The 164,029-nt window shown below is 48.1% G+C and carries 134 protein-coding genes, 2 tRNA genes and 3 pseudogenes; 84 read left to right on the top strand and 55 right to left on the bottom strand.

Annotated elements, in window-relative coordinates; genetic code table 11:
- From IC230_RS27705 to IC230_RS27680, 6 genes are all read left to right on the top strand, one after another.
- The coding region (locus IC230_RS27705; RefSeq protein WP_191042312.1) for a cadherin repeat domain-containing protein at positions 1-1,799 on the top strand (1,799 nt) is incomplete at its 5' end.
- Between the two features lie 198 nt (positions 1,800-1,997).
- Entirely contained in the window at positions 1,998-2,597 is a 600-nt protein-coding gene (locus IC230_RS27700; RefSeq protein WP_191042311.1) for a glycoside hydrolase family 19 protein, read from the top strand.
- A 42-nt stretch (positions 2,598-2,639) separates the two neighbouring features.
- Positions 2,640-3,425: a bestrophin-like domain gene (locus IC230_RS27695; protein ID WP_191042310.1), complete on the top strand. Its 786-nt coding sequence runs from the start codon at positions 2,640-2,642 to the stop codon at positions 3,423-3,425.
- 132 nt (positions 3,426-3,557) lie between these two features.
- Entirely contained in the window at positions 3,558-5,603 is a 2,046-nt protein-coding gene (locus tag IC230_RS27690; RefSeq protein ID WP_191042309.1) for a tetratricopeptide repeat-containing protein, read from the top strand.
- Positions 5,604-5,679: 76 nt separating this feature from the next.
- Positions 5,680-6,210, top strand: coding sequence for a hypothetical protein (locus tag IC230_RS27685; protein WP_191042308.1), 531 nt, complete (start codon positions 5,680-5,682; stop codon positions 6,208-6,210).
- A 271-nt stretch (positions 6,211-6,481) separates the two neighbouring features.
- Positions 6,482-6,703 carry a hypothetical protein gene (locus IC230_RS27680; protein WP_191042307.1) on the top strand — a complete coding sequence of 74 codons (222 nt, stop codon included), beginning with the start codon at positions 6,482-6,484 and terminating at the stop codon, positions 6,701-6,703.
- An 80-nt stretch (positions 6,704-6,783) separates the two neighbouring features.
- Here the strand turns inward: IC230_RS27680 and IC230_RS27675 are convergent, their stop codons facing one another.
- Positions 6,784-10,224: a sialate O-acetylesterase gene (locus IC230_RS27675; protein WP_191042306.1), complete on the bottom strand. Its 3,441-nt coding sequence runs from the start codon at positions 10,222-10,224 to the stop codon at positions 6,784-6,786.
- A 432-nt stretch (positions 10,225-10,656) separates the two neighbouring features.
- On the opposite strand from IC230_RS27675, the gene IC230_RS27670 reads away from it, so the two are divergent.
- Complete coding sequence (locus tag IC230_RS27670) at positions 10,657-12,234, top strand: glycoside hydrolase (RefSeq protein ID WP_191042305.1); 1,578 nt, start codon at positions 10,657-10,659, stop codon at positions 12,232-12,234.
- Between the two features lie 29 nt (positions 12,235-12,263).
- Here the strand turns inward: IC230_RS27670 and IC230_RS27665 are convergent, their stop codons facing one another.
- Positions 12,264-12,785 carry a GNAT family N-acetyltransferase gene (locus tag IC230_RS27665; RefSeq protein WP_191042304.1) on the bottom strand — a complete coding sequence of 174 codons (522 nt, stop codon included), beginning with the start codon at positions 12,783-12,785 and terminating at the stop codon, positions 12,264-12,266.
- 373 nt (positions 12,786-13,158) lie between these two features.
- Between IC230_RS27665 and IC230_RS27660 the strand changes: the two genes are divergently transcribed.
- From IC230_RS27660 to ppsA, 9 genes are all read left to right on the top strand, one after another.
- Complete coding sequence (locus IC230_RS27660) at positions 13,159-14,172, top strand: zinc-dependent alcohol dehydrogenase (RefSeq protein WP_191042303.1); 1,014 nt, start codon at positions 13,159-13,161, stop codon at positions 14,170-14,172.
- 100 nt (positions 14,173-14,272) lie between these two features.
- Positions 14,273-15,613 carry an MFS transporter gene (locus IC230_RS27655; protein WP_191042302.1) on the top strand — a complete coding sequence of 447 codons (1,341 nt, stop codon included), beginning with the start codon at positions 14,273-14,275 and terminating at the stop codon, positions 15,611-15,613.
- An 11-nt stretch (positions 15,614-15,624) separates the two neighbouring features.
- Entirely contained in the window at positions 15,625-15,885 is a 261-nt protein-coding gene (locus IC230_RS34205; protein WP_223860889.1) for a hypothetical protein, read from the top strand.
- 57 nt (positions 15,886-15,942) lie between these two features.
- Positions 15,943-16,737: a hypothetical protein gene (locus IC230_RS27650; protein ID WP_223860888.1), complete on the top strand. Its 795-nt coding sequence runs from the start codon at positions 15,943-15,945 to the stop codon at positions 16,735-16,737.
- 486 nt (positions 16,738-17,223) lie between these two features.
- Positions 17,224-17,676, top strand: a complete 453-nt coding sequence (locus IC230_RS27645; protein WP_191042301.1) for a hypothetical protein — start codon at positions 17,224-17,226, stop codon at positions 17,674-17,676.
- A gap of 227 nt (positions 17,677-17,903) precedes the next feature.
- Positions 17,904-19,418 carry a hypothetical protein gene (locus tag IC230_RS27640; protein WP_223860887.1) on the top strand — a complete coding sequence of 505 codons (1,515 nt, stop codon included), beginning with the start codon at positions 17,904-17,906 and terminating at the stop codon, positions 19,416-19,418.
- 50 nt (positions 19,419-19,468) lie between these two features.
- On the top strand, positions 19,469-21,607 hold the full coding sequence (locus IC230_RS27635) for an outer membrane protein assembly factor BamB family protein (RefSeq protein WP_191042300.1): 2,139 nt from the start codon (positions 19,469-19,471) through the stop codon (positions 21,605-21,607).
- Between the two features lie 37 nt (positions 21,608-21,644).
- The gene (locus IC230_RS27630; protein WP_191042299.1) at positions 21,645-22,928 is read left to right on the top strand and encodes a hypothetical protein; all 1,284 of its coding nucleotides are present in this window, start codon (positions 21,645-21,647) and stop codon (positions 22,926-22,928) included.
- 56 nt (positions 22,929-22,984) lie between these two features.
- A complete protein-coding gene (ppsA, locus tag IC230_RS27625; protein ID WP_191042298.1) occupies positions 22,985-25,651 on the top strand; it encodes a phosphoenolpyruvate synthase in 2,667 nt (888 codons plus the stop codon).
- Between the two features lie 150 nt (positions 25,652-25,801).
- Here ppsA and IC230_RS27620 read toward each other — a convergent pair whose 3' ends face one another.
- From IC230_RS27620 to IC230_RS27595, 6 genes are all read right to left on the bottom strand, one after another.
- Complete coding sequence (locus IC230_RS27620; protein WP_317171857.1) at positions 25,802-26,431, bottom strand: alpha/beta hydrolase; 630 nt, start codon at positions 26,429-26,431, stop codon at positions 25,802-25,804.
- A gap of 33 nt (positions 26,432-26,464) precedes the next feature.
- Entirely contained in the window at positions 26,465-26,692 is a 228-nt protein-coding gene (locus tag IC230_RS27615; RefSeq protein WP_191042296.1) for an alpha/beta fold hydrolase, read from the bottom strand.
- Positions 26,679-27,116 (bottom strand): EVE domain-containing protein, encoded by a 438-nt coding sequence (locus tag IC230_RS27610; protein ID WP_191042295.1) that lies wholly within the window; start codon positions 27,114-27,116, stop codon positions 26,679-26,681. Before IC230_RS27610 ends, IC230_RS27615 begins: the two co-directional genes overlap by 14 nt.
- Positions 27,117-27,194: 78 nt before the next feature.
- Complete coding sequence (locus tag IC230_RS27605) at positions 27,195-28,106, bottom strand: 5-dehydro-4-deoxyglucarate dehydratase (protein ID WP_191042294.1); 912 nt, start codon at positions 28,104-28,106, stop codon at positions 27,195-27,197.
- Positions 28,107-28,385: 279 nt separating this feature from the next.
- Positions 28,386-29,912 carry a galactarate dehydratase gene (garD, locus tag IC230_RS27600; RefSeq protein WP_191042293.1) on the bottom strand — a complete coding sequence of 509 codons (1,527 nt, stop codon included), beginning with the start codon at positions 29,910-29,912 and terminating at the stop codon, positions 28,386-28,388.
- Positions 29,913-29,922: 10 nt separating this feature from the next.
- Positions 29,923-31,368 (bottom strand): GntP family permease, encoded by a 1,446-nt coding sequence (locus IC230_RS27595; protein WP_191042292.1) that lies wholly within the window; start codon positions 31,366-31,368, stop codon positions 29,923-29,925.
- Positions 31,369-31,610: 242 nt separating this feature from the next.
- Between IC230_RS27595 and IC230_RS27590 the strand changes: the two genes are divergently transcribed.
- The gene (locus IC230_RS27590) at positions 31,611-32,174 is read left to right on the top strand and encodes a dihydrofolate reductase family protein (RefSeq protein WP_191042291.1); all 564 of its coding nucleotides are present in this window, start codon (positions 31,611-31,613) and stop codon (positions 32,172-32,174) included.
- Positions 32,175-32,180: 6 nt separating this feature from the next.
- On the opposite strand, the gene IC230_RS27585 is transcribed toward IC230_RS27590, so the two are convergent.
- The 3 genes from IC230_RS27585 to IC230_RS27575 all read right to left on the bottom strand — a co-directional run bounded on the left by IC230_RS27585 (position 32,181) and on the right by IC230_RS27575 (position 34,950).
- Entirely contained in the window at positions 32,181-33,068 is an 888-nt protein-coding gene (locus IC230_RS27585; protein WP_191042290.1) for an NmrA family NAD(P)-binding protein, read from the bottom strand.
- Between the two features lie 98 nt (positions 33,069-33,166).
- Entirely contained in the window at positions 33,167-33,919 is a 753-nt protein-coding gene (locus IC230_RS27580) for an SDR family NAD(P)-dependent oxidoreductase (protein ID WP_191042289.1), read from the bottom strand.
- An 89-nt stretch (positions 33,920-34,008) separates the two neighbouring features.
- On the bottom strand, positions 34,009-34,950 hold the full coding sequence (locus tag IC230_RS27575; RefSeq protein ID WP_191042288.1) for a helix-turn-helix domain-containing protein: 942 nt from the start codon (positions 34,948-34,950) through the stop codon (positions 34,009-34,011).
- 117 nt (positions 34,951-35,067) lie between these two features.
- Here IC230_RS27575 and IC230_RS27570 point away from each other — a divergent pair, with 117 nt between their 5' ends.
- Positions 35,068-35,352 carry a hypothetical protein gene (locus IC230_RS27570; protein WP_191042287.1) on the top strand — a complete coding sequence of 95 codons (285 nt, stop codon included), beginning with the start codon at positions 35,068-35,070 and terminating at the stop codon, positions 35,350-35,352.
- Positions 35,353-35,391: 39 nt separating this feature from the next.
- Here the strand turns inward: IC230_RS27570 and IC230_RS27565 are convergent, their stop codons facing one another.
- Positions 35,392-36,402: an SDR family oxidoreductase gene (locus tag IC230_RS27565; RefSeq protein WP_317171855.1), complete on the bottom strand. Its 1,011-nt coding sequence runs from the start codon at positions 36,400-36,402 to the stop codon at positions 35,392-35,394.
- Positions 36,403-36,624: 222 nt separating this feature from the next.
- On the opposite strand from IC230_RS27565, the gene IC230_RS27560 reads away from it, so the two are divergent.
- Genes IC230_RS27560 through IC230_RS27550 form a run of 3 tightly spaced genes read left to right on the top strand, consistent with a single transcriptional unit; the run spans position 36,625 to position 40,590 of the window.
- Entirely contained in the window at positions 36,625-37,407 is a 783-nt protein-coding gene (locus tag IC230_RS27560; RefSeq protein ID WP_191042286.1) for a 2Fe-2S iron-sulfur cluster-binding protein, read from the top strand.
- 20 nt (positions 37,408-37,427) lie between these two features.
- On the top strand, positions 37,428-38,435 hold the full coding sequence (locus IC230_RS27555; protein WP_191042285.1) for an FAD binding domain-containing protein: 1,008 nt from the start codon (positions 37,428-37,430) through the stop codon (positions 38,433-38,435).
- 28 nt (positions 38,436-38,463) lie between these two features.
- On the top strand, positions 38,464-40,590 hold the full coding sequence (locus IC230_RS27550; RefSeq protein WP_191042284.1) for a xanthine dehydrogenase family protein molybdopterin-binding subunit: 2,127 nt from the start codon (positions 38,464-38,466) through the stop codon (positions 40,588-40,590).
- Positions 40,591-40,677: 87 nt separating this feature from the next.
- Here IC230_RS27550 and IC230_RS27545 read toward each other — a convergent pair whose 3' ends face one another.
- The gene (locus IC230_RS27545) at positions 40,678-41,562 is read right to left on the bottom strand and encodes an SDR family oxidoreductase (protein ID WP_191042283.1); all 885 of its coding nucleotides are present in this window, start codon (positions 41,560-41,562) and stop codon (positions 40,678-40,680) included.
- A gap of 27 nt (positions 41,563-41,589) precedes the next feature.
- Positions 41,590-42,513 carry an SDR family oxidoreductase gene (locus IC230_RS27540; RefSeq protein WP_191042282.1) on the bottom strand — a complete coding sequence of 308 codons (924 nt, stop codon included), beginning with the start codon at positions 42,511-42,513 and terminating at the stop codon, positions 41,590-41,592.
- 154 nt (positions 42,514-42,667) lie between these two features.
- Here IC230_RS27540 and IC230_RS27535 point away from each other — a divergent pair, with 154 nt between their 5' ends.
- From IC230_RS27535 to IC230_RS27515, 5 genes and pseudogenes are all read left to right on the top strand, one after another.
- Positions 42,668-43,258 carry a Crp/Fnr family transcriptional regulator gene (locus tag IC230_RS27535; protein WP_191042281.1) on the top strand — a complete coding sequence of 197 codons (591 nt, stop codon included), beginning with the start codon at positions 42,668-42,670 and terminating at the stop codon, positions 43,256-43,258.
- A gap of 57 nt (positions 43,259-43,315) precedes the next feature.
- Positions 43,316-43,861: a dihydrofolate reductase family protein gene (locus IC230_RS27530; RefSeq protein ID WP_191042280.1), complete on the top strand. Its 546-nt coding sequence runs from the start codon at positions 43,316-43,318 to the stop codon at positions 43,859-43,861.
- A gap of 93 nt (positions 43,862-43,954) precedes the next feature.
- On the top strand, positions 43,955-45,067 hold the full coding sequence (locus tag IC230_RS27525; protein ID WP_191042279.1) for an epoxide hydrolase family protein: 1,113 nt from the start codon (positions 43,955-43,957) through the stop codon (positions 45,065-45,067).
- Positions 45,068-45,213: 146 nt separating this feature from the next.
- Positions 45,214-45,678, top strand: a pseudogene (locus IC230_RS27520) (DinB family protein); the annotation flags it as partial.
- Complete coding sequence (locus tag IC230_RS27515; protein ID WP_191042278.1) at positions 45,679-46,569, top strand: alpha/beta fold hydrolase; 891 nt, start codon at positions 45,679-45,681, stop codon at positions 46,567-46,569.
- Between the two features lie 198 nt (positions 46,570-46,767).
- Here the strand turns inward: IC230_RS27515 and IC230_RS27510 are convergent, their stop codons facing one another.
- Positions 46,768-47,334: a dihydrofolate reductase family protein gene (locus IC230_RS27510; protein WP_191042277.1), complete on the bottom strand. Its 567-nt coding sequence runs from the start codon at positions 47,332-47,334 to the stop codon at positions 46,768-46,770.
- Positions 47,335-47,358: 24 nt separating this feature from the next.
- On the bottom strand, positions 47,359-47,703 hold the full coding sequence (locus tag IC230_RS27505) for a nuclear transport factor 2 family protein (RefSeq protein WP_191042276.1): 345 nt from the start codon (positions 47,701-47,703) through the stop codon (positions 47,359-47,361).
- Positions 47,704-47,881: 178 nt separating this feature from the next.
- Between IC230_RS27505 and IC230_RS27500 the strand changes: the two genes are divergently transcribed.
- The 6 genes from IC230_RS27500 (at position 47,882) to IC230_RS27475 (ending at position 54,314) form a co-directional block, all read left to right on the top strand.
- A complete protein-coding gene (locus tag IC230_RS27500) occupies positions 47,882-48,445 on the top strand; it encodes a putative glycolipid-binding domain-containing protein (protein ID WP_191042275.1) in 564 nt (187 codons plus the stop codon).
- 60 nt (positions 48,446-48,505) lie between these two features.
- On the top strand, positions 48,506-49,657 hold the full coding sequence (locus IC230_RS27495) for an epoxide hydrolase family protein (RefSeq protein ID WP_191042274.1): 1,152 nt from the start codon (positions 48,506-48,508) through the stop codon (positions 49,655-49,657).
- Positions 49,658-49,689: 32 nt separating this feature from the next.
- On the top strand, positions 49,690-49,836 hold the full coding sequence (locus IC230_RS34195) for a hypothetical protein (RefSeq protein WP_223860886.1): 147 nt from the start codon (positions 49,690-49,692) through the stop codon (positions 49,834-49,836).
- Positions 49,837-49,930: 94 nt separating this feature from the next.
- Positions 49,931-50,281 (top strand): Rossmann-fold NAD(P)-binding domain-containing protein, encoded by a 351-nt coding sequence (locus IC230_RS27485; RefSeq protein WP_191042273.1) that lies wholly within the window; start codon positions 49,931-49,933, stop codon positions 50,279-50,281.
- A gap of 275 nt (positions 50,282-50,556) precedes the next feature.
- The gene (gene gnd / locus IC230_RS27480) at positions 50,557-52,011 is read left to right on the top strand and encodes a decarboxylating NADP(+)-dependent phosphogluconate dehydrogenase (RefSeq protein WP_191042272.1); all 1,455 of its coding nucleotides are present in this window, start codon (positions 50,557-50,559) and stop codon (positions 52,009-52,011) included.
- A 293-nt stretch (positions 52,012-52,304) separates the two neighbouring features.
- Positions 52,305-54,314 carry an adenylate/guanylate cyclase domain-containing protein gene (locus tag IC230_RS27475; protein ID WP_191042271.1) on the top strand — a complete coding sequence of 670 codons (2,010 nt, stop codon included), beginning with the start codon at positions 52,305-52,307 and terminating at the stop codon, positions 54,312-54,314.
- On the opposite strand, the gene IC230_RS27470 is transcribed toward IC230_RS27475, so the two are convergent.
- Positions 54,301-54,729, bottom strand: a complete 429-nt coding sequence (locus tag IC230_RS27470; protein WP_317171854.1) for a winged helix-turn-helix transcriptional regulator — start codon at positions 54,727-54,729, stop codon at positions 54,301-54,303. The genes IC230_RS27475 and IC230_RS27470 overlap by 14 nt on opposite strands.
- Before the next feature lie 30 nt (positions 54,730-54,759).
- Between IC230_RS27470 and IC230_RS27465 the strand changes: the two genes are divergently transcribed.
- From IC230_RS27465 to IC230_RS27450, 4 genes are all read left to right on the top strand, one after another.
- Positions 54,760-55,170 (top strand): DoxX family protein, encoded by a 411-nt coding sequence (locus IC230_RS27465; RefSeq protein WP_191042270.1) that lies wholly within the window; start codon positions 54,760-54,762, stop codon positions 55,168-55,170.
- A 142-nt stretch (positions 55,171-55,312) separates the two neighbouring features.
- Positions 55,313-55,480, top strand: coding sequence for a hypothetical protein (locus IC230_RS27460; protein WP_191042269.1), 168 nt, complete (start codon positions 55,313-55,315; stop codon positions 55,478-55,480).
- A 20-nt stretch (positions 55,481-55,500) separates the two neighbouring features.
- Positions 55,501-55,650, top strand: coding sequence for a hypothetical protein (locus IC230_RS27455; protein WP_191042268.1), 150 nt, complete (start codon positions 55,501-55,503; stop codon positions 55,648-55,650).
- Between the two features lie 220 nt (positions 55,651-55,870).
- Positions 55,871-57,910, top strand: a complete 2,040-nt coding sequence (locus IC230_RS27450; protein ID WP_191042267.1) for a glycoside hydrolase family 127 protein — start codon at positions 55,871-55,873, stop codon at positions 57,908-57,910.
- Positions 57,911-57,919: 9 nt separating this feature from the next.
- On the opposite strand, the gene IC230_RS27445 is transcribed toward IC230_RS27450, so the two are convergent.
- Positions 57,920-58,090: a hypothetical protein gene (locus IC230_RS27445; RefSeq protein WP_191042266.1), complete on the bottom strand. Its 171-nt coding sequence runs from the start codon at positions 58,088-58,090 to the stop codon at positions 57,920-57,922.
- Positions 58,091-58,372: 282 nt separating this feature from the next.
- Here IC230_RS27445 and IC230_RS27440 point away from each other — a divergent pair, with 282 nt between their 5' ends.
- From IC230_RS27440 to IC230_RS27430, 3 genes are all read left to right on the top strand, one after another.
- Complete coding sequence (locus IC230_RS27440) at positions 58,373-59,530, top strand: DUF4062 domain-containing protein (RefSeq protein ID WP_191042265.1); 1,158 nt, start codon at positions 58,373-58,375, stop codon at positions 59,528-59,530.
- A gap of 177 nt (positions 59,531-59,707) precedes the next feature.
- Positions 59,708-61,282: a Na+/H+ antiporter gene (locus IC230_RS27435; protein WP_191042264.1), complete on the top strand. Its 1,575-nt coding sequence runs from the start codon at positions 59,708-59,710 to the stop codon at positions 61,280-61,282.
- Positions 61,283-61,654: 372 nt separating this feature from the next.
- The gene (locus tag IC230_RS27430; protein WP_191042263.1) at positions 61,655-62,662 is read left to right on the top strand and encodes a glycoside hydrolase family 43 protein; all 1,008 of its coding nucleotides are present in this window, start codon (positions 61,655-61,657) and stop codon (positions 62,660-62,662) included.
- Positions 62,663-62,867: 205 nt separating this feature from the next.
- Here IC230_RS27430 and IC230_RS27425 read toward each other — a convergent pair.
- Positions 62,868-62,939, bottom strand: a tRNA-Glu gene (locus tag IC230_RS27425).
- A 186-nt stretch (positions 62,940-63,125) separates the two neighbouring features.
- Here IC230_RS27425 and IC230_RS27420 point away from each other — a divergent pair.
- The 4 genes from IC230_RS27420 to IC230_RS27405 all read left to right on the top strand — a co-directional run bounded on the left by IC230_RS27420 (position 63,126) and on the right by IC230_RS27405 (position 69,044).
- Positions 63,126-65,693, top strand: coding sequence for a M14 family metallopeptidase (locus IC230_RS27420; RefSeq protein ID WP_191042262.1), 2,568 nt, complete (start codon positions 63,126-63,128; stop codon positions 65,691-65,693).
- Positions 65,694-65,808: 115 nt separating this feature from the next.
- Entirely contained in the window at positions 65,809-68,040 is a 2,232-nt protein-coding gene (locus tag IC230_RS27415) for a DUF5916 domain-containing protein (protein ID WP_191042261.1), read from the top strand.
- Between the two features lie 98 nt (positions 68,041-68,138).
- Positions 68,139-68,336: a hypothetical protein gene (locus IC230_RS27410; RefSeq protein ID WP_191042260.1), complete on the top strand. Its 198-nt coding sequence runs from the start codon at positions 68,139-68,141 to the stop codon at positions 68,334-68,336.
- A gap of 129 nt (positions 68,337-68,465) precedes the next feature.
- Positions 68,466-69,044 (top strand): hypothetical protein, encoded by a 579-nt coding sequence (locus IC230_RS27405; RefSeq protein WP_191042259.1) that lies wholly within the window; start codon positions 68,466-68,468, stop codon positions 69,042-69,044.
- Between the two features lie 20 nt (positions 69,045-69,064).
- Here IC230_RS27405 and dapA read toward each other — a convergent pair whose 3' ends face one another.
- On the bottom strand, positions 69,065-69,976 hold the full coding sequence (gene dapA, locus IC230_RS27400) for a 4-hydroxy-tetrahydrodipicolinate synthase (RefSeq protein WP_191042258.1): 912 nt from the start codon (positions 69,974-69,976) through the stop codon (positions 69,065-69,067).
- 55 nt (positions 69,977-70,031) lie between these two features.
- The gene (ligA, locus tag IC230_RS27395) at positions 70,032-72,173 is read right to left on the bottom strand and encodes an NAD-dependent DNA ligase LigA (RefSeq protein WP_191042321.1); all 2,142 of its coding nucleotides are present in this window, start codon (positions 72,171-72,173) and stop codon (positions 70,032-70,034) included.
- 258 nt (positions 72,174-72,431) lie between these two features.
- On the opposite strand from ligA, the gene rpe reads away from it, so the two are divergent.
- From rpe to IC230_RS27325, 14 genes are all read left to right on the top strand, one after another.
- A complete protein-coding gene (gene rpe, locus IC230_RS27390; RefSeq protein WP_191042257.1) occupies positions 72,432-73,103 on the top strand; it encodes a ribulose-phosphate 3-epimerase in 672 nt (223 codons plus the stop codon).
- A gap of 41 nt (positions 73,104-73,144) precedes the next feature.
- The gene (locus IC230_RS27385; RefSeq protein ID WP_191042256.1) at positions 73,145-74,554 is read left to right on the top strand and encodes an alpha-amylase family glycosyl hydrolase; all 1,410 of its coding nucleotides are present in this window, start codon (positions 73,145-73,147) and stop codon (positions 74,552-74,554) included.
- 175 nt (positions 74,555-74,729) lie between these two features.
- Positions 74,730-76,766, top strand: a complete 2,037-nt coding sequence (locus IC230_RS27380) for an OmpA family protein (protein WP_191042255.1) — start codon at positions 74,730-74,732, stop codon at positions 76,764-76,766.
- A gap of 31 nt (positions 76,767-76,797) precedes the next feature.
- On the top strand, positions 76,798-78,663 hold the full coding sequence (locus tag IC230_RS27375; protein WP_191042254.1) for a glycosyltransferase family 39 protein: 1,866 nt from the start codon (positions 76,798-76,800) through the stop codon (positions 78,661-78,663).
- 21 nt (positions 78,664-78,684) lie between these two features.
- The gene (locus IC230_RS27370) at positions 78,685-79,521 is read left to right on the top strand and encodes a transketolase (protein WP_191042253.1); all 837 of its coding nucleotides are present in this window, start codon (positions 78,685-78,687) and stop codon (positions 79,519-79,521) included.
- A gap of 81 nt (positions 79,522-79,602) precedes the next feature.
- Complete coding sequence (locus IC230_RS27365) at positions 79,603-81,606, top strand: NAD-dependent epimerase/dehydratase family protein (RefSeq protein ID WP_191042252.1); 2,004 nt, start codon at positions 79,603-79,605, stop codon at positions 81,604-81,606.
- Between the two features lie 41 nt (positions 81,607-81,647).
- Positions 81,648-82,559 carry a transketolase family protein gene (locus IC230_RS27360; protein ID WP_191042251.1) on the top strand — a complete coding sequence of 304 codons (912 nt, stop codon included), beginning with the start codon at positions 81,648-81,650 and terminating at the stop codon, positions 82,557-82,559.
- Positions 82,560-82,570: 11 nt separating this feature from the next.
- Positions 82,571-84,313, top strand: a complete 1,743-nt coding sequence (locus IC230_RS27355) for a hypothetical protein (RefSeq protein WP_191042250.1) — start codon at positions 82,571-82,573, stop codon at positions 84,311-84,313.
- A 9-nt stretch (positions 84,314-84,322) separates the two neighbouring features.
- A complete protein-coding gene (locus IC230_RS27350; protein ID WP_191042249.1) occupies positions 84,323-86,020 on the top strand; it encodes a hypothetical protein in 1,698 nt (565 codons plus the stop codon).
- 80 nt (positions 86,021-86,100) lie between these two features.
- Positions 86,101-87,264 (top strand): acyltransferase family protein, encoded by a 1,164-nt coding sequence (locus tag IC230_RS27345; protein WP_191042248.1) that lies wholly within the window; start codon positions 86,101-86,103, stop codon positions 87,262-87,264.
- 208 nt (positions 87,265-87,472) lie between these two features.
- A complete protein-coding gene (locus tag IC230_RS27340; protein WP_191042247.1) occupies positions 87,473-88,234 on the top strand; it encodes a glycosyltransferase family 2 protein in 762 nt (253 codons plus the stop codon).
- 76 nt (positions 88,235-88,310) lie between these two features.
- A complete protein-coding gene (locus tag IC230_RS27335) occupies positions 88,311-89,702 on the top strand; it encodes a protoporphyrinogen/coproporphyrinogen oxidase (protein WP_191042246.1) in 1,392 nt (463 codons plus the stop codon).
- Between the two features lie 79 nt (positions 89,703-89,781).
- On the top strand, positions 89,782-92,496 hold the full coding sequence (locus IC230_RS27330) for a hypothetical protein (RefSeq protein ID WP_191042245.1): 2,715 nt from the start codon (positions 89,782-89,784) through the stop codon (positions 92,494-92,496).
- Between the two features lie 63 nt (positions 92,497-92,559).
- Positions 92,560-93,573, top strand: coding sequence for a hypothetical protein (locus IC230_RS27325; protein ID WP_191042244.1), 1,014 nt, complete (start codon positions 92,560-92,562; stop codon positions 93,571-93,573).
- 29 nt (positions 93,574-93,602) lie between these two features.
- Here the strand turns inward: IC230_RS27325 and IC230_RS27320 are convergent, their stop codons facing one another.
- Positions 93,603-93,833, bottom strand: a complete 231-nt coding sequence (locus tag IC230_RS27320; protein WP_191042243.1) for a hypothetical protein — start codon at positions 93,831-93,833, stop codon at positions 93,603-93,605.
- A gap of 180 nt (positions 93,834-94,013) precedes the next feature.
- Positions 94,014-95,114, bottom strand: a complete 1,101-nt coding sequence (locus IC230_RS27315; RefSeq protein ID WP_191042242.1) for a Gfo/Idh/MocA family protein — start codon at positions 95,112-95,114, stop codon at positions 94,014-94,016.
- A 158-nt stretch (positions 95,115-95,272) separates the two neighbouring features.
- Between IC230_RS27315 and IC230_RS27310 the strand changes: the two genes are divergently transcribed.
- The 4 genes from IC230_RS27310 (at position 95,273) to IC230_RS27295 (ending at position 99,577) form a co-directional block, all read left to right on the top strand.
- Positions 95,273-96,145: a carbon-nitrogen hydrolase gene (locus IC230_RS27310; protein ID WP_191042241.1), complete on the top strand. Its 873-nt coding sequence runs from the start codon at positions 95,273-95,275 to the stop codon at positions 96,143-96,145.
- Positions 96,146-96,251: 106 nt separating this feature from the next.
- Entirely contained in the window at positions 96,252-97,862 is a 1,611-nt protein-coding gene (locus IC230_RS27305; protein WP_191042240.1) for a hypothetical protein, read from the top strand.
- A 159-nt stretch (positions 97,863-98,021) separates the two neighbouring features.
- Entirely contained in the window at positions 98,022-98,960 is a 939-nt protein-coding gene (locus IC230_RS27300) for an ROK family protein (RefSeq protein ID WP_191042239.1), read from the top strand.
- A gap of 44 nt (positions 98,961-99,004) precedes the next feature.
- Entirely contained in the window at positions 99,005-99,577 is a 573-nt protein-coding gene (locus IC230_RS27295; RefSeq protein WP_191042238.1) for a D-sedoheptulose-7-phosphate isomerase, read from the top strand.
- Positions 99,578-99,633: 56 nt separating this feature from the next.
- Here IC230_RS27295 and IC230_RS27290 read toward each other — a convergent pair whose 3' ends face one another.
- The 5 genes from IC230_RS27290 to IC230_RS27270 form a co-directional block, all read right to left on the bottom strand.
- Positions 99,634-100,326 (bottom strand): sulfite oxidase-like oxidoreductase, encoded by a 693-nt coding sequence (locus IC230_RS27290; RefSeq protein ID WP_191042237.1) that lies wholly within the window; start codon positions 100,324-100,326, stop codon positions 99,634-99,636.
- A gap of 72 nt (positions 100,327-100,398) precedes the next feature.
- Positions 100,399-101,472, bottom strand: a complete 1,074-nt coding sequence (gene pheA, locus IC230_RS27285) for a prephenate dehydratase (RefSeq protein WP_191042236.1) — start codon at positions 101,470-101,472, stop codon at positions 100,399-100,401.
- Between the two features lie 194 nt (positions 101,473-101,666).
- Positions 101,667-103,145, bottom strand: coding sequence for a RagB/SusD family nutrient uptake outer membrane protein (locus IC230_RS27280; protein ID WP_191042235.1), 1,479 nt, complete (start codon positions 103,143-103,145; stop codon positions 101,667-101,669).
- 14 nt (positions 103,146-103,159) lie between these two features.
- On the bottom strand, positions 103,160-106,363 hold the full coding sequence (locus IC230_RS27275; RefSeq protein ID WP_191042234.1) for a SusC/RagA family TonB-linked outer membrane protein: 3,204 nt from the start codon (positions 106,361-106,363) through the stop codon (positions 103,160-103,162).
- 328 nt (positions 106,364-106,691) lie between these two features.
- Positions 106,692-108,593: a DNA topoisomerase IV subunit B gene (locus IC230_RS27270; protein ID WP_191042233.1), complete on the bottom strand. Its 1,902-nt coding sequence runs from the start codon at positions 108,591-108,593 to the stop codon at positions 106,692-106,694.
- 280 nt (positions 108,594-108,873) lie between these two features.
- Between IC230_RS27270 and IC230_RS27265 the strand changes: the two genes are divergently transcribed.
- From IC230_RS27265 to IC230_RS27200, 14 genes are all read left to right on the top strand, one after another.
- Positions 108,874-111,483: a polysaccharide biosynthesis/export family protein gene (locus tag IC230_RS27265; protein ID WP_223860885.1), complete on the top strand. Its 2,610-nt coding sequence runs from the start codon at positions 108,874-108,876 to the stop codon at positions 111,481-111,483.
- A gap of 13 nt (positions 111,484-111,496) precedes the next feature.
- Positions 111,497-112,612, top strand: coding sequence for a hypothetical protein (locus IC230_RS27260; protein ID WP_191042231.1), 1,116 nt, complete (start codon positions 111,497-111,499; stop codon positions 112,610-112,612).
- 114 nt (positions 112,613-112,726) lie between these two features.
- A complete protein-coding gene (locus IC230_RS27255; protein WP_191042230.1) occupies positions 112,727-113,566 on the top strand; it encodes an ABC transporter permease in 840 nt (279 codons plus the stop codon).
- 84 nt (positions 113,567-113,650) lie between these two features.
- Positions 113,651-114,910, top strand: a complete 1,260-nt coding sequence (locus IC230_RS27250; RefSeq protein WP_191042229.1) for an ABC transporter ATP-binding protein — start codon at positions 113,651-113,653, stop codon at positions 114,908-114,910.
- Positions 114,911-114,994: 84 nt separating this feature from the next.
- Positions 114,995-116,104 carry a DegT/DnrJ/EryC1/StrS family aminotransferase gene (locus IC230_RS27245; protein WP_191042228.1) on the top strand — a complete coding sequence of 370 codons (1,110 nt, stop codon included), beginning with the start codon at positions 114,995-114,997 and terminating at the stop codon, positions 116,102-116,104.
- Positions 116,105-116,184: 80 nt separating this feature from the next.
- Entirely contained in the window at positions 116,185-118,251 is a 2,067-nt protein-coding gene (locus IC230_RS27240) for an ArnT family glycosyltransferase (protein ID WP_191042227.1), read from the top strand.
- A gap of 162 nt (positions 118,252-118,413) precedes the next feature.
- Positions 118,414-119,112: a WbqC family protein gene (locus tag IC230_RS27235; RefSeq protein WP_191042226.1), complete on the top strand. Its 699-nt coding sequence runs from the start codon at positions 118,414-118,416 to the stop codon at positions 119,110-119,112.
- A gap of 66 nt (positions 119,113-119,178) precedes the next feature.
- A complete protein-coding gene (locus IC230_RS27230; protein WP_191042225.1) occupies positions 119,179-119,832 on the top strand; it encodes an acetyltransferase in 654 nt (217 codons plus the stop codon).
- 67 nt (positions 119,833-119,899) lie between these two features.
- Positions 119,900-121,096 (top strand): glycosyltransferase family 4 protein, encoded by a 1,197-nt coding sequence (locus IC230_RS27225; RefSeq protein ID WP_191042224.1) that lies wholly within the window; start codon positions 119,900-119,902, stop codon positions 121,094-121,096.
- Positions 121,097-121,138: 42 nt separating this feature from the next.
- The gene (locus tag IC230_RS27220) at positions 121,139-122,227 is read left to right on the top strand and encodes a glycosyl transferase (RefSeq protein ID WP_191042223.1); all 1,089 of its coding nucleotides are present in this window, start codon (positions 121,139-121,141) and stop codon (positions 122,225-122,227) included.
- A complete protein-coding gene (locus tag IC230_RS27215) occupies positions 122,224-123,303 on the top strand; it encodes a glycosyltransferase family 9 protein (RefSeq protein WP_191042222.1) in 1,080 nt (359 codons plus the stop codon). Before IC230_RS27220 ends, IC230_RS27215 begins: the two co-directional genes overlap by 4 nt.
- A complete protein-coding gene (locus tag IC230_RS27210) occupies positions 123,300-124,115 on the top strand; it encodes a DUF5672 family protein (RefSeq protein ID WP_191042221.1) in 816 nt (271 codons plus the stop codon). Before IC230_RS27215 ends, IC230_RS27210 begins: the two co-directional genes overlap by 4 nt.
- 8 nt (positions 124,116-124,123) lie before the next feature.
- Entirely contained in the window at positions 124,124-125,146 is a 1,023-nt protein-coding gene (locus IC230_RS27205) for a glycosyltransferase (RefSeq protein ID WP_191042220.1), read from the top strand.
- 17 nt (positions 125,147-125,163) lie between these two features.
- Complete coding sequence (locus IC230_RS27200) at positions 125,164-126,174, top strand: hypothetical protein (protein WP_191042219.1); 1,011 nt, start codon at positions 125,164-125,166, stop codon at positions 126,172-126,174.
- 40 nt (positions 126,175-126,214) lie between these two features.
- Here IC230_RS27200 and IC230_RS27195 read toward each other — a convergent pair whose 3' ends face one another.
- The gene (locus IC230_RS27195; RefSeq protein ID WP_191042218.1) at positions 126,215-126,658 is read right to left on the bottom strand and encodes a hypothetical protein; all 444 of its coding nucleotides are present in this window, start codon (positions 126,656-126,658) and stop codon (positions 126,215-126,217) included.
- A 524-nt stretch (positions 126,659-127,182) separates the two neighbouring features.
- Here IC230_RS27195 and IC230_RS27190 point away from each other — a divergent pair.
- Positions 127,183-127,518 (top strand): hypothetical protein, encoded by a 336-nt coding sequence (locus tag IC230_RS27190; protein ID WP_191042217.1) that lies wholly within the window; start codon positions 127,183-127,185, stop codon positions 127,516-127,518.
- 17 nt (positions 127,519-127,535) lie between these two features.
- Here the strand turns inward: IC230_RS27190 and IC230_RS27185 are convergent, their stop codons facing one another.
- Positions 127,536-128,594 carry a hypothetical protein gene (locus IC230_RS27185; protein WP_191042216.1) on the bottom strand — a complete coding sequence of 353 codons (1,059 nt, stop codon included), beginning with the start codon at positions 128,592-128,594 and terminating at the stop codon, positions 127,536-127,538.
- 10 nt (positions 128,595-128,604) lie between these two features.
- A complete protein-coding gene (locus tag IC230_RS27180) occupies positions 128,605-130,047 on the bottom strand; it encodes an MBOAT family O-acyltransferase (protein ID WP_191042215.1) in 1,443 nt (480 codons plus the stop codon).
- Positions 130,048-130,689: 642 nt separating this feature from the next.
- Here IC230_RS27180 and IC230_RS27175 point away from each other — a divergent pair.
- Both IC230_RS27175 and IC230_RS27170 read left to right on the top strand, forming a co-directional pair.
- Positions 130,690-131,601 (top strand): tail fiber domain-containing protein, encoded by a 912-nt coding sequence (locus IC230_RS27175; protein ID WP_191042214.1) that lies wholly within the window; start codon positions 130,690-130,692, stop codon positions 131,599-131,601.
- A gap of 4 nt (positions 131,602-131,605) precedes the next feature.
- Positions 131,606-132,466 (top strand): hypothetical protein, encoded by an 861-nt coding sequence (locus IC230_RS27170; RefSeq protein ID WP_191042213.1) that lies wholly within the window; start codon positions 131,606-131,608, stop codon positions 132,464-132,466.
- Between the two features lie 74 nt (positions 132,467-132,540).
- Here IC230_RS27170 and IC230_RS27165 read toward each other — a convergent pair whose 3' ends face one another.
- The 3 genes from IC230_RS27165 to IC230_RS27155 all read right to left on the bottom strand — a co-directional run bounded on the left by IC230_RS27165 (position 132,541) and on the right by IC230_RS27155 (position 137,494).
- Complete coding sequence (locus tag IC230_RS27165) at positions 132,541-133,803, bottom strand: FG-GAP repeat domain-containing protein (RefSeq protein ID WP_191042212.1); 1,263 nt, start codon at positions 133,801-133,803, stop codon at positions 132,541-132,543.
- Positions 133,804-133,905: 102 nt separating this feature from the next.
- Complete coding sequence (locus IC230_RS27160) at positions 133,906-136,776, bottom strand: PVC-type heme-binding CxxCH protein (RefSeq protein ID WP_191042211.1); 2,871 nt, start codon at positions 136,774-136,776, stop codon at positions 133,906-133,908.
- Between the two features lie 28 nt (positions 136,777-136,804).
- Positions 136,805-137,494 carry a 3-keto-disaccharide hydrolase gene (locus tag IC230_RS27155; RefSeq protein ID WP_191042210.1) on the bottom strand — a complete coding sequence of 230 codons (690 nt, stop codon included), beginning with the start codon at positions 137,492-137,494 and terminating at the stop codon, positions 136,805-136,807.
- A gap of 125 nt (positions 137,495-137,619) precedes the next feature.
- Between IC230_RS27155 and IC230_RS27150 the strand changes: the two genes are divergently transcribed.
- From IC230_RS27150 to IC230_RS27140, 3 genes are all read left to right on the top strand, one after another.
- Entirely contained in the window at positions 137,620-138,003 is a 384-nt protein-coding gene (locus IC230_RS27150; RefSeq protein ID WP_191042209.1) for a hypothetical protein, read from the top strand.
- Positions 137,991-138,218 (top strand): hypothetical protein, encoded by a 228-nt coding sequence (locus IC230_RS27145; RefSeq protein WP_191042208.1) that lies wholly within the window; start codon positions 137,991-137,993, stop codon positions 138,216-138,218. The genes IC230_RS27150 and IC230_RS27145 overlap by 13 nt, the downstream gene beginning before the upstream one ends.
- A gap of 365 nt (positions 138,219-138,583) precedes the next feature.
- Positions 138,584-138,655 (top strand) — tRNA-Arg (locus IC230_RS27140).
- A gap of 373 nt (positions 138,656-139,028) precedes the next feature.
- On the opposite strand, the gene IC230_RS27135 is transcribed toward IC230_RS27140, so the two are convergent.
- The 4 genes from IC230_RS27135 to tnpA form a co-directional block, all read right to left on the bottom strand.
- Positions 139,029-139,394, bottom strand: a complete 366-nt coding sequence (locus IC230_RS27135) for a LytTR family DNA-binding domain-containing protein (protein WP_191042207.1) — start codon at positions 139,392-139,394, stop codon at positions 139,029-139,031.
- A gap of 564 nt (positions 139,395-139,958) precedes the next feature.
- Complete coding sequence (locus IC230_RS27130; RefSeq protein WP_191042206.1) at positions 139,959-140,564, bottom strand: hypothetical protein; 606 nt, start codon at positions 140,562-140,564, stop codon at positions 139,959-139,961.
- Between the two features lie 325 nt (positions 140,565-140,889).
- Positions 140,890-141,294, bottom strand: coding sequence for a hypothetical protein (locus IC230_RS27125; protein WP_191042205.1), 405 nt, complete (start codon positions 141,292-141,294; stop codon positions 140,890-140,892).
- Positions 141,295-142,659: 1,365 nt separating this feature from the next.
- Positions 142,660-143,004 (bottom strand): IS200/IS605 family transposase, encoded by a 345-nt coding sequence (gene tnpA / locus IC230_RS27120; protein ID WP_394355512.1) that lies wholly within the window; start codon positions 143,002-143,004, stop codon positions 142,660-142,662.
- A 444-nt stretch (positions 143,005-143,448) separates the two neighbouring features.
- Between tnpA and IC230_RS34920 the strand changes: the two are divergent.
- Together IC230_RS34920 and IC230_RS34870 are read left to right on the top strand one after the other, a co-directional pair.
- Positions 143,449-143,895 (top strand): annotated as a pseudogene (locus tag IC230_RS34920) (transposase); the annotation flags it as partial.
- 46 nt (positions 143,896-143,941) lie between these two features.
- A complete protein-coding gene (locus IC230_RS34870) occupies positions 143,942-144,436 on the top strand; it encodes a helix-turn-helix domain-containing protein (protein WP_394355509.1) in 495 nt (164 codons plus the stop codon).
- Positions 144,437-144,503: 67 nt separating this feature from the next.
- On the opposite strand, the gene IC230_RS34865 is transcribed toward IC230_RS34870, so the two are convergent.
- The 16 genes and pseudogenes from IC230_RS34865 to IC230_RS27045 all read right to left on the bottom strand — a co-directional run bounded on the left by IC230_RS34865 (position 144,504) and on the right by IC230_RS27045 (position 161,177).
- Entirely contained in the window at positions 144,504-144,656 is a 153-nt protein-coding gene (locus IC230_RS34865) for an IS3 family transposase (RefSeq protein WP_394355508.1), read from the bottom strand.
- Positions 144,622-144,939 (bottom strand): annotated as a pseudogene (locus IC230_RS34190) (transposase); the annotation flags it as partial. The gene IC230_RS34865 and the pseudogene IC230_RS34190, both read right to left, overlap by 35 nt.
- A 182-nt stretch (positions 144,940-145,121) precedes the next feature.
- Positions 145,122-145,388, bottom strand: coding sequence for an IS3 family transposase (locus IC230_RS34185; protein WP_223860884.1), 267 nt, complete (start codon positions 145,386-145,388; stop codon positions 145,122-145,124).
- A gap of 71 nt (positions 145,389-145,459) precedes the next feature.
- Positions 145,460-145,768 (bottom strand): transposase, encoded by a 309-nt coding sequence (locus IC230_RS27105; protein WP_191042204.1) that lies wholly within the window; start codon positions 145,766-145,768, stop codon positions 145,460-145,462.
- Between the two features lie 472 nt (positions 145,769-146,240).
- Positions 146,241-146,816 carry a hypothetical protein gene (locus IC230_RS27100; protein ID WP_191042203.1) on the bottom strand — a complete coding sequence of 192 codons (576 nt, stop codon included), beginning with the start codon at positions 146,814-146,816 and terminating at the stop codon, positions 146,241-146,243.
- 144 nt (positions 146,817-146,960) lie between these two features.
- Positions 146,961-147,596, bottom strand: coding sequence for a DUF4304 domain-containing protein (locus IC230_RS27095; RefSeq protein ID WP_191042202.1), 636 nt, complete (start codon positions 147,594-147,596; stop codon positions 146,961-146,963).
- A gap of 832 nt (positions 147,597-148,428) precedes the next feature.
- Positions 148,429-152,061 (bottom strand): T9SS type A sorting domain-containing protein, encoded by a 3,633-nt coding sequence (locus IC230_RS27090; protein ID WP_191042201.1) that lies wholly within the window; start codon positions 152,059-152,061, stop codon positions 148,429-148,431.
- Between the two features lie 56 nt (positions 152,062-152,117).
- The gene (locus tag IC230_RS27085) at positions 152,118-153,755 is read right to left on the bottom strand and encodes a collagen-binding domain-containing protein (protein ID WP_191042200.1); all 1,638 of its coding nucleotides are present in this window, start codon (positions 153,753-153,755) and stop codon (positions 152,118-152,120) included.
- A gap of 63 nt (positions 153,756-153,818) precedes the next feature.
- Positions 153,819-154,391 (bottom strand): hypothetical protein, encoded by a 573-nt coding sequence (locus IC230_RS27080; RefSeq protein ID WP_191042199.1) that lies wholly within the window; start codon positions 154,389-154,391, stop codon positions 153,819-153,821.
- Between the two features lie 12 nt (positions 154,392-154,403).
- Positions 154,404-154,820, bottom strand: a complete 417-nt coding sequence (locus IC230_RS27075) for a hypothetical protein (protein ID WP_191042198.1) — start codon at positions 154,818-154,820, stop codon at positions 154,404-154,406.
- Positions 154,821-154,839: 19 nt separating this feature from the next.
- Positions 154,840-155,682, bottom strand: coding sequence for a hypothetical protein (locus IC230_RS27070; protein WP_191042197.1), 843 nt, complete (start codon positions 155,680-155,682; stop codon positions 154,840-154,842).
- A 15-nt stretch (positions 155,683-155,697) separates the two neighbouring features.
- Positions 155,698-157,665 carry a hypothetical protein gene (locus IC230_RS27065; protein WP_191042196.1) on the bottom strand — a complete coding sequence of 656 codons (1,968 nt, stop codon included), beginning with the start codon at positions 157,663-157,665 and terminating at the stop codon, positions 155,698-155,700.
- A 95-nt stretch (positions 157,666-157,760) separates the two neighbouring features.
- A complete protein-coding gene (locus IC230_RS27060; RefSeq protein WP_191042195.1) occupies positions 157,761-158,927 on the bottom strand; it encodes a S41 family peptidase in 1,167 nt (388 codons plus the stop codon).
- 25 nt (positions 158,928-158,952) lie between these two features.
- Positions 158,953-159,672 (bottom strand): porin family protein, encoded by a 720-nt coding sequence (locus tag IC230_RS27055; RefSeq protein WP_191042194.1) that lies wholly within the window; start codon positions 159,670-159,672, stop codon positions 158,953-158,955.
- Positions 159,673-159,782: 110 nt separating this feature from the next.
- On the bottom strand, positions 159,783-160,955 hold the full coding sequence (locus IC230_RS27050; protein WP_191042193.1) for a lipase family protein: 1,173 nt from the start codon (positions 160,953-160,955) through the stop codon (positions 159,783-159,785).
- A gap of 24 nt (positions 160,956-160,979) precedes the next feature.
- Positions 160,980-161,177 carry a hypothetical protein gene (locus IC230_RS27045; RefSeq protein ID WP_191042192.1) on the bottom strand — a complete coding sequence of 66 codons (198 nt, stop codon included), beginning with the start codon at positions 161,175-161,177 and terminating at the stop codon, positions 160,980-160,982.
- Between the two features lie 14 nt (positions 161,178-161,191).
- Here IC230_RS27045 and IC230_RS27040 point away from each other — a divergent pair, with 14 nt between their 5' ends.
- Positions 161,192-161,374 (top strand): hypothetical protein, encoded by a 183-nt coding sequence (locus IC230_RS27040; protein WP_191042191.1) that lies wholly within the window; start codon positions 161,192-161,194, stop codon positions 161,372-161,374.
- Between the two features lie 903 nt (positions 161,375-162,277).
- Here IC230_RS27040 and IC230_RS27035 read toward each other — a convergent pair.
- Positions 162,278-163,501 (bottom strand): helix-turn-helix transcriptional regulator, encoded by a 1,224-nt coding sequence (locus IC230_RS27035; RefSeq protein ID WP_223860883.1) that lies wholly within the window; start codon positions 163,499-163,501, stop codon positions 162,278-162,280.
- Between the last annotated feature and the right edge of the window lie 528 nt (positions 163,502-164,029).

Here is a 164,029-nt window from a genome sequence, read left to right as displayed (position 1 = left end):
CAACCACCCAGGTCGATCAGCTTCGACGCATCAACCTCGATGGTACGGGCGATATACTCATCAAAGACAACTTCGTGCAAACGGCCGGACCGCTGGTCCTGGATGCAGCCAACAACCGCCTGCTGGTGGTCGATATGCGGACCAGCCAACCCTCCACTAGCACAGCCAACGCTAAAATTGTGGCTGTTAGCCTGGCAGCAGGCAATCCGGTTAGTACGCTGGTGGTGGCGCCTTATATCGCCGGTTCTACTAGTACGAACATTGGTGGTCTGGCGCTGAGTACCCAGGACCCTCCTACTGTAACGACAAATGCCGTTACGTCGTTTGGCAGCAGTTCAGCCGTACTCGGTGGAAATGTGACGTCTGACGGTAACGTAACGGTAACGCAACGCGGAGTCGTTTATAGCCCAACAAGTACAACCCCAACCCTGGCAAACAGTACTTCGCTGGCGATAGGGAGCGGCACAGGTAGCTTCTCAGCAACCGTGAGTAGCCTTGCGGGAAACACTACCTACTACGTACGTGCTTTTGCGACCAACGCTATCACGACGTCCTACGGACCTGTACAAACGTTTACAACCCTCGTTCCCAATAGTGCACCAACCAATATTACGTTAAGCAACAGTTCGGTGAATGAAAACCAGCCCCTCAGCACCGTGGTTGGCAGCTTCTCCACGACCGACCCCGACGCTGGACAAACCTTTAGCTATTCGCTGGTGGCCGGTACCGGCTCGGACGATAATGCCGCCTTCCAGATCGTGGGCAACCAGCTCCGCACCAACGTCGTCTTCAACTTCGAGACCAAAAATTCCTACACCGTCCGCGTGCAGACCACCGATAACGGCACCCCCGCCCTCTCCTTCCAGAAGGCCTTTACCATCACCGTCAACAACCTCAATGAGCTGACGGCCACCGTCACCGCCCAGGCCAGCGTCAGCTGTAACGGCGCAGCTACCGGATCGGCTACCATCACGGCCGCAGGCGAAAACCCGCCTTTCAGCTACACCTACCGAAACACCACCACCAACACCACCCTGGCCCAGACAACCTCCGCCGTCACGGGGCTTACAGCTGGAGCTTACAGCGTGACGGTCACCGCCACCAACTCGGGCTTTACCGCCACCACGTCCTTCTCCATCAGCCAGCCTTCGGCTCTCTCGCTCACGACAAGCGCCACCAATGTGAGCCAACTGGGCACCAGCACCGGCACCGCATCGGTCACCGTCAGTGGGGGCACCCCCGCCTACGCCTACAACTGGCTGCCGGGCAACCCCACCGGCGATGGCACCAGCACCATCACCAGCCTGAGTGCGGGTACCTATACCGTGGTGGTCACCGACGCTAACGGCTGCTCAGCCACGGGCTCGACCACCGTGAGCACCAATCCCGACATCACCCCTTTGCTCTACGCCCGACCGTCGCTGATCTACGGCACCTCCCCCTTCACGGTGGTGGTGGATGTGGTAGAGGCCAATATGGTCAGCACCACGGGGGTGATTACCGTCAGGATCACCAAAGATGCCAAGGCCACGCTGCTCTTCGACAACAGTGTGAGCAGTCTGGGTGGACGTAGTGTGCAGAACGGGAGCTGGAGTTACAGCAGCGATGCCAACTATTACATTCTGACCACCAGCCAGTCGATTTCGGGGGGCGGCAAGCTGAGTGTGGGCTTGAGCGGGATGCTCAGCGCCGAGGCCACCACGGGTGTGATCAACTGCAGCGCGACGGTGATGGGGGGTGGGGAGAGTCGGATGGGCAACAACATCGACGCTGATAAGGTCGAGTATTTCCAGCAGTGATCTCTACCAGCAACTCAACTTTCGGGTAGCTATGCATGAGCCGGGAATCATTCCCGGCTCATGCATAGCTACCTGGATTTGACATATCGCTGAAAAACTATTGCTTTCTTATTCCTACGGATTGACGTAGAGACCCAAAAAAGTGTACCTGAAAAAGATCGTCAGCGATTGGTTTACTAACTCCTGCTTCTTACGGCTATGACCATTGGACAAGTAAAAGAAGGTGCAGGCGCCATTCTATCCTGCGCCCAAAAATTCCTGCCCTACATTAACGACACCTGCACTACGTATCAAATCAATACGCCTGCCCGTCAGTTGTGTTTTCTGGCTCAGGTAGGTCACGAAAGCGGTGGGTTGTACTACACCGAAGAACTGGCCAGTGGGGCCGCCTACGAAGGTCGTGTCGGTTTGGGCAATACGCATCCTGGCGACGGGGTCAAATTTAAAGGGCGGGGATTGATTCAGATAACGGGACGAACCAATTATCAGGCGCTGAGCACGGTCTGGAAAGTTGACCTGATCGACAACCCTACGATGCTGGGCGGCAAAAATGCGGAAGTGTGCAATGATACGCAGCTTAAGTATGCGTCCCTGAGCGCGGGATGGTTCTGGAATGCCAATAAACTCAACCTGCTGGCCGATAAAATTGACCTGAAATCGCCGATCGACGAAGGCACCAACCTGGATACGTTCAAGCTGATCACCCGCCGGATCAATGGTGGCTACAATGGTTTACCCGATCGGTTGCACCGGTTTAAAGTTGGGGTTCAATACTTCGTTGATATTCCTCCAGTATGACGTTTATAGATACACCACTCGAATCCGCCATCGTTTAGTTTTATGTCGCTGTCTTATTACCTGCTACAGCTACCGCCTGTTGTGATGCTGTGCTTGCTGATCGCACTCTTCGCGGGCATTGGTGTGGGTGGTACCTTCGTTTATCGGAAATACGTTCGCCCTGACACCCGTCCGGCGGGTAACGAAGTCATTGGCGATGTGTTTGCCTCAGTTGGGGCCTTGTATGGGCTACTACTTGGCTTCGTGGTATTTCTGGTCTGGGATTCATTCAATTCCGCACAAATCAATGCCAATCGGGAGGGTAGCCTGGCCCGGACGTTGTACCGGGCTATTCGGTATTATCCAGACTCCACGCGGATTGCCCCAGTTATGAAAGCCTACTCGGAATACGTCTATCACGTAGTCAATCACGAGTACCCGCGCATGGAAAAAATGAAGTCCTTCACAAAGGAAGATCGCCGGGCGTTTAATGGGGTTTATAAGAGCCTTGAAAACGTAAATCTGGGTGATAGCCGAACTGATCTGATGTTTCGCCATTTGAACGAACTGGCTACGTATCGCAGTCTGCGCCAACTGGATGCCACCACCGAAATACCTGGCGCTATTTGGCTGGCTTTATTGGCGGGGGGAGTTCTGGTACTGGTCTTTGCCATGATTCTGGATGTTAAAAGTGGTCGACTGCATCTGATAGCTAATGGCCTGCTGAGTACGTTTGTCGGTTTGATCATTTACATTATTCTGATGCTCGATCATCCTTTTACCGGCTCGATACGTATCGAACCGACGGACTATAATCAGATCATGATTATGAAAACAGAAGATATGTGAATTTGTCAACATAGAGCCAAGGAGCACCGGGAGAAAAACGAAGCGTTTAAATCCTGTGAATCAGCGGATCTGCGTTCTGCAATTATGTCTTAGTTAGTCTGCCTAGCCTGGTTAAAATCGCTACGTATTGGTATGTACACATTCATTGTCCGCCCATTTGGCGTTAAACAAGGCATTGATTTCGATGCGGTCGATAAAGAGCTGATTCAACCCGCACTGCGGGCCGTTGGTATTATTGGCGAAACAACCGTTGCTATTGCCGAAGCGGGTAATATTCGGGAGGATATGTTTGCCAAACTCCTCACAGCCGATCTCGTCATTGCCGACATCTCCGTTCATAATGCGAATGTCTTTTACGAACTAGGCATCCGACATGCTTTACGCGACCGCAAGACGCTGTTACTACGTTGCTCGGCGGACAGCATCCTCGACGTTCCGTTCGATCTGAAAACCGATCGGTACCTTACCTATGCCATTCCAACCCTTAAAGTTGACTCATTGCGGCTAAAACAGGCCCTGCTGGAGACGATTCATTCGGACCGGAAAGACAGTCCTGTTTTTTCATTGCTGCCACACCTGAAAGCGCAGGACCCGGAGCGGTTCGTGGTAGCACCGGCTGGTTTCTGTAAACAGGTCGAAGAAGCGCAAATCAATCGGCAGGAAGGTAAACTAGCCTTGCTGGCCGCCGAGACAGGAGGGTTTCCCTGGGAGCTGAGTGGTTTACGTCTGGTTGGCGGGATTCAGTTCGATATGGAATCGCTGACGGGAGCCCGGTTTACGTGGGAACGCATCCGGACGATCCTTCCAGACGATGAGGAGGCTAATGATCGATTAAGCACCATTTATCAGCGGCTTTCCGAACAATACGCCACCCATTCTACCGAATTGAATTCGCCCGCACTCACGCTGCTTTCTCTATCCGATCAGGCGATCAATACGTTACTGGCCCGTCCTCTCGAATTAAGCGCCGGTAAGCGGGCAGAAATCTACTCACTGAAGGGACGTAACGCCAAGTTGAGGTGGATGAACGAATGGCAGTTTGCTCATCCTGAGGAATTTCGACAGAAAGCCATCGAGTCCAGCTTTTTGCTACGTGCCTACGAAGCCTACGCTCAGGCCTTTATGGAAGACCTGAATCATTACTATGCGGGTATTAATGCCTTAAGTTTACTGACCATCATCCTGAACCTGACCGAAGCCTATCCGTCGCTCTGGGAGGAGCACTTTGATGATGCGCAGGAAGCGGAGATCATGCTCCAGACGTTACAGCGGAAATACACTGACTATACCACGGTCGTTAGTATCTCCCTCGAATCAGCCAAGCATCGCAAGTATAGTCACGGAGAAATAAACAGTTTGCTGGATGTCAATCTGGCTGATTTTCGCTGTTTAACCCTCGACAAACCCCGACGCATCCTGCGGCTGTATCAGGACGCGATTAGCGCGGGCGAACCCGTTCTGGCCGATTATACCCGACGCCAGCTGGAACTCTACCAAAAACTTCAGATTCGAACCGACGTAGTTGATCCAGTACTGGACCAGCTCGCGCCCGTTACGTCGCCAACGGTAGCACTTAAGCCCCATTTTGTCGTGTTCACCGGCCATACGATTGACCGGCCCGGCCATCCCGTTCGATTCCCGTGTGGTCAGGACGAAAAAGCGAAAGATGAGATTCGCAAAAAACTGAACACAATCCGAAAACACATCAAACGTCCCATTATTGGCATTGCCGGGGGCGCGTGCGGGGGCGATATTTTGTTCCACGAAGTGTGTGAAGAACCCGAAATTGCTATCCCAACCCGTATGTTTCTCGCGGTCCCTAAACAACAGTACATCAAGGAATCGGTAGCGTATGCCGGACAACGTTGGATAGAGCGCTTTGAGCATCTTTACCGGAGTCACAGTCAGCCCGATGATTATCGATTACGGATCATGTCTGACACAAAAAAGTTGCCCTTCTGGCTCCAGCGCAAGAAAAACTATAACCTTTGGGAACGTACCAACCTTTGGATGCTGTATCACGCGCTGATCTACGGAGAGGGCGAAACGTCTTTGATTGCCTTGTGGGACGGTAAAGGCGGTAGTGGTCAGGGAAGTACGCAGGATCTAGTTCGTCGGATGGATGAGCATGGCTTTGAAAATGTCATCATAAACACGACCGATCTCTTCAATCTGTAAGCAAACGAGCTTTTCGGTTGCAGGCAGTTTTACAGGGATATGGTAGCAACCAGGAGCTAATTTTCGGTAATCGACTATGACACACGACGCGCAACTTTCACGTACTTTTCTGAAGAATGGGCTTATTACTTTAGTAGGGCTGAATCTATTTGTTGAAGCTTTATCCTGGTATATGGCGTATCAGGCTAAACTGAATTTTGTAAACGAAAGTGGTGGTCTGACCAATTACCTGGGTTTGTGGATCAGGAATACCTGGCTACCCGAATTAGTCACGGTATATATCCTGACTCAGATGATCTATCTCGTTCATCGCTGGTTTAACATCACGCCTGACGGTATAAGCAGATCATCACTTGCCCGCTATGAGCTTAGCTTTCTGCCCATCATGCTGCTCGCTTTCCCAATTTTCAACCCTTTCACTCAGTCCGTACGCTACCTGTTAACAGCCTTTCCCAATTACTCTACGGCCACGTACTGGGATCAATACATTACAGGCACGTATTCCTGGCAGATGTATTTCATCTATCTCTTTCCAGTTCTCTTCATCGGTTATGGTACGCTGAATATATCACTCTTATCGAGCCGATTACGACAAAGCGGCTATTGACTAATTTTTGCTTTTCACTTCTATAATTTCCCATTTATTCAGTTCACGCTATACTCAATTTTACCATAACGTGAGTCCGGGATTAGATATAGCCCATCGGACCTCAATAAGCTCAACCTAATCCTGACTTTACATTACCAGCTAAGCCTTATATCAATTCTTAGAACCGACTGTGTAGAATGCTTTGCCTAGTACTGGTACCAGGCTATGTACTATATTCTGGAGCTAATCCCAATCGCAATGAACGTCTCGCCAAAATTGCTAAAATCACTTGACTAGACATTGTACACAATCAGGTTCCTTAAGACAATTTTCTGATTATTTTCAGTCTGGAGCTGGTGATCGGCTGAGTGTGGGCTTGACAGGCAGTTTTAGTGCGGGAGCCAGCGGGGGGAGTCTGACCGTGAGCGGAGTGTTGGTGGGGGGCAGTGGTGGCGATGGTAAATCAACCAATAACCTCGATGCCGACAAGGTCGAATACTTCCAGCAATAACCGCTTGATTCCCGAATACTGTCGCTTGCAATCAGTCGACAGTATTTGGGAATCAAACGAAACGTAACCGAACCTGTGTATCAGGGAAAATAGTCTACTTTATCAGCGTCGGCGTTGTTGGTTAACTTTTGCTCTCCCTGACTACCCAGCAATACCGAACTGACCGTCACAACCCCAGTCGTTGCGCCGGGTCTCATCTCACCCGTTAAGCCCACACTCAGCCGATCTCCGGCGCTAATCGGCTGATTGGTGGTCAGTACGTAATACGATGGATCGGTGGTCGATAAATTCCAGACGCTGTTCTGCACGGGTCGTCCGCCAACGCTGGTCGCACTACTGGGTAAACTGAGGGTAACTTTAGCATCCCGCGTGATTTTGAGGGTGACGGTTCCCGTTGTGGCGACTCCGTTCAGTTCCACTACGTCTAACACAATGTTCATGCTGGTGGTCCCGTACATAAGCGTAGGCCGGGCGTAGACGACGGGAGTTAGATCGGGGATAAAGACGGGTGCCTGAGGACTCAACGATCCAGCATTCCACACGGCATTGGTGAGTACCTGATCCCAGGCCGCAGCCAGTCGACTAAGACCAGTACCCTGAAAATACTTCCCGTCTGGTCGAGGCATCTGAATGGTATCGACAATCGGGCCGGCTGTAACGCCGGCAATTGTCTGAATGACCTCATTTTGTCGGTTCGTCACGGGTTCGTAACTCCCGGATGCATACAGTTGCCGGGTCGTATTGTCGGCTGAAGACCGGGCTACGATCCATTGCAGTTGCGAAAAATGAGCATCGGCGCGGCTGCGGTTGATCAGAGCCGTTAAATCAGCAGCGTACGTAGTGGCCTGTGGATTAGGCGAATAGAATTCCGATTCACCCTGTTGCCAGAGAATGGCCCGCAAACCCGTTACCGATACATACCCCTGCAATACTCGCTTTAAATTACTATACGGCATACCCACGGGTAGGGAGGCTCCGCCAATCAGGGTAGTTGTGCCTTGTTCCATGCTTTCCCGCCAGTTGCGCATCGTCGTACCGTCCCACGCTACGTTATAAAAGAGAACCGGCAGGTTCAGTCGTCTGGCAAGCCGCTCGCCCAGTTCTTCCCAGCTCCAGGCCGTAACGCCATGTGGGCCGATCGTTCCATCAGCAGCCAGGGCTTTAAACGAGGGTAATGAAAATATTCGGCTGGTATCAGTCGCATTAAAGAACGGTACGGTACTGACCCGCTCGTCGGTAGCACTCGCTACGGATCGCATCGGACTGACGCCTTGTGCATTGCCCTCACCCGCGACAATGAACACCTCACCTACCCCAACGGGTGTTACGCGCGTATGACTAATGACCTGGCCCTGGGCGATTGCCTGTATATCTACCTTATACCAACCACTCGATATGCTGATACTTCCCGAAAAAGCACCATTGGTCGGATGATTATCCAATACGGTATAAAAATCGTTATCCTGCCCCTTACCCGAAACCGTTGGCCAGACCCGGACTTCAATCCGTTCGGTACGGGTTGGACATTTTCCCGAAATAGCCATCTGCGCCCGGTTGTTGTTATCGCGCTGAAAAACCATATGGGGAACCGGAAAGCGAATCTGGAGCGGCTCCGCTTCGGGCGTCGGCGAAACCACGGCCGGATACAAACGGTCGCGGGGAATATAGACCGCCTGCGTAGAACCCGGCACCACCCATTGTAACCGAGCCTGGGCATTGAACCAACGTTGTACCACATCCATACGAATATCGTAGCGCTGGTTGGCCTGTAGCGTAATCTGGCCTCTGGACGTAATTGGAAACGGATGGCTATCCAGATCATCAACGATCAGTTGCCCATTGATCCAGATACGGGTTGCATCGTCATACGAGGTTTTAATGATGTAATTACCCGAGACTGGCGCTTCAATCTGGCCAGTCCAGCGAACCGTATAATCGCGAATGGGCATAGCGGGAGTCGGACCTGTATCAAACCAGGTAAAATCCAGCGGACCATCCTGTTGGGTATGCATCACGAACAAGTTCGAATCGTAGCCACTCATGTATTGCCCGGTCAGGCCCGTACCGGTGCCTTTAGGATAAGGGGGATTGAAAATCGTGATGGGTGGACTTACTGTCGAAACGGCTCCTCCTACCGACGAGACGACTTTTATTTGAAAGTCTCCCGTCAGATTGTCGGGCAGCGTAATCCGCAGAGGGTTCGCGGTTCCCGTTCCCAGATTAGTTACAAATTGCCCGTTCGTAGATACCAGTTGAGCAGTATAGGTTATAGTCGATCCGCCGGACGCAGCCGCTTCATCCAGAAACGGAATTTCCAGATGGCCGCCCGCATACTGATAAGCTGGCCGAGGTTGCCCAGCGGTCATAGAGGGCGGTTCCTGAGGTAGTACGTAAGGGGTCGCCTGCTGAAAAAACGTATTGCTGAGCGACTGGTTCCAAAGTTCAGCAAACGGAGCGTAAAACGATGTCATGAAATGGGTTCCATCCTGTCGGTATTCATTACCGTATAGATCTGTATTTGGACCGGGGTAACAATTCGGCACTTGACCAATCACAAAGTTCTGGGCATCAACAATCGCGTTATCACCCCCACCTGAAATCCAGGATGCCCGGGCAATCATCCAGGGCAAGTTAGCTATGTCCTGCCGACTGATTTCAATGATTTTCTGCAGATTGCTGGCATAGTCAGATCCCGACTTCCCTTTGTCTGATTCACCATGGTGCCAGAGAATGGCCCGTAGCCCGGTCCGTCGAACGTAGTGTTCGATCGTTGACTTGATAGCCCGGTACGGTCGGAAATCCTCCGCTCCCCCCCACTGGTCCGCATCGGGAAGTTGCTGCCGCTCTGCCGATTGCCGCCACTGGATGGAGGGCGTTCCACCGAGGGCGGCTCCATAGATGAGTACCGGTACGCCAAGCCGCTGCACGAGTTTATCCCCCAGGATTCCGTAAATGTATAGCGAGTTGGTTGGTCCAACTTTAACCTGGCCCGATAAGTGACTAAACGTCAGCGGAAAACGAGATTCCGTAATCTCGCCGTCGTAGTAATTGACGCACGACACCCGATCGTCGACGGCACCGGTTTCATAATCGAACCCCTGTGCATTTGACTGCCCTGAAACGAGTAGTACCTCGCCAACGCCTATTCGGGGTATCCGTTTTGTACCCAGGCTCTGCGCCCCATTGAACGATTCAACTTCCAGATCGTACCAGCCCCCCTGAACCGAAGGAACACGCCCAGAAACGATACCATTCGCCGGACTAAATGTTGCCCAGGGCGTAGTTGCTCCTCCCTGCCGGACAACTAAACGCACGTTGACATGCGTGAGGTTTGTGGTCAGCACAGCCCGAAAAGGTACAGACGCCTGATTAGCATTATCGCGTTGAAAAACGATACGGGAAACAGGAAAATTCAGTTGAATCTGCGCTGAAGTAACAACTGGAGAACTGAAAAATAGACTTAGCAACATTCCTACTCGTAGCAGTAAGGCTGGTAAATACCGCATGTAAAAAGGAATCATATAATAGGGTTTAAGATCATCCGTAAAATCAGCAGATAGTATATAATATTCTAAGTATAAGATCATTAGAGTTCCTGCCCTCTGACGTGACCCGATCTCGTACTGAAACGTATAGTATATTGATGCCGCTACATTGAGTATAGTTTATTCATGAACTTGGCCTAAATCATATAAAAAGTATATACTATGATAGTATTGTAAATACAAATATTATTTAACGAAACTACATTTCCTACAATTGACAATAAACACAGTACAAATAGCCTTACTACTAACATCAATAAACCATTAGTAGCAAAATCAATAAAAAATACTAATCTGCATTCTACTTTCAACCCACTTGATGGGGTCTATCCAGGATTTTGAGCAGATTTTCACACTGATGTGCTTTAGTGAGTAGCCTATTTCCAATAGACTTAATCTGAATTCTCAATGAAATTTCTTCCTGGCCTTATATTGCTCTGCCTTGTCATGCTCATCAGCCCCAGCCAGGGCTTCAGGTTTGCTGAGCTACCCGACCGAACTGTGACGGTTAACTTGCGGGAAGAGTTTCAGACTATCCATAGCTTTGGGGCTTCCGACTGCTGGTCGGCAAAGTTCATCGGCAAATGGCGCGACGAAGCCAGGAAGAATCAGATCGCGGACCTATTGTTCAGCCTCGATACGTTGTCCAGTGGCCAGCCAAAAGGAATCGGATTGTCGTTATGGCGGATGAACATTGGCGCGGGAAGTTATGAGCAGGGCGACAGCAGCTACATTCGTGACGAATGGCGTCGGGAAGAATGTTTCCTGGATAACCAGGGGCGATATGACTGGACGAAACAGGCCGGAAACCAGTGGTTTTTGCAGGCAGCCCGCCAGCGTGGGGTTCGGTATACACTGGGCTTTACCAACTCAGCACCGGTTCAGATGACCCGGAATGGCAAAGCGTTCTCGCCGGGGGGCAAAACGTTTAACCTCAAACCAACCGCCCTCGATCCGTTCGCCGATTTCCTGACAACCGTTGCCGATCATTTCAAATTTGATTACCTGAGTCCGATCAATGAACCGCAGTGGGATTGGACAGCCGGGAAAAACGGCAAAGCGAATCAGGAAGGCTCACCAGCTGAAAATTCCGATATTCTGAACGTAACGAAAGCGCTATCGGCCAAACTGGCAGCAAAAAAATCAAAAACAACGATCGTAAGCGGTGAATCCGGTCAACTTAACTACCTCTACGAAAGGGCCGAAAGCGGTCGTGGTAATCAACTAAACTATTTTTTTACTCCGAACGAGGCCTCATCTCTGGCGAAACTTCCCAATGTTGAGCCGATCTGGGCGTATCACAGCTACTTTACAACCTGCCGGGACTCGCTGTTGGTAGCTGCCCGTCAGAGAGTGGCTCAACAGGTTCAGGCCGTTGGTAATCCGATGCTCTGGCAAAGTGAGTTTGGCGTTCTGGGCGACATCTGCGGGCAGTATAATGGCAGCCCTCGTCACACCGACATGGATTACGGTCTCTACGTCGCTAAGGTAATCCACAACGATCTGACGATTGCCAACGTAACGTCATGGCAGTGGTGGCTGGCTATTAATCCATATAATTACAGTGACGGGCTGGTTTACATCAACGGACCTGATGGCAATTACAAACAGCACAATAACGCCCGGCTGGATGGACAGATCATCGACTCAAAACAACTCTGGGCGTTTGGCAACTACGCCCGGTTTATCCGGCCTGGAATGAAGCGGATATCCGTTCAAATTACGGGCAGCGATGCCCTGAAAGAAGCCAGTCAATCCATGGTGTCGGCCTACAAAGATCCTGATCGTAAACAGGTGGTACTGGTTTGCGTAAACATGACTTCCAACGCCACTACGTTACCGCTTACGGGTCTGAATATTCGCAATGGGCACTTTGCCTGTTACACAACCACGGAAACAAAAACGTTAGCGAAGTCCGTTGTTTCGACCCGTCAAATTCAACTGGAGCCGAAATCAGTCGTGACTTTGGTTGGTACGTATCAATAAGGTCTTCGTCTATGGCACTCCATTTTCGATCAAAAACTTAGTTTATACAGCCAATACCGCTTATCGAACATTGACTCTAACTCCTTCACCTGCCTGAAACCCAGCCGTTCATACATAGCGCGGGCGGTGTCCATAAACTCACTCGTATGCAAAGCGATAGCCGTTTCGCCATTCGTCCTGGCCAGGTCAATACAGCGTTCCGTTAGTTTTCTGGCGATACCTAACCCACGATACTTCGGATCTACGCCCAGCAAACGGATGTAACTCCATTCAGGCGGGAAGATCGTGGTGGGGTTGCCTTTTGGAATCAAAAAAATTACACCGATCAGTTGGTCGTCCACTTCGCAAACAAACCCGGTAGCCCGGCTCATCAAGTCAATATATCGGCTTTCGTTTGCCAAACCAGCTTTCATTCTGGCCCAGTTCTGATTAGTTAAGACCGTTTTATACTCTCGGTAGGCCAATTGGGTCAGCCGCATTATTTTGGGAATATCTAGTTGCGAAGCTTCGCGATATATCAATTTCTGATGAGTCATTTCTGGTGTTGTCATGAATACTAGCGTTAGAAGCTGTTTGCGTTAGCCAATCCACCGATTTAGGCTACGCCGTTGTGGGGTCAGATTCTCAAATCTGACCCTGATGAGGTTTCTCAAAACCGAACGTCTCATACAATTCGGTTTTGAGAAACCTCATCAGGCAGGTTTAAGAACCTGCCTCCACTACCTCAAACAGCTTCTTAAACATAACCGAGATTTGTTATCCGTCCAACTGTATAAATGTTTGCACTAGATCGTTTCACTACGTAGCGCACGAGCACGCCGATGTTTTTATCACCGTCTGGATTCGGTAAATCACCGATGAATTCCTCAACTTTGCCGCCCAAATCGGGCCTGGTAACGTAACAAGGCTCAACCGACACCTACTATGAAAGCGGCTTTTCTTCAGGCGCCCAGACATATTCAGCTTCAGGACGTACCGACGCCCGAACCGGGCGTTGGCGAGGTGCGGATCAAATTGAAACAGATCGGCATCTGCGGCTCCGATGTCCACCTTTTTTTGGGTCATCGGCTCTTAGACAATCCAACCATCATCGGCCATGAAGGCTTAGGATACATCGACAAACTTGGTCCCGGCGTATTGGGTCGCCAGGTGGGTGAACGGGTCGTCGTTGAACCCAACATCCCATGCCGGCAGTGTCGATACTGCTGGGCAGGTAAAGGGCATATCTGCATCAATAAACGAGTCGTTGGACTGAACGAACCCGGCTGCTTTGCGGAATACATCGTGCTGCCCGCTGATTTCTGCTGGGCCGTTCCCGACACAATCTCCAACGATGACGCGGTAACCATCGAGCCAATGGCCGTAGCCCTGCACGCACTACTCACATCAAACGCGAAACCCGGCGATACCATTGCGGTGATTGGTCTTGGGGCCATCGGGCTATTGATCACGCACCTGGCTTTGTCGCTGGGGTACAAGGTTTTCGTAACCGAAATCAGTCCCGCTAAGGTCAAACTGGCCGAAGATCTCGGCGCTACTGCGCTTTGCCCAACCGGCGATGCGGAAACACAAATTACGGCAGTAGCAGAAACCTGGTTGGCGAATGACGTTTGCGCCGTATTTGAGTGCGCCGGAGTTGCCGCTACGGCCTCGCTGGCTACGGCAGCCGCCCCGCGTGGATCGGAGATTGTGCTGGTTGGTTTATCGGGCAATATGGCTACATTTAAACCGCTTAAAATCGCCCGCGAAGGCATTCATATCGTTCCGTCGATTATTTACGATCATCCGTTTGATTTCAGACGAACGCTTCAGTTGATGGCCGCTCGTATTATTCGCCCCGGATTTATCATTTCCCGGCAAGTCGCTCTAACTGATTTGCAATCGGCCCTGGAGCTAGCCGCGCAGGGCGAACACAGTAAAATCGTAGTAAGGCTATGAGCTCGTTTCCTAGGGTCTTCGCCAGGAAAATAAGGATCTATAACGGTAATGTTTAGCAACTGTGTCCTTTATTCTTAATTCGCCCAACCCGTAACCCGGCATGTTAAACCACCCGATACGTAGTGTCGTTCCCGAAATTGCCCAACCCGATCTGAAAGCCCTGATTGACCACCAACCCATGAATCCATTTCAGGTACTGATGGTAGCCATCTGCTTTATCCTGAATATGAACGATGGCATCGACGTATTGGTGGTGTCTTTTACCGGATCGGAGATTGTTCGGGAGTGGTCGTTATCGAAAAGTGAGTTAGGCTATATATTTAGTGCCGGACTGGCCGGTATGACAGCCGGTTGCTTTCTGCTGGCTCCATTCGGTGATAAAATCGGCCGCCGGAAAATGTTTATCATTGCCCTGAGCCTGATTACGAGCGGAATGTTGCTCTCGTCATTGGTGAGCGCCTATTATCAATTGCTGTTGTTACGGTTCGTTACGGGCCTGGGCATCGGAGGGATATTGCCTACTCTAGCGGCTGTGGCTTCGGAGTTTTCCAACAATAAATGGCGCGACTTCAACGTCGGTCTGGTGCAGGCGGGTTGGCCTATCGGTGCTATTCTGGCGGGTTTCTTTACGGCCTGGGCTATCCCTGAGTTTGGGTGGCGGTCGGCCTATTTAGCCGCCGGGTTGGTAGCGGCCCTGATGCTACTCAGCATTATCCTGTTCATGCCCGAATCGTTGTCGTTCCTGACGGGTCGACAACCTAAAAATGCGCATCATCAAATCAATACGTTGCTGACCCGCATGGGCCACACAACCCTGGCTACGTTACCGCCCGCTCCAGCAAGCCGCATCACGGTTCCATACGCAGAGTTGTTTACGCCTGAATACCGTACGTCGACCTTTCGGTTATGGATTGGGATTTTCTTTGGCATGATGACCCTCTACACGCTGATGAGTTGGGTGCCCACCATCGCCAAAGATGCCGGAATGCCGTTTGAGCTGGCTACGTATGTTGGCACCGCGCTGAACGTGGGCGCATTTTTGGGCAGTTTAATTCTGGGTTGGCTGGCTTCACGCGTTGGGCTACGTAAGCTAATTCCGGCGTTTATGCTTATTGCTTTCGGAGTCATGGTCCTGTACGGCAATCTGTCGATGACGTACGGATTGATGTTTATGATGACGTTCTTCATCGGTTTTTTTGTCCAGGGCGGTTTCAACGGCTATTACCCTGCTGCCTCCCGCGTGTATCCAGCAACGATACGTACCACCGGCGTAGGTCTGGCTATGGGTATCGGGCGTTTCGGCGCTATTCTGGGGCCAGCGCTTTTCGGGATTCTATCCGATGCAGGCTTAGGCAAAGATCTGTTATTCAGCTTATTTTCAGTACCTCTGCTTGTAGCTGGGTTTATGGCCTCCAGAATCCCTTCGAAGAATCTGGATTAATCAGCTGACCGATGCATCTTGACAGCCGTACCTCCTGGATTTTTAAATTTTGTGAATGTGCGCTGGCGGCTATTGCTCTGCTGAATCTCCTCCTGTTTCCTCTGGAGTTTTTGCCATTCTCTTTTTTGGAGAAATACGGCCAGTATTTTAAGTATGTGCTGATTGGCATGGTTGGCGTAACCCTACTCGGCAGCTTCATCTACGTCTGGGTATGGCATCGACGCGAACGAGCCAACAATCTGTATAGCCCCATACAACACGCATGGTTATAAGGCATCATTCGCTACTGGCTGGCTTTATCGATCTCTAGTTATGGCTTTGCCAAACTGTTGAAAACTCAGTTTCAAACGCCTGATTTTCTCCTGGATGCGCCCATAAGTTCAGTTGATGGAATGAGCCTGACCTGGTATTATTTTGGCTATTCCTATCCGTTGGCCGTTATTATTGGTCTTTTCCAGATAGGGGGATCGATCCTGCTGCTCTATCGCCGGACAACCTTGCTGGGAGTGATGATCCTTTTACCGGTGATGGTCAACATCGTCCTGATTAACGGATTCTATACCATCAGTGTTGGAGCCTTTTTTAACTCAGTCATTTATTCACTGGCTCTGATCTTTCTCCTGCTGCTACACATAGAAAAGCTCAAAATGGTCTTCTGGGATTTGGTTGATCATCTTCCTGCCGTTTCCTTTGGACGTAGCTGGATCAGGCACAGCCTACGCGTACTACCCATTGCTGTGGCCTTTATCTCACTTAAAATCTTGATCAGCAATCGTCCCTATGACCAAACGCTCAAAGGGACCTGGAAAGTGGAAAAATTGATACGTAATGGTCAAGTCCAACCGAATACGGCCTGGTTAACGGATATGAGGGCCTGGAGCCGAGTCTATTTTGCGGGCTATGAAGGCTGTGCCTTTAGTCCAAATCCGTACCGGTTTGAACCCAGTGAAAGTTTACTGGGTAGCTATGAATTCGATAGCCTGCAAAGCAAACTGCAAGTGGCCTTTTATTCTAATGATACGTTACGGGCCACCATTAGTAATCGTACCTCTGAAACTATGCGACTCCAGGGAGTCCTCGATCGTGATACATTAGACATGCAACTCACCCGAGTACGCCGATAGAGTGCCAGCTACATATCACTTTACAGATTACGTAGTATTGATCCTACACCAAAAGGCAGTCTATTCTCCAACTAGTTGCGTATCGATAAGGTCTCTTCTGAGACAGCATACCGATGTGTCTACTTCTCTGTACTGCCACCTTACCAATTGGCTGTACTAGTGTTCCTATTGTCAGTTTAGCACAGTCGGATATAACTTCACCTTTACTCAAAAAATCGCTGTGGAGGTTTGTTCAACTTCATCAAACCTGGAGTTCGCAACGAACTACGTATCGCACAAAGAGTGTCCATGCTTTCGGTGGGTCTTCAGGTTAACGCGAACAAACCAGGCAGCAGTTTACATGTTGCATTTACGGCACAACTGCCATTGGCTACTGCCTTTCTAACTAATCCTGTTAGCCTAACGTGCATGTAATTTAGCACAAAAAAACCAACCTTATGGTCTTTTTTTGGGGTCCTGTTTGAGGGTAAACTAATCCGTTCAACTATGAAAAATCTTGCTTTAAGCTTAATACTACTGGTAACCTGGGGAATCACAGGTTGTAACAAAACAGTCAGGGTAGAACCTGAACTCGATCCTAAAGACGATCCCTTAAAAGTATACACGCAGGATTTGCAACAGGCAAAGATGTGGTTACCTGGTAGGTGGAAGCTACTAAAGGTATATGCGATGATACCTAACCCCCCTGTCCCTAACGTAGAACTGGTTATCGACGAGAACCACATCAGTCTTATGCAAGACGGCATCCAGACTGACAAAGTTGATTTTGAAATAATTAAGACAGATCACGGCCTATGGATCAGAACAAATGCCCAACCAAGAGAAGACAACTGGTATATACGTAACCCTGGCTTATACCTAAATCAAAATCGAATGTATTTCGATTTAGGTAGAGCTACGGATGGGCCTGCTTATGAATTCAATAGAGTGAATGAATAGCCGTAAACCGTAGATGAATCTGCACGAGTAGATCACGATACGGTCTCTGCAGGGATTCTTGCCTGGCATACGCCTGGGGTGCATACAGAAAACGTTCAAGCGTTTTGCCGCATCGGGCACAGCGGTCAGTACGTCTTTATGGTTCGTAGCCTACGAATAAGACCGGTATCAACGATGACTCGGTAGTCTTTTACCGTAACGGTCTTTAAGACGATAAATGATTCTCTATGATGCCTAGTACCGCTGTCTTACTCAACGCTGGTCCTGTACAGGTTCGCTACGAAAACGGTTTTTTGCGGACGTTGTCGATGGGCAACCGCGAACTGGTCCGAATGATTTATTTCGCCCTGCGTAATCCGGACTGGAGCACCGCCCGGATAGACATTACGAATGAACGTATCGATCAGACTTATGATACGTTTCATGTTGACTACAATTGGCTCGTTAACGACCTGGGCATTCATATGGCTGGTCATGTTGCCATGCAGGGTCATTCGGACGGCAGGATTGCGGTTGTTTTTCAGGGAGAAGCCTTGTCGACTTTCCAGCGCAATCGGATCGGTATCTGTGTACTGCATCCCCTGATTGGAACAACCGGCCAGCCCTGTCAGATTACCAGTCCTGATGGATCCCAGAGCAATGGCCTGTTTCCGGAGCTAATCCGTCCAAATCAACCTTTTCTGGGCATTCAATCCATGACCTGGCAAACCGCGTTTGGCGACACCTTACAACTGGAATTTGCGGGGGATGTTTTCGAAACCGAAGATCAGCGCAACTGGACAGATGCCTCGTTCAAGACGTATTCAACGCCACTGACGATCCCGATTCCAGCCACTGTTCCCGCCGGAACGATCGTTGAACAACGGGTTCATTTCCAGCCCATTTCCTTAGCAGACGAGACGGCTTCGGCTCCTATAGCTCCGGTAGCCTCTGAACAACCAGAAAACACGCTACGTATCGGACTGGGTCAACGCGCGGATGGTCAACGGCTTCGTGACACCGAAATCGCATCCCTGAAAAAATTAGTACTTTCTCATCTTAGAGCTGATGTGTTTTTGTCGAGCCCGGATTGGACAGACCATCTTCAAAATGCCCGATCCGATGCGCAGGCGTTGGGTATTCCGCTTGATCTGGCCCTGTTTTTTTCAACGGATTCCGCTAAAGAACTAAGCGACTTTCTGGCGTTTCTGGAAACGAATCCGACTACTATCCAAAGCGTATCGCTATTTAACCTCGCGAACCGAATAACGTCCGATACGTTGTTAACTAAACTGGTTCCGATACTGAGAGCTCAGTTACCTACCGTACCAATCGGGGGTGGTACAGACGCGAATTTTGCCGAATTCAATCGAAACCGATTTACGTATGACCTGGTCGATTTTGTGACATTCTCCATCAATCCGCAGGTTCATGCCTTCGATAATCAGACCATCATGGAGAACGTAGCAGCGCAGGCCGATGTCGTGCGATCGGCGCGTTACCTGACCAACAATAAACCGGTTCGCATTTCGGCCGTTACGTTACTACCGCGCTTTAACCCAGCCTTATCGACTACATTCCCCATCCCTCTCCCACTCACGGACCCGCGCCAGTCAACTCATTTCGCTGCGGACTGGACAAAAGCCAGTCGACAAATTTTGCAGGGAGCCGGGGCCGTATCCGTTACGTATTTCGAAACACACGGTCCACGCGGAATTGTCGACGACGAAACGGTATTTCCGGTGTTTAACAGCCTTTTATAGCTTACTGATGTATTAAGCCAGGTTGCCTCCAGTATTCGATAAAAAAGCCCATGCCCTCTATTTCGTCCGCATTAAAAGTCTTGTGTATCGTTTCACTTCCCCTGCTGATGGGCGGTGTGGTTACGCCAAATCTTGCTCCTGATACCGACTGGATGGAGTACAACGGGGATGGAGCCAGAAGCCATTATTCGTCGCTGAGTCAGATCAACACGGCTACGGTTCAGCACTTAAAAGTGGCCTGGACGTATGCATCGGGTGGAGCCGATACGATCAACAACCGGACGCAGATCCAGTGCAATCCTATCATTATCAACGGGGTGCTTTATGGCGTATCGGCCGACACGCAGGTATTTGCCATTGACGCCAGTACAGGCCGGCAGCGGTGGAAGACTCAGATCAGCGACAACGGAGGAACAACAAGTCGGGGGGTAACGTACTGGTCGGAAGGCAATGAGAAGCGAATTTTCTGGGGCGCGGGCCAATGGCTTTACGCGCTTGATCCCGAATCGGGCAAACTGATCGAGAGTTTCGGTCAGAATGGTAAAATCGATTTAAAATCAGGCATCGAACGGCCGGGCGCTGACAACTACGTGCGAGCGAACACGCCCAACGTCGTGTATAAAAACCTGCTTGTTGTGGGAACGCGGGTATCAGAAGATGAAGCGGCACTGCTGGGCGATATTCGGGCCTATGATGTCCGAACGGGGCGTATCGTCTGGACGTTCCATACGATTCCTCAGCCCGACGAATTTGGCTATAAAACCTGGTCGCCAGCGCAACCCCGGCAACGAATTGGCGGAGCCAACGCCTGGGCGGGCATGGCCATTGACCGGCAGCGGGGGATTGTCTACGTACCGACCGGATCGGCGGCCTTTGATTTTTACGGCGGCAACCGTAAAGGCGACAACCTGTTTGCTAATTGTTTAGTCGCCTTAGATGCCAGTACCGGCAAACGCATCTGGCATTTTCAGTTTGTTCATCACGACATCTGGGACCGTGACCCGCCCTCTCCCCCAAATTTGCTGACGGTAGTCCATAACAGTCCCGACGGTCGGCCCCGACGCATCGACGCCGTTGCACAGACCACAAAGCAGGGGCATGTTTTCGTTTTCGACCGTGTAACCGGCAAGCCCCTATTCCCAGTTGTCGAGCAAAAATTTCCGACGGATGGCATAGCGGGCGAATCGCCCAGCCCCACTCAGCCAATTCCGCTTAAACCGGCTCCGTTTACGAAGCAGACCTTTACCGAAGCTGACATAAACCCTTGGGCCGCTGATCGACCGGACCTAGTCGCTACGTTGCGCAAAGCCCGCACAGGCAGTCCGTATATTCCCTTGACGAAAGACATGACGATCTTTTTTCCGGGTACGAGTGGCGGTGCCCAATGGGGCGGTTCAGCGACGGACCCCGACGGAATTATGTACATTCCCGCTAAGCAAAATCCCTGCTTTTCGTCGTTGGTCGAGCAGAAGCAACCCGATGCGAACGCATCGGTTACGGGCGCTCAACTGTATTCATTACGTTGTGCGGCCTGTCACGGCGCTGAGCGGCAGGGCAACCACGATGGTTCCTATCCTTCTTTACTGAACATCAGCGCCCGGCTTTCGACGGACGCCATTTATCAGGTGTTGCTGAAAGGACGGGGCATGATGCCTTCATTCTCGCATCTCCCCGAGGCCGAACGTAAAGCCATTGTCGACTTTCTGTCCAACAAAACCACTTCCGGTAAATCCATACGTATAACGGACAAAGCCGCTCCGTACAAACACACGGGCTATAACCGATGGTACGATCGGAATGGCTATCCGGTTAATGAACCTCCCTGGGGAACGCTCTCGGCGGTCAATCTCAACACAGGCGTTTACCTGTGGCAAGTTCCGCTGGGTGAATATAAAGAACTAACGGAACGGGGCATTCCACCGACGGGCACCGATAATTACGGCGGGCCGTTGGTTACGGGCGGAGGCTTGGTATTTATCGGTGCCACCAGTGATGAACAGTTCCGGGCCATCGACAAAAAAACGAGTAAGACCGTCTGGCAGGCACAGTTGCCTGCCGCTGGATTTGCCAGCCCATCTACTTATTCGGTTAATGGTAAACAGTTTATCGTCATTGCCTGCGGTGGTGGTAAGCTGGGGCAAAAATCCAAAGATACCTACGTAGCGTTCGCACTCGATACACAGCCCTAACTCTGCTCATTCGACAGGATTTCGCCCCAGACTCATCATGAATCGGAGACTATTCTTAAAAACGACGACCGTTGCCGGGCTGAGTGGCTGGGTCATGATGGGCCGGGCAGGTAAGCTCTTCGATGTACCCGTCCGGGCGCTGACCGGCCTGAATGGACAACCCGGTTATCACTGGTTTGGCTACTACGACAAACTCCAGTTCGACCCCACCAACCGATACGTACTGGGAATGCAGGTCGGCTTTGAAGGACGCTCACCCACCGCCGACGACGTAGTGAAAATTGGTTTGATCGACCTAACCAAGCCAGACGGTAACTGGCGGGAGTTGGGGGAAAGTCGTGCGTGGGGGTGGCAACAGGGTTGTATGCTGCAATGGATACCGGGTTCGCGCTCGGAAGTCATCTGGAATGATCGCAGTTCGACTGGCCAGCACTACGTTAGCCACATTGTCGATGTATTCAGCGGGAAAAAGCGTACGCTGCCTAAAGCCATTTATGCACTCAGTCCTGATGGGACGTGGGCTATTGGCACTGAATTCAGCCGGATTCAGGATCTGCGCCCCGGCTATGGGTACGCCGGTATCCGTGACCCGTTTTATGACCTGAAAGCACCAAGTGAAATTGGCCTGTACCGAATGAATTTACGAACCGGCGAAATGAAGCTGCTCATGTCGCTGGCCGAAGCCGCTGGTATTCCGCACAACGCGACGTCGGTAGCCGATAATTTTCATTGGTTCAACCACTTACTCATCAATACAGATGGTAGTCGATTGACGTTTTTGCATCGCTGGCGCGCCCGACGCGAAGACCGGCAGGTCATGGCGCGCACGAACTTTGTCACTCGCATGTTCACCATGAATCCCGATGGTTCGGACCGCTTCATCATTGATCCATCGGGTTTTACTTCGCACTTCGTTTGGCGCGACCCAACGCACATCTGTGCCTACACGAAACCAGCCGGGATGCCGCAACAGTTCTATTTACTGGAAGATAAAGCCGGAACAATTGAACCGATTAAGTCTGATAAAATGCCCGTCAATGGCCATCAGACGTACGTACCGAAGCGTAACAACGAATGGCTGCTGAACGACAATTACGCCGGTAACGACAAGAATCGAAATCAAACGCCGTACCTCTATCACCTGCCTACCGATCGACGCATCGACCTGGGCAATTTTCCGGCGGGCGAGAGCTACGTTGGGGAGTGGCGTTGCGACCTGCATCCGCGTACCAGCAACGATGGCAACCTGGTCTGTATCGACTCAACGCATGGCGGCAACGGTCGGCAGATGTACCTGTTGGCTATTTCAGGAATACGATAATCACTGTCTCAATCCTTTTTAAAGAGGTCCGAAAGACAGTGTAGACAAAATAAAAAATGGCGACTAATAGCAATACAAGTTCCTTTGTAATTGATTTTCAAACTATTGACAAAACAACACTCAAGGCCGTTGGGGGTAAAGGCGCGAACCTGGGAGAACTCACCAGGCTTGAAGGAATCCACGTACCGGATGGCTTTTGTCTTTCGACCGAAGCGTATAAAAGGATTATTGAGGAAGCGCCGTTTCTTAACGAATTACTGGATCAGCTATCCCGGCTGAAGGTAGAAGACCGGTATAAAATCGGTGAATTGAGCGCTGAGATCCGTAGTATCATCGAAGAGATAGCCACTCCTCAGGACATTCATGAAGCGATTGATCGTTACCTTGAACAACTTGGCGAAAAAAGTGCCTATGCAGTACGTTCCAGCGCCACAGCCGAAGATCTACCAACGGCCTCCTTTGCAGGTCAGCAGGATACTTACCTAAACATCATAGGAAAGGAGGCTATTCTGAAGCATATCAGCAAATGCTGGGCATCGCTGTTTACCGAACGGGCCGTCATTTACCGAATACAAAATGGATTCGATCACCGCACAATCTACCTGGCTGTAGTTATTCAGAAGATGATCTTCCCGCAGGCAGCAGGAATTATGTTTACTGCCGATCCCGTCACGTCGAACAGGAAGGTATTATCTATCGACGCCAGCTTCGGACTTGGGGAAGCGCTGGTTTCCGGGCTTGTCAATGCGGATAATTATAAAGTAAGTAACGGCAAGATTATCGACAAGAAGATATCCACCAAGAAACTGGCTATTTATGCAGTAAAGGATGGCGGCACGAATGAACAGGAAATTGATCCAGCGCTACAGAAAAGGCAAGCACTGACGGATGAGCAGATTTTACAGCTTGAGCACATAGGAAGAACGATTGAAGAACATTTCGGCGGTCCTCAGGATATCGAATGGTGTTTGATGGATGATACGTTCTATGTCGTGCAGAGTCGGCCAATCACTACGTTGTACCCGATCCCAACAGCGAATGATTCCGAAAAAGCCGGTGGCAGTCCGCACGTTTACATATCGGTTGGGCATCAGCAAATGATGACTGACCCGATGAAACCACTGGGGTTGTCTTTCTGGCTGTTAACAACCAGTGCACACATGCGCACAGCTGGTGGAAGGTTATTTGTTGATATCACACCTCAACTGTCTTCGCTTGACAGCCGAAAAATGATAATAGATGTTTTGGGGAAATCTGATCCGCTTTTAAGAGATGCACTCATGACCATCGTAGAGCGGGAAGATTTTATTCAATCGCTACCAGATGACAAACAGAAAGCGAATCCCGGCAAAAGCAATCAGGGTCGTTCGCACACGGATTTTCAAACATTAAATGAGTACGATCCGGCAATTGTTACTGATTTGATCAAGCGCAGTGAAACAGAGATAGCAGCCTTAAAACAAACGATCAGCACAAAATCCGGGGTCGATCTGTTTGATCTTATCCGGGAAGATATCCAACAACTAAAGCAGCGTTTATCCGACCCGCAAAGTTTTGGTGTGATTATGACTGCAATGAATGCTTCGGCATGGATCAATGCCAACATGAAAGAGTGGTTGGATGAGAAAAATGCAGCCGACACGCTTTCTCAATCTGTACCCAACAATATCACGTCGGAAATGGGTTTGGCGTTGCTGGATGTTGCCGATGTGATTCGTCCCTATCCGGAAGTAATTGAGTATCTGCAACGGGGCGACCTTCCGTACGTACAGGACGATAGTTTTTTAGATGAACTGGTGAAAGTTAAAGGTGGCCAGGAAACCCAGGACGCTATCAATGGCTTTCTGGCCAAATACGGAATGCGCTGCGCCGGGGAAATCGATATTACGAGAACCCGTTGGAGTGAAAAACCAGCTACCCTGATCCCTGTGATTCTCAGTAATATCAAAAACCTTGCGCCTGGCACCAGCCATCGAAAATTTGAACAAGGGCGAGAGGAGGCTTTGAAAAAAGAAAAAGAGCTATTAGAGCGATTGAAGCAACTACCCGACGGTGACCAAAAAGCCGAAGAAACAAAGCGAATGATCGACCTGGTTCGGAATCTCGCCGGTTATCGTGAATATCCAAAATACGGTAAGGTGAGTCGCTATTTCGTTTATAAGCAGGCTTTACTGAAAGAAGCCGAACAGCTCGTACAGGACGGAGTCATCTATGAAAAAGAGGATAGTTACTATCTCACGTTCGAAGAGCTTCGCGAAGTCGTACGCACCCACAAGCTGGATTATCAGATCATCAACGCCCGAAAAGACGAGTACAAAATCTATGAAAAACTAACACCCCCACGGGTTATCACCTCTGATGGCGAAATCGTTACAGGTGCATACAAGCGGGAAAATCTTCCCGCCGAAGCGATTGTTGGCCTGGCTGTTTCTTCGGGAGTTACCGAGGGACGGGCGCGTGTCATCTTAAGCCTGGAAGATGCTCATCTGGAAGATGGCGACATAGTAGTCACCACCTTTACTGACCCTAGCTGGACACCCTTGTTTGTATCGATAAAAGGCCTGGTCACCGAAGTTGGCGGACTGATGACCCACGGAGCGGTTATTGCACGTGAATATGGCTTACCAGCAGTCGTTGGCGTGGAAAATGCTACCAAACTGATCAAAGACGGACAGAGAATTCGGGTGAATGGAACGGACGGGTATGTAGAAATCCTAAACTGACCACCTAGGCATTTACGAATTAAAACCTATTTAAAAGTGCGTCATTACCCGGCAGACGACCCTGCTGACGAACCGCCACATTCCTGATCTTTACTTATTCAGCGACTTCACCGGTAAGCCGATTGTCATTTCTATAGCTTCTGGTGAGGCTTACGTATGGTCATTTATAAACGTTTTCAGGATAGCCACTACGTCTTCGGTGGCTTCTTCGGGTGCATAGTGCCCGCTGCCGGGAACAAGTTTTCCCTGAACATTAACAAGACCGCTTTCACGAAAACTCGTTACGTAGTCGTCTATCTTTCCATATTCACACGCTCCTCGCAAATACAGAACGGGCGTCTGAACTGGCTGGCCTTTTGTAGCGGCATTATCCTTTTCATCCTGCGGAAATGTACGATACCACTCAAAACCCGTATGGAGTGCATCGTAGCTGGCATATGCATCGACATACGTGTTTCGGGCCTGCTCGGTAATCTTGTCAGGCTGTGCCGCTATACTCGTAAAGAAATAGTCGAAAAATGGTCGTTGCTTGCCCATTACCAACGTTTCGGGCAGGTCTGGAATGGCATTGAAGGCAAAATGCCAGATTTGCGGATTCTGCCTGATCTGGTCCCAGGGATCAATGCCCGGAATCGCTACGTTCATGATGACCGCCTTCGCCAGCGTGTCAGGATAGGCCTGAAGATAGGCATACGTAACCATGCCGCCTGCATCGTGCCCCACCAGCGTTACGTTGCTCAGGTCCAATACGTCGATAAGTCCCTTCACGTATCGGGCAATGGTCCGTTTGTCGTTGGAAGCGATTTTACCCGACTACCCGATACCGGGCAAATCGATGGCGACGGCATAATACTCCTGACTTAAGCCAACCATTACGTCTTTAAATGCCTGCCAATTTTCAGGATAGCCGTGCAGAAACAAAACCACTGGTTTTTCGGGCTGTCCAATTGTAACGGTGTGGATGGACACACCCTCTACGGCCACTTGCTGATGCTCAAAAGCCAGCGAATCGGTTGACTTTTCGGCGTTAGTCATTGCCATCGGTACGCATGTGTTTCTGGATCAGATCAAAATCGTTCTTTCCGATTTCAAAAAAGCCGAAGCGGAACGTATAGCCCCATGATTTCTTGTTCTGGATAAAGTCAAGATCATTGATGAGCGGCACGATAGGCGCATCGTTACACGGATAAAACGTTACGTTCCGTCGGAAGGGAACAAAGTTTTCGGACATGGCGTGCTGGTAAATTTTATCATCGCTCACCTGTCCAATCGCTGTAAACGCCTGAAGTTTCTCATCACCGTCCAGTTCTTTTTTTGGTGAATAGAAGATCACCCAATCGTCTGGCTTTATCCGCTTCAATGGCGCTTCTTTACCATGATTGGCCTGCATGAATCCACCCGTGACCCCACGCCTAACGTGATCTTTCGAGGCTACGACAACCCAATAGTGTTGTTCTTGTTGCATAAAACGATTGTCTTTAGATCGCTTCGCTGTTAATGATCAGTAATCATCTCGTGAGCGATGATGTTTCACCGGTCCAATTCACTCAGCAACGCTTTTCTCGATTATCGTTTTGAGTTCGGCCACTTCAGCATCGGTTGGCATAGTGAGTGGTGGACGAACATCACCGGCACTACGGCCAATGATTTTTGCTCCCGCTTTAATCAAACTGACGGCGTAACCATTCTTCCTGCCCCGTAGTCTGACCAATGGAATGTAGAACTTTCTGGTAATCTCAGCTACGGTAGCCGAATCACCTTCCCGAAGACTTTTATAGAATTTATTGGCCAGTTCGGGTACGAAATTGAACGCTGCCGATGAATACGTATTTACACCGATGGATAAATAAGCCTCGGCAATAATCTCTGCCGTCGGTACGCCACCAATGTAAGACAGCCGTTTACCTATCGTCTTAATCGTATCGTTCAACTCCTGTATGTTACCCGTGCCATCTTTCAAGCCAATAAAATTCGGACAAGCGTCGGCCAGTTTCCGGATATACTCTGTCGACAACACGCCATTTCCACGGTTGTAATAAATGACAGGCAATGCGGTGTTCTGCATGATTGTTTTCGCGTATTCGTAGACCCCGTCCTGTGGACATTCAGTTAAATAAGGCGGAAAAAGCAGCAAGGCATTAATACCCGCTTTTTCGGCCATCTTCGCAAAGGAAATAGCCTCAGGCACACTCCGACCTACACTCGAAATGACAGGTACTCGCTCGGCGACTGTTTTAGCCGACACCTGAACAATCTGCTCGTATTCGGCTGCCGAAAGGGAAAAAAACTCACCCGTTCCACCGGCCACGAATACTGACGATACGTTATGACTGACAAACCATTCGAGTCGGTCAGTATAGGTTTCGATATTCAATTCTCCTTTTTCGTTGAAGTCCGTTATTGGAAACGAAAGGAGCCCGTCTTCGAGTGATGATTTTATTTTTGCTAATTCCATCGTTTTCTGTTTTTGGTTTAGAAACTATTGAAAATACCATTAAATCCCCTTCAGGTCAGGTCTGTTAAATGCTAATCCCGTACCGGGCCGCCGGAGCGGGGATGAAATCATTGTAGAAATAAGTAGGGTAACCCGTCCCAAAACCCCGGAGGGGTGACATCTTTCACCCCTCTGGGGTTCTAACTCTATTGATGGTTACTTTTTCTACAAAGATTACACCCTTTCAGGGTTGACAATCAGAACTTAACCGCCCTGCCCTGAAGAGGATTTAGGGATATATTACGTTAATGGACCTGGATTGAATAGCACCAGGTCATTGTAAAGCCCCAGCTTATCCGTAGCCACTTGTTTGTTGCCACTGGCTACGTCGAGAATCAGGCTAAATAACTCCCAACCCATTTCGTCAATCGTTTTTGTTCCGAAGGCTATTGGACCTGCATCGAAATCGATCAGGTCGTGCCATCGGTTGGCTAATTTCGAGTTCGAACTCACTTTAATCACCGGCACCATGTTGAGGCCATAAGGCGTTCCTCGTCCCGTAATGAATACGTGCATGTTCATACCGGCCGCTAACTGCAGGGTTCCACAAACAAAATCGCTGGCTGGTGTCGCCACAAAATTCAGTCCCTTTTTCCGAATCTTCTCGCCCGGCGAAATCACATCGACAATCGGACTCGTTCCTGATTTAGCCACCGAGCCTAAGGCTTTTTCGACGATATTGCTCAAGCCTCCTCCCTTGTTACCTGGGGTCGTGTTAGCACTTCGGTCGGCCATTCCCTGCTGTAGATACGTATCATACCAGGCCATTTCGTTCTTGAGGGCCTGGGCTACGGTAGCATCCACGGCTCTCGGTACCAGCAAATGAATGGCATCCCGTACTTCAGTCACTTCCGAGAAAAACACCGTTCCACCGGCTCGTACGATCAGATCGGCCGCGAAACCCGAAACCGGGTTGCCCGTCAGGCCAGAAAAGGCATCGCTGCCGCCACACTGCATGCCGACCACCAGATCAGCGGCCGGGCAGGTGGTCCGTTGGCGGTCATTTAGTTTTTGTAGATGCTTTTCAGCCAGTTGCAGGATCCCCTCAACCATATCGCCAAAGCCCTCGAAGGATTCATCCTGCAAATAAAGTATCGAACTGTCTGCTGGATTTTGACCTGTAGGCAATAAGCGTTCTGGACGTAGTTTCTCACAACCCAATCCAATAATCATGATTTCACCCCCAAAATTTGGGTTCTGCGCAATGTGTTTGATCGTGCGAATCGGTACAATCGCACCCGGCGCGTCAATGGCAATACCGCAGCCATAGCTATGGGTAAACGCCACGACGTCATCGACATTTGGGTAACGTGGCAGCAGTTCACGCTTGATCTTCTGACAGATAAAGTCCGTAATACCGGCTACGCACTGTACGCTGGTTGTGATGCCCAGCACATTCTTCGTACCAGCACTGCCATCGGGATTTTTATATCCCTGGAACGTATAGCCCTCTACTGGTTCGGGTTTGGAAACGTTTTTCTGTACGTAAGGAATGGCGTCCAGATTGGGTGGCTGAGGAAGGCTGATATTCCGTTCGTTTACCCAGCTCCCTGCTTGAATACGTTGATTGGCGTACCCGATTACCTGTCCATAACGGATTACTTCATCCCCATCCTGGAGCGATTGTAGCGCGACTTTATGTCCCATCGGAATAGTCTCTTCGAGCACGATTCCGTCTAAAACCACCGCACCACGATCTAATCCTAATGGATTCGCTACAATGGCTACGTTGTCGCTGGGTGTTGTTTTTATGACTATATTTTTCATGTATCCCGAATCAAACCATAGGAAAAAGCCAGGCGGCTATCATGGTGAGAATAACGCCCGTCAGCCCCATCAGGCTTTGCATAGGCGCAATGGTCTTAAGGGCTTCCCGTTCAGTCAGGTTACTGGTTTTGCACATAATCCAGAAACCCGCGTCATTCATCCACGGAATTAGCTTGGCCCCACTGCCAATGGCCAGACACAAATAAACGGGGTGGAACCCTAAATTGGCATTCTGGGCCATTCCAGCTAAAATTCCAGACGCGGTGATTAAGGCCACTGTAGCTGACCCCTGCGCCGTGCGGACAACCATGGCAATAAAAAACGCCAACGGTATCAGAGCCATTTGATACCCTTTGGTCAGATCGGCAATGCGGTCGCTGATTCCCGATTGCTGCAACATGCCGCCAAAAGCACCACCGGCGGCAGTAATTAAGATGATGTGACCCCCACTCATCAAGGCCGTTTGGACAAAAGCCGTCAGTTTCTCTTTGGTCGTTTTTTTCTGACTGGCCAGCACCAGAAGTGCAAAAATACCTCCCATCAGCAAGGCAATATTTTTGTCGCCAAAGAAAAGAAGTACCTCTAAAACGGTGTTGATAATGGAGCTGTCGGTTAACGGCTTGCCAGGCTGATGAAAAGCTTCTACAGCAGACCGTATACAAATGGTAGCCAGGGGAAAAACCGCCGGAAGCAACGCCCAACCTAACGCGGGCAACTCTTTATCGTCTTTGTCGGCAATAGCTTTGATGTCTTCCAAACGCGCATCGGGTGAATCCCGAAGCGGAATGTCGAATTTCTTATTCAGGAAAACGGCCGTCAGATAGCCAACGGTGATTGTGCAGAGTCCGAGCAGGGTGCCACAAACCATCATTAAGCCGATAGGTACGTTCAGGGCACCCACCAAAAACAGTGGACCCGGCGAGGGTGGTACGTACGAATTGGCCATCACGGCACCCGCAATAACGGATAACGCCAGCAGCAGGTAATTTTTGCCCAGCCGCATTCCCATAGCCTTGGCCAGTGGCATCATCAGGAAAATAACGGTATCCACAAAAACGGGAATCGTTAGAAAGAAACTACTTAGAATAAAGCCGATTGGGGCATTCTTCACGCCCGTAACTTTCAGCATGGCCCGGATGATTTTTTCAGCAGCTCCGCTGTCGAGCATGGCTTTACCGATAATGGCGGCCATCGCGATTAGGATACCGATTTTGGTACAGGTATTGCCAAATTCGGTGGCGATACGTTCGCCGATACTTTTGTGGGCCTGTTTTAGCGCTTCAGCTTCCGATAAGCCCTTCGTGGTAAAATAGTGTTCAACCAACTCGGTTGGAGTAAGTAAGGCAACGGTTAACGCAGCTAAAAGAAGGGCTAAAAAAGGATGTAATTTAAAACCGATGATGCCGCCAACTACTACGACAACGCCAATGAGTAAAATGAGTACAGGATCTGTCATTTTTCAGTTACGGTTTCCGGTTTTAGGAGTTTCTATTTTACTATTTACTGACTGAATTCTTAGCAGGTGGCTTTATCTCTGGCATCATCAGCAGGCCAATAGGTATGAAAGTCAAGAACATGGTATTTATATCCATCGGTGTCTTGCCCAGCGTAAAATCATGTCACTTATGAGAATCTGTGGTCTGTGTGCTTTTGAGGTTGGTTAAAAAATAAATTTACCATTCAATGAACGTATCAACCATGAGACAATTAAAACTACAGGTACAAATCACAACCGATGGCTTCATTGCTGGCCCAAACGGCGAAATGGATTGGCTGACGATGAACTGGGGCGAAGACGTAATGAATTATGTTGGTGGTCTCACCGAACCCGTCGATACCATTCTGCTAGGTCGAAAATTAGCTCAGGGCTTTATTCCCGCCTGGCAATCGCGTGCTGAAAACGCTGAAACGGAAGAGCCGGGCGCACAGAAAATGAACGATACGCCCAAAGTTGTTTTCTCAAAAACACTGGAACGTATCGACGGGAAGAATGCGACGGTAAATAATGGGGATTTAGTCGATGAGGTTACGGCCCTTAAGAATGAAGCCGGGGGCGATATAATCGCCTATGGCGGGGGCGAATTTGTCTCGTCGTTGATCAAGACTAATTTAATTGATGATTACTATCTTTTCGTTAACCCAGTTGCCTTAGGCAAAGGCATGGCAATTTTTAGCAGCCTCGACAGTAAATTGAACCTGAGGTTAGTGGAAGCCAGGCCATTCGATTGTGGTATTGTCGTGATGCATTACCAACCGGCTTAGTGCAGCCTAACGCCTACTCAACCACTCCTGCGCGCTAGTCCATTGTATGTCTGGGTAACGCTCGTTGTCAAGGGTTTCGTGCTGCGCGGTAAACATACTTTGCTGATACTGGCTTTGCTGCCAGCGTGGATACACTTCCTGTTCCCCTTCGGGGTGGGCCGCCCGTTCGCGTTTGTTATAAGCCGCAAGTTCTTCAAGCGAACCCAGCCGTACTACGTGGTAGTTCGCATGCGTAACCGTCTGTGCTACGTTGGCTAGTTCATTGGGGCTGAGCTGGAAACTGGCAATGCGCAGAATACGGGGTGTCGACTCATCCAGGGCAGCGGCAGCCGTAAACGCAGCGATGTTATCCATCGTGGTGAAGTCAATGCGCCAGTCGGGGTTTTCCCAATAGCCAACCTGGTTGTTCTTAAAATCCAGCAGGGGCGTGCCATAGAACAGGATTTCGGCAAAGGCACCGTTCATGATGGAAGTAGCTGCAATGGGCTTCTTATCGATATACGCCATAAATTCTTTCCGCAGATCAAAGTTTCGATTTTCACCAGCCGCCTGTTTCGTAAAGTCGGTGGCAAAGTCGGATGAGATGAAGCGGGGAACGCCAGCCTCAATAGCCGCGTCGACCAACCTTGACTGCGTATCGACCAGCACGTCGCGCAGCCCCTGCAACGCTGATACAACACAAGAAACGCCTTCACAGGCCTTGGTCAACTGCACTACGTCCGACGTATCGGCTTCGGCAATCTGCACTCCTTGTTGTTTGAGCGCGTCTACTTTTTTCTCATCCGAGCTCGGCCGGACCAGTGCCCGTACCTCAGCCCCGCGCTTGAGCAATTCCCGAACGATTCGTCCGCCCAGATTACCGGTTGCACCTGCTACCAAAATTGTTGTTGCCATTTTCTGTTAGTCGTCAAAATAAAAAGATAGCGGTAGCCATGTGGCTACCGCTATCTTACAACCGGATTTTACCTGACTTAGTTAAGCGTATTGACTATTTACAGATTCATACCGCCGGTCAATTCAATACGCTGACCGTTAATCCATTTGGCCTCCTCGCTGCACAAAAACGCGATGACACCGCCAACATCGTCGGGGAGTCCGACGCGACCCAGGGCCGTTATCTGGGCTACGTATGTCCGCATTTCCGGCGTATCGGTCATGGCTCCTCCCCCAAAGATGGCACCGGGCGCAACCACATTGGCTGTAATACCTCGCGCGCCCAGTTCCAGCGCCAGGTAGCGGGTAAAAACATCCACCGCGCCTTTCATAATGGCGTAGGCAGAAGCCCCCGGATACGAATAGCGCGTTACGCCCGATGATATGTTGATGATACGTCCACCATCGTTCAGCAATGGCAGCGCCTTTTGAGTCAGAAAATAAACGCCTTTCAGATGGATGTTCAGCATCTGGTCAAACTGCGCTTCGGTTGTTTGGGTAATAAGCGCCGTCAGGCCTGTACCGGCATTGTTAATCAGAAAATCAAAACGATCGGTGCCAAAATTCTGTGACAGAGCCGTTGTTACGCGTTCAAAAAAAGCGTCGAAACTGCTGAGGTCGGCGGTGTCTATTTGCAGGGCTACAGCTTTCTGCCCCAATGCTTCGATTTCGGCGACGGTGGATTGGGCTTCTTGCTGCTGACTGTGATACGTTAACAGGACGTCAATTCCTTTTTGCGCCAGGCTCAGCGCCATATTCTTGCCTATTCCCCGGCTACCGCCGGTAACCAAGGCTATTTTATTCGTTTTCATCTGGTTTACTTGACTTGATAAAGACCTGGCAAAGGTCCGTCAACTAACCAGTTGGGGTATTGTAGAAGTCAATCCGCTTTTTGTAGCAATCAAATGAATACCTGGTTTCGATAGGCACCGGGCGTCAAAGCCGTTTGCTGTTTAAAGGATTTGGAGAAATGTGCCACATCCGTAAAACCAAGACTATCGGCAATCTCCGCCAGCGTCCACTTCGGTTGTCTGAGTAGCACTTTGGCTTCCTGCACGACGCGGTTGGTGATTAACTCGGTGGTGGTACGTCCAGTCGTCTCTTTCAGCACCTTGTTGAGGTGATTAACATGCACCGCCAGTTGATCTGCATAGTCTTTGGCCGTACGTAGGTGCAGTTGCTGTTTCGGCGTCTTGATCGGAAACTGCCGTTCCAGCAATTCGGTAAATAACGACGATACCCGTGCGGAAGCTCCATGAAGCGGTTGCAGCGCAGGGGCTGGTTGCAGTTTCTGTCCGAAATGAATCAGTTCCAGTGCGTAGTTACGTAGCAGATCGTATTTGTATACGTAATCCGAAGCCAGTTCGTCCTGCATTTTCTGAAAAATGGCCTGCACCCGATTAGCTTCGTCGGTGGACAGTTGAAAAACGGGATAACCACCCGCTTTAAAGATTGGTAATTCGTCGAGTACCACCCCACTTTTGGCTGGCAGCAGAAAATCCGCCGTAAAGACACAGCTTGCCCCAGGCTGATTTAGATCCTGTGGCAACCAGTGATAAGGGATTTTAGGGGTAGAAAAGAGAAGCGCCTTCGGCTCGATGTCGATGACTTTATCCGCATACTCAGCTCGACTGTATCCGTCCAGTAAGCTGATTTTATAGTTTACCCGACAGGGAAGGGCCGTTAGGGGTTGCGCGTCAATGCTTTTTAGGAGACCCTCCGTATTATAGACAGTAAAGTAGCTGGATTCCTGTTGACTAATTCCCGGCACCGAAACGTTGTGTTCGGTAGCTATATCGGGCAGGTCTTTAAATAAGCAATCGTCTAGTAAGTGACCGTTCATACTGATCTTTCGTGAAAAGCCGGACAGGCCTTTTCTCCGCAACAAGACAGATATGGATTTAGTGTCATCCAGATTAAGAGCTTGCCAACAACACGATTTGAAACTGGTTAGGAAAGTATGGAGGAACAACCGACAAATCGACAATGGCAGACGATTGAAATACCAGCCAGAGAGTTCAGCAAACGACTCAGCCAGTTTAGCGAAACCCAGACAGCAACGGGCGCCCTGTTCTCCCGATTGGCATTGATTCACCGGGTTGCTAAGGTGTATGCTGTCGAGGCCATGAGCGAATTGGGACACTCACCGACTGATCTTGAGATCGAAGAAATTACGGACCCACCTTTGTATGGCCATACAATTGACGATGATCCAGTTTTTATTCAGTTCAGTTATTTCAAATAGAACACAGATTATTATGATCTGTGTTCTATTTGGCTAATCTTAAGGCTGTCCATTACCACCGGCAGATCCATAAACTTGTCCTGTTGCGAAACTAGCGTCGCTGGCGGCCAACTGTACGTAAATCGATGCTAACTCAGCGGGTTGTCCAGGACGACCTAGTGCGGTATCACCACCGAACGTTTTTAGTTTTTCTGCCGTAGCGCCACCGCTGGGTTGCAAGGGCGTCCAGATAGGACCCGGCGCTACGCCATTCACCCGGATACCTTTGGGACCAAGCTGTTTCGCTAACGACTTCACATAATTCATCGTAGCAGCTTTCGTTTGCGCATAGTCATACAGATTAGGTGAAGGGTCATAAGCCTGTTCTGACGTAGTACCGATAATAGCCGATCCGGGTGGCATATGTGGCAAAGCGGCCTTGATTATCCAGAATGGTGCGTAGATATTCGTTTTCATCGTCGCGTCGAAATCCTCCGAAGTGAGATCCAGAATAGATTCACGCTGTTGCTGCCGACCTGCATTGTTGACCAGAATATCCAGACCACCCAGGCCTTTTACAGCTTCATCAACCAATCGTTTGCAGAAGGCTTCATCGCGTAAGTCACCGGGAATGGCAATCGCTTTTCGGCCTTCTTTTTTGATCAGGTCAATTACTTCTTTAGCGTCGGGTTCTTCAGCCGGTAAATAGTTGATCGCTACGTCGGCGCCCTCGCGGGCGTAAGCAATTGCCGCAGCTCGGCCCATTCCCGAGTCGCCCCCGGTGATTAACGCTTTTCGCCCTGCCAACCGGCCTGAGCCCTTGTAACTGGTCTCGCCATGATCGGGCCGGGGATTCATTTTACTGACCAAGCCCGGGAAAGGCTGCATAGGTGTGTTAAACGGCGGTTTGGGGTATTTTGTCCTGGGATCGACAAGGGGCACCGGTGCCGCTGAACTGAGGTTTTCCGAATTTGAACCAGCTAATACTGGAGCTGCCATCATCGAAGCGGCTAAACCACTTCCGATTCCGCCAATGACCTGGCGTCGGCTCAATTGATTTTCGTTCATCATGTTGTATTCTACCGTTGAGTATTATTTACTGACAATTTCTACAGTTTACCTGTAGGGTATGACTGCTAACTAACCGTGCAATTGTATAGTTAGATTTTTTGAGGATTAAAATTGCTTAGTTAGGAAATGCGTTCTCGCCCAACAATACGCTTCACTACGTGGTTTGGGTAATTAATGTTTATTGGTCCTGATGACCATGAACGACCAAATCCTTTCTATACGATGGACGAACACGAATCACCTGATCTGACGGAGGACGAAAAGCGATTGTTTGCCGATCTAATGCCTGAAGACCTGAACGAGATTCTCGATACGGGGGTCAACCGGCGCCATTTTCTCAAGCTGATGACGCTGGCGGGCGGTGGCATTCTGGCGGCTCAGTCGGCGGTGGCAGAGCAATTGATAGCCCGACCGCTCAGCGAGACGATACCAACCGAACTGGTTCCAGCCAGTATTGAAAACGGCGTGAACGTATCATTAAAAGTCAACGGTACAGCCCGCAAGCTGGCGGTTGACTCCCGCATGACGTTGCTGGATACCTTGCGTGAACGACTTGACCTGACCGGTTCCAAAAAGGGCTGTGATCATGGCCAATGTGGTGCCTGTACGGTCATCGTAAACGGTCATCGGGTATTATCGTGCCTCACGCTTGCCGCTTCCTGCGAAGGGAAAACCGTGCAGACGATTGAAGGATTGGCCCAGGGAAGTCAATTGCATCCCATGCAGGAATCGTTCCTAAAACACGATGGCTTCCAGTGCGGCTTCTGTACACCCGGCCAGATTTGCTCGGCCGTGGCGTTGCTTGATGAAGCGAAGAAAGGCCACGCCAGCTACGTTACCGAAAACGTGCGTCAGTCAGCGGGACCGGCGAAGCTTTCCAACGAAGAAATTCGGGAGCGGATGTCAGGGAACATTTGCCGGTGTGGGGCGTATCCAAATATTGTTGCCGCCATTCAGGAGGTTCATAGCGGCAAGCCAGTCGAGCAGGTTTTTCGCTCGGTTTAATCTTTTTTCAATCGTATCCGATGAGACCTTTCACCTACACTCGGGCTAAAGACGCTACGTCTGCCAGTAAACTACTGACCGGGAATCCAAACGCCAAATTCCTGGCTGGGGGTACCAATTTGCTGGATCTGATGAAGGAAGACGTCGAGCGGCCCAGTACGCTAATCGACATTTCCGAACTGGGGCTAAGCGATATAAAAACCATATCGTCCGGAACCAATAAAGGTGGTATTTCAATCGGTGGGCTCGGCAAAAATACCGATGCCGCCAATCATCCACTGATTCGCCAAAACTATCCGCTCTTGACGCAGGCGATTCTGGCTGGCGCATCGGGGCAGATTCGGAATATGGCGACCAATGGCGGTAACCTGCTGCAACGGACCCGCTGCCCATACTTCTATGAGGTGGCTATGCCCTGCAACAAACGCGAGCCAGGAACAGGCTGTGGGGCCAAAGAAGGCATCAATCGAATGCACGCCATCTTTGGCTGGTCAGAAAAATGTGTAGCGGTTTACCCATCGGATATGGCTATCGCGCTGGCGGCACTGGATGCGGTCGTCAACGTTCGGAATGCCAGTGGGCAGGAACGTAGCATTTCCATGGCCGATTTTCACCGATTGCCGGGCGATCAACCCGAAAAAGATACGATCCTGACGCACGGTGAACTGATTACGTCCATCGAATTGCCCAGGAACAACTTTGCGGATAAATCGTACTACGTTAAAGTACGTGACCGGGCTTCCTATGCCTTTGCGCTGGTATCGGTCGCAGCGGCTTTGGAAACATCGGGTAACAAAATCGTACAGGCACGTATCGCGATGGGCGGTGTAGCTCATAAACCCTGGCGGGCACTGAAAGCCGAGCAACTGTTAGTTGGTAAAGAAGCCACGGAAGCTAACTTCAAACTGGCCGCCAGCGCCGAGATGGCCGACGCCAAGCCGCTGGAACACAACGCGTTTAAAGTAGAACTGGGCAATCGAAGCATCGTGCTGGCATTGCAAATGGCCATGAACGGCGGCAAAGCCTGAGAAACCACCTGAAAGAATTCTAAATCCTATGAAGGAGAAAGATAAAGTAGTAGGCACCCCGATCAGCCGAATCGACGGGATTGCTAAGGTAACCGGCAAAGCGCCTTATTCGATGGATCATCCGGTGAAGAACCCGGCGTATGCCATTCTGTTTAAAAGCACCATTGCCGCCGGAACGATTCAGGACATCAATACCGCTGCTGCTGAGAAAGCACCTGGCGTGCTGGCGGTTATTACCCACAAAAATGTACTGAAATTAAACGTCAAAGGTGGCCTTCGCGGGGGCGCTTTGCTGCAAAGTCCAGAAGTTGATTTCTTTGGGCAAAATATTGGCATTGTGGTAGCTGAAACCTTCGAGCAGGCTCGTTACGCATCGCGGCTCGTCAGCGTTACGTACGACAAAAAAGAACCTAAAGTCAATTTCGATAAAGTTGCTGATCAGGCTCGGCTGCCGAAGGACAAAGAGAAAGCGGACGCTGAACGGGGTGATGCAAAAGCGGCACTCAGTCAGGCTACGATTAAAGTGGAGGAGGTGTATGAAACACCTATCGAACACCACCATCCGCTGGAACCCCACGCTGCCATTGCCGAATGGGATGGCGATAAAGTGACCTTATATAGCAGTGCGCAGATTGTAAACGGCGCGCAAAGTGCTGCGGCTGCTACGTTGAATCTGAAACCGGAGCAGGTACGTATCGTGTCGCCTTACATCGGGGGTGGTTTCGGCTCAAAAGGTGGACAATGGGCGAATCTGGCGCTGACGGCTGTAGCGGCCAAACAGGTGAACCGACCGGTTAAGCTCGCTTTAACTCGCCAGCAGATGGTCAATTCGGTGGGGATGCGGCAACATAATCGACAGAAAATAAGTCTGGCTGCAACCGCCGATGGTAAGCTGACGGCGCTGGCGCACGAAATCGTAACCCACTGCGCCATCAACGACGAATTTGTTGAACCCTGTGGCGACTGCTCGAAAATTATGTACGAGACGCCTAACTCGCTCATTACGTATCGGGTGGTGCCCATGAACCTGATTCTGCCGACCTACACACGCGGTCCTGGCAAATCGACTGGCAGTTTTGCCCTCGAATCGGCGATGGATGAGTTGGCGTACAAGCTGAAAATGGACCCGATTGAGCTTCGGATTAAGAACGAGCCCGAACGCGATCCATCCAATGGCAAGCCCTGGTCATCGCGGACGACGGTACAGTGCCTGCGGGAAGGAGCCAAAGCCTTTGGTTGGGACAAGCGCAAACCCGAACCGCGTCAGAATTCACAGGGCAACTACTGGATCGGCTACGGCGTCTCAGCGGGTACGTATCCCGCTCATCAGCGCCCAACTTCGGCCCTGGTGAAACTGAAACGTACCGGCGATAACGTAACGGCCACGGTTGAACTGGCCGCTGCGGATTTGGGCACGGGTACGTATACCATCCTGACGCAAACAGCCGCCGATGCGCTTGGGTTGTCGATTCAACAGATTAACATGAAAATTGGCGATTCTGATCTGCCTCCGGCTGCCGGTGCGGTGGGTTCGGTGGGTGCAGCCAGTTACGCCAATGCCGTGAACGATGCCTGCCAGAAAATTACGGATGAGCTGGTCGCCAAATCGGGCAAGCAGTTTTTCGCCCGTCCAACAGCCGCGCAGTTAATGCGTTCCGAGAAACTGACCGAGTATCAGACGCGGGTCGATTCCAAAGCGCCCGAAAGTGCCGAGGAGTATTCAGCCCACAGCTTCAACGCCAATTTTGCGGAAGTAGCAGTCAATAAATCGACGGGTATGATTCGCGTGAATCGATTTCTGGCGGTGACTGGCGCCGGTCAGATTCTGAACCCGAAAACCGCCCGTTCGCAGATCATCGGCGGCAACGTCTGGGGGATCGGTATGGCGCTAACGGAAGAATCGGTGGTTGATCCGCGCTGGGGCAATTTCGTTACCCGCTCCTTCGCCGATTACCACGTACCGTCTAACCTGGATATCGGTAATCTGGACGCTATTTTTATCAACGAGAAAGACGAGCATGTCAATTCGTTGGGTGTCAAAGGTATTGGCGAAGTAGGTATTGTGGCGGTAGCAGCCGCCGTTGCCAACGCTGTTTTTAATGCCACTGGCAAACGGGTTCGGGACTTGCCAATTACACCGGATAAGGTGTTGTAAAAGCAAGCGGGGAAATAGAACGTGACCAAGTCTGTAGTAATAGCATGCCTTCTGGCTTGGTCACGGATTGTAAAGCATCAACACTGATCAGCTGTCAAAGTAATGCCCCACGTTCAGGTCGGCAATCAGGCCGGAATTCGTAGGCTCCCAACCCAGTTGTTGTCTGGTTTTCACACTAGTTGCCGGACTATCGAACGTAATGAAACGGCCCATCCAATCGAAATGACTGGCCGCTTCTTCGGGAACAATCGAAACGACAGGGAGGTTTAGATGCTTGCCGATTATTTCCGCAATTTCCCGAACAGGTATACCTTCGTCACCAATGCCATTATACCGGGCTCCAACGGCACCTTTCTCTAGTGCCAATCGGAAGAGATGAGCTGCATCCAGGCGGTGTATGGCAGGCCAGCGATTGCTACCGTCGCCCACATAAGCCGACACGCCTTTCTTCCGGGCTGTATTAATGATGAAAGGCACAAACCCCTGGTCGCCAGCGTCATGAACTGAGGGAGCCAGCCGAATAACCGACGCATGGACACCTGCCTCTGCCAGCGCCATAGCTGTTGCTTCCGAAGCACGGGGGAATCCAGGAGCCGGATCGTCTTCCGTAGCAAAGTGGCCATCGGTTCGTAATCCCAATATACCACCAGTCACAACAAGCGGATGATCAGAACCTGTCAGTACGGAGCCAATGGCCTCGATAGCCCGCTTATCTGTTTCTGCAGCGGCCAGATATTGGGAAAAGTCGTGGATGAAGGCTGTATGAATAACGCCATCGGCATTAGCAGCGCCTTTTTTTAAACTATCAAGATCTTCGAGACTACCTCTTAGTACTTCAGCCCCAACCCTGGTGAGCGCTTGGGCCGATTCCTCGGAACGAGCCAGGCCAACGACCTGATGGCCGGCAGTCAATAATTCCTGAACAATGGCGGAGCCAATAAACCCAGAGGCCCCCGTAACGAATATTCGCATATGATTTTTCTTTTCGTAATTGTTTAGTTAGCTGTGATTCTGTGTACTACGTAGTACTTGTTCAACCGCTTCGCGATAGGAAAGCGGATGTTGCGGTAAAAGAGCGCGGATGGGAAGCGGGTTGCCGACCATATCGGTTTTCAGGCTACTTAGAAAACCGTTGAAAGATCCTTTTTGCATGTGCATGAACCGTTCTACCAGAGGAGCCGCCCCCGCTAATACGCTGGTGGATAGGTGAATCTTCATGGGATGTTTTTTCTTTAAAACGTCGGCGATCAGGTCAATCATTTGATCGGCCGTCCATACGTCATCCCCGCCTACATCATAAATCTGACCGAAGGAGCGAGGATCGTTCAGAATGCCCACGAGGTAATAAACGAGGTCGTTGATGGCGATGCTTCTTGTTTTTTGCTGACCATTCCCGATAAGGATGGCCAGACTGCCTTTCGCCTGAGAAAGCATGGTTTTAAAACCCATCCCGGCTGCGCCTACGATTTGCCCCGGCCGGAGAATCGTAACATTGAGACCGCTTTTCAATAGCGACTGCTCGGACTCCCAACGACCGCGCACCCACTCGCTGGATTCGTTGGGTGAACTACCCAGCGAGGTGATGTGAATAAGTCGGTGAACACCGTTTTCCAGACAGGCTTCCACTACGTTGTGCAGGCCCCGCTTTTCGATCTCCACAAAATTTTGTTTTTCCGTACCGGCCTGTTGCGGAGCAATGGTGTGCATGGAAATGTAAACCGCATCCATACCGTGCAGAGCCAGTTTTAAGGAGGCCGGGTCAGCTACGTCTCCCCGTACGATCTCACACTGGTCGCTGGCCATGTGCGGCATTCGCGATGGGTCGCGTGTCAGACAACGGACCGTATATTCAGTAGTCAACAAGGCTTTGGTGAGATGGCTCCCGACAAACCCTGATGCCCCGATAACAAGTACTTTCTTCATGTGATTTCTACCGTTTAGCAACGAGCTTTATTACGTTGATAATCACACAAAGCTAGCGGGTTGTAAGGGTGCAGAACGAGGACATTTAACTCATTTTTGTGAAGACATTTTATCTTATTTTCTGTTCTACTTTACAAATACTCTTCTTTTTCACATGTTTGACGACTTTGCACAATACATTCGGCAGTACGCACCTGAGATCACCGATGAGCAAATGCAGTTAATTCGTTCGAGGTCGGCTCTGAAAAAAGTGCGAAAACGGCAGGTGTTATTGCAGGAGGGAGAAGTCTGCCAGTATAAGATATTCGTGCTGCGGGGACTGCTCAGAACGTACAGCGTGGCCGCCGACGGTAGCGAACATATTATGAAATTCACCGCTGAGCATGAGTGGATGACCGACCCGGATAGCTATTTCAACCGGACCCCTTCCGAGCTGAACATGGACGCGATTGAAGCTAGTGAGGTGGTGCTGTGGACACACGACGATTATGAAAGCCTGCGAACGGCTATTCCTGAGGTAAACACGTTCTCCGAAAAGTTAATCACCAAAAATATTGGCGACACCCAGAAGCGGATCCTCATGAACATCAGCACCAATGCGGAGGCAAAGTATCAGTATTTCATAAATAATCACCCCGGCATTTTCCGGCGAGTGCCCTTGCATATGGTAGCCTCTTACCTGGGCGTATCCCGGGAAACGCTTACCAGAATCCGGCAGGGGCAACTTGTAGCCACAAAGGGCTAAGTTGACCATAGGATAACAAACTAATTGACTGAGCAGATAAGACCCAATTAACTACTCATGCGAAAACTAATTTATGACGTAGCGGCCTCGTTTGATAACTTCATTGCCCATTCCGACGGCTCAATCGATGGCTTTTTGACCGAAGGCGAGTTTGTCGCTGATTTTCTGGAACGTATCCAATCATACGGCGCGGTGCTGATGGGACGTAAAACGTATGAGTGGGGTTACGCGTTCGGTCTGCAAAAGGGTCAGCCCGCTTACACGCAGGTCAACCCCGACCTAAAAAATTACATCTTCTCTACCTCGGTTACCTTCGAACCTGGCGACCTGATTGACGTAGTCAGTGATAACGAAATCGACTTTGTTCAACAACTGAAAGCTGAAGACGGCAAACCAATCTGGCTGTGTGGTGGCGGAGAACTGGCGGGTAAGCTGCTGGATGCACAATTGATTGACGAACTGACAGTTAAACTAAATCCGGTCGTGTTGGGAGACGGGATACGTTTGTTCGGTTCGAGCCAGACGAAGGTCAACTTGCACTTGATCGATTCAAAGCCTTACGATAACGGATTGATTCTGGTTAAATACCAGCTAACTTATTGAACTTTCAGCGCAGATTGACTGCCTGGCAGGCCTGATGGCCAACATAATACGGGTTCTGACGGTTAATCTTTCGTCTAGTCAACGCAGAAAGATATGGTCAAGAGCAAGCCTTTCTCCATTAACGTACCGCAATCTGTACTGGATGATCTCCAAAAACGTCTGACCCGCACGCGCTGGCCTGATGAAGTAGAAGGCGCTGGCTGGAGCTACGGCACAAGCCGGCACTACATGCAGAACCTTGCCGATTATTGGCTGAACCAATACGACTGGCGACAGCACGAAGCTTATTTAAATACGTTGCCCCAATATACGGCTGAAGTCGACGGCGTTACGTTGCACTTCATTCATCAGCCGAGCGCCAACCCTGACGCCATACCGGTTTTGCTGATGCACGGCTGGCCAGATTCCTTCTATCGCTACCACAACGTTATCCCGCTGCTGACAAACAAGTTTCATCTGGTAATCCCATCGATTCCCGGCATGGGTTTTTCGGAACGTACAGCGCTGACAACGGATAATGCTGCGAATCTGATGGCCACCTTAATGACCAAAGAACTGGGGTACGAAACCTTCATTTCGGCCGGTGGTGATAGTGGTGCGCTAATCAGTATGTCGTTGGCAAACAATCATCCCGAATTACTCCGGGGTCTCTATCTGACCGATGTCGGCTATCCAGACCAGACAACCGATTTTGCCAGCCTTTCCAAACCTGAGCAGGAATTCGCTGACTTTATTCAGGACTGGTTTATGAAGGAAGGTGCCTTCAACATGATTCAGTCGACCAAAACGCAGACCCTGGCTTATTCGCTCACCGATTCGCCGGTTGGCTTAGCGGCCTGGATCATGAGCATGATGAGTTCACTATCGACCGGCGAAGAACTCGACAAACGCTTTGGACAGGATGAGCTGCTAACGAACATCATGATTTACTGGGTCACCCAGACCATTGGGTCGTCCATGCAAATCTACAGGGAGAATATGATCCAGTCAGTCAGCGAACCGAAACCATTTAAAAAGAGTGATGTTCCAGCAGGCGTAGCGCACTGCCCCTGGGATGCGCCCCTACCGCGTGAATGGGCCGAGCGCCGAGTCAACCTGATTCATTTCACTGATCTGGAAAAAGGCGGTCATTTTACGGCCTGGGAAGCGCCGGACATCTGGGCCAACGATTTTCAGACATTCGTTCAAATGCTGAACAAACGATAGATACCACTCATAATGAGCGGTTTTAGTTAATCAACTAACTACTGATAGGCAACAAAACAGATTCACCGATGAATAGTGAACTCGTTAACAAATCGTCCGCTCCTGAAAACCAGAACGTAAGCAGTTAGCTAAAAACTGCCTTTTCGGAGCTACTCAATTCACTGTCGCCCTTAAGCGAAGAAGCCCTGAATCAAGTGCCTTTCGCCGGAAGCTGGACAGCCGCTCAGCTTGGTGACCATCTGGCCAAAGCGTACGACATTATGCCGATTCTTACCGGTGAGACGAAACCAGCCAACCGCCCCATCGATGAAAATATAGAAGGGATTAAAGCTCTTTTTCTTGATTTTTCAATCAAAATGGAATCGCCGAAGGAGATTTTACCTGACGACGGCCCGTTCGAGAAAGCGGAATTGTTGGGTCGTTTAACTACACAAACTCAGCTTCTTATTTCCTACGCCCAACACAATGATCTAACGCCGATCTGTCTGGCTTTCGAATTACCTAAAACTGGACCGTTGACCCGCTATGAGTGGCTTTCTTTTCTTGCTATCCACACGCAGCGGCATATTCACCAATTGAAAAATATCATTCAGCACCTGGGGAACAGCTAAATGAATACAATAGAGGAACTAGAACTTATTACCGGTGAAACCATTATTTTTCTCCGCAAACGTGGAACGGGCCCTCCCCTGTTGTTGCTGCATGGCTTTCCACAGACCCATTTGATGTGGCGCGATATAGAACCCCTGCTGGCTGACCAGTTTACCTTACTCTGTCCCGATCTGCGTGGGTATGGACGTAGCGGTTGCCCTCTCTCAGATTCAACGCATACGCCTTATAGCAAGCGGGCAATGGCTCGAGACATGGTGGATGTTATGGATCAGCTCGGCTATGACCAGTTTGCCGTTGCCGGCCATGACCGGGGTGGGCGCGTTGCTTATCGATTGGCACTGGACCATCCCGGACATATCGAGCGACTGGCCGTTCTTGATGTCGTACCAACAGCAGCCGTATGGGATCGCGCCGATCGCCGATTTGCGGATGCTTACTGGCCCTGGAACCTCTTCGCGCAACCAGAACCTCTGCCCGAACGACTGATTCTGGGGGCCCCTGATGCCATTGTTGATAATGCCCTGACCAATTGGGGATCGCCCAAAGCCATCTTTCCCGACGAAATTAGAGAAGCCTACATTGAGCCATTGCGTGATCCAGCACACGTTCATGCCATTTGCGAGGAGTATAGAGCGGCTGCTACGCTTGATTATGAACATGATACTGAAGACAAGAAACAAGGACGTCGTATCCAGTGTCCAATGCTTGCTTTCTGGGGTGCTGGTGGGCCATTAGACACGTGGTACGAAGCTGACGGTGGGCCACTACGTTTGTGGCGTCAATGGGCCGACGACGTTCAGGGATGGCCAATCAAGGGTGGCCATTTCTTTCCGGAAGAGTTGCCTGACGAAACGGCACAGGTACTCAGCCGGTTTTTTTCAGGAAATTAGAATAAGGATCTTCAATCCCAATCAATGAGAAATGGTCGGCTAAGTATAGAAGAATCCAATTGAAAGAATCAATGTGGCCAAAGCCGCCGTGTAGTAATACCCGATGCGATTTTTGTGGATTGTTGATTTCCTCGTAATAGATGTTAGTACCACCAGGCGTAAAAAGCTGAAGAGTTAAGTACTCAGATTCAACTCGGTTCAGACTGACTCGTAACGTAGCAAAATGACACCTGACTCATACGTCCGGGTATCGATAGGCTTCATTTGCGGACGGGCAAGCTCACTGGGGAAGAGCGCTTTGCCGGTACCCAACACAGACGGACAGACGCGCAGATGATACTCGTCAATCAAGTCCGCTTTCATGAGCGACTGAGCCAGCGAAATACTGCCCCATAAAACCATATCCTTACCGGGTTGTTGCTTTAAATCCCGTACCGCTTCAACAGCATCTGCGCTGATTACCGTTGCAGGTTGCCATTTTCCCCAAGGTGCTTGCTTCAACGTTCGCGAGAAGACAAATTTTAGCGTACTATTCAACCGATCCGCAATGATTTCCATATCCGTTGTGGCTTGAGGCCAGTAATCTGCAAACATATGGTACGTAACAGCGCCGAGCAGAATCGTGTCGATGTTGTCCATAAAGCCGAAGATATCTTCATCCGAATCTTTACTCAACTCCGGTGCCGGAAAGAAGTCGAGTTCGCCGTTGGGACCAGCGGCATAGCCATCGATGGTAACCCATTCCTGAAGAATCACATTTCGCATAAGTGAGTTTTTTTATTGGCTAATTCATTTTTTTTCAAGAAGAGGACGCGGGTCGAACAGGACTTTGAGCGATTTAACCTTACCTCCTTCAGTCGTGTACCAGCCGCTGCTGAATATTTTCGGACCGCCCATATCAATCGTATACCACAAACAGACATCCGAGCCGTCTACGAAAACTTTCTGAACATCGTACTTAAAGCGCATTTTCTTCATATCCTCGATATATACATCTCCACCATCGCGGGTGCCCATCACGCCCACGAACGACATATCATCGGTAAGTAAACCGCGGGCAGCATCGAAATCTTCGTCATTCAGCGCCTTGATAAATGCCAGTACGGCTTCTTTTGCATCGGTCTTGTTTGCCATAGCTCTAATCGTAAGAAAACCTGTCTATGTATAATTCCTATGCTACTTTTTTGTTTGGCGATTTTGCCGAATTGATCTAATGGTGAAGCGGTTATAAACGGCTGTTCTGCCATATTACCACTGAAAACAAAGTCAGTACGTTAGAGTTTGTCTGAGAACCGAAGGAAAACGGAAGGCGATGACAACAGCGCGAACGGTAGTCTGGCAAGCTATTCAATGGACAGGACTGGAATATTTCATCTTGACACCCGCAGAGGGTGGACTACTGGCCGATGGGCAATTGATTGGCATGTATGAGGGTAGACCTTACTCGCTGCACTACCAGATACGTATCGACAACCGTTGGGCTGTGCGGGAAGTGATTATACGTAGTGACGCAGCAAATGACGTATTGATACAGTTGACTACCAACGGACGAGGAGAGTGGTATGATCGGGAAGGAAACTTATTACCGGAGCTGGCTGGCTGCATTGATGTTGATCTAACCTTATCCCCTTTTACGAACACCTTACCCATTCGGCGGCTGCGCTTTTTGTCCGAACAACCACAGCAGATAAACGTAGTGTATATCGATTTACCCGCCGGGAAGATCAGTTCAGTTAGCCAATTATACATACGACTGACCGACGATTGCTACCGATTTCAACAGCCGGATAGTTCTTTTAGCGCCGACCTCCCCGTCGACGCCGATAAGATGGTGATCGACTATCCGAATTTGTTCCGGCGCGTTTCGTCAGGCTAACAATCGGGAGGTTAGTGGGTTAACTAGTCAACAGTGTTTGAACAAAAACGTAGATAGTCTATGGTTAATGCAAAAACATTTCATATCAACGTTCCTCAGTCGGTTCTCGATGATTTGAAGGAACGCTTAGCTGACACCCGCTGGCCCGATGAGCCAGAAGACGCCAACTGGGAGTATGGTACGAACCGGGAATACTTGAAAGAACTGGCCAATTACTGGCAAAATCAGTTCGACTGGCGAAAGCAGGAAGCCATGCTCAACCAGTTTACGCACTACAAAGCCATGGTCGATGGCCTGAATATCCACTTCATTTACGAGAAGGGAAAAGGCCCCAATCCAATCCCGCTGGTGCTGACACATGGCTGGCCAGACTCCTTCTTCCGGATGTACAAAATCATTCCGATGCTTACTGACCCCGCGCGATTTGGGAAAAACCCGGCCGATTCATTCGATGTGATTGTGCTATCGTTTCCGGGTTTTGGGTTCTCCGATAAGCCAACCAAGCCGGGTTTCAATCTGGGCCGAGTGGCCGAACACTGGCATAAACTGATGACCGAAAACCTGGGTTATCACCGTTACGCGGCCGCCGGTGGCGATGGAGGAGCGGCTGTCTCTGAGCTATTGGGTCAGAAATATCCGGATGCGTTAACTGGTGTGCACATGACCGATGTTGGCTTTCAGGCTAGCCTGAACGCTGATCCAAAAACGCTATCGGATGCCGAAAAGCAGTACATGGAGCAGATGCAGCAGATGGGTATGCAGGAAGGCGCCTACGCGATGGTCCAGGGTACTAAACCGCAGTCGCTGGCCTATGGTCTGAACGATTCACCCGTTGGTTTAGCCGCCTGGATTATCGAAAAATTCCGCACCTGGAGCGACTGCAACGGTGATCTGGAGAGCGTTTATACCAAAGATGAATTGCTGACCAACATCATGTTGTATTGGGTTACCGACTCCATCGGGTCAGCTATTCGGGGGTACTACGAAGAAACGCATACGCCATCCTACCAACCGGGCGGGCGGGTTGAGGTACCCGTAGGCATGGCTATTTTTCCGAAGGATAATCCACCGCCACGCGAGTTTGCCGAACGTAGTCTGAACATCCAGCGGTGGAGTAAGATGCCGCATGGTGGTCACTTTGCGGCTTTAGAAGAACCCGAAACGCTGGCGGATGAATTGCGCGATTTCTTCCGGCCACTACGTAGTAGATGACACACTAGTTACTAACCTAACCAGCAGCGATCATGAACTTCGCAAAGATATTCGATATCATAACCCCACTTATGATTATCGCCCTTATGGGTGTGATCATAATCGGTTATGGCTTCGTCCATCCCCAGCAGGAAAACAATGTGCTCCAGTTCATTTTCGGCATTCCTATTGCCCTGTGAGCCGCTGGATTTCACTTTCTGATTCGACGGATCGTAAACTATAACACGCTTTATATGTGGATTATAGAGGGCGTTATCGTTGGATGTCTCATCTATGCGTATCCGAAGATGTAAGATTGACCTACCACTACCAGTCTATTCGGCTATCAAGGCATTTTTTCGCTCGTTTACGCTGTCGTTACGGGCGCTGGTAAAAGCGAAAGGCGTTGAGGTGATCGAAGTAATTCCGCCCGCCCTCAATACAGGTTTGGGTGGTAAAGGCTTACACGACCATGCTCCATCCGTAAGCGGTTCTATCGACGCAATTTTTGAGCAACTGAAGCAAAACGGAACTGACCTACGGCACCAGCGCAGACAGAGCCAACGGCTCCGCCAAAGATTTGCGTATCTGGTTCAACCAGATGAAGCAGTCTGTTTAGTTTATCTAAGAGCCTGCCTCCACTAAGTCAACCATCTTCTTAGCCATTACAAACGCATCGAAGCCGCAGATAATCCATCATTCTGCGGCTTCGATGCGTTTGTTCATTCGTTATTATCCGTTCAATCCAGATTGTATAGGAAAGTTAGCGAACAGGACATCTGTATATTTACGCGCCACTGACCAGTACAATAGGTTATCAAAAGCGGTAAAAATGCTTTAAGTATTGACAGGAACAGCAGCGAGCCGATTTCTCCGGCAAGGTGTGTCCTGTCTGGTATAGTTTAACAAATCACATCATAATGACAAAGCTTGCAGATATCGGCTTAATCGGCCTGGCCGTCATGGGGGAAAACCTCGTGCTCAACATGGAAAGTAAAGGGTTTACTGTCGCTGTTTCGAATCGAACAGTGGAGAAGGTAGACAAATTTATCGGCGGCAGAGGTTTCCAGAAAAACTTCATTGGCACGCGTTCCATTGAAGAATTAATTGCTTCTCTTAAAAGACCCCGTAAAGTGATGTTGCTGGTGAAGGCCGGCCAGGCCGTCGATGATTTTATTGAACTGATCATTCCACACCTGGAGCCGGGCGATATCATCATCGATGGAGGGAACTCGTATTTCGTCGATACCATTCGTCGGACCAAATACGTAGAAAGCAAAGGATTTCTTTACGTTGGAACCGGCGTTTCCGGCGGAGAAATCGGCGCTCTGATGGGGCCTTCGATGATGCCGGGAGGAAGCGAAAAAGCCTGGCCGTTCGTCAAAGACATTTTTCAGTCCATTGCCGCCAAAGTAGACGGAGGTGTCCCCTGCTGCGACTGGGTGGGGAGCGACGGCGCTGGTCACTTTGTAAAAATGGTGCACAATGGCATCGAGTATGGCGATATGCAGATTATTGGCGAGGCTTATCAGGTTATGAAGGACCTGCTGTACATGAGCCCCGATGAAATGCATGAAGTATTCAAAAAGTGGAATACCGAAGAACTGGACTCGTACCTGATTGAAATTACAGCCGACATCCTGGCGTACAAAGATGAAGACGGAAAGCCGATGGTCGATAAAATTCTGGATACCGCCGGACAAAAAGGTACCGGAAAATGGACAGGATCGGCGGCTCTTGAGATGGGAGTTCCGCTAACCCTGATCGGCGAATCGGTATTCGCTCGTTTTTTGTCGGCGCAGAAAGAACTACGTACCCAGGCCGCGAAAGTAATTAGTGGTCCAAAGCCCAAATTTGAGGGTGACAAGGCGCAACTGATCGATGATTTGAAAATGGCGCTTTATGGTGCTAAGATCATTTCGTACGCCCAGGGGTATAACTTGCTGATGGCAGCGGCCAAAGACTACAACTGGCAACTGAATTACGGTGATATTGCGCTGATGTGGCGGGGTGGTTGCATTATCCGATCGGCGTTTCTGGCCGACATCAATAAAGCGTTTGATAACAATCCAGCCTTGCCGAACCTGCTGCTCGACGATTTCTTCAAACAAAAGATCGAAGCAGCACAAGCCGGTTGGCGCCGGGTGTGCGCTGCCGCTCTGAGCAACGGTATTCCCGTTCCCGCGCTTACATCCGCGCTTTGCTATCTGGATGGCTTCCGTAGCGAATGGTTACCCGCTAACCTGCTGCAGGCCCAACGCGACTACTTTGGCGCACACACCTACGAACGTATCGACAAGCCCCGTGGTCAGTTCTTCCACACCAACTGGACAGGTGAGGGGGGCGATACAGTGTCAACCGCATACAATAGCTAAACGAGCGTATAGTGATATTCCGGTACTTTGTAAAAACTGGTAGAACAATTGCCAAGCCATTTACCAATCAGGAGCATCATTAAGTATAACACCCTCACAAACAAACGTATCCGGCGTAATAACCGGATACGTTTGTTTGTGAGAATATCATTGCGCCGGACACTAAAAACACTTATGCAGCAAATGAGCTTCTGCCACCTCTTTTTAATTCGATAGTGGCAGAACCTAGCTTGTTGCGTCTCAATGATGTATAATAAACCCGGAAATACGTCTTTACTTACAAGTAACCTACCGTGACACATACAGCGCGACTTCTTGCTTTTCTATTTTTACTGACCACTGTAGAAAACGTAATCGCACAGGCAGATACACCCGCTCATCGACAAAACACACACCAAGCTGACAGTTTATTTAAAGCTGGGGAGCAGAAAATGAGCTCAGGCGATTTTGTCGACGCGTTAGGATTGGCCGAAAAAAGCTTGTCCATCTATCAAAAACTAAATCAACTGGACGGAGCCGGGAAAAGTCTTAATCAAATTGCTCTCGCGTATTATTACCAGGGTAACTACGCAAAAGCGCTTCAATTCTTCGATAAAAGTAAATTCGTCTATCAAATAGCCAATAATAAAAAAGGAATGTCATCGGCCCTGAACAACATGGGGGCTGTTTATTATTACCTCGGGAATAAACTAAAGGCGCTTGAGTTGTATAAACAGGCCATTGCCATACAGAAAAAAATAGGAGATCGAAAAATTATTGCCTCAACCACTCAAAATATTGGCGGAATTTATGTGTCGATCAAAGATTTTTCAAATGGTATGGCCTACTATCAAAAAGCCTATACTTTACAAAAAGTAATTAACGATTCCGTCTCACTAGCACAGACCTTAAATGGAATCGGTGAGATTTATATAAAGCAACAAAAATATCCCGATGCCTATAATTACCTTAACCAGTCATTAATCATTGCCAACAAATTAGGCAATAAGCTGAGGCAAACCGAAGTGCTATACAGTTTAGGCGAATTATTCAATCATCAAAATAAGTCTGATCGGGCCCTTTCATATTATACACATGGTCTGGTCATAGGTAAGGAAATCAACAACCTACAGTACATCAGCAATTTAAAAATTGCGCTTGGCGATTTGCTGAATAAAATGGGGAAAAGGTCTCAGGGGATTGAAAACTGTAAGGAAGGTCTCAACATCGCTGAAAAATTAGGCGCTTTAACACTAAAACGAGAAGCCTGCGAATGCCTTTACAAATCCTATAAGGCTTTGGGAAATAATAGTTCGGCGCTTCATTTTTATGAGAAGTCTATCGTTCACAAAGACAGCTCGCAGTTGCAGGAAATTGCCAGTCAGGCACAGAATATGGAGTTTCAAAAGCAGCAACTGGTCGATAGTGTTTCCCATGCCCGAAAAGAACAGGTTATTCAGCAACAACATAAAGAAGAAGTTCGAAAAAAAGAACAGCAACGGAACATGATCATCGTCTCGTTAGGCTTTATCGTTGTTGTGGCTTTAGGGCTTTGGAATCGACTGAATTATGTTAGACGATCGAGGGAAGCCTTGCAGAAAGAAAAGGATCGTTCGGAAGAGTTACTGCTCAACATTTTACCAAAGGAGATTGCCGATGAATTGAAAGAAAAAGGGAGTGTGGATGCTCAGAATTTTAGTTCTGTTGCTATCCTTTTCAGTGATTTCAAGTCATTTACCCAAACGGCCGAAACGATGTCTCCTCAGCAGTTGGTGGAAGAAATCAACGCCTGTTTCAAAGCCTTTGATCTGATTACGGAAAAATACAAAATAGAGAAGATAAAGACGATTGGCGATGCCTACATGGCAGCGGGTAACCTCCCCCACTCAGATCAGCAATCAACCCGGAATACCGTTCTGGCAGCCATGGACATGCAGGCGTTCATCGCAGACAGAAAAGAGGAAAACGATGTAATCGGTAAGCCTGCTTTTGAGATGCGCATAGGCATACACAGCGGACCCGTTGTGGCAGGCGTAGTGGGTGTCAAAAAATTTCAGTACGATGTATGGGGCGATACGGTGAATACTGCCAGCAGAGTCGAAAGCAATGGCCAGCCAGGAAAAGTAAATGTGAGTGAATCGATTTTTAATCTGTTGAAAGACGACGACAGCTTTACGTTCGATTATCGTGGTGTTATCAATGCGAAGGGGAAAGGTGATATAAAAATGTATTTTGTTGAGAAAAAAGCTGTTGAATTGGATCATCAGCCAGATAACATGCCCCGTGTCGGGACATATTGGCCAACACAATCTATTTCCCAATAATCTCCTTGCGGTGGGCTAACCCCCAATAATGCAGCTCCTCAATAACCTTCTCCAGCGATAGACCGTGTGACGTAATGGCGTATTCGACCGTTGGCGGAAACGTATCATGGACGGTCCTTTTCACCAATTGATTGGCCTCCAGGCATTTCAGCTCTTTCGATAAGGTTTTGTCGGTAATCCCGATAACGTCTTTAGCGATCTGCTTAAAGCGTTTAGGACCCGAAGTCAATGAAAACAAAATCAGCAGTTTCCACCTTCCTTCAAGCGCTTCTAACGCGTCTTTGATAGACAGCATATTCTTCGGGCAGCCTCCGCTTGTCAACATCAATCCAGGGTTATTTTGGGTTCCGTTACTATCCGTTCGGATAGCGCTATCCAAACAGGAAGCGCTTTCGATCGGATAGCGAATATACATACTTTTGAGCCATTACCGAAACGCAATACGATGGCAAATCAGCAAAAATCATTTACCGTAATGCACGTTATTCTTTGGGTTGTACAGATCATTCTAGCCGCCAGTCTTGTCTGGGCGGCCTGGATGAAGTTGGCTCAACCAATCGACAATTTATCAACCATGTGGCCCTGGACCGGTCAGATTCCGGCTACGTTGGTAAGACTTACCGGAATCGTGGATTTAGCAGGGGCCGTTGGCTTGATACTACCTTCGTTGCTACGTATTCAGCCGACACTTACCCCAATTGCGGCTGTTGCCCTAATCGTGCTTATGCTGTGCGCCAGCATTTTTCATATTGTGCGGGGAGAAGCATCAGTCATTGGTGTCAATGTCGTTTTTGCCCTGCTTGCCGCTTTTGTGGCCTGGGGTCGATTTACGAAAGTGCCGATTGCGACAAAGTGAAAAGAATCAATTGACGATTACAGACCTAAAGGTTTTACAAACTGTTTAAGTATAACCCACGAAACGGCTACAACAAGCCGAGATTCAGCTACAAGTCTGAACGCTGGAAAACGGACCTTTGCCGGGCAAACAAACCATACCTATGCGTACTGCTCAACCTCGTCGATTTAAAACGATAACCGAATTCCATCAATTCCGAGGATTGCCTAAACCGGAACATCCGTTGGTCAGTGTCATTAATGTGGCCAACATGATGCCTTTGCCTGATGCAGAAACGAATATGGTCAATGATTTTTATCCATTGCCCTGAAATGAAACTTCAGCGCCCGGATGAAATATGGTCAGCAGGAATACGATTTCGATGAGGGAATCCTGTTCTTTATGGCCCTTGGTCAGGTACTCAAAATTGAAACGGAAGCTGGTTCATCCCGGCTTTTTGTGGAATACGCCTTTGGCCCTATAACTGATATGGTTGATTAAGATCCGTTCGATTTTACTGGGAGGTAGTGGTGTCGGGTTCTCAAACCCGACACCACTACCTCATACTGACGTCAATTTAGTATAAGATCCTAATTACCCTGAAAATCTGCGTTCTATGGTTATAGCAAACGTCTGGCGTCATTGTTCTTGTCAACATTTGTCCCAATGATCCGTTAAAAACACCGGTCAGGGCGCTTTTAGGAACACATTCCCAAACCGCATGATCGTTATGCGCATTCTGTCGCTCAGTGTAGTTTTTCTGCTCAGCTTTTCTACCTACGTTGCCTTAGCTCAGTCAACCCACACGCACATCATTCACCCGCTGAAGCTGGAGCAAGTGAGCGTGAACGATCTGTTCTGGAGTCCGAAGCTGAAGGTATGGGATGCGAAGACGGTGTACGACGTATTTGATAAACTCGAAGGGGCCTACGAACCCGACCGTAAAGACCTGATTGACGAGAAAGCTAAACTTGGCCGGACACGTAACGCCTTTCTCAATTTCGATCTGGTTGCGCAGGGAAAGAAAAATACGGGACAGCACGACGGTCCGCCCTGGTACGATGGCCTGGTGTACGAAACCATCCGCGGAGCCGCTGACCTGCTGGTCGAATATCCCGACCCGAAGCTGGAAAAGAAAATCGACGGGTATATCGACCGCATTGCTGCCGCCCAGGCCGCCGACCCGGATGGTTACCTCAATACGTATACAACACTGGTAAAACCCGATCAGCGGTGGGGCACCAACGGCGGGGACGATAAGTGGCAGCACGATGTGTATAATGCCGGGATGCTGATCGAAGCGGCTGTACATTATTATAAAGCGACGGGCAAAACGAAACTCCTCGACATAGCGACCAAATTCAGCAATTACATGTACCGGGAAATGGGCCCCGATCCCAAAAAGAACGTCATTCCCGGACATGGCGGCCCCGAAGAAGCCATTCTGAAACTCTATTGGTTGTTTAAAGACGAACCGGCGCTGAAAGCGAAGATGAGCGTACCAGTAGACGAAAAGCACTACTACCAACTCGCTACGTTCTGGATCGAGAACCGGGGCAACTACGGCGACAAAGACGGTCGATACGCCCGCAAAAGCGATGAATCGTACAATCAGGATCACATGTCGGTCTTTCAGCAGAAAACCATTGAGGGCCACGCCGTTCGTGCTACGTTGCTGGCAACGGGCGTAGCGGCTACGGCGCTGGAAAACAACGATCCGCGCTACGTCGAAACGGCCAACAATTACTGGGACAATATGATCGGTAAGCGGATGTTCATCACCGGGGGCGAAGGCGCCATTGCCGACGGCGAACGATTTGGCAAGAACTTTTTTATGCCCGAATCGGCCTATCTGGAATCCTGTGCGGCTATCGGTTCGGCTTTTTTCAGCCAGCGAATGAACGAACTGGAAGCCGACGGCAAATACATCGACGAACTGGAACGGGTGCTGTACAACAACTTGCTGTCCAGCGTGTCGCTCAAGGGCGATCATTATTTCTACGAGAACCCGCTGGTGGCAACCGATCACAAGCGTTGGGCCTGGCATAGCTGCCCCTGCTGCCCGCCGATGCTGTTGAAAATGGTGTCGGCCATGCCGGGTTTCATCTACGCCTATGACCAGGATGCCGCCTACGTGAACCTGTTCATCGGTAGCCAGGCCGACCTGACCGTTGCAGGAACCAGCGTCAACCTGAAGCAGGTGACACATTACCCCTGGAAAGGTGAGTCGGTAATTGTTGTGAATCCGACGGCTACAAAGGCGTTTACGGTGAAGGTGCGGATACCGGGATGGGCGCACAGTCAGGAGAATCCGTTCAATTTATACACCTCGACCGTACAGGAACCGGTGTCGCTGAAGGTGAACGGGAAAGCCGTGTCAGTGCAGCCGCAGAACGGATACGTAGCGATCCGCCGAACCTGGAAAAAAGGCGATCGTATCGAGCTAAGTCTGCCGATTCAACCCAGGATCGTCTCGCCCAGTGATTCGATTCAGACGATCAAAGGCAAGGTAGCGCTGGCATCCGGCCCCATCGTGTACGGACTGGAAAGCATCGACAACCCCAACCTGAACGACCTCACTCTACCCGCCAATACGCCCCTGAAACTAACGTACCAAGCCAGCCTGCTAAACGGCGTCAACGTAATTACGGGACAGGCTACAGACAAAAACGCGAAACCGGTTTCCTTCACCGCCATCCCGTTCTACACCTTCAGCAACCGGGGCGTTTATTCGTATAAGGTGTGGGTGGCAGAGAAATAGAAAGTTGAATCATTCGTAACCCAGGTTAAGCTCCTGCGCTTGCTCGACTAAAAAACGTAGATGGTCTTTACGTGCTGTTTTTTCTGATTCCTTTTCTGGAACCTCCTCTGTAGAGGACAATAGCGGTTCATCTGCTACCTGTTGATCTTGTAAAGTCGGTTTCTTAACAACTTGTTTCATTGTATTTATAAAACTTAATACAAGTATAGTAAAAGAAATAAAGCTTCATGCTGCTTATAGGAAATCGTCTGCAATGACTTTGCTAAAATATATTATTGATCCGTGAGTGAGTCTTTAAAGATTAAAGCTGGATTTTGCAGGATTGGTTATTCCATGACAACTTTAACCATTACATTTCTTCATAGACTCATTCACGGATCAATAAGGAAGACGGAATAGTACTAGTTTTAAAAATAAATTTGAACCTTTTATTTGAATAATTAAAAATTAAACTAAGTTTTTATGCCTACCAATATTACTCTTTACAAAATATTTCTAGCTTCACCAGGAGATGTAAAAGCAGAACGTCAAATTGTCAAAAAAGTCATTGATGAAATTAACATTGGCAACTATTCAAATAATGCAATTAAACTTGAATTAGTTGCATGGAAAACTCACACACATCCATCAATTGGACTTGATCCTCAAGATGTGATTAATAGGCAAATTGCAGATGATTATGATATTTTTATTGGTATTATGTGGAATAGGTTTGGCACTCCAACTAATAGAGCTGAGTCGGGTACCAAAGAAGAATTTGATCGTGCTTTTGAGAAAAATAAGACTACATCAACTGAAGTATTATTTTTTTTTAAAACTACTCCTCCCTTGTCACTCAAAGATATTGACTTAGAAAGTTTGTCAAAAGTCCGAAAATTTCAGCAAGAATTATTTGATCAAGGTGTTTATTATAGAGAATTTAATCAAGCGGAAGAATTTGAACAATTATTAAGACTCAGTTTAATTTCTGTTCTTAAAGAATACAAGACTGATGTGCCTATGGTTGTATCTATCCAAGAGGAGTATTTACAAGCAGAAGTTGTAGAAGGCCCTAATCTTGAAGATATTGGTTATTTTGAAGCTCTTGAAATCACCATGAAAGAATCTGTTAAATTAACGGAAATATATAATAGGATGACTAATAATTTGACAATATTAAGTAATAATTTAAATAAAAAAACTGAAAAAATTTATCTTGCAAATGCGCTAGATCAGTCTAGCAAAATGAGAGAGCTAAAAAAGTTAATTAACCAATTATCTGGCAATATGTTTGCCTATTGCAAAAAGACAAGGGAAGAGATTTCTAAATTAAATTATCAGCAAAAATTACTTATCAAGTATTATTACATTGTATTAACGCTACATAGTAGTATAACTGATGATTTACAAGAAAAACAAGTTTTAGTGTCGAGTCTGATAAATTTAAAAGAGACTATCATAGTAGTTATAGAGCAGATAGACGGAATGAGACAATCAGTAATAGCAACTCCCCAAATGACAACTGAATATGCTAAAGCTAAAAAGGAAACAGTTAGTGTTTTAACTGATATCATAAATGAATTTACAGCAAATGTTAATTTGCTCGAAGAATTAGAAAGATCAATACAAAAAGATCTATAAGCGATAAAATTAAGATTATAAATTACTTTACAGAATAATTCACGAATCAATAATACCTACAGATAACAGCTAATACCTGCTTAACTTCAAAAAGCAATATATTGGACGTTAGAAAGCAGGCATCCAGCCTGCTTTCTATGTGGTTTTAGTGGCTTCTATACCCTAATTTTCATCACGATGCTTGAACACGTTACGTTTTATCTGGGGATGGTGCTGGTCATGTTGCTGTTGATCATCCTAGCACAGAAAATAAAAGTGGCTTATCCGGTGTTGCTGGTGGTGGCTGGCCTGGGCATTAGCTTTGTCCCCGGCGTACCGATGCTCAACATGGACCCGGAGCTGATCTTCATCATCTTTTTACCCCCGCTGTTGTACGAGGCTGCCTGGTCCGTTTCCTGGAAAGAGCTGTGGAAATGGCGACGTATCATCCTCTCGTTTGCCTTTCTGGTCGTCTTTGTTACGGCCCTGAGCACCGCCCTGATTGCCCGCCACTTTATTCCCGGCTTTACCCTGGTGCTGGGCTTTTTGCTGGGCGGTATTGTGTCGCCCCCCGATGCGATCAGCGCGGCCGCCATCATGAAATTCGTTAAGGTGCCCAAGCGGTTGTCGTCTATTCTGGAGGGCGAAAGCCTGCTCAACGATGCGTCCTCGCTGATCATCTTTCAGTTTGCGCTGATAGCCGTGTCGACCGGTACGTTTGACGTGCAGGATGCTTCGCTTAGCTTTTCGTGGATGGTAATCGGTGGCGTAGGCATCGGTCTGCTGGTTGGGTGGCTGTTAATGAAAATCCATAAACTGCTCCCTACCAATGTTAATATCGATATGGCTCTGTCCATTCTTACGCCCTACGCCATGTACATTGCTGCCGAAGGAGCGCATAGTTCGGGGGTGCTGGCGGTCGTGAGTGGTGGGCTGCTGATGTCCTACAACCGGTACAACTTTTTGAGCGGCCGATCCAGAATAAGAGGCTTCAATTTCTGGGAAAGCACGTCCTTTATCCTGAACGGACTTGTCTTTATCCTGATCGGGCTCGATCTGCCGCAAATTGTTTCGGGTCTGGGCAGTACCAGTATCGGAGAAGCGATTGGCTATGGCGTACTGATTACCGTGGCTCTGATCGTTGTCCGGATTTTATCCTGCTACGGAGCCGTCATCACAACCCTGGTGATGCGCAACTTTATAACCGTAGCCGATAGCTCAAATCCAGGCTGGACTACGCCCCTGTTGCTCGGCTGGACCGGTATGCGGGGTGTGGTTTCACTGGCAGCCGCTTTATCCATTCCTATTCACCTGAACAACGGATCCGCTTTCCCACAACGTGACCTTATCCTGTTCATTACGTTCGTCGTGATTTTGCTGACCCTTGTTGTTCAGGGCCTTACGCTACCGGCTATCATAAAAAAATTCGGTTTTGAAGAGCGGGATTATGTCAAGCCGGAAGAGAAGGTCGATGCCTTTATTGAAAAAGAGTTTGCCGCTCTGGCCCTGCAATACATCCGGGAAAACCTGAGCGAGGACGAGCTTACCCAGCCCGTTTACAAAAAACTGATCGACCACAGCTCCCGTAAATTAGCGGGTGATGAAGCGTTTACCCTTAGCGAGCCGGTCAAAGAACTGTACCGGCATATTCTGGATCGGCAACGACAATGGCTGGTTGAAAAAAACCGCAGCACCATGACCCTCGACGAAGACATTGTCCGCAAGCATCTCTACTATCTGGATCACGAAGAAGAGCGGCTGTTCCTGCGCTGAGAGAAACACACATTCAGCACCAGCTACGTAGCATCGGCTGTGTTTTTCTTCATCTTATCCGACGTAACAGGCGACTCATGCACTCGGCTACAACTCATTACTAGTTGATTATAGAGTATTTTTTGTCATCCCGACGCAGGAGGGATCTTCAGGTAACATAAAAAAGATGCTTATTTCCGAAGATCCCTCCTGCGTCGGGATGACAGAAAATGCTCTCTACACAATTTACGTTAGTCATGATACGTAGTGTATTGCCGTAACAGGACACGATGGGGTATAATCAGTAACGAAAATACTTTCTGCTACGTGCCGATGAAGGCTTCAGGCCTACAGAAGCTATCAAAAACCTAACCCCGGAACCCTTGACGATTTATGAAAAATACCTGGTTGATGTTAGTAGGTTGCTTGTTGTTTTCATTCGCTTTGAAGGCGCAGGAAGGCAGGGTACGGGAAGTTAGAACAAATGTTCCGTTGGATTCCATTGTGTTAAGTGACCCGTTTATTCTGGCAGATCGCCCAACAAACACGTACTACATGACCGGCACCGGAGGTCTGCTTTGGAAAAGTAAGAACCTGAAGCTTTGGGATGGCCCTTACAAGGTAACCAAAACCGATCCGAACTCATGGATGGGACCCAATCCGATGATCTGGGCTGCCGAAATTCATCCTTTCAAAAACAAGTACTACTATTTCGCTACGTTTACTAACAGGGCCGTCAAGATTGATACCGTCAAAGGCAGGGCCATCGAACGGCGGGCCTGCCACGTACTGGTCAGCGACAAACCCGATGGCCCGTATGTACCCATGCAGGATTCTACGTATCTACCCGCCGACAAGCCTACGCTGGACGGAACCTTATGGGTCGACAAAAATGGTAAGCCGTACATGGTCTATTGCTACGAATGGTTGCAGAATCTGAACGGAACCATCGAAAAGATCGAACTGAAACCTGATTTGAGCGGCTCGATCGGCACAGGCGAGGTCTTGTTTCGTGCCAGCGATTCGCCCTGGAGCCGCGAGAAAGACTCAACAGGTAAGGTCCATCCGAATAAAGTCACGGATGGACCTTACCTGTTCAATACGAAAACCGGGCGGTTAGGAATGATCTGGACCAGCTGGATTTATGACGTTTATACACAAGGGGTTGCTTACTCAAAAAGTGGCACCCTGGATGGTCCCTGGGTGCAGGAAAAAGATCCCATTACGCCCCATAATTACGGACACGGAATGCTGTTTCGTACGCTGGACGGTAAGCTGTTGATGTCCATTCACAGTCATAAAAGCGTAAATGGACGTACCGTCCGTAATCCGCATCTGTTCGAAGTCGATTTGTCCGGCGATAAGCTGGTTACCGGCAAACCGTATATCCTAGCGAAGTAACGGCCGGAAAATGGTGCTTTACTCGTTTGCGCAATGTTGTTGAGTACGGTACTAGTTGTTGCACTCACTTCGCTTGATGGCATCCTATTTCCCTATCCTACGACTTTTCATGTTGGTCCCTACTACTCAGCTTTTTTCAGGCTTTGGTCCATAAACAAAAAAGCCTGCAGAGTTTAAGCTGCAGGCTTTTTAGGCAAAATGTTAGTGACCGATACGGGAATCGAACCCGTGTTACCGCCGTGAAAGGGCGATGTCCTAACCGCTAGACGAATCGGCCGTCTTGTGTCCAAGACCCAACGTTTTAGCTTGTTAGCTGCTGCGTTGGCGAAACGTGGTGCAAAGGTAGGGCTATGTTTTTATAATGCAATAAAGCCCTTCAAAATTTTTCTAAAAAAAGGCTTCCTGACCGATTTACTGCTATTTTTGAGGAGGTTAGCCTTTCTATTTTTTTTTCATCACATTCATGAAACACATTTTGCTGCTGGCTGGACTCGCTGTTCTGTCATTACGTACGCTTGCACAAACACCTGGTTCTATATCCTCCAATCCAGATTCACCCGCTACGTTTCTGGGCTATAAAATCGGGGATCGTTTTACGCCCCACTATCGCGTTCTGGCCTATGCCGAACAGTTGGCTCGTCAGGTGCCGAATCGGATTAAGCTCCTCCCCTATGGCACTACGTATGAAGGGCGTCAGCTAATGGTGGTGGCCGTCGGTTCGGAAGCGAACATGGCCCGTCTTGAAGAAATCCGGACGAATAACCTGAAACGAATTGGCTTATTGGACGGTAATCCAACAGCTTCCCCCCAACCGCCTATTGCCTGGCTTAGCTACAACGTACATGGTAATGAGGCCGTCAGCTCGGAAGCGTTTATGGAGGTCCTCCATCGGTTGCTGAATCCAGCTGACGCCATTTCACAAAAAATCCTTAACTCGACTGTCGTTATTCTCGACCCCGGTCTGAATCCGGATGGCCATGACCGCTACGTGAATTGGTACAACCAGATGCTCGGTCGGAATGCAGACCCGACGCCCTCGGCTCGTGAACACCAGGAGCCCTGGCCCGGCGGACGATACACGCACTATCTTTTCGATCCGAACCGCGACTGGGCCTGGCAAACACAGGAAATCACGCAGCAACGGATGGCGTTATACCAACAATGGATGCCTCATCTCCACGGCGATTTTCACGAAATGGGCGTCGAAAGTCCCTATTATTTTGCTCCATCGGCCAAGCCTTATCACGAAGATATTACCCCGTTTCAGCGGAAGTTCCAGCAAATTATCGGGCAGTATTGCAGCCGCTATTTCGACCGGAACGGCTGGCTTTATTACACCCGCGAACGATTCGACTTGTTTTACCCGAGCTATGGCGATACGTATCCGACTTACAACGGAGCCATTGGTATGACCTATGAACAGGGTGGCAGTGGCCGTGCGGGCCTGGCTATCGAAAAAGCCGATGGCGATACGCTAACCCTCCGGCAACGTATTGACCACCACGTAACGGCCAGCATCGCGACGCTCGAATCGGTAGCCGATCGACCGGCTGAAATAGTAAAAGAGTTTGGTCAGTTTTTCGACAAATCGCGTAATTCCCCCATTGGTCTGTATAAAAGCTACGTCATCAAATCCAATGGCGATGCAGGTCGGCTAAAAGCGTTGCAACAGTTACTGGAACGTAACAAAATCAGTTTCGGATACGCAGGCAAGTCACAGGCACTGCCCGGCTACAACTACACGACGCAGAAGAATGAAAAAAGCGTAACGGTAGCCGCTGAGGATATTGTTATCAGCGCCTATCAACCTAAATCGACGCTGTTGAAAATTCTGTTCGAGCAGAGTTCAGCGCTTGAAGATTCAGCTACGTATGACATTACGGCCTGGTCGCTCCCTTACGCTTTCAGTCTGCAAACGTATGGCTTGACAACACGGATCAATCCAGCGAGTAATGCGCCTGTATCAACCACGACTACGTCAACAACAGCGGCTGCTACATCAAACGCGTATGCGTATCTGATCAAGTGGCAGTCATTACCGGCGGTACAAACGCTGGCTGGCCTGATGAAACAAAAAATCAGAGTTCGGGCTGCGGAAAAACCCTTTGAATTAGAAGGCAAAACGTATCCATCCGGAACGCTGATTGTGCCCCGCACGGGCAATGAGCGTTTCGGCGCTCGTCTCGACGCACTTGTACGTGCTGAAGCGGCCCGAACAGGAGCCGAACTGACGCCCGTGCAAACAGGCTTTGTGACCACCGGATCGGATTTCGGATCGGATTTTGTTACGGGTCTGAAAGCGCCACGCGTCGGCCTGATTATTGGCGAGGGGACACCCCCACCCTCTGCCGGTGAAGTCTGGCATTTTTTTGATCAGGAGCTAAATTACCCCATTACGTTGCTCGACGGAAATACGCTTAGCAACGTGGACTGGAGCAAGCTGGATGTACTCGTGCTACCGACTAATTACAATTATGGCCGTTTCCTGAACGATAAGATCTTATCGGCGATCAAGGAATGGGTCCGAGCGGGAGGCAAGCTCATCGCTATGGAACGGGCAACGTCTTTTCTGGCGGGTAAAGATGGGTTCAGTTTAAAAGAAAAGGAGCCTTCTACCGAAACCGATAAAGCGAAAAAAGGCAACCCCACCGACTCGCTCAAATTGTACGGCGACCGCGAACGGACGGCTATTTCGGATGATATTCCCGGCAGTATTTATCGCGTCAACATCGATACGTCGCATCCCCTGGGTTTCGGTCTGACGAATGGCTATTATTCACTGATCCAGAACGCGTATAACTTTGACTTCCTGAAAGATGGGTGGAATGTAGGTTATTTAAAAGCCGACAACTACGTAGCGGGTTTTTCGGGACGTAATGCCAAAGCGAAACTAAAGAATACCCTGCTGATGGGCGTTCAAGGTTCCGGTCGGGGTAGCATTATTTATCTGGCCGATAATCCGCTATTCAGAGGTTTCTGGTACAACGGTAAACTGTTGTTCAGTAACGCCGTATTTATGGTTGGCAATTAATCTTCGGGTGGTGTCGGGCCCGAAAACCTGACACCACACAAAAAAAATTCTATTGAGTAACGCTTATGGTCAACTTGATGCGGTAAAAGCAATGACTTACCCGCTTTCCTGTTTGATGCTTAGACCTATTTATTTGGTGAAATTTCTCCTGCTTTTTCCATTTATCTTTTTATTCCTGAGTCACTCATCCTTGCTGGCTCAGAAGCAAAATGAGAACTATCAGCTTCACATCAGCCGCGCTACGTCGGCGATTACGCTCGATGGTGTTGTCGACGAAGCGGCCTGGCAGGCTGCGGAGGTGGCAACGAATTTCTGGATGGTGTTGCCCATGGACACCAGCCGCGCCCGCGTCCGTACCGATGTTCGGATGACGTATGACGCTAATACAATTTATCTGAGTGCCGTTTGCTACCACGGCTACGTAGCGGGTCCGTACATTGTCGAGTCGCTCCGGCGCGACTGGGCCTTCGGTAAAAACGACAACTTTATTTTCTTCATGGATACCTTCGACGACCAAACCAACGGCTTTACCTTCGGCACGAATGCTGCCGGAGCGCAGTGGGATGGCTTGTTGTACGAAGGGGGGAAAGCTAATCTGAGCTGGGATAACAAATGGGCATCGGTCGTGCGGAACTACGACGACCGCTACGTGCTTGAACTGGCGATTCCGTTCAAAACCATCCGGTACAAAAAAGGGATTTCCCGTTGGGGCATCAACTTCAGTCGGCAGGATCTGAAAACAACCGAAAAATCGTCCTGGACACCCATTCAGCGACAATTCCCGACGGCGTCACTGGCTTTGACCGGTGTTCTGGTCTGGGATCAGCCTCCACCGCAACCCGGCCCGAATATTTCGTTGATTCCATATGCGTTAACGGGCATTACCCGAGATTATCAAAATGGCGTGCCGACCAAGAGCCGCTTCGACGCGGGTATCGACGCTAAAGTGGCTATTACATCGTCGCTGAATCTGGATTTAACGGTTAATCCTGATTTTTCGCAGGTAGATGTCGATCAGCAGGTGACGAATCTGGACCGTTATGAGCTCTTCTTCCCCGAAAAAAGGCAGTTTTTTTTAGAGAATGGGGATCAGTTCACCAACTTTGGTTACGCAACGATTCGTCCGTTTTTTAGTCGCCGGATTGGCCTGGGAGGTGTACCCATTCGTTTTGGGGCACGACTAAGCGGTAAACTCAACAAAGACTGGCGCATTGGTATCATGGATATGCAAACCGGGCGCGTTGATGATACCGGATTGCCCGCCCAGAATTTTGCCGTCGTAGCCTTACAGCGACGCGTATCGGCCCGATCCAACGTGGGTTTTATGTTCGTCAATAAAGAATCGCTTTCGAACGAGTCTGTTACCGACAAAACTCTTTATTCCCGTTATAATCGCAATTTAGGGTTGGAGTACAACCTGGCCTCAGCGAATAATCTCTGGTCAGGAAAGGCTTTATATGTCAAATCGTTCAGTCCCGACCAACCCGGTGACGATGCCGTTTACGCGGCTAATTTGCAGTATTTTAGTCGTAAATGGCTCATAAGTGGTCAGGTTGAGTCTGTCGGCAAATACTACACTGCCGAAGCCGGGTACGTTCCGCGCAGGGGTTATGAGCGAGGCATGACAACAATAGGGTATACCTTTTTGCCAACGGGTAGCCCAGTTCTGAACCATGGTCCAACGCTGACGTCTATGTATTTTTTCGATCCAACCTGGAAACAGAGTGATAATGAAAGTACGTTGAGCTATGCCGTTACGTTCCGCAGCCGAAGCGTTTTTACGGCCTGGGTGGCCACGGACTATGTTCGCTTGCTCCAACCGTTCGATCCGACCAATACTGGCCGGGAAACCCTGACTACCGGCACGGAACATAGCTGGACAGCCTGGGGCACCGATTTTGATTCGAAACCTCAGAGCGTGTTCACGTATGGATTTTCATCACGCTACGGTGGTTATTACGCCAACGGCACCCGACTGAATCTGACGGCCGATCTGGGCTACCGGTTTCAGCCTTACGTTAGCCTGGCCGCCAGCGCGAGTTATAACGACATTCGCCTACCGCAGCCCTGGGGACGTACTACGTTCTGGCTGGTTGGTCCTCGCTTCGACCTGACCCTCACGAATACATTGTATCTGACTACGTTTGTGCAGTATAACGAGCAGCAGAAAAACATGAATGTGAATGCCCGGATTCAATGGCGCTACAAACCCGCATCGGACTTTTTCCTGGTTTACACTGACAATTATTTGCCCAATTCGGCGCAGATTGGTCAGGATGTCCCCGGGTTTTTCTCGGTTAAGAATCGGGCTTTAGTGCTGAAGTGGACGTATTGGTGGAACATCTGACACGTAACGCTGAAAACAAACTCAATTGGTGGCAGTTAAGTGTGCAACCCGCCGAAGAATAAGCGGATAACGTACTACACTCAAACCAGTCGACGTTTATGAAAACTCTGTTGCGTATTTTCCCCGTGGCCGCTGTGGCTTTGTTTCTAACGCTGTTTCTGACCAGTTGTGCAGCGATCGGTGATATTTTCAAGGCGGGTGCCTGGACAGGCGCCCTAATGGTCATCGTAGGAATTGGCATTGTTATCTGGCTCGTATCCAAATTGTTTGGCGGGGGAGGCAGCAGTAATCCCTGATAAAATTATATTTCCATTAAAAAGCCGGTCTTTAGTAAGGTCCGGCTTTTTTAATAAAATCATTCACCAATATTTAGTTTTTAGTCTGTTTACAGCATTCTTATGCATTAATCTTATCATTCAATATTTGTGATCAGTCCAGGTAAATACGGTCTCTTATTGATTGTGCTAATCTCTTATTCAGGTTTTAGCCAGCGACTGACAGCCCCTACTACGGAGGCCGTTAATTATCTGGAACGGAGCGTCTGGCGATTAACTGTACTGGCCCCTGGTATTCTTAATGAGTCACGAATAGGGCCGAAGAGCGGTGTTATGGCTTCACGGGGCCTTAGTATCGGGAGAGGCACGATTTCGCTTAACTTTAGTCCTTACATCAATACGTATGTATCAGTAGGCGGTCGCTATTTTTATAATCTTTCGCGTAGATATGTCAAAGGGAAAAGCACGAAGTTCAATTCCGCTAATTATTTAATGATCCGGACCAATTATACTTTTCCGCCGTTCCTGATCGACTATGAACCAAGAATTACTATTGGCGTATTGCAGGGACTGTCAGTCAATGCATTGTGGGGCATTCAGCGTACATTTCAGAGTAATATATATCTGAACTTCGCTACAGGCGTTAAAATTGCCCCTAATGGCTATGGCTTGGCGGGCAATTTCATAGTAGGCTATACATTTCTCAACAAAAAAGGTCCTCGTTATTGAAGACCTCTTTAGGAGAACATTTATGCTACCAGTTCCAGTAGTCCATCGCGCTGAAGCACGGCTCGCTGGCGTTCGCTCAGGTCGTCGGATGCCCGCATGAGCGGTAACCGAACCTCGGCCGAAATCAGACCCAGAATCTCCAGAATATTCTTGACACCAACTGGATTTCCCTCTTCATACAACAATGAATCGATGCGCAGGAAATGACCAAGTTCTTTCCGGGCGAAGGCAAAGTCACCCCGCAAAGCCGCTTCAATTATCCCGCAGAATTTAGCTGGAAACGCGTTGGCGATCACCGACATGACCCCTACGCCCCCAATGCTGATGATGGGAACGCCCTGCACGTCATCGCCGGAAATCAGCAGAAAATCATCGGGTTTATCGCGAGCAATTTCCATGCACTGTTCGATCACACACGATGCTTCTTTAACGCCGATAATATTCGGATGCTGAGCCAGTTCGCAAATGGTTTCGGCCGACATATTGATGCCTGTCCGGAATGGAATGTTATAGAGAATAACCGGTACAGGACTAGCATCGGCAACGCGCGTAAAGTGCTCGATAACCCCTCGTTTCCCAGGTTTATTGTAATAGGGGCAAACCGACAAAATCGCGTCGACACCCTCAAAATCAATGTTCTTCATTCCCGACACGACATCCGCCGTTACGTTGCCACCTACACCAAATACGATCGGGAGTTTCTTTGGGTTGTTTTCCTTGAGGTACTGCAGTAACTGGGCTTTTTCCTGCTTAGTCACCGTAGGCGATTCGCCGGTAGTGCCCTGAAGGACGACGTAACGCACTCCTCCCTCAGAGATGTGCCGAATAATGCGGCCAAAGCCGTCGAAGTCAATTGTTTGGTCGGCATTGAAAGGGGTTACGATGGCAACACCTACGCCGTGAAATTTGCCGTAGTGGAAACGAGTATCCATTAGTGGAGACGGGAATGTATTCTTACAAAGTTACGGGAATTTAACGGGGAAATACTCATACCTCCAACATTGCCAGGAACTCGTCTTCGCCGATCATTGGTACGTTCAGCTTCTTCGCTTTTTCGACCTTCGACGGACCGGCGTTTTCGCCCACAATCAGGTAATTCAGTTTCTTGGAAATCCCGCTTAACAGTTTGCCGCCGTTTGCAGCAATACGGTTTTCGAGTTCTTCACGGGTGAAGTTGGTGAACGTACCGGTATAGAGGAATGTCTTACCGGCTAACGTATCGCCTTCGGCCTCAACGGCTTTTCGCTCGCCCACAAACTGCAATCCGGCAACCCGTAACTGCTCAACGAATGCTCGATTTTCTTCATCAGCAAACCAGGCGACTACGCTTTCGGCAATGCGCGGCCCTGTGTCCGGCACAGCCAGTAACGCTTCCAGACTGGCACTCAGGATGGCATCCATCGACCCAAAATAGTCGACCAGTTTTTCGGCTGTCGTAGCGCCAACGTAACGAATGCCTAAGGCAAACAGCACATTGGCGAATGGTTGCGCTTTAGACCGTTCAATAGCCGTCAGAATGTTATCGACCGTCTTTTCCCGAAAACTGACAATACGTTTCTTGCCCGTCTCCTCATCCAGAAATATTTTTTCTAGACCCAGCAGTTGTTCACCCGTCAGGCTGTAAAGGTCAGCCGGTGTTTGCACGAGTCCCCGGTCAATGAGCATTTCAATTTTTCCTTCGCCAAGGCTTTCGATATTCATCGCCCGACGTTGAATAAAATGCTCGAACCGAGCCTGGCGCTGTGGTGGACAGCCACGTTCATTCGGACAATAAAAGTGTGCCTCACCTTCCTTTCGCACTAAGGGCGTTCCGCAGGCGGGGCAGGTGGTTGGATAAACAATCGGACGACTCTGGTCAGTACGTCGGTTCAGATCAACGCCCGTTATTTTCGGAATAATTTCGCCACCTTTCTCCACGAATACTGTGTCGTTTACCATGACACCCAGCCGCTCGATTTCATTCGCATTGTGGAGGGAAGCTCGTTTAACGACGGTTCCTGCCAGCAATACGGGCGTCAGCAACGCAACGGGCGTAACCGCTCCCGTTCGACCCACCTGATACCGAATACCGTTCAGCACCGTACTGGCCGCCAGAGCTTTGTATTTGAAAGCAATCGCCCAGCGTGGACTTTTGGCGGTATACCCTAATTCGCGTTGCTGATCGTATCGATTGACTTTAATAACGATGCCGTCGGTTGCCAGTGGTAGTTCGAACCGCTTCATCTCCCATTCGTTGATGTACTCCATAACCGCCCGAATGTCAGCGCATTTCTGCCAGGTCTGCGAGACATTGAAGCCCCACTGTTTCATCGCGATCAGGCTTTCCTCATGGGTCTGAAACGCTTCTGGGTCGGACAGAAACGAATATACGTAGCAGTCGAGTCGGCGCTTGGCGACGGCTGATGAATCCTGCTGTTTGAACGTACCGGAAGCTGCGTTACGTGGATTCGCCAGAAGCGTTTCGCCAATATCTTCCCGTTCTTTGTTGATCCGTTCAAACTCGGCCAGCGGCAGAAATCCTTCACCCCGAACTTCGAACAGAGCAGGGGGCAGTGGGGTAAAGGCAGAGGGTAATGGGGTATCATTTCCAAAATCAATGGCGACTTGCCCTGCAGCAGGCTCGGCCCCGCGCCCTGCGCCCCCTGCCCTCTGCCCTTCCACACGTAGCGGCACTGTGCGAATGGTACGGATGTTGTTGGTAATGTCATCACCCCGAACGCCATCGCCCCGGGTTGCGCCCTGCACCAGTACCCCATTTTCGTAGGTCATGCTCAAAGCCACACCATCGAATTTCAGTTCGCAGACATATTCGTACTCATGCCCACTCAACCCTTTCTGAACACGTTTGTCAAATTCAACCAGATCTTCTTCCGAATACGTATTGCCCAGCGACAACATCGGAAAACGATGATAAACGGTCGCAAATTCTTTACTGATCGTGCCCCCAACGCGAACCGTGGGCGAATCCGGCTGCCGAAACGCAGGGTACTGCTTTTCAAGATCAGTTAGTTCCGCAAGCAATTGATCGAACGTAAAGTCATCTACCTCCGAAACGCTGTTCTGGTAATATTGATTATTATAAAAATTCAGGAGATGGGTTAATTCGGCAATACGTTCCTGGGGGGTCATAGCATTCATGTCAACAGGCAAGTAGTAAATACGGATACGTTAAAGTACCGGTAAAATTTTGTGGTTTTGTTTCGGAATGGCCTGATTAATCAGGAGTCGTACTGGCGGGTACTTAATCGGCAGGTAATATTGGGGTTGTTTCACGGTTCATGCAAAAAAATAGTAGTTTTACAGGATAAAAATTTGAGTTTGTTACACTCATCAATCGATAAGGCTTTCTTTTTCAACCTATTACTTTCCATTGCGGTACAGTTAAACATGAATCGACCTCTTGTTGCTCCTTCCCTGCTCGCGGCTGATTTTGCCAATTTACAACGCGACCTGGAACTAATTAATCAAAGTGAGGCCGATTATCTGCACTTCGATGTGATGGATGGTGAATTCGTACCCAACATCTCATTCGGCTTTCCGATTCTGGAAGCGGTTCAAAAACATTGCCAGAAACCACTGGACGTTCACCTGATGATTGTGAATCCGGATCGCTACCTCGACGCTTTCGCTGAGGGGGGTGCCTCGGTTATTCATGTTCATTACGAGGCCTGTACGCACTTGCACCGAACCCTGTCCCACATCCGCGAGCTAGGCTGTCAGGCTGGAGTTGCCCTTAATCCGCATACACCTGTGGATGGGTTAGAAGATGTCCTGGAGCAAATAGACGTCGTTCTGGTGATGTCTGTAAACCCTGGCTTTGGCGGGCAATCCTTTATCCCCCATACGCTTCGGAAAGTAGCGAAGCTGAAACAATTAGTACTCGCCAATCGCTCGTCAGCCCTGATCGAAGTCGACGGGGGCGTCGGTCTGAACAATGCCTCAGCCCTTCTCGACGCTGGTGCAGACGTACTGGTAGCCGGCAATTCGGTTTTTAAGGCCCATGATCCGCTGGAAGCGATCCGCCAGCTAAAACACAGTCGTCAGCCATTGACAGCCTGACCCCTTTTCTTAACACTCATTGACTCAGTATAAATCGTTGCATGAAAAAATCATATCTGGCTGTCTTCTTTAGTCTGTTCATACTGGTGACAGCCTGTCGTGATCCCAAAAAGAATCAAGACGACGCCCAAACATCCGTTTCTGATACCACAGCGGCAACCCCTCCACCAGCTCCTGAATGGGCTGGTAACGCGACGATCTATGAAGTAAACATCCGGCAGTTCTCACCCGAAGGCACCTTCAAAGCCGTTGAGGATCAATTACCTCGCCTGAAGGAGATGGGCGTTGACATTGTCTGGCTAATGCCTATCTACCCGATCAGCCAGAAAAACAAAAAAGGGACGTTGGGCAGCCCATACGCGGTTGCCAATTACACAGCCGTAAATCCCGATTATGGGACAATGGCAGATTTTAAATCGCTCGTAAACCGGGCACATGCGCTGGGGCTGCACGTCATTCTGGACTGGGTCGCCAATCATACGGGCTGGGATCACGTCTGGGTAAACGAGCATCCGGACTGGTACACAAAAATCAACGGAGCCATGACAACGCCCGTCGACCCCAAAACCGGCAAGCCCACCGACTGGTCCGATGTTGCGGATCTGAACTACGATAATCCCGAGATGCGTGAGGGCATGATCAAGGCTATGCAGTTCTGGGTACGCGACTATGGGGTAGACGGTTACCGTTGCGACGTAGCAGGATTCGTCCCGAATGACTTCTGGGCGGAAGTTCGACCGCAGTTAGACAAAATCAAGACGGTCTTTATGCTGTCAGAATGGGAAGATGAACCGGACCAGTTCAAAAGCTGCTTCAACATGAACTATGGCTGGAGTATGCACAATATGATGAAAGCCGTCGCCAAGGGTGCTGCTTCTGCCGATAAGATTGACTCGCTACGGGCGGCCAACAAAAATCGGTTTCCAGCCTGGTATTATCAGATGCTGTTCACGCAGAATCACGACGAAAATTCGAATAACGGTACGTTGCAGGAATCGTTTGGACCAGGGGCCGAGGCTTTTGTTGTCCTGAGCAGTACGCTCGAGGGCATGCCCCTGGTGTATAATGGCATGGAATCGAATCTGAACAAACGGCTGCGGTTTTTCGAAAAAGATACGATCACCTGGGGTAACTATGCCAAGAGTGATTTTTACGAGACACTACTGACGCTCAAACACCGAAACCGGGCGCTCTGGAACGGTCTGGCGGGTGGTAGGGCCGTAAAGCTCCCAACAAATCACGACGATAAAGTATACGTCTTTTACCGGCAAAGCGAAAACGACCGGGTAATTGTCCTGATAAATCTTAGCCCGGAAACACAGTCTTTCACCATGGGTGGCACAGGGTATGCTGGTACTTACACCGAAGTATTCAGTCATGAATCGGTGGATGTGAAACACGGTATGAACGTAACGCTTACCCCCTGGTCTTACCGGGTTCTGACAAATTAAGGTCCAGCTATTCAATTACGGAAAGAATCTACGCTTTCCGTTCAGCCCAATCGACTTGACTACTCCATGATTTTTCCTTAGATTTCCTGACAATCTAAACGGACAATTTTTTCGTAAAGACTAATAGTCATTTTCTTCCCGTTGATTCATAAACGGCTTGTTATTTTTATCGTTTATGCGAGTTTGGAGCGTCTTGTCAATCCTGTTGATCGTGGGAGTCAGTTTACGTGGCCGGTCACAATCAATCCAATGGGCAAGCCGTGTTGTGGGTGTGTCGTCGGAAAAGACCGGAGGAACCAGCGGTGAGCAGTATAAAGCGTCGCAGGCGTTAGGGTACCCCAGCAAAGTACTCGCTTTGGACGAAAGCCCCTGTGCCTGGGCACCTCGGGAAGCCGACGGCTCAGCCGATGAGTGGATTCAGGTGGGATTTGCGAAACCGATACAGGCCCAGCAGATTGTGGTCTCCGAAAACGTGAATCCGGGTTCGGTGATACGTATCCTCGCGTATGATGAGAAAAATACGGAGCATCTGGTTTATCAGGCTCCTGGCATTCAGGAACGTACCGATCCGTTACTACGCGTTTTCCCCAAAGAGACTAGCTTTCTGTGCCATCAGCTTAAAGTTATTATAAACGGCGCGGCCCTGAAAGGGATTAACCAAATTGATGCTATCGGTATCTCAACGGATACGAAACCGGTTTCCGTGGGCATCAAACTATCGAAGGAAACGCCTAAAGATATTCAGAAGGAAAACCTCGGCAAAACGGTTAACTCGCCGGGACAGGAAGTTACGCCCGTGATTTCTCCCGACGGTCGAACTCTCTATTTTACCCGAAACTATCACAAAGGAAACACGGGTGCTGCTGATCATCAGGATGTGTGGTACTCAACCCTTCAGACCGGCACCGGAGCGGCATCCGGCTGGAGTGAAGCCATTAATATCGGCTCACCGATCAATAACACGGGTGATAATGCCATTAACAGCATATCCCCCGATGGTCGAACCATGTACCTTCTCAACGTCTATCGCCCCGATGGGGGCTTGTCGTTTGGGATTTCGAAATCCGTTCGCACCAAAACGGGCTGGTCGCAACCGGTTGAATGCCGGATTCCCAACAATTACAACCTTCACGACAAAAATCAGATGGAATTCTGCGTCTCTCCTGATGGACGCTCCATTATTCTGGCTCTCCAACGGAAAGACACACAAGGGAATCGAGACCTCTACCTGTCGCGTCAGAAAGCCGATAACACCTGGGCGGAACCCGTATCCCTGGGCAACGTAATCAACACCGCCGACGCGGAAAGTTCGCCGTTTCTGGCTGCGGATAGTCGGACGCTGTATTTCACGTCGGCTGGACATCCGGGCTATGGTAATGGTGATATTTTTGTGAGTCGGCGGCTCGATGAGTCCTGGACAAACTGGAGTGAACCGGAGAATCTTGGTCCGTCGATCAATACGCCCGAATGGGATGGTTATTTCACGATTCCCGCTTCAGGCGATTACGCTTACCTAAGTTCACGAGCGGGGTCGGTAGGTGAAGATGATATTTTCCGGCTTAAATTATTTCCTGCCATTAAACCCGATCCGGTTGCTATCGTATCGGGTCAGGTGCTGGATGCTACTACGAAAAAACCGGTTGCGGCAGCGGTGATCGCTGGGCTGTTTGGTGAGCAAACAGAAATAGCGAAAGTAGATTATAGTCCCGAAATGGGTGAATATAAATTGATACTACCCGCTCGAAAAGTTTACACGCTGTCAGCTCAGAAGGAAGGCTACTTTCCTACGACCGAAACACTCGACCTGAGCAACGACAAACGATTTCGGGAAATTCGCCGGAACTTATACGTAGCAAAAGTTGATTCGGGGCAGAAGATTGTGATGCGGGAAATACTTTTTATGCAAAGCCAGTCTACGTTATCGCCGGGAGCCAATAATGAACTTGACAGGATCGTGGGCATTATGGAAGCGCACCCAGCTATGGAATTATTGGTGGAAGGTCACACGGATAACCAGGGCGATTGGGAGCTTAATCTGAAACTCTCTGGCGATCGGGTTCGGGTTGTAAAAGAATACCTGACCGGAAAAGGAATCGCCCCAACTCGCATTCTCACAAAGGCGCTGGGCCCCAGCAAACCCATTGCCAGTAACGGCACGGAAGAGAAGCGCAAACAGAACCGTCGGGTAGAATTCACGATTCTAAAACTATGAGAACCCGGATTTTGCGCGTAGTTTTGACCCAATGTTTACCCCATTATCCCGCACTACACTGTTTTTGCTGAGCGCCCTGTTGGTGCTGGCGTTGTGTCTTCGCCTGTATCGTGTTGGTACGTACAGCATCTATTTCGACGAAAAATCGACGCTCTTGATTAGCCAGAGCGTTGTTCTGGAAGGATCTAATCAGAGAGACGTCTTCAGCAAACCCTACTTTACTCCGGCTGAATTCTGGAAGCCTAAAACGTTTACCGATTTCGTTGAAGCCAGTATCCGGGGCGACATCGGGAACAGCCCGGCCTATTATGCTGTGGTATGGCTCTGGCTGAAACTGTTTGGGCTAAGTGATACGTCATTACGGATGCCATCGGTCATCTTTAGCGTACTTATCGTCTGGCTCTTATTCGTCTTTGTCCGACGGCATTTTCAGACGGGATCCCGTCTGACAGGTTCAGCAGGTTTTCCAGCTCTTAGTAACCGTTCCGTCGACACACTGGCCCTGACGAGTGCCGCCATTGCGACGATCGAGCCGTTTTTCGTTTCTTATAGCCATATTGCTCGCAACTATTCCATGACGTTTTTCCTGACGTTGCTGGCTACGCACCTGTTCTTACTGATTCAGGAGCGCGTTCGTTCGCAGGATTCGATACGTTCCCCGGCCGCATCTGGCGCGGTTTCGTTGCCGGTGTTATACGTTGCCTATGGTTTTGTTTTTGTTACGGCTGTACTCTCGCACTACCTGGCCATTACGGTATTTCTATGCCATGGTCTTTACGCGTTACTGTACCTACGTAACAGCCGAGCCTGGATTACGCTGGGTATTACCAGTGTGGTGGGGTTAGGGCTCGTCTCGTTATGGTTTTTTTTCGGGGGCGGCAAATACACGTTCTTTACGTTAGAACAGCAAAAGAATTTTTACCGACACATTGCCCTTACCAACCCAACCGGTAGTGGCTATGGTCTTATTCTACCGGCTACCTTTCCGAATATTTCAATTCGGGCCATCCCTATTTTTTCGGATTTGTTCATCATTACGAACGGCTTAGGCAATCAGCTAACTGGTTTGCGGAATTCCATTCCAGCTTTGGGGTTGAGCGTGCTGGCCACCGGGCTGTTGCACCGTTATTTCACTGTCCCTAAACCACCGGTCTGGGTGTATGTAGCCTTCCCACTGATTTTACTGGCAGGGTTACCGGTTTATACGGTAACACCACTACGTCTGCTGGTGCTGTCCGTTTCGATCCCGTTTATTTATCTGATCGTTCGCTTCATTATTGACAACATAAACTCCGATCAGAAACGCATCGTTATCCTGCTACTGTTCCTGACGTTCATCCCGACGTTTTTTCTACTCTTTATGGCTTGGCGTTCGGGTCATACCTTCGGAATTACGCAACGGTACTCAGGTTTTTCGTTTCCATACGTCTGCATTCTGGTTGCCATGGGGTTACTGCAACTCCCAAAACTCCACTGGTGGTTTAGTTTACCGATAGCCACATTGCTAGTGCTTCAGGGTGTACACATTGGTCAACTGCTGGGGGAGATTTATGCTGATGAGTCGCCAAAGTATACCTACTTCGGCAAAGCTCGTATTGCCAATCCTTACTGGGCTTCTGCGCAACGACTGAAGGAATTGTACGCACCGGGCGATACGATTTTATACCCGAATAAAAAGCGAATCATCTACTCGGAAAAGATCGATAAAACGTATTCGCCGGTTACGCTCATTGACGCGCAAATGGTGAACGTTTATTTACCCAAAGATGCGCAATACATCCAGCGCGTCGACCCGAACGAGCGGGACCGGATTGTGCTGGTCAAGGGTAATTCGGACAAAAAAATTACTATTTTTGATTTTCAGGGCGGTATGTATCGCTACGGCGACTCTGAATAAGCTTCATCCCATCAACTAGTTATGACCTCGACCAACGAAATCACAGATCTACAAATGCTTCAGGGCCAGCTGAGACTAAAAATACTGAGTCTTTATCACCAGGCCCACGCCGGTCATATAGGCTGTTCGCTGAGCTGCGTCGATCTGATGATTGCAACGCTTGTTTTACGCAAGCGCGAACAAGATACATTTTTACTATCGAAAGGCCACGCAGCGGCTTCTCTCTACGCTTGCTTAAATCACCTGGGTGAAATTTCGGATGAAGTCCTGGAAACGTATTATCACAATGGCACTACGTTACCAGCGCATCCGGCCCCTAACCAGCATCGGGGAATTCCGTTTGCAACGGGTTCGTTAGGCCATGGCTTGCCTATCGGTACGGGTATTGCCCAGGCGGGGAAGTTACTGGGTGATGATTCCCGGGTATTTGTGCTCATGTCCGACGGCGAAACCAACGAGGGCACAACCTGGGAAGCTGCTCATTTTGCGCTTCAGCATGGGCTGGATAACCTGATCATTCTGATCGACAAAAATGGATTACAGGGCTTTGGTAATACAGCCGATGTGATGGGCGATACGGCCGATGTTCGTACCTGGAAGGCAATTGGCTTTGACACGGTTGAAGTAGACGGCCATAATGTAGACAACGTATTAACTACGCTGGATCGACTAACTGACCCGGAAAACCAGAATGGAAAACCAAAGGTCATTATTGCCCGAACAGTGAAAGGCAAGGGCGTGTCGTACATGGAAAACCGGCTCGAATGGCACTATCTTCCGATGACAGAAGCCCAGTATGAACAGGCCTGTACGGATGTGAATGAGCGGTATTTACTGGCTCACGAAACCCAGGCGTAGCTTCCGGCTGGCTACCGTTGGCTATAAACCTGCCCATTCGTTGGTCATATCCAAGCCTTTTGCCGTAATATTGCGGCCTGAATGAATCAGTTTGCACCCAATTTGCTACCTTCTGACATTACACAACTTAAAGGCCCTATCGTTGTTTTCGGGGCCAGCGGCTTCATTGGCGCCAATCTGTTTGAGCAACTTTTCCGTATCCGCAAGGATGTTTACGCGCTCACACACGACGCAACAAAAGCCTGGCGGCTCAAACTTTTAGACGTTCCCGCCGAAAATATTGTCCACTGTGATATTCTCTCCAATACGTCTGTGCAGGACGTTTTTGGTAAGATCAAGCCGAAAACCATTTTCAATCTGGCAGCCTACGGGGCTTACAGTAAACAGAAAAATGTTGGCCTGACCTACGAAACCAACGTATTGGGAACGGTTAATATTCTTGAAAACTGCACACCCGACATGGTGTATATCCACGCCGGAAGCAGTTCGGAATATGGCTTCAATTGTACAGCGCCCAAAGAAACTGATCCGGTAGAGCCAAACAGTCATTATGCCGTTTCAAAAGTATCGGCGGCTTATACGCTTGACTACTACGCCAAGGTTCATAATCTCAATACGCTTAACCTGCGACTGTACTCCATTTACGGTGGTTGGGAAGAACCGGATCGGCTCATTCCCCGGCTTGTGGAAGAGAACCGGAAAGGGCAGCTACCGCCACTCGTCTCGCCCGATATTAGCCGTGATTTCGTCTACATTGACGACTGCGTCGATGCGTTCGTAAAGGCTGCGCTACGTGTCAACGCCGACATTCGGGGACGGTCGTATAACATTGCGACAGGGCAGAAAACAACGATGCGGGAGTTGGTCGACGTAGCGCGGCAAACCTTCGGGATCAGGCAGGAGCCTGTTTGGGGAAGCATGAACAACCGCAACTGGGATTTAGCCGACTGGTACGGCGACCCGGCGGCAGCTGAAGCCGACCTGGGCTGGAAAGCCACTACATTACTCGGTGACGGACTACAGCAAACGGCCGACTGGCAAATTACTCATGAATACGAAAATCGGGTAATTCCGGCCTTCCAGACACCAACGCTCAATCCCGTCATCTCGCCGATTATTGCCTGTTACAAAGACGCTCAGGCCATACCGTATATGTATGAGCGACTGGTAAAGACCTTCAACGAGATGAAGGTTCGCTATGAGATTATTTTCGTGAACGACAATTCGCCCGATAATACAGACGAGGTGCTCAACGAAATTTGCGCAAAAGATCCGAACGTGATCGCCATTAAGCATTCGCGTAATTTTGGTTCGCAATCGGCTTTTTTGAGTGGCATGGAAATCGCGACGGGCGACGCCGTTGTGCTAATGGACGGCGATTTACAGGACCCGCCCGAAATTATTCCAAAATTTTACGAGAAATGGCAGGAGGGCTTTGATGTAGCTTACGGCGTTCGCGTACAGCGTGAAATGGCTCCACACGTTCATTTTTTCTACAAGCAGTTCTATCGATTATTTAAGCGGACAGCTTACATCAACATTCCCGTTGACGCCGGTGATTTCTCGATGATCGACCGCAAGGTGGTACGCGAACTGGTCAACTTACCCGAAACGGAGCAATTCCTGCGTGGTCTGCGGGCCTGGGTGGGTTTCCGGCAAACGGGTGTTGATTACGTACGGCCGGAACGGATGTTCGGTGTCTCAACCAATAACTGGACGAAGAACATCTGGTGGGCCAAGAAAGCTATTTTCTCCTTCAGCTTTGCTCCACTGGAATTGATGACCTATGCGGGTTTTGTACTGACGGGTCTGTCGATGCTGGGAATCGTCTGGCAGATTCTTTCGCGGTTGCTCAACTTCGATCCGAATACGCCTTATGGTCTTTCTACCGTTATCATCTTAGTTATGTTCTTTGGCGGCATCAACCTGCTAGGTATCTCATTTTTAGGCGAATACATCAGTAAGATATTTGAAGAGACAAAAAAACGGCCGAAATTTATTCGAACGATGGTCCGCAAAGGCCAGCGAGTCTACAAAACAGCGGCCGAAATCAGTACGTTGGTTGAGCAGCGGAAGAGTAAGTAAGCCGCGTGCCTGCGACTCATCAGCATAAAAGTTAAAATAGAATGCGCAAAGAATTTTCAGCCGCTATCGAGCGAATCGCGCGGGAAGACGATAAAGTGATATTCATTACGGGGGATCTGGGCTATAGTGCACTTGAGAACGTAATGGATGTAATGGGACCTCGCTTTATCAATGCGGGAGTCGCCGAACAAAACATGGTTGGCGTAGCAGCCGGAATGGCGTATAAAGGTTACAAGGTGTTCTGCTACAGCATTGCACCCTTTGTGGTTTATCGATGTCTGGAGCAGTTTCGTAATGACGTCTGTCTGCATAAGATGCCTGTTTTTCTGGTAGGTAATGGGGGTGGCTATGGGTATGGCATCATGGGTAGCACGCACCATGCGATTGAAGACCTGGCCTGTCTGAGCAGTTTGCAGAACGTAAACACGTACATTCCCGCGTTTGCTGACGAAGTGTCGCCCATGCTGGACCAAATTGTAGCCGAAGGCCGTCCAACCTATCTTCGGTTAGGGGCAGGTCCCAACACGCCTGATGGTGCCGAAACATATGGGTCATTTAAGCACATTGTTCGTAGCCCGGCTTCCATTGGCACAGTTGTTGCCCTTGGACCCGTCGCTGCCAACGTATTAACAGCCCTCCAGGACGATCTGCTGACTAATCAGTTCGACGTGTATACAGCTACCAATCTGCCACTCGATTTGCCATCCGACTTAGCCCACAGTTGGGCAGGGAAACCACTACTCATCGTTGAAGAGCACGTATCAATCGGTGGACTGGCGCAGCAACTCTCCGTCAAACTCCTCGCGGACGGAGTAGCGCCGAGCAAGTTTGTGAGCTTATCGGCGCAAGGCTATCCGAACGGACTGTATGGCGATCAGAAATACCATCAGCAATTATCAGGTCTCGATCCGACTTCCATTGCCCGGCACCTGACCTCGTTTACTTATAATTAGTTTTCGATCCATTGGTTACCTTACCAGATACCCGACAATCCCGCCAGACGCATTACGGGCTACCTGATCGTTTACTAGCAGGAGGGTTACTGCTAATTCCGATCATTGTATTCTGGTATGTCTGGGATCGGTATGCCGTGAACGTACCGAAATGGGACGATCATGTTCTTAAGGTGCTGCTGTTTAATCTTGAGAAAGAAACGTCCTTTTCAGAGAAGTTTTATGAATTTATTCGACAGCATAACGAACACCGAATTGTTTACGATCGGCTGATTACGTGGCTGGATTTTACTATATCGGGCAAGTTGAATTACCGTCATTTGATGGTTGTTGGTAATCTGAGTCTGCTTGGTTTACTCCTAATTTTTGGAGTAGTACTGGGCCGTTCGTTAGTGGGTCAAAACAAAAACCAGTCCATTGATTACCTCGCCAATGGGTTAGTGTATCTACCACCCGTTGCGTTTCTGCTTTTGAACCTATCGCAGTGGGAAAACATGTTCTGGGGTATGGCTGCTCTGCAAAACTTCACGGTTATTTTGTGGGTGTTTTGGGCCGCTTATCTGCTTTCGTTTACTCGACCGATTTCATTGCCTTTGCTGCTGGCCATTGCCGCTACGCTCACGAGTGGTAATGGGCTGCTCATCTGGCCAATCGGTTTTGCCATTCTGCTCGCTCAGAAAATCTTCCGGGCCCGATCTAGCTACAAACCGTTAGTAATCTGGAGTATCGGTGCGATTGTTATTATCGCACTCTATTTTTGGGGCTACCAAAAACCGCCCGGCAATCCGGTCGTGAAAGGCTCTTTTGTCGATTTGATTATAGGCTGGCTGGCTTTCAATGGAGCGGCTGGTGAAGCTTTTCCTTTCCGGATTGTCTTGACAATGTGCCTTTTGCTGGGTGGGGCCCTTTCTGTATTAGTTTTGGGGGCTTTGCTTTATATTCTCAAGAAAGGGTTAACCCAACGAGAACTTTCGTCAATCGATTATTTCTTTGCCGCTGCTACGGTATTTCTGCTTACTACAGCCGCCACGGTAGCTTGGGGCCGGTTAGGTTTTGGTATGAGTACGCTCATTACCAGTCGATATAAAATCTATTCGCTGCTACTATTGGCTCTTGCTTATAGTTATATTCTTGTTCAGACTCGCCCATCCCAACGAAAGTGGGTACTACGTAGCGGGCTGTTATTTAGTGTCGTGCTCATGGTAAGCTCGTACCGGATGTATCTGGATGAAGCCATATCACTTCGTCAGTATTTGCTGACAAAGCAGTTTGACTGGACGTATTCAACGAATAGACCAATCTCGGCGATCGATCCGCAAACGGCTCGTATATTAAATAACTCACCAGCTTTTTACGATCGCATCCTGCCCGATTTATATAGACCAGTTAATGGTTCGTCGGTGCCGTTCTCGTCGATCAACAAGACTGGTGACAGTTTCGTGTTTACGGATACAACAGCTGTTACATCAATCGGCCCGGATGCAGGCACGTATATTCTGGCCCGATCAGCGAAACGAATCTATCTATTTCCGACAATCCCTACCTTAACGTCATCCTGGAAAGCGAATATAGGCCTTCAGGATTTGTTCAGGAAGGGCATATCCAGCTCTTTTTCCGAAGCTGAATTAGATTCGGCAACGTATCAAATCGAACGATTAATTGTCAGGGCCGACGGTGGTTTTGAACGGCATCCCACCGACCAAACCATCACGGCGGCTCCGCAGAAACGCAGGGATATTCAAAAGAACTGGTAAATCTTCCGCATGTCTTCACCCACTCAGTCAATCACTTACCAACCTGAACAGGTAGCGCCCCAGACGTCCTGGTATGCGCTACTCCTGTGTTTGGTACCTGTTGTGTTAGTAGGCTCGACAGTCATTACGTATGCGTTGAACCTTCCTTATTGGGACGACTTTCAGGTGCAGGAGCATTTGTTGCTCTTAAAAAGTAGTACGGTTAGTCAGAAGATAGCCCATTTTTTTGATCAGCACTGGGAACATCGCATTATCTGGACACGATTGGTTTTTGTTCTCTTTGCCAAAATTAACGGTACGCTGAACTATTACGGTCTGACGCTCATTGGATTCATCGGACTGTTGGTTACACTAGGGATTCTCTTCGCTGTGTTCCGCCGATTAAGGTATCCCCTACTCTATTTTGTACCGGTGCCATTCCTGCTTGTCACGCTTCAATCGTACGAGAGTTTGATTTGGGCCATGGCTGCTGTCCAGAATTTCTGGGTACTGGCATTTGCTCTTGGCACGTTTTACTGGCTGGCACAGAATACGTCAGCTACCCGCCTACTGGCACTGGGGTTGGCCGTGTTCACTACGTTCTCTGGCGGCAACGGTGCCTTGGTGCTTATTGCGGGCCTGTTCGTATTGACTTACCAGCGTCAATGGCGCTTTCTGATTGTATGGTTTGTAGCAACCGTGCTATCACTGGCTGGCTATTTTTATACCTATCACCGGATCTCGTTTTTCCCTTCACCGTTTCGCTATCCAATAATCGATTGGTTCAAAGCTTTCTTTGTTTTCCTGGGTGCTTTCGCGAATCCATCACCTAACGTGGGTACCAGCCTCCTGAGCGCAGAAGCCACACTGGGGCTGACAGCCGCTCTTGGCGTCGTAGTCGTTGGTATGGCCGTGCTTTTTCTTATTTCGGTAATACGTCTGTTTTCAACCACACGTGTTGACATAGCCACTAGTTTCTTTCTGAGTTGCTTTCTTTTTCTGCTTGCCACAGCCGTCATCACCGTATATTCCAGGGTTGGCTTTGCTGGTCCTGGTTATTTGTTGCAAAGTCGTTATAGAATCTATTCGGCGCTGGCGCTGAGTATAGTTTATTTGTACAGCCTACATCGCTGGCGAACGAAATCGTTTCTCTTACGCTACGTTTTTGGCGTTCTGCTGATTAGTATCAGCCACAGTTTGTTCGCGAATTATCTTTGCCTCGAAGGTATTGTTAATCAACATCGGCGGGTCGTTGCCGAATACTTCAATTACGTAACCAATACACCTGAGAAAAATCAACAGGACGTTCATCAGCTATATGTTCCAACTGAGCGACCTTTTTTCAGCCACGAACTTACTACGCTGTCATCGCCAAAATGGTGGTCTGCACCGACAACGATAACGGTCGATACGGTAGATGAACAGCCCTTTATGTATACTATTGCGAAAGCCGATGCCCTTAATCCGAGCCTTTCCAGGCCTGATGACGGCTCATACATTTTCTTTAAAAGCTTATCCCATACGTATTTATTTGCCGCACGTCCGTTACGTCCATCATCCATAATCCAGTCTGGTTTTACTAACTATTTCAGCCCAATAGGGTTCGACGCACAGGTTTTAAAAGAAAAGCTAGCGCCAGGGCGGTATAGAATTGGCATTCTCACTAATCGGAATAATCGTATGTATCTTGCCATGACTAATCGATACGTTATTTTTACATCTTTGTAGCCTTTTCATCTTTCTGATACGGTGTTTCTGATGAAGTCTTTGTCTCTGATTGCTTACTACCGTACTCTTCCAACTATTCCATGCAGTTAACCGTACTTTCATCAACAGAGACTGTTCCAAAAGACAAGAATCACATTGTTCAGTTGGATGGCGTTCGGTTCCTCGCAGTCGCCTTAGTCTTATTCGACCACTGGGCAGTGACCCATATCGAATTACCGGTAGGAGCGTTGGGTGCGCTGGGTGTTACGATTTTCTTTGTACTAAGTGGTTTTTTAATTACCCGAATTCTGCTCTCCAGTAAAGATAAACTCAGCAATCGGCCAAGTGGTGGCCTATCGAAATATCTTAAAACATTCTACATTCGAAGATCCATTCGGATTTTTCCGGTCTACTACCTCACATTATTTATCCTGGCTCTTATTAACGAACCACCAGTTCGGCAAAAATTTGCCTGGCTGGCTCTGTATGGCACGAACATCTACATTTCCATCTATCATACCTGGCTGGGCACCGTAGATCATCTCTGGTCGCTGGCAGTTGAAGAACAGGTGTATCTTTTACTTCCCTTAGTGATATTTTTTGTTCCTCGCCGACACGTAACCCTACTAGCCCTTTGTATGATTGTTGGCAGTGTGACATTACGGTACGTATTGTACAAGTCTGATGCAGCCTGGTTTATCGGGTATGTTTCAACACCCACTTGTCTGGATGCCTTCGGGTTAGGCGCTCTCATGGCCTATGGTTGGTTATATGAGCGTGAGCGATTTACACGTCTTTTTCAACCCACAATCTGGATATGGTTGAGTTTAATAGGTTTTATTGGGGTTGGTCTATTGAATAATTGGATCGCCATAGATTCGCCCAGAGGTTATCATAACGTCATGTCGGATGTATGGGAACGGCTGAGCGCTTCTTTATTTGGCTTTTTCCTGATTGGCCGGGCAGTCCTGGGCTTTGGCGGGATTATGCAATGGATACTGGAAAACCCTGTCAGTCAATACCTTGGCCGTATTAGTTACGGCTTATATCTATACCACAATTTTGTATTCAACGTATACCATACGCAGCCGACGCATTTTACCGTACGAGCCTGGCGCCGTATTACCGATATCCTGCCTTTTTTACACAGCTCCTATTTTTTTCAGTTTTCATTCTATCTTACCCTAACCATTTTAGTGGCTACAGTTTCCTGGTTCTTGATCGAGAAGCCAATTAATTCGCTTAAGGATCGATACTCCTACTGATCACACAGCAGGTGTAGAATTCCCTATAGATCAGATTTGCTTTCCGCTTAATAATGTCCTGCTCGCTTAGGACATTACCCAACAACAATTTCCTATATTTGCGGTATTGATTAGACAAATTATCCGGGCTGGTACAATCATTAAGCCGCCTTATCATAAACCTGTTGACGAGCGCTAAACGTATTGTCAACCTCCTAAAGTACACTGAATGAGCCTCCTGTTGTCAATTGTAATGCCGGCTTACAACGAAGAAGAAGTAATTGAAACTGTTGTTAAGCAGTGGACCGACTTGTTGACCCGTCAGTTCCCCGCCGAAAATACCCGTCTGATTGTTGTCAACGATGGCTCCCGTGATCAAACAGGCGCTATTCTGGATCAAATAAAGGATCGCTACCCTAAACTGATGGTGGTTCATCAACCCAATGGTGGTCATGGAAACGCCGTTGTAAATGGCTATCGGCAGGCGGTTGCGCTGGATTCGGAATACGTCTTCCAAACCGACAGTGATGATCAGTTCATTGCCGATGATTTTGGGAAATTGTGGGCTAAACGTAATGAGTCGCCCTTTATCTTAGGTTATCGCGAAGAGCGCTACGATGCCCCAGCCCGATTAGTTATCACCCGTATCCTCCGCTGGAGCATTGCCCTGATCTATGGAACGTATATCATGGATAGCAATATTCCGTTTCGGCTGATTCGGGGAACATTCCTTAGGAAACTTCTGGCGCAACTTCCTACGCCAACGCCTTTTGCTCCCAATATTTTCCTGGCTGTTATGGCTAAAAAAGCGGGCTTCAATACGTTTGATATTCCCATTACCCACAAAGAACGGGTAACGGGTACCGTTTCTATTTTGAAGTGGAAATTGCTTAAAGTGTGTATTCAGAGTTTTAAAGAACTCGCTCAGTTTCGCTTCGATCTGAGCGATAAGGTTAAAGCGCTCAAAAAGCCAGAACCGGTAACAGCTTAAACTGAGAATGATGAATGGTACAAGCTATGTTCCTACTCTCCCATAGCAAACATCATGATCACTCCTCAACTCAACTATGAATTATAAATATGTTATCATAGGCTCGGGTCCAACGGGCCTTGGCGCGGCCTATCGCCTGAAAGAATTAGGCATCACTGACTTCATCGTTCTAGAAAAGGAAAACCGTATTGGTGGGCTGTCTAAAAGTTTTGTAGACGAAAAAGGATTTACCTGGGACGTAGGTGGCCACGTGCAGTTTTCGCACTACAAGTATTTTGATGACCTAATGCTCAAGGCATTAGGCGAAGATGGATGGCTTAGTCACCAGCGTGAATCCTGGGTCTGGATCGAAAATCGGTTTGTTCCATATCCATTTCAGAACAACATTAAATACCTATCCCCCGAAACCATGTGGAAATGCCTTGAAGGCATCATCCATAATTACAAATTCCCGACTAACCAGAAACCGGCGAACTTCCGCGAGTGGATTCTGGCTACGTTCGGGCCGGGGCTTGCCGATACGTTCATGTTCCCTTATAATTTTAAGGTGTGGGCCTATCCACCAGAAGATATGAACGCCGTATGGGTTGGCGAACGGGTTGCCATTACCGACCTGCAGCGGGTTACCAAAAACATCATCTTCGACCAGGACGATTTTTCGTGGGGTCCGAACAGTACGTTTAAGTTCCCGAAACAGGGCGGTACGGGCGGCATCTGGGAAGCGGTTGGCGATCTTGTCGGCCGTGAATACGTGAAACTCAACGCTACGGTCGAGAAAGTGATTGGACCGGAGAAGAAACTTGTGCTGGCCGATGGTGAAGAAATTCACTATGAGTATTTGCTGAGCACAATGCCCCTCGATCTGTTTACGCAACGGGTAGAAGGTCTGGAGTCCGAAACCGTTCAAACGGCGCAGGGATTAAAACATTCCTCAACGAACGTAGTAGGTATCGGCTTAAAAGGTAAACCGAAAGAAAGCCTCAAAACGATGTGCTGGATGTATTTTCCGGAATACAACAGCCCTTATTACCGGGTGACGGTATTTTCGAACTATAGTCCTAATAACGTACCGGACATCAATCAAAACTGGTCGTTGATGACCGAAACAAGTGAATCGGCGGCTAAACCGGTTAATCGGGAAACCTTGATTGACGACACCATTCGCGCTTTGATTGAAGACCAGCTTATCGAATCGGCCGACGACGTGATTTCAACCTTCCACATGGCGTTTGATTATGGGTATCCGACTCCATCGGTTGAACGTGACGGCATTCTGAAAGCCGTTCTGCCTAAACTCGAACCCTTTGGTATTTATTCGCGGGGTCGGTTTGGCGCCTGGAAATATGAAGTGAGCAATCAGGATCACTCGCTCATGCAGGGTGTTGAATGGGCTAACCGAGTGGCTGCCAACGTACCGGAAGTGACGATGCCCTTCCCCGAAACCGCCAATGCGATGTGGGGTAAATAAGTCTATTAGTCGATCGTCATCAGTCAATAGCTTGACATTATCGTACTATCAACTGACGACGATCGACTATTTTTAAACTATGAAACGAAGTACCTGGATCGGTATTGGTGTGGTGATTCTTCTGCTAGGCGGCTGGTTAGGCTACCGACGCCTGTTTCCCACGACACGTACCGTCGGGTCATTGGTTCCGCCGGGTGCGTTACTGATTTTGGCCAGCGACCGACTTCAGGACACGGTTTCAGCACGGACTTTCCGAACGGAAATGTCGTTGCGACAGATTCCGGTCTTCGACGAAGCTCGCCAACGCCTTGACCGGTTTCTCTACGCAGCTGCCGATACAGCCACGGTTCTAAAATTTGTATCGGGACGTAACGTTCGTTACTCGCTCCACTCTATTTCCAAAACGACGCTTGATTATATTTTTTACATTCCGATTTCGGATAGTGACCAGCCGTTTATTAATCGACTAACCAATCCTGACCCACGTCAGTACCGGGTACTAAATCACACCTTTTCGGGTGAAAAAATACTGGACTTGGTTACCCGAACCAATGATCCGGTTGGTTCATTTATCCTGACGGATGATTTTCTAGTGGGTAGTGTATCCGGCATTCTGATGGAGAACGTAGCGAAACGGATGCACCAGTCGCTGAAGATTTCGCAACCAGAGCCCAATTTCAAGGTCGATTCGGATAACCTGGCCGCTATTTCCGTACGACCAGATGTCATTCAATCACTCTTCGGGAATGTCGGCTCGCTGGTTCGGCTTTTTCTCCCCGAAGAATTAAATCTGCAATTCCGTCAATCAGCCTCTCCATCTCATTTGATTGGTTATGCCATTGACCAGATTGGTAACCGGCGCGACGTAGCCTCTCTCTTTGCTGATCAGACGCCCCGTCGTATTCAACATGCTTATCTTATTCCGCAGACAACAGCTACGTTATACCATATTGGCATTAGCAATGCTGCTCGTTTTGGCCGTTCACTAAATCAGCTGTTGGGCTCAGCTTCCAGCGATTTCCTCCGCGATCGATTCGATCAGATTAAGCCCGCGGCTAAACCGCTATACCAGGCCTTAGGCAGTGATATTCTGCTCTGCCGATTGGAATCGCGAACAGGGGCATTACGACAGGTGATGATTATAACTGCTCAAAACGGGAAACAACTGGCTGACGCCTATCAACAGGCAGCGTATCAGGCCGGAGCAAAAGCTTCACCACCTAAATCCTTTCTTGGTCATAAGCTTTTGTTGCTGAACGTACCAGAACTCCCCGCGTCACTCTTTAGCAGTCTGTTCTCAGGATTTTCACAAAGCTGGATAACGCAGCACGGATCGTCATTAATTGTTGCTAACAGCGAAGAAACGCTACAGGATTATTTGCAGCAGGTTCAGCGGGGAGCGGTATGGTCAGCCGATCAACGCCAGGCCGACTTATTGAACTCAACCTTACGACCAGCGAATTTTACGGCCTTCGTTCGTTTGAATCGCGCGCACACTACGGTTCCTACAACCTGGCCACTGGCCTGGCAAAACCTACTCGATCAGGTCGATCCGGCAACTGGTAGTCCAGCGTTGGCGAACCTGGAGAATATGGCTTACCAGGCGAGCTATGGTAATGAAAACATTCAGTCGACCGTTGTTTTGGGCCGCACCACCCGTCGGGCGAGTCAGGCTGTACTGAACAAATTACTATTGCAGAAAAAAATCAATCTTGATGCTCCTTTGCTTTCAGCACCCATTGCAGTTGGCGGACTAAGCGCGAGTTCAAACCAGTTTTACGCCCACACGAATCCGGGCCAATTTGTACTTGTAACTCCCGAAGGCGACAAACTTATACAGGGTACGCTGGATGGACCTATTCGGAGCAATGTATTAAGCATCGATTTCCTAAATAACGGCCGGTTGCAGTATCTGTTCATGACGGACCAAACGTTGTACGTAGCCGATCCGATTCATCTCAAAAAAGCCGTTGCTGTTCAGAAGATCCCATTACCTACTGGCCTCGACGTATCCTATCTGGCCAGACCGCGTGGTAATCAGCAACGAAATTTAGTAGCGCTGGCGGCTCATGTCGACGGGCATGTTTATGCACTCGATCGGCAACAGCGCATTTTTATACGGTTAATGTCTGCTCCCCATAAAAATCCGTTGCAACTACCGTTTCAGGTCATTGCTACACCAACTGGTATGGACGTTCTGGCCATACAAGCAGATGGAACGCTGAATCACTGGCAGGAAAACGGTAAACAGTATCCTCACTTTCCGGCCCGTATCGAACGGACGAATGAAGAAGATTCCGAAATTCACTTTGTTGGAACAGCTTTACAACCACCGGGCCGTTCGACGATTGAGACGATAACCGACCAGGGGCAGTTATTGACCCTGAACAGCAATGGTCTGATTGCTAAACGGACGCAGTTATATCGGCCTGTACGCCGTGCTTTATTTCGGCTTTTTCCAGATGAAGATCTAACCAACTGGCAGCTCTTGCGCCTATCGGATACTGAAATAACGGTTCTTGATCAGGGGGGAGAACGACGGTTCGATGTGCGGGCGCTGCAATCGGGGCGTAACAATGTTCGCTATCATCGTCTTGGTGCAGGCGTCGACGTAGTAAGCGTTAAATCAGGCAATTTCACTACGCTCTATGATCTGAATGGACGTATCATTGGCGACCAACCGATTCCAAGTGATTTTCCAATAACCCTACAGTTCGATGAGCGCACCAACGAGATTTATATTCTTACCAGTGCCAAACAAGCCGTAGAGTTATTTAGTATCCGACTTCGATAGTGTAGGGTTAGGGGCAGAGAGCAAAACTGAACCCGCTACCCCTAACCCTATACCCTCTGCCTTATGCGCCTACTTCGCTACATAATTTTAGCCATTGTGCTCATTCTCTGGGGTGCTGGTTTATCCACTACGGTATCACGCTATCTGTATAAGCTAAACGTAATTGTAGACGAGTACCGATATGGTGACTTATACCGGTTATCTTCACTACCCCAGTTCAAATTATGGCCGGCTGATTGTCCATCGACTGACCAGTCAAGTGACACCGCTTCTACCCATTTTTATATCATCGGTGACAGTTTTACGGAACCTCAACGGCTGAATAAATCTGATTTTCGGGTGCGTCACTTTCAACGGGTTCACTGGGGATCTAACCAATTTATCCAGCTTGATCCAGCAAAGCGCAACGTATTACTGATTGAATCGGTCGAACGGCACGTGAGGGAGCATTTTGCTCAGCCTGTGCGCGAGTTTACTATTGAAGTTGACACCAATCGTATAACTAAATATCCCCCAACGCTGAGTCAACACATTATGGCTGATTTTCGTCTGGGAACCAGTGCTGTAGAAGAGCGACTCGAATCGACATTATTTAGTCATGACTGGGCATTCTGGTTCAAAGAGGTAAAGGCTAAAATCACTCTGGATTGGTTCGGGCGAGTGTCTCCGAGTGTAAGTTTATCCAAAGATAAAAAACACATTTTTTTAAATCTAGACACCGATACCACCAAAGCCAAAGTGCTAAATTCGTCGTTCTCACCACTGACTAATCGCGAAGTAAATGTGTTGATCGATAGTATTAATGCTACGGCCGGCCGTTATCGCAAGCTAGGTTTCGATGAAGTCTATCTATCACTGATTCCTAATAAAGCGAGTATTCTGGAACCCAATCGGGGCGCCTACAATCATCTGATCGAGCGAATTCAGAGCAATCCAAATCTGCACGTACCAATCATCGATACGTATACCCCATTCCGTAATAAGCCAACAGCTGTTTATCTGAAAAGTGATACGCACTGGACTTGTGAGGGACGGTCAATCTGGCTGGATTTAGTACGAGAAAAACTCCATATTTGAGTGGATCATATCCTACTTTATTTGGAATCTTACGCTAAATACGGCAAATACGGCTCTAATTTGTCCGTGTCTTTGAAGGCCGTAACCTGGTGAAGCTGGTTGTTGTACGCGTCGTATCGAAGTTCGACATAGAAGTCGCGGAGATTATAAAGCAGAAAAATATTTTCGCCTTCGTAACGATTCGCGAGAATGTCACCCGTAAAATAAAGTGTATCGAGTTGCTGGTCGGCGGGGAGTTTGGTAAAATCAGCGGGTTGCATAGTAGACGGGGGTTGACAAGCGAAATAACTAAAAAGCGGGCGGCTCACCAAATGAGCCGCCCGACTTTATATACGACAACAAGAATAGCCATAGAATACAACTAAAACAGTCAGTCATCTAACTAGTTAACATCCAGCATTCTTGCAGAAGCTATCAAATTAAACTCTATCATACTTTTTTTAGCTGATCTTTACTTCCTTCCCGGATTTGGCTGCGGCATAAATAGCCTCGACAATTTTAATGTCGCGGAGCCCTTCCTCACCGGGAGCGATCATCGGTTTTTTGTTCATAATCGCAGCCGCATCGTCGTCCATTTGCATAGTCTGTTGCGAAGGAACTTCATACGGATGCTCAATTTTATTACTATTACCACTCCATACGGCCTTCTGACCGTTATACCCTGAATACGGCTCTACATACAGCGTACCTTTCGAACCCGTTACGTTCAGATAATTCATATTCATACCATAGCTGGTCTGAACAGCTGCCCGTGCACCACTAGGGAAAATGAGTTGCGCCATTGTTGTTTCATCAAGCCCATTCTTATATACATCGGGGCGACTTGTATATTGCTGGGCCGTAACGGCAATCGGTTCTTCGCCTGTTGCCAGCCTCGCACCCTGCAATACGTATACGCCCATGTCGTACATGACGCCCCCACCCATTTCTTTCTTCTGCTTCCAGTGATTTGTCCGAGCGTCGTAATAGGCCGCCGAGCAACTGACCATCTGAATTTTTCCGATCTTCCCGTCGCGAAGCCCTTTCATCCATTCTTGTGTGTTGGGTTCGTGTTGAAGCCTATAGCCAACGGCCAGCGATACCTTATTTTTCGCACAGGCATCGATCATATTCTGGCACTCCTTAGCCGTTACAGCCATAGGTTTTTCTACCCACACGTGCTTCCCCATCTTCGCTGCCCGTACTACGTATTCTTCGTGCATGGAGGGCGGCAACACTACGTAAATGACGTCGATATCAGGGTTGTTGGCAATCTGATCGAAGGTTTGGTAGGAATAAATATTCTTATCGGGAATGTTATACTGCTTCTTCCATTTCTCAGCTTTCTCGGGTGTCCCGGTTACGATACCTGCCAGATAGCAATTTTTGGTTTTCTGTAAAGCCGGAGCCAATAAATCAGTGCTATAATAGCCTAGCCCCACAAGAGCAACGCCAAGCTTGTCTTTAGCAGGACGTGTAGCCGACCAGAGTACATTCGGCGAAAGGGTTAACGCTGCGCTACTCAGGGCGGTCGTATGCAGGAAAGTTCTGCGTGAAGTCATAAGGATATTCGGTTTTAGGGTTACTATTCCAGATGGCATTAACTAGCACAATGGAACTTGATGGCTTAAATCTTGCTTGAAAACAGTAAACTACCAACTTCAGACTACAAACTCAACAACTTTTCTGTTATAAGGGTAGAACGCCCTATTTTTGTCCTATGTCTAAAAACGTCAATATCGGTTTAGTGCAAATGAGTTGCTCGGCAGACGTCGAAGCCAATATTCAGAAAGCCATCAATGGAATTCGCGAAGCGGCCCAAAAAGGTGCGCAGATTGTCTGTTTGCAGGAATTATTCACGTCCTTGTACTTCTGCGATGTAGAAGATCACCATAATTTCAGTTTAGCCGAAGCCATTCCTGGTCCCACCACCAATCGTTTAGGCCAACTGGCAGGCGAACTGGGCGTTGTGATCGTAGCATCGTTGTTTGAGAAGCGAGCCCAGGGGTTATATCACAACACGACAGCCGTTTTGGATGCCGACGGTACGTATCTGGGAAAGTATCGAAAAATGCATATTCCCGATGATCCAGGTTATTACGAAAAGTTCTACTTCACACCCGGCGACCTGGGCTACAAGGTTTTCGATACAAAATTTGCCCGAATCGGCGTGCTGATCTGCTGGGACCAATGGTACCCGGAAGCGGCTCGCATTACGTCGCTGATGGGCGCGGAAATCCTGTTTTACCCAACGGCTATTGGCTGGGATACTAACGAACCCGATCCGAAACAGAACGAAGAGCAGTACAACGCCTGGCAAACGATTCAGCGAAGTCATGCTATCGCGAATGGTGTACACGTAGTGGCCGTTAACCGGGTTGGACGCGAAGCCGACCAGCAATTCTGGGGTGGCTCATTCGTCGCTAATCCATTCGGTTCGCTGCTGTATCTGGCTCCGCACGAGCAGGAACTGGTTCATGTACAGCCCGTTGATCTGGCTTTGTCAGAAAAATACCGTACAACTTGGCCATACTTCCGCGACCGACGTATTGATTCGTACCAGCCGATTACGAAGCGGTATATCGACGAGTAGTGTATCGTAGATTCAGTGGATTTTAATCCGGTGCTATAACAGTCTGTTTATACCATAAAATCAGTTGAAACGCTCCTCTCGCTCTTATCTGTCGGTGAAGTTCTTTATGAAATTAATGGCCCTACTGGTTGTAACCAGCGTAATGGGGGCAAGCGCCTGGTTATGGCACCGCATTCCGCCCGCCCCTGTTGCCATAGAATTACAAGGGCCAATACCCGCTCAGACACGGCTGTCTTCTACGCCCCGTGCTCAGTTTACGCCCAACACACGAAAAGGCTACTACAGCATTGATGTAGTAGGCGATTTTACAATACCGTCAACGAAAAAAATCATTTTTAACGGAGCGGGCCGAAACTTGCATGTCGATCAGGATCGCACTAAGCTTTTCAGACGTGGTTTTTCAGCGGTTGAGCGCAGCCGAATGGTGCCGAATGTTGAAGTGTGGCCTGATGAAAATACCCCGCGCGGCTGGCAGAGTAAATTGTCAATTAGCCAGCGTGCCTACATCGTTTATCGGAATTATTTCACGCAAAGTTTTGGGTTGGCCTGGGCGGAGAATAGTGAAAAAGCGCCTGAAACAATTTATAAAAACACGTCGCCTACAGCAACAGATAAAAACAATATATACCAGGCCTGTGTAGAATTAAGAGGGCATTGCTACTATTTTGGTGACTGCGGCCCTAATGGCAACAACTGGAAAGCTACGTTCGGGACCATTATTTTAGATATGGAGAACAGCTTCTGGATCAAGCACGAACAGGAGCACGCGAATCTGCATACTTTCCTGATGAAAACTCTTCAGGAAAACGTCAGCCCTGAAACAGAACTTGGTTCTGCCGACCTCTTTGCCCACAACAGTTTTGGCTATAGCCGGGCCATTGACTATACAGCTCAACCAGATGCACTTTTTCGGTTACCGGCTAAACATACCACCACCAGTCGCCAACGCGGTATGCCCGATGAAATTGTCGGTAAATCTCCGTCTGATTATACCGATTTTTTAATGCCGGGTACGTATTACCTGTATCCGGAAATGAATTATGCAGAGCGTCATTTGTATGACGGTGACCGTCATTGGCTGGCCGCTTTGTTGGGTGAACAGGAAGTCAACATGAAAATGTCGACAAAAAAACGAATTGCCTGGCAGTGGTTATTCAATCAGCAGAACGCCGAATTCGCCAATAATGCCCAGGCCAATCATCCGGCTCCGCCCGCCATTGCAGAAGGTACTGCTATTTTTTACTGGTTTACAGGGGCTTACGGAGTCATGTTCTGGGATGATCACAAAGATCTAATTCCCGATCAGCCCTTGCCAACTGACCCGAATGAGCGAGGCTTAGGGAACGACCGTAATTATGCTTGCTACGAACATTATATTCATGGCCTTTGGCGTATTTTTGGCCATCATAGTGACCTGTTCAATGGCAAAGAAACGTATCTCAACGAAGCTACGGAGTGCTCGTACGATGGCGGAAAAACGTGGTATGGTTACAACGCTAATCAGATCAAAACGCGTGATTTACCTTTTGCCAGGGCAATTGTCAACGGCAATCAAATTCTGGTAGCGGCCACAAAAGCGTATGCTCAACCAAATCAGAAGAGCCAGATTATGGTCCGTTACGTACAGAATGGTTATCAGTTTTACACAACCATTAATTTAAAAGGTGACGAAATTTATTTAGGCCGGGCTACAATGAAACGAGCAGGCGTCCGCTGAATACGTAGCCGATAGGCAACGAAATTAACTATCGCCCTGCTGTATTGTGGCGAATACCACTAATATTGTCCCAAAATCATCAGCGAAGACAAAGTCTTTATAGTCAGATTGGTACATTACCGGTATCGCTCTCTTCCCTTCGCTAGTATAATTTACTCCATGAATCTCGGGATTGAAATTGGCGGAACGAAGCTCCAGTTAGTCACAGATAACATGACTGGCCAGATCACGCAGCGCTTCCGATACACCGTTGACCCAACGCAGGGAGCAAATGGCATTTTAACACAAATAGCGGCCACTATTCAACAACTTCCCGAGCCACCTCAATCCATTGGTGTAGGATTCGGTGGACCCGTTGATTGGCAAACGGGGCGAATTGCTACGTCGCATCAGATTGGCGGCTGGTCTGGATTCGAGTTGAGTGACTGGCTCCAAAAACAAGTACCGGGTACTGTTGTGCGCGTTGAGAACGACGCCAACGTAGCAGCTCTTGGCGAAGCGCTTCGCGGTGTAGCGACCGGCTTTCAGAACGTCTTTTACATTACGCTCGGCAGTGGCGTTGGTGGAGGAATGGTGATCAATCAACAACTTTATCACGGAGCCAGTCCGGGCGAAGCCGAAATTGGTCATCTGTGGCTTGTACCGCCGGGCGACTCCTCACCCGGACAAACCATTGAGCAAACCGTATCGGGCTGGGCCGTCGATCAGCAAATACGGGATCTGGTTCCGCAACTGCCCGATGATTCAGCCTTAAAGCTAGCTGTACAGCAGGCTCATATGGCAGGATCAATAGGAAAAGAGGCTCGATTTCTACATCCAGCTTATGAAGCAAGCGATCCGGTAGCCCGCATGTTAATCGAGCAAATTGGATCGGTAGTTGCGTTGGGACTTTCGCACGTTGTGCATTTATTTCATCCAGACGCTATTGTATTAGGCGGTGGGCTATCACTGATTGGGGAACCGTTACGGGCAGCTGTTCGGCAGGCGCTACCTCGCTTCACTATGAAAACATTCCAGCCCCCACCGATTGTATTAATTGCAAAACTCGGCGAAGATGCCGTACCGATTGGCGCGTTGGAATTAGTCAAAAACGGATGATGCAGGTAGCCAGCGACCAACTAAATAATATACATTCATACCGCATGAATAAAGCCTATTTTCAAACCTACCTTGACAAACAAAAAGCGGCTTACGATGCCATACCGGTTGACCAGGTCGAACATCTCATTACTCTTATTAAAAAATGCGGGGAAGAGGGTCGGCAATTATTCGCTTTTGGAAACGGAGGTAGTGCTTCCAACGTATCGCATTTCATTACAGACCTGGGAAAAAGTGCATCGGATAAGATGGAAAAAGGCATCGATGGCCAGCGCTTTCGATGTATGTCTTTAAACGAAAATGTATCGTGGATTACGGCCCTTGGCAATGATTACGCCTATGAGGATGTCTATGTACGACAACTTCAGAACTATGCTCGTCCCGGCGATCTGGTGCTGACGCTTAGCGTTAGCGGTAACTCACCCAACGTAGTGAAAGCAGTGCAATGGGCGAACGATAATGGGTTAACAACGATCGCCCTTGTTGGAGGTAAGCGTGGTAAACTGGCCGATCTTGCCCACGAATCGATTGTGATTCAGGATGAACACTATGGTCGTGTGGAAGACGCTCAGATGACTATCTGCCACATGTTGTGTTATGGGTTTATAGAAAGTTAGCCAAAAAAAGGTGGAGCGGAGAACAATCATTCGATCTTTTCTCCGCTCCACCTTTTTTAAGAATAGCGATCGTTGCGCCAGGGATAGGCAGTGTTTGAATATCCGCGTTCTTCCCAGAAACCAAGCTGGTTCTTCGACAGGAACTCAATACGTTTGATCCATTTTGACCCTTTCCACGCATATAACTGGGGTGTAATCATACGCAGTGGGCCACCGTGTTCGCGGGGTAACGGTTGCCCATCAGCGGTGTGAACGAGCAACACATCAGGTTTAAGTGCCTCTTCAAGCGAGAGGTTTGTCGAATAGCCGTCGTATCCGTAACACATAACATGCGTAGCAGACCCTTTCGGATCTACCAGAGCGGCCAAATCCATAAACCGGACACCTACCCACGGAACATCCAGCCGCGACCAGGTGGTAACACAATGGAAATCACTGGTATCATCCACTTGCGGTAGGGCCATCAGATCCTCCCACTTCAGCCGAACGGGGTTGTTTACCTCACCGTCAATATTGAGCTGCCATTTATCGAGCGGGATATTTGGCTGATAACCCAGGTCCAGCACAGGCCACTTCGACGTAACGGTTTGCCCAACAGGAACGGCTGGCATACCGTGGCGATTGGTCGGACCAGCACCACGTGGCTTTTCATCTGTCATAGAGGGTGTCTGAGCCATTTTCTCCTCAAACCGCCGTTTGAGCTTCATTCGGGCCTCGACAATTCTATCGGTTTTCTCATTAGCTTCCATACCGATATAAGTTATTTCTGATCGAAAAAGTTACCGTATTTCCTGAACATTCTTTTGCGAAGGATAGCCATTTTAGGCCCCTCGCACATAGCTCCCCAGTAATTTAACCTCGGCGGCATGGTGGTTTAGAATATCCTGTAAGTCAGGGTCGCTGGCATGACCTTCACATTCGAGCAGAAACCAATAGCGAAACGTAGCACCGTCTCGTAGCGGACGACTTTCAATCTTGGTCAGGTTAATGTTTCGGGCATTAAACTCCTGTAAAAATTCGGCCAGTACCCCCGGCGATTCCGTGTTCGGCAAACGCGCAATTAGGGTCGTTTTATCGTGGCCACTTGGTTGATTGACAAAATCTTTAGCCAGAATCAGAAAGCGAGTACGGTTCAGGTCGCTGTCCTCAATATTGTCGAAAAGTACGGGTACGTCGAACAACTTCGCAGCAATATGCGAACACAAAGCGGCTGCATGAGTCTGCTGGGCTGCCAGCTTAGCTGCTTTTGACGTCGATTCAACCGGTACTAATTCGGCTTTTAATCCGTCGAACGTATCGTTCAGGAATTTACTACACTGCCGAAAGGCAATATCCTTCGAGTAAATGTGTGTGATGTCAGCTAAGTTCTCAGCCTTTGTTGCGAAGGTGAAATGTACGGGAATCTGGGCTTCAGCCGCAATACGCAGGTCTTTTTCGAGCAACAGATCAATCGCTTCGTTCACAACACCCTCCTGGTTGTTCTCAATCGGTACCACTCCAAACCGAACCCGGCCCGTTTCAACGCTTTCGAATACCGATCGGATGGTTGGTAAGGCCATATACGCACTCATGGCCCCGAATCGGCTTTCAGCAGCCTGATGTGTAAAACTTCCTTCCGGTCCCAGATAAGCGACCCGTTCAGGTAGTTCGAGATTCCGGGAGACGGCAAAAATCTCCAGGAAAATGGCCTCAATGGCTGGTCGGTTCAGCAAACCATTATTTTGCTCATTCAGTCGGTCCAAAATTTGCTTTTCGCGTTCGGGTCGGTAAATAACCGTGTTGCTCGAGCGTTTGAGTTCACCCACCTGACGGACCAATTCCATTCGCTGATTCAGCAAAGTCAGCAATTGATCGTCAAGAGCGTCAATATTGTTACGGAGGGATTCTAAAGTCATTATGGAAAGGGATACGCTACGTAGTGTACAAAAGTACATTACCTGCCGCCTACTGCAAACTTTAATCCATGAAAAGCAAGCGTGTGTAATCACTTAACAGGATTAATAACCAACCGATAAGCCTTCCCCCAAAATACGAACAAGCCCGACTGAACGTTCAGTCGGGCTTGTTCGATCAACGAAAAGAGAAGTTTTTACAGCGGATTCTGTACAATCGCTTTGTTAGCGTTTATTTCCCGCCGTGGAATCAGGAACTCCCACTGATTGTCACCAGCCGGAACTTCAAAAAGCACAACTACAGCCGAACTCAAATTAGCCCCAGTTCGATTGAGCGGCAAGTTCATCCGTTTTAGATCCGTAAACCGGAAGCCTTCACCCCAAAGTTCAATACGTCGGTTGAACAAAATTTCATCAATCAGGGACGTACCCGTTTTAGTCGACAGCTTATACGAAGGATCGCGCTTGCTCACCAGATCAAACAACACGCTGGCAGCTGCGGCTGTGTTTCCCTGACGCGCCTGCGCTTCGGCTTCGATCAAATACATTTCAGCAACGCGCATATAAGGAACGTCCCCCATTGTACTGGTTGACGGCGTTCCTGGCAGGCGGAATTTCTGAGTCATATAAGCAACCCGCACACCACCCGTTGGTACGACAGAGTTGGCCGCGGTGGGTGCCTTAACCCACATTTTCGAGCGTACATCCGTCGCGGGAATCTGATCGTACAATACGCTGTTAATGACTTTTGGATCTACCCGAATATTCGTTGAATTGAAATTGCTGGAGATATACGAGTGGAACGCCCCAAAATACTCTGACTGGTCTTCCAGGTGATCGAAGCCCCACATCCATTCAGGGTTGCTTATATCCGAAAAGCCTTCCTGATACTGTGCTACACTCATTGCCGTATAACTTTTGCGTGCTTCTGCCGCAAACTTGGCTGCATCAGCCCAGTTTTGCTGAGTCAGGGCTACCCGCGCCTGAAAGCCTTTTATTACGTCAAGATTGATGTGCGACTTAAAGCTACGGCTTGATGTAAGTAGGGTAGCAGCATCCGCCAGATCTTTATTGATCTGCGTGTAAACTTCTTCGACGGTTGCCCGGGGTAAGCCTTCGGTGGTCGGCGTCAATACCAGCGGCACACCGAGTTGCGCATTTGGTTTGGTCGCGGTATTATACCGTTTACCAAAAAGCTGTACCAGGTTGAAATACGAAAAAGCCCGTAGCCCCAGCGCTTCGCCCTTTACCTGGTTCCGTTCGGCCTGTGTGCCAGCGGCATTGTCGATATTGGCGATAGCAAGATTCGCATTTCCAATAACGCGGTAATATAACCGGTACGGAAGCTCATCACCTACAGATGTTTCCGAGCGGTGTGCCTGCCAGCGTGTCTCCGGTAAATGCCAGGTGTTCGCTGTGTTTGCAATTACTACGTCTTCACCCAGTACATCCAGAATAATCATCATGGCTGGATGGCCAAAATGACCCTGCGAATCCAGATATCGCACAATCATTGCCCGGTATATGCCATTGATGGCTGCTGCTGCATTCTTTGTGGTAGCATAGGCGGCTCCAGCATCGATATTACCCGTAGGCGACAGTTCTAAATATTGTTTTTCACACGCTGTAGCTAGTAGACCTAAGGCCATTACAAGCGTCAAATATCTTTTTTTCATGAGTTGTCTGAAGCTTAAAGTGAGAAGGAAACACCCAATACCAGGCTCTTAGCCGGACTAAAGGCGTTACCGGTTACACCATTGAATTGCTGCTGAACATTCATTCCCTGCCGGCGAGAAAGGATCAGTAAGTTTTCGCCACTTACATACACCTGCGCATTCTCCAGGAATAATTTACGAGACAGCGTATTTGGCAACGAATAAGACAGTGTTACTGAACGAAGATTCAAATAGCTGGCGTCCGTAAGCCAACGGTCCGACTGCGCATCAAAATCTGTGGTCCGACCAGCATCCATCCGCGGTACATCGGTTATATCACCAGGGTTCCGCCACCGCTTCAGGATATCGACGTGCTTAGCGTTACCATAACCGCCCGCACTCATGATGGCTGCGTAAGCCGCGTCATACGTTTTGCCTCCCAACTGGTAAACAAACAAGGCAGAAAGCGAAAGACCTTTATACCGGAATGTATTGGTAAAACCGCCAGTCAGCGCCGGAATCGACGAGCCATTGTAATGATAGCGAGCATTATTCACGTTGTTCGTAAGGGTATCTCGTGTACTCCCGTTCTCTGTAATGATGGAATTGGACGCTACGTAACTGGCCGCCCGGTACAGAGCTTCACCATTCGCGGGATTGACTCCTTTATATTCTCGCAACCAGTAATCATAAAGTGATTGACCTACAGCGAGTTTTTTGGTTCCGTCAATAATTTCGGGATTCTCATCCGGCATTTTCGTGATCCGGTTCTTGATCTTGGTCGCATTCAGATCAAGACGCCAGGTAAAGTTTTTCGTACGGATCGGCTCGATACCCAACTCGATCTCAACGCCCCGGTTGTACATTGTTCCTATGTTGCGGGTAACGGTCGCTATACCATCCGACAACGGCAATGGTACGGCGAAAATCAAATTAGAGGACTGACGATCAAAATACTCGACCGTACCGGAAACCCGACCCTTAAACAGGCTAAACTCAAGTGCTACGTCGAATGCGTTGCTCGATTCCCATTCCAGATTTCTGTTCCCCAGACTCGTTTGCAGAATACCTGCTTCCGTTGCATTGTTCCAGGACCCTAAACCGTATAAAGGCTGCCAGGCATAATAACTAATTGTATTGTCCAGCGCGTTTTGACCCGTATTGCCTCCTCCATCATTACCAGTCTGCCCATACGATGCCCGTAACTTCATGGCGTTGATGGCAGGAATCGACCGAAGGAAGTTCTCCTGATCTAAACGCCAGGCACCACTCACTGAATAGAATGTTCCCCAACGTGAATCCTGGTAGAATTTGCTAGAACCATCGCGCCGAGCCGAGGCCGACAGAAAATATTTCTGGTCGTAGTCGTAATTGATCCGGGCGAAATAACCTTCTACCCGTCGCATGAAGGCAACTGAAGCTAAGTTAGTCGTCGTTGTGAAGTTAACCAGTTGGTAATTACCGTCTACAATTTGCTGTGATCGAGAACCCTCTAAGTTGTTATCACCAACCTGGAAGTTTTCATGTCCCAGCAACACATCAAAATTGTTCTTTCCAAACGACTTGTTGTAGTTCAGCAGTTGATTGAGGTTATAGCTGGTAATGTTTTGGAATTCATGCGTCGCACGACCAGCCGGGGCTCCGTCGCCCACTTCAGGATTTCCGAAGCTGTAGACGTTATAATTGGTGATATCAGTACCAATGTTCGTCGTAAATTTAAAATCCTTCAGAAATGAAACCTCTGCATAGCCGCGTGCGCTGAGTATATTACGGCGGTAATTATTCTGGTTCAGAACCGTCTCGGCAACCGAGTGGCGACCGCCAAACGCAGGTCTTGCCGGTAATCCTAAAGCAGTCAGGTTACCATAATCCCACCGTCTTTCTCCATTGGGTAAGGTCAGAAATTGGCCCGGGTTTGCCGGATCGTAAGCATAAACCGGATAGATCGGGCCTATGTTCCGAGAGAAGTAGAATGGATTCACGAATGCCGTACTACCTGCCGTTCCACCCGCATCGGCCTGATTCGATTTCGAGAGCGTTGTCGACAGGTTCGCTCCTATTCGCAGCCAGGGCTTCATCTGCGAATTAACGTTAAGTCGACCGGTAATACGTTCGTAATCTGAGCGTAGCAGATAGCCTTTATCATTCAGATACGATAGCGACAGGAAATAATCTGACTTATTCTGTCCACCCGCAAAGCTCACGTTTAATTCATCCCGATTTCCCTGCCGCATGATTGGCTTCTCCCAGTTCAGGTCATCCGGCGAAAACTTGAGACTGGCATTGGGGTTTAGCTGACCGTTTGTATCGACCAGTTGATTGTCCGGTACGTTATATACGTTGTATCCAACTAGGCTAACTAATAGCCTGGTTGCATCAGCATTGGCTGTAGCCAACGGCAAAGGATTTGTCGCTCGGTAAGCTACATTGTTCCGATACATTTCCCACATCAGTGGATAGTAATCCGATACGCCTACCCGTTCGTATTCGGGTAAGCCTCGTGTGCTGAAGCCTTTTGTATAGCGTACATTAATCGTACTCCGATCTTTCTGACCTTTCTTTGTCGTTACCACTACTACCCCATTGGCAGCGCGGGCACCATACAACGCTGTTGACGCAGCATCTTTCAAAACTGAAATACTTTCAATATCATTCGGGCTAATGTTAGCAATATTACCCGAATAGGGAATTCCATCCACCACATATAGGGGGTCGTTGCCCGACGAAATTGACCCAAAACCCCGAATCCGGATATCCGGCGCTGTACCGGGCTGTCCATTACCCGCCGTCGTCTGCACACCCGACACGGCTCCCGAAAGAGCTTGGGCAAGATTATTCACGGGACGTTTTAGTTGGTCGGCAGAGATTGTACCAGCCGAACCGGTAAATGATGCCCGCTTGGCCGTACCGAACGTAGTAACGATTACTTCATCCAGATTAGACGCATCAGGTGCAAGGCGAATCGCAATAGTCGATTGATTTCCTATCGCAACTTCCTGCGAAGCAAATCCAATAAAACTGAATACCAGTCGACCGCCAGTTGGTGCACTTAACCGGTAATTTCCGTCGGCATCGCTCGTTGTACCCCGCGTTGTTCCTTTGAGCTGTACACTCACACCAGGTAATGCCGATCCATCTTCTGATGACGTAATACGGCCGCTTATAGCCACATCCTGTGCTAACGCTGGCAAACAGAAAAGAGCAGTCAGTAGCCAACTGCCAAATAAAAGTTTACTCATGAAGTATTGGTGATAAAGTGTTTTGGATGTTTTCTCAATCGAGACATCAAAATTATTAAAAGGAGATTAATAACAGTATAAAATTTTTAACATTTACCTATTATAAATACAAAATATTGATTTAATACTATTACCCATAATTAAGTATAGATATAAAAGTATTTTGTAACAAATCTGCTAATATTCTGTGTTGGCATTAATCTTTCACCGGCCGTAACAACAAGCTAAACAGCTACACCTTTATCACCTGATCCGATTTTCTTGCATAAAAAAACATCCACTACGTATAGTGGATGTTTTGACTATTCATTCTATACTATTGTTCTTTTTAGTTGACCAGCACGGCTTCTTCGATGTCTTTTTCGATACGCAGATTATCAATAATAAATCGCTGTCTGTCAGGTGTGTTTTTGCCCATGTAATAGCTAAGCAGTTTAGCAACAGAGGTTTCTTTCTCCATAATAACAGGCTCTAACCGCATGTTCTCGCCAATAAATAGCCCAAACTCATCTGGAGATATTTCACCTAAACCTTTAAAACGAGTGATTTCAACCTTTTTTCCACCCTTTGTCAGTTTGTCAATTGCCTTTTGCTTTTCCTCATCTGAGTAGCAATACGTTGTTTCCTTATGGTTTTTAGGGTTACGTACCCGAAACAAAGGCGTTTCCAGAATGTACAGATGACCATTACGTACTAAATCCGGAAAAAACTGTAGAAAGAACGTCAACATCAACAACCGGATGTGCATTCCATCGACGTCAGCGTCGGTAGCAATTACAATTCGATTATAACGAAGCCCGTCTAACCCATCTTCAATATCTAATGCGTGCTGCAGTAAATTGAACTCTTCGTTTTCATAAACCACCTTTTTGGTTAGCCCAAAGCAGTTGAGCGGCTTTCCACGCAGACTAAATACCGCCTGAGACTGGACATTACGTGATTTAGTAATCGACCCACTGGCCGAATCCCCTTCCGTAATAAATAACGTAGACTGATAGCGGTCTTCCGCTTTCAGATCGGGCAGGTGATTTCGGCAGTCGCGCAGTTTTTTGTTATGCAGACTTGCTTTTTTAGCCCGATCATTGGCCAGCTTTTTAATACCCGCCAACTCTTTACGTTCCCGCTCCGATTGTTCGATACGCTTTTTAAGGGCATCTTTAACGGTGGGATTCATGTGCAGAAAATTATCCAAACGCTCTTTTACAAAATCGAGCACAAAGGATCGGACCGTCTGGCTATCAGTGTCAGGAGCCATGTTAAGCGATCCAAGTTTCGTTTTTGTCTGGGATTCAAATACGGGTTCCTGCACCCGAATGCTAACCGCGGCAATGATTGATCCACGAATGTCGGCCGGATCATAATCTTTGCCAAAATGTTCGCGTACCGTTTTTACGATGGCTTCACGTAGTGCGGCCAGATGCGTTCCTCCCTGCGTCGTATACTGCCCATTGACGAACGAATAGTATTCTTCGCCGTACTGATTGCCGTGCGTTAGGGCAATTTCGAGGTCATTTCCTTTTAAATGGATGATTGGGTAACGTAGCGAGTCTTCGTCTTTTTTAGTTTTATCGCGAAGCAGGTCGAGCAACCCGTTCTGCGAAATATATTTTTGCTTGTTAAAGGCAAGCGTAAGCCCCGCATTCAGATAGCAGTAATTCCAGATCATGTTTTCCAGAAACTGCGGAATAAAATGAAAATGCTTGAAGATTGTATCATCGGGCTCAAAGCAGATTAACGTACCGTTTCGTTCGCTGGTAACGTCTTCACCCTGATGTAAAAGGATTCCCCGCTCAAACTCAGCCCAGACAGTACGACCATCGCGGAACGACTGAACCCGAAAATAGGTAGAAAGCGCGTTGACTGCTTTTGTTCCGACTCCATTCAGACCAACTGACTTCTGGAAAGCCCCTGAATCATATTTACCGCCAGTATTAATTTTGGAAACCACTTCAGCAACTTTTCCGAGCGGAATGCCCCGACCATAATCACGTACCTCAACCCGATGATCGGTCACGCGCACATCGATCGTCTTACCGAAACCCATTACGTGTTCATCGATGCAGTTATCGATGGTTTCCTTAATCAGAACGTAAATACCATCATCGGCAGCGGACCCATCACCCAGTTTACCGATGTACATCCCCGGCCTCAGGCGAATATGTTCTCGCCAATCAAGCGAGCGGATACTATCTTCGTTATATTGAACAGACGAATTCGGTAATTCTACCATACTAATTTGTGAACAAGAAAACTAAAACGGGCTGTACTATGGAACAGCCGCGTCAAACCAACATTAGAAAAGTTATACCTTACGTTATCAGAACATGAAATGTTCCGCTCGATCAAAAAACTATTTAAAATCCAGCAAAAGTTCACTTACTTTGCCGACTGAACTGCGCTGTGTACTATACAGGCCAATAGATCGTTAGATACAGAAGTTAATCTTTGTCATGGCTCTTTTCGTACGACATCTTAAAAATATGCAAAATCCGCCAAATATTCACATCTTAATGCTAAATTTTTTTCTTTTTATTAGACCTTTCTTCAAACGCCAGTTTATCATACGTATTGCGGTTTTAGTACTCTCTGCTGTTGGACTAACCGCCCAGGCTCAGATTATAGCGCCCAGTAGTGGGGCAACAACGGCACCCAGTAGCGGGGCCGTGACAACACCCGGCGCCATTCGCTCCGGTGCAACGACTCCCAGCGCTGTGCAAAGCGGGCGGGGCGTTACCTTACCAGCAGGCGTTAACCCCAGTAACTTACCGGCTAACGCCCAGCAACAGCTGAATCAGCTCAATAATCAACGTAATGGGCAAACCCAGGGTCAGCCAAATGGCCAAACGGGTCGGAGCAATGCGTCTAACGCAGATCCAACAGCGGCAGACCCGAACAATCCAAATCAGGCTAACGACCCTAACAACCCAACCGATCCGAATCAGCAGACCAGTAACACAAACGTAAAAAGTGAAGAAGATCGGGCAAGGGAAGAAGCTCGCCAGAAAGTATTTGGCTACTCGCTCTTTAACGATCCGGCAATGAAAACTACGTTTCAGCCGAATACCAACATGGCCACGCCCCGTAATTACGTTATCGGGCCAGGCGATGAGTTGAGAATTCGTCTTTACGGATATTCGGAGGTCGATTATACGCAGAAAGTTTCTCCTGAAGGCGCTGTATACGTAGCGCAGGGGTCAGGGATTGGCCCCATTCAGGTAGCGGGCTTAACGATTGAACAGGCCAAAGCGCGTTTGGCCAGTCGTTTGTCCACCAAATTCGCTGGCTTACGAAATTCATCATACGGTCCCCAGAATACGTTCTTAGAATTGTCACTGGGTGAAATCCGTAGTATTCGGGTAACCGTAACGGGCGATGCCGTTCGTCCGGGTACGTATACGTTATCCTCGCTATCGACTGCGATGAACGCCATTTACCAGGCTGGTGGACCCAACGATATTGGTTCGTACCGGAAAGTGCAGCTCATTCGTAACAACCGCGTAGTGGCTGCCCTGGATTTATATGATTATCTGCTCAATGGTATTCAACGGAATGATCTTCGCTTACAGGATAACGACAATATCCGATTTACAACCTTTAGCGAACGGGTTGAAATCAACGGAACTGTTAAGCGAAACAATATTTTCGAGATGTTGCCCAGCGAAACGCTTGACCGGCTTCTCTTCTACGCAGGTGATTTCACGGCCAACGCCTACCGAAATCGGCTGAAGGTACGCCGGGTAACGGATCGTGAACTTAAGGTTATAGACGTAACGACACCCGAGTTCAAAACGTTTGCTCTGCGCGATGGCGACGTCGTTACGGCTGAGCAGGTTCTTGATCGCTTTGAAAATAAAATCACTATTGAAGGCGCTATTTATCGGCCAGGCGAATATTCACTTGACAATAATCCAACGCTGAAGAAACTTATTGCCAACGCCGAAGGATTGAAAGGGGATGCCTTTACGGGACGTATCAACATTATCCGGACTCGGGAAGATCTGGCCATGGAGCAACTGTCTGTCAATCTGGATGCGATTCTGGCGGGTACGCAGCCTGATTTACCACTACAGCGGGAGGACCAGGTCATTATCACATCGCGGTTTGAGCTAGCTGAACCAGCCAGTATTTCGGTACAAGGCGAGGTCAACAAACCGCTTGAGGATATAGCTTACATGGCCAATATGACCCTGAATGATGCCCTGCTGAAAACCGGAGGCCTGCGCGAATCAGCGGCCGCTTCCAAAGTAGAGGTTGTACGGCGAAAAAGAGATGCCGACCCCAGTTCGAAAACGGCGCAAATAGCCGAGGTTTTCACTTTTAACGTTAACCGGGACTTATCGCTCAATGCCGATGATAACAAGTTCGTCCTGGCGCCTTTTGATCAGATTGTAGTACGTCGGTCCCCAAATTATCAGATCCAAACATTTGCGGGTGTAGAAGGCGAGGTGATCACTCCGGGCCTTTATCCAATCAAAACAAAAGACCAGAAGATTTCGGATCTGTTAAATCAGGCAGGCGGACTCAGCCCTTTTGCTTACGTAGAAGGGGCTACGCTACTTCGGGCCATAACATTAAGCGAGGATGAAATCGTACGAAAACAGGCTATTGTTGATGAAGTAGGTGATAATGATACGAAAGTTGTTGTTGAACGATCAGAGATTTCGCCGAATAAGCTCGAACCCATTGATATTAACCTGAAGAAGATTTTAGCTAACCCTGGTTCTTCTGAAGACATTCTGGTGCAGGAGCATGACATTCTGCGTATTCCTAAATTGCTCGAAACGGTACGTGTTCAGGGTGAAGTCCAGTTACCTAAAACCGTTAAGTATCGGACTGGACAGACCTTTCAGGATTACATCGGCGATGCAGGTGGTTTCACGACCAGATCACAGCGTCGTCGGTCATTCGTGGTTTATGCAAACGGATCAGTTGACCGAACCCGGAAGTTTATGTTCTTTAACATTTACCCACGGGTAGAGCCCGGCTCAGAAGTCATTGTTCCGAGACGTAGCACAACACCACTTACTCCTCAGCAACTCTTAAGTTCGACAGCGGGTACAATATCGTCGCTGCTTTCAGTGATCGGTTTAATTATTGCTTTAAGTCGCGTAGGACGATAAATTTCATCAGGACATGACCCCAAATAACCTGACAACTAATGCCTCTCCCCTGGTAACGAACCAACCGCTACCACCGGATCAGATTTCTCCAAAATCAGTTCTTCTGCGTGTCGTTCAGTTAAAATACATAGCTCAACGTAACTGGAAAATACTGCTCGCTATGGTCATTTTGGGAGGAGTGATTGGGTTTATTTATGACTTAACCCATAAAAAGCCTCCTATTTACAATGCCTCGATCCTGTTTAACCTCGGAGGAGGTTCCAGCGGAGGAGGTGGTGGGCTTGGCGATCTAAGTCAGTTAGCTGGTGCTTTTGGCCTGGGTGGTGGCGCTCCTGATGCCAATATCTTCACCGGCGATAACTTTCTGATTTATGCTACATCAAGACCGATCGTGGAGAAAACATTGATGCAGCATGATACCATCAATGGTAAAGACACCCTTTTGGTCAATTATTACATCCGGCATAGTGGAATTCGGGATAAGGAGTGGGAGGACGACGAAAAAATGCGCTCCTTTTATTTTGATCGAGCCAAAACTCCCACTGAATACACCAAGCAGGAGCAGATGGCTATGGCTGCAATTTATGGTCGGATCACATCAGAGTTTTCGCTCAAACAGCCCGAACGTAAATCTTCATTTATCGATATAAGTGGGTTTATGGAAGATGAGCAGTTGACCGCTACATTTATCCAAAAACACCTACAAACGATCGAAAAAGATTATCAGAGCAAACAAACGAAAAAGACGCGGGAGATGTATAAAATGCTTCAGGATCGTGTCGATTCGCTTGCCAGAAAAATGACCGGTACTGAAAGTGCCCTGGCGCGCTACATGGACCAGAATCAGCAGATGGTTGTTGCGCAGGGTAAGATACAGGAAAGTAAGTTAACCCGTAGTTCATCCTATTTACAGGGGCTGTATTATTCGGCACTGCAAAGCGCAGATAACATGCGGCTCTCGCTGATTCGGGAAACTCCACTGTTTACGATCATTAAGCCGATTTATTTTCCTCTTTCATTAGAGGTAAAGGCAACGGTTGGTATGCAGGCTGGCATTGCCATAAGTCTTGTTCTGGCTATAGTCGTCATCTTCCTGCGTGAGACGTTCCGCTCGATTATGCAAGAGTAATAAAAACTACTACTGACCTACGAGTTAATCCACCATCCTGATGTACGTGTGTTATAACTCGTTGATTAACTGAATGTCTGCGCTGGCGGACCCAATATAACACACTACCTACTTTTGAAAACGCAAGAAGTAATTATTCAGCCTGGTCGTTCTGAGCGGCATTACTGGCGGGACTTGTGGCGCAATCGCGAATTGCTGATCATCTTGTCAATGCGCGACATTTCAGTACGTTATAAGCAAACAGCGCTTGGTACAGCCTGGGGCCTTATTCGTCCGTTACTGACGATGATGGTTATGGTACTGGTTTTCAGCAAGATTGCTAAATTACCGGCCGATCCGGGTATCCCTTATCCGCTAATGGTACTGGGCGGTATTACGATCTGGACGTTCTTCTCAACAGCCTTTACCCAGATTAGTAATAGCGTTACGTTGAATGCCAACCTGGTTAGCAAAGTTTACTTTCCGCGGCTGATTATGCCCCTGAGCGCCATTGCCATAAGCTTTGTCGACTTTCTGGTTTCGCTAGGTCTCTTTGTCTTATTGGCCATTTGGTATCGATTCATGCCTGACTGGCATTTGGTCTTTTTACCATTTTTTATTTTACTTGCTATATTAGCTTCCTTTGCGTTCGGGTTGTTCTTTGCCGTTGTTAATGTGCGATTTCGGGATGTAGGTCAGCTAATTCCATTTTTAGTACAGGTTGGTTTTTATGCCTGCCCTATTGCTTATAGTAGCCGACTCGTTGCGGAAAAGGGCGATGTGTGGTGGGTGCCTTTCTATTGGGCAAACCCAATGGTGGGTATAATTGATGGGTTCCGCTGGTCATTGTTAGGAGAAAAAGCTTATTTCAATCCCGAGAGTTTGCTGACATCTGTCATCACGATTGCGGTTTGTTTGAGCTTATCACTCGTTTTCTTTCGAAAACGAGAAAATACGTTTGTTGATGATATTTAATATAGCCATTAGTCAATAGTTGCAACAGATAGTAAACCCTTTACTTAATTGACAGCTATTAACTAATGACTGATGACTTCTACTATGTCTGTCATTACTGTCGAGAATATAAGCAAGCAATACATTATTGACCACCAAAAGGGCAAAGGCGGCACTACGCTCCGTGATATGATTACGGAAAATATCCGATCGCTTTTTGGGGGTAAAAAAGAGCAGAATGGCCTTACCCATGAGGAATTCTGGGCGCTTCGCGACGTCAATTTTTCAATTGAACAGGGCGATCGCGTAGGTATTGTTGGGCACAACGGAGCCGGAAAATCTACGATGCTCAAAATTTTGAGCAAGATTATTGAACCAACTACGGGGACGGTACGTATCCGGGGGCGGGTGGCTAGCTTACTGGAAGTGGGCACAGGTTTCCACCCCGAATTGACGGGCCGCGAAAATATCTACCTCAACGGTTCACTGCTGGGCATGACCCGTAGTGAAATCCGGAAACAATTTGATGCTATTGTGGCTTTCGCAGGGGTTGAAAAATTTCTGGATACGCCGGTTAAGCGCTATTCATCGGGTATGTATGTTCGGTTAGGCTTTGCTATCTCAGCCCACCTTGATCCCGAAATTATGATCGTTGACGAGGTACTGGCTGTAGGTGACGCCGAGTTCCAGAAAAAAAGTCTCGGAAAAATGCGGGACAACTCAGCCAGCGGTCGGACAGTTATTTTTGTTAGCCATAATCTAACGGCTGTTCAAGCGCTCTGTAACAAGACTCTGTATTTTGAAAAGGGGCAACTTATTGAACAGGGTGAGACAAATCAGGTCATTGCTTCCTATTTGAGTAAAGTATCGAAGACACGGCTAACGCGTCATTGGGACACGCCGGACGAAGCACCTGGCAACAAGCTGGTCCGTATCCGTCATATTGAGCTGACACCAGACTACCAGGACAACCTGACTCATATTGACGTTCGCACATCGTTTACAGTCCGATTTGAGTTCTGGAATCTGATGGATCGTGCCAACTTGAACTTAAGCCTGCATTTAAATTCGCTGACGGGTGAGTGCATCTTTAACATTGGCACCCAGTCGCAGCCCTACGGTAAAGGGTTGATCGCGGGTGAATGTACCATTCCGGGATATTTCCTGAACGATGGTTCCTATACGATCTCGGTTATGGTTGTCAAGGATACGGTCACACCGATTTATGTTATGGAGGAAGGCATTACCTTTGACGTAGAAGACTATCGCGAAGGCATTGCCTGGTATGGTAAATGGCCGGGCTTTGTACGTCCGCAGTTTCCTTTCCAGATGAAAATGCTGGAACCCGTTGTTAGTGAGCAATAAATAGGTAAGTAAACCCACAGTGGTTTTCATTAACACCTATTGACACTCGTTAATGACTGTTCACTACTAACTATTCACCGACTGATGATTAACGTCACGAAATCATATCTACCAGACCTGGACGAGTACACCAATTACCTCAAAGGGATTTGGGAGCGTGTTCATTTAACGAATGATGGTCCACTTCTGCGCGAATTGGAAATGCAGATGAAAGAATTTTTGGGCGTGAAGCACTTGAAATTCTGTACCAATGGTACTATCGTTCTCCAGATGGCGCTTAAAGCGTTAGATATTACAAAGGAAGTTATTACAACCCCCTTCTCCTACGTAGCGACCACGAATGCCCTTCTTTGGGAAGGTTGCACACCTATTTTCGCTGACATTCGTCCAGACGATTATAACATCGATCCGGATAAAATCGAGCCTCTTATTACCGAAAATACACAGGCTATCCTGGCAACGCATGTCTATGGAAATGCCTGTCAAATAGAACAGATTCAGGCCATTGCTGAGAAATATAAGCTGAAAGTGATTTACGATGCCGCGCATACATTTGGTGCTACGTATAACAACCGCTCAATTTTGAGTTATGGGGATTTGAGTACCTGTAGTTTCCACGCGACCAAGGTTTTTCATACGGTTGAAGGTGGTTGCATCGTAACCGATGATGACGCTCTGGCGGAAAAACTGCATTTCTACCGCTCTTTTGGGCATCGGAATGACGATTATTTCAGCATTGGCATCAATGCTAAAAATTCGGAGTTTCATGCGGCTATGGGTTTGTGCGTGCTGCCTAAAGTACCGGCATTGATTGCGGCTCGTAAACAGGTGTTTGGTTATTACAACGACCGACTGGATTTCAGCAAAATTACCCGCCCCTCGCTAACACCGGGCGTTGATTATAACTACGCCTACTATCCGATTGTATTTGACTCGGAGGAGACGTTGTTACGTGTCGTGGATTCGCTGAAGGCTCAGAACATTACGCCACGCCGGTATTTTTATCCTTCGCTCAATACGTTGCCGTTCGCCATTGCCTCAGGAAATGGAAAGGAGCAATCCTGTCCCATTTCAGAAGATGTAGCGCTCCGCGTACTTTGCCTACCACTTTACCCTGACCTGACAGAAGCCCAGGTTGACCAAATTTGCGGGATTGTGAACGAGGCTATTGCCGTCGTTAGCGAAAACGTATAAAGTATTCCCCCGTTACTATTTCCTGCGGCTTATCGACGCAATCGTTTTGCTTCGCAACAGTCCACATGGTGTAGTTCTTTATGACCATTTTCTACCTCATCGCGCTTTTTCTATTTATTGGTTACGTCGGGCGGCTGTCGATGCAGCTCTGCCGTCGGTCGTTAACGGAATGGTGGCTAACCACCTTTTTATTAGGCGCTGGCAGCGTTATTCTCACCGGTTTTATCCTTTCGGCTCTGTACCAGACAGCCAACGCACCCGTCTGGGCAGGTTCAGTATTCATTACGTCGACTGTCCTTAACGCGATTCTTAAACGGCTTCTACCAGTCCAGGACCGGTTTTCCGTTATGGTACTGGTTCGCGAACGATGGGGTACCGCTCGGGAGTGGTTCAGCCAGCTATCGACCTATAGCCGTTTCCTGTTTTCTTCGTTATTTATTACGCTGGCTATCATTGCCATTACGAATCTACTGACCGTCTTTTTTACCGTCCCGAATGAGTGGGATAGTATGACTGGTCACCTGAATCGGGTGATGCAGTATATTCAGCGAGGCACGATGCGGCATTTTGGCGGTACGAACTGGAATATAGACACGTATCCGAAAAGTGTCTGTACGCTTCAGATTTATGCCTTTCTGATGACCGGGCATTTTGAGAATGGCTTTAAGTTTATTCACCATCTGAGTTACTGGACGGCTATTGTATCCGTATTCGGTATCGTCCAACGTATTGGACAAAACAAGTTATCAGCCAGCTTCTTCTGTGCACTGGCCTACGCGCTGCTCCCCGATTTTCTGATGCAGTCGATTACGACTGAAACCGATATTGTGCTGACAGCTTACCTAAGTATATTGCTCTACATGCTGTTCGCTTATCACAGTTTCCGGGCAACAGACCGGTCGGCAAACCGCTATCTTTATTTAGCGGGGATGGCGTTCGGGATTGCGTATGGACATAAAATTACGTTTACACTATTGCTGCCGTCGGTATTTACCATCATGGTTTATACCGTATTTCTATCACCATCCTGGGCCACTACGTTCGCGCGCACGTGGCGGTTAGGAGCAGCCATCGTTGTAGGGGTTTGCTTATGGATGTTGCCGACGGGTTATCTTAAAAATATTGAAGTATTTGGCCATCCCATTGGTCCGCCAACGGCACTGAAGCACCAGTCGGTTGAGCGGGCAGGATCGTTAACGAATTTACTTGAGCAAGGTAGTCGTAACGTAGTGCGCTATGGCTATGACCACATCAACTTAGATGGGATTCGGAACCTCGCGATTGGAGCCAGACTAAACCATATTATGCGGGAGCCGCTGGTAGTTTTGGAGGACAAACTTCATATGCGGCTCGATGAAGAAACAGATTTTTCCATTCAGCCTTTCGCTTTCGACCGGAAGTTTGTGTTCTACAATGCAAATCCGTATTGGGGCATTTTTGGCTTCGGGCTCGTATTCCCCTTACTAGTTCTGGTACTAATCCGTTACGTACGCTCCACACCGCATATCTTTCTAGGCATAGCTCTGGGATTACACTTTGCCGCTCTCGCCTACTCAGCCCCTTACGACCCGTTCAAAGGCCGCTACTTTATTGAAACAGGTTTGTTTGGCATTACGTTTCTGGCGTTACTATTCACCAACTCCCGCGTGTCGGTAGAAAATCCGGGACGCGTTAGCTGGAAAGGCTACGTAGGATTAGTAACGGTGTTGGGCTGCCTCTCTGCGCTGTTGTGTATCTTCCTGAATACGCGCGCACTACCCTTTGCCTGGACAGCCCCGGACGGACGGTCGTTCCAATCAGCGTTTAAAGCAGACCGTATTCGGCAAATGACGCTGGGCCGCCCGGATACGTACGTTCCTTACAAGCGCTTCGATGAACTAGTCCCCGAAAATGCGGTTGTAGCGCTTGGTACCATCAACGACGATTACGAATACCCACTCTATGGCCCGAACTTATCCAGAAAACTCATTGCAATTAATCCTTTTGAGCAGGGTCTGAGGCCTATTCCTGAAAATGCTGATTATCTTTTTTTTGATAAAAGCGTTATTGCCCCTAAGCCCGGCGACATACGATTAGGCACCGATACAACCATGCGCGATGCGGTTATCGTACCGGGAGAAGATTATTATTTACGAAAACTAAAGTAAAGACGTACCAGTACTTGATCAATTCAATGGTTTAAAAAAAGGTACCACGGGTTTTAACCCGTTCTGGAATTGTCCCAAAAAACGGGTTAAAACCCGTGGTACCGGCAATAAGAATTAAATTGGAGCAGTACTAGTTTGCGTCGTTATCTAAACGCCACACCTATGACACTAGCCATCATGCAACCTTATTTTCTGCCTTATATTGGCTATATGCAGTTGATGAGTGCGGTTGATACGTTCGTATTGTACGATGACGTAGCGTTTATCAATCGGGGCTGGATTAACCGTAACCGCCTGTTAATTAACGGGCAGGAGTACCTTTTTTCGGTTCCGCTAAAAGATGCCAGTCAGAATAAGCGGATCAATGAAGTGCATCTGGCCGACGATCCGAAATGGCGGGGTAAACTCCTCAAAACGATTGAGCAGGGGTATCGTAAGGCTCCCTTTTACCAAACGGTGATGCCACTAACCGAAAAAATTGTCAACTTTACGACAGACTCTATTGCCGACATGGTCCATTTCAGTTTGGTCGAATTGAATCAATACCTGGGTCTGACTACCCGATTGGTGCAATCTTCCGCCGTTTATAACAACGCAGACCTGAAAGCCCAGGAGCGCATTCTGGACATTTGTCGGCAGGAAAACGCAGCACGGTATATCAATCCTATTGGCGGTACGGAACTGTATGATAAGCCTACCTTTGACCAGGCAGGTATTGAATTGAATTTCATTAAATCGAAACGAGTCGAATACCCACAGTTCCGTAATGAATTTGTCCCCTGGCTATCGATCATTGATGTACTGATGTTTAACGATACTACGGTCGTCAGAGAAATGCTAAATGAGTACGAATTGGTGTAAATATTGACTGAAGACTGATGAATGACTCAATCCATTCATCAGTCTTCAGTCTTCAGTCAAAAACGCATGGCAAAAGTTATCATTTTCGGGGTGATGGATACGGCTGAACTGGCCCATTTCTACCTCACTCACGACTCAGAACACGACGTAGCGGCATTCACCGTCAGCCGTGAATACATGACCGGCACCGAGTTTCAGGGATTGCCTCTGGTTGCCTTCGAGGAAGTCGAAACCTTGTTTTCACCCCAGGAATACAAGTTTTTCGCGCCGATGACCGGTCGGAACATGAACCGCAATCGCGAACGAATTTACCTGGAGGCCAAAGCCAAAGGCTATGAATTCATCTCCTACATCAGTTCCAAAGCGACTTTGTTCGGTAATCAGATCGGCGAAAATTGCTTTATTCTCGAAGACAATACGATTCAGCCATTTACCACGATTGGCAATAACGTAGTGCTTTGGAGCGGTAATCACATCGGGCACCATGGTCAGATCAAAGACCACGTTTTCTTTACGTCGCACGTGGTTATGTCGGGACACTGTGTTATTGAACCGTACTGTTTTTTTGGCGTAAACAGCACCATCCGCGATTTCTTACACATCGCGACAGGCACGCTCATTGGTATGGCTTCTGCCGTTTATAAAGACACGGATGAGTGGGGTTTATACCTCGGGAATCCTGCAAAAAAGCTGCCCACACCCAGTCACGAAGCGTACTAGTTTTGTCGTTGGTTGTCCTTTATTGCCATAAAATTGAGTGAAAACCACTGACGGTCAATGCTGATCAATGACGATTTTATTAATTGGTCACGATGCCAATCGCGCCGGGGCACAACTCGTTTTGCTGAATCTGATGCGACTGCTGAAGGCAGAAGGGATTCAGATGCACTTACTTTTAGGGGAAGGCGGACCGCTTTTAGATGAATACCAAGCGGTTTGCCCCGTAACGATCTGGCCCGCGCCCGACCGCTACGTTATAGGCGTTGCAGCCGACATGGTATTGGGCAAGCTAGGGTTGTGGGAGAAATTTCATACCCGGCAACTTACCGCGAGAAGTCAGGCAGTTAAAGCGCAGTTAAACGTTGACTCATTCGATCTGGTTCTGGTCAACACGGCTATGGGCAGTCGCTGGTTTAGTCAGCTGGGCATTCCCCAAAAGACACCCGTCGTTACGTTTGTTCATGAATTAGACATGTCCGTCCGGACGTATACGAAGCCCGACGAACTGGCTTATCTCCTCAACCATACAACGCAGCTTCTGGCTGTTTCGAAGGCAACGGCCCGCTATTATGAGCAGGAGCATGGCTTTGATCCGGCCCGAATTACGTTATATACGCTCATTGATACGCCATCGCTCGAGCGGAATGTGCGCTTGGCCCGTCAGCAAGCCAATATTTACGAATCCCTGGGTTTATCCACCAATGCGCTGATTGTAGGGGGTTGTGGCAATGCCGAATGGCGTAAAGGCAATGACCTCTTTATAACCCTGGCCCGTCAGGTAATTGGTCGCGAAGAAGGAGCAACGACAGCGCCGATTCATTTTGTCTGGGTGGGTGTACCGGAAGGGTCGCTGCGAGAGGATTTGCTGCTGGATATTCGCAAGGCCGGTCTAACCGATCGCGTTCACCTGATTCCGCCGACGCCAGACGTACTACGTTATATGAGCCATTTCGACGTATTCGTGTTGTGTTCCCGCGAAGATCCCTACCCACTTGTCGTGTTTGAAGCCGGTTTGTGCGATGTACCGGTCGTGTGTTTCGACAACGCGGGGGGTGCACCCGAACTGGTCGAAACGGACGGCGGTTTCGTGGTTCCCTATCTTAATCTCGACATTATGAGCCGGCGCGTTTTCGAGTTATTGCATCAACCGAATCTGCGTCGGGCATTGGGCAAGCGGCTAAGTCAGAAAATTCTGGAACGTCATCCCGCGCAGCAAAGCGTCGAAACTCTTGTAACTTTGTTTAACCAACTGACTCGGCAATAACGCTCGATTTAATCTGTAGGAGACACTTGCCGTGCTCGCTCTATGACGCTTGCTTTCACCATCTGTTCAATAAATTATCTGGCTCAGGCCCGGACGCTGGGCGATTCGCTTCGCCAGACAAACCCAGATTATCAGTACGTTATCGGCCTGGTCGACAAATTAAGCACAGCCAATCTGCCCGCCGAACTGGTCCCGGCGTATCCGATGCTCGAAGTGGATAAGATCGGGATCCCCGACTTCGCAGCCATGTGTGACCGGTACGACATTACCGAACTGAACACCGCTGTTAAGCCTTTTTTCATCGACTATTTTTATACTTCGTATCCAGAAGCCACTCAGGTTATTTATTTCGATCCGGATATTATTGTTTTTCAGCCGCTACATCAATTAAATGAAGCCCTGAATCACTACAGTCTGGTGCTGACGCCACACACCTGCTCGCCCACGCCCGACTGGCAGCGACCCAACGAACAGCACCACCTGAATACCGGCATTTTTAATCTCGGCTTTATCGGTTTACGTAACGATGCCACCGCCCGACAGTTTGTTAACTGGTGGAAAGATCGGTTGGTATATGAGTGTCGAATCGATCTCTGCGAAGGTCTTTTTGTCGATCAGCACTGGGTGAACTTTGCGCCTGTTTACTATGATAATATCCTGATTGAAAAGCATTTGGGGTATAATGTTGCTTACTGGAATCTGCACGAGCGGTACTTCTCCCAGAACAACGCTGGCGAGTGGCAGATAGCGAAACCGGAGCACCAGACTAGCAATCAGACTGACGGATCAGCCACTCAGCTTTTGCAGTTTTTTCATTTCAGCGGCTATAATCCTGACCGCCCAGATGAGATCTCTAAGTATCAGACACGATACGGATTTGCTAATTCCAATGGAGCAACGACTACCAATTCGTTACGTTTCGTTGACCGGCCGGAGCAGCAACGCCCTGATGTCCGACCCTTATTTGATCTGTACCGCGAACGCCTGCTGGCCAATCATAACGATCAATACCGACCATATCCGTGCGTATATATTAAGCCGCCCGTAGTGCTACGTTACCTTCGAGTACGTAAATTGCTGAAAACACCATTCAACCGAGTTATTGCGCTGTTAGAATCCCGTCAGGCATGAGTAATTGGTTTGGTATAAAAATCGCTGGCCCGTCAAACGGCTCTACGGAAGGGCCTACATTTCAGGAATTGTGGCGGTATCGCTATCAGAAAAGCATTCACCTTCTTGAACGGTACCGGTCCGCTTCAGCCAAATACCGCCACTTAAAGCAGATCAAAAAAAAGATTGGGAATCGTCCTTTGATCGCGATTATTTTATCGGAGCAGATGGGCGATATTATTGCCTGTGAACCGATTGCCCGCGAGGTCCGCCAACGTCATCCCGATGGCTACATTATCTGGGTGGTTCGTGAGCCCTTTGCCGAACTGGTCAAATACAATCCAAACCTGGATGAGTATTTGGTCGAAAAATGTCCGGGCGAACGGGTTCAGCTGCTGCAATCGGGGATTTACGACAAGGTGTACAACATGCATATTTCGCATCGTAAGTGTAAGTATTGTCCTGAAGATCCCATTAATCCGACCGCTGATGCGATTGGACTAACCTTCGACAATTATTACCATCGGGGTGATTTGCTGTATATCTTTTCACAGGCAGCCGGTCTTCCGGCTATGACCGCCGAGCCAAAAATGTATATTCTGGAAAGCGTACGGCAAAAAATCGCTGGTTTACAGTTACCCGCCGGACCAATCGTTATTCACTGCCAGTCAAGCCATATACTGCGCGACTGGCCTGCCGATAACTGGAATAAACTCGTTCGCTGGTTGATTGCCACATACCCCTACCCGATTATTGAAGTTGGTTTAGCGCCAACTGTAACCGAGCCAAATCCGCAGTTTCGGAGCTTATGCGGTCAGTTGAGTTTACTCGAAACCGCCGAAGTCATTCGACAGGCTCGTCTGTTTATCGGTATCGACAGCGGCCCCGCCCACATGGCCAATGCAACGGGAGTTGACGCCATTCTCCTGTTGGGCAAGCTGTTCGATTTTGTCGATTACCTGCCTTACTCGGGTCGGTACAAACGGGGCGAAGGCGTAACGATCCTGAATGATTTTGGTCATCCCTGCGCTGAATTACCGTACGCATGGGTGCAGGATGCGGTGCAGCAGCGATTAGGCCAGCCCAAACTCGTATGAAGCCGTCCGTTAACGTAGTGTTGCCGGTTTATAAACCGCAGCTCACGGATTATGAGCGCATTTCGATAACGCAGTGTATACGGGTGTTAGGACAATATCCGATCTGGTTAGCCGCTCCGCACTCGCTCGATTTATCCGCCTATCGAAACATCCATCCAGCCATACAGGTCCGGACATTCGATGACGCCTATTTTACGGATGTGCAGGGATACAATCGACTGATGCTGTCAGCGGAGTTTTATCAGGCTTTTTCTGATCAGGAATACATATTAATTCACCAGTTAGATGCCTTCGTTTTTCAGGACAATCTGGCCTATTGGTGTCGGCAGAATTACGATTACATTGGCGCACCCTGGCTCCGTGACCGTGATTTTACCGGCTGGTTCGATCAACTTGACTTCACCCTTCGAAAAGTCGTCGCTACGTGGATCGATCTGAAAAAACCAGATGGGATCACGCCCCGCGAAATCATAAGCCTGAACAGCGTTGGAAATGGTGGCTTTAGTCTTCGGCGCATAGCCGCCATGCTACGTTGGCAGAAAGCCTATAGTCGAAAAATTGCCCAGTATGAACGCATTTCCATACACCAGTACCACGAAGATGCGTTCTGGGGAATCGAAGTCAATCGCTACTGGCCCCGATTACGAATTCCAAACTACCGGAAAGCGCTCCACTTTTCGATTGAATTCTTCCCAGAATGGTCCGTCGAGCATTACAATCGTGGTCAGTTGCCGTTTGGGTGCCATGCCTGGGACATTCACGGAACGGATTACTGGCGTTCTATTTTCGCCCGGTACGGCTATCAAATCTGATCGTTTGTATGACTGAATCCGCTCGGCCAACTATCTCCATTGCGCTTTGTACCTACGAAGGTAAGGCGTATCTGCCTATGCAGTGGCAAAGTTTGCTGGATCAGAAACAGCTTCCCGATGAGGTGGTTATTTTCGACGATCATTCAACCGATGGTACCGCCGAGCTGATTCAGCAATTGGCGGCAGAGGCCCCCTTTCCGGTACGTGTGCTAAAAAACTCGGTGCGTTTAGGATCGAACAAAAATTTTGAGCGGGCTTTAGCTGAATGCACAGGCGACTTGATTTTCATCTGCGATCAGGATGATTTCTGGCTTCCGGAAAAAATTAATACGTTGGTCCACTATATGCAGCAGCACTCAGCTACACAGGTTGCTTTCTGTGACGCCTACGTAACAGATGAGGAGTTGAACGGGCGTCAGGGGCGATTCTGGGAGGAGGTCCGGTTTGATGAACGAGCACAGAATCGGTGGCAGTCGGGTGAGATGATGGAGGTTATGCTGGACGGCAATCGGGTAATGGGCTGCGCTATGGTGATCCGGCGATCCTTTTTGCCAACGGTACTCCCCGTTCCAACGGATATACCGGGGTACATTTACGATGGGTGGATCGCGTTGGCCGCTGCGGCTTTACAGGCTATTGACTTCATTGATAAACCTTTACAGCTTTATCGAACCCATGTTCAGCAGCAAATTGGCGTACGTGAGCAGGAAGCAGCTGACCCTGTCCATTTATGGGATCGTTTTGTCCGACACCGAGCGGGTAAACTAGCTCCCTTGCGGGAAAAACAGGCTCAGCTAACCCAGATTCGTAAGCTGCTGGCGGATCGAATTCCACCCGATGCATCCGGTTTCGCACAGTTAGACAGACGGTTAGTACATTTTACCATGCGTAGTCATTTATCCCCTAATCGACTGTTCCGGATTGTGCCGGTCATGAACAGTTTACGGCAGGGAAACTACAACCGTTACGCCGATGCATCGGCCAATTGGTACGCTCCTTATCTGGCGGTTTTGGGCGATATACTCGAATGACGTAGTTTTGTGTCACTGTGTTAGTAACCATCTGTACCATCCGTCAACTGCCCCAGGCTTTCGCTCTGGCGAACAGTTTTGTTCAATACGCTGCTACCAATAAACCTGCGTCGGTTTTGATTGGCTTAGCCGACGATCCTGCACATCTGCCTGCTGGGTTTGTTTCACCTTATCCGCTCCTGCCGATTCGCGAACTGTTGTCTGATGAGCAACTGACGACTTTATCGGCCATTTATACGCCAACGGAGTTTGCCGCGGCCTGTAAGCCGTTACTTGTCGCCGAAGCGTTTCGACGATATCCTGATACCGATTCGATTCTGTACGCTGACCCGAACATCCAGTTCCTGGCTCCCCTGACACCTGTCTGGGAACAACTTTCCAGGGCCAATGTTCTGCTAACACCTTTTATTACCCAGAACCCGCACGATACGTACTGGCCAGACGAGAAGTTCTTTCAGAACGTTGGCTTGTATAGCGCTGATTTTCTGGCGCTACGTCGTTCGCCCGAAACAGATCGCTTGCTGGCGTGGTGGGATGATCGGGTTCGGGAGAGGGCGTATGTAGATTTCTGCGCGGGTCTATGCTTAGATCAGATTTGGCTGATGCATGTACCCGTATTCTTCAAGGATACTGTCATCGTTCGTAATCCAGGTTGGCACGTAGCGCTTTGGAACCTGCCCGAACGGGTGATCCGACAGGAACGGAACGGCTGGTGGGTTGACGGACCGGCTGGGCAGAATCAGCCATTGCTGTTTCTTAATGGCAAAGGGTTACTGAACCCTGACGAAGGTTTTTTCCCGCATCAAAGTCGCTTTCACCTTGCCGACAGAACCGAGGTTTCTACTATTCTAACCCAATACCGACAGTCGCTCAGTAAATACGCTGATTTGAACGTTCGTAATGTTCATCCAGCTTATGGGAAAAAACCGGAGCCGATGGTCCTACGTGGCTGGCGATACGCTACGGTCAACTCATTGCGGGCTATTACACGTTTTCTGGATCAAGTGCCGCTTCCGGTTATTCGATAATCACCGTTACGTTGTTACTGAAATCGTGCTTGTCTGTCATTTAATCAAGCACGATGCCAATCGCGATACCTCCCCAGGGTATTACGTTGTGATCGGTTACGACCGGGCAAATCTGTGCTTTCCAGAAGCCAGTTGTGCGTACATTAAACAGAAAATAGCGACGAACACCAAGTATAGGTCCATACAGGTAATCGACTGTAGTCTTTGAGTCTAGTAAGTACGACCCTCCGATGCCGATCTCAGCGAACAATGATCGCGAAGGAACCTGGGGCGGACAACCATTTTCTTTCCCGTTCAGCAGAATATTCCAGGTAATCGATTGCGGAGCAGTAGCCATACTGTAGCGGGCACCCAGATAGCCAAGCCCACCACGTAGTACAACAAAACTCTTTTTAAATTGAGCAGGGATGTACTCGATATTAGCCGAAAATGCAGAGCCAACTCCACCTGCTTCGGCAGTTGCAGCCCACTTCCAGGAGCGCATTTGAGGTTTATAACGCTGAGCGTATAGAGTGCTAGGTATCAGGAAAAATAGGACACAAGAAATCCTTACGGTATGCATCAATGAATATATGGGTGAATAGCAGGGGGTTTTCTACTTCTCAGAGCCAATAAACCTAGTTTGAATTGACGTGGCTAATCATGGCACATCTAACTTTAATCCAAATTAGTCAACGATCAATGTGTTTATTAACGAACGCGAATCTACAGGAAAAACTATAATCTATTAAGTGAATACGCCATTATAGCCCTGACTTTTGAGTAAGCGTATACTATGTCACCCCTATACGTATCATAATCCCATTAAAGGAATAAGCCAAAACAGCATTTCTCAGCTAGATCAACAAGTTAACATGTGAATCAATTTGACTAGCAATTATGATCATATTTCATCTATTGTCTACTAATTGACTACGTTCTGACCATAATCGACTGAAGAGTATCCAGAACATTTAGTCACTGGAGCGGTTAAGAAAGAGTCTGACCCATGTATAAACCCCATAATCAATGAGTAGTAAATCCGAAAATCTGAAAGTTATTTTTTATCAGCCTGCTGCTGAAAATAAAGCCGCCACGATTGTGGCCGATGGTTATTTTAGTTTTGTCCCTACCTTTAAAGAAGGCGACTCCATAAACATCACGCTTTCCCGAAAAGGAGCCTCGAATACACCTGTCCATGACCCCATTGGCCACAAAACACACCGGGTCATCAAAACAGATTGGGTTATTATGATCGACGGCCCTTCTAAAGAAGCCTTAGCAACATTGGTTGTTTCCGTGGATGAGATCATCACGACGGAAACACCTGTAGATTACCCGTCCCTCGTGGCGTCTCATTCGTAAGCAAACGTAGCGAGAGGCTACGTTTTCGGTTTAGCTGCCCACTCAGCGGCCACAGAATTGACACGGCGTAACCAGAATCGCTTTCCTTCCTTGTTCCAATGCCCGTCACCCAGGTGATACCATTCGGGGTGTTGACGTAGTGTGTCAATCATGGAAATAATCGGAGCCTCTAAGCGTGGGTTGGCTTCAATACGCTCGATCTGGTGATTATAAATTCCATGATTTGGCTCAAGGATAGTCACTTTGTTGGGTATCATACAGACGTAAACCTCATCAAAACCCATTCGCAGATAATGCCGTCGGATTGTGTTCAGGTTCGTTACCAACGTATCGAGTTTGCGGTCTGAAATGGGCCGAAACGCACTAAGTACGTAATTCGTATCGACCTCCTGGGTATAGAATAAATGCTGTTTATCATGCGAAATAGCCGCGCCCGTTACACGTCCAAACACGCTCAGCATGATCTGTGCTTTGAGTTCTTTGAACCAAATAAACACCTTACTGTTGAACAGCAGGAACTCAAGGCGCTGGTTTATTTCGGGGCCAAAACGCGCGAATAATTTATCATTTGGCTTTTCTGCTTCAACAGGTTCTTCCGCAACCGCATTCGGTTGATCTGAAGGAACGATACCGTTTTGAATATAGATTTGCTGAAAGTCAGGTGCATATAGTCGCTCCTGTAGTACTCGTTCGATAAACTCGATAACCAGAATGTTGTGTTTAGTCGTGTCTAACGGAGCCACAGGAGAATGTTTATGGCCTACCCATACGTGTTCGTTACGTCCACCCGCGTAGTAGTTGGTGTCCATCGCTACGAAGCTGTCACCAATGGTAAACAGATGTACGCCAGGGTAGTGGGTTGCGGGTTCGTCAGCTTTGGTCAGGTTATCGTTTGCACTAAAATCTTCTTCCCGAAAATTAGACAGGTTCGTTAGATTATACAGATCACCGTGATCGTATTGATTGGGAATAAGGCGCTTTCGATCTAACCAACGCTGCATATCCGGGGAAAGGCCAACGATGAGTATGCCTCCGGATAGTACCAGAAAAAACCACTTCAGTAAGGTGCTAAGCATGGCGATACCGTTAGAACTGAAAGTAAATGAATTGATTGGCGGTAAAGACGCCAAATAAATAGCAGGCCAGCACCAGTAATGGCATGATAATCCAGAAGGCCCGATTGTCTATCCGTCTGATAAAATCAACCCATCGGCTCTCGAACAGTAAACTACCGATCAGTAGAAAACAGAAGACAAGTTCAGCCGATTGAAGGGGTGTCTGGATGGCACCCATATGGTTAAACGTCAGCGTTTTCTGCAACACGAGCAAAGCATCTCCGGTGTCGGTAGCGCGAAAAAATACCCACGTAAACATCACCAATAAAAAGGTCAGCAGTTGATTCGTCCACTGACCGGCCAGACTGCTACGTTGCTTGTACTCCCGTGTTACAGTATCGGGCACCGGTGCCCGATACCGGGATAAAACCTGCCCCACAACGAGGTAAAACCCATGCAGTGATCCCCAGATAATGAATTTCCAGTCGGCACCATGCCATAATCCACTTATACCGAAAACAATCAATGAGTTGAGCGCGGCCCGCGAAGGTGATACGCGATTACCCCCTAGCGGAATATACACGTAGTCTCGAAACCAGGTCGACAACGAAATATGCCAGCGACGCCAGAACTCCGAAATCGACTGGGATAAATAAGGCGTTCGAAAGTTTTCCATCATTTTGATTCCCATTACCTTCCCAGCGCCAATGGCAATGTCGGAATAGCCCGAGAAATCGCAGTATATCTGGATGGCGTAAAAGAACACCGCCAGCAGTAAGGTTCCGCCATTCGTCGTCTGTACATCAGCATAAGCGGGATCGACCACCATCGCCAGGCGGTCAGCAATCACCACTTTTTTGAATATCCCCCATCCCATCATCATCAAACCCGATCGTACCCTTGGCCAATCGAATGAATACGTCTGGTGCAGTTGAGGGAGAATGTTCTGTGGCCGTTCAATCGGACCAGCTACCAGTTGAGGATAGAACAAAACATACAGCGAGTAGGTAGCTAAATTTCGTTCGGCCGGATAGTTGCCCCGATACACTTCTATCGTATAACTCATCGACTGAAAGGTGTGGAACGAAAGGCCAATCGGCAGCACAACCCCCGGTATCAGCACTTGCAAAGGAGGTATGGCATTACTGGTCCCGAACAGCGACAGTAAATCCGTTACGTTGTTGTTAAAAAAATCGTAGTATTTGAAAAACGCCAGAATACCAACGTTCGTAATCAGGCTGGCAATCAACAGGACTTTTCGAGCGTGACCGGTTGTACGTTCAATCCAGATACCCGCTACGTAATCGACCAGGATAACAATAAAGAGGATAATCAGGTAGGCTGGAATGAAAGCCGCATAGAAATAGCAGCTAGCCAACAGTAATAGTATTCCCTGTGTGCGTTTGGGCACCGTGAAATACAGTAACGTAACAAAGGCAAAAAAGAAAAGAAAATGTAAGGAATTAAATATCATGCGCAGTAGAAATAGCTGGCCGAAGCAATTGACAAAAGTACAAAAACCTGGTCTTGTCAAAACGACTGGAAAGAGATTTTTTGCTACTTAGAACCCCGCTTTTTAAGGAACGTTACTTATTAAATGGCTAATTAACAGGTCTAAAATCTACTCTTTATCAAAAATTCCCCAGAGAAAACGTATTGAAATAGGCTGAGCACAATCTAAAAAATATCCAACTCGTATCGCATAAAGTGAATGGAATCAGGCGAGCTATTTGCCCTGCTTAGACCATTCGCTGAAACCCATTGCTGAACGCGCTCTGTTAGAAATCAGCTTTGTAAGACTAATCTAACCAGGATGCATTTAAACAAATTTGCTATTTGTGTTTACCTAGTTTCGAGGGATTACGACTAACGCTGAAGCAACCTAACCAACGTAGCAGTATGGATTTCAATCAGCAACCATTCGGGCGAAAAATTATGTTTTTGACCGTTCGCTCAATCGATTACCACTTTTGTCCCCAACTTGATACATGTTGCCCCAAATATTAGAATAGTCAGGAAAATTAAATCCTACCATTGTTCGACCAAAAGCAGATACCTAAAAATCTGGTTACCTAGCCTCTAAGTCTCAATTTCTAATCAATTCATTTACTTAATCATGAAACAAATTTTCTTTTGCGCCCTCTTTTTACTGTCGTCTTCAATCCTGCACGCCCAGGTTGGTATTGGCACCACCACACCGAAAGCCTTTTTTAACGTAGCGGATGGTAAGGATGTTCTTTTTGGCCAGGATGTATCGGGCGCCGGTAAAAAACTCATCTGGTACGCTGACAAAGCAGCATTTCGAGCTGGGTACGTAAATGGGACTCAATGGAACATTGCTCAGGTAGGGCCATATTCGTTCGCGGCTGGTTATAATGCGACTGCTAGTGGCAATGGTGGCATAGCCATGGGATCCGGCACCTCCGCAAGTGGTTTGAGTTCTACAGCTCTGGGTATCAATGTTTCGACTAATAACCGCTATGGTTCATTTATCATTGGCGATTTGAATAGTGAGATTTATTCAAATACGAATGATAATCAGATGATGATGCGCTTTTCGAACGGTTATAAATTCTTCACCAATCTAGGTAGTCAAACCTATGCGACGGGGTTAGAAGTACTTCCGGGTGGTAATGCCTGGCAGACCACTTCCGACTCGACCCGCAAGGAAAATTTCCGGCCTGCCAACGGCGCGGATTTCCTGAAAAAAATTGCTAATATGCGCTTAGGCTCCTGGAATTATAAGGGGCAGGATGCGAAGACGTATCGTCACTACGGTCCCATGGCTCAGGATTTCTTTGCCGCCTTCGGTCACGATGAACTAGGCACCATCGGTGAAGATAAATCCATTAACCAGGCTGATTTTGATGGGGTCAACCTGATTGCCATTCAGGCGCTGATCCGGAAAATAGAAAAACTAGAAGCCGAGAATGGAAGCCTGCGAGAAGAAACTGCATCACTACGTTCAGATATAGAGATAATTAAGCGTCACTTAGCCAATGATTCTAAACTTACCTTTAAACCGTAAACGCATGAACTATTTCCTTACCACATTTGCCCTGCTGATCGCGCTTAAGTCAGTTGCGCAGCTTTCTGTTGGTAACCAGGGTATGACCATTCTGTCAGCTACCACCCTGGCAGTTGATGGTCTTACACTTACGCCCACCTCAACGCTGACTATGGCAAACAATAGTGTTCAAAAAAGCACGACGCCTGTTGCAGGAAGCCCGAGTATTAACCGGCTTTATCGGTTCGATTCGCCCCTTCTCTTTTCAGGAACGGCGGGGGTTAACTACCTCACTGAAGAGCTTAACGGCTTTACGGAATCTAACCTTCAGCTAGCCTATGCGCCCACAGCGAATACAACGCTTACGTTCACGACTGGTAGCACAGTCAATACCACCACGCACTACGTATCAAATTCGTTGGCGAACAAAAACTTGTTTGTCGTATCGGCCGGAACGCTCTTATCAGACCTAACGCCCATTCTCTACGCCCGACCGACTACAATTAGCGGTACCAGTGATGTTAGTGTCGTGGTTGACGTGGTAGAGATTAATTCGGTAGCGACGAGTGGTCTGTTTACGGTAAGGATTACGAAGGATTCCAGGGTCAGTCTTACCTTTCCAGAAGAGGCTACGTCAGTTAACAACCGGTCGGTGCAGAACAATGCCTGGCAACTTAATGCACCGGATGCGAACTATTACGTACTAAGTACGCGGTACAGCGTTCCGGCTGGAGACAAACTCTCTTTTGGCCTGGTAGGAAAGCTTAATCCTGGTGCTACGAGCGGAGTACTGGGAATCAGTTCAATTATACTGCCCACAACCGTGCGGGAAGCCAAGCTGACAAACAACGCTGACGCCGATAAAATCGATTATTTTCAGCAGTGAGACAACCGACTAAAATGGGTCGATCGCTACTGGCAATCAACCCATTTTAGCACTCCTGTGCATTAGCCTAACTTCTATTTTTTCATCTTGTTTTCAAACAGGAACACGCCGTTTTTATTAGCGATCACGATATCGGGTTTCTTATCGCCGTTCATATCATGCACCGTAATGTTCAGGCCAGCTCCTGAATCGTTGTCAATAATGTGTTCTTTATAATACGGTTCTTTACCGGGCGTGAATTCAAACCACAGCAATATGCCGGGGTCACTGTCGCCGGGGTCACGGCCGTGGTGAGCCAGGAATCGCTTTCCGGTAATGTAATCTTTACGACCATCTCCGTTCAGGTCAGCCATAATCGACGAGTGGGTTTGGGCGGTGGTGTTACTCATCAGATGGGTTTTAAAGTTGATCTGTCCCTGCTCATCAACGATCTGTTCGTGCCACCAAATACCCAATGCGTGGGCTGAGGCACTTACTACGTCATTTTTACCATCGCCATTCACATCCAGTATCTGCATGTGCGAGCAATTCTCGCCCAGATTAGCGGGGTGGAATACCCAGTTACCGGCTTTTTTGTCAGTCGTACCTTCATACCAACCTTCCCGAACCACTACGTCGTTGAAGCCATCTTTATTTACGTCGCCGTAGCCGATTCCGTGCGAAAATATGTCGGTTCCCGGTACGTTCTCTTTACTTAAGGCAAAGCGTTGCCATTCCATTTCGCCAGGTTTTACCGGAGGTTTTAACCAGACAATCTGTTTCTTATCCTTGTCGCCACAAAGAATATCAAGTCGGCCGTCGCCATCGATGTCGATAAATCCCGGTGATTCGTTGGCAATCCCTACGGAATCAGCAAGAATGTGTTTTTTCCATTCGCCAGCAGCCTTCTTGGGATTCTCGAACCAGAAGCCGGGCTTTCCGGGAAAATCAATAATCACTACATCGTCCCAACCGTCCTGATTCACGTCCATTCCCAGATTCAAAAACGAGTCGCTATATTCTTTCCGTGGGTCATACACGCGAGAAGGAGCCATCTCATGCCGTGTCCAGTTAGGGGCTTCAAACCAGTAATAACCGGCAACGATGTCCATTTTTCCGTCTTTATTCAGATCAGCCACCGCAACGCCTTCGGAGATAAAATCTCGCGTGATTTCCGTTTTTTTAAAGTCATTGGACAGAATAGCCGATTTGGCATCTGCTCTTTGTGCTGTATTGGACGCCTGCTGCTGGCGCACTTTGAACAGCGATTTATCCTGACTATACGCACTGGTCAAGCAACAGACTAGCAGTACTCCGCTCAATACGTATCGGCTGTTCAGATCAATTCTTGCTTTCATGATAACCAGATCCGTTTATGTTTGAGGATAGCACCGGGTTAAAACCCGGCGCAAATGATGAGAATAGATGTAATGCGCCGGGTTTTAACCCGGTGCTATTGTTTACTCTTCCAACACTTTGGCAATCACAGCCTGAAGCTCGTGGTTCTCGTGCGAATGTTCGAGTTTGCCCACCCGATCATTCAGTTCTTTCAGTAACTTCTTCGATTCGTCCGTACCGATGGCCCCAATGCGCTGAACCGTATACGGCAGGTGCTTCGGCATTTTTGATTTTTGAGCCAGTTCCAAAGCACGTTTCATATCGACGGTGGCCAATGGTTCGGCAGCGTACCACAGCAATAATGGCAGATTATGGTCATCCTTATCCGCCGATTTCTGAACAAGTGCATCCATCACGTCCCATCGCTGACCCGGCTCCAACCGTAGCATCGCCGATGTCAGGTATAACCGCACAAGCGACGAATTGTCATTTTGGGCCAAAGCTGTCAGGCGTTTTAAGGTTTCCGGCGAAATGGTTTTGTTCTCGGCCAGGAGTTGAATCGCCCAGCTTCTGACGTACTCATTTTCGTTAGTAAGCAGATCCGCTAGCTCCTTTTCGGTAAAGCCTTTCGTTACGTGTAGTGCCCACATGGCCCGGAGTTTGCGCGTCGCATCCGGATTTTTAGCCAGCATTTCTTTCAGCGCTTTGTGCACTTTCTTATTCGGGCCACGCTCCTGTAAAATCGTGCGGGCTTGTCGTACGTACCATTCATTCCCATTGAGCTGGTAATTCACCAGTTCCATATCCGACGCTTTGGATAGATCGACCTGTACCCATTTGTCGTTTTCGTGCGTAATCTTGAAAATTCGGCCCATGGTTTTGTTATGCACATCCGGGTTTGGGCTGTGGCATTGATTCTTATCGTACCAGTCGATGACCCACACTGAGCCGCTAGGATCGTATTTCATGTTCAGCCACTGAGACCATGAGTCGTTCATGGCTAAAAAATCCGGTTTATGGGTAACCAGATAGCCTGAGCCAGCGCGGGTCGGATGATCCTGATTCAGCCGCGCCCCGTTGATATTGTTCATGAAAATATCATTCCGGTATTCCTGTGGCCAACTATTGCCAAGGTAAATCATCGCTCCAGAGTGGGCATGCCCCCCTCCTGCCGAAGCCGACCGGAAATTACCCGCATGTGGTCCCCGCTCCCCTACCCAGTGCACATGGTCAGCATGGGTTTTGATGTCGTCGTAGGTGTACGGGTTGAAATGCTTGCCACCCTGCCGCTGGTAGCGCCCGCCCTGAATCATGTGGTACATGTGCGGAATCACGCAGGCCGTAATGAAGGCGTGGCCATAGTCGTTGAAATCGAGTCCCCAGGGGTTACTGGTACCTTCAGCAAATAGTTCGAACTGGTGTGTGGTTGGGTGGAACCGCCAGACACCCGCATTTAGTTTTGTCCGTTCGGAATCAGGCGCACCCGGCTTTCCTACGTTTGAATGAGTAAAGACACCGTGTGTGCCATACAGCCAGCCATCAGGCCCCCAGCGCAGGCTGTTTAGGGTTTCATGCGTATCCTGCGTCCCCCAGCCGTCGAGCAGTTTTTGGGGCGGACCTATTGGTTTATCATTCTTGAAATCAGCGGGAATGAACAGCAGATACGGAGCCGCACCAACCCACACACCACCCATGCCCACTTCCATGCCACTGACCAGATTCAGTCCTTCGATAAAGACTTTCTTCTTATCCAGGGTTCCATCCCCATCCGTGTCTTCAAAAATCAGAATCCGGTCCCGACCCTGGCCTTCCGGTGCCGGAACTGGGTACGTATGCGACTCAACCACCCAAAGTCTGCCCCGCCAATCAACCGTGAAACAAATCGGTTTGACAATATCCGGTTCGGCGGCTGCCAGCTTAATTTTAAAGCCTTTGGGCAGCGTCATTACGTTGGCGGCTTCGGTACCGGAAAGTCCGGCATGCAGTACGGGGTCTAGCGGTGGCAGGATAATGATGTCTTTCTGCTTCAGTTCGTTCGGGAACGTAGGCCGAGTGGCATAAAATTGAAAGTCATCAAAATTAATGTGGGCCCATTTGTCATTCGGTATATATGGAATCTGCGAAATCCCCGTCTCATTGTCGACGATCCGAATGAAAATATCCTGATTCAGATACGGTTGCAAATCGACGACCACTGGCTGAAGCGTAGCACGGCCTTGTCCGGTACTATGAAAAATGACTTTATCCGTACCCGCCTGTACGAGTTCGACGCGCGTATCCTGCAAAGCCCCACCCGAAACCTTGAACGCGGCAAATGGCTGAGTTACCCTAAATGGAACGGAGGTTAAGGTTCCCGTCAGTTTAGCGTTTGTCGTTCCCCCGCTGCTCAGAAAATACTTTCCACCGAAACCGATGTGCATGTCTTTTTCATGAACCGGCGACGGATCATCCTGAGCATAAATCGGGTTAGCAAAGGCTTCACCAGTGGCGGTCCAGTCTGTCAACGTACCGGTTTCAACATTCAGGTTCAGCGGCTGACCGTTCTTCATCGGCAGTTGGCCGGCAACCGTCGCATCCAAGACAGCGCCTTCTACTACCTCAAAATTTCCGACCATGCCGGCAGCTCGGTGACCAGGCACCGTACAGAAATACGTATCACTTTTATCCGCTTTGAACGTAATGCTGGCCTTTGTTCCCTTTTCCTGAAGTGTTTTGCTTTTTAGCCCAAGTTTCTCCAGTGCAATATCATGCGTCATGAGCTCGCCGTTAGTAATCGTAATGCGAACCCGATCGCCTTTGTTCGCTTTTAATGTCGGATTACGCGCGCCATCTTTTGCAAAGAAACCCAGCATAGTTGCTTCCAGCGCATATTCACGGTCAACTTTCGCCGTGTCCTGAACAGGCTTTGGCTTGGCGGACTGAGCTAAACTATACGTACTGATCAGCAAGGGGATAACAAAAGAGAAAGGGTTGAGCAGATCGGATTTAAGCATAGGAGTAAGTCGTCAATTAGTTACAGCATTAAAGTTCGGATATCGTCAGATCCCTGAATTCAACCTGGGCAACACCTCCACTGTGAATCTGAACGGCAATAACGCCTTTCTTCGGAATCTTGCTATCCTGCTCGGTGTAGTCACAGGTTTTTACGCCATTGATATACAGCTCGTGGCGATTGCCTTTACAGCGGATGATGTAGCTGTTCCACCCATCTTCTTTAAGAATACGCCTGAGAATTCTCAAATCGCCACTAACCAGTTTTTCCCGTCGGTGTTCATCATAAATATCGCCCCAATAGCCGTTTCCCATGTCGGCCTGATACCCAATAATTTTTTTCCCCTCAAGAATCGAACGATACTGAATCCCGCTGTTGATCATTCCCGTTGACGGATCGCCCGACAACCGGAACAGACAGCGAAATTCAAAATCGCCATATTCTTTTAGCGTGTGTAGATACGTGTTCTCCGGTATTTTTTTAACCCCGTCACCACTTCGAATAACACTGTCTTTAACAAACCACAATGACGCATGAGCCGGATCAACGGTCTTCCAGCCGGTCAGCGTTTTCCCATCAAATAACGATTCCGTTTTTCCTGAAGACTGCGCAAAGACCGCCAACCCATTGAGTATCTGAATATACAGAAGAAATGGCAGGATCAGAAACCGTTGTGATACGTATCGCCCAGTACGAGAATGATTCCAAATTGATTTCATCCGTTTAAGTTTTTTGGGTAAATTCCAATTTGTCTACTATAAAGAATTGGAAGGATGCCTATTACTCGTTCGAGACACGTTTCAACTCAGTTCACTATCTCGAGCGGACAATACGTAGTGTCAGTATGGGGCAAATTTCATTCAATGGATCAGCGACTGGTAACACTCAGGCAGCTACCTACTCCGGTTTTACAACGACTGCCAGCTTTACTATCAGTCAACCCAGTACCCACACCAATGTAAGCACATTAGGAGCCAGCACCGGTACAGCCTCAGTGACACTCACTGACGGAATCTCTGCCGATAACTACGACAGAACATCCGACAAGCCTATCGGCGATGGCACCAGCAATATCACCCGTCTGAGTACGGGTATCTACTCCATTAAGATTACCGATGCCAATGGCTGCACAGTTATCAGTTCTACGACTGTCGGATCTGATTCCTCTGCTTTACGCTCGACCTTTGCTGGTATATGGTGCTTCCCTTTTAGCATATGGTGGACGTAGTAGAAACTAATGGAATCAGTAGTAACGGGCTCATTACCGTTAAGATCACGAAAGATGCCAAAGCCGCGCTGAACTTTGAAGGAGAGCTCACCAGTGTGGGCGGTCGTGATGTACAGAACAGTGGTTGGAGTTTTAGCAGTGATGTTGCCTACTATATTTTGACTACCACTCGACCTATTACGGGAGGCAACAAACTGAGTTTTGGCTCAGGGTAGCATCACAGGCACGATCAATTGCAGTGCAGTATTGTTAGGGCCCCTGAGAGTCAGACCTACACCGACGCGGATAAAGTGGAATGTTTTCAGCAATAAGGGTATTATACGTTCACCGACCTCTTATATCCTGTGAGCCGGTTAACTTGATCAATAGCCTGAATGAGCTGTAAATCAGTATATCATGAGCGGTAAGTCCTGCCAAAAAGCAGGCTTACGTTGGTGTGGATAGAATCCCAAACGCCCGGTCAGCTTGAGCCGGGCGTTTTTTCAATTATAAAGTAAAATGATCATTTCGGTCGCCCTGGCATAGCGAATAGCTTATTTTATTGATAAAACTGCAGAATTATCCCTACCTTTACAGCCTTGGCTTTATGGTGTAATGGATAGCATCACAGTCTTCGGAACTGTTGGTTGGGGTTCGAGTCCCTATAAGGCCACGAACCTATCTAAAAAGCTCCTGCACGCTCTGCATGGAGCTTTTTTCATTTCCTGGGTTTCTTTCCTAATCGTACTAGCATCTTTATATGCTGTGCTCATACTTCGGTAGACCAATCTTGCTGGGATGTGGATGTTTTGAACTCATAAAAATGAGCCAGTGAACAGTAGAGTAAAAACCTAAATTTCACTGACAAACAAAGGAAAAACGAGACAGCAGGGCGGCCCTTTAGGGTTGAGGACTGCCAAGTAGCTTAAATTCCAGTCAAAACTGGCTCATAAAACAGGGTAAGGACAAAACGTCTAGATTTGATAGGACCGCAACAAGACTTATTTTGCGCTAAAGAGGCATTGTATTTATCCATTAAGCTATTCTTACATACGTCCCAAATCATCGTAAAATTCAACCTCTTCTTGCCGGGTGAAAACGTTTAGCCCAAACAAGCTATTGACCAAAGGCTGATAAGGCCTCGAGACCGTCAGCCTTCTTCCGGTTGATAGCTCAAGGTGAACACATCTTTTGTCTTTTACTAATCCTTGTACATACATGAAATTAACCATAGTTGACCGGTGTACCTGTACAAACCCCGAATATTTGACAAAATAATTGATTGGTTTGGTCACAATGGCGTTTGTGTTATCCAGATAATAGATTCGGGTGTAATTGGCTTCGCTTTGCAGCCACAGAATGGAACTGATTGCTACGGGGGTTGAAAAACCGGGTAATTCTATGCTCTTCAAAATTTCTAATCACGTTGCTGAGTAGTAGACATACGGAATAGAGTTATGTACGGATTTATTCATTGGTGAGCAAGCTGCCTGATGACGGTTGCCAATAACAGCATTCGGCGCACCATCACATTCCTAGTGGGCAACCCCTGCATCAACCAGCTTTATCAATTCAAAAAACCCTCGCTTTTCTCACAATAATTATGGCAGTATTGTAAAGGGCTGCTCAACAGGAAGTAAATTCATCGGTGGAGGGGGAGGTCAGTGGGGCGCTGATGCAACTCAGTATAATATCTTTACTAACTACATCGGCCCTGATAAGGATAACAACAATGCCTGGCGTGTCACTATTACCAATTTCAATAGCGTTGCCGCTGTAGCCCGTATGCACGCTATCTATGCCAAATTCCGGTAGCCTGGCTGTCCGTGAAGACCAAGCTTTTTGTAGTTAATCCTCATCACATCAATAGCCCTGCCAGACGGTGAGGCTTTTACGTGATGGCAACTGACTACACAAAAAGACCCGGCACGATCAGCACCAGGCTTTTTCATCTAACCAAAATATTAAAACTCTTCTTACCGGCGAAATGTAGTCACGGCCTCCTGATAGATCCGTACACCCGGAATCTCCCGGGCACCATCGGCGATGGCCCCTTTAATAGCCGCTTCATCAATAATCCAGTAACCATTAGGCACCTGGTTAGGATCGGTAATCTCATAGCTCCATTTCATCTGTACGCCCTTGGGAATGGCCACCACTGCCACGTCAGGAGTCAGCCAATTGGTTTGCTCAGTAGGATTCGTATCGACCTGTTCCGCAGCTTCGGCCAGTTGGTGCTCCCGTATCCGCAGTACCTCCCGGTTATAGTGCTCGATGGCATCCTTCAGTGGCTTCATGGCCTCCTCAATGGGCGAAGTCATTTGCTTTTCCAGTTCCATCCAGTCGTGTTTCTGCTTATCGAGCTGTCGGGTGATTTTAAGCCGTTCACTGGCGACCAGTTTGATTAAATCGTGTCCCTGGGATATGTGTTTTAAAAGCGCTTCCTGTTGCTCGGCGCTGCCACAGACCGCGGGCTGTCGGCGCAGGAACTTGATGTAGTCAGTAATGGAAGCCTGAAGGAGATCACGTCCACTGGACTCGTTGAGTGAAAGACCGGTGGCGGGTTTAGTTGGTGTCTGCATGTCGCTAAAACCAGGCCGTAGGTATAAATGTTAGCAGGATCGGGCTTATTTATGAGTATAGGGCGTTTTTTGATGATTGCCTATGACTACAATTCTTTTATTTTTGTCCCAATAAGGATGTTCATATGCACCTAAAAATCACGTAGTTGCCGCACTGTGTTTAAGGTCACAGAAGCTCTCTTTTCTTTCACCACATAACAGATATTCGGTCGAAATACGGGGCTTTTTGGCGCCTATACGCTCTACTAGACCAAAGCTCGGCCGCCGATCACTAGTAAGTATTTAAAACCGAAGACCGGTTTGAGTCGTGCAGGTTACGACAGAATTATCTCTTATCTGCAATATGGCCACTGACTCGTAAAACGGTACTTTTTAACTCCTCAACGGTAACCGGTTTGATCAAATGATCTGTAGCCCCCAAATTTAGGTAGGTTTGGTGTTGTGGTTCTTCCAGTTGAGCCGACAACATAATCAAACAGGCTTTTTCACAACTTGGATGCAACAGCATCGTGCTGAGCCATTTGCTTTCTTCGCCACGGGGTACGACTCCATCTATCACCAGCGCTACGGGATTCGACTTGCCCAGGGCTGCGGCTGACAAAAAAGCGTGAACCGAACTAAACCAGTGCAACTCTAAATGCGTAGCCCAGGAGCGAAAGCCATGCTGCCAGAATAAATAATCATCTTCATCCTCGTCCAGTAGGGCGACCCAATCCTTAATGCCTTCCATGTTTTATTGAATTAGCTCCTGCTGAAGCATACTGTCATATAGGCCTATATAAGCGCCGAATAGGGCGGTTTGTTTTGCACCATTATCTGGATTGCCAAATAAGCTTTCCTGAATTCCGTTTAAACTTGTGCCCGTTAACAATCTATTATTGCTCAGCCGTAACTTACTCCAACAAACTACGAGTGAATCCAAGAATTTCGCCCTGCGTTTTCGTCGCTGATGACGACAAGAATGACCGCTACCTGCTGGCTTGAGTCTTTGTTCAGCACAGGCCCGCATGTCGGTTACAATTTGCTTATGATGGCCTGGCGCAACTAGACCCACTGACTCAAAGCGAGTCCTGCCCTACCTTGATTCTGCTGGACTTAAACATGCCTCGGCTGAACGGTTTTGAAGGGTTAAAGCCACTTCGTGCACATCCAATTTATTAGCATACACTAATCGTCATTTTAACGACCTCGTCGGCTCAACCTGATCGCCAGCAAGCGAAGGCCTCAGGTGCGAACGTTTTATCACAAAGCCCATTGCTGCACCTTACTGGGCCAGACGGTAAGTCAACTTCAGGCTTGGGGGCCGATGCCTCTAATGGCAGAGCTGGTTTAGGGGGAGTTATACCTACAAAGACAACTAGTTGTGATCCAACATTATAGATATTTTTTTCGGTTCAGTAATAGTCCTACCTTGCAAAGGAGATTTTGTTTGGGAAGGTGAACGGATTTAACATCAACACCTCAACTATTTACACCTGATGAACCCACACCACTAATCCATCTCCTGTCTATTGGTCGAATATTCGAACAGTCATAAGTTAGAAAAAAACCAGCCCAACAATAAGGTCAGACTGGTTTAGGATCAAAACAATATTCGAAGCTCAAAGGTATTTGGTTTTCGGTTAAAGACGCCACTAAGTGAAGACTTGACATAATAAGAAGCCATTGTCGCTATTCGCAACTTGGCGAGAGATCGATTCCTTTAGCTGAGGGTCATTCGTTCGATTTAAGGGACTTTTGGCTGAAAGCACTAACTGGGGCAGCATATAAGGCTTCCGCATGGTTATTTAGGTTTCTTAATAGGAATAGGTAGATTGGGGTAAATTTTGCTACCGAAATTTACTTTTCGGCTCATCCAAGTAGTCATCTAGATCATAAATACTTGGTTGGTAGTCAACTATTCTCCTATCGGCTTTGTAACGTTGCATACATTTTCAGGTCTTCCCGTGTATGTTAACGCCCTTATTATTACGATCCATAATTCCCTTTTTGTTAATTTATTTGGCTTTTTTTGATACACAATTAATAATTTGACTGTAAAGTATCCCCTACCAGAGGTGGGGCTTTGTGAAAAAATACCCCCAAAGGGTGATAATTAATTAAAGAGGTCAGTTTGGCGCCCATTTGCCCATTCCTGTTTATCCTGATACTTTATATATCGACGAATCTTGTCCTCATCCAACCCGATGGTACTTATAAAATAGCCTCGCGACCAAAAATGATTTCTCCAGTAGGGCTTCTTTTTTAAACGGGGAAACGCCTTAAACATATTGATCGCCGTTTTCCTTTTAATAGTACCCAACACATCAGCAACATTGTACTTAGGCGGACTTGAATACATCAGATGCACATGATCCGGCTGCACATTCAATTCCAAAACATCCACTTCTTTCCAGCTACAAACTGTGCGTATTTTGTCCGCATCCGCAGTCCAACTCAACCATATCGGCAATTACTTCTCGAAGGATACGGTAACGGTATTTGGGTGTCCCCACAATATGGTAAAAACAATAATAAACTTGGCTAAAGACTTTAAGCTATAGCAAACCAGCCTTGACAATTCCCACTTCCGTCAGCTATACGAGACGCTCCAACACATCAGCCAAAACATGCTTAATTGCTACCAACAGAAGCAACAACTGGTCTATCAAGAGGTCTTTAGCCAAATCCAGCAATGCATTGAAGACTCAATGAAGCGACTACCTCACTACAAATGTACGTCGTCAAATGAAAGTGGACAAAAGGGGTGAAAATGATAAGAGACAATTTTCTAAATTGTTTCACCTAAATCACCTGAGTAATGTCCAAATCGGTCAAATCATCCCCGTCTAAGCATTCCGCTACCAACTCCTCGACTGCTGCTGAGCGTAGACCAGCCCTATCCATCATTAAAGACATCCAGCGGCAAACCCGACGGCAGTATACAGCTGAAGAAAAGATCCGGATTGTCCTGGAAGGCTTGCAGGGCGAACAGTCAGTGGCCGAGATCTGTCGGCGAGAAGGCCTCAATACCAACATTTATTACCGCTGGATCGGACTGCCGAAGCAGTAAGGAATTCCTCGAAGCCGGTAAAAAGCGACTGGCAGGCGATACGACCCGGGAAGCTACCGCACCTGAAGTACAGTCCATCAAGTCCGAAAATGAAGCCCTTAAACAACTGGTGGCTGAATTGAGCCGCTTCGGCGGTCCGACTGGAGAATCGGGTATTAAATCCGCCACCGCGGCTTAAGGCCGACGATTAACCGATACCACCCCATGGCTCAGTCCGAAAAGATAGAGATCATCACGTTGGTCGAACAGTCGCCTTTGCGCGTTAAAGCTACTCTGAAGGAGTTAGGTATTAATCGGTCGACATTTTATCAGTGCCGGGCCGCCGGTGCGGTACAAACGCTATTTGCAGAGTGGCTATGCTGGCTTAGCTGATCCAGCTTATCGGCGGATCAGTGCTTGGAACCAACTGCCACCCGCAGAGAAGGGCTGCGTGGTCGAACTAGCCTTAGAACGACCCGATTTGTCATGTCGGGAATTGACTTGCTATATTGTTGATAATGAGCATTGGTTTGTATCGGAGTCCACCGTTTACCGTATTCTGAAAAGTAGGGGCTTAATTACAACGCCAGCTTATCGGTTGATGGAAGCGGCTGATCAGTTCTATAATCCCACTACGACGCCCAATCAACTTTGGCAAACCGACTTTACCGCACGGGCGGCCCCGCACCAGCGCTACCATGAATCACTCGAGAATGTACGTCCGGCTGATGCTTACTGGGGTCGCCAAGAGCAAATCGTAGCCGAACGGCAAAAAACTAAGCAGTTATCAATGCTGAAACGCCGGAAAAATCATATTTTTCAGCGTTTACAAAGTACTTAAAAGTATCTCTTCTCTTTTCACCCGCATCTGTCCACTTTCGGTTGACGATATACTGAGGTGGTCCGGCTTAGCGGCGCACTGAACTTGCAAGTTTTGTATAATACTCGCTCTCAAACTGTTCAGGGCTTTGGTAGCCCAGCGACGAATGCTTGCGCACTCGATTGTAATACATTTCAATATACCGCTCAGGCGGCCCTGTCGAAGATTTCAGTTCGAGCATCCTCTACATTCAAGAACGTTCCTCCTTCCAATAGTTCCGCTCTTAAACGGCTCCAGAATAACTCGGCAAAAGCGTTGTCGTACGGATCGTCGGCCCGACTCATACTGGGCCTGATGTGCCACAAACTGATCAACTCGTGCAGATCATTTGATACATATTGACCACCCCGATCCGAGTGGGTAATCAAGCCAGGTGAGGGCTGGCGTGATTGTAAGGCGTTACGAAGTGGTATGATAACCAACTCATCTTCCATATTCTCATCGACGCGCCAGCCCACGATGCGCCGGGAGAATAGCCGCGGTGGCGGACCACTCCATCCAGCTACCCAAGTAAGCCCATTCTCCGTTGATCAATGGCAGATATGTGATATCACTCACCGCACAGGCGGCCCTGCCAAATCAAATTGGGCCCTTGTGGTAAGGGTTGATTTAATAAAAGATTAGGCCAGTAGCCTTCCCATGAGTGCTATCCGTCGTACGAGACGGTCGGCCGCTGCCGCACAAATGACCTAGGTTGGATGGGCTGTAAACCAGCCAGTTTCATAAGTTTTCGCACCTGATGCCGTCCTACTTCATACCCCTTCTCTTTCAATTCAGCCACAATCCGTCGACTCCCGTACCGGCGCTTATGATCAGTAAAAACCTGTTCAATCAATTGCTGCTTATTTCCCTTTTCAACTGTTGGTTTGTAGCTATCTCCTCGTTGGTAACGATAATAAGCGGTTCGACTCAAGCCCAATACGGAACATAGAATTTCGACCGTAAATGTATCGGACAGTGCATAAATGAGTTCATAGTGTAGCGTCAGGTCTGTCGGCTGAAAATGCTCAACGGGGCCGCCCGGCGGGCTTTTTTTAAGATCTCGCGCTCGGTTTCCAATTGCCGTACTCGATCCTTGAGCTGCTGGTTTTCCAGTGCCAGCTCACTTTGCTCACTACTTACTTTTTTTACCCCTTGGTTCTGATTCTTCCAACGGTAAATTAGATTTTCTGAAACACCTAACGCATTTGAAACATAGGCGACTGTCTGGCCGTTGGCCAACATTTTGACGGCTTCGTTTTTGAAGTCAGCGTCATACTTACGCCGGGTTTTGGGTCTGCTTGGTTTCTGCATGCTCTTGCTAAGTTAAGCAAGTTCACTGTGCCGATAAATTAGACCATTTCACTCATTATACTACTTTGTTAAGTAAAACGGGTAATAGTAGTGTCACGGTTTTTTATCATGCCTTGACTCGGTTAGATAGTTATTGGTCAATTAGTGAAAGAAAGGCGATGGCGGGATCGGCTATTGAGGCAGGCCAAGAGGCATTGGCCTCAAATCAGCGGTTTAAGAGCCAGTATTCTAAGGAAGTCCAGATTGAACTAACGGATGGTGAGCTTGAATATACTCGATACATAGCACTACTAAGGGGGTTAAGTAACTCGTCGTCTCAAATATCAATCTCGAAAAAATACAAGATGTAATCAGAAGCTACGAATGATAGATTTTGTACTTTCTCATGCTTGGTTATATAACTACGATTATGTAAAGGAAAATAATCAATAAACAGCTTGTTATCTATAGGCTCCTGAACATTGGAACAATACTATTTTTTGACAAAATCGATTTGCTCAATTCCCCTATTTAAACCCTGCCAAGTCATGGCTCCGGTAGTAGTATCTAGTGCAAAAGTTTCTAGTAGTAAACCAATCTGTTCCAGGAAGTAGGCCTCCTTTTCGGTAGGAGCTGAATACCCCACTGGAAAATTATATTCAAGCAAAAAGTAAGCTTTAGGCCCCTTCTTATTATAAATCCAAGGGCCAGCTAATAGATCGAAACGGACTGGATAGGTTTTACGAGCGTATTGAATACTACCCTCATAGCGACCACGAGTAGGGTCAGTTTGTACCAAAGCCGGGGCCAGTGTTAAGGTAGCAAAACTGGTTAGGGTAGTATCCTTTCTGATGTTAATTTCATTTTGGCCGGTGGTACTTAGGTATTTGATTTGAAGTTGTTCCATTGTCCATGTACCCGTGAGTTGAGGAGCTAGCTCCTTCATCAGCTGGCTACTAACTTGTTCCCGCTCAACTACAGCAATAGGATTCACAGATTTATCTGGAGAACACTGAATGAAGCCAACACAAGTTATTAGGGTTAACAAAAAAGAGTTTTTCATATTCATTTCGCCGAGAAGAGTTGTTGTATAAGTGGCATTATGTAATAAAATTTTTCTAATAAACGTAGTTTGGTACGTGAAATCTTATTCTCTAATTTATACAACTTGTATTACAATTACTTTGGGTCTTTCGCACTTTCGCGAATACATTTATAGGCCAATGTTATACAATAAAGCAAGTCGCTTAATGCTGTCAACATATATCTGGTTTATGGGTGCAACTCGAGCTTTTTTGTAACTGGATCTTAACCGATCAGCCGTTTCCTGTTTACAGCCCAAATTCCATAGAACAGCGATTTGATCAATGGGACTGTGGCAAATCTGGTTTATACTGTACCGACTTAACAGTACTAACCATGACGCTAAGGATTGGCAGGTATTGAAAAGTGGATAAGCAAACTGATCTAAATCACTCGCAAGCCTGTTTTTTAACTCTTCCATTGAAACGCGAGAACTCAGTTCATACCAATGGTCACCCTGATGCGAAACGATCCCTAATCTAAAGTTTAACGGACAGCTATAGTATTTGGGAAAAATAGGAACATCTTCTCGATTCCACACTTCACGAAATATCTGCTCGTTGTAGAAACCAATATTAAGTGTAAACGAAAGACTATTGTAATAAGAGCTATACAAGCCTCTCTGCACGTTAAAGGCTTGTACAATATCATTAGTTTGTCGTGCCCAATGTTTTGTCTTACGCTTAAAACCTAATTCTTTAAAAAATGGATGAACAGTATCTTTTAGTAATCCTTCGAAACTAGAAATCAACTCAGTAGCTGCCATATTTACGGGCTTATTTCGAAATAATACTGCCTATGTTTTTTGTTCTATTAATGGCATTTTGTTAGTGATTGTCTTCTTTTAATTCGACAACGCCTGATTTCTTAGTAATGGAGTAATGGCGATAGGATCGACTCTCTGCGGCTACCGAGAGCCAAAAGGCATTAAGGGAGAGTTCATGATATAAAAAACTGCCGGTCCCATGACCATAATAGTATGTCTTACCAGGCTCTACTAACAGATAGACCATTTGCCCACCAGGGCTTATTAACCCTAAACTATCCATATCTGTCTCAATCAATGTATATCCAATTCTTCCAGTTGCTCTTATTTCTAAGGCCGACTAAGCTGAGATAGCTGGTTGAAAGCTTCGAGTAGCGTTAAATATATAGATTTTACTGATTGCTCGAGCTTGGCTATAGGCTTGATGATTGAGCAAAGCTATGCTCATCAAGAATACGAGTAATATTTTCATAATATGATTCTGACACAGTTATATAATCACTTATAGGTTAAGTACTACATAATGTAAGACAAAGAACCTGTTTAAACTTTCGAAAATCGAGCTAAAACGGGCATTTTATAATACTCCGTTCAGAAACGATTTACAGTTTATTTCCATTCGAGCCACTGCCAAGATGAACTAACTTTTGGTTATGAACCAGGACGATAGGGTAATTTCTCAAAAGCTCTAGTAACTAATTATCACATATATTGTCTTTATTTGACAATATCATAATTTGGAGAGGTTACATGGACAAAGTCTGTTGAGACTTTGCTACTTTGAATTATATGAAGGTAAAGTTCGGTTGCAATTAGGCCAAGATACCCAAAATTAAGGAGCCTTCACCAGCCTATGCGATTCGCCACTAGCCGTTTTAATGATATAAAAACCTGGTGGCAAAAGGGCAACAGAAATCTGGTTTTTGCCTTTCTGTAACGTAGCATTATAAATAACTCTACCGGTTATATCACAGATAGCGGCTGTTGTTTCGATACTGCTCAGAATCGATAACTCGGTTGAAAACGGATTGGGGTAAACTAACAGACGTTCCGAATCCGCCAAACTGACGGGCATGATTTCGCTCAGTGAAAACTGCCCGTCGTTAGCTAGTTGTCGGACCCGGTAGTAAACGATTTCCTGCGAAAATGAAGTCGTTGGTTTCTGAAAAGCCAGATGCGAAAACTGATACGTATGCTGGCCCATCCCCGAACTGGCTAGCGAACCCGCCTGGGCGAAGTTTCGTCCATCGAAGGAGTATTCAACGTAATATTGACGAATATTTTTCTCCGCTACCTGCCACTGAATTAATGGCTTTCCACTTGTTACGTAAGCGTCGGCCCGCAACCATTCGTTTTTTTGCTGAACATCGTAGGTCGCCAGAAAGTAGCCGCCGAAGCCTTCGGTGTGAAACGAAACTTCCCACCGGCGGGCTTCCTCATTCCAAACCACATCGGATGTTTTGAGGAAGATTTCTTTCTTTTTGGCGGTATACGTTAGCAGTAATCCACTTCCATCACTGGTCTTGCCCGGCTTCTGCCAGATTATCAGATTACGCATTCGCGCTGAATCCTGGGAATTGGCCGGTAACTTGTATAACGTTCCCTGTCTGTTATACTCATCAAAATCCTGCTGAGTGAAATACAGCGTTACGCTGGCTGTGGCAACGGCTGCATTTTTTGCCGGCATGAGTTGATAGTGACGTCTGACATATTCTCCGTTCGGTTTTTTGTCGATCCATACGCTGGCCGTGACGCTGTCGCCGACGCCCGTGGTCATATAATCACTTTCAATTTTGGCAATGAGCTGATCGCAATCGGCTTCGTAATGATTAGGGAGACCGTAAGGCTGTACTTCGGTTTTGCTTACGTTCGAATAGGCCAGACTGCTGTGGGCGTGTGGCTGCATGGATACGTATACTTTCCGGGTAACTTTATGACCCATCGCATCGGTGATTCTGACTTTATGGTAGCCTTCTGGTAAGCCCGTGACAGTGGCCGTCGTGTCGCCAGTCGATAGCCAGTGGTATGTATAGGGTGCGACACCGCCTTTTACCCTGATTGATGCAATCCCCGATTTCGGATTAGCGCAGGTAACCCCAACATGGCTGCTGGCTACCTGAATGTAATTGTTGTGCGGGTTGACGTCATCGTATTCGTTAAAATCCGTTAGCAACTGCATACACAGATCGGTGTAGAGATAATCGACCCCTTCAGCGTACACGATATTGACCATGTTGTTTTGCCGGATGATTTTGTTCCGGACCATATCGTACACCGTTGGGTAAAGATGCTTGTTGTTGTTCTGCACCGTCGTAAGGCTTGTGTTCCCGAAAGTACTGGCAATCCAGCCTACAATTTTGATCGCGTTTCGTGGATCTTCAGGTTCCGCGATAGCCTCAACAATCGTCTCGCCCATTTCATATAGTTCGCCAGCACATTCAGCAATGTGCATCACATGGTGCCAGAAACCGGGTTTGGGGCTTTCCTTACAGGCGTTATAGGGCCGCAAATCGCAGAGTACTTTCTCCAGGGTAAGGCTAATTTGCCAATCCATACGTTTGTATGAACCGGTATAGGATGCGTTGTTGAAAAAATTGGTTTGATTTTGGATTAATTTATCCGTGCTGGCATTGGTCGTATTAACGTACCGATACTGATTGTCATGGCTTGTCTCAAAAACGTCTTGGATTAGGTGTACGACATCGGCGAATGATGAACCGGCAACCGTTAGAATGATTTTACCTCTGAAGTTGCCAATGGGTTGATTGATTAGATCGGCAAATGTTTTTTCATAGGTCTTTTGGTAAATCACATCCTTAAACTTGGGTAATATGGCGTTCATGTCATCGACAATGGAAGTGGTCGACGTTTCAGTGAAATTCGTATCTTTAATATTAATAATGATAAACTCTTTGGGATGGTCGTGCAGAAAAGCGCGCGCGTTTTTCAGAATATTCTCAAAACCTTCGCCCAGGCAGGTCGATGTCGACATCCCGTGGTCAACAGGCTGGACGGATGTGTGCAGCAGGTTCTCATCATCGTAATAAGGGTTATTTCTAATATCGTTTGGAGTATAATGGGCGTTAGTCAGATTGATACCAAAATAGCGAAAGCCCATTTCCATCTGCTCCTTGATATCTAGGGTTTGGGTAACAAATCCGCACTCATTGCAGGCTCCAAAATCGGGAATATTGAGGGCTTTGTAGAATGTGGGAAAGGCCGATATCTGGGTCGCATCATTCATCCCGGCGTTATGGCTACCCGGCAGCACCAGATTTTTGAGCGTGTGTTCATCCTTAGTTAGTGTACCCATCCAGTCCTGACGCTTGTAATCGAATCCTTTCGCCATCATAATAGTATATCTGGTATTATACGGAGGATCAGAAGCGGTTGCGGCTGGCCAGAACATATACGTAGTCATTTCATTAAGCGAAATGAGCGTGGGCGTAAAGTTGGTGGTAACAATTTTAGACTCCATGGCAAACTGACCAAACGTATTTTTGTTGTCTGGGTTAATGACCCCCTGATAAATCTTTGTATCGTCGTTCACCCCCCGCCAGAGAATATGAACGTCTGTGTCGTCGGCGTTCTCCTTTCGAAAAAGCAGCGGCCCGTCAATGTGGGAGCTATGGTCGGTGTGCGTATGTTTATCCAGTAGCACAAAATCATAATTATTAGCGTAATCCAGAAAGGCGGTATTCAGGTGAGAATCAGTACCCGTCCAGGCAACCAGCCGTCTGCCCCCACTGACTTCACAGAGACTCACATTTCCCACACATTGATCACTCAGGGTCTGATCGTAAATTTGTCGCCACGTACTATATTTAGTATATGGCAAATAGTTTAGCTTTTTTCCAACCACGTAAGTGCGGATGTGATTATCGTTGGCCCCTTTTCCAAAAAAAATGAGCCCGTCGACCTCCGGCAATGGATAGGCAACAATATTAACCAGATCAGTCGGGGAACCGGGCAAATCTCCGCGCTCGGCTATGGTAACAGTACCTTCCTGCGTAATAGCCAGATACTTTACCTGATTATCCTTCTGGCGATTATAAAAAATGTACAGCTTATCCTCATACACCGCCATCGTGGGTACATAATTAGCATAGGCGAAGCCACCCAGCGTATCCTGATAGCCATGATACACATTCGGATTTGCATTACCCGGCTGAAGCAGTTCTTTCTGGTGGGTACTTCCCAAACACGCTACATTCACACTGCCTATGCTCCCTATCCAGGCAACATAGATATAGTCTTTGTACTTAATTGAGACAATTTTACTGGATTGATTACAGCTTTCTACATAATCATAGCCTCTGAAATTACCGTGCAGCATCTGTTGGGAACTGCCAAAATCAAACACCGAGGGGTCGTCTTCCTGAAGTTGCTGACCAAAGCTGTTGACTAAACTAAAAACAGTCAGCAGGATGGCCGTTAGATAGCCTGTTAATTTATAGGTGCCCATACTGGTAAGGATTTATGCTTGGGATAGTTGACTAAGCTTGCTTCAGGTAAGGTGATTTACCGAACAAGCAGACGTAATGAACGAATCGTCGTCCCTTGTTGATAACGCAGAAAATAGATTCCCCCTGCCAGATGCTGTAGGGGTTTTAAGCTGATTATATCCTGACTAACAGCCGTCAGTTCGACTGGCACAAACTGCCCCTGACTATTGATCAACTGTAAATCCGAAGCCGGGATGTTATGAAGCTGTACCTGAATGCGTTGATCTGTAACCGGATTCATGACCAGACGAAGTGCGGGATCGGGATGGTCCATTGAAACAGCCAGGATTCGTGAGTATTCTACTGAACCATCCTTGTCGACTATGCGGAGCCGATAGTAGCCGGTTGGCCATAAAGGCTGATCATCAACGAAGCTGTACCGCTGGCGGCTGCCGGACTCACCCCTGGCCTGTACCTGACCTACCGTAGCAAATTCCCGGGCATCCGTGCTACGTTCGATGGCAAAGTAATCGCTGTTCGACTCCCAGGCCGTTTCCCAGCTCAACTGTACGGTCTTGTCGAAAGCGTCTCCGGTCAGGCTGGTCAGCCGTACAGGTAACGCCTGAGTTAGATCGGCATTGAACGGGAAATCATGGAGTTCGCCCCCCGACTGAGCAAACGATTGAGCCACCACCTGCCCTTCTATATTGGCTTGGTTATTGGCCTGAACCGGACCTTTCGTAATAGCCGCCAACGGAGCCAGCAGACTGCCTTCAATCGATGAGTTACCCCCGATGGTCAACTGGGTCGTGTTGTAAAAATTCCAGAGAATATACGGCGCATTGCTGCCCCCCACGCCACCCAGACTCGGCGTATTCCAAGTATACGAACCGGCGGCATCGACGTTAATAACCAACACTTTATCCGCTGAAGGGCTGTCAACATAAGTAAGATTCTGAATCCGGTTTAAGTCGGTACCCGTTACGTTCCAGACGTTGGTTCCCGCATACAAACCGATTTTTACCTGGTTCGGTAAATTGGTGCTGGCAATAGGCTGGCCATTGCCATTCATCAGTTTTATACGCTCTGCATTCTGCGCCAGCCGAGCCGAATTTTTCGTCAGGGTCGCAAAGGCACTGCTGAAATCAATGACGTTTCCCTGGCAGATGGGTGTAGTGGTTTCCGTAGAAGGTGTAGCATTTTTATTAATTTGAATAACCGGTGTATCATCGTAACGAGCCGTCGATTTCGTGATACGAATCGTCGAATAGGCACCATTGGGTGGCACGTCGTAATAAAGGCCATTTCCGTCCTGATACCACACTTTTAAGGCGTCAGTGGTTGGGCTGCCGTTGCAGAGACCAATTTTGGCGTAGGTATTGCTGTTTACCTGGAGCCGACCACTTTGCAGAATAACTCCTCCGCCAACAACCAATCCTATTGGATAGCCATTGACCGTAAAGGCGGTGGCGTTGCCTTTGATGGCGACCTGATAGTTACCGGCTACCGTCAGGTTTCCCCCCAGCGCAATGGCCCCTTCACTTTCATTGGTAACCAGTGTGGCATTGGTGGCCAGAAAGGCATTGAACTTCCCGGCGGGGGCCAATGGATTTTGGGCCAGGGCTAAGGTAGATACGCCCATGTAGGTAAGTACCGCATGAACTAGCTTATAAAGTCGCTTACTGGAGTAAGTAGTTGGTAAAAAATGTAGCATATTGTTCAGATTAGGATACGTTTAGTGAAGAGGAGTGATGTATTGAAACGGCGGGCGGTTGGGTTAAAGAAGCTGATTATACTTTAGAATCCAGGCTATCGTATCCCCGGTTAACAAAATGGCCAGCATAGCATGGTAGCGTTCATTCGCTACCCGGGTGGCAATTAAACAAAGGAGCGTGTAAAGACCCATACGCACGAAGTACTCAGTACCGATGCCCAAACTGGCCATATGCGTGCCACCTTTCATATACGTGTCCAGCGCATCGATCGGGTACGTAACAGCCACAAGCGAAAAGAACCATTGGCGTCGGGCGTAGTAATATCCCTTATATCCCTGGTACTCCTGGATGTCTTCCGGAAAAAGCAATGAACACAGAAGGCAATACAGAACGACGTATAGAATCACCACCAGGTACAGCAGAAACGTCCAGCGACTGACCTTATTAAGCTGATATTCCCACCACCAGAAAAAGACAATGTCCAGGAAAATATAAAATACCCAAAGCAGATGCACAGCATACGGCCGACTACGGGCCGGGTGAACAATAAGCCTGGAAACACCCCGCATCAACTGGGCAATACAGAAGCTCATAACGAACCCCAGCATCATGCGCGTGTGAGCAAATTCGTTCATTATTAGTACGGATTACTTATACTTGATGAAATCGGCCTGCAATGTGTTTTGCGTAACGGCGTTTGTCGAACTCGACGTAGTAACAGTGGTTTGCTTACCGAATATGTCCGTACCATTACCTATTCGTGTAGATGAATTTGTGTTCTGACTGAGTGTACGTTTGCCCATGTTATAAATCAGTACACCGTCGGCTCCTTTATGCTTGGCTACCTTAATAATTGCCTCCTGAATATCGCTGTATTCATTATAAAGCATACCGGCAATCCCTTCAACACGCCCCATGGTTTCGTACTCACGCTTGATATCAGCGGGATTGAAATACGTATCAACCTCTTCCGTGGGCTGATAGGTCCGGCCAACGTACTGAATATGCGGACTGCAACTGGTCTGGAAAAGGATAAGTAAGACGAGTACATAAATACGGTTCATACAGTTTATGGATTAGTTATTATAAATGATAGGTCAGACCAATGCCCAGGCCTACGTAAGAGAAATAAGCCGGGTTGTAAAGCTTGGTCGATGGGCTGGATTTTTCAGGAACGGTTTCCAGAAAGCCCGCTTTTTCATAAATCCAGGATTTATCACTCGTTGTCATTGTGGGTAGTGCGTTCACGCCATTCACCTCGTATTTAGTATAGTTCCCCCGGGAAATGGGCAACGACATAATTTGTCCGTTGGCCTCGACAAACAGGGAAAATTTCTCCGATACCCGAAACGACAAGCCAAAGCAGGCGGCAAATCCCACTTTTGCGCGTGAAGGTTCACTGGCCTGACTGACAATCTGATACGGTTTACCATCTAACATAAACCGGGATTCCTGATACTCAGAACGACTGGAAACGGCGGCAATAGCCAAACCCAGCTTGGTATAAATAGACAGCAAGTCTCCGCTATTCCGAATCACAACAAAGGGCGTAAATACCAGTCCCCGAATACGGTCGGTCTGAAACCCCGATACACTGTCCAGGTCACTGGAGTAGTCTGCCCGGATGGTGCTGCCCAGCAGATACTGGGCGTTGATTTCCAGGCCGAGTGTCGAGTTTAGCATCTTGCCTATACCCAGGCTAAAATTGGCTCCTTTCGCATAGGAACCGTATATACCCGATGTGAACGTATCATTACCTACATTTACCTCGGCTTCATTGATTTTCTGAGGACTGGCCGGAAAACCATAGCCTGTCTTAATAATGACGTAGGGCGCTGTCGATTGCGACTGCAACTGAGCATTGACAGGCTTGCTGATTCCAATTAGTGAAAGACTGAGCGCAGCTAGTTTGTAAATAAAATGCATCGGCAACAGAAATAATTAGTTCTGGAAATAATTGAAGACGAAATCCCGCCCATTGGTATAAAAGAATTTATCCATGGCCGTTTGCGTCGATAAGCCGTACAGCAGTGGCTGTTTGTTATGAATCACTGAAAACAGGCGGGCAAATACGACCATCTTCCGGTGAAACGAAGGCATGTATTCGGCACTGGGCGCCAGTTGAATAGGCTGAATAAATCCGTCGTAATCCGAGCCAATCGCCAGGTGATCCCATGCAGAAGCATCCTGACGCCCGGACACTTCCACTACGTGAAAAATGTTTCTTAGCAACGGTTCGGAGCGGTAATAATCCTCAAACGTGATTGGTGTACCATCGGCCAGACTATACTCATCCGCATTATACACGTCGTTGAAGAGCCGACGCAGATTCTTTTTGTAGGATTTATTGTAGTTGGGCATGGTGAAGCCCAGAATACGCCGGTCCAGGTTCAAACCAATGATCCCGTCGCTGTCATAAATGGCTTTGACCTCTTCATCGCAGAAATTAATGCCCCACGGATAAAACCAGTTTAACGTATTGTAATTGGCCGTACCCTGAAACGGATTCATCGATTTCTCTACATCTCGGGGCAGGCCACCAAAATACATGACCCGGTCGCTCGGCTTGAGCGATTGGGTATACGCCCGCCAGAACTGATCGCGTTCGTTGGCCTGAATTTTATAGAAGGTCTGGCCAAATATCAACTCTTCGTACGAATCCCGTAGTGGAAACAAACCCGTTGCCATCGCTACGGGCCGTTTCTTGCCACTCAGCCCAATATGCGAGGCAATAATCGGGATCAGCTTCTTGCCCTGTGCTTTCCGCTGCGTATTGACACTGTCGATGTATTGATAATACTGGAATCGCGCCTTCAAATCCATATGCTTGACATCCAGATAAATAGGCTGCTTAAAATCATTTTCAGTATCCAGCAGCCGGTTCATAACCTGATAGCCTAAATCGGTCTCAACCTGATCGTCGGTATAAGGCAGTTTAAAGCGTAATTTTGTTTTCCCCATACGAACAACCGTATCCCTATATACGTCACCATGGATACAGCCAATAATGCCCTCCCCATATTTGGCGAATACGTTACGGCTAAAATCATCGGATAGCGAAGCCGCCGTTAGTAGTCCCCGGCGCAGACCGGGTTTGTCCAGACTTTTGGCGTTGCCGAACATTTTGTTCCAGCCGAAATGCGCCACCGTAATAAAAAAAGTCCGGTGCGGTAAGTCTCTGATTTTCTGTATATTGGAAAAAATTTCCTGACGGCAGAGTTCCCCGCACCCTTTTGATTTGAGGCTGTCGATTTTGCTAAGTACATCATTACCAAAGAGTACGTGCCCCCCTTCGGCTGTCATGACCATACCAATGCCACCGGTGGTCACTATACGTTTGAGGTCGGCGTTGTTTTTCGCCAGCAGAATCTTGGTACCGTTATAGACCGAGTCCTGATTAATAGCGTAATAGTATTCACCCAGAAATTCTTTGAAGGAGGAATTGTTTTCTGCCGCCAGCACCTCCTGCCGCTTCATGGGCATATGGGTAACAAAACGCAGGTTTATTGACCGCTGACCGCGAGTGGCCAGCATAATTTTTTCGGGGGGCGTAATGGACATGCACAAGACCGAACCGCCCAAACCGGCCAGATTTGCGTAGTTGGACTGGTCATAATTAGCCATGTTGGATTCCTTACCTGTTCGCTTGTTATTCTGGTTTTTCGTAAAGGGAACCCAGTTGGTACGACCATACTTTTTGTTCAGGTAGCCGGGTTGACTGGCATACCGGATTGTGCTGTCCGGGCTTTCGACCTGCCGATAGTAATGTTTAAACGAGGTATGGATGTGAAAATCCGAAAAGGGTAAGGAGGTCGTTGGTTTTTCCTGGGCGAAGACAGTTGCCCACGAACAAATACCCCAGAACGTCAGGCAATATCGTAGCAGATACTCACGAATGTACTGGCACATGTTGATTGAAAATTTTACGTAGCAAAAGGATAGTATGGCCGCTTTGGACCATCTTCGGCTAACCGTCTGTAGCTTGCAGGCTGGCGATGAATTGGTCAACGGATCTGACTAATGGCGGTTTCGAGCTGCGTATCTTTCCCCGTTTTCAGGGCCACTCCGTTGTAACTGGCTTCAACGTCGGGAGGAACGCCAATACCCTCATAGATCTTCCCGTCCTTATAGCGAAACATTAACGAGGAGGTGTACACTCTGGCAAGCACACTGGTCGAAAATTCACCGCCATTATAACGAACATTTTCTTGAGTCAAAGGTCCCGTGCCTCCCCAGGTACGTTCCCCAACTAGTTTTCCGTTTCCCGTTGGCAGTGCTTTAATTGCCATGGGGGTTATCTCCGCCATACTTATTGAAAACATATCGACCAGCGCCACAATCGGTTTCGTAAAGGGGCGGGCACCCGGTACGGCATGAACCGTAAAATCGAACCAGGGTAAATAATCTAACCGCCCCATACCGGCTTTTGCACGGAGCGAACCAAACACGTAGGATTTATCGATTAACCGCCCAAGAAGAAAGTCCAGATCTGATGCGTTTCCACCACCATTTCCCCGCAAATCCAGGATGATTCCATCCAGATCAGGGTTCTGAAGTTCGTCGAAGACGTATTGAACGACCGCCTGGGCTGGACTGGTTGGATCAGCATACCAGTCTGACAAGGCAAATTGCGGAAAGCGGAAATAAAGAATATTCGTGTTTTTAATTTTACCCGCGACCAGAAGTCCTGGGGAGGATTTAGATGTATCCACACCGGTTACGGCGCCCGCGCTCAGGTAGTTGGCAGGGATGGTTTTCTGATAGTGCGCCACCGGAATGGGCTGATGCAGGCTGGGCCTCTTTAGTATTCTGGCATTAGAGGGTGAAATTGCCGGTAAGGTAGGATCTTTGAAGTACAGAGTGTAGTGCGAGTCGATCAGATTGGCCGTCATTTCCTGATAGTACGTATAGCCCTTCTTTCTGCTACTTTCATCATCTGATTTCAATTTAGCAAAAAGCGGTCTATAGGTACGGTACACTGCGTCCCAGTCGGTTGGGTCGATATCCCAGAACGCATAACTGTTGTTCATGCCCGTCCAGAACGCGTCAAATTCATCGGTTAGCGTTAATGCAACCGACTTTTCCGGCGGATTAATTTGAGGAAATTCCTGCCGACAGGCAGTCACCAATATCAAAAACAACAGGCTGATTAAAGCGTAAAGATGTTTCATCGGAAATAAATAAGTACAGTGAGTATTACCGTAGCGTTAACTGATAGAGACAGCCAACCTGCAGAGCATACGTCTGGTTGTAACGGGGAATCTGGTTGATCATATAGTTCTTCTGCTGATCGGACAGAGCGTAGTAGTAGCGCCCTTCTACGAAAAAATTATACCGACCGGCCTGATAGCCGATGCCGGTCCCCGCCAGCAGACCAATCTCCAGACGACGATCTTTTCGACCGTCGAACGTGTAGGATTCATTGAATTTCTGGAGTAGATAGTCAGGCAACGCGTCTGATTCATCCGTTTCATCCTCTAGCTGCGGGCTGAAAGCAAAAAGAGCGCCCTGGTTCGTACTGGTCGCCCAATAACCGGCATACCCGCCCAGATTCATAAATCCCTTCAGTCTCGCACCACCAAAGGAGAAATGCCCCATGATCGGAAGTTGAAGATACTGGTTGGTTGTCGTCTGGTATAACCCGTCCAGACTACCCGTGCGGTTTAGTCGGTAATTCTTCTGAATCAGTTGAGGTTCAACCTGGAAAGCCAGCCACTTATTAACCGAGTAGCGAATCGGGATGCCTATACTGAAGCCGGTGGCGGGCGCATATTGCGTGGACACGAGGTAACCGGTACTAGTATTGAGGTAATTTTTGACGTACCCTCCTTGCACACCGACTGACAACTGAGCAAATGCGCTGAATACCGAGAGGGAGAGTGCCAGGAAACAGCTAAGAATCGAATAGTTCTTCATAGAGCTTGGTTAAGTTGAGCAAAGCGGTAACTGATGGACTCATAAAGACCATAGTAACTAAATGCAGAATCACGGATATGGGCGTTAAGTACAGACGAGCCTTTCGGGCTTTAGTTAGAAAGGAGATTCGTTATAACAGCCACCACGGGTTGCGGAAACTGAAAGCCATCGCTGAAATACGCTTTGACGTGCTGATAGCCTGCTTCTGTCAGAAAACTCCCATCATGGTTTGGGTATACATTAGGAGTGCCATTAAAGGCATATTCCTTGTCAGGCGCAATACGCTGATAACTTTTTAAATCGATAGCTACCTTTAGGGCATCATAGGCCAGCTTATATTTAGTGGGTAGCTGAAATCCCCCCTGCCCGCCGGGATTGAAGGGGGGCGAACTGGAGTACATGGTTGGAATACGGGCGAATCTGTCTTTCTGCCAACTACTGGGCACAATGTCGTAGTTGTTGATGACCGAGTGATAGTTCTCGCCGAACTTAGCAGCCGCGTAGCTGGCAAACTGACTGTCGCCCGGCGTAGGCCCGGCAATTGGATAAGCGCTTACGGTGGTTGTATAGCCCAGCTTCTCTTTCCATTCAATGCACTTCAGGGCCATCAGGGGCGACAAAGCGCCACCCAGGCTATGGCCCGTAAAGGCCACCTCCGTCGTGTTGATATCCGGTTGCGCACCCAGAAACTCCAGCAGTGTTTTTCCCGTCTTCGCATCTTTCATAGTGCTTAAAATGGAAAGACCTACCATACTGCCTTTGCTAATTTTGCCACTATTAGGCATTCCCCAGTCGGCCTCTTCTAATACGTTAAAATCCTCCAGCTTCCAGCCTTTTTCCGAAACGATGTTAGTGCCCGCAATGCCCGCTACGTACATTGGTTTACCCGTAGTGAGATTGGTTCCTTTAGCCACATACATCAGGTTATCCGTTACGAAACTGTCTACGGGAGTTACAGCGCCCGACGACGCTTTTTTCAGGCTATTCGACGTAACCGGTCCCCATACTACCTGCCAGTCGTTTCCAATATATGCCCGCAGATCAGCGTTATTTTTCAGCGCATCGTTTACTTTCAGCGTATTAGCATTCAGGGCGGCTTCTGAAGTGGCGACAAGGTGATAATTAACGTCGGCAATAAAACTCAGCACGGCAAGGGTTTTGTGCAGCCTCGTCGGTGGAGTTCCGCTTCCATTGGGCGTCACGATAGGGTGATCCATCAGACAAGCCGCTAACAGCGTGGACCCTATAAGAATCAATGCAACAAATTGAATCGCTTTTTTCATGTGTTTAGATATACCTGAAATTGTTCAGATCATACAACCCTTAGTTACTTGTTCAGATACAGACAGGCCGACGCCTGTCAGATATTGCCGCTGTTCGTAAAAACTTGCATTCTTTCCATTGCCAATGATGTAAGCCATTACGTTCACAACTCCCATGTTATATTCAGCATACGCACCCATATGAAGGCCAAACCAGTATCGCAGGCTAACCGGAACAGACACGGTTATGCTATGATATGAACGATTCCCTTTGGCAATCAGTCCTGAACCAACCTGGTCTTTCCCGCCAGCAAAATTTTTCCCGCCATTACGCCTACGTAAAGGTCGAGACGCTTAGTCATGTTGATGATAGAATTGAATACTGGCCGATTCGGACGGTTACGCATAGTCGATGGACACAACGGTCAGTGCTGCCTTAGCGATGGAATTGGTTTTACGTTGAGCTTAAAGCCGTTACACGTTGACGTTTCTGGTCAACGGAATTGTTGATAGAAATTAAAATTAGCCAAGGCGGCTGGGCTGGCTAAAGTAACAGGTCGATTTTTGAATTGTGACACTTATATCCCGGCGATTGTTGACCTTTAATGAATCTATCTAGCAAGACGCACTGGATCTATTCTGTATAGCACTGTTGTAATACTGTCCCTTGTTATAGAAAGTCTGGGGCTTGGACTCCCATCCAGGGAATTATTATTGCTGCGATTAATTACATAAGAACAGGATGAGCCACTCTGCGTTAGATTGCCATACTGGTATATACCCTGAAGTTTATTATTCGTGCCTGGTACGTTTGCTGTTGGTTTATTAGCAAAATAGATGTTAGGACTCAGTTTCACATATACGCTGTCGCCGTACTTGTAATCCACAGATAGACTGAATGACGTATCAGTCAGTGTAACCGTTTTTGCCTTCTGATCAGAGCCAAGGTAAGTGACGGTTGTTGGTTTGTTTTTGTTCAATGGCGAGTATGTTAACTTGTAATTGAGCGTGTATTTACACGAACTGTAGTCAGGGTTTGGAGTAGGATCAGGAGGAGTAGGATCAATGTTATCGGATTGAGAACAACCGAAGCAGAATGCAAAAAGTAGTGAAAGACCAAATAGCGTGTAATAGTTAAATTTCATAAGCCGAAAGTGGTTAATTGTTAAGAATTTTTAAGTTTGACTGGTAACAAAATACAGCCTCTATTAAGAGCCTGTCTATTTTGTTAAGCCAAATGTAACAGGCTCCAAACAGCCCGGAAAGGGCGAAATGGATAGTTTTTGGGTAGTAAAAAAAAGACTACCCAATTGGGTAGTCTCTCAAAAATGGCTAAGAATTTGTCAATTATTTCTGATTAAGAACTCCTTACGGTTATTAACATTCAACATTTGGTAAATATTCTTGATATGATATTTTACGGTATTTTCTGAAATACAGAGCTGCGCAGCGATTTGCTTGTTGCCCATTCCTTTGTTCAGACAATCAAGAACTTCCAGTTGCCGGTGTGACAATACGTTCTGACAGTCTTTGTGTGGAGTAGCTTCTAAAGGTAAGGTGTTTGAATCTGCTGCTAAATAGGCCTGAAGTTGTTTTCTTATACGGCTTTGCTGTATACGGATATACCTCATCCAGCCCAGTAATGCAAATAATAAGATTGTAATGATCGATAACCCTGTCTTGAGCCACTGCTGACTGGACTGGTGCTGCTGGTTCTGCCGATTCGTATCAGCCATCAGCATCGTTTCTTTTTGGTTATGAAGGGCGGCAATGTTCTTCTCTTTAGCGTATACACCGTTCAGTGTATCTAACTTTTGTTGAATCTGGAGTAGGCGCATCTGGTCATGCTGTCGTCTATAAATCTCCCGTAGTTCTTCGTATGCATACAGTTGGTATTTAATAATATGGCATTCTTCCGCCTGAGCAATAGCCGCTTTAAACGCTAAATTCATTTGAGTAATCTGGTGCGTGGCGGCAAATAACTGCATCTGTTTAACCTGAATCATGGGCAAATTGCAGGGAGTTGATACCCGCATCAGCTCAATTGCCTGGTCGTATTTTATCTGAGCTAATTTATATTCTTTACTAAGGAATCGAAGGTATCCCTGCTGCATGATCAGCTTCGCTTTGTTTTCCTGAGTTAAGTATCTAAAATTGGTTCTTTCTAATTCATTCATGAGTTGGTCAGCTTGTTTATACGCTTGGGTGTCGAAATAAGCAAATGCTTCTTCAGAGCGAATCGTAGCCAGATAGATGTTTTTTTTAGGTGATTTTAGAGCGAACTCACGGGCAACAAGTAGGTACTTTAGCGTTGACTGATAGTCATACACCCTTTTATAAGTATAAGAAAGGAGTATAGCCGCCTGGTAATGCTGATCAGGGCTATATTGTTCATCCTGTAAAATAGGGAGTAGTATTTTTTGTGATTGAACGTATTGTAAGGCGTTATTGAGTCTATATACTTTCTGCTCTAATTGCTCGTAAGGCAAATTCTGAGCAGTTATCGAGTTAGGTAAATACCAGAATACACTTAAAATCAACAAATTAAACTTCTGGGAATTAGACATCTTCATGGACTAGTTAACAATACTGATAGATAGGTACAAACAAATTATCCATTGAAACTAAAACTATACAAATTTTCGTGATTATTTGATTAAAATCAATTACGTGGAACTTTAGCATTCTTTACATAAAAACCGGGTTTAATGTCAATGCTTCGAATCTTGTGTTGGTCATGTTTAGTTAGACGGTAATTAAGAGACAGTTTTTGAATTATTCTGGTAGCACGCCTGCTCAAATTGCAACGGGTTGATGTAGCCCAGCGACGAATGCCGGATATTGGCAACTACCCAGTGCCGCATTTGCGATTATCCTACCGCTTAATGTGCTCAAATAACTACTCCTATGCGTCTGAACTTGTAGCAAAACACTGGGCGCAGTCCTCGGGACAAACCTACAAGCGACATGTTGAAATTGCCTGTCGTAAAAGTGGAGCGGAGAAAGGTATAGTAAACCCTAAAACTGAACGACGCAACGGCTTTGTGGAGGTTGCCAAGATTCCGGGAAAATGTTTCAGGTCGTATGCGACGGAT

The sequence above is a fragment of the Spirosoma validum genome (assembly GCF_014699035.1).
Classification (GTDB): domain Bacteria; phylum Bacteroidota; class Bacteroidia; order Cytophagales; family Spirosomataceae; genus Spirosoma; species Spirosoma validum.
This window is presented reverse-complemented; position numbering and strand designations above follow the sequence as displayed.

Coding starts and splice junctions, on each gene's coding strand:
- IC230_RS27035 (WP_223860883.1), bottom strand. CDS start 163,501: ATGTCTAATTCCCAGAAGTTTAATTTGTTGATTTTAAGTGTATTCTGG.
- IC230_RS27450 (WP_191042267.1), top strand. CDS start 55,871: ATGATCGTTATGCGCATTCTGTCGCTCAGTGTAGTTTTTCTGCTCAGC.
- IC230_RS27260 (WP_191042231.1), top strand. CDS start 111,497: ATGACCCCAAATAACCTGACAACTAATGCCTCTCCCCTGGTAACGAAC.
- IC230_RS27615 (WP_191042296.1), bottom strand. CDS start 26,692: ATGGCAATGACTAACGCCGAAAAGTCAACCGATTCGCTGGCTTTTGAG.
- IC230_RS27175 (WP_191042214.1), top strand. CDS start 130,690: ATGAAACAAATTTTCTTTTGCGCCCTCTTTTTACTGTCGTCTTCAATC.
- IC230_RS27125 (WP_191042205.1), bottom strand. CDS start 141,294: ATGGAAGGCATTAAGGATTGGGTCGCCCTACTGGACGAGGATGAAGAT.
- IC230_RS27270 (WP_191042233.1), bottom strand. CDS start 108,593: ATGGTAGAATTACCGAATTCGTCTGTTCAATATAACGAAGATAGTATC.
- IC230_RS27165 (WP_191042212.1), bottom strand. CDS start 133,803: ATGAAAGCAAGAATTGATCTGAACAGCCGATACGTATTGAGCGGAGTA.
- IC230_RS27325 (WP_191042244.1), top strand. CDS start 92,560: ATGCGCCTACTTCGCTACATAATTTTAGCCATTGTGCTCATTCTCTGG.
- garD (WP_191042293.1), bottom strand. CDS start 29,912: ATGAAAAATATAGTCATAAAAACAACACCCAGCGACAACGTAGCCATT.
- IC230_RS27370 (WP_191042253.1), top strand. CDS start 78,685: ATGACCTCGACCAACGAAATCACAGATCTACAAATGCTTCAGGGCCAG.
- pheA (WP_191042236.1), bottom strand. CDS start 101,472: ATGACTTTAGAATCCCTCCGTAACAATATTGACGCTCTTGACGATCAA.
- IC230_RS27155 (WP_191042210.1), bottom strand. CDS start 137,494: ATGAAATCAATTTGGAATCATTCTCGTACTGGGCGATACGTATCACAA.
- IC230_RS27040 (WP_191042191.1), top strand. CDS start 161,192: ATGAACGATTCCCTTTGGCAATCAGTCCTGAACCAACCTGGTCTTTCC.
- IC230_RS27080 (WP_191042199.1), bottom strand. CDS start 154,391: ATGAACGAATTTGCTCACACGCGCATGATGCTGGGGTTCGTTATGAGC.
- IC230_RS27380 (WP_191042255.1), top strand. CDS start 74,730: ATGCGAGTTTGGAGCGTCTTGTCAATCCTGTTGATCGTGGGAGTCAGT.
- IC230_RS27565 (WP_317171855.1), bottom strand. CDS start 36,402: ATGATGAACGAAAATCAATTGAGCCGACGCCAGGTCATTGGCGGAATC.
- IC230_RS27595 (WP_191042292.1), bottom strand. CDS start 31,368: ATGACAGATCCTGTACTCATTTTACTCATTGGCGTTGTCGTAGTAGTT.
- IC230_RS27225 (WP_191042224.1), top strand. CDS start 119,900: ATGACGATTTTATTAATTGGTCACGATGCCAATCGCGCCGGGGCACAA.
- IC230_RS27240 (WP_191042227.1), top strand. CDS start 116,185: ATGACCATTTTCTACCTCATCGCGCTTTTTCTATTTATTGGTTACGTC.
- IC230_RS27470 (WP_317171854.1), bottom strand. CDS start 54,729: ATGTATATTCGCTATCCGATCGAAAGCGCTTCCTGTTTGGATAGCGCT.
- IC230_RS34195 (WP_223860886.1), top strand. CDS start 49,690: ATGAACTTCGCAAAGATATTCGATATCATAACCCCACTTATGATTATC.
- IC230_RS27100 (WP_191042203.1), bottom strand. CDS start 146,816: ATGAATATGAAAAACTCTTTTTTGTTAACCCTAATAACTTGTGTTGGC.
- IC230_RS27545 (WP_191042283.1), bottom strand. CDS start 41,562: ATGCGAATATTCGTTACGGGGGCCTCTGGGTTTATTGGCTCCGCCATT.
- IC230_RS27435 (WP_191042264.1), top strand. CDS start 59,708: ATGCTTGAACACGTTACGTTTTATCTGGGGATGGTGCTGGTCATGTTG.
- IC230_RS27685 (WP_191042308.1), top strand. CDS start 5,680: ATGACACACGACGCGCAACTTTCACGTACTTTTCTGAAGAATGGGCTT.
- IC230_RS27495 (WP_191042274.1), top strand. CDS start 48,506: ATGGTTAATGCAAAAACATTTCATATCAACGTTCCTCAGTCGGTTCTC.
- IC230_RS27540 (WP_191042282.1), bottom strand. CDS start 42,513: ATGAAGAAAGTACTTGTTATCGGGGCATCAGGGTTTGTCGGGAGCCAT.
- IC230_RS27385 (WP_191042256.1), top strand. CDS start 73,145: ATGAAAAAATCATATCTGGCTGTCTTCTTTAGTCTGTTCATACTGGTG.
- IC230_RS27180 (WP_191042215.1), bottom strand. CDS start 130,047: ATGATATTTAATTCCTTACATTTTCTTTTCTTTTTTGCCTTTGTTACG.
- IC230_RS27460 (WP_191042269.1), top strand. CDS start 55,313: ATGCGTACTGCTCAACCTCGTCGATTTAAAACGATAACCGAATTCCAT.
- IC230_RS27300 (WP_191042239.1), top strand. CDS start 98,022: ATGAATCTCGGGATTGAAATTGGCGGAACGAAGCTCCAGTTAGTCACA.
- IC230_RS27430 (WP_191042263.1), top strand. CDS start 61,655: ATGAAAAATACCTGGTTGATGTTAGTAGGTTGCTTGTTGTTTTCATTC.
- IC230_RS27235 (WP_191042226.1), top strand. CDS start 118,414: ATGACACTAGCCATCATGCAACCTTATTTTCTGCCTTATATTGGCTAT.
- IC230_RS27275 (WP_191042234.1), bottom strand. CDS start 106,363: ATGAGTAAACTTTTATTTGGCAGTTGGCTACTGACTGCTCTTTTCTGT.
- IC230_RS34865 (WP_394355508.1), bottom strand. CDS start 144,656: ATGCTCGAACTGAAATCTTCGACAGGGCCGCCTGAGCGGTATATTGAA.
- IC230_RS27550 (WP_191042284.1), top strand. CDS start 38,464: ATGAAGGAGAAAGATAAAGTAGTAGGCACCCCGATCAGCCGAATCGAC.
- IC230_RS27340 (WP_191042247.1), top strand. CDS start 87,473: ATGAGCCTCCTGTTGTCAATTGTAATGCCGGCTTACAACGAAGAAGAA.
- IC230_RS27530 (WP_191042280.1), top strand. CDS start 43,316: ATGCGAAAACTAATTTATGACGTAGCGGCCTCGTTTGATAACTTCATT.
- ppsA (WP_191042298.1), top strand. CDS start 22,985: ATGGCGACTAATAGCAATACAAGTTCCTTTGTAATTGATTTTCAAACT.
- IC230_RS27660 (WP_191042303.1), top strand. CDS start 13,159: ATGAAAGCGGCTTTTCTTCAGGCGCCCAGACATATTCAGCTTCAGGAC.
- IC230_RS27065 (WP_191042196.1), bottom strand. CDS start 157,665: ATGTGCCAGTACATTCGTGAGTATCTGCTACGATATTGCCTGACGTTC.
- IC230_RS27210 (WP_191042221.1), top strand. CDS start 123,300: ATGAAGCCGTCCGTTAACGTAGTGTTGCCGGTTTATAAACCGCAGCTC.
- IC230_RS27485 (WP_191042273.1), top strand. CDS start 49,931: ATGCGTATCCGAAGATGTAAGATTGACCTACCACTACCAGTCTATTCG.
- IC230_RS27585 (WP_191042290.1), bottom strand. CDS start 33,068: ATGGCAACAACAATTTTGGTAGCAGGTGCAACCGGTAATCTGGGCGGA.
- IC230_RS27250 (WP_191042229.1), top strand. CDS start 113,651: ATGTCTGTCATTACTGTCGAGAATATAAGCAAGCAATACATTATTGAC.
- IC230_RS27410 (WP_191042260.1), top strand. CDS start 68,139: ATGAAAACTCTGTTGCGTATTTTCCCCGTGGCCGCTGTGGCTTTGTTT.
- IC230_RS27440 (WP_191042265.1), top strand. CDS start 58,373: ATGCCTACCAATATTACTCTTTACAAAATATTTCTAGCTTCACCAGGA.
- IC230_RS27375 (WP_191042254.1), top strand. CDS start 76,798: ATGTTTACCCCATTATCCCGCACTACACTGTTTTTGCTGAGCGCCCTG.
- IC230_RS27095 (WP_191042202.1), bottom strand. CDS start 147,596: ATGGCAGCTACTGAGTTGATTTCTAGTTTCGAAGGATTACTAAAAGAT.
- IC230_RS27640 (WP_223860887.1), top strand. CDS start 17,904: ATGATGCCTAGTACCGCTGTCTTACTCAACGCTGGTCCTGTACAGGTT.
- IC230_RS27575 (WP_191042288.1), bottom strand. CDS start 34,950: ATGAACGGTCACTTACTAGACGATTGCTTATTTAAAGACCTGCCCGAT.
- IC230_RS27185 (WP_191042216.1), bottom strand. CDS start 128,594: ATGCTTAGCACCTTACTGAAGTGGTTTTTTCTGGTACTATCCGGAGGC.
- IC230_RS27105 (WP_191042204.1), bottom strand. CDS start 145,768: ATGCAGAAACCAAGCAGACCCAAAACCCGGCGTAAGTATGACGCTGAC.
- IC230_RS27075 (WP_191042198.1), bottom strand. CDS start 154,820: ATGAACCGTATTTATGTACTCGTCTTACTTATCCTTTTCCAGACCAGT.
- IC230_RS27610 (WP_191042295.1), bottom strand. CDS start 27,116: ATGCAACAAGAACAACACTATTGGGTTGTCGTAGCCTCGAAAGATCAC.
- IC230_RS27605 (WP_191042294.1), bottom strand. CDS start 28,106: ATGGAATTAGCAAAAATAAAATCATCACTCGAAGACGGGCTCCTTTCG.
- IC230_RS27420 (WP_191042262.1), top strand. CDS start 63,126: ATGAAACACATTTTGCTGCTGGCTGGACTCGCTGTTCTGTCATTACGT.
- IC230_RS27150 (WP_191042209.1), top strand. CDS start 137,620: ATGGGGCAAATTTCATTCAATGGATCAGCGACTGGTAACACTCAGGCA.
- IC230_RS27245 (WP_191042228.1), top strand. CDS start 114,995: ATGATTAACGTCACGAAATCATATCTACCAGACCTGGACGAGTACACC.
- IC230_RS27365 (WP_191042252.1), top strand. CDS start 79,603: ATGAATCAGTTTGCACCCAATTTGCTACCTTCTGACATTACACAACTT.
- IC230_RS27335 (WP_191042246.1), top strand. CDS start 88,311: ATGAATTATAAATATGTTATCATAGGCTCGGGTCCAACGGGCCTTGGC.
- IC230_RS27310 (WP_191042241.1), top strand. CDS start 95,273: ATGTCTAAAAACGTCAATATCGGTTTAGTGCAAATGAGTTGCTCGGCA.
- IC230_RS27635 (WP_191042300.1), top strand. CDS start 19,469: ATGCCCTCTATTTCGTCCGCATTAAAAGTCTTGTGTATCGTTTCACTT.
- IC230_RS27465 (WP_191042270.1), top strand. CDS start 54,760: ATGGCAAATCAGCAAAAATCATTTACCGTAATGCACGTTATTCTTTGG.
- IC230_RS27360 (WP_191042251.1), top strand. CDS start 81,648: ATGCGCAAAGAATTTTCAGCCGCTATCGAGCGAATCGCGCGGGAAGAC.
- IC230_RS27350 (WP_191042249.1), top strand. CDS start 84,323: ATGTCTTCACCCACTCAGTCAATCACTTACCAACCTGAACAGGTAGCG.
- rpe (WP_191042257.1), top strand. CDS start 72,432: ATGAATCGACCTCTTGTTGCTCCTTCCCTGCTCGCGGCTGATTTTGCC.
- IC230_RS27330 (WP_191042245.1), top strand. CDS start 89,782: ATGAAACGAAGTACCTGGATCGGTATTGGTGTGGTGATTCTTCTGCTA.
- IC230_RS27445 (WP_191042266.1), bottom strand. CDS start 58,090: ATGAAACAAGTTGTTAAGAAACCGACTTTACAAGATCAACAGGTAGCA.
- IC230_RS27555 (WP_191042285.1), top strand. CDS start 37,428: ATGAGACCTTTCACCTACACTCGGGCTAAAGACGCTACGTCTGCCAGT.
- IC230_RS27570 (WP_191042287.1), top strand. CDS start 35,068: ATGGAGGAACAACCGACAAATCGACAATGGCAGACGATTGAAATACCA.
- IC230_RS27190 (WP_191042217.1), top strand. CDS start 127,183: ATGAGTAGTAAATCCGAAAATCTGAAAGTTATTTTTTATCAGCCTGCT.
- IC230_RS27170 (WP_191042213.1), top strand. CDS start 131,606: ATGAACTATTTCCTTACCACATTTGCCCTGCTGATCGCGCTTAAGTCA.
- IC230_RS27560 (WP_191042286.1), top strand. CDS start 36,625: ATGGACGAACACGAATCACCTGATCTGACGGAGGACGAAAAGCGATTG.
- IC230_RS27695 (WP_191042310.1), top strand. CDS start 2,640: ATGTCGCTGTCTTATTACCTGCTACAGCTACCGCCTGTTGTGATGCTG.
- IC230_RS27700 (WP_191042311.1), top strand. CDS start 1,998: ATGACCATTGGACAAGTAAAAGAAGGTGCAGGCGCCATTCTATCCTGC.
- IC230_RS27085 (WP_191042200.1), bottom strand. CDS start 153,755: ATGCTACATTTTTTACCAACTACTTACTCCAGTAAGCGACTTTATAAG.
- IC230_RS27215 (WP_191042222.1), top strand. CDS start 122,224: ATGAGTAATTGGTTTGGTATAAAAATCGCTGGCCCGTCAAACGGCTCT.
- IC230_RS27690 (WP_191042309.1), top strand. CDS start 3,558: ATGTACACATTCATTGTCCGCCCATTTGGCGTTAAACAAGGCATTGAT.
- IC230_RS27195 (WP_191042218.1), bottom strand. CDS start 126,658: ATGCGCTCCTGGAAGTGGGCTGCAACTGCCGAAGCAGGTGGAGTTGGC.
- IC230_RS27590 (WP_191042291.1), top strand. CDS start 31,611: ATGAGACAATTAAAACTACAGGTACAAATCACAACCGATGGCTTCATT.
- IC230_RS27295 (WP_191042238.1), top strand. CDS start 99,005: ATGAATAAAGCCTATTTTCAAACCTACCTTGACAAACAAAAAGCGGCT.
- IC230_RS27345 (WP_191042248.1), top strand. CDS start 86,101: ATGCAGTTAACCGTACTTTCATCAACAGAGACTGTTCCAAAAGACAAG.
- IC230_RS27670 (WP_191042305.1), top strand. CDS start 10,657: ATGAAATTTCTTCCTGGCCTTATATTGCTCTGCCTTGTCATGCTCATC.
- IC230_RS27655 (WP_191042302.1), top strand. CDS start 14,273: ATGTTAAACCACCCGATACGTAGTGTCGTTCCCGAAATTGCCCAACCC.
- IC230_RS27500 (WP_191042275.1), top strand. CDS start 47,882: ATGACAACAGCGCGAACGGTAGTCTGGCAAGCTATTCAATGGACAGGA.
- IC230_RS27280 (WP_191042235.1), bottom strand. CDS start 103,145: ATGAAAAAAAGATATTTGACGCTTGTAATGGCCTTAGGTCTACTAGCT.
- IC230_RS27630 (WP_191042299.1), top strand. CDS start 21,645: ATGAATCGGAGACTATTCTTAAAAACGACGACCGTTGCCGGGCTGAGT.
- IC230_RS27130 (WP_191042206.1), bottom strand. CDS start 140,564: ATGCAGACACCAACTAAACCCGCCACCGGTCTTTCACTCAACGAGTCC.
- gnd (WP_191042272.1), top strand. CDS start 50,557: ATGACAAAGCTTGCAGATATCGGCTTAATCGGCCTGGCCGTCATGGGG.
- IC230_RS27265 (WP_223860885.1), top strand. CDS start 108,874: ATGCTAAATTTTTTTCTTTTTATTAGACCTTTCTTCAAACGCCAGTTT.
- IC230_RS27315 (WP_191042242.1), bottom strand. CDS start 95,114: ATGACTTCACGCAGAACTTTCCTGCATACGACCGCCCTGAGTAGCGCA.
- ligA (WP_191042321.1), bottom strand. CDS start 72,173: ATGACCCCCCAGGAACGTATTGCCGAATTAACCCATCTCCTGAATTTT.
- IC230_RS34205 (WP_223860889.1), top strand. CDS start 15,625: ATGCATCTTGACAGCCGTACCTCCTGGATTTTTAAATTTTGTGAATGT.
- IC230_RS27055 (WP_191042194.1), bottom strand. CDS start 159,672: ATGAAGAACTATTCGATTCTTAGCTGTTTCCTGGCACTCTCCCTCTCG.
- IC230_RS27070 (WP_191042197.1), bottom strand. CDS start 155,682: ATGCATTTTATTTACAAACTAGCTGCGCTCAGTCTTTCACTAATTGGA.
- IC230_RS27505 (WP_191042276.1), bottom strand. CDS start 47,703: ATGGCAAACAAGACCGATGCAAAAGAAGCCGTACTGGCATTTATCAAG.
- IC230_RS27220 (WP_191042223.1), top strand. CDS start 121,139: ATGACGCTTGCTTTCACCATCTGTTCAATAAATTATCTGGCTCAGGCC.
- IC230_RS27060 (WP_191042195.1), bottom strand. CDS start 158,927: ATGAAACATCTTTACGCTTTAATCAGCCTGTTGTTTTTGATATTGGTG.
- IC230_RS27665 (WP_191042304.1), bottom strand. CDS start 12,785: ATGACAACACCAGAAATGACTCATCAGAAATTGATATATCGCGAAGCT.
- IC230_RS27515 (WP_191042278.1), top strand. CDS start 45,679: ATGAATACAATAGAGGAACTAGAACTTATTACCGGTGAAACCATTATT.
- IC230_RS27305 (WP_191042240.1), top strand. CDS start 96,252: ATGAAATTAATGGCCCTACTGGTTGTAACCAGCGTAATGGGGGCAAGC.
- IC230_RS27525 (WP_191042279.1), top strand. CDS start 43,955: ATGGTCAAGAGCAAGCCTTTCTCCATTAACGTACCGCAATCTGTACTG.
- IC230_RS27230 (WP_191042225.1), top strand. CDS start 119,179: ATGGCAAAAGTTATCATTTTCGGGGTGATGGATACGGCTGAACTGGCC.
- dapA (WP_191042258.1), bottom strand. CDS start 69,976: ATGGATACTCGTTTCCACTACGGCAAATTTCACGGCGTAGGTGTTGCC.
- IC230_RS27675 (WP_191042306.1), bottom strand. CDS start 10,224: ATGATTCCTTTTTACATGCGGTATTTACCAGCCTTACTGCTACGAGTA.
- IC230_RS27645 (WP_191042301.1), top strand. CDS start 17,224: ATGAAAAATCTTGCTTTAAGCTTAATACTACTGGTAACCTGGGGAATC.
- IC230_RS27535 (WP_191042281.1), top strand. CDS start 42,668: ATGTTTGACGACTTTGCACAATACATTCGGCAGTACGCACCTGAGATC.
- IC230_RS27415 (WP_191042261.1), top strand. CDS start 65,809: ATGCTTAGACCTATTTATTTGGTGAAATTTCTCCTGCTTTTTCCATTT.
- IC230_RS27580 (WP_191042289.1), bottom strand. CDS start 33,919: ATGAAAACGAATAAAATAGCCTTGGTTACCGGCGGTAGCCGGGGAATA.
- IC230_RS27510 (WP_191042277.1), bottom strand. CDS start 47,334: ATGCGAAATGTGATTCTTCAGGAATGGGTTACCATCGATGGCTATGCC.
- IC230_RS27290 (WP_191042237.1), bottom strand. CDS start 100,326: ATGGAAGCTAATGAGAAAACCGATAGAATTGTCGAGGCCCGAATGAAG.
- IC230_RS27160 (WP_191042211.1), bottom strand. CDS start 136,776: ATGCTTAAATCCGATCTGCTCAACCCTTTCTCTTTTGTTATCCCCTTG.
- IC230_RS27205 (WP_191042220.1), top strand. CDS start 124,124: ATGACTGAATCCGCTCGGCCAACTATCTCCATTGCGCTTTGTACCTAC.
- IC230_RS27455 (WP_191042268.1), top strand. CDS start 55,501: ATGAAATATGGTCAGCAGGAATACGATTTCGATGAGGGAATCCTGTTC.
- IC230_RS27050 (WP_191042193.1), bottom strand. CDS start 160,955: ATGAAAAAAGCGATTCAATTTGTTGCATTGATTCTTATAGGGTCCACG.
- IC230_RS27145 (WP_191042208.1), top strand. CDS start 137,991: ATGGTGGACGTAGTAGAAACTAATGGAATCAGTAGTAACGGGCTCATT.
- IC230_RS27090 (WP_191042201.1), bottom strand. CDS start 152,061: ATGGGCACCTATAAATTAACAGGCTATCTAACGGCCATCCTGCTGACT.
- IC230_RS27320 (WP_191042243.1), bottom strand. CDS start 93,833: ATGCAACCCGCTGATTTTACCAAACTCCCCGCCGACCAGCAACTCGAT.